Source organism: Cellulomonas hominis, from assembly GCF_014201095.1.
GTDB classification, from domain to species: Bacteria; Actinomycetota; Actinomycetes; order Actinomycetales; family Cellulomonadaceae; genus Cellulomonas; species Cellulomonas hominis.
This window is the reverse complement of the sequence record NZ_JACHDN010000001.1, coordinates 3527615-3757693: the sequence shown is the minus strand read 5'-3', so window position 1 is coordinate 3757693 and position 230079 is coordinate 3527615. Positions and strand designations below refer to the sequence as shown.

Sequence of the window (230079 nt, the reverse complement as noted above, 5' to 3'; positions counted from 1 at the left end):
GTGCCTTGAGGTCAGCGGCCCACGCGACGATCGCCGTCTCGTGCGCAGCATCGAGCTCCTCTGTGGTGCTGCTCGGGATCCCGTCCCACTCGAGCTGAAGCTCGTCGATGTTCAGAACCGCTCGTTCGAGGCGCACCGCAACCCCATCGACGGAACCGAGCTCCCGACTACCTCTGATCCGCAGGTCCATGCACGCAGGCTACGAGCCCACAGCCACGAGCACCGGTCTCTTGTAGCGGCCGCGACCGGGTGAGTGCTCAGGCGCCCGATGTGTGAGCGCGCTGCGAGGGGACGGCGGCAAGCCGCAGCGCCAGCGCCACCACGACGGGGGCCGTGCGTGTGGGCCAGTGCTGGCAGACTCAACGCCGTGAGCCCGCTGCTACCCGAGCCGACACCCGCCGCCGACCCGGCCGACATCTTCGACACGGCCCTGATCGTGCTCGACACGAGCGTGCTCCTGTCGCTGTACCGGACGACCAAGGCCACCCGGGACTCGTGGTTCGAGGTGCTGGAGAAGGTCCGCGACCGGCTCGTGATGCCCCACCAAGTCGCGGTCGAGTTCGAGCGGAACGCGCCGCGGTCGCGCGACGAGCTGCGTGGCCTCTACGCCGAGGTCGAGTCTCGGATCAGCGCGCTGAGCAAGGCTCCGGGGTCGGTCTTCACCGCCAGCAAGCTGCACTCCCACAGGCGCGACGCCCTCAAGGCCACGATCGACAAGCGCGTCGCAGACCTGCTTGCGGACGTGCAGCAGGACCGCGCTGGAGACACCGCCTTGATCGAGGGCGACGCCGACCCTGTCCTCGACGCTGTCACCGCCTTGTTCGCGGATCGAGTGCTCCCCGCCCCGGCGCCCGACATCATGCGCTCGCGTGTCCTGGACTTCGTGTCGTACCGCCGTCCGAGCGAGATCCCGCCCGGGTGGCGGGACGACAAGCCCACACCGACGGCAGCGGCTGGCGACTACCTGCTGTGGGCGGAAGTGCTCGAGCACGCCGCTTCCCTCCGCATGCCGGTCCTACTGGTCACGGAGGACGTCAAGGACGACTGGTGGCTGAAGAAGGACGGGGCGATGACCGCCCAGCCGCAGTTGGTCGCCGAGCTCTACCGCGCGTCCGGGCAGCCCTACGCGCAGATGCTCGCCCCCGAGTTCCTCAAGCTCGGCCAGGAGCAGCTCGACCTGGCAGCCGACGCGGCAGCCGTCGAGGAGACCGCGCAGGCGAGCGAACCGCGCTGGACGGCGTACGAGGACGCGCTCGCCGCATCGCGCGACGGCCGGTCCACGATCGCGTACGTGCCGGGGTCGGCCGGGGCGCTCAATGGCATCGACCCCGATGTTCTCCGGGGCATGATGGCCAACCACGACAGAGTGATCCAGGCCCAGCTGCACGAGTTCCTGCGCTCACGCGATGAGGCCTTGCGGCTCGGCCTGGATCGGATCGACGACGGCGCCGCGCGCGAGCTAGCCGAGTCGCTCGCCCGGGTCCAGCGTTCATTCGCGGCGGTCGCGCCAGTGGTACCAACCCTTGGGGCGCTCACCGGAACGACCGAGGCCGCGCGGACGCTGCGCGACTCCGCCAAGGTGCAAGAGCTCGCCGAGTTCGTCCGCTCGCCCACTGCGGACGCCGCCCGGCGCGTGCAGGCCGAGCAGCCCCGCAACGGGCAGTCCTGATCAGGTCCCCGGGCCGTCCGTCTCCAGGAGCTCCCGGTTCACGCCGGCCACGTCAGGGTGCCCGTCCTGGCAGACTGCGCCCGTGACTCCCCCGCTGCTCCCCGACCCGCCGGCCGCAGCCGACGCCGAGGACCTGTTCGAGACCGCGGACATCGTGCTCGACGCGAACGTCGTGCTGAACCTCTACCGGATGAGCGCGGCGACCCGCGACGCGTGGTTCGAGGTCCTCGAGGGGGTGCGCGAGCGGCTGGTCATGCCGCACCATGTGGCGGTCGAGATCACGCGGAACGCCGAACGCGGCCGCAAGGAGCTGCCGGACGCCTACGACTCCCTGCGCGGGAAGCTGGACGCGGTGCGTCAGCACCCCGGGGCGACGTTCACCGGCGCCCGGCACCTGCAGGCCGAACGGATCGCGAAGCTCAAGGCCATCGTCGAGAAGCACCTCGAGCCGATGCTGACCGAGATCGACGCGGCCCGTGAGCAGGACGAGGCGATCCTCGCCAAGGACCGGGACGTCGTGATGTCCCGGCTGGACCGGATCTTCGAAGGTCGCGTCCTAGACGAGCCAGAGCCCTCGTCGATCCGCCGCCGGGTCGCCCGCTTCGACCAGTACCGCGGCCCCAACCGCGTCCCGCCGGGCTGGCGCGACCACGGCAAGGACGTGCCGCAGGACGCCGCCGGCGACTACCTCATCTGGGCCGAGATGCTCGAGCGCGCCCGCAGGACCGGGCGCCGGTTCATCGTCGTGACCGACGACCTCAAGGCGGACTGGTGGGTCCGCGACAACGGGATGCGCCCGCAGCCGGCGATGGTCGCTGAGTCGATACGTGCGACGGGGCACCCGCACGCCCAGGTCACCTCCCAGGACTTCTTGACGATCGCCCAGAAGTCCCTGGCGCTCGACGAGAACGAGGCTGCTGTCGAAGAGACCGCCGAGGTTGCGCTTGAGCCGGACGAGGAGGTGTGGCCTCTCGCGAGCCGCCTCTACTGGGTACTCCAGACGATCCAGCACGTCCCGGCCGGGGCTCCCATGCCTGAGGCGGTCCGCTGGGTGTTCAGAGACATTCTCACCCATCTGCCGGGCGCAGTTCTGCGCTCCAACCCCACCTATCAAACCCTGCTCGGATCGCTGATGAGCGAGGCACCCTCGCCTGCCGAGGTGAATCTGATGCGTGCCGTAGCCGAGGACCCGCTCAGCGAGGACTACCTGCTAGTTCATCTCGCGAACCCACGCTGGCTCGACGATGGTCCCGAAGCCGGCCGGTCCGCATAGTCAGGCCCTGCGAACCTCGTCACGTCGTCTGCACCGTGCCTGCGGGGGCTTCGCTAGGTTGAACCCCATCACCAGGGAGAGGGGGTTCAGGTGTCGGAGGCGGACTCACGTCCGGCCAGCGCGGCACGGCCCTCCGTCCTGTCGAAGCCGGACGCCAAGTGGCTGATCGGCGCCGAGCACCTGTCGCGCTACAGCAAGGTGTACGGCCACGCCGACGTCCCCCAGCGGTTTCGAACCGCCGACGGCTACCCCTTGGGTACTTGGCTTCGCAGCCAGCGCGAGCGGCGCGCCATGGGCACCCTCCAAGCCTGGCGCGTCGAGGAGCTCGACGCCCTCGGCGTGACGTGGGCAGTCTCTGCGACGCGATTCGAGGACGGGCTCGCGCACCTGCGCGAGTACGTCGCGGAGCACGGCACGGCGGACGTCCCCCATCGGTACGAGTGCACGCACGGCTTCGCGCTCGGCCACTGGGTCAGCAACCTCCGTAGACGCCACCTGCAAGGCGGCCTGGACGAGGACAGGGAGCGGGCGCTGGACGCGGCCGGGATGGTGTGGTCCCCGCGGGACGAAGCGTGGGATCGAGCCGCGCTCGCCCTGGCGGACTTCATCGACCGGCAGGGGCACGCAAACGTGCCGACGGACTGGATCACACCGGACGGGCTGGCGCTGGGCACCTGGCTACACCACCAGCGCGCCGCGCACGCCGCCGGCAGTCTGCCGCAACAGCGCGCCGCCCGGCTGGCGTCGCTGTCCGCAGTCACCGGTGCACGGGACCTCGCATGGGCGACCGGGCTGGCCGCGCTGCAGCAGTACGCGGCCGAGAACGGTCACACGCTGGTCCCCGTCGCGTACTCGACGCCTGAGGGCCTCCTCCTCGGGCGCTGGGTTGCGCAGCAGCGGCAGCGCCGCCACAACCTGCCTACGGCGCGACGCGACACCCTCGACGAGATGGGATTCGTCTGGAACACCGCGGAGCGCGCCTGGCGCGTGGCGGTCGCGGCGCTCGAGGCGTTCGTTGCCGAAGCGGGGCACGCGGACGTTCCCGCGACGCACGTGACACCGGTTGGCTTCCACCTGGGCTCGTGGCTGGGCAACCAGCGCACCCTGTATGCCGGCGGCTCGCTGCCCCCTGACCGGGTCCGCGAACTCGAAGCCCTCAGCGTCACCTGGCGAGTGGTCGACGTCGAGCAGCTGTGGCGCGACGGGCTGGCACACCTCGACATGTTCATCACCGAGCACGGGCACCCCCACGTCGCCGCGAACTACGTCAGCCCCGACGGGCACACGCTCGGCACCTGAGTGAGTGCGCGGCGCGCCGATCACCGGGCCGGGCGACTGCACCCGGACCGTGTCCGTGCCCTGGAGGCACGCGGCTTCGCGTTCGTCAGATTCGAACCCGACGAGCACTGGCGCCAGGGCGTCGAGCGTCTCCGGGCGTACGTGCGCTTGCACGGCGACGCCCTCGTCCGTAGGGACGTCGTCACGGACGACGGCTTCAGGCTGGGCGGGTGGGTCAGCGAGGTGCGTAGTCGCCGCACCGCCGGCGAGCTCGACGACGCCCGGGTACGCGAGCTCGACGACTTGGGCATGGTCTGGCGGATCAGGGCGTCCGGGCCGCGCCTCGGCCAGCAGGTCTCCTCTGCGATGCGGTTCCGCGCTCGGCTCCGGCTGCTCGACGCCTTCATCGGCGAGCACGGGCACTGCGACGTCCCCAGCACCTACCTGGTCGACGGGTTCAACCTCGGCGCGTGGGTCCGCAAGCAGCGACTCCTGCACGCCCAGGGCAAGCTCGCGCCTGAGCGCACGAAGGCGCTCGAGAGCCGTCGCTTCACCTGGAGGGCGCGGGACAACGGCGCCTTGTGGTCGAGCGGGCTCGCCGCTCTCGATGCCTTCATCGCCGAGCACGGGCACCCGCGGGTCCCAACCGCCCACGTGACGGCAGACGGGCTGCGGCTCGGGCTGTGGGCGTCCCGCCGGCGTGCCGAGCTGCGCTCCGGATCGTTGCCGCCGCAGCGGCGCGAGGCGCTCGTCGCGCGCGGGTTCCCACCTGAGTGAACCGTGGCAATCCGGGAACGGGGCCACGGCGGGCCGGCGCCTCGAAGGCAGGGGCGGAGGATGTCAGGCACGTACGGCTGTGCCGATCGGGTGGTCCTGCACGTCACCGGCATGACGGCTCTGGTCCGCTCGCTAGGGTCATCGCGTGGGGCGCCGCCGCACTCCCCCTGGCCGGCGGCGCCCCGCACATCCCTTCGACGCGTGTGCTGGCAAGAAGCCTGAGTCGACTTGCGCCCCGCGGTTACCCCGCGGGATCGCACCGCGTAACCTCGAACTGCAGAAGCTGGCGAGAGGAGCCACGTGATGAGCCGACGAGCCCGCTGGGCAGCTGGCCTCATTCTGGGGGCACTGCTCCTGGTCGCCGCGTTGGTCGCGATCCTGTGGTTGAGGAGCTCCGGCACCGTGCTCGAGTGCGAGACCACGCCCCACCGGGTGGACGGCGTGGTGTACGTGATGCCCAACTGCGGCTGAGCACACCACGCCGCCGCGGCCGCTACTCGGTGTAGTTGCTGGACGTCATGGCCCGGATGCCCATGGCGTCCCGGATGAGGGCGTACGGCGAGATGAAGGCCGTGCTGCTGCACAGTCTCCCGTCGTTGGTCGCCTGGCAGATGCCGGACTGACCGTTGGCCATGCCGGAGATGATGCCCGTGACCTGGGCGTACGGGCCGCCGGAGGTGGCCAGCAGGATGGCCGGGCCGCCGCTGTCGCCCTCGCCCACGTTCGCCAGGCCGCTGACCGACTCAGTGCGCACCAGCGGTCCGGCCGTCGGGTAGGCAGGCCCGTAGTTGACGTAGGAGTTCGTCGCGGTGATCTTGTTGTTGCAGGTCGTGCCGCTCGGTGCGCCACTCATGCACCAGTTCGCCCCGATGACGGGCGCGGCCGTGCCGGTGATGATGTAGCGACCGCCGCTGTCCGGCCCACCGACGTACACGTACGGGTAGTACAGCTTGGTGGGGTCAGAGACGCCGGAGACGGTGGGGTCGTTCACCATGATGGCTGCGTCGCCTGCGCCGTAGCGGTAGGTCGACAGCGAGGTGTACCCGACGAAGAAGCGGCTGCCCGAGTACTCCTCCGACGGCCACGTGGTCCAGTAGCTAGATGCGGTGTCCGTGACGCAGTGCGATGCGAACATCATCCCGTACTTGCGCTGGAGGAGCGGTGCGGGGTTGTCGATGAGGACCGGCCAGCCGGTCGAGCAGATCTTCACCCAGCCGGTGCCGTTGATGATCGAGGCGCCGCCGGCGTACGGCGGGTACGGCGTCTGGTAGCGGTCGTCGCCGCCCGCGGGCGAAGCGTCCACGGGCTCGGTGACCTCAATCGGGTACGGCGAGTCGGGCACCGCCGGTGCTCCACGCCGTGCGATCGAGTCGTCGAACGAGATCTCGATGCCGGTGCCGTCCACCTTGGGGGCTGCGGTCGAGATCTCCCCGCCGGCGCTGACCATGTCGGACGCCGCGGCGTTCAGTTCTGCCTTGGAGTACGTCATCGCCGCGATCTGGGCCGGCACCGCCAGCAGTTCCACGTCCTCGGCCACGTCCGCGGGGACCTCCCCGTGCCACCAGAGCGTGGCCTCGCCCGTCTCGGCGTCCCAGGCGACATCGCCGAAGCCCTCCGGCTGCTCGTCCCAGAGCCGGTCGGCGAGTGCCTGGACGTCCTCGGGCACGCGGTTCTCGGTCAGGCCGTCGAGTTCGTCGACCGGGATGGCTTCGGCGTACTTCAGCAGATCGTCGGGGGTCTCGATCGGGCCGACCTCGGCGGTCGGGGGCAGGCCGCGGTAGCCGTCGCTCTCCGACGCCGATGCAGCGCCGGCGACGCCGACGGCGCAGAGGGATAGGCCTGTCAGGGTCGCTACGAACGTTCGTTTCGCACGCATGGTGTGGCTCCCGTCGATCCTTGGTGTGCCCTATGCACACGCTTAGACGGTAGGAAGGCTCGACACGACGCGTCAGGGACTTCGATGACTTTCACGACAACGAATGGTCTTCGCCGGAAGCGACCCCGCGCGGGGTCATCGACCTGCTGGACTAGAGGATTGCGCGGCCGATCGTGCGCCCTGACTGATGGCCGGAGCCGTGATGCACACGCGATACCGGTCCCCGGCGGCGAAGGGGTCGCGTAGCCGGCGGTGGGCTGGGAGGAGAGCGCTGGCGTCGGGCAGTGTGCCGGACGCCAGCGAACGCGCCCGCTGCCGACCACCGTGCTGCCAGACTGCCGTGGTGACCCGTCCCCTGGTGCCCGCGCCACCGGCCGCAGCCGACCTCGACGACGTGTTCGCCTCGGCGCTCATCGTCCTGGACTCCAGCGTCCTGCTGAACCTGTACCGGGTCGGCGCCGACACGAGGGAGAGCTGGCTGACGGTCCTGAGCTCGGTCCGCGAACGGCTCGTCATGCCGTTCCAGGTCGCCACCGAGGTGACCCGCAACGCGCCCGCCGTCCGGTCCAGCCTCGCCGACACCTACGCGGCGCTGCGCAAGGACCTCGAGGCCGTCAAGGGGCTGCCCTCCGCCCGCTTCGCGAGCCGCCACCTGCACGCCGACCGCCTCGCCGGACTCCGCCAGGTGGTGGACCAGCACGTCGAGGCGATGCTCACCGGGCTGGACGCCGTGCAGCGGGGCGACCACGCGCTCGTCACCGCGGACGACGACTCGGTCATGGCCGCGCTCGAGGAGCTGTACGACGGCCGCATCCTGCCGGCGCCCGACGCCACCACCGTCCGCGCGCGCGTTGCGGAGTTCGTCGAGCATCGCGGCCCGAACCAGATCCCGCCAGGTTGGGAGGACGCCAAGGCCAAGAGCACCCCGATGCTCCAGGCCGGCGACTACCTCCTCTGGGCCGAGCTCCTGGAGCACGCCGCTGCCACCCGGCGCGCCGTCGTCTTCGTTACGGACGACTCGAAGGACGACTGGTGGGAGCGCCGAGACGGCCTCCGGCCGGCACCAGCGCTCGTGGCTGAGTTCCAGCAGGTCACCGGCGCCGCCTACGCCCAGGTGACCTCCCCCGACTTCCTCGCTGCGGCGCAGAGGCTGCTCGGCCAGGACGAGAGCCCCGAAGCGGTGGCGGAGACCACCGAGGCGTCCTCGATCGAAGCCGCCGAGGCGATCCTCGACTCGGTCGCCCCCTGGCGCCGGCGCCTGCTCGACGACCGCGCGGCGGAGTACCTCGACCGGTTCCCGTCCCTCCTCACGCCGGCAGACGACCGGCTGGTCTACATCCCGCCGCCGCTGCAGGACGTGCTCGCGATGCTCGACAACACGCACCTGCGCGCGTTGCCTCGGTGGGTCCGGGTCCGCCTCGCCGCGACCTACCCCGAGATCGAGGACCAGCTCGGTCTGGACGAACCGGACGAGCAGGCCTGAACGCCGCGCCCCCGCTGGCGGAAGCGGATGGGTGAACCTTGAGGACCGGCGAGGTCGTGACCCCGCGGACAAGGGACTGACGTCCTGCGGCGTGGTGCCTGCGCTCTTCCAGCATCGTGCTCGCTGGAAGCACGACGAGCCAGGGAGGGCTGCAGGATGAGTTACGAGCAGGGCGAGGGGTACGGGAACCCCGGAGAGACGTGGAGTCGCCTCGGGTGCTTGGGCTGGCTGTTCGCTGCCGGAGCCGGCTTCATCGCGGGGGTGATGGGCGCCGCGTTCGCGAACGGCGCGCTGCACTGGAACGGCTTCTGGTCGTTCATCGTCGGGGTCGCGTGCTTCGTCGGCGGTGCCAGTGGCGTGGCGCGACTCAAGCGGAGGATGACGACGCGCAACGTCTACTGGTGCCCGCAGTGCGGGGTCGAGACGGACCCCAGTTACCGCATCTGCCGCTCCTGCGGGCGGGTGAAGGAGTAGGCCCTGCAGGAGCGGCTCGTGCCGCACATCTAGATCGGGTGACCAACGCGAGACGCCCCGGGGGCGCAGGCCCGAAGGCCTGGCACCGCCGGGGCGTTCGTCACGCCGTCAGGTCGATCAGGAGCGTGCCGGGGTTCGCTGCGATGTATGCCTCGGCTGCCGCGAGGACGTCGGCCTTCGGCTTCCTGACCACCTGCGGCGCGCCGACCGCCAGAGTCGAGCCCTTTACCGAGAAGCCATCCGGCATGAACGCGCCGTCCGTCGCGGCGCCGCTCGGGATGATGAACAGGGCGGGCACCCCAGCGTCGTCGAGCGCCCTCCAGATGCCGTCGACCGTGTTCAGAACCGCACCGACATCGCTCATCCCGCCGATGGTCCGAGGGGCGGCGGCCGCGTCCGCGACCACAGCGTCAGGCATGACCCCGGTCTCGATCACGACGCCTGCGCCGTCGCCGTTGGGCGAGACGTAGACCAGCGCGCCGGCGGCGCGCGCCGCCTCCACCATGTCGGCGGGGACGATCGCGCCGGGCTCGGTCGGCACCACCGGCTCCGGAGTCGCAGCCTCGGTCGGCGCGGGCGTGGCCCGCGGCTCGGGCTCGGTGGACGCTGTGGTCGAGGGGCGCGGCGTCGCGTCGACCGGTGCATCGCCGCCGACGACGGCGGCGATGGCGAAGGCGCCGCCGATCACGACAACGACGGCGGCGATGACCGCGATCCAGCGGTTGCGCTTGGTGGTCATGTCCTTCTCCTGTCCCTCGCCGCTCGGGCCGTTCCCTTGCTGCTGGCGCCTATATGTGCGGCGCCTGTCGACCCGCTTGGCATCACGGAGGATTTCACCCGCTCAGGTCAACCTCCGGCACCGCCGCACCCCAGTCACCCGATCGGCCGCCGTCACACGGCGCCGCCGCCCGACATGTTCCACATCATCGAGCCCCAGTAGTCGAACTCGGTGTAGGTGCCGTCGAGCGCCCAGTTGATCGGGTGCGCCCGGTAGAACGCGCATGACAGGGTGCGATCCGATGCCTGTCCGCGGATGTAGGTGCCACGGTCGGCCGAGTAGGACCCCGACTTCGGGCCGCCGATGGTGAAGCCAGCGCCCGCGTTTGCCCCGGACATGCTTGCGTTGATGCCGTCGATCACGGCGCCTGCGGACCGGTATGGCGCGCACGTGCTCGACGCGGCGCCCGGTGTCGCACCGGTGTTCGTCGGCGTGGGCCGCGCTTCGACGGTCACGCCGCACGAGCTGTACGAGCTCGCGGACACCGTGTTGAAGCCGTCGCTGTTCGTGTTGGTCGCGGTCGCCGTAGCGGAGTAGTAGCCGGCCGAGGTCGCCGATGCGCTCGTGCGCGACAGCGACCCGTTCGAGGAGAACCGCACCGTCGTCGGCGCATACTGCCCGTCCCGGCTGGCCGAGCAGGACGGCGCCGCCGGTGTCGCCACGGTCAGCCGCTGGGTGGCGATCGTGCGCTGATCGGCGACGTCGTTCACGCCGTCGCTGTTGCGCGCCGTGACCGTGAACCCCGTGTTGTGGCGCAGTGGGTCCCAGCGCCCGTGGGTGCCGGCGACCGTCTGGACGCCCTCAAGGGTGATGTTCCGACTCGAGCCGTTCGTCGCTGCGGCGTTCGCCTCGATGGCGCGGGTGCTCGAGGCGAGCCCGTCGATCTGGATCGCGAGCAGCGCGGTCACCGGCCGGCAGGATCCCGCGTCCGACCATCCGTCGTTCGCGGTCGAGGCGTTCCGGTTCCGGACCGAGAACGCCTGCCCCGTGGCGTGCGCGAGGCCGTCGACCGCCCAGTCGGTCTTGTTCGCCTCCCCCAGCCCGGAGATGCCTGCCGCACCGGCGGCCTTCGTCCCGCCGGTCAGCGACGTGCTCGTGTACGCCGTGAACTGCTCCGGTCGTGTCACGGTGACCGTCATCGCGCGGGTGCTGATCCCCGACGCCGAGCATGCCGGGGCGGCCGGCCGCTGGATCGGGTACATGCCCGGGGTGTACGCGCTGCAGCCCGAGGCGTTGCAGGTGCGCACGGCGTACGAGTCCCGCATGCCCGGGGTACGGCCGGTGTGCTCCTTGCTCGTCGAGGTGCGCGGGACCTCGCCCGTGCCGACCCACAGGTTCTGGTAGCTGTCGTCGCGCTCGTGCCAGCGGACCTCCCACCCTCGGTCGCGGTGCACACCGCCCTTGGTGGTCGGACCGCTACCGACCCAGGCGGCCGGCGCCCAGGTGATGACGTTCGACCAGGTCGTCGTCGGGCTGGCCGTCGCCGTCGGCGCGGCGGGCGCCGTGAACGCCCCGGCCTCCACGCGCACCGCCGACAGCACGCGGGTCGCGGTCAGGCCGGGCTCGCCGAGCGCGGCGTCCTGGGCGGTGGACGTGGAGACCTGGTTCGTCTGCGCGCCGGCGTCTGCGGCGCCTCGGCTTGCGGTGGCCGCGCGCTCCCACCGGTTGACGGCGACGATCCGGTAGTCGTGGGTGTGCCCGACGCCGGTCGCGTCGATCCAGGTGACCGTCGTTGCGGAGATGTCGACGCCGTCGCTCTTCATCTGCGGCCAGGTGCGCCACAGGGTGCCGTCGCGGTACAGGTCGAAGGAGTCGGCGCCCGCGGGCCGCGTCCAGGCGACGGAGATGCCGGCCTGCTGCCCGGTCGCCGTGGTCGTGGGCGCGGCCGGGCGAAGGCCCGTGGCGACCTGGTTCGAGGCGGGGCCCTGCCGGTCGTCGGTGAGCGTGGCCTGAACGGTGTACTGCGCGGTGTACCCGTCGGGCAGCGTGTTGTCGGTCCAGGTGAGCATCGTCGGCCCCAGACGCATCACCGCCTCCCACGTGGCGGCCATCCCGGACCCGGTGCCCTCGGGGTTCGCGATCCGGTAGACCGTCCACGCCTTGGTGAGTTCGGGGCTGGTGTCCGTCCACTTCAGCGCCGGCTGGTCGACCCCGACCCGGGCGGTCGTGACCTGAAGGACGGGGCGGGTGGCGTCGTTGACCTGGGTGCCGGTCCCGTCCGAGGAGGCGCCGCGGCCGGTGAACGCGGCACCGGAGGAGATCTTCGCCTCGCGCGCGTTCGGGTACGTCGGCTGGGCGGTCAGGTCCCAGGTGACGCGGGTGACCTCGTTCAGGGCGACCGGGAAGGTCATGGGGAAGGACTGGGACAGCGCGGAGTAGAACTTGAACGGCGCCGTCGCGGTGAACAGGCCGTCGACGACTGCCATCCGGGCAGTGGTCGATCCCCCGCTGCAGCGCTCGGTCGTGTAGGTCGTGGTCTCGACGACGAGGTCGGGTCCGTCGATGGACCAGGCGCGCTGCGTGCACACCGCGTCGCGCACGACCTGGACGGTCAGGGCGTCCTCGTCGGCGACCAGGATGCGCTTGCCGTCGTTGACGTCGCGCAGCAGCTGGCCTGAGGCGTCTTCGAGCTGGGACAGGGTGGTGGTCGTGGAGACCGACCGGGTCACGAGCAGACCCATCGAGGTCAGCACGGACAGCACGACGAACGCCGTCATGGTCCCGATCACCATGGAGACCAGGAGCTCGACGAGCGTGACGCCGCGCGAGGCGCGCCAGCGCGCGCGCAGCGTCGAGAGCCCTCGCGGGTGCGGTGTGATCACGTGACGGTCTCCTTGGGTGGGTGCCTCGCCGCGTCAACATGCGCCGAAAGCGCGAGGGTCACTGCGACTGCGGGGCCTCCGTCGCTCCGAGGAGCTCCACCAGCTCTTCGAGCTTGTCGGCGGCCACCGCGGCGAACTCGGTGGCCTGGTCGCCCCAGGTCGTCTCGGGCAGGTCGAGCGTCGGGTACAGCTCGAGCATCGAGCCGACGGTCGGGCAGCCGAGGATGGACAGGTTCAGCGGGGTGTCCATGACCGCGTCGGTGACGCCCGGGACCTGCGGTTCGAGCTTGCGGGCCTGGCGGACGAGCATGGTGGCACGGGCGATCGGGCGCGCGAGCTCCGGGCTGATCTCCGCCGGGTGCTCAGCCTTCAGGTCGACCTCGAAGTCGTTGATCCTGCGGAACCAGGCGTTCCACGCGTCGGTGATGGCCCCGTACCGGAACTTCTCCGGTTCCGGGTGCTCCGCCAGGATCCGCGCCGCACGCCAGTCGTACTGCGCGTTGCTGTACTCGGCCCGCAGCTGGTGCAGCACCTGGTCCGGGACGGGGACGGTCATCCAGAAGTCGACGAGCTGCTCGTACGAGCGCGCGATGGGCGGGAACGCGAAGGTGCCCTCCGCGTTGTACTCCCGGTCGGGGACGGTGAGGGTGGCTGTCGACTCGCCGCGGGGGACGGTGCTGTACCGCCCGTCCCCGGTGCGTGGCTGCTGCGGCGGCAGCTGGTAGGTCATGTCGTCCTCCACTGGGTGGTCACCACTGCGCTCCCGGTCCGGACCGGCGCCCGCCGGCGACCCGCGCGGCAGCCGCCCTGCGTGGGCGGGGGCGCGCCGTCGCGACGCGTGGGCGGCCAGCGCGCCGCGGCGCAGGCGCCCCGGCGCTCTGGGGGGCGGGCCCCTGCGTCGGCTGGGGCCCGGCGGCCGCGGCCCCCGCCTGCGCGCTCTCGGCGTCGCGCTGCTGGGCGGCCGCCTCCTCCAGCTGCTTCGCCTGCGAGGCCTCCTCGAGGCGCCGCTCATGGTTCTCGACCGCGCGACGCTGAGCACGGCGCGTGGCCGTGATCTGCTTGCGGGCGCTGAGCGCTGCCGCGACCGGCAGCGCGGCTCCGCCGGTGAGGACGACCGCCGCCCCGATCCCCGCGACCTTGGCGGCACCCTTCACCACACGCAGCGAGGACCGCACCGGGGCCGCCGCGAACGCAGCCCGGGCCTCGGCCACGCGCTGCTGCACGCCCTCGACGACGTTGCCGGCGACGCCGCCGCCGTAGCCGCGGCGGCTGGCCGCCGCGTTCTTGCGAGCCCTGGCGGCCAGCCGCGCGCGGGCCTCCTTGGAGGCGGCCCATCCGATCGCACGCTGTGCCCGGTACTCCCCCATCGAGATGCCCGCGCGGTCGGCTGCCTCGCGGCGGGCGTCGCGGACCGCACGTCGCCGCTTTCGCCGCTCGGCCACCGACGCGTCAGCGTTCTCCGCGGTCTTCTCCACGCGGGCAGCGCGCTGCGGCGAGGGCTGGCGCCGGCCGGCGCCTTCGGCGCCCCGCGCGCCCCGCCCTGGCCGCGACGGCGGACGCTGCCCCGCTCCACCGTCGGTCGCGGCTCCGACAGCGGCGCCGGCGGCCCCCGCGGCGCCGACAGCGGCCAGCTCCGTGCCACGCGAGCGCCCGGCACGGCTCGGCCGCCCGCCCCTGCCGGGGCCCTCGCCACGGTTGGAGCGCATGCGGTTCGTGAGCGTCTGGCCCGCCATGCGGGCACCGGACCGGGCCACGTGCCCGCCGCGGCGGGCCAGCATCTCGGCAGTCCCGGCGCCGAGCGCACCACCCACCGCGCCGCCAGCCGCTGCCTTGCCCCACGCACTCGCCCCGGTGACCGACAGCGGCGAGGGCATCTTCAGGACCTTCGTGAACACCCAGTGCAGTGCCCACAGGGAGACCAGCGGGGCGACCCCGGTCCACATCATGGTGGCCACGGAACCGCCGCCGAACTGGGCCGAGGCGCCGGAGACGACCAGTGCGGTCAACATCGTCACCAGGGCGAGGACGAGGCCGATCCCGAACACGCCGAACGCGACGCCGACGTAGGACCGCAGGAGCTTGCCGGTGGCAGACGGACCCTCGCTCGGCAGCAGGTCGCGCACCAGAGTGAACACGACCGAGAAGGTCATGACGACCATCGAGAGCTTGAAGAACAGGATGCCCAGGGACAGCAGCCCGAAGACCACCAGGGTGATCAGCGCCGAGATCACGTACGAGGCGACCAGGACGAGGTTGCCGCCCGCGGACGAGCCGGCGCCGTGCAGCGAGAGCAGGTAGTTACGGACCTCGGGCTGGGACCCGGTGCGGTTGATCGTCTCCGACGGCTTGCCGCCCCAGTCGAAGTTGCTCCCGCCCTGGCTGATGATGCCGGCGGTGTTCTCGCCCGAGCCGGTGAAGTAGTCGTCGTTCCACCACTTCGAGCAGTCGTCGGCGGTGATGGACTTCTCCGAGACGCCGCTCCAGCCGGAGTCGACGGTCCAGGTGCCCGACTCGTCGAGGCGGCAGGCTGCCCAGGCGATGAGGTTGCGGTCCTCGGCGTCGTTGTCGGAGCCGGTGCCCCAGGGGGCGGCGTCGGGGTTCGTCGCAGGGACGACGCCGCCGGCGTTCAGGGTGAACGCCGCCTGCTGCGCGGCGGAGATGCCGGCGCGCTCCTCGAGCAGGCGGCAGTACGACCACTCGCCGTACTCGTTCCCCCCGCCGAACTGCGCGACCTTCCACGCCTGCAGGCCGGTCTGCTCCCACATGCGCGACAGCAGCATCGGCACGGAGGACTCCATCTTCGACGCCAGCTGCGAGGCGCCGCCGGCGGACGTGACGTACTGCTCGTTGAGCCTTGCGACATACGCCTGGCAGGACAGCGCTCCGGAGACGGAGGAGTCCGCGGCACCGGGCACGGAGGTGACGTTGGCGGTGAGCGCGGCGGCCGGCGCGGATGCCAGGGAGGAGATCACGCTGTTCGCGGTCTGCGCCAGCCACCCCGGCGACAGCGTCCCGGCCTGGTAGGCGCCCGCCTCGGTGGTGGTGGAGCTCGAGGCCCCGAACACCATCGCGGCCAGCACGCCGACGGTGAGCATGGCGCGCGCCAGGTAGGCGACGGGGTTGCCGCGGCCGCGCATGGCGCGCCAGAGCACGACACACAGCGCGACGACGATGATGGCGGCGATCAGCGGCGAGGCCAGGAGCGCTGAGCCGACCCCTGCGACGATCCCGTCGACACTGGCGCCGAGGCTGTACATGAAGTCCATCCGCACGGCGCCCGAGACCCAGGAGGTGGTCCAGGCCCAGAGGGTGTTGCCGAAGGAGATGTAGGTCGGGAACGTCGCGTCGCGCTGCAGCGTCGTCGACAGGTCGGTGACCATGTTCGTGATGCCGCCGATCTTGCGCGAGTGCAACGAGCTCGCGGCGTCGGACCACCGCTCCGAGGGCAGGTAGACAGCCGACGCGGTGCGACCCCCGAAGCACCCGCTATCGAGTCGCTCTTCGTACGAGACGGAGCTGTTGCGGCACCACGTCACGTCCGGCGCCATGGCGAGCGGACCAGTAGCCGGCAGCGCGGCCACGGCCGACGTGCCGGTCCCCGAGGTGGCGGGTTCGGCCGCGGTCGCGCTCGGTGCGGCGGCGAAGACCGCCGTGCCCAGCAGGAGCACGGCGAGGGCGCGGCGCAGCAGGCGGCTCACCAGGCGGCCTCCATCTGCCGGACGGGCTCGGTCGCGTGGGCGTCGCGCTCGGGTGGCACGGGCTCGCCCGGCACAGTCCCGCGCACGAGGACGAACACCTCGGTCGCGGTCGGGTCGACCGGCTCGCCGCCGACGTAGAACGTCCCGGCGTCCGAGCGCAGCCTGTCGCGACGCGACGCGATCCACAGCCGTTCGGGCTCGCTCCTGGACCGCACCAGCAGCGCCGACACGACCGCGATCCCTGCTGCGGCCCCGGGCAGGATCGCCACGACGCTGAGCAGCGGCCAGGTGATCGCGGTGACCATGAGCAGGGCGAAGCCCCCGACCACCAGCGCGATCCACGTGCGCCGCTTCGCCTCGAACCCCTGCACGACGGCGATCCGGTTCGCCTGGGCGGGCTTGCCGGTGAGGTGGGTGAGCGAGTAGGTCGACATCATGGGCGAAGGTGGCCTTCCGGTGGTCCGAGGCGGCGTGCGCGGAGCAGCTCCCCGCCCGGCAGATGGCCGCGGGGCGGGGAGCTGCTCAGCCGGCCAGTGACTTGAAGAACCCCGCGATGATGTTGATCACCAGGTCGAGGACGGTCAGCACGATCGGGATCAGGAAGTTGGGTGCGGAGGCGGCCGCTCCGAGCCCCAGCGACCACCACAGGCCCTTGGCGTCACCGCCGTTGTTGCGCCGCTTGCGCCACAGGAACCCGAGTCCGGCGAAGACGACCGCGCAGACGCCCAGCACGGTGATGATCGTCATCAGGCGCGAGAAGCTGCCCTGGTTGATCGCGTTCCAGAACGTGGTCCACGCCCCGACGAGGTTGACGCTCGAGTTCACATCGGCTCCTGCTGCTCGGTACCCCGGTGCTGATGGCGGGGACGGTGGCTGGTCAGCTCCGGCCCTGCCCGGTCTGCCTGTAGATGTGCGGGGCCTGGTTCAGGCCGCCGCCGACGCCCGGCCCGCGGCCCTGCACGCCGACTCCCACAGGTCGTCGGCGTACGCGGAGTGGCGCCGCAGGAGCTCCACGACCTCGTCCTTCTCGTCCGGCGAGATCCGGCCGAACGGGGCGAACAGCGCACGCACCGCGGGGGTCTCCTCGGCGTTGTCCCAGTCGCGGCAGGCCGCCAGGACCCCACCCCCTGCGGTCATCACCGCTGCGGCGTCGCGTCGCGTCGACGGACCCATCGAGCCCGCCTCGACCTCGGGCACGCCGGACATCTCGGTGAAGGCCTCCCACAGGCGGTCCTTCGCGGCGGCCTTCTTCCGGGCGCTCTGCACCACGCTGGCCCGGCCCCGGCTGTCGACCGAGTAGTGCTGCCCCTCCGCCTGGGCGAGGACGGCACCCGCGACCGAGTCGGGGTCGATCGCCTCGGACTCCACGGCGGCGTGACGCAGCGACTGCGAGATCGTGTCGCCCAGCGTGCCGTCACCCTCGCGGCCGGTCGGCGCGTCCAGCGAGTGCACGCGCATCTCGGACAGCTCGACGAACCTCTCGGACGGCCGGTGCCGCTTCATGGTGGCGCGCTTGCGCTCGTCGGGCTGGTCGTCACCCCAGGTGTCGCGGATCCGACGGGCGATCGCGGCGCGCTCGTGGCCCGTCGTCTTGCGCCCGAGCGACTCCTCGAGCTCACGGACCTTCACGTCGTAGATGCCCTTCGCCTTGCGGTCCTCGACGCGCATCGCACCGCGCAGGGCGATCGCGACGTGTCCCGAGGCGATCTGGTGCACGTAGGCCGGCGTGACCACCCGGTCCGGGTTCTTGGCGCGGGCCTCCAGCGCGGTCAGCATCGTGGACTGGGCGATGTCGCGCGGGTCGGTGAAGCGCAGGCCGCGGGTGCGCGTGTGGTGGCGGGCAGCCATCAGAGCCTGCACGGCCAGCTGCTCGGGCGTCAGGTCCTCGGGCTCGTCGGACGCCGGGACCACCTCGTCGACGACCATCGGCTCGAGGTCCAGGACGGCCTCGGCCCGGGCGCTCACGGCGAACTGCCCGCCGGTGCGGACTCCTGCTGGCACACGGCGTGCGGTGGCGATGTCTCGTGTCATGCCGGGTAGATGTGCGGGGACTCGCGACCCCCTCATGCCGCGACCGCCGGTGCCGTGAGCAGGGCCAGCAGCTCCGCGGTGACCTGGCGCTGGCCGGCAGGATCGGCGCCGTCCCACAGGTCGCTCCACAAGGCCCAGGTGCCACCGGAGAGCGTCTCGGTGCCCGCGCAGACGAGCGCCGGTGGCAGGCGTCCGCCCGCCCCGGTGTCGAAGGTCAGCGTCCCGGACTCGACGCGCCACTCGACGCCTGCGGTCAGGCAGGGAGCCCGGTGCCGCATCCGGGCGCCGACGAGCAGGCTGGCGGCGCGGGCGGTCTCGCGCAGCACCTCGTGGGAGGGTTCGACGACCAGGTCGCCCGGGTCGACGCCCTGCTGGGCGGCGAGCACGAGGTCCACAGGCTCGGTGGGTCGGGCACTCATGCCGCGCACTCCCGCAGCGTGGCGACCGCGTAGTCCTTGTCGGCCTGGTACATCCCGAGCCCGTACTTCACGACGACCGAGACGTACCGTGCGGTGAAGTCGCACCGTCCGGCCTCTGCCAGCGCCGGCGTGCCGTCGATGGTCGCGCTGGCGAACTCGCTCAGGGTCTTGTCGGACTTCGCCGCGTTCGACGGGCCGTCGACGGCGAGCAGGTTGAGGGTGTCGTTGGAGAACGCCTCGCGCTGCTCGGCAGACCAGTCGTTCGCGCCGGTGCGCCAAGCCGTCGCCCGCGCCAGGACGTGGTCGATCTGGACGGCGCTGCTGGTCGCGCGGCCGCGCGTGAAGGCGACCTCGAAGCCGCGATACGGGTCGACCAGGGTGCCCGTGGCGACCTGGCAGCGCGACCCTTCGGAGTAGGTGACATCGGCGAGGTCGCGCGCCAGGACCTCGTCACGAACGGTGCAGCCCCCGCCGGCGCTCGCCCAGTCCTCACCGAACGCGTCCGGCTCGTACCCCTGGGCCGGGTTGGTCACGACCCGCACGGCGGCCGCCTGGTCGGCCAGGCCGCCCATGTCGGCACCCTCGAGCGTGAGGCCCGGCCCAGGCGTGCCCGCGGCCCGGGAGTACCCCGCCGGGCGGTGGTTCCACGCGTCGCTGAGCGTGTCCACGACCCGGGAGGGCAGACCGCCGAACAGCCCGCCGTTGCCCCCCAGCACCACGAAGAACGACAACACGATCGCGGCCACGGCGACCACGAGCAGGCGCTTGGCGAAGTTCATGCCCTGTGGATGTGCGGCACTGCCGCGAACCCGCATCAGGCAGCGGGCTTCTTCTCCTTGACGAGCGCGATCGCGGCGCGAGCCTGGGCCGCGGACGCCTTCGTCGTGGGCCCCGGGCAGTGCTGGGTGAGGTTGCACTTCTTCGAGGAGCTGCCGGACTTGCCCTTCGGCACCGACAGCAGCGACCAGGCCCCGCAGGACAGGCAGACCTGGAGGAACACCGCCGGCGGGTCCTCGTCTCTGACCGGGTTGTAGAGCAGGTGCAGCAGCTCGTCGAACTCGGTGAGCGCTGCGGCCTGGTCCGGCTCGAGCATGACGTCCTGCCGGGCGCCGGACAGGTCCCTGCCCAGGTCGTGCCAGCGGCGGACCTTGCTGAGCTGGAGCATCCGCATGGCGATCGAGGCGGCCAGGACCAGCCGCCCGGCGGTGGTGGCCTGCTGCTCCGGTGTCAGGGCCGGGCGCGGGGTTAGGTGGTAGCGCTGCGCGGAAGCCATGTCCCGTGAATGTGCGGCAGGACGCCCGGAGAAGACGCGGGCGGCGCGCGGCGTGCCCGGTGCCGCACATCCACCTCAGGTGACTTCCGCAAGAGACCTGCTGCTCGCTGCCGCCCGACGGGCCAGCGAGCTCACGCCCCGCGCCCGCCCGTGGGCGGTCAGCTTCGTCGGTGCCCTGGTCGCGGTCTCCGCGCCGATCGCCGTGTACCAGCTCGGCGGGCCGCCGCTGCTGGTGCAGGTGACCCTGCTCCTGCCGGCGGTGGCGACCCTCACCCTGCTACGGCAGGGGCGCACGTGGTACCGCTGGGCCGCGGTAGCGCTGCTCGCTCAGGTCGTCTACAGCGAGATGCTCACCATCACGCTGCTGGTCGCCTTCACCTGGGTGCTGCACCGCGCGTGGTTCGTCGACCCGCGAGTCTGGCGCTGGCACCGCCGAGCACCGGGCCTGCGCCGCACATCCACATCACGTGGAGGTGCCCAGTGACCGCTGACAGCGCGACGACCGAGACCACGGTGCAGACCGCCGCGGCTCTGGTGCCCGAGGGGCAGGAGGGGTGGGCCGACAGCGCGCTGTGCGCGCAGGTCGATCCGGACCTGTTCTTCCCCGACAAGGGCGGCCCGACCAGCGAGGCGAAGCGCGTCTGCCGTCGCTGTGAGGTCAGGGTCGAGTGCCTCTACTGGGCGTTGGAGGCCGGTGAGCGCTTCGGCGTGTGGGGCGGCATGTCGGAGCGAGAGCGCCGCGCGTACGCCCAGGGGAACGGCATCGCGACCGGGACCCGGAACTTCGCCACCGTGAGCGACGGCGAGATCGAGCGCCGCCGGGCGACGTTCGCGACCGCCCTGGCTGCGGGCGCCGACGCCGGCGGCGACGCCCTGGACGAGGAGTGAGCGCCCCAGAGCCCGCCGCGCCTGACGTCCTGGACGTCCTGACCGACGCGGTCCGCCGCTCGACCGGCATCCCGACCGCTTCGCCTCGCGGCGGTCAGGCGCCTCTCACGGAGTCGATCTGGGCCGCCTTGACGTCGACCGGCGGGCAGGTCGTGGGTATCGCGCCGACCGGCTCCGGGAAGGCGCTGGACGTCGACACCCCGATCCCCACGCCCAGCGGGTGGACGCGCATGGGTGACCTGCGCGCCGGCGACACCATCTACGGCGAGCAGGGCCAGCCGATCACGGTGGCCGTCGCGCACCCCGTCCAGCACGAACGCCCCTGCTACCGGGTCTCGTTCAGCGACGGCACCTCGATCGTCGCTGACGCCGAGCACCTGTGGCCTTCCGTCACCGCCGCGATCCGCTACCGCCGGTGCGACGACCGCAAGTACGGCGTCACCACCGCGGCACCGTGGAGCATCGTCACCACCGAGCAGATGGCCGGCACGCTGCGAGTCGGCACCGCCACGCCCAAGCTGAACCACGCAGTGCCGGTCGCGGGCGCCCTGCAGGCCGCCGACGCCGACCTGCCCGTCCCCCCGTACATCCTCGGCGCCTGGCTCGGCGACGGGACCTCGATCTTCGGCGCGATCACCGTAGGCCACGACGACCTCGACGCCATGCGCCCGCTGCTCGAGGCAGAGTGGCCGAGCATCACCGGCACGCGAAGGGCGAGCGCCTGGACGCTGCGCTTGGTCGCACCTGACCGCTCGCTGTGCCCGTACGGGCACGACGACTGGCGCATCGAGCGCAAGCCCGCCACAACCAACCGGAGCTGCCGCGCATGCGTGCGCGCCGGCACGCGTCGTGACGGGAAGCCCTGGAACACCAACCTCGCCCGGCGACTGCGTGCGCTCGGCGTGCTGGGCGCCAAGCACATCCCCGCCAGTTACCTGCGCGCCTCCTACCGTCAGCGATGGGCCCTGCTGCAGGGCCTCATGGACACCGACGGCTCTGCGTGCGGAGACGGCGGGGTGGAGTTCAGCGTCACGGACCCGCGCCTGGCCGACGACGTCGCAGAGCTGGTCCGCTCGCTCGGGGTGCGAGTCCACGTCCGCTCAGGACCGGCCAAGATCAGCGAGAGGGACGCGTCCGGTGCCCGCACCCGTCGCGCAACCGGCACCCGCTACCGGTTGACCTTCACCCTGCCCGAGCCGCCGTTCCGGCTTCCGCGCAAGATCGCCGCGTTCGGCACGGCGCGCAAGGACGTCTCCCGGCGCAACCTCGTCTACGTCACGGCGGTCGAGCCGGTCGCGTCCCGGCCCGTGCGCTGCATCGGTGTGGACTCCCCCACGAGACTGTTCCTGGCGGGCCCGGGCCTGACGCCGACGCACAACAGCTTCTCCTACGGGGTCCCGGCCGGTCTGCTAGCCGCTACCACCGGGCGCCGCGCCGTGATCTCGACCGAGTCGCTCGCCCTGCAGTCGCAGATCATCGACAAGGACGCGCCCGTCGTCGTCGAGGCCGTCAAGGCCGCGACCGGGGTCGAGGTGACCTTCGAGGTGCTCAAGGGCTGGTCGAACTGGTCGTGCATCAAGGCGGCCATCGGCACGGCGCACGATCTGCTCGGCGAGATGGTCGACACCGGCCAGTGGGCCCCGTCCGACGCCGACCTGGACCTCCTGATCGAGCGCCTCGAGGACGGCCTCGGGGACCCGACCGTCATGCGGCTGGACGGGGGCGCCACCACCACCCGCGGGACGCTCGTTGCGCTGGTGCACTGGGTGCTGCGCCAGCACAAGGTCGCCGAGGACGCGCCCGGCGACCGGCACTCCTACCCCGGGGCGGCCACGGACGCCGACTGGTCGCAGGTGTCGGTCTCCCCCAGCGAGTGCCCCGGGGCGAAGTCCTGCCCGATGGCCAAGCTGTGCAAGCCCGCGGCAGCCAAGGAGCGGGCCGCCCGCGCCGACGTCCTGGTGACCAACCACTCGCTGTTGGCCGTCCAGGCGTCCAAGCGGGTCTCGGTCGTGATCGGCTCCGCCTCGCTCGGCCGGTTCGACGCCGTGATCGTCGACGAGGCCCACGCCCTTCCCGGGAAGGTCCGTGACCAGGGCGCAGGCGAGGTCTCCGGGCGCCGGATCATGTCCGCGGTCCGGGGCGCCCGCAGCATCCTGGACGACGGCGACCGTGCGGTCTCCTCGATCCTGGCGGCCGGCGAGATCCTGTCCGGCGACGTGCAGCAGGAGCTCGAGGCGCTGTGGCGCCAGCATCGCGGCCAGGGCGAGACCCTCCGGCTCCCGAACGACGTGAACCCGCTGGCCGACACCGGCGCGATGATCGAGGACTGGGTCTCCAACCTCCAGCTCATCCTGAACCGCGCCGTGCGCGCCGCCGGGAACCGCGACCAGGTGCGCGCCCGGCGCATCAAGGCGCGCCTGGACTCCCTCAAGGCGGACGCTTCCGACATCGCCGAGCACCGCTCCGGGGTCGCCAGGTGGGTGCAGGAGAACTCCGCCGGCGACCACACGTGGCTGTCGGCGAACCTGTCCCCCGTCGACGTCTCCGGTGCCCTGCAGGCCAACGTGTGGACACAAGCGGACCCGGATGCCGACCCCGCAGCCGTCAAGGTCACCCACGTCGACGAGGGGCACCTGCCAGACCCCGGATCGAGGCAGGAGGCCCAGCTGGCGGAACAGGCGGCCGACCCTGCCCTCGAGGCACCGATCGAGGAGAAGGCGCCCCGGATCCCCCTGTCGGTGGTCGCGGTCTCTGCGACCCTGCCGGCCGGGTTCGCCCGCCAGGCGGGGTTGAGCGTCGACCCGGTCGCCTACGAGTCCCCGTTCGGGGACGCGTACCGAGAGTCGATGCTCTACGTCCCCTCGGCGGCGTCCGCGGCGGACGTCGCAGCCCTGTCGAGCACGAAGGGCGGGCGCCCGCGGTTCGAGGTGACGCGGCACCTGCCGTGGGCGCTGGAGAAGATGCCGGCCCTGGTGGACGCGTCCGGCGGCGGGGCGCTGATCCTGTCCGCGACCGCGGCGGCAGGGCGCCGGTACGCCGAAGAGCTGCGCACGCGCTCGCGCGGCTGGGCGGTGCACTCCCAGTGGGACGGCCCGCCGGCCCGGTCCATCGTCGCGGCGTGGAAGGCCGACACGCACTCCATCCTCATCGGGACCCGGTCGCTGATGACCGGCGTGGACGCCCCCGGCGAGACGAACCGGCTGGTGATCGTCGACCGCGTCCCGCGCGCCGCGGCGAACCCGGTCGACGACGCGCGCGTCGAGGACCTGATCGCCCGGACGAAGATGAGCGAGTGGGCGGCCCGCGACGCGATCTACGCGGTCGACGCCGCGCTGCTGCTCGAGCAGGCGGTCGGCCGGATGATCCGCTCGACGTCCGACCGCGGGCTGGTCGCGGTGCTCGACCCGCGACTGCTCAAGGGCTCGTCGTTCTCGTACAACGAGCCGACGCGGCGCATCTACATGGGCGCGCTCGCGCACTTCGGCATCAAGACGATGGCGATGGACGACGCGGTCGGCTTCCTGCGGCAGAAGGCGCAGCTCGCGGCCTGACCGCGAGGGGCGGCACGCGCGCCGTCTGACCGACCCCCGCGACCAGCAGGCCGGGGTGATGCGGCCTTGACCGACCATCACACGGAAGTCCCGCCCGCCATCGTGCCGAACTGCAAGAGAAGCATCGCGCGTATGCCTGCCGGGCTCGCCTCGGTCAGCGGCTCGATCGCCCGCGCAATGCCACCACGCCGAACCAACAATCGCCGCACCACCGAGGACGGGTGCTGGCACGGCCGACTACAGCACCCGCTCGGGCCGGCGGTGTCCCTCCAGCTGGTACCTCGCCGAGCTCATCCCGTCGGCGGTCAGCTGCAGCAGTCAGGTAATCCCGTGCCACTAGCCACAGCAGCGAGGCGAGCGACTGGTCCTCGGCCGCGACTCAGGCCTGCCACGGGGCGCGCAGCTCGGCGGGCAGACGAACGACGAGCGCCGGGTCGTGCCTGGGTGGTGTCGGACATGCGTCCTTCAAGAACTCGGCCCGCTTCGACCAATGCCGGGTCGTGACGAGAAGCCACCCGTCGGGCGGGTTCTCGCGGTACCGGCCACGCACCCGCACTCCGCGCACCCGCGGCCTAGAGAGCACCCCGTCACGCCCGCACCGCGAGCGCACGATGACGGCGCTCGGCCGTGGGTGAAGAGCTCGTTCGCGCCCTTCGCTTCGTCGTTCTATGCAGAGAGAGAGGACTCAAGGATCGCGACAGCGTCGGCGGTTGCGCGGCTCGCGGCGCCGAATTCAGCCCAAGCCGCCTCCGCGTCGATCGCGAGTTCGTCGTCGATCGGTGGCACCCTCACGTCAGCAACGTCGTCAGCATTGAGCTCGTCAATTACCGAGCCGAACGACAGCGCGTTCACCTGGAGTTTCGTCTGCTGCGCTGCGAGCGAGAGCCACACGAGGCCCGGCTTTACGCCGGGACGGGGGACGAAGCGCATGACGTGCTCGCTCGCGAGCCACCCGTCTCTCTCGGCCGTGACCAATGCCGCTGACCCTTGGCCGCCCTGCGCCCGGCCGTCGGCAGCCATGATCGTCATTCCCTCGGTCACCACGTAGCGGGATGGATCGGCGAAGGACCGATCCGAGACGTGGCGGAGGTTCACAGGCTCGGCTTGGAGGATCTGTCCGCCGCTGAGGACCGGGCGGCCGTGGTCGGGCCCCACGTAGTAGCGCTTGTACCGGGTCGGAACGACCGCACTGGCCAGGTCGCCGAGTCGAACGCCACCCGCCTCGCGCACCTGTTCCCGGGCGGCGCGGACCCGCGGGTCGTAATAGGCCGCGTCGAGCCGGCCGCGCAGTCTCGACGAGGTGAGCGTCCAGCCGTCGCGGCCCGGGGTCGCACGCTCCGGTGTGGGCAGATGACGCTCAAGCTGCGTCAGCAAGCCCCGGAGGCGTGACCGCGCGGAAGAGGAGCGCTCGACGGCTTCGCCCATTCGTTCGATCACCGTGGCTCGGGTCGCAGCGTCGAGGATCGGGACGGGCACCGCCTCCACGTCAGAGGTCGTGATGTGATCGATGACGGACCCGCTGCGGCTGCGGCGGAGCAGCGCCTGACCGGTGGGCGTCTTGAGAAACGCCAGCACGAAGTGCCGATCGGTTTCGCTGTCGATGTCGATCCGGATCATGTCGTGGCTCAACGCGAACGCCGCGAGGTCGTCGTCGGCCACGGTAATCGGGCCCAGGTTCCTGCCGGAACAGGTCTGAAGCAGCGTACCTCGACCGGGGATCAGGCGGGTGAAATGGGCGTTGCGGACCGACGACAGTCGATCCTGGGTCGACGGCAGATAGTCGAAGACGTCGTAGGGCCGGAGGTAGGGCACACCCGGCTCAGCTGGAGCTGCGTAGGCACGTGCGAAGCGAGGCGGGTCCCAGACACGTCCGAAATCACCGACCGAAGACACAGACTCCACCGTGCCGGCGGCCTCTGCCAGGAGGATGCGCTCATGCGCCGCAACGCCGGGAGCCGTGAAGAAATTGGCGTCGAGCCGGTCGTACGACAGCGCCGCCCTCGACCGCACGGTTGCGCTAATCAACGGTGCTCCCCAAGCCAACGGAGGTACGCCGTCGCTACGTCTGGCAGCTCATCATCGATCTGCCGCTCCTTCACCTCAATCGAGGTGAGGACTTCCTCGCCGGTGGACTGATCGATCTCCGAAATGGTCTCCAGGCGAGTCACGAGGACGTCGTCGCCCGTCTCAGTCCGCCGGTAGATGACTTTGCCGCGCTTGTCGTGGCCTACGCGCTCAGTCACGGCCATGAAGACCGGATACTCCAGCGCCCCGGCACCAGCGGCGGCCTTCTCGTCGGAGGACAAGCGCCGGGCGATGACCATCGACGTCTGGGTGTCGTTTTTCGGCTGGAACAGCTCTCGCGCCATGTCGACAACCGCGAGGATCTGCGTGTTCGCCAGTAGCCACGCGCGGACGTACCCAAGCGCGGGGTTGTTCAGGATCCCGTTGGGGATCACCAGCGCGAAGCGGCCCGTTCCAGGCTTGAGCAACTGCACGCAGCGCTCGATGAAGAGGATCTCCGGAGGCTGGCTCTTCTGGAGCACGGGCGCCCCGTTCTTGTCGATGCGCTGGATCCACGCCCCAGCCTCATCGCGGTCCCACATCGACGCGAGCTCGTACTGGTCCAGGACGTGCTCGTCGTCGATGACAATGTTAGCGCCGAACGGCGGGTTCGCGACGACACAGTCGAACGACCCGAGCGCAACGCGAGCGGCCGCCTCGGGATCCCAGGTGCGGGGGTTGGCCAGCGTGTTGGCCTGCCAAAGGCCACCCGAACCGTCGTTGTTCATCACCATGTTCATCTTCGCAGCCCTAACGAGGCCCGGATTCAGGTCAAGTGCGTGCACCTTCGTCGAGAGGTATTCCTGCCGCCGGCGATACAGCTCTTGACGCTCTTCGTCGGTGCCGCGCGACGGGTCGGCCCACTGCGAGCGCTCGTCGACCTCGATCTGCTGCAGTGCATGGTTCATCGCTGTAATAAGGAAGCCGCCCGTCCCCGCACTTGGATCGACGACCTTCTCGTGCGGCTGCGGATTGAGCATCGTCACCGCCATGCGGCAGGCGTTGCGCGGGGTGAAGAACTCTCCGCGGTCTCCACGAAGGTTGCTACCGACGATCTCCTCGTACGCCACTCCCTTGACGTCGACAGGCGAGTGAAGGAGCGAATATCCCTGGAGCTGACTAACCACGTAGGCGACGACGGTCGGCTTCAGATCGATAGTTGCGTCGCTCGATGGGAAGATCGCCTCGTACTTGGTCAGGACCTTCTCGTCGAATGCACGTTGGATTCGCGCCTTGGCGGATGCCGCGCTCGTCGCGCTCGAGCGTTCTGCGGCCGTCACGTAGAAGTCGAGCTGCCGGGAGCGCTCGTCCTCGATCTTGCAAAAGATCAGTTTGAGGAGTTCCCAGAAAGCCTCAGGCTTCTGCTTGCCCTCGGTGCCAGCGATGTAGTTGTGGCAACGACGGAAGGCGAAGAGCAGGTTGTCAGCAGTGGCCGGCTTGAGATCCTTGCGCTGCGGTCGCTGCGCGTCAGCCTCAGTCTGACCGAAGCCGGGAACGTCGATGATCTCCTCGAACGTGAAGCCACCGGTCCGGTCAGCCCGCTTGGCCAGGCAGAACTGGTCGTCACCGTTCGTCCAGATGCCGTACTTCACGTTCAAGCAGGCGGCCATGTAGCTGCGGAGCTGGTCGACGCCCTCAGTGCGGTTCGAAGGGCTGGTTCCGGCACGCTTAGTCTCAACCAGGATGTACGCGTTCTCCTGCTTGTGCTGTGTTCCCGGCTGGAAGACGACGACGTCCACCCGCTTCCGAGAAGAACCGACCTTGATCGGGAACTCCGGCGCACAGTCGCGAGCGTCGTAGCGGTACTGGCGAACCAGGGCCTTCTCGAGGTTCTGCCGAACGTACTCCTCGGGTGTGTCACCGACGTGCTTGCCCGTGAGGAAGTCTGCGACCTTGCCGTCGGGTACCCCCTCCGTCCGGATCGTGACCTCTGGAGCGAACGGCATGGACATGCGGCGGTGGTCCCTTCGGGTCTTGCGCGGCGCCAGGGTTCGGCGCGAGCCACCCCGAACCCTAGTTCGGCGCGCCTCGTGATGGGCTCATCGGCGCGCTGTGCGCACGTAGTTGCTCGCCCCGTCGATCTCGACCGCCCGTCACCGCCATGCAAGACGACGCAGACCAAGTGCGACCATGCCCACGCACGACGCTCGCACCAGCGTGCTCAACACCGTCATCGGGAGGGCGTTGAGCTCATCGCCCCGACTGGAGAACCATGCCCGACCCCGACTCCGCGCCGGCAGGCCAGCAGGACGACCCTGACCACGAGGACGCCCCCACCGCGCCCGCCCCGCAGGCGCCGGCTCCACCAGCCGCGGCGGCGGCGACACCGAGCGAGCCGGAGCCACCGGCAGATGCCCCCGTTGTCGACGATGGCGAAGAGGCGAAGCCGCAGGCGGATGCCACTCCCCTGGCACCGGCACGAGGGCTCCGGCGACTGGCGCACTCCTTCAAGAAGCTGCCCATCGGCTGGCAGACGACGATCTTCGCGACCTCCGTCTCCGCCGTCATCGCGATCGCGGCGATCGTCGCAGGCCTGCTGAACGGACCCGAGGTCGTCATCCAGACGGCCGCGGGACCGCCACCGACCCCTGCGGCGGGCGAGCTGGCGTGCGCCGAGGTGGCGCCCGTGCTCGCGCAGGACGGCGGCCCGGAGGTCACGGTGTACGTCCGGCCGCCTGACGGTTGCTGGAGCCAGCTGTTGGGGTACGTGCCGCCGGGTACCGAGGTGGAGTACCTGGTGAGCTACGTCAACGGCAGCGACGTGCAGCACGACGACGTCGCGCTCCGGGTCGGCCTTCCAGATGGGGTCCGGCCCGTGTCCGGATCGACCACGTGGGGGAACGCCAGGAACCCCGAGGGGGTCACGACCATGAACGACGACATCGAAGGCGTGGGTGTGAATCTCGGCTCGTACGCCCCCGGAGCGAACGCCTGGGTGATCTTCAGGGCGACGGTCCCGCGTTCGAATGAGTCGGCCTGCGGCGTGACGGAGTACACCGTGACCGGGTGGGCGTACCCGTCGGGAACCGAACCGCGCTCGAACGTCGCCGTGCTCAGCGCCTACCGCGCCTGCTGACCGCGGCTGTTCAGTGCAGCAGCCGGGACGGCCCTGCGACGATCCGGATGTGCGCCGGGTCGAAGCACACGAGGGCTGCCGCGGCCTGCTCCGGGCTGCCGTCGCCAGCCACGACGGTGGTGTCCCCGATCGGCACCTCGAGACCGACGTGGGCGGCGAACAGCGCCGGTGCGACCAGCGCCGCGTCGCCGGCGAACCCCTCGTGCCGACTCCAGGACGCCGTGTGCCCGCCGGACTCGACGCGCACGCAGTCCTGCTCGACGCCCGTGCTCATGCCGCCTCCCACGTGGTGAACGCTCCCCCGCCGTCGAACCTCAACCGGGTCCGCGTCGCAGAGGACGCCTCGCGCATCCTCTGGACGACGCCGGCAACAGCTGCAGCGTCGAGGCCCGCGAACGACCCGTCGCGCGCGAGCTGCGCCACCCACTGGGCAGCGAGCCGGCTCTGGCGCACGCTCATGCCCGGCGGCAGGGAGCTCGAAGCCTCGTCGAGCACCTCGAGGGACGCACCGCGCGGATCCTGACCCGCGATCACAGCGCGCAGGCGCGGGACCACGTACCGGTCCACGACGTCCTGGGAAGCCTCGACCGTGAGCCAGGACCGCCCGAGCTTGTGCGCGACGGCCGCGGTCGTCCCGGAGCCGGCGAACGGGTCCACGACCAGGTCCCCGGGGCTGGTGGCCGTGGTGATGATCCGGGCGAGCAGTTCCTCCGGCTTCGGTGTGTCGAAGGAGTCCGTGCCGAACAGGGCGCGCGAGTGCGTGCGCGCGGACTCGTTCGTCGCCAGGCCGGTGGCCCGGGTGAACATCGTGGTCCAGGACCGTGTCCCCGAGCCGGTGATCGCGTTGGGGCGCAGCGGCAGCCGTGCGCAGCGCAGCTGCGTTCCTGCGGCGATCTCCTTGTCGAGCCGGGCCTGGTTCCATCGGAACGGGCCCCGCATGCGGAACGGTCCCGCGTTGCGCCCGCCGGAGACGATGACGTCGTCGAGAAGCTCGGTGTCGATGTTCGGGGTCGACATGTCGCCGGCTGCGATGACCCCGTCAACGCCCAGCTCGACCGCCCCGGCCGGGAAGGTCAGCACCGCGACGGTGTTGCCGGGGTTGTGCAGCGGCACCCGCCGCGGCTCGATCCGCTCGCCCGTGTCGAACCTGGGTAGGCGGGAGCGGTCCGCTGCGTACACCAGGATGTGGTCGGTCACCTGGGCGATCTGGGCGTGCGTGAACGACGGCTTGTTCTTGCGCTCCCAGACGATGTCGGCGACGAAGTTGTCCTCCCCGTACTCCTCGTCGGCCAGCAGCCGTACTCGGCCGACCTCCCGGTCGTCCAGGTGGATCCAGACCGACCCGTCGGGTCGCAGCAGTGCCCGGCTGGCGGCCAGGGTGCGACGCATCATCGACAGCCACAGGGCCCGCGGTTCGCGGTCGCGGTAGGCGTTGAACGTCCGGCCTGTGTTGTACGGAGGGTCCATGTAGACCAGCCGCGCCGTCGCCGGCTCTGCTGCGGCGACGTGCGCGAGGACGTCGTGGCCGATGCCGTGCACGACCCGGCCCGTCGGGGTGCCGGCGCCGAACTGGCCGACCTGGGTGAGGGTCACGGGGGCGCTGGCTCCCCACTGCAGCCGCCCGTCCGCCCAGGTCACGGCCTGGTCGCGACCCGCCCAGGTCAGGCGGACCTCGTCTCGGACGGAGGTGGTCGGGTGCAGCACGTCCCTGTAGATGTGCGGGGTCTACTGGGCCTAGGCCAATCAGGCGACGCGCCAGCCGGGGACGAGAGCGTCGAGGTACGCGACACGGGCCGGGGTCATCGCGGGAAGGCCAGCGCGCAGCTCGTAGCGACGCTTGCTCAGCCACCGCGCGAGGGTCGCGGCCAGGCCCACGTTCCCGGCCTTCGCGCTTCCCGCCGGGAGCGTTCCGGTGGCCGCGAGGTACGCGGCGAGCTCGGCGGCGCGCTTGCGCCACAGGCGGTCCCGGCTGTTCGGGGCATTCCAGCGCGGGTAGACCTCGTCCATGACCGCGGTGTGCTCCTCGCTCCACCCGTGCAGCCCGTAGCGGGCCCACGAGCGCACGTTCGCCAGCGACTTCCCGGCACGCCGCTCCCGGTCGGTGGTGCCGGTCTGGGAAGGGTCGCCCCCGAGGATCTGCGCGACGTCGGCGATCTCCCGGGCTACTCGCCGCAGCGTGGCCAGCACGTCGTCTTTCGTGGCGGTGGGCGCCGCAGCCCGCTCGGGGTCGTGCCAGTGCGGGATCGTGCGGAGCCTCTCGCGCCGCTCGGGCTCCCTGGCCCAGCCGTAGACCTCGGGGTGGAAGCTCGCTCGCGCCCAGTGCGACGCCGCGAGGACCTCAGGGCCAGCAGCGGCACGGTCGTCCGGGAAGGTCTTCGGCTCCCGGGTCGAGCCCTCCGCCGTGCTCCTGGTCTCGGCCAGCCGCTTGCTCCAGTGCTCCGGGCTCTTGCGCGAGCACGACCAACCGGGCAGTGCCTCGTCCAGCGCGGCGAACACCTCGGGGTGACCCCTGCCGGCGGCCTGCTCGACGCGCTGTCGGGCCAGGAAGTAGCCCAGCACCCGCTCGGAGTCGTCGGCGCCGATGTAGGAGGACGGGAGCCTGTCCGGGTTGGCCTGCGCCCAGATGGCGACCTCCTGCGTGCGCCCGAGCAGCTTGCGGATCGTCGTGCTGCGGTGGGTGACGTTCGCGGTCATGCCGTTCGAATGTGCGGACGGCGGGACGTTCGGGACGGTCAGGTCTGGGTCGGTGCGACCGCGTCGAGGAACAGCCCCCACAGAACCTGCTCCACGTCGGCTTCGTCCCCTCCCAGCGGCCGGCCCGGCCACGCGGTCACCTGCTCGAGCAGGTCCGGCCAGAGCGCTGCGAGCCGGTCGGCTTCCTCGGCCATCGCCAGGCGCGCCACCTCGTCGCTGTGCGCGTCGTAGGACGAGACGCGCTCCGCCACCCGAGCCACGAACGACCCGAGGAGGGTGGCGGACTGCGTCGTCCACGCGACCGACGGGCCGACACGCTCCTTGAGCGCCTTGCGCATCACCCGCATGGCGATCCTGGACGGCTTCGGGGCGAGCGTGAGCTGACCGAGGGCGATGACGTGGGCGGTCGTCGACGGGTAGTCGGCCAGCGTGCCCATCTGGTCCAGGGAGAAGTCGTCCCACAGCGACAGCACGCGCTCGTCGAGGTCGCCTGGGCTTCCGTGGCCGAACGTCAGGTCGAGCATGGTCCGCAGCGACCTGGCGGCCAGGGTCGTGTCGGCGCGCAGCGCGGCCAGGGCCCACTCCCTGTCCGCGGGAACCGGCGGCACGCACACGCGCGGCAGTCGCAGCAGGCGCCGCATCGCGGTGGCGGCCAGCCACGGCCGGTCCGACATGTGCCTCTTGCGCTCGCCCGCGTCGAGAGCTGCGACGGACGCGTCCACGAGCTGCTCGCGTGCGCTGGTCATGACCGGCTCGTCGGGCGCGACCGCCGGCGCCAACGCGTCCAGGGCTTCGTGGGCCCCGATCGGCACCGGGATCGTGGTGCGCCGGCGCAGCGTCGGATCACCCGGGGCGAAGGACCTGGCGGTCTGCCGGATCCAGCCGGTCAGCGACGCCGTGGCGGCGCGCTGCAGGTCGAAGAAGCTGCGGTCCTGCTCCAGGACCAGGTCCACGAGGCGTGCCCGCAGCGAGTCGGCCAAGTCCTCGCGCTCCTGCGCGGCACGGGCGTACTCGGCGGCCACCTCGTCGAGCACGGGACTGACGGAGACCATCACCGCGAGCGTGCGCCGGGCCTCGCGCGTGGTGACGGACCCCAGCACCGCCCCGGATGCGATCTCTCGAGCTGCCTCATCGAGCTGCGTCCGGGGCGGTGCTGGCGCTACCACAACGGCTTCCCCCTGACGGGTGCGGGCGGGGCCTCGGTCCGGACCGAAGCGCTGTCCCCGTTCCCATGTGCGGCAGGGGCCAGGAACGGCACGGCCCCGGCGCCCGCGGTCGCGGCGCGCGGCGTCGGCACGGCCGGCACCGGGGCGGACACCTGGGGCGTCGCGCCCGTCGCCGGCCGCAAGAACGGCATGACCGGCACCGCGCTCGGCGTCGACGGCGCGGCAACCAACGGGCTGTCGTCGCCGAACAGGGCTGCGCTGCTCTCGTGCGGGGCCGGCCCGCGTACCGCGGCGAGGGCGTGCGCGCTGCGCTCGCGCGCGAGGATGTCGCGCTCGGTCGTGGACGTCCGCTTGAGGAAGTTGTCGGGCAGCACGATCTCGACGGGAACGGCACGCTTCGCCAGGTCGCAGTAGAGGCCGATCGCGCCGCGTGCCACCTCGCCGGTGTTGGCGTCCCGTAGCGCCCGCATGGAGTTCCAGTTCCAGGCGGTCCCTTCGCGGTCGCCCATGGTTGCGGCGCCCGTGACCCGCGCCATGCGCTCGGCGGTGGCCTCGATCTTGAACAGCTGCAGCGCCGCTTGTGCCTCGTCCTCGTCCTTGATCGGCAGGATCAGGCCGCGCGAGATGTAGCCGGCCAGGCCGGCGTGCAGCGCGTCGGTGGCACGCTGGGTGAACAGCATCGGGAACACCCGCTGCGACCGGGCCAACCGCCCGAGGCGATCCATCTCGCTGCGCCCGGCCTGCAGGAACACCCAGGCCTCGTCCAGCATGATCATGCCGTTGCGGTTGGTCAGCGCCATCGCGGACCCGAACACCATCATTCGCACCAGGGCCAGCGCGGCGCGCTGGGTGATGTTCGGCGTCGGGTCGTTCGGGTCGGGCAGCTGGAGGTTGGCGTCGCCGACCTTGATCAGCGTCACCCCGTCGTGCATCGTCAGCGCGACACCCTGAGGGTCCAGCCCGACCATGGCGCGGAACATCGGCAGCGTCTCGGCCGCGTCCATGATCGGTCCCACGAGCTCGGCGCTGGCCTTGCCGAGCTCCTGCGCGAGCAGCAGGGCCTGCCCGGTGCAGGTGGCGCCCGCCTTGACGCCGGCGTTCAGGGCCTTCAGGAGCGGGACCTCCTGGTTCTCCCGCTCCTTGCCCCACGGGTTGATCGACATGATCATCGAGGCGGCGAGTTCGACCCCGACGGCCTTGTTCCGGGAGAACCGCAGCGGGTCGAACACGCCGTCGGCCCTGGCCAGTTCGTCGAGCGAGAACACCTGGCCGTTCACCGCTTCGACCACCGCGGTGAAGTCGGACTTGGGCTTCGGGTCCACGATCACAGCGGGCGCGCGCAGGATGCCGGCCTGGGTCGCGAGCCAGTTCAGCAGGACCGACTTGCCCGACCCTGTGGCACCGAGGCACAGCATGAGGGGCAGGTCGTCCTGGTCGGCTGCCGCCATCCAGTCCAGCCATGCGGCCTGCCGGTCGCGCTCGGTGAAGCCGAGCAGCAGTGCGCGCCTGGAGACCTTGTCGCCCACCACCGACAGCCCGGGCGCTCCGGAGAACGCGATGGTGTGCACCGGCAGGTCCTGGCGCGAGGTGTTCGCGCGCACGGGCGAGCCGATCATCGTCTCGGCCATCGCGGCGCGCTGCCGGTTCGGCATCTCGCCGATCTGGGCGGTGAGACCCTCGAACTCGCCGGCCATGTCAGCGACGTAGCCGTTCACGGCGACGGTGACCATCGCGTCGACGAGGGTGGGCGGCACGCCCTTGCCCGCGTAGACGTTCTCGACGCTGGTCAGCAGCTCGGTCTGCTCGGTCTGCTCCTGCCGATCCATCTTCCCGGCCTGCGCGCGGGCCTGGATGTCGCTCTCGTTGCGCTGGCGGTTGCGCCGCAGCTCGGCGCGGGTGACGACCGCGGGCTCCACGCGCCCGCGCACCGAGACCGCGAGGGCGTCGCGATCCAGGATCTGCGTCACCCACCACGACGCGGCGTGCTCTCCCGGCACGAACGGCAGGTGCAGGTCGTTGACCGACGCCATGGTGATGGTCATGGTCGGGGCGGTGTCCATCCAGGACGGGGCGCCGTCGTCGATGAGCCGCTTGGCCGCGGCAGCCTGCGCGGCGGTGCCGAACACGTGGATGCAGTCCTGCTGCGGGACGACGTACGTGTCGGGGTGCTGGCCGTTGTTCCACCACGACTCGGCCAGGTGGAAGTCCTGCGTGCTCGGGACGGTCAGGCCGGCGCGCTCGAGTGCCTGACCGACCTTGCGAGCGTCCGGCTCGTAGTCCTGCAGCGGGATCCCGCCGTTCAGGAGCGTCTCGGCGACCGACTCGGCCGCCGCGCGCAGGCCCTGCTCGCCGCCGATCTTGTCGGTCAGCCGCACCCCGAACAGCGCGACGCGGCTGATGGTCTCCTGGCGGTCAGCGCCGGTGTACATGCGCGACAGGTAGTCCGAGTGGGGCAGGCCTCGAGATGGCGTCCAGGTGCCCGGGACGTTCACGACCAGCAGGTGGGTCTCGCGGTAGCTCTGGCGGGTCATCGACCGGCGGCCGCCGGTCGTCGACGCCATCGCCGCGAGCTCCTCGTAGGCGGCGAGCAGCGGCTCGCAGGCGCGCTCCATCTCGCGAACGCTCTTGGCGTCCGCGACAGGCCCGAGCGGCACGGTGCGGTACAGCCAGACCGACCGGTCCTTGGTGCCCTTGCCGGCCCCGAGGATGAGGCCGTCCTTCCACCCACCGCGCAGGCGGCCTCGCAGGAACGTCGGCCAGCGGGGCTCGGTCGACATCTCCGGGTCCCAGTCCGGCTGCTTCTTGGCCACGTCAGCCCTCCGTCGTCAGGTCGGGGGCGGTCGTCGCGACGGCTGCGGGTGCCTCGGCGACGGAGCCGAGCACGGCGTTGCCGTAGGCGCTGAGCGTGGGGCCGGTGCCGGGCCCGCCCCAGGCGACCACGCGGGGTGCCGCGGTGTCGGCGTCCGTGACGAGCAGGTCGAACGACGCCTGAGGAAGGCGCCCGGCGTCGTCGACGACACCGGTCCAGGGCAACGTCATCGTCAACGAGACGACCATGTCGCCGGTGCGGACGGCCGAGTCACCGTCGCCCTCGGTCAGCCAGGCGCCGACGCTGGTGGTGGCCTTCGCGCCGGTCAGGCCGGACAGGGGCAGGTACGTGTGGTTCGCGTCGGGGTCGCCGACGGCCTGGCGCAGCGCCAACGGGTCACCGCTGGTGTACGCGGCCACCCACGTGTCGATGGCCTTGGCCACGTCCGGCGACGGGGAGTCGGTCTGCAGCCCCGACCACAGCGCGGTCCCGGTGAGGTCCTGGTCGGTCCCGGCGGTCGCGCTCAGCGACGGAGCGCCGACGACGGCCTGCCCGCCCTCCTCGGACACCGCGATCATGACCTGGACGCGCAGCAGGGTGCCGGCGTGGGACCGCACGAGCAGGGTGTGGGCCTCGCGGCGCGTGCGGTCGGGCTGCGAGGTGGAGGTGTCGACGACGAGAGGGAGGACCTCGTAGTCCTCCCAGGTCAGGAGGCTGGCTCCGGGCAGGGGCGCGGGGTCCTCGTGGAGCCAGTTCTCGACCGCGGCCATCGCCAGCGGCTGGGTCGCCGGCGCCGACTCCGCGGCGGGCGGCGGGGTCTCCTGCCGGCTCAGGGTGCTCATGACGGCCAGCGCGGTCAGCACGATCAGCAGGGGCAGCGAGACCATCGAGACCATCGCGTACCGGGTCATCCGGCGGTGGGCGCGGCTACGGGCTCGCTCGTCGGGCAGGCCGGCGCGCGGCAGCTCGGCGGCGTCCTGCCAAACGTCGGGGGCGGATCCCTTGCGCTTGCTCTTGCTGGGCATGTCGCCCTTCCGGTAGTGCCGTGCGGAGTTGGCGGGCGCGGGGGCCACCCGTGCGGGCAGCCCCCGTCGCCCGGGTTCAGGAGGTGCGGCGGGCCAGGTCCAGGACGCGGTCGAGGGACTCCTTGGCCGACTTCGGCAGGGCGAGGACGTCCTGGGCGATGACCATCGAGGCCTTCGCGTCGTTGCCGTTCAGGCTGCCGGTCGACGCACCGCCGAGCGCGGTGAGCAGGGCGTGGACGGCCTTCATGCGGCCACGACCCTTCTCCTGGGCGGTGACCATCGCCGCGAAGCCGGTGGCCTTGGCGATGTCGGTGAGGTCCCGCACGGGCATCAGGGCGGACCGGTCGCTGGTCATGACGGCGACGGTGACCTCGAGCGGGTCGGGCTCGACGCCGTACAGCGAGGCGAGCACCATCAGGTCCTGGTCGTCGGCGCCCTGGAGCTGGATGACCTTGGCCCCGACGCGCCGCACCGAGGCCTTGCTCGGGCCCACCCGGTGGGCGGAGCCGGGCACGGAGCCGGGCACGGACGAGTTCGCGGACGGATCGTCGACCTCCTCCTCGTCGAGGTCGAGGTCCTCCCCCTCGTCGACGGGGGCGGTGTCGAGCTCGGCCATCCCCTCGTCGGACTCCTCGGACGGGTACGCCTCGTCCGGGGAGTCGGCGTCGAGGGTGGATGCTGTGGGGTACGTCATGGCGTAGGCACCTCGGGTCGTGTGGGGGTTGGTCAGCGGGTCAACATGCGCCGAAGACCCGGGCCGCCACCCAGCGCAGGGGGAAGGTGGGCGGCGGCCCGGGTGCCTGTGTGGCTCAGGCGGCGGAGGCCTGGGGCACCTGGATGCCGGCGGCGGCCAGGTCCTCGGCGCTGGCCGGCCCGAGGTCGTCCAGGCGGAGCAGGAGGCGGTAGCGCTTGCCGTCCTTCTCCTCCAGGAACTTGTGGATCACGACCTTGTGGTGCTTGAGGGTCTTGGCGTGCTCCCAGATCCGGGCGCCGTCGGCGGTGTTGAGGTGCTTGGTCCGCACCTCCTCGTCCTCGCCCTCGTCCTTGCTCCGCAGCGAGCGGAAGCGGATGATCGCGCGCCCGGTCCGCTCCTCGACGTTGCCGCCGAGCAGGATGGCCGTGAACGGCTTCTCGGCCTTCTTGAACTCCTCGACCAGCTTCGACAGCGAGGACTCCGGGCTCAGGGACGTGGTGATCTCGGCGGCGAGGTCCCGCACGCGCGCCATCCAGGTGCCCTTGTGGACCTCGCCGGTGCTGCGCGACGGGATGGGGCCGGCGGCGGTGATGGCGGCGAGGATGATGTCCTCGGTCTTGACGTCGGTGGCCATGGTTTCTCTCTTCCGTTCGTGAGGGGTCGGGTGGCGCACCGGCGCGGGAAGGGCCGCGCCGGTGCGGGTCTCAGGCGGCCTTCGCGGGGGCGGCGGGGGCCGGCAGCAGGGCGGTCAGGGGCTCCTCGGCGAGCTTCCCGTCGAACAGGTCGATGCCGGTCTGGACGATCGCGCGGGTGAAGGCGAACACCCGCTTCTCCCACTCCGCCCAGGTGGCCCCGTCCGCGCCGATGGGCAGCGGGCGCGCACCGATCACCGAGCGCAGGGCGCCCCGCACGCGAGTGTTCGAGCCCTCCGCCCAGGACCGCGAGCCGCCCGTGATGTCCGACTGGACCGCGAGGACGATCCGGCCGAGCGCCGCGGTGAGCGCGCGCAGGGTGGCGGGGTTCATCGCGAGCCCGTGGACCTTGAGGTCGGCCTCACGCTCCGCGAGCAGCTCGGTGGCGAAGCTGGCCAGGCCGATGGTGCCGATGGCGTCGTACGAGGCGAGGTTCAGCTCTCCGTTGACGGTGGACTCCCACTGCTTCGCCTCCTCGCGAGCACCTCGGGTGCGGCTGGTCATGGGGTCCTCCTCGCTCCGGTGGGCTGCGCCCTGGTGCGCGTCCCTGGATGACGTATGTGCGGCAGCGGCCGCCGCCGAAGCGCCCGGCGCCGCAGCCGGTACCGGCACAGGCTCTGGGCGCCCGCCGGCCCGAAGGGTCGGGATGCCCAGGTCGATCGCGGACGGCTTGCTGCCGCGCGGGTCGGCCGGGTTGCGCGCGGGGCGCGCGACCGGGCAGGAGTTGACCAGCGGGCACCAGCCGCACAGCGCGGACGGCTTGGCCGGGAACGCCGAGCGCTCCACGTACCCGCGCAGGTCTTCCCAGGACCGCACGAACCCGCGCTTGGTGTTGTCGATCGCCTGCGGGGACAGGTCGACGTCCCGGCTGACGACCTTCTCGATGTAGAGCAGCTGCGCGGCGGCGACCGTGTGGCCCAGGCCGGCGAGGAGCGCTTCGGCGTACAGGCGCATCTGGTCGCCGTGGTCGTCCCCGTACTGGAGCTTGGGCACCTTGCCGCTCTTGTAGTCGATGACCTTGAGGCCCGTGTCGGGGTCGCCGTCGATGCGGTCCACGAAGCCCTTGAACGGGACGCCGGCGACCTCGAACCGGTCCAGGCGCAGCTCGCGCGCCCACACCTCGACCGCGGGCGGCGACTCCAGCTCGAAGATGCCCTGGAAGGCGTTGGTGACCGAGGCGATCCACGTGGCGTAGCGCACAGGGTCCGAGCCGAGCGCCGCCGCGTAGTCGACCTCGTCGGGGCCGGGCTCCAGCAGCACCAGGTCGGTCAGGATCTTCATGGCGTGCTGCCGGTCGCGCTGCCCCGGGGGTAGCTCGTACAGCCGCTCCAGGACCAGGTGCGCCGCGGTCCCCCTCTCGGGTGCCCCGAGAAGGTCGAAGCCGCGCGGGAGCGCCTTGTCCCCCACCAGCCTGGCCGGGCACGAGTGGATCGCCTTCGCGGTGGACGCCGACAGGTACGGCCTGTCCAGGCGGCCCAGCAGGGTGGTGTCGGTGATGACGAGGCGTCCGGCGTCCCAGGCGAGGCGATCGCCTTGGAAGATCAGCTCCGGGTTGCTCACCTAGTGCATATGTGCGGCGGGTGGCACCGGAGCTCAGAACGCCCCGGGCAGGGCCCAGCCGTCCTCGGCCAGGTACTCGCCGCTCGATGCGGCCCAGTCGCACTCCGCCTCCGGCAGCGACCCAGCCCAGGGGTCGACGTCGTCGACGTCGGCGTGCCCGGACGGCTGGCAGCCGGTGATGGGCTGGGCGGGTTCGATGGCCGGGCGCTCCGCGGACGCGGGCTCGCCGTTGAAGCGCTCGCCGGCGAGCAGCACCCAGTCGTCCTCGGGCGGCGTGCCGGCGTCTTGGGCACCGAGGGCGTCGAGCAGGCCGGCGCGCCGCTCCCTCGGGACGTGGAACGCACCGACGACGTCGCCCTGTACGTCGAGCGCGAGCACCCACGCCCAGCCGTCGTTCGTCTGCCCCTCGAGCCGAGCCCAGGCGCCGGCGGCGTCTCCCGGCAGGGCGACTCGGGCGGTGGAGGTTCCCTCGGGCGCGGCCTTCGCCTTGGCGGGCAGGGGGCCCGCGTCGGTCCACCAGCCCGAAGCCCAGCGGACTCCGAGCGGACGGGTTCCGCACCACTCGGGCAGCGGGCCGGCCCCGACCCGCATGATGTGCGGCGGGTAGGTCGGCAGGTCTCGCAGTGCGAGCACGACAAGTCCGTCGGTCTGCGGTGCCAGCTCACCGTCCGCCGGTTCGTCGTCGGCGGACGGCACGGGTGGGGCCATCTCGTGCGCCGGCTCGTCGGGGATGTCGTCGGGAGTCTCGGCTCGCAACGCCTCCTGCTGCGCCCGCCGTGAAGCGCGCTCGGCGTCGACCTGCTCCGGCGGGCGCAGGTCGACGACCTTCGCCACGACGCGCACGGGCTCGGACTTCGTCAGCGGGACCACCGGCGGCGCGATCGTGTCGGCGGTGTACGGCAACGGAACCTCGGCCAGGACAGCGGCCGCGCTGGGGGTCGTCGCCCCCAGCGCACGGATCGCTGGGGCGGCTCCTGACCCGTAGCGCGAGGCGGCGCGACGGGCAGCCCACGTGCCGTTGGTGCTCACCAAGCCTCCTTCCGCACGGTCAGCGTCGAGGAGCAGATGTGCGGCACGGCTCAGAACGACGAGGCCGTCGGCTCGTCGACCGGCCCCCAGACGTCCTCGCTGATGACCATGCACTGCACGCGGGCGCGGTTGATGGTCAGGGTGCGCGTGGTCTGCCCGGTGCTGGTCGCCACGGCGACGTCGGCGAGCGCACTCTGCAGGGCGCGGGCTCCGCCGCTCCAGCGCAGGGCCTTGGCGGCCGCGGCGTGGTTGATGATGACCGCGGTGCCCTCGACCTCCATGACCCGCTGGGGGTGGCTGGAGGCGCGGACCTCTCCGATGAGCGGCTTGTTCCCGGGCTCGTCGGGGTTGAGCGTGACCTCGCGGGACGAGACGGCGTTACGCAGAGCGGTCAGCGCCCGCTCGGATGGCGTGGCGTTGCCGCCCATGACCTCCCGGGTGTGGGTCTTGATCGCCTCGACGATGCCGTCGACGAAGTGGTCCCAGAGCTCCCCGGCCTGCTCGTCGGTGACCACCCCGGCCTCGCAGGCGAAGGCGAGCACGTTCTCGTAGCCGAGCACGAGCGAGGCCACCAGCATCCTCGCGCGGTCGGAGACCTTGAACTCGGCCGGCAGACGCTTCTTGAGCGAGAGGTCGTCTGCGTGCTCGTCGTTGGAGTTGATCGACTGGCGCTGGGCGTCCAGGTGAGCCTTCCAGGCGTCCAACCGCCGCTCGGCGGGGATCTCGCCCACGCCGTCGACGTCCGCGGTGTTGATCTGCGCGGCGATCCACTGCAGGTAGGCCGTCGTGGCGTGGCGCAGCAGGCCCGAGGAGGCCATGCGGGTCAGGGCCGACAGGGCCTTCTCGTCCTTGAGCTGGGTGCGCGGCAGCACCTGGATGAACAGAGCGCGATCCAGGCCGGACTCGGCGAAGCCCTCCCCGGTGGGGATCTCCTCGCCGGTGATGATCATCATCGGCGAGGCGGCGTCGACCTTGCGCACGCCGAGCCGGTCGGCGGCCTTGTCGACGGTGCCTCGCACCGCGCCGCCGGAACCGTGTGCGCGGCGCAGCAGGGCGTCGAAGGCAGCCAGGGCGTCGGTCATCTTGCGGGAGTCGGCCTCGGGCTTGAGGTCGTCGACGTGCAGGAAGGCGTGCCGCAGTCCGTCGGGCAGCAGGTCCATGCCCGCGGGGCGGGCGTTGAACGTCGACATCGCGGCGCCGTTGGGTGCCCAGAGCTTGTTCAGGGAGGAGGCGATGGTCTGGGCGATGGTCGACTTGCCGGAGGCCGGCGGACCGAAGTAGCACAGCGAGGCCAGCGGCGTGATCCCGAGGAAGGCCAGCCCCCAGGCCGCCACCGCGACGTCCCAGTTGAACTTCTTGTCGTCGTTGAAGTGGTCGCGGGACCAGATCAGGGCGCTGATCGCGTCGCGGGTCTTGGCCTTCTCGGCGGCCGTGGTGGCCGGCTTGGGCAGGTCGATGGCCCGGAAGTCGCTGGAGGCGGGCTCCCCGCGCAGGAACGCGACCTTGTCCTCGGCGCCGATCGCCCCGACACCGTCGCACCAGCGCCACAGCTCGGTCTCGGGGTCGAAGGTCCACCCTGTGTGGGAGACGACGGTGACCGACTCGATCGCGGTGGAGTTCGCCCGGATGGAGTTGGCGATGTCGTCGTCGGGCTTGGTCGAGCGCGGGATGGGCACGCCGATGCCCCGCGGGAGGCGGTCGAGCCAGCCGCCGATGTCGGCGAGCTTGGAGGACTTCACCTTCTTCACGACGAACTTGGAGGGGCTGTCCTGCCCGGAGATGGGCACGTGCACGCGCAGGGTGAGCATCTGGTCGGCGGTCTCGCCGGTCTCCTCGTCGACGTGGGCCTCGGAAGCGATGATCTCGGCGGCGGCGTACAGGGCCACCTCGCTGCGGGTGACCTCGTTGCCGAAGCCGTCGGTGCCCTTGACGACCTTCATGATGCGGCCGGCCTCGAGGTCGACCGTGAGGGCCTCGTCGACCTTGACGGCGGCGGACTGCTTGCGGGCGGCGGGCTTGCGCCCCAGGCTCGTGGTCGCCTTGTCCATGAGCCGGGCGAGCATGGCCGGGCGCGAGGTCGGGTCGGGGTTGGACCCGAGGAAGTCGTCCAGGCCGGTCTTGCCGCCGGAGGACATGACGACGACCTTGACGCTGCCGGCGCCGGCGCCGTCCTCGAGGTGGCCCTTGAGGTACTTCGCCGCGGCCCACACGTCCGGGTTGGTCTGCCAGTCGGCGTCGAAGCCGAGCCAGACCTCCGAGCCCTGCGGGACGAGCTCGCACAGCACCGACAGCGGGATGCCGTCCTTGGACCAGTTGCGGGCGCCCTGGATGCCGAAGACGAGGACGTCCTCGGGCGCGTAGAGCGAGGCAGCGATGGTCTGCTTGGTGCCCTCGACGACGAAGACCTTGCTGACCTTGCCGACGCGCGGGGCCATCATCTCGGGGACGTTGATGATGGCCCCGACGCCGGCTGCCTGGGCGTACTTGCGCACGCCCTTGGCCTCGTCGACGAGGTGGTCGTCGACGCGCATCTGGTAGGTGACGGAGCCGTCGGAGCGGCGCAGCGGGAAGACCAGGCCGGTCTTGCCGCGGTTGCCGTCGTGGTCGAGGTCGGTGCCGGCCAGCCCGTCCGGTGTCGAGCAGCTCCACACGCCCCACTTCTCGGCCTGCTCCCGGGTGATCCCGGACCGGGCGAGGATCTGTTCGTGGTTCGGGTTGAGGCGGTGCACGGAAGCGGTGGGCACGGTCATGGCGGGAGCTCCGGGGGTTGCAGGGCTGGTGCTCCCGGTAGATGTGCGGCGAGTTCGCCCTCCCCCGCAGTCCCGCAGGGCGACCGCAGGGCGCTCCGTTGCACCCCGGGCTGCTCCCGTGCAGGTCAGGCCTCGTTTCCGTGGGTCCCTGTTGGGGGGTAACGGAGTAACGGAGACGTATTCGTAGTCACATAAGGGGGTTACACATAGACACCCCCATCGCCCTCTCACAGGGGTACCCCTTAGGTAGGCCGAGAGAGTGAGTATCTCCATATCCCATAGGGGGTGCACCCGAGAATCGGGCCCGTTGCTCCGCAGGCCTGAAATCGGCCTCTGACCTGCGCAAACACCCGTGGCGCGCGGTTGGCCTTCTGCGGAGCGCGCCGCCCGCAGGGCTCGCCGGAACCACCAAACCACCACTAAGCAGTGCATTCCGGACATGTTCCGGGCTTGATTCGGCTGTTACGCTCGTCGCGCCCGAGCGGGTTTCGGAGCGAGGGACGGCGAGCGTAACAGGGCCGCCGGCGCCCCGGTCGGGTCAGCGCAGCCGGTACCGCTCGTACTCGCCAGCTGCGACCGCGTAGTCGGCCAGCGTCGTGGCGATCATGGTCGTCTCGGACTCGGCGAGGTCGAGCGCGCCGCCCTCGCTCAGGGCCTGCGCGCGCCACGCCCACTGCATCGCCGAGAGCATCGTGAGGTCGTCGTCGGCTCCCACGTAGGCACGCCGGCGCCAGACGGCCCAGCGCAGCGCGTCGGCACCGATCTCGAACACCTCATGCCCCTGCGCAAGCACCTCCTCGAGCGCCCCGGCGGCCGCCCGCCAGCCGTCGGCGGCGAACGCGAGCACAGCTGCAGCAGGGGGCTCGAGCCCATCGGCGAGGGCTGCGCTGGTCACCTCGGCGCCGGGGTCGCCCGGGGAAAGGTCGACCAGGTCCTCCCCCTGGCTCGGCTGGCCGAACACGTCGCCGCCCGAGACTGCCCCGGTGCTGTCCGGAGGGCGAGGTACGTCGCACCGAGTCAGGTCGCCGGCTCGGGCCGACAGGTGTCGCCAGGGGTCCTCGGCGGGCAGGGTCTGGATCTGGTCGGAGACCATGCCGGCGAAGAAGATGACCGCCCACCGTGGCGACTCCGTGGCCCGCTGCCGCATCGCCGCATCGAGGTCGGCGCGCCGTCGCGTGCTGATGAGCGGTTCGCACAGGGCTGCGGCCCAGGCCGCGGGGAGCGCCAACGGGTTGTTCACGGGCACACCCTAAAGCCTGTCGAACAACCTCGGCGGGTCCTTCGACAGCGTCCTTCTCGGACGTCCCTATGCCGCGGTGACGGTGAGGGTTTCCACGTCATCCGGGCCGGTTTCACTCGCGCGGATGCGCGGGCCAGAGCCTCCCCGTCGGTGGACGTTGGTGACCTGGCCTCGTGCTTCGGGGTCCAGGACCTGGGAGAAGTTGCGCACGCCCCAGGTGGCGAGGTTGATCGCGGCGTTCAGGTCGCGGTCGACGATGTGCCCGCAGCTCTCGCAGACGAAGACCCGGTCAGCGAGCGTGAGCGTCTGGTTGACGTTCGTGCAGGCCGAGCAGGTCTTCGACGACGGGAACCACCGGTCCGCGGTCAGCACGGTCCCGCCGCGCCAGGCCTGCTTGTAGAGCAGCTGGCGGGCGAGCTCGCCCCAGGCCGCATCCGAGATCGCCGCGGCGAGCCGGTGATTGGCGAGCATGCCGGTGATGTTGAGGTCTTCGATCACGAGCCGGTCGTGGGTCTTGACCAGCAGGTTCGAAACCTGGTGCAGGAAGTAGTGACGGCGAGCACGGACCCGCTCGTGGTGCCGGGCCAGCCGCGCCACGGCGGACCGGCGGTTCGCCGAGCCCATGACCTTGCGAGACACCGACTTCTGCATCCGGCGGGTGACCGCTCGCGAGGTGCTGAGCGCCTTAGGTGCCTCGTCAATGCGCAGGGTCTTGGTGCCGTCGGCCAGGGCGACGACGACAGGCGCGTGCAAGCCTCGGTCGACACCTGCCCAACCGCCGCGGTCGGCGTCGGCACGCGGCTCGTGGCGGCCGGCTGGGTGGAGGTCGGCGGCCTCGGTGGTCAGCGAGATCCGCCACCGTCCCCCGCGCCGTGAGACCGTCGCGAACAAGATCCGCGCCCGGCCCGTAGCGAGCAGGCGACGCAGCCGTCGGGTGTCGTCGTGGACCTTGATGGCACCGATACCGGGCAGGGTGACCGAGCGTGGGCCATTCTCACCCAGGCGGATCGTGGGACGTACGCCGGTCTTCGTCTTCGAGGTCTTGTTCCGCATCCGAAACGAGCCGCGCTCCGGGTTCTTCTTCTTGAACCTCGGGTGTCCGATCGACCGACCGGCGCGCCTTCCGCGCCGGGAGTCGGTCCAAGCCCTGAGGGCGTTGCCGAGGTCCACGACAGCTTCTTCGAAGACCTGCGCGCTGACCTGCGACCGCCACGCCAGACCGGTGACCTCCAGCTCGACGGTCCCGTCGGTGCCGACAACGAACCTACGGCCGGCGTCCTCGGTCTTCTTCCACGCGTTGAGCGCGTTGATCAGGTCGAACCCGGTCCACGGCACCTTCACCGCGTCGATGTCCTCGACATCGTCGCGCTTGGCCGTACGGCGGGCGTCCAGGTGCAGACGCAAGCCCTGGTTGAACGCGAACCGCGCGGCGCCCTCATGGCGGGTCAACGCACGCGCCTGTTCCGCGGTGGGGGCGGCCACCAGCTGGAAGGTCGTATGCCGAGTCATCGACACGCACGCTATCGAGCTGCACTGACACGGCCGAGGATGTCAGTGCTGGTCTGCGGGATGTCGTCCGTGTGACCGGCCCGAACGACAGCGCTCCTGGCGTCGGACCTGCCCGACACCGCCTAGCGGCCCATCGCTCATCTCGTCTTTCGGTACGTCCAGCTGCGGCGGACATCCCTGCTCTGAGCACTGGCTGGCGGGAGTACGCCGAGGTGTCGCGACGAGCGTCTTGGGCGCGGCATGCCCGCCCGGATCGGACTCCTCCTACGCCGGCCCGACCAGCGACAGTTGTTCGGCACACCCTAGCGACGGCGATTGTCGGGTCCGGGCGGTTCAGCGCACGCGGCGACACCAAACCCCGACGCCCCTGCGTAGGGATGGTGTGACGACCTTCCCCACCTCTCCCGTCGTGGGTCTGCTCCACCTGCCCAGCCTGCACGCAGCGCTCGAGGCGTGCGGCGTCGCCAGCGTCGGCGGACCGGACTTCCGCACAGCGGCGACCGCGATCACCACCGCGGGTCGAGCCCACCCCGAGCTGGCGCTGATCGTGGGCGACTACGCCGGCCCCGGCCAGACCCCCTGGCTGGAGAAGTGGGTCACGCGCCCGCGCGCAGCCATCGTGCAGCTCGACCCGGTCGCCGCCGGCCTGGGTCCGGTCCCGTCCCCGATCGGCGGGAACACCGCACGCGCCAAGCGGTTCGCCGCCCCGGTCATGGTGGCCGAGCTGCTCGCCGAGGTCGGCGTGGCCTGCCCGGAGCCGCTGCGCGACGCGTTCGTGGCCCCCGACGGCGTGGTGATGGTGGCCGAGCCGCCGCAGGCGACCCCAGCCGCGGACCCCGCGACTATGCCAGCAGCCTCCGGCCTCGCGCCGGCTTCACTGGACGCGGCCCCAGCCCCCGCCGCCCCCGCTCCAGCACCTGCTCGCACCGCTGTTCGCACACCGCCGGCCGTGCATCAGCCCGACTCCGCACCCACCCCCGCGGCCTCGCAGGCCACCGCGCGCGCCACCGTGCCGACTCCCGTGGCCGGTGCACACACGGTGCTCCCCATCGCAGGCAAGGGCGGCGTCGGCAAGACGACCTACGCCCTGGCGCTCGGCGAGCGGGCCGCCCGGCTCGCCAAGCTCCGCGTCGCCGTTCTGGACGGCAACCGCGGGCAGGGTGACCTGCGAGGCTACCTGCGTCTGTCCCGCGCACCACTGCCGACCGTCTACGACGTGGCCGCCGGCGCCCCGGCCGAGTCCGTGCTCGTCCTCCCCGACCAGATCGCCGCCTACCGGCCCGCGGGCCTCGAGCGCATCCACTTCGCCGTCGCGCTCGCGCCGCTCGACGGCATGGCCGACAGGGACGTCGTGACGTCCGCGGTCTACTCCGAGGTGCTCCAGGCCGCCCGCTCGATGGCAGACCTCGTGGTGGTGGACACCCAGATCGCCGAGAGCGACGACACCTCCGGCCTGTTCGACGACGTGTGGGTCCCCGCTCTGGAGCAGTACGCCCACATGGTCGGCATCACCAACCTCGTGCCCGTGTCGATCGACAACCTGTCCTCGAGGATCCGTTCCTTCCGGGACGCCGGCGTCGACGTGGACAACATCAGCATCGTCCTGAACGACGTGCCGGCCGAGATCGACTACCCCCAGCAGCGGACGATGGACCACCTCGGCAAGCTCGGCTGGGTGCGGGGACGAGTCATGCGTGACCCGGCGATCATCGCTGCCACCAACGCCGGTGAGGTGCCGTGGGATCACCCCGTGCTCGCCCCGGTGCTCGACCAGGTGCTGTTCGCCGTGACCGGGCTCGAGGAGTTCGCACCCAAGGACGTCGAGGTGAAGACGGCCAAGCGCCGCCGCGGCTTCCTGGGGCTCGGCAGGTGACAGGCCCAAGCGGACCGGATCGCGCCGAGGACCTCTTCGGGCCGACACGGCGTGTTCCCGCCACCCAGGAGCCCAGTCCGTGGGAAGTTGTGCAACAGCGCCCGCTACGGATGACCCCCGGCCACCCGGCGAAGGACCAGAGCGCGGAGCCCGAGATCCCCGCTGGGGCCGTCTGGGACCTTTGGGACGTTCGGGTTGCACCCCCGGGGGTTGACTCGACCACGTCGCCGGAGCCGCAGCCACCGACTCGCCGACAGCCCACATCCGCGGAGCACAGCCCCGCACCGGACAGCAGCCGAGTCCCGACAGCTGCGGTCGCCACACTCGCGCTCGCCGCGGCCATCGTCGCCGCCGCCCTGCTGTGGGACCACGCCGCCCTCGCGGCGAGCCCTGTCGTGCCCGCGCTGCTGACCCTTCATGCCCTCAGGAGGAAGCGGTGAGCGAAACCAGCGCACGCCACGAGTGGATCGACGCGTGGTGCGGCCACCTCGAGAACCTCCTGCAGCAGCCGTCCTCCACCACGCCGCAGACCGGGCGCCGGCTCGTCGCACTTCCCGCGTGGCTGTGGCTCGCCCCCGCCATCAGCATCGGGCGCAAGGCAGTGCGCGCCGACGGCCGCACGATGCTCATGCCCGTGCGGGTCACCTGGCCCGATGCCGCGCACCTGGTCGCACTTCCGGCCGGGACCCACCACCTGCCGTGGTCCGCGACCGGGCTGGGCCACGCGGTCACCGGCGTGCTGACCGTCCAGGTCACGGAGCACGGGGTCCACAGCATCAAGGGCTGCGCGGACCTCGCACCGACCGATCACGGCCCCGACACCCAGGCCGCCCGCGCCGCCCTCCTCCAGCGCGCCGACACCTCGCGCTGGCAGGCCCGGATGAGCCTCGAGCGCTACGTCGAGCAGGCCGTCGACGCCGCCGTCGCCACAGTGACCCGGGACGTCCTCGGCCTGCGATCGGTGCACTCCGTGCTGGATGCCACCAGCACGGAGACTGTCCGCGACGCGATGCTCCTCGGAACCGGCCAGACCCCCGGCGCAGTCGACCGCATCATCGAGAGGTCGCTCGCGCCCGCCGCGTTCGTGCGGGTCGACCCCCTGCACTACCTGACCGTCGACCTGCGGCGCGCCGCCGAAGCCTACGTGCGACGCGCGATCTCCGACCCGCCGATCGGCCGCAAGATCCGCACGGTCCAGCGCGCCATGCCCGGCGCGAGCCTGGACGAGGTCGTGGCCGCCTACCGCCAGGCGCACCCGCGCGACTTCCTGTCCATGCGACGGGCCGCCCGCGCCCTGTCCGCCGGCGCCGATCTGAACGCCTCCGCAGCGCGCGAGCCACGAGCGGCCACCGCACGCACCGCGGTCGACGTCGAGGCCCTCGCCCTCGCGCGGGCCGAGAACGCGACCAGTGACGTCACCGAGCTCGCCGCGCGCTCGCGCCGGGCCCTGGCCGGCGCGCTGAACGCGGACCTCAGGCGGGCGTCATGACGACCCGCACGGTTCCGGCCCCGCGGCCGTCGGGAGGTGCGCTGGCCGACCCAGCCGTCGCCGCAGCGGCGCGCACGAACGCCAACCGGCGCCGCGCCGAGTACCTGACGTCGGTGGCCACCGGCCTGCTCAACGTGCACGACGTCATCACCGCGGCGTGCGCGCCCGACGGCAGCGCGCTGCTGCGGATCTCGTTGACCCAGCTGCTCGGCGCCCAGCCCGAGTGGGGCAAGACCCGCGTCTCGGCAGCCGTCACGCGCCTGCGCGTCCTGCTCGGCGAGCCCCGCACCGACAGGCGCCTCACCGTCGCGTGGCTGGTGGACCCCCGGACCCGGGGGGCGCGCGTCCTGGCCTTCACCGACGCGCTGAACGACGGCGACATCGGCCCGCCGTGGCGCGGGTTCCCCTTCGCGCCCCAGACGTCTCCCACCCAGACAGGACTCACCCGCTGATGTCGAGCCCCGACCCTGCAGCCCAGTACCCCGAGCGTGAGGCGCTCGAGGCCATCGTGGCCGCCGATGGGCACGTTCGCGCCCGACTGCTGAACGACTTCGCTCGCAGCAAGCTGCCCGACATGCGCTCGATCGCTCTTCAGCTGTGCCGCATCGCGGGTCTGGACCCGATGGTGCACGGCGACGACGCCGTCGGCATCGTCGAGACCCAGTTCACGATGCTGTGCAACGCGATCATCGCCGACCCCACCCGGATGGATCGGATCACCGCGTTCAACGGGTACCTCTACCACCACACGAAGGCGGCGATGCGCTCCTACGCCGACGGGGCGCAGTCTGGTGAGAAGCCCTCGGGCACCACGTCGCTCGCCCGCCGCCAGCGCGAGCTCAACCGCACGCAGGCCGCACTGCGGGCCGAGCTGAACGCCGAACCGACCCCCGAGCAGATCGTCGAGGTCACCAACGCCCGCATGCGCGCCAAGCGCAAGGACGCCAAGCGCGAGGGCATGATCTCCACCGTCGAGGACCTGCAGCAGCCGACCAACGTGCCGCTGCTGCCCGAGGAGAACGACGCCCCCGTCTGGATGCACTCCGACGCGCCGCTCGCCCCGCACGAGGCGCGCAAGTTCCTGACGGTCGCGATCGCGCGCGCGATGGAGACCGACGAGCGTCTCGCGCGCGTGCTCGGCGCGTGGCTGGGGTCGACGTTCGACGAGGCGATCGGAGCGCCGCGGCCCGTGAGCGAGGTCGCGGCGTTGATGGGCATGCGCGTCGCGGAGACCGCCGAGCTCATCGCCGCCGCCCAGGACCTGGCCGTGCGCGTCCTGGTGAACGAGTTCGGCGTCCGCGACACGAGGGAGCCCGCATGAGCAGCATCACCATGGCCGACCGCATCGTCGCGGACGTCTTCGCCGCGCAGAACGTCCTCGACTCCGCAGTGCTGCACGAGGACGTCGCCGTCTGGGAGAGGGTGCGCGAGGAACGTCTCATCGCACTCGTGCACGCGCTCACCGGGCAGGCCGAGCCGGCGACCGTACTGCGCGCAGTCGATCGCGTGGTCGAGCATCTCGATGCCGGCGGTGAGCGCGACGCCGCGCACATCGCGCCGCTACTTCAGCAGGCCGTTGACGCGCACCCGTGAGCACGCACATGGTGTGATGTCCTCGCTCAGCCCGCGGTTGTGAGCGTCGGTCGGCGGTTCCGTCGACCGTGAGGAAGGACGGACGCCTGCGTTGACCACCGACCCCACGCCCCTGCCCCGGCACGCATACACGCATGCCCAGGGGGCACTCGCCGCGGACCTGGACAGCGCCCGTGGCGACGTCGACCTGCAACGCGAGCTCATCCTGCTGGTCCAGGCGCTGGCTGGCGACGCCCTCGGTCCGGTCGCGATGTCGGCGGTGGTCACCGAGCTGTACGGCGCCGTCACCCAAGGGCTGATCGAGGGAGCGATCAGCCTGGTGCACGACGCCCAGTTCGCGATCGCCGCCAGGCGCATGATGGCGGCGACCGAGCTGCGATGAGCAGGGCCCGTTCTGCGCGTCCGGTCGCGCGCGCCGCGCTCATCAGCGCGCTCATCGGCACCGCGCTGATCGCCGCCGGGGCGTTCTGGTTGTCCTTCGAGGCTCTCGCCGATCTCGCATGCCGCGCGGGCGTTCCCGACCAGCAGGTGTGGGTGTGGCCGCTGGTCGTCGACGGCGTCATCCTGGTCTCGACCGTCGCCGTCTTCGCCCTGCGCGGGCACAGCGCCGTGGTTTCGGCCTACCCGTGGGGGCTGCTGATCGGCGGCGTTGTGGTGTCCGTGGCGGCGAACGGGGTCCACGCCGCACTGTCGCAGACCGACGTCCCTAGCCCCGTCGCCGTCGCGGTCGCGACGATCCCGCCGCTCGCGCTCGTGGGCGCCACCCACCTCAGCGTCCTGCTCGCCGACCGAGTCTCCCCCGGGGCGTTCACCGGTCTTCGCCCCGTTCGGCGGCGCATCGAGCAGCCCGCCGCACCGTCCGAACCCGCAGGCGCCGGCTCAACGCCCGACAGCCCCGCGCCGCGGCGCCCGGGCGCACCCAAGGCCGTCGCCGACGAGGCCGCGCGCGCCTGGTACGACGCCCAGGTCAGCGCCGGGCTCAACCCGACCGGAGCGATGTTCGCCGAGACCTTCGGGGTCTCCGCTGCCACCGGCCGGCGACGGCTGGCCGCGCTGCGCGGGGAGCTCACCTCCGTCTAGCGATGGGCTGCCGCACATCCGCACGGTGTGAGAGCCACCCGTTCCCGCTGGGACTTGAGGCAGGCCGACGCGATGGTCGAGGCAGCGCGCCTGGCTGCGAACACTCACTCGGACGTTCGGGTCCAGGTGTGCTGCACCGACGGCACCACGTTCACGCGCACCTACCACCCCGAGTACGGGCGCCACGACGACTCCCCGCCGACGCCAGTGCCGCACATCCCATCGCCATGAACCACAAGCAGTCCCCGATCTCCGTCGGCGGGCATGCGAGCACGCAGCCGCCTGGAGTCCGCCGCCCGATGACGATGCACAGCCCCGGGCAGTGGGAGGCCGCGTGCAGCGACCCCAGCTGCGTGTGCACGGTTCCGCAGGGCACGCCGTGCGACGACGGGTTCTCCGTGCCCGAACGCGAGCATCCGGGTCTGATCCCGCTGTGCGGTGAGTGTGGCTGGCCTGAGGTCTCGCACGTGCCCGCGGCCGCACGGCACCGCCTGCGGCCCATGGCACGTCGAGGCCGCGGTCCGCGCCGCACTGCGTGACCCGGCGGTCGCCGTCCGCCGACTGGACGACTCGCTGCGCGGCGAGCCACGGTTCGCCGTCGAGGCGCCGCCACGCAGGGCCGTCGCGTACGCGTGCGCGATCCCCGCCCACCTCGACCGCTACGTCCTGATCGAGTTCACCGACGGCTGAGCGGGCGTGCCGCACATCTGCTGAGCATGAGCTGCCCGCAGGACTCCCCTGACGCCGACGGCGCCACGGTCGAGGCGCCCGGGCCCGCCTGCGGGTGGTGCCTGGTCGGCGACTGCGACCACCACCGACCCGCCGGCTCCGGCTGGTCGTGCATGTGCTCGCACGCGAACCGCCGACCACAGCCGGCAGCGACCGGCGACGACGTGACCGAGTCCCTCTTCAGCACCGACGACAACGTGGAGGAGCCATGAGGCGCGCCAGGACGGCGACCGGCCCGATCTTCGCCGCGGCCGCGAGGCAGTGGCAGATGATGCACCGCGAGTTCAGCGCGACCCTGACCGCACACGTCGACGCTGCGGAGGTTGCCTGCCGCGGGCGTCTGCTGAACGCGGCGGCGCGACGAGCAGGGGTCGAGCCCTCCCAGCTGTTCAGCGCGAACCGCGCCACCGCAACCCAGCACGCCTCGGCCGAGCTCCTGGAGTTCTGGGCGCACCACCCGCGCCCGACTCTCGCCGAGTTCGAAGAAGCGTGGTTCGAGGGGCAGTACGGGGCCGCATGAGCAACGCCGACGGGCACGAGATGAGCAACTGCAGCGTGGAGCTCACGTTCAACGCGGACGGGCTGGACCTTCGGATCGACCCCGACGACGGCCGCGGTCCGTTCATCGCGACGATCGCACGCACGGATCTGCTGCGTGCGCTGTCTCCGGTGACACTGGAGGTGGCGGCAGCGGCGCGCACCGCCGAGGCGGAGCGGATCGCTGAGGTCCTGCACGCCGGCCGGTTCGACGTCGAGCGCGGTCTGCGCGACGTCGCGGACTCCTTCCTCGCGGGGATGCGCACCGCCGAGCAGATCGCCTGCACCGGCGCACACCCCGGCTCGTTGCATGCCGAAGCGTCGCGCGCCGCTGCCGCCCGGGCCGCACTGACCGACTTCCCCGTCGCGGGTGCAGCCGACCTCGAGCGCCTGAACCGGTCGGTCCGTACGGCCATGGCACAGGTCGCCGCCCTAGCCGACCGCACCGGGAAGCGACCCAGCGGTTGGAACGAGGCCATCAGCGAGGTCTCGCTCCTGCTCGCCGAGACCGTCGTCCTGATGCCCGAGATCGACGGCCTGTGAAGGCCCCGCACATCTGCCGGACGCACCGCGACCCAGAAGGAGACCACCATGACCAACCCGAACCTCGCCGTGACCCTGCTGTCCGCCCAGGCCCCGCAGCCGGAGGACCTGCCCGCGCGCGGGATGCTCGAGCTCACCGCGGACGACTCCGGTGCCCTGCGCGGGACCTGGCGCCGCGAGCTGCCCAACGGCCTGCTCGCCGACCCGGTCACAGTCGCCGACCCCGTCTTCGTGCACGTGCCGCCGGCCGCTGCTCTGCACCTCGAAGCTGCCGCCGGCGCGGCAGTGAACGGCCTGCTGGACTCCTTCGCCGACGTCGAGGATGTGACCGCCCGCGCTCTCGACATCGTTCGTGCGGTCCTCGGCGCCGTCGACGGCCGCGCCCTGACCGACGCCCTCTGAACGGGATCCCATGCCCACTCCGACCAGGACCCGCCTGACCATCCGGGGCGTCGTTCGTGCCCTGCGCAACGACGGCGCCATGGGCTTCACGTTCCGCAGGTGCACCGGTCACTGGCCCTGGGAGGCGGACATCGTGCGCCTGCGCACGGCGCTGCACCGCACCGCCGCGCTTCGTGACGGCTGGTGGGGCCCAGGGTCGCTCGCCACCGAGCCTGCCGCTGCGGGCGTCGCTGGGCGGCTCGTCGAGCTCGCGGATCGACGGCTCGGTGCCTCGCTCGCCTCGTTCATGCTCGGGCCGTCGTCGGGAAGCGCCGGAGGGATCGTCATCGAGTCGATCGTGGGCGACCTGTGCCTGACCCTGGACATCGACGCCGCGGGCCAGCAGGGCTACTTCGTCGCCGACGACCGATCCACCGACGCCCTCGCCGAGGGCCTCGCGCCGCTGGAACCGAACGACGTGCTCGCGTTCTGGCGCACGGGCACCATCCCGGCCAGCGCGGTGCGGCCTGCCGACCTCGAGTGACCGGCTGCCGCACATAGGCCGGGTGCGCGACGGGAGGTTCCCGTCCCGCGGCGCGGGAGGCGACATGGACGACACGCCCGGACCGGACCCGGACCGAGAGCACATCGAGGTCGAGCAGACGTGGTCGCCGACGCCGAGCCCGCAGGCCCGCCGGCGGATGACCGAGCTGGCCCGCGTCACCCGCGGCCACACCCCGGCGGGCCCGCTGGCCAGCCGCGTCCCGACCCAGCGAGGAGTGCAACCGTGAGCGAGCGGATGACCGGCATCACCCTGCCCGGGCTGCCGCCGGGCGCCGGCCTGGCCGACTACGGGCGCAAGAGCCCGCAGGAGATGATCACCCAGCTGCGCGCGCACGCCACCGTCGAGGCGCGGAACGCCCTGGCGATCCTGGCCGCCGCCGAGGAGGACTTCCGGGTCGAGACCTACACGGGCGTGCACGTGCGCCGTGACCGGCAGGTGCTGCAGCCGGGCCGTGATCCCCAGCCCGCCCCGGAGCTGCCCGAGCCGGGCGCCGACGTGCAGGGCGCGATGGCCCCGTTCCGGGTGCTGCTGGCGGACCTGCGCCGCGCCTACCCCGACCCGGCCCCGTTCGACGTCTCCGCCACGGTCATCGACCGGCTCGCGGCCGCCCTGGGCGAGCAGCCGTGAGCGACCTCGCCCGGCTCCGGACCGCGCTGGCCGCCGAAGGCCTGCTGCGCACCGACGGCATGTCCCAGGTGGTCGAGGTCGACCTGGCCCACCTGGCGGAGGTGTTGCGCGCGCACCGCCTGCTCACCGACGCCCCTGGCCCGACACCACCGCCTGCCCCGACTGCGGCCCGCCGCCCCGGGCCGCTGGTGGTGGCCGGCACCAACGGCGACACCATGCAGTGGCGCTTCGACGAGCGGATGTACGCCCACGTCTCCTTCGACCTGGACGGCACCAGTGAGCACGACCTCGTCGAGGGTGACGAGACCTCCTTCGTGCTGACCCCGGCGATGATCGCGCTGCTGCGAGCGTCGCTGGTGCACGCACAGGCGGCCGTCCGGCTGAACCTGCACGGGTCCGCTGGGCACCTCATCGTGACCGCTGCCGCTCGTCAGGGCGCCGAGGTGCAACTCCAGATGGCCAGTGGCGACTCGCTCTACCTCGCGCTGGACGCGATGGGGGTCGCCCGGCTGCTCGTGTGGCTGTGCACCGCTGTCGCCCACCCGCGCGACAGAATCATGCCAGCCCTGCGGGGCGTCGTGGCCGACCGGCAGCTGAATGCGGCCCGCGCCGACGTGCTGCTGCGTGCCATCCGGAGGGTCCCGCCCGCCGCGGACATCCCGGACGACCTCTACACCGAGCGGGTCATCCGGCGCGCGGAGCAGATCGGGACCCACGCCGTCGGCCGCACCGGGTCCGCCCTGGTGATCGCCCGCCCCGGCGACACCATCTCCACGGTGCTGACCCGACCCGCGAGCACGCTGTGACCCGGGAGGTGGCGGTGCTGTCCGAGCGCGGCACCGTGCAGAACATCATCACCACCAACAGCGACCTGGCACCCTGCGCCAGCGGCACCCGACCTGGCGTATCGCCCCGGTCGAGCAGGTCCCGCCCGCCGACCTGGCGGCCTACCGGAACTGGAGCGAACGACCGTGACCGAGCAGACCATGCACCCGGTGCAGGTGGCCGACGGCGACCAGGCCATCACCATCACCGCCGCCGGCCTGGGCCCGCAGGCCCGCGCCCACCTTCGGGTCGAGGTCGCCGGAACGGTACTGGAGGTGTCCCTGCACGAGCCCGAGGTGGCCGCCCTGGCTCGAGCCCTGGACCTGGCGCGCGTGGTCGTCGCCGACGCCGCCCTGACCTCAACCGACCCCGGCTACTACGTCTGCGGCCGCGACTCCCACGGCAACATCCGCATGGCCGGTGGGGCCGGTGCCCTCATCGCCGGCCCCACCGACGACGCCGTGACGGTGGCGGGCTGGCTGCGGCGCGCCCGGCCCGGCTCCCGCCACGCCAAGGCCTACCAGGCCGCCCTTGACCTGCTGACCGGCGAGGGCGCCGCCATGCGCCCGCGGCCCGAACCCGGGCAGGCGCGCACCTGCCCGGGCTGCGGTCAGGACAAGCGCGGCGAGGACCTGTGCTGCGACTCCTGCTGGGCCCGGATCCCGACCTCGCTGCCGTACGCCCCGCACTGGCGCACCAGGGTCCATAACGCCCGACGGGAGGGCAACTGGACCCGTCTCGAGGCGGCGCTGGACGCCGCCCACGCCTGGCTCATCGCCCACCCGCGGGAGGTCCGCCGGTGAGCGGCCCGACCCGGCACGCGCGCTCGGACCTGCCGGAGTCGGAGATCCGGGCGTCGCTGCGCTACATCGCCCGGGTCCGCTCGATGATGCCCACACCCGCGGTGCTGGCCATGCTGGATGCCGACCAGGCCCGCCTGCTCGCGGACCTGGCGGCGCTCGCCCCCGAGCCGGACCGCTCACTGCAGGCGGGCCGCGAGACCGAGCGGACCATGCTGGACCGGCTGAACCGCCGGTACGCCTACGTCGGAGGGAACGGCATGCGGTACGCCCGCGCCGAGCACGTCAAGGTCGCCGCCGGGCACTACAACGCCCGGATCTGCGACTACATGGCGCTGGACCTGTGGCCCGGGGTCGGGCCCGGCAAGGGCACCAAGCTGCACGGGCACGAGGTCAAGGTCTCCCGCGCCGACTGGCTCACCGAGCTGCGCGACCCGGACAAGGCCGAGGCGTTCGCCTCGCTGTGCGACCACTGGTGGCTGGTGGTCTCCGACGCCAGCATCGTCCGTGACGGCGAGCTCCCGCCCGGGTGGGGCCTGCTGGCCGCGTCCGGGCCCGGGCTGCGGGTCGTCGTGGACGCGCCCCGCCGCGACCCGGCACCGCCCACCAAGGACCTGCTGGCCACCTTCGCCCGCGCGGTCACCAAGACCACCCTGCGGCTGTCCGTCACCGGCGGCGACACCGCCCTGACCACGATGGCCCGCCGGATGCAGCTGACCTGAGCCGAGCCCTGCCGCACATACGCAGGGGGGCAGGGCCGGAGCGACCGGCCTGGGGAAGAGGTCGGCGCCATGTCCATCCGGAAGGCCTGCTACGTCGCCTGCGACGGCCCGTGCGGGGGCGACCCGGCCCCGATCGCGACCGGCGGCGCCAGCGAGGCCCGCCAGTACGCCCGCGGGGACGGCTACGTCCGGGTCAAGGTCGAGGGCCGCCTGGTGGACCTGTGCCCCGGCTGCCGGGACCGGATGGCTGAGGCGACCGGCTCGTGAGCATCTCGCTGACCACCGGCTACCGGATCAACTGCGACGGCGACGGCCGCTGGGGCTGCCCGGCGCTCTTCGACTCCCCGAACGCCTTCTCGCTGGCCCGCGACGTGCGCGCCGACGCCAAGGCAGGCGGCTGGACCGTCAACATCCCCAACCCCGGTGCCCGACGCCGCCTGGACACCTGCCCCCTGCACGCCGAGGGGCGGACACGATGACCCGCCTGACTGCCGACGGGCTCGCCGCCCACCCTGCCGGTCCGCCCGCCATCCCCGAACCGGCGTTGACGGAGCGCGAGGAGATCAGCGTCGCGCTGCGCTACATCGGCCGCGCGCGCTCGATGCTGCCGAGCCCGGCGGCAATCGCCGCGCTGGACGAGCAGGAGGCGGAGCTGCGGGCCCGCCTGGCTGCGCTCGACGACTGATCCGGGCGTGCCGCACATCTGTGTGGCGATGGGCGGGAGGAACCCGCCCGCACCGAAGGGGTGGGGAGCATGTCGATGGAGGCTGACCTGGGCCGGGCCGCGGACGCGTTCTGGTCGCTGGCGCGCGGCGGGAGGGGCCTGACCCCGGTTCTTGGACACGCTGAATCCAGCAACGCGCTGGGGAAGCGAGATGATCCAGTTCATGGCCAGGAAGAGCTACTCCGAGGAGTTCCGTCGTCAGGCCGTCGACTTGTACGAGTCCACTCCGGGCGCCACGGTGCGCGGGATCGCCGCGGACCTGGGCATCGTGCGCGGCACGCTGCGCCACTGGCTCGAGGTCTACGGCACGGGCGCCAAGACGGCCGTCGACGGGTCGGCGACGCCCAGCCCGTTGCGGTCCAAGAGCGCTGCGGCGAGCTCGACGGCGCCTGTCGGCGAGTCGCCGCAGGAGCGGATCGCCCGGCTCGAGGCCCGGGTCCGCGAGCTCGAGGTCGAGACGACCAAGCTGTCCACCGAGCGGGCGATCTTGCAGCAGGCGGCGAAGTATTTCGCCGGGGAGACGCGCTGGTGAGTCGCTTCCAGTTCGTCGCCGACAACTCCGCCACCTACCCGGTGAAGCGACTGTGCGAGCTCGTGCAGGTCGAGCGCTCGTCCTACTACGCGTGGAAGGCTGGCGCGCCGGCGCGGGCCGAGCGCGCCGCGGCGGACGCTCGGCTCGAGGCACGGATCCGCAAGGTCCACGCCGCGGACAGCACGCTCGGCGCGCCGCGGGTCACGGCCGAGCTCAACGACGACGCGCCCGCCGGTGAGCAGGTCAACCACAAGCGCGTCGCCCGGGTGATGCGCGCGGCGGGTATCGCGGGCTACGTCAAGAAGCGTCGAGTGCGGACCACGATCCCCGAGCCGTCGGGCCGCAAGCACCCCGACCTGCTCAAGCGGGACTTCACCGCGCCGGCACCGAACCGGCGCTACGTCGGCGACATCACCTACCTGCCGATCGCCGACGGCACGAACCTCTACCTCGCCACGGTCATCGACTGCCACTCCCGCCGGCTCGTCGGGTGGGCAGTCGCCGACCACATGCGCACCGAGCTCGTCGAAGACGCGCTCAAGGCCGCCGCCGCGACCCGCGGCACCCTGGCCGGGGCGCTGTTCCACTCCGACCACGGGTCGGTCTACTGCTCGAAGGACTACGCCAGGGTCTGCGCGAGGCTCGGCGTGACCCAGTCGATGGGCGCCGTCGGGTCCTCGGCCGACAACGCGATGGCCGAGTCGTTCAACGCCACCCTCAAGCGCGAGGTCCTGCAAGACGACGCCTGCTGGCCCGACGAGCCAACCTGCCGCCGGCAGGTCTTCCGCTGGCTGACCCGCTACAACACCCGCCGCCGCCACTCCTGGTGCGGCTACCTGTCCCCGACCGCCTACGAGGCCCGCCGGGCCGCTACGCTGCCGATCGCCGCGTAATCACACCCCGTGTCCAAGAACCGGGGGTAGGGCCCGGACGCTCGTGAACGAGTCGCAGGCCTCGGAGCTGATCGACTCGCTGCCGATCAGCGAGGACGCCAAGCTCGCCGCCTACGACACGGCCACCAAGACGATCAACTCGGGCCACTCGCGGCACGAGGGCTTCGCCCAGGCGTCGGTCATCAGCATCGACATCGCCTCCCAGCGCGCCCGGGTGCGTGCCGCACCCGCGGCCGGCGGACCCGCCTGACACGAAGGGGCACCGATGAGCGTGACGACCGTCCCGTCGTGGCCGGAGCTCGACGACCTGCCCGAGGGATCCACCCGCACCGGGCAGGACGGCATCGAGCGGACCAAGGGCCGCTACGACCTGTGGTACGCCACCGGCTCGGACGGTGCACCCTCGGGCATCGGCATCCCCTCCTACCGGATGTCGCCGCCGCCAGCACCCGACCCCGACCCGTGCGGCGCCTGGGGCGGCTGCCCGCTGCCCCCCGGGCACAACCGCGGCCGGGCCGACATCCCCTCCGCGCACGCCGCCCCGCTGGGCGCCGAGCAGGTGGCCGCCGTCGCGGTCGCCCACCACCTACGGGGCGGCGGTGCGGGCTACCCGCGGGTCCCGACCGCCGACGACGTCGACCTGGCCGAGCACGTGGTGGCCGCGTTGCGGCGCGCCGGGCTGCTCCCCTGACCTGCCCATCCCGAACCTTCCTGGAGACCGCTCGTGACGCGCCGCCGCACCCCGACTCCGCCCGCACCGCCGCGACCGCCCCGCCCGCCCATGGGCGCCCTCGTGGTGCTGGTCCGCGGTGACGACTTCCTGCGCCGGGATGCCTGCGCCGTCCCCGGCAGGGTGGGACGGGTTGTGGACCTGTCCTCCCTGGACCGCGAGGACGACGGGGTGCTGATCGACTGGGGCAACGGGCGCCCGATCCGCAGCAACCGGCAGGAGTACGACCTGCTGACCCTGGCCGACCACCCCGATCTGGCCCGTGAGCAGATCATCGGCGCACTGCACCAGATGCACGCCCTGGACCCGGCCGACGACCTGGGCGCCGAGCAGGTCATCGCCCGCATCGAGGGCCTGCTGGACGCCGAGCACCGGCGCCGCCGGGCCGACGTCCACCAGCACTGCGCCGTCGACCAGTCCGGGCGCTGCGCCCGCACCGGCACCCGGAACCGGGCCGCCCGGTGAGCGCCGACCTGCGGTCCGAGCTGGCCGCCGCCCGCGCCCGGCTGGCCGCCATCGACGCGCTGTGCCGGGAGTGGGAGGGCCACTTCGACACCGAGGCGCCGGAAGTCGCCCGGCTGCGCGGCCTGCTGACCGGTCCCGCACCGGCCCGCACCGACGAGCAGGTCGTCGCCGACACAGCCCTGGGCATGGCCCGCGCCAGCGCCCTGTACCCCGGGGCGAACCTGCGGCCGCTGCGGCACGTGTTCCTGGAGGGCTGGTGCGCGCACGCCGAGGCCGTCGGCCAGCCCGCCAGCCCCGAGGACCTGGCCGCTCAGCCGGCCGGCGCGGTCCGCCTCGACGCCTACGGCATCGAGCGGATCAAGGGCCCCGACGAGCTGTGGCACCGGCCCGGCCCGACCGGCACCCCGGATCCGCCGTTGTCCGACGAGCAGATGCTTCGCCCGCCCGTCGCCATCACCTGCACCCCGAAGGAGCACCCGTGAGCGTCATCGCCCGCTTCACCACCTCCCGCACCGCAGCGTCGGTCTCCACCGACCTGGCCTGTCCCGGCGGAGCCGCCCTGCAGAGCATCGAGGACGGGCTGGAGCTGGTCAACGCCGTCGAGCTCGCCCTGCTGACCCTGGGTCGGCCCGCGGCCGGGATCGAGGTGCTGGTGCACGACACCCGGCTGGACGGCCCCACCCCGCCGAAGGAGCCGTTCCCGTACGCGCTGGAGCGGCTGACCCAGCTGGACGCCGGAGCCGCCGCCGTCACCGCCTACATCGCCACCCAGGCCGCCGCCGGCGGGCCCCTGGACCCGCACGAGCTCACCCGGGCGGTACTCGCGGCCGTCACCGAGACCGACCAGCGGCCCGCCCCGGCCTCCGGGCAGGTCTCCGTCACGCCCGCGCCCGACCCCGTCGCCGCCCTCAACGCCCGGCGGGACAGGGTCAGTGCGTTCGCCACAGCGCTGGCGCACAAGTACCGCGGCAGCGAGTACCCGATGACCTGGGCCGACCTGTCGCCCTGGTACACGCTGGCCCTGCAGATGTTCGCCGACGCCGGCATCGCCGACCTGGACGCCCCGATCGGACCGCCGGCCCGGGAGCGGATCGCCGAGGGCGTCTACGACAAGATGACCGAGTCCAGCGGCTGCTTCAAGACCTCCACCCAGCAGGCCCGGTGGATCGCCTGGACCGGGCGGATGCTGACCCTCGCCGGGTTCGCCGACCCGAGCATGCCGACCGTCCGGCCGGTCGACCTGACCATGCACCCCGGCGTGATCGCGCTCGCCGAGGCCACCGCGGCCAAGGTCCACGCCGGGGAGCCGTTCACTGGGCCGCTGCGGCGGGCGTTCACGCTCGCGATGGCCAACATCCTGCGCGGCGCGAACGTGGACCTGAACGCCCCGATCAGCCACGAGCAGCTCGAGCAGGTCTGCCAGGACGTCATGGCGGCCGCTGAGACCACCACCGGGCGCGAGGACTGGCTCGCCACCCTGACCGACGCGCTGACCGGCGCCGGCGTCACCCTGACCGCCACCACGAAGGAGACCCCGTGACCCTCACCGCCACCCTGCAGACCACCCAGCGGATCGAGGTCCTGGGCGCCGCGATGGCCGCCGAGCACCGCGGCTGCCCGGTCCCCTACGTCGGCGCGACCCGCACCGTCTGGAACGACAAGGCCCGCCACGCGCTGGCCCGCGCCGGTATCGCGATCGACGACACCCCGCTCACCCCCGGGCAGGTGCACGCCCTCACCCGGGAGATCCGCTCCAAGCTGGCCGGGTCGCGGCGCGACCGTCACGGCGGCCACACCGCCTGGACCCAGTGGGTCAGCGAGGTGCTCACCAAGGCCGGCTGGACGCTCGCATGAGCGCGGGCCTGGCCGCGGCCGCGGTCTTCACTGCCGGGCAGGTCTTCGCCGAGCCGACCGGCGACGGCACGGCCCTGCTGTGGACCCGCGGCCCGGACGGGCCCGCCCCGTGGACCGCGACCGGGCCCGACGGCGACCTGTACGCCACCGACGCGCAGGTGGCCGCCGCCATGCTCGCTGCCCTGGAGGCTGCCGGGCTGCCGGTGGCCCACCTGGACTGGCAGTGGGCGGTGCAGACCCGCACCTTCACCGACGGCGACTTCGACCGGCTCGAGACCTCCGCCCCGTACGCCCGCGAGGGCTACCGCCGCCACGAGGCGCAGGAGGCCGTGGACCGCTACACCGGCGACCGCGGCCAGTACCGCCTGGACGGGGCCCGCATGGCGGGCCGGCTGGTCGGGCCGTGGGCGCCGGTCCCGGCACCGGCTGCGCGAGGCCGCGACCGCAGCCGGGTGAGCCAGCCTCCCCCGGCGAGGCCGCCGCACATAGGCCCGCCATGGACGCCACCGCACCGGACCGCTGGTCCGCCGCCGCCCACCTGACCTGGCAGCAGGCTGCCGCCCTGGCCGAGCACGCCCGCCGGCACGACCGGGCCGGGAACGCCGCCATCGGGTCTGCGCTCGCCGTCGACCCGGCCGGAGTCGAGGAGCTGATCGAGCAGGTCCGTCAGGCCGAGGAGCCCGGCCAGCCGCTGGGCTACCTGTGGGAGATGTCCCGCCAGGAGGCCCGCGAGGGCGAGCACCGTGCCGCCCACCCGGCCCTGTCCCGGTTGCACCGCATCCTGAGCCTCGCGGTCGTCGTCGGGGTAGTCACGATGCTGGCCGTCTCCCTGCTGCGCTGGCCGTGGGAGGGCAACCCGCTGGCCATCCAGCTGGGCGTCTGGGTCGGCTGGGTCATCTGGGCCTGGCTGCCGGTCCGGCTCCTCGACGACCGCCGCTTCCGCCGCGAGGTCCGCGACGTGCCGGTCTACGCCAGCGAGGCGCTGCTGCGCGCACTGGTCGCCGACCGGCTGCACGGACGCCTCCCGCAGGCGGACCTGCTGGTGCTGGAGTCCTCCTGGCTGGCCGTGCCGGACCTGCAGGGCAGCGCGCCGCACATACGCGAGGTCTAGACCCCGACCGGAGCGGAGCAGACCTTGGGCGCGCACCCCCTGACCGACCAGCAGCAGGCCATCGTCTCGGCCGTCGCCGACGGCCAGGACGTCGCGGTGCTCGCCCTGGCCGGCACCGGCAAGACGAGCATCCTCGCCGCGATCGCCGAGCACCTCCAGGTCACCCAGCCCCAGGCCCGCCTCCTGTACCTCGCGTTCAACAAGGTCACGGCCGACGAGGCCCGCGGGCGCATGCCCGCCAACGTCGAGGCCATCACCGCCAACGCCATGGCCCACCGCAGCGTGCCCGGGTGGATGCATCGGCGCATGAAGCCTCGCGCCATCCCGATGCGCGAGCTCATCGCCGAGCTCGGCATCGACCGCGACGTGTACCTGGGCGGCCTGCGCGCCGCCAGCCCCTACGACCTGGCACGCCTGACCCGGGCGACCATGACACGCTGGTGCATCTCGGCCGACCCCGAGCCGACGTGGCGGCACGTGCCCAAGGCCGCGGCCGCCGAGTTCCCAGAGCTGCGCGAGGCCCTCACGCAGGCCGCCTACCGGGCCCGGCAGGCCGCCGGTCGTGCCGGCGACGACCCCGAGGAGGCCGAAGCCGCCGCCTTCCAGCGGCACTGGTTGAAGGTCTGCCAGGTCGTGCTCGGCCAGGTGAACACCTGGTGGGCGAAGGTCACCGACCCGGACGGGCACCTGGCGGTCTCCTTCGACCAGGAGGTCAAGTTCTGGGCACTGGCCGGCACCCGGTTCGACCAGCCCGGCTCCGGCGCCAGGTACCCGGCGAGCATCGTGCTGCTGGACGAGGCCCAGGACACCGCCCCGGTGCTCGGTGCGTTGGTCGCGTCCCAGCCGATCCAGAAGGTCATCGTGGGCGACCAGAACCAGCAGATCTACGCCTGGCGTGGTGCCGTGGACTACCTGGCCAAGGTGGAGGTCGACACCACGCTTGCGCTGACCCGGTCCTGGCGGTTCGGGTCCGAGGTCGCCCACATCGCCAACTGCTTCCTGTGCCTGCTGGAGACCGAGGAGCGCGTCGAGGGCCTCGGACCGGACACGGACGTCGGCCCGATCGCGGCCCCGGACGCCGTCATCGTGCGAACCAACGCCGGCCTGCTCGAGCAGGCGATCGACCTGGACCGCGCCCGCAAGGTCATCGGCGTCCCCAAGGGGATGAAGGCCGACCTGACGTCGCTGGCGGAGACTGTCGGCCACCTGCGCGACCACCTCAAGCGGCCCAGCGTGATCCACGAGGACCTGGCCGAGTTCGCCAGCTGGGGCGAGGTGCTGGAGGAGGCACGCAAGGACTCCGGCGGCGTGGTGGCCCGGATCGTGAAGCTGGTCGGCAAGGTCGACATCCACCGGTTGCTGCGGCTGGTGGACCGCCTCGTCGACGTCGACCAGGCTGGCACCGCGGCGCGCTACGACATCCTGATCACCACCGCTCACAAGGCCAAGGGCCTGGAGTGGGACGCCGCGCGCATCGGCGACGACTTCCCCCAGCCGCGGATCGATGAGGACGGTCAGGTCTCCATCCCGGCCGCCGAGGAGCTGCGGCTCGCGTACGTGGCGGTGACGCGCGCCAGGCGCGCCCTGGACATCGGGTCGCTGGGGTACGCGATGGCCTACCAGCCGGTCGACCGGGCTGAGCTTGCGTCGCGCACCGAGTCGCCCACCCCGCCGCAGGCGGCTGAACCGTCCAGGCTTCCGCAGCCGGCTACGCCCGAGCTGGCCGGCGTGCCGGACTCTGCGAACGTGCCGGCCGCGGCCCGCGAGCTGTTCGAGGCCATCACCGCCGGACACCACAGCGCCGAGGAGGTCTACGCCCTGGTGCTCGAGGGGGTGCGACGGGCCCGGGCCGAGGTCCTCACCGAGGCTGCGACTTGGTCGCTGACCCTGCCCTGGGAGATCTCCGTGCCCGCCTGGCTGACCGAGCAGGCCGAGCTCGCCCGGACCGGGAGGGTCTAGGTCCTACCCCGGGGTCGGACCAACCGCGGGGCGCGTTCGTCTCCCGGCGCCGCACATCTACGGGTCACGAGACCGGGTCGCCGGCGAGCCGGCCGCTGACAGCCTGAGGTGGCAGCCATGGACGGCTTCGAGCTCACCCGCAACGCCTACGTGATCGCCTACCTGTCCATCGGGGTGGTCGTGTGCCTGGCCCTGGTCCGGTTCGACCACACCCACGGCCACCGATTCCTGAAGGACCCTCGACCGACCGACTACCTGTACGTGCTGGCGCCCACGCTGGTGCTGGTGTGGCCGGCCGCCCTCGCAGTCCTGATCGACCTCATGCGGCGATCCGCGCACACCGCCGGCTGACGCACATCGCGCCCATGCCGCACATCCCCTATCCATGAGCACGAACACCCCCGTCCGGGTCGGTCAGGTCTGGGCCGACAACGACCCTCGCTGTGCGGGTCGAACCCTGCGCGTCCTGGAGGTCCTCACCGACGCCGCCGGGCACGAGGTCGCCCGCCTGGAGCAGCTGACCAACTCCGCTGACGACCAGCGGCTGATCGACGACGCGAAGGCGCCGGGGCGCTCGCGCGGTGCCTTCGTCGGCGCGCAGTGGGTGCCGGCCGACGGCCGCGGGAAGGTCGTGACCGTCAAGGTCCGGCGCATGCGCCCGACCTCGACGGGGTACCGGCTGGTCACCGACGCACCGGAGCAGTCGTGAGCGCCGACACCGCTCCCGTGCTGCCCCAGGCCTGGCAGGGCGACCACACGGCCCTGGTGCACGTGCTGTGGGCCGCCCGGCACAAGGGCATGACCCTGGCCGGTGCCGACGAGCTGGCCTCCTTCATCCGCCGGTCCGAGTACCACCGGGCCGTGCAGGAGCTGTCCGCGGCCGGGATGCCCCCCGTGCGGTTCGCTGAAGGCTTCACGCCCGACGACGCCCCCGGGACGGAGCACCCGCTGCTGCGGACCATCGCAGACGTGCTCGATCTCGGCCTGGACCCGGCGATCCGGTACACCCCCGGGGAGTACCTGGCCGAGGCCAACCGCGTCGGGGGGCGCTCGACCTGGGCGATGCGGTACGCCGCCGAGGCGTCCGCCTTCGCGCGCGAACGCGCTCGCCTGGACGCCCTGACGCGGCGACTGGCTGCCGTGCACGCGGCCTACAGCGCGCAGGTGGAGACCACCTGGGGTCTGGGCTGGACCGTCCCGACCTCGTGGGGCCTGCCCGACGACATGCACGTCGACCCGGCCCAGACCGAGGAGGTCGCCAGGGCGATGCTGGCCCAGACCCGCCACTGGTCGGATCCGTCCGGGATGAGCGACCCGCGCGTGGTCAACCGCGTCAGCGTGACCGCGCGGTGGGAGCGGGCGTGAACGGCAACCTCGTGGCCGCGCTGCGCGCCTGGCACTGGCGCGCCCGACGGCTGCTGGCCACCCAGCAGCGCGCGCAGGCCTGAGGTGGCTGTCCCGGCCGCCGAGCGGCGCGCGAACCTGGTACCGGTCTGCTTCGCACCGGCCCGGTACGGCGGCCTGTCCGCGACCCGAAAGCACTCCGCCGCGACCTTCGGGTTCATGTGGCGGTGCAACCGGAAGGTGTCGGCCTGGGGCGGCGGTGCCACCAGCATGCCTGCGTGGTGCTGACCCCGACCGAGCAGGAGCACCTGGAGTACTACGCCCGCGAGCACGCCAGCCTCGAGGAGTAGACGGTGGGCACCACGATCGACGAGGTTGCCGCCCGGGCGGGGTTTTCCGCCACGAACTCCGCGCCGCCGATCCGGCCTGCGTAGCTGCCGCACATCCACCAGGGGACGTGACCCGTACACCGCAGGAGGACCGTGATGCCCGCGACCGATCCGAACCAGGTTCCGCGGCAGTGAGCGCTGCCTACTGGGGCGGGTTCGCCACCCCGTTCCTGATCGCCGCAGCTCTCGGGCTGGTCCTGCTGGTGCTCCGAGGGCTGCTGGTGCTGCGGGCGAAGGCGGCCGTGTGGCGGCCGCGCTTCACCGACGACCCGATGCGGCGCGCCCGCGAGGCGGCCGCACTGGCGATCGCCGACCGGTTCCTGGTGCTCCGGCTGCCCGGCGGACGCATCATCGCCTGGCGGCGCACCGTCAACGACCTCTCCGACCCAGCCCGGCAGACCTACGCCCACGTCTACGACGCCCTCATGGACGCCGCGGCCGACCCTCACGCCAGCCGCGACGCCTACGGCGCGAGGTACTACGGCGGTCGGGACATGTCCGAGCAGGGGGCCTTCGAGTGACCCGGATCCGGGCGGCGCACCCGTTCGCGATCGCGTTCGCGCTGCTGCTTGCGGCTGCCGCCGCGCTCGCCACAACGGCGCTGGCCGTGTTCGTCGCAGCCAGCGGGTTCGTGCTCGAGAGTCCCTCCGACGCCCAGCACGGGATCGGTGCCACGGACGTGGGCGCGGCGACCGGGACGGCCGCGGTCGTCGGCTACTCCGGCGGGCTGCTCACGGGAGCGGCTCTCGTGGCCATCGAGCGGCGCCTGCTCGCGGCCGTGGTCCTCGTGGACATGCCCGCTACGGCGATCTGGTCCCGTGCTCTGCCACCGGCGCCCGGGCACGTCCCGACTGCCACGGCCACCGTGCCGGTGCACGCCAGGCCTTTCCCGGTGTGCCCGTACCTGGGCATCCCCGGCGCCCCCGAGCGAGTCGCCGCCTGCCGTGCACGGTCGCAGGCACGCGCCCGCTCCATTGACCCACCACCGAGGAGGACCCGTGCCGCAGACCCGCACCGGCGACTGGATGCAGACCTACACCGGCCGCCAGTTCTGGCCGCTCGACCCGCGACCCGAGGAGGTCGACCCGCGGGACATCGCCCACGCACTGGCCTACCAGTGCCGCTACAACGGCATGACCCGCGAGCACTACTCCGTGGCGGAGCACTGCCTGCTGATGTCGTGGGCCGTCCCAGTGCGCGACCAGCTGCACGCGCTGCTGCACGACGCAACCGAGGCGTACATCGGCGACATGATCCGCCCCCTCAAGAACCACGTCCCGGCCTTCCGTGACATCGAGGACGTGGTGTGGAAGGCGATCGCGGAGCGGTTCGGCATCTCGGCGCAGATCCCGTCGTCGGTGCACGACGCCGACATCCGCATCTGCCTCGACGAGCGCGCCGCACTGCTGTCCGAGCCGCCCGCCCCGTGGGACACCGAGGCCTTGGGAACCCTCGGGGTGGACATCGGACCGCTGCCCGCCCAGGAGGCCGAGCGCCGCTACCTGGACCGGCTGTACAGCCTGCTGGTCCGGGAGGACGCGGAGCCGGCATGGGCCTGAGCCTGTCGGCCGGCTCACTCGCCGCCGCCCCGACTGGCGCGGTCCAGCCTCTGGTGCAGCCCTGTCCGCGAGACCCGCGCACGCCGACCGCAGGCCGCCCGCCGCAGGAGCGCGTGCCGCACATTCACCGATCATGGACGACCTCGAGGCTGCCCTCACCCGCCGCGCGTTGCGAGGGTCTCGGCAGGCGCGCTCCGGCGTCCAGAGCGCCCAGTGGACGCACGCGGGCTTCCTCCGTGCTCGGCACGGCGGGTGGCCCAGGGGTGCCCGCAACCACCCGGCCAGCACCGTGAAGAAGACCGGGGCAGGCACATGAAGACCCTCGCCACGGGCACCACCATCGCGCTCTCGCTGCCGGCGACCGCGCCCGGCGCCACTGAGGCCGAGATCGTCACGCACCTGTACGACGTCCCGGTGGAGGTGCTCGCCGACGTCCTGGAGCAGCTGGAGACCTACCGGAGGCCGCTGTGACCTCCGAGCCGGACAGGGCCCGCGCACTCGCGCACGCTCTGGCGGGCACGACCTTCACGCTGCTGACCGCTGCCTGCAGCCCAGTCGCTCCGCCCGGAAGCGATGCGCGCCGGATCCGACAGGCCATCATCCGGCAGACCCCTCGGGTCCTGGCCGACCTGACCGCCGGGCTCGACGTGCGCCTGCCCCCTCTGGGCGGCGGGGAAGCCGGCATGCGGCGCGCCATCCGTGCCGTCGGCCTGCTGACAGAGCGGGCCCACGAGGCCGGGCTGGCCGATCTCGCCGGCCGAGCCGGCCGCTTCCTGGCCCGGGCGCACGCCGACGCCCAGGAGGTCACAGGCGAGAAGTACCTGCGCCCGTACGTCTTCGCCGCATCCGAGCCCGACACGGCCAAGGAGTCCTGATGGACCACCCCACGTACTACGACGTCCTGGGTGTGTCGCCCGGTGCCGACGCAGCGGCGATCAAGAGGGCATTCGCCGCCCAGCGACGGGCGACGCATCCGGACACAACCGGGGTCGCCTCGCACGTCCAGTTCGATCTCGTCCAGCGCGCCGGCGAGGTCCTGACCGACCCGGTGCGCCGCGCGGCGTACGACGCCTCGCTCTCCGCCAGGGCCGACCCGTGGGCGCCCGGACCGCCGACGCCGCACGCCGCTGCGCCGCCGGCACCCGCGCAGCCCGCCGGGTGGGCCACGCCGCCCGCCGCATGGCCGCCGCCGCCACAGCAGCGGACACCGTCCGCGCCCGAGCCCGGGGCCTGTGAGCCCCCTTGGGCCGCACGTCTACCCGGCATGAGCGACCAGCCCCGCACCCCCGCCGGCGTCCGCGCAGGCGGGCAGTTCGAGCCCAGCCTGCGCGGCGAGGCCGTCAACGACCTCACTGCGGGCCGACCGCGCCTGCCGCACATAGGCCTGGCGAGAGGCTCCGCTCCGGGGCCTGTGAGCAGGAGGCGAGCCCGTGACGCAGCCGCACAGCCCCGAGTCGATCGGCACCACGAACGGGCAGCCCCTGCCGGCGCCCCTGCTCCCCCAGGGCATCTCCCCGAGCGCCGCCGCGATGTACTTCGGCCGCCCGGCCAACGGCCGCGGCATCACGGCCCAGATCTTCACGGAGGAGAGCTGGCCGATGCTGTCCGACGAGGACCGGCGCGCCCTGCTTGCTCGACCCGGCCCGGTTCGCCCGGCCACCCTCACGCACACCCTGGACGACGTCATCGGCGCCGCGCCCCAGCGCGAGGGACGCACCCACCGCCCCGGGCAGCCGGGTGTGGGGGCGACGGTGATCGCGCGCAGCCTGTTGGCCGATTCGACGCCGGAGTCCGTCGAGCAGGAGATCCGCCAGACGCTGGCCCAGCTGGGGCTGGACGCGACCCCCGAGCGGATCGAGCGCCTCGCGCGCATCCACGACGCGATGGCGCCCACCCCGAGCCCGGAGCAGAACTCATGACCGAGCGCATGACCGCCGTCTCCGTGCCCGGCCAGCCCTCGGGTTCCGGCCTGATGCTGCACGGCACCGCCGAGCCGGCCGAGGCGATCGCGCAGCTGCGCGCGTACGCCACCACCAACCACTCGGCGACGACTGCGATCCTCGCGGCGGACGACGCCGACCTCCGCGTGACGCCCGCGGTCGGAATCGTGCGGCGCCGCAGCGTGAACGTGCTGCAGGCCGGGAAGGAGCCCGCCGAGCAGTCCCACCCCGCCACGGATCCGCTGCCCGGCGAGAGCGCGGTCGATTTCCTGCGCCGCACCGGCTGGCGGGCCCTGGACGACGTCATCGACATGGTGCAGACCACCCGCTGCGTCCTGCCGGGCACCCGGTCGCTGTGGGAGCACCCCGTCCGGGACCAGCGGAGCGTCCTGGACGCCGCGACCGACGCCGTCATCGACTCGATGCAGACCACCCGCCGCGGCCTGCCGGACACCCGGTCGCTGGCATCCGACTACGCCCTGGCGGCCCTGTCGGTCACCGGGACGCGGGACGTGCCCACGAGCGCCCGACGCCGGGCCGCAGCGGCCGCGCTGCACCAGGCACTCGCGTTCGACGCCGACCTGACCCCGGCCCGTCGCCGCGAGCTGCTCACCCACCTGACCGTCCTGGCCTCGACCGAGGAGACCTGATGGACCTGACCGCCGCGGGCGCCGCCCGTGAGGTCCGCCCGACCTGCCCCGTGCACGACACCCCGGACTGCTCGTCGCTGTTGAACGGGTGCAGCCTGCCGACCCAGATGATCGCCTACGGCCAGCAGCTGCTGGACCACGTGCGCGCCAACGACGAGTTCGAGCGCACCGACACGGTGTGGCGGGTCGAGCCGCTGCACGAGCGCGACTCGCGGCCCGCGAACTCCTACGACGTCGTCGGCAGCGACGGGTACCCCGTCACGCACGCGCTGGCGAACCTGACCCACGCGGAGGCGGCCGCGATCGCGCAGGCCCACAACGCCGCGCTGCAGCCCGCCTCGGGCGCCGCGCGGGACGCGGCCCTGAGGCTGTTCAACCAGACCTACCACACGGCCGGCGACGAGAACGGCCGGGCCGCCGCGGCTGCCGACCGCGACCTGGTCCTGGACGCCCTGGGTTGCGCCGCTCAGGACGGGCCGGGCTCGCCCGCGGACCCGTCGCTCTGAGCCGAGCACGACTTCGGCGTGGCGGCCTACCCGACCGACCTCTACAACGACCTGTCCTTCGCCTACGGCATCCGGGAGTCATCATGAGCGAGCTGCGCACCGACTGGGTCATGCCGATCCTCGTCGACAAGACGGGTACCCACGAGCTGACCGTGGAGGCCGCGGCGCGTGCGTGCGTCCTCGCGTGGGCGCGGCGCACCGCAGACCAGCAGGCCGCCTTCGACGCCTGGCTGTCCGGTCCGTTCACCAAGTCGGTCCGCCGCGCGAGCGCCGCGCACCTGGACCGGGCCGTCGCCGAGCTCGGCGGGCACGAGGTCCGCTGGGGTGGGTCCCGGGGCGTCGCGCTCGCGCCGATGCGGATGGTCGACCTGCCCAAGCTGGTCGCCAAGGCACAGGTCGCGAGCACCGACCTCGAGCGCACGCGTCCGGCACCGGCGCCGGTCGCCGGCGTGTCCGTCACCGTGCTGGAGACCCTGACGACCGGGAAGGCCGCGGCGCAGGCCGCGCACGCCCTGCTCGGGTGGGCGCTGGAGGCGGACGGCTCCGCGGTCGAGCGTGTCCTGGGCGTGAGCACCGGGCTGCACCTCGCCTTCACCGGCCCTGGCCACCTGCGGCTGCTCGCGGCGCGGCCGGGTGCGGTCGCGATCCGCGACAACGGCCTCACCGAGGTCACCCCGGGCACCCTGACGGCAGTGGCGATCCCCACCGCTTGATCGACATCGACGTCGGCGACGGGTACCAGCACCACGAGCCGACCCGCCGTGAGGACCGGCTCGCGCAGACCGCGCACCGGATCCGGGCCGCGGCCGCGTGGGAGGCCCTGTGGGGTCGGGCCAGCGCCGACGCGCTGCTGTACTCGGCGCCGCGCAAGTCGCGCGCATGGCGCAGGGACGGAAGCGAGATCGAGGCGATGCGGGCGAACGTCCGACTCGCTGTGGCGGGCCGTGGCCGGATGCTGTGGACGCCCGAGCTCACAGCCCTGGTGCACGAGGTCTGGCCGACGGCGCTGACATCTGATCGTCGGCGCCCGGTTCTCCTGACCCTCGACGCCGCTCGACGTCCGCGACGACGCGACCCGCACACGGGGCCTCAGCTGGTTCCTGGCACCCACCGACCGAGGCCCCGGCTGGCGCACCCCCGAAGCGCGAGGGACCATCCTCGTGCCCACCCCCGATCGCTGCGGCCCGGCTGGGGCCCGCGCCGCACATACGATCGGCACCGCAGGCGCAGCGCCTGCACCGAGAGGAGCGTGCGATGCCCAGCCCCAACCAGCTCGACGTCGAGGCCCACCTCGCCGCCGAGATCACGCGGCACGTGGCCGACACGGCGCGGGCGCTGCGCGAGGTGGCCGACCGGATCGAGCAGACGGCGGCCGCCGGCATCGCCAAGGTCAGCGTGGACGACCACGCGACGTACGCGCACATCGCGTACGACGTGCACCGCGACCTCGACATCGCGCTCGCCAACACGCCGCTGCGCACCCTGATCATGGACGCCGGCACGGCCGACCGCTACCGCGCGGGCAAGCTCGCGGCCGCCGGAGCCTGACCCCCACCTCCATCGCCGTCGCCGCCGGCGCCTGACGGCGCGCCGGTCCGCACATCTACCTGCCATGACCCAGCCCCGAGTCCCTGCCGGACGGCGCGCCGGCGGCCAGTTCAGCGCCGCTGCGCACGACGAGTCGCCCGCGGAGCTCCCCGCACCCGGCATCAGCTGGGGCGAGCCGGAGGTCAAGGAGTGGAGCTGGAGGGGCACGGACACCCGGATCGAGACCCGCCGCGCCCACCTGGACGGCGAACAGCTCATCCGCGCCCAGCGGTCTCTCAACAGCTGCGACCCCGTCCGGGTCGAGCTGGTGCACGAGAGCAACACCGACCGCAGCACCGAGCCGCCGACCGTGCACGCCAGCACTCGCCTGCGACTTCGCAGCGGTGACCGCTGGGCGGAGGTCGCCGACGAGGACGCCCTGGTCGACCGTCTCGCCCGCGTCGATCTGGACGCCCCGTGGACGCCACCACTACCCAAGGCCGTTCGGGACGCCATCCGCCAGGTCGACTTCCGGGTCGTCGAGGAGCGGCGCGACACCGAGGAGTACCCCACCTCGATCGAGACGGTCGAGGTGGCCGGTACGGGCTCGGAGTTCGACACCCGGGTCCGGGCCCTCTTGGGCGTGGGCACCGGCACGGTCCACACCCGCCGCGAGACCAGCGAGAACAACCTGTGGGGGTGCGAGACCTGGGAGACGGAGTCCCAGGTCGTCGTCTCCTGCGCCGGGGCCAGCCGCACCTTCGAGACCGTGGCCGAGCTGTTCGCCGCGCTCGAGGCGCTCGGCTGAGCTGCCGCACATCTGCCTTTCATGCCGCCACCGAGCCCCTGCACCTGGCCTCGGTTCCCGCGTACCGGCTGGCTGCTCTGGCCGCCCTGGGCATCAAGGTCGACGCCGTCATCGACTCGATGCAGACCACCCGGCGGGGCCTGCCGGACATCCGGTCGCTCGCCCGCGAGTGCGCCCTGGCGACCCTGTCGGTCGCCGGGGCGCGGGACGTGCCCACGAGCGCCCGACGCCGGGCCGCGGCGACCGCGCTGCACCAGGCACTCGCGTTCGACGCCGACCTGGCCCCAGCCCGTCGCCGCGAGCTGCTCACCCACCTGACCGTCCTGGCCTCGACCGAGGAGACCTGATGGACCTGACCGCCGCGGGCGCCGCCCGTGAGGTCCGCCCGACCTGCCCCGTGCACGACATCCGGGACTGCTCGTCGCTGTTGAACGGGTGCAGCCTGCCGATCCAGATGGTCGCCTACGGCCAGCAGCTGCTGGACCACGTGCGCGCCAAGCGAAGCCCCATCAGGCCAGCGCCCCGTCAAGCGCGAGACGGCCAAGCCGGAGCATGTCCGTGACGTCTCGAGCGAACGCGCGAGAGAAACTCTCGACCTCCATGCCGTTAACGGCCGCGCCCTCCTCGAGTGCGCTGGAGAGGTTGGAGCCTGACCCGCTTCTCCGGACACCTGGTCCGAGGCGATGATCGTCTCGGGAAGGGAGTCTGGGATGCCTGCAGCCAAGCCGCCGGAGTTCCGGCGTCGAGCAGTGGATCTGGCCCGCTCGGGTCGGCAGCCGGTCGCGAAGGTCGCGTCCGATCTCGGGATCAGCGAGTCGTGTCTGCGCCGGTGGATGGCCCAGGACGACGTCGATGCCGGTCGCCGTGAGGGCGTGAGCTCCGACGAGCGCCGCGAGCTGGTCGAGCTGCGGCGCCGCAACCGGGTGCTGGAGATGGAGGTCGAGATCCTCAAGCGGGCCTCGGCGTACTTCGCCCGGGAGAACGTCCTCCCAAAATGAGCGCCCGGCTGGTCCAAGAGCTGGCCGCTGACGGGGTGCCCGTCGCGGCGACCTGCCGGGTCCTCGGGATCTCCCGCTCCGGGCTCTACGACGCCATGAACCGACCGCCGAGCACCCGCGCGATCGCCGACCAGGCGCTGACCGCGACGATCACGGCGATCCATCACGGCTCGCGGGCGACCTACGGCGCCCCGCGAGTCCATGCCGAGCTGCGTCTCGGGCTCGGGGTCGCCTGCGGACGCAAACGCGTCGCGAGGCTGATGCGCGCGGCCGGGTTGATAGGGGTCTGCCACCGGCGCAAACGCTGCGGGCAACGACCGCTGCCAGCACCGCACGACGACCTCGTCCAGCGGCGGTTCACCGCCAACGGCCCGGACCGATTGTGGTGCACCGACATCACCGAGCACCCCACGGGCACCGGGAAGGTCTACTGCGCCGCGGTCCTGGACGTGTTCACCCGCAAGATCGTCGGGTGGTCCATCGCGGACCACATGCGCTCGGAGCTGGTCGTCGACGCCCTGCAGATGGCGATCTGGCGGCGCCACCCCGCACCAGGTGCGATCGTGCACGCGGACCGCGGAAGCCAGTACACGTCGTGGATCTTCGGGCACCGGCTGCGCGAGGCCGGCCTGCTCGGCTCGATGGGCCGAGTCGCGTCCTCGGTCGACAACACCATGATGGAGAGCTTCTGGTCGAGCATGCAGCGCGAGCTGCTCGACCGCCACGCCTGGTCCTCCCGCGAGGAGCTCGCCTCGGCGATCTTCGAGTGGATCGAGGGCTTCTACAACCCCGTCCGACGCCACTCCGGCCTCGGCTACCGGTCCCCGAACGACTTCGAGGACCTACACACCGCCGCCACCGCGGCGGCATGATCACCACACCGCAACTGTCCGGGAAACCGGGTCAGGCTCCGTTCGGGTAGGCGTCGCACCACGCCCATACCCAGAACGAGACCGGCGAGATCATCATGTCCGCCCCGCTGTCCGAGCCGACGATGTTGACGTTCGCGGCCCGGGCGTACCCCTTGCTGACACCGCGGCGTAGCAGCCGGATCCCAGGGTGGCTGCTGAACGTGTCGTCGTAGCGTCTCCAGACCAGCACCAGCCCCTCGTTCGCGAGCCACCAGCGGGGCCCGGTGCTCCGGGGGCACCGTCGGACCGGGTGCTGCGACGCGCACGAAGTCGAGTGCCTCCCAGTGAGCAGCGTCCGTCTGGAGCAGGTGGCCACCCCGGCGAACGAATAGCTTGGATGCGTCGATCGGCACAGGTTGCAGCGGCACGCCAACAGCTGCCAGGTGGTTCCCGTCGTCGAAGATGGCAGTGTCATGGTGCTCTGTGATCATGGTGGGGTTCCTACCTGGCCAAGGATGCGGAGCGGGCCGGCTCAGAGGCAGGGTTCGTGCCGAGCTGCCCGGGTGGCAGCAGGCAGGTCTCACTGGGCCGCCGGTGACGCCTGATGCCCCGTAGATGTGCGGGGCATCAGGCCTGGGCCCTGCGACGGATCAGGTCAGCCAGGCGATCGCCTTGTCGACGTCGCCGACGACCGCGACGCGCACGGTGGGCGAGCCCAGGACGGCCAGGGCGGCGACGCGGTGGTTGCCGTCGACGAGGGGCCACCGCGGCGTGTAGCCGCGAAGGCCGATGTCGACGCAGATCGGGTGGTCGTCCAGTTCAGGCACCCCGTTGGCCACGAAGTGCGCGACGCGGCGCACCTCGCACCCGTGGCACCATTCGTCCGCGCGGTGTCCGTGGTCCGGCTCGGTCGGCTGCTCGATCTCCGCCCAGACCTCGGCCGCGGTGATCGGTCCGACGCCCCACGGGTCGTCGGCCAGCGGGTTGCAGATCAGCTCGAGGAACCGGTCCAGCGGGACCGTCAGCAGGCCGTCGGCGTCGAGGTCAGCCACGGCCGATCTCCACGGCCTGGATGGTCGCGACCAGCTCTCGGGCAGCGGCGCGAACCTCGTCCCACACCGCGACGAACCGGGGTCCGTGGGCGTCGCGCGGGTCGTAACCGGTGATGGCGCCGCGCTCCCACTCCAGGTGGTGAGCGAACTCGTGCGCGGCGACCTGCAGGATCGAGCCGGTGTCGAGGTACAGGGTGTACAGCCGGATCACGCCGGCGTCGTCCTCGCGCGAGTAGCTCCCCAGCTTGAGCGCACCGTGCGCCACAGGGCCGGCCTGCACGTCGCTCATCACCCGCGGCGCCGGGACACCGAACCGGTCGGCCAGCGCGACGGTCAGCCTGGCCATCCGCTGGACGTCGAGCTCGCCGGCCGGTCCGGCGCCGGGCACGACGCTGCGCTGGTGGGTTCCGTCGGCGGTCATACGGTCCGGCAAGGCGGCGAGCGCGCGGGCGTCGAGGGCCGCCTGCTCCTGGTCGGCCGCGTCGCGGTAGGTCCGCGCGACCGCGTCGTACACCGCCAGCCCGGACTCGAGGTGGCCAGCCATCGCCTTGGCGAGGGCGAGCGTCGGGATGCGGTGCTCCGTCGCCGTGACCTCACCGGCGCTGCGTCCGCCGGCGTGCTCTGCGACGGCGAGCTGGGCGAGGCTCCAGCTGGTCTTGTACCGGCTGAGCGCGTACGCGGCGCGCTCGCCCAGGGCCGTGTAGCGGCCAGGTCGCTCCCGGGTCCAGCGCAGCGCGCTCGTCGTGCTCATGCGCTACGGATGTGCGGCGACGCCCAGAGCGCGGCGGAGGCGGCCGGACGCGCCCTGGTCAGGTGCGGCCGTGCTCCGCGTCCAGCCGGCGCAGCATGTACTCGGCCACGCTGCACGCCTCACGCACGACCAGCAGCGCCAGGTCCTCGCTGACGCCCGTGGGCAGGGTCCGTCCGTGGCCGGTCCCCTGCAGGTTGCGCAGGTCGTTGACGTTCTTCGCGATGGTCCAGGACGACTGGTGGATCGCCCGGATCTCCGCGAAGCCGGGCAACGTCTTGTCGACCCGCTCGGGCAGCACACCGAGCCGCTCCCGCGCGATGTGCCAGAGCGCGTCGAAACCCATCGAGGACGGCACGCCCATGCCGGTCTCCTCGAGCACGAACTTCGCGACCGACTCGAGCAGGTCCTTCGCGGTCCCGATCAGCAGCGCGGGGTCCGACGTGCTCGCCCGGAGCCTGGCCAGGCTCTCGTCGAGCGCCTCGCGGCCGCCGGTGTCGAGGTCGGCGCCGGCGAACGCACGTAGCTGACCGTCCTCGTTGAGCATCCAGCCGGCCCGGCCGAGCGCGACGCGCAGGCGGTTCTCGTTGTCCGACCGCGCATCCGCCGGCGCCCCGACGAGGGCCTCGTGCCGCAGGGCCGACAGGAACCCCTCGACCAGCCTGCGTCCGCCGCCCTCCCGCTCTGCGCGGCGGAACGCCGCCAGCACCCGCTGCTCCTTGCTCGTGCCCTGGGCGTTCGGCCGATAGACGTATCCGTCGTCGAGACCTGCCGAGGTGAGCGCCCTCGACACCGCGGAGTGAGAGGGCCCCACGCCAGCGTGGAAGAAGGCGGCGATCGCCGCCGCGATGTCGTCGCTGACAGGGGCGCTGCTCATGGCGCAACCGTAGCGGCGAGCACCGACCCGCCAGGTCGCCCCGCACAGGTCACTCCGGCCGCCGAGGCCCGGACACGCGGGAGGCGCCTTGGTATCGTTCCGGTCGCGCCCCGGCCGGCGGCGCGCCGGGGCATCCACGCAGCCGCTCAGACGGCGGTTCGCCGCAGCCAGTCCACGACGTCGTCGAAGGCCATGCCCGCGAGCGTCACGCGGCGCTCCGCGGTGTCGCGGCGCACGACGAGCTCGCCACCCTCGCCGTAGACCCGGTACTCGGCGCGCGAGGGCGACCAGACCGGCGTGTTGCGCGAGTGGAACCCCAGGTAGGTGAGCCCGGCCTCCTTCAGCGCCTTGCGCAGGCCCCAGTCCATGTCGTACCGCGGGCCGGCGGCGCTCAGGTGCTGCACGGCCTGCTCGACCGGCATGTCGAGCGCGGGGCCGAACACCTCGTCGAACTCGGCCCGCACCTCAGCAGAGGGGCGCGGCGTCTGGTCGGTGACGGGCAGCCACGGCTCCCAGACGACCGTCGGGAGGCGGAACCGCCCGGAGTGGGTGAGGACGACCACGAGGTAGGCGCGCGGGATGAGGTCCGCCTCGGCGTGCTTGGTGTTGCCCCACCGGAACAGGCCCAGCTTGCTCCCGTCCGGCCGGGTGCCCTCGACCATCCCGCCGTCGGTGATGTCGCCGTAGCCGTGGGCCTGCAGGATCTGCTCGAAGATGCTCATGCGAGTGCCGCCTCCTGGGACCTGTGGTGCCTCTGCGCACCGATAGATGTGCGGGTCACTCGCCGCCGGCAAGGCCCGCGAGGTGCGCCAGCCGCTCGCGTTGCTTCGCCGTGGCCTCGGTGACGCGGTCCAGCGCGCGCAGGACCGCGTCGGCTTCGCTGCGAACCTGCTCGGCCACCTTGCGTGATCGCATGACGTCGAGGAGCACCTCGACGATCTGCTCGTCGGTGGCGTCGTGGTGAGCGGACAGCCAAGGCAGAGGGCCGTCGTACGGCTGGTGCTTGGCCATCTCCACGTCGAGCAGCTTGATGATGTTCGACACCCGCTGATGTTGCGGGGTCTCGCGCGCCGAGTACGACAGCTCGTGCGCCTGCTGCCGGTACCGGTCGCGGTCCTCGGTCATGTACCGCAGGCTTCGCTGCAGCTCCGGCACCTCGGTGGACAGGTGGTGGTGCTGCCAGGACAGCACGCGCTTCCACCCGGGGCCGGCGTCATGCACCTTGCGCGCAGGGGCCGGCCGGATCACGGTCATCGACCGGGTGCGCCTGCCGGACGGCGGAGCCATGATCCCCCAGGTCTCAGGCACATCCAGGCCCGCTACGAACGCCGGGTCGGACACGACCAGCCACCACCGGGTGCAGAACTGCGCCCACGCCTCGCACTTCATCGGGTCGGTCAGCTCAACGAGCACGTCCGAGCGGGACACCTTGATCTCGTGCCCGACCATGCCATCGCCGGCCGAGGGGACGACCGGCGCCCAGATGAGGTCGGCACGCCGGTAGGAGTCCGGGGCCTGGATCTCCGAGGCGAACACCCCAGCGGCAGGTCGGCCCTCGGCGATGTAGTGCCGCCGCAGCATCTCCAGCATGTCGCTGGCGGTATGCGCCAGCGTTCCGTCGAGGTGATGGGTCACCTCACTGGGATGTGCGGCATGGCGTCGTGCTGCTCAGGTGCGCTGCGAACCTCCCAGTCCGGTCATGCAGGCCCGCCCGCCGACGCCCTCGTCGAGCCGAAGTGCACCCTGAGACACCGCGGCGCACGACATGATGTCGGCGTGACCGACCCCACCCCCGTCGACCAGATGCTCGCCGCCGTCCAGTCGCTCTCGGTCGCGCTCCTCGCAGACGACAAGGCCGCGCAGCAGCAGGCGCTCACCGATCTGGCGTTCGCGCCCGCGGTGGTGCCAGTCCGCCGCGAGCCGTCGGTGCGCTCGGTCGCTCGGGTCTACGCCCGCGATCGCTACCAGTGCCGCTACTGCGGGCGGCGGGTCGTGCTCTCGGCGATGCTGCGGCTGCTCTCCCGCCTGCACCCGGCGGCTCTGCCCTACCAGGCGAACTGGAGAGCCGGCGTCGCCCACCCCGTCTACGCGGCCCTGTCCGCGACGCTGGACCACGTCGTGCCCGTCGCGCTCGGCGGGCACAGCCTCGACGAAGCGAATCTGGTGTGCGCGTGCTGGTCGTGCAACCTGCGCAAGGCTGACCTGCGCATGGCCGACGCCGGGTTCGAGCTGACCCTGGAGCCGTCGCACCGCGACTGGGACGGGCTCAGCTCTTCGTACCGCCCGCTGTGGGACGCTGCCGGCCGGCCCGATCTAGGCTCCCACGAGCGCGAGTGGATGCGCGCGGTGGACGCTGCGGCGGCGCCGGGGGCGATCGCAGCGTCCACCGTCGCCTACGAGTTCGACGGGCTCGGCGCGCCCCGTGCCGAGGGACAGGAGCTCGGCGCGTGACGCTCGAGATGGGGTCGCTGGCGGACTGGGCCGCGGCCCTCCTGACCGGAGGCGCGCTGCTCTACGCGGTGCACCTCACCAGGAACGAGACCCGGGCGCGGCGCCGTGAGCAAGCCGGGCTGGTGGCGTTCTGGCAGGACGGGTTCGACGAGGACGGGTCCACCGTCTTCAACGTGCACAACGCCTCGGCGCTGCCGATCACGAACGTGCGGATCCCGAGCTGGACCTCGGAAGAAGGCGAGGAGTACGAGGCCGAGTCGATCCACGGGCCGGTGATGCCGCAGGCGTCGCTGGCGATCTCCGAGTACGGCCCGCGAACGAACCTGCCCTTCACCAAGTGGCTGGAGTTCACCGACGGTGCGGGGGTGACGTGGCGCAAGAACCTGGACGGTTCGTTCGACCCGAGCCCTTCGCCGGTGCGGTGGTGGGCCCGGGCGCTGCGGAGGTGGCGCACCGGGTGATCCCGAATTCCGAGGGGTTGGGAGCGAGTGACGGCCGCTGCCCCCTCGGCCGACTCCCGGCATGCTGCCATGGTCAGGGGCGCCGGGTCACCGCGGAGGCCCAGACCCACACCCAGCCCTCGCGACCGTGGGCGTCGACGTAGTGCACGTGCACCGCTCTCGGGGTCCATGCCACCGCCTCGCCGTCGACTTCGACGTCGCGCGCTCTGCCGTCGACGATCCAGGCACGCACCTGGGGTGGCTCGTCCGGGCGAGTCACCCGTGCACCCGTGATCACGGACGGCGGCACCTGGCGCGCCATGTCGCGCATCGGCACCCGATCGATCCCCACCGCGCCAGTATCGAACACACGTTCGAAGCCCGGTAGTCGCGTACAGAACTCCCCACCCCGGGCGTCCACGACCTGGCAGCATGCGACCGCGAGCACGAAGGAGCGGTGAGGTCGATGGCGTACTGGTGGGCCAGCCAGAGCACGAACTGGAAGGTGGTGATCGACGAGGGCACCCTGTGGGCGGGCGCCAACCCGGCGGGAACCGACCGATCCGATTGGGTGCGGCTCACCGAGCTCGCGCGCGGCGACATCGTGTTCCACTACGGCGGCCAGGCCATCCGCGCAGTGAGTCGGGTCTCCTCCGCAGCGGAAGACGCCCCGCGCCCCGCCGTCGGCTACACGAGCAAGGGTCGGCCCCAGGACTTCGACCACGGCTGGCTCGTGCGGGTTGAACCCACCCACCGCGGACTGTCGCTGCCCGGACGCCGCGCCGCGCAGATCGTGCACGCCGGCTCCCCCGGCCCGTTCGACAGGACCGGGCGCCCCGGCCGGCGGTTCATCAGCACGCTCACCGACAGCGAAGGGTCCGCCCTGCTCGCCGAGCTGGGGATCGCGGAGGTCGCCGAGAGCGTGCTCGGGCTGCCCGCGCCAGAGGGCGCCGGCCCGACCGACGCCGCGGCGCTCGCGACGGTCCGCACCGAGCAGCGCGAGCTGCGCCGCCATCTCCTGCACGGGCGGGCAGAAGCACCCTGCGCGCTGTGCGGGCGGAGGCTGCCGGAGCAGCTCCTGGTCGCGGCCCACATCGCCCCGCGCCGGGAACTCACCGACGCCGAGCGCCGCCGCTTCGACGAGGTCGCGATGCTGGCGTGCGCGCTGGGCTGCGACGCCCTGTTCGAGTGGGGACACGTCAGCGTCGACGAGACTGGCACGATCGTGGCCGGGCCGGCCGCGGCGACCGGCGACCTCGCGGCCGCGGTACGAGGCCTGGTGGGGCGTCCGTGCTCGGCGCATGGGCCAGCGACGGCGTCGATGTTCGCCCGCCGCCGGACCGGCTTCTCGCAAGCCGGACAGCCCGGCTGAGGGTCACCAGACCTGCACGTTGGTGCCGCGGATCACCGCGCCCGGCGTCGCCCGGATCGGGTCGTGGCGCCAGCGTGCCGCACGTGCTCCGGCGGACGTTCGTCGCAGGAGCCGGTGGTCCGGTTCCCGTCCTCCAGCCCTTGCGCCCAGGACTTCGCGTCGGCCAGGAGCCTGGCACGGTGGCGCCGCATCGAGACTGCGCGCCGGTCGACGTAGCGGGAGCCATCCGCCGAGAGGAGCGTCGGCCAGGCCACCACCTTCCAGCCCGCGCAGCCGGAGTCCTCCACGGCGGTGAGCTCGACGTACCAGCGGTTGCCGAAGGACCAGTACCGCCCCGCGTACCCGCGCACGAATCGCAGGCGCTTCGCTCGCTCGGGTCCGGGCTGGGCCGCACCGGCCGGCACCCGCCGGCCGGTCACCGTGCCCGCTTCTCGACAGCCGCAGCGGCATCCTTGGCGGCACGGACGTTGCGGTGATGGCTCTGCGGCCACGTGGTGGCGAACCGGTCGGGCACCGTCCCTTCGACGATCGGCAGGGACACGAGTACCGCACCGCGGCGCTGCTTGACGATGGTGTGCTCGAACGCGATGCCGACCGCGACGTAGTGCCCGGGGGCGATCCGCGTCCACGCGAGCGCGCTCACCGCCCGGTCGTCGACGACCGGGTCGTTCCCCGTCACGGGGTCGGTGCTGACGCGGCCGGGGCAGGCGTGCGGAGTACTCATGACGACCTCCTCTAGGGCCCGGGCGAGTCCCGGTGCCGGCTGCCGTGGAGATGTGCGGCACGCTCGCGCGTGGGGCGCCGCACATCTGCACGGCGTGAGCGAGCACCCCATCGCGGCCTGGATCGACCGGGCCGAGGAGCGGTTCGTGCGCGGAGCACGCCAGCGGCCGCAGTCCGTCGCCTCCACCCCGCAGGGGCCGGAGGTCCACTGGTGCGGCTGGGTGCGCGGGCTCCAGTCCGACCTGGAGACCGTCCCGCTGCCCTGGCGGGTCCTGCGGATCCCCGGCGGCAACTACCTCGCCGGCGTCATGGACTCCCGTGACCAGCGCCGGCTGACCGCCGCGTCGCTGACCGCCGTACGGCGCAAGATCGCCGTCGAGCACGCCCGCGACCAGATCCTCGCCGCCCGTGGGGAGGGGCCGGCCTACCTGCGACGGCGCCGGTAACCCCCGCTCGGACCCTGCCGACAGTCTCGGCGCGCGCCGCACATCAGCACAGCGTCATCCGCACCCGGGAAGGAACCCAGGCCGCCATGCCTACCAAGCTCACCCCCACCCGCGCCGCCGCCCTGCGCGAGGTCGCCGACGGACTGATCGTGCTCCACTGGCCCTGGACCGCCGGGGCCCGAGAGCCACGCTGGGAGCGTCGCGGAAGCGCCGCCGCGGCGCCGGTCAAGGCGGCCCCGATGGACTGGCTCAAGAGCAACGGCCTGATCCGCGTGGAGCCCAAGCGGATCGGGACCACCACCTCGAGCGTGTCGCTGACCGACGCCGGCCGGACTGCGCTGGACGAGTCGCGCCGCTGACCCCCGCACCCGGCCGCCCGCGCCCCGCATCGCGAGCCCGCCCACCCTTCCCGCCCCGTCCCGGCAAAGGAGCACCCCGTGTCCCGCATCCCCCAGCACGCCACCAGCACCGACCCCAACGTCCTCGCCGCCCTGGAGGTCCGCGCGCTCCTGGAGGCCGAGTTCCGCATCCGTGCGCTCGACTTCGCCCACGAGCACGGCGGCCCGGACGCCAGCGCGAAGCTGTGGCGCGCTCCGGACCGCCACGGGGACGGGACGATCATCGTGCTGACCGGGATCGGCGCGGCCCGCAAGCCCGCCACCGGGTCCTGGACCCGGCACCGCGACGGCTGGCGTCCCTACAAGTCCGACCCGCTGCACCAGGCCATGTCGACCATCCGGGCCACGCTGCCCGGAGCGCCCGGGCTGCCGAACATCATCGACGGCGGCCGCGACGACCGCGGCCGGCACTGGACCCTGTACCCCGACCCGATCCTGGTCGGTGACGCCGCGTGGTTCGGGCTCTCGATGCCGCCGGCGGCCGAGCAGCCCGACGGCGTCGAGCTCGGCCCGCAGTGGGTCGAGGCGACGGGCTCGGCCTACGCCGCGGCCGCCGATGCAGTGCGGTCTTGACCCGGGAGCCAGTCGCCACCCGGCGCCGGGCCGCCCGCGGACGACGAGCGCGCCGGCATGGGAGCGCTCGACGGCGACGTGGCCGCAGGCGGATGCGACCTGGCACGGCACTGGTCTGCCCTCTCACTGGCGGGCTGACCCACGCCGCAGGCCCGCACTGCCGCACATCAGCAGGGCATGGAGACGCGACTCACCTCACAGCAGCAGGACCGAGCCCTGGAGCTCGTCGCCGCCTGGCTCGGCCCGAAGCTCGGCTACGACGGGCCTGCCCCGACCGGGAAGGACGCCGCCTACACCGCCAGCGGCCCGATGCTGAACCCGGAGTGGGACTGGCCGTCGTCCGGCCCCACCCCGACGATCCTGCTCGAGGGCGGACCGGACGACTGGGCGATCTTCGCTGCGCACGAGCTGGCCGACCAGATGGCGGGCATCGGGGTGTTCGCCGAGCCGTACGCCTGCTACGCCCTGTGCCTGTACCCGGCGTGACCTGACCACGTTGGCGCCCGCACCGGATCGAGGACGTGCCGCACATCGGTAGTCCGTGACCACCTCGACGCTGCCCCACCCGACACCCGCGCTGCTCACCGAGCCCTACGCCGCTCGCCTGGCGCGGTGGTTCGACCTGCACCCCGACCAGGCGCCGGCCCGCATCCTGGCAACCTCCGAGTGCGACGAGTGCGGTACCGCGATGGTGCACCGCGCGACCGCCGACCTGACCGACTCGTTCTGGCACGCGACCGACGCCACGACCACCGGCGGTGCCGTGCCGAACGGGCAGCCCGACGCCGAGACCTGGCTGAACTGGGCCGCGCAGCACGACATCGCCGCGTACTCCGCCGCGAAGGCGCACCGGTCCCTGATCGGCATGTACCCCTGGCAGCACGCGCACCGTCCGCGGCCCGTCTCGACCGCCGACGAGGACGTCGCCGCGATGCACGCGTCCTTCGTCGCCGCCTACGGGGTGGAGCCGTCGGAGCTCGTCACCACGCCCGTCCGGCCCCGGTGACCACCGCGAACGTCAACCGCTCGCCGGCGGCGTTCGTCCGCCGCGTCCGAGCGCTCGCCGAGACCAACGACTGGCTGGTCGGCGACGTGGACGCTGCCGCAGTGCTCTCCGAAGCGCTCGCCCACCTGGGCCGCACAGGCGCGCACCACGAGCAGATCGCGCACCTGACCGCGCGACGCCCCACCCACAGCGCGGCCGCCCTGGCCCTGGAGGCGACCACGCTGCTGCGCGACGCGCTCGCCCTGCGGCACGTGCTCGGGCGGCAGCCCCTCTCCCGCTCGAGCACCCTGGCCGGCGGCGTCCCGGTGCTCGGGCCGGACGGAGCCGACATCCTGCTCCCCCAACACGGACCGAACAGCGCCGCCGCGCTCCCCGTCACCCTGCAGCTGCATCAAGGCGGCGCGCTGCTCGTCACCGACGCCGGGCCACTGCCGCTGGCCCGCGCGATGGAGGTACTCGACGCCATCTCCGCGGGCACGCGCCTCGGGCGCCTGGGCACTGCGCGCGCCCTGCTCTCGACGTCCCGAGCACTCGCCGAACTGCCCATCGCCGCCGGTGCGTGAAGACCATCGCCCCTGGCCGGGGTTCGCGCGTGGACGCCCTCGACTGGAAACGCGCGCCGACGCGCCGATGGGAAGGCCGCAGGACCAGTAGGGGGCTGCACCTGCACGCAGGTGCTACGTGGTCACGGCGACGCTTCCCGCTACCCGTCCTGACACGACAGGAAGTCCTGCAACCGGCCAAGGAGCGGCCCCATGACCCCCGACATGTCGCACCCCGACGAGACTGACACCGGCGCCACCGCGCCGGTTCCCCCGCCGCCCGTGGAGCCGTTCGCGGCCGCCGCCCATGCTGCTGCAGTCGCCGCGTGACCTCCGCGCCGGCGGATCGGCACCAGAACACCGATGGCCGGATCAAGCCCGCTTCCGCGCGCACAGCCGATCCGTGCGCCCGCACCGCACCGAGCCCGACAGCGGCACCCTCAAGGTGCTCGTGGTCGACGACCACGCCGTGCTCCGGCACGGCGTGGTGGGGGTGATCGACGCCGCACCGGACATGACCGTCGCCGCGGAGGCCCGCACGGTCGCCGAGGCCATGGACGCAGGCGTCAACCTCGACCCCGACGTCGCACTCGTCGACCTCAACCTGCCCGACGGCAACGGCTTCGCGGTCGTCTCGCACTTCGCCGAGCACCGCCTGCGGACCCGCTGCATCATGTTCACCGCAGTCGGGCACCGGGGCGCGGTCGAGCGGGCGATCGACGTCGGCGCCGTCGGGTACCTCCGCAAGAACGCCTCCGAGGACGCGATCCGGCAGACCATCCGCGACGTCGCGGCGGGCCGCGACCGCGCGCAACGGACCCTCGCGGCGATCACCGCGTCCCCCGACGCGTTCGAACAGGTCCTCGACGTCCTGACCCCGGCCGAACGGCTCGTGCTCGAAGGCGTCGGCGCCGGCGAGACGAACCAGCAGATCGCCGACCAGCTGGGCGTCGTCGACCGGACCGTCAAGCGCCACGTCACGAGCCTGCTCGACGTGCTGGGCATGGTCCGGCGCACCCAACTGGCGGCGTGGTACGCCGCGCACTGCCACCCCACCTGGTAGGCCGATCACACCCACGCCACCAGCACCTCGCCGCCGAGCACCCCGAGGTGCTGGTGGCGTGCCGGGCCGGCGCCAGCCCGCACATCTACAGCACATGAGCCTCCTGCAGCCCCGGGTCCCGGCCGGCGTCACGACCGGCGGCCAGTACACCGCCACACCGCGCAGCGAGTCCGCCACCCGGCTCGCCCGCGACGACCCCGGCGCGCCCCGCCTCGTCGCCGCAGCGATGCTCGCGCGCCGAACCGGGCAGACCGGCCGCGCCGACCTGCTCGAGCGCCGGGAGCTGGCCGTGCAGGCCGCGCTCGCCGCAGCCCAGGCGGCAGGGCACGCCGAGCCCGTCGACGTCGAGATGCGCGCGATCACCGACGCCCGGTGCGCGGAGTACGTCGCCGACGTCCGGATCGCGCAGGAGGCGCCCGGATGGTCGGGCGGCGGCCCCGACGCGGCCGGACTCCTCGTCAGCGGGCTTGCTCTCCTGCGCGAGACCGGAACCAACCCCCGGTACGTGGGGGCGACCAGCGAGTGGCTCCGACGCGAGCCGATCGACCGTGACATCCCGCCCGTCGTCGACACGGTCGCCGCGCGCCTCGACACCCACCTGCTGCTCCAGCAGCACGTGCAGGCCAGCCCGCTCGCCGGCTCACGGGTCCTGGCTCGGTCCCGCTTCCAGTACGCGCGCACCGGGCAGGCCATGCTCGTGCTCGACCACGAGGAGTTCGTCGCGTCCGCCGGCGGCAAGCAGCACGTCACCGCGAGCCTCAACGACCGCGGTGTCCTGGAGCTGCGAGCCGCCTGCACCAAGGTCGAGGGCATCGCGCGCGACATCGCCCTCGGCCGGGTCGCCGGCGCGACGAACACCCCGCGCGCCCAGGTGCCGGCAGCCCTCGCTGACCTCATCCGCGCGATGAGCTGAGGCGCCAGCGCGCGTCAAGGGACGGCCGCCTCCCCTCGCGGCTAGCGTGGCGGCGGACCGCACGAAGCGGCTCCGACCCGACGCGAAGGCGGCAGCGTGATCCCCTGGAGCGAGCTCGACGGCGACGTCATCGAACGCCTCGTGGCCAGCCTCATCGCCCTCGACCACCCGCGCGCGAACAGGATCACACCGTCGCGCGGCGACCGTGGCATGGACATCCGCGTCCGGCAGGACGACGGGACCCTCGTGATCTACCAGGTGAAGCGGTACACCGGCCCCCTCACCACCCGGCAGGCCCAGGAGATCGAGAAGTCCCTGCAGACGATGCACCAGCACGTCGCTGCCGAGCACGACGTCGCCGCATGGCACCTGGTCATGCCGTGGGACCCGACTCCGGAACGCATCGCCTGGCTGGAGGACGACCTGGCGAAGCGCATCGACCCGATCGAGCTGCGCTGGGACGACAAGGCCCGCCTCGACACCTGGGCGAGCGCCCACCCGAACCTGCTCGACTATTTCCTGCCGGGGCGCTCGCCCCGCGACGAGCTCCTCCTCGAAGCTCTGCGTTCCCGCCTCCCCGACCCCAGCACGGTCGAAGGCGCCGACCTGCTCGGCGTCGCGACCGCCCACTCGCTGCATGTGCAGCGAGCCCTCGACCGGGTCGACCCGTTCTACCGGTACGAGGTGCAGCACCACCCAGACATGGCGGCCGCCAGAGCGGCCGAGAACGCCGCGGCCGGACGCGCCGGGCTCGCCATGATGCAGACCGTCGGGCTCGCGGGAGGTGAAGCTCGCACGGTTGCGATGTACGCCAAGACCGCCTTGTCCGCCGAGCTGTCCCCGATCACCATCAACACCACCATCCACGTCCCCGACGAGCACCGCGCCTCGTTCGAGTCCTTCCACGACTACGGCACCGCCCTCGTAGGAGTGCCCGCCACCGTCGAAGCAGTCGGCGGTCCCCCCGGCCTTGACGCACCCGCCGGCGAGTACACCGTCACGCTGAGCCCCTGGCCCGAGGAAGCCGACCTGCCCGACACCGAGCTCGCCATCCTCGACACCGACGGGACCGAGCTCGCCACCATCCCGCTCGGGCGTTTTCAGCGGACACGCGGCCTCGACGGCCGAGGCGTCCAGCTCCGGGCACGCGCCGTCGGTGGGTCATCCATGTTCACGTTCTCGATCCGCGCGTCCGAGGACGGACGAACGTTCACGGCCCGCATGGGGCTGGAGGCGCCCTCACTCACGGGGATGGCGCCCGCTGCCGCAGCACGAGCGGCGCGTGCGTTCGCGGCCTACCTGCAGGCCGGCCGGCACCAGTGGCGTGTTGCCGACGCGGGGCGCGTGCTTCACGAGGCGAAGCGCGAGGAGCCGCTGGACGACGGCGGCCAGTTCCGACCGCTCGTCCTGGACTACCTCGATAGCCTCGCCACACTTCAACGGCACCTCTCAGAGCGCGTAGTCGTGCCCGACCTCAGCACCGAGCCGATCGAGGCAGCCAACGAGGTGATCGCGGCTGCACGCCTGCTCAACGGCGAGACCCTGCACGTGCCCATGGACATCTGGGTCGAGCGGACCAGCTGGGAGGCCACCGGTGCGGCGCCGGTGCGGATCGCCCAGCAGATGCACTGCACCGTCGCCGGTCGCAAGATCCCGATCATGGCCTTGGTCGAAGCCGAGACCGTCGAAGCCGTCGAGGCGCCCGCCGGACCCTCCGACCCAGTGAAGGTCGCACCTCCAGGAGGCCTGTTCGCCGTCACGCTCCACCGTCCCGACCCCACAGCACGATGAACCGCCCCGACGCGCGCCCCGCGGGGCGCTAGCCTCCGTCCATGGGGACCGCCGATGACCGGACGTGGGAGCCGCCCGCCGTTCCGGCCGGCACCATCGTCTACCACTACACCTCGCCCACCGGACTCGTCGGCATCCTCACCAACCGCGAACTCTGGGCGAGCGAGGCGTCGACACTGAACGACCTGTCCGAGGTCAAGGGCGGACGCAAGCGGGTTCGCGCGTACGTCGACGCCCAGCTCAAGGCGTCACACGACGACGACGGGGCCATCCAGTCGCTCAGCGACGCCCTCTCCGACCGGTACCGGCTGCGGCCGGGACGGCGTCCGTCCACCTTCGTGCTCTGCGCGTCGCAAGAACGCGACGACGCGGCACAGTGGCGCCTCTACTGCGGCGGCCGCGGCGGCTTCGCCGTCCACCTCGACACGAGCCACCCGCTGCAAGTCATCGCCCCGCCCGGCAGGCACCACGCCGCGCAGGACCCGATGTGGACGAAGCTGGGATTCAGCTCCGTGGTCAGCCGCTGGTACCCCGTTGCGTACACCGCCCAGCAGAAGCGCCTCCTTCTCGACGATCTGGTCGCCTGGGTTCGCCGCCGCGACGAGATCGCCCGGGACGACATCGACGCGACGGCGAACCACCCCGACCGCGAGATCCACTGGGCAGACATCGTGGATGAGCACGGGCTCGCACTTGCCAGCGCGGTAGACCTCGCGAGTGCGCTGATGAAGCCGAAGGGCTTCCGCGCAGAACGCGAAGTGCGCGCCGTCGCGTACGCAGCGATGCCGGAGAACCTCGTCTCCTACCGAGCCAACGACGAGCTGCCCGTCCCCTATCTCCGCGTGGCCCAGAGCCAGAGCACGGCTACCTCTGACTCGGCGATGAACGATGTCCGCGACAAGAAGAACGGTCGACCCGACCGCACGTTGCCGATCGTCGGGGTGACCATCGGACCAACCAGCCAGTTCGGCGACATCAACCACACGGTGCGGATGCTGCTCGATACCGCCGACCTCAAGGTGACCGACATCCGCAAATCCAAGGTCCCTCTCCGCTGGTGACCAGGAGCTCGAGCGCCGACTGAGGGCGCGACACTAGCCACCGAGGCCGTGCAGGTTCCGGCCCATGAACACCACACGGGCTCTCATCGCCGACCTCCTTGCTCTGCTCTTCGCCAGCCTCGCCGCCCGCCACGGCCACCCACTCACGCAGAGCGAAGCCGCGCTGGCCGCCCGCGCGATCATCACCACCGCCAGCGCCGTTCTCCGCCACCTCGCCCGACGCCGAACATCGGCAAGCCGGCAGAGCCAGCCCAGCGAGCCGGAGGCGAGCCGCCAGCGGCGATAGCCGCGACCCGGGGCCCCGCCGCCGCCCCATGAGCTCCCTCCCCTCCCTCGCTGCGCTCGGTCGGGTCGGTCGCTGCTCGGCCTGCGGCCTGCGCTGCTCGCCGCTGCGCGGCTGCGCGTGTGCGTGACGGTTGGCGAGCCGGTTGCCGTGACGGTGCTGGGCGGTGTCGTGCGCGCCCGCGGGCGCGCCGGGACCGGACCGGCGCCGGGACGGCGGCGGGTCGGGTCGCGGCGCGCCCGCGGGGCACGACGCGGCCTTGCCGGTGGGTGCCACCTGGGGCGGGCCGGATGCCGCGACGCGGACCACGGTGGCCGCCGGAGGGTGACCGGTCCTGTGCGGGTGCGGGACGGCGGCGGCGCCGGGGCGTGTGCGTCTCGCTGCGCTCGCGCAGGGCCCGCTTCGCGTGGCCGGCTGCCGGGTCGCCGCTGCGCTGTGCCCGGCTCCGCGGCCGGGGGTGCTGTCGGTGTGTCGGGCGGCGGGCCGGTGTTCGTGGGTGGCCGGGTTCGTCAGGTGTGGTCACCTCCGTGTGCGACGCAGCTCGCTGCGCTCGCGCGTGCACGACTCGGTGCGTGCCGGTGGTCGTCTCGGCGCGGACCGGTGACACGGGCGGTGGGTTCCGCGGGTGACGGGTGCCGCTGCGCGGTTCCGGTGCCCGCCCGCGCGAACCCGTCACGGTGACGCCACGGTGACCTGGCCGGTCAGGCGTCACGGTGCCCCGCACATCTACCGGGCGCAGCAGCACAGGACCACACCCGGGCGGGGTCACCGGCGCGGGACCGGGCAGGTTCCCGTCACGGTCAACCGGGACGGCGTCCGCGCCGCTCACCGCCAGCCACCAGTACCGCAGGGCCGGCGCGCAGCGACGGGGCCGAGACGTCAGGGCCGGCCGCGCAGCGGACGGACCGGACGGCGAGCACCACCCACATGAGCAGACGGGGGCAGCCAGCCGCCGGCGACGGTGAGCGCAGCGAACCCGTCCCGGCCGGCGCAGCCGCCCCCAACTGCGACCCCGACCACCCAACCCGGCCACCACACGCGCAGCGACGACACGGCGCAGCCGTGGCGGACGCGAAGCGGCGACGCCCCGCGGGCGGCGCACCCTGACCGGGTGGAGAGCGCCCCCAAGGCGCGACCCATCCCACGGACGAGGACCACAGCGAAGCGAACACGGACCGACGCCCGGCCAGGGGCGACCCGAGGAACGAGGGGAGCGCTGCGGGCGGGCGGGGCGCGGTCCCCTTGGGGGATTTGCTCGTTCTTGACCTGGGGTGGCCGGACTTTGGTCGGGCTGTTCCGGTGGCAGGCCTGGGCATGGGTCCGCAGCGTTTCGGCGCATGTTGAGGGAGCATGAAGCAGCAGGCGACGTCCACGTTCCGGCTCACCCCTGCAGGCGGGATCGAGGCGAACCCCACGACGTTCACGTCCCGGGCGTCGGCGTTCGCGTCGGCGTCCGGTGGTCTGGGTGGCGCCCGGTTGCTCGTCGTCCGCGACGAGCAGGAGGTGGCCTCGTACGTCCAGTTCGCCGGGGCGGCGACCCCGGCGGTGCAGACGGCCGCCGAGCACTTGGCGGCCGCGGTGGCTGCGAACGCCCAGCTCATGCAGTCCCCTCCGGACTTGGGCGTTGCTCGTGCGATCGCGACGCTGCGGGTGGCGCGCGGGTCGGCGACCGGCCGGGACACCCTGAACGGGGTCGACCTGACGGAGGCCGCTCGCACGCTGGCCCGTTCGATGGACCCGGGCCAGTGGGTCGCGGTCACGCTGCGCGCGCCGAGCAAGCGAGAGACGAGGCGGCATCGGGGGTGGCTCGAGGACCGCATGGGAGCGAAGAACCCGACGCACCACTCGATGGCGTCCGACGCGGTCATGGTCACCATCCGGGTCGGGGCCGGCTCCCAGCGGGAGGCCGCGCAGCTCGCGCGGCAGGTTCGCTCGACGATGCCGGGGTTCGACCAGGACACCCGCGCCCAGGTCGAGCACACCGCCCGCGGTGCGCTGGGGTGGACCGGCGGCGGGCTCGCAGCTGGCGCGGGGGTCTCCTTCGGGTTGCCGCTCGCGCAGGTGGCTGACGTGACGGGGCTCGGGTGGCCGGCCGTTGGCGGGCTGCTCGGTTCGGTGCTCGCCGGGGTGGGGGCGCTGATCGCGGCCGACGTGCTGCCCACCCGCGCTCGCCGGGTGCACGCCGCGGCTCGTGCGGGTGCGCTGCCCGGGCCTGCGAGCTCTCCCCTGCTGTGGCGCAAGGCGGCCGACCGGCGGGACGACGACGGCAACTCCCGGCACGTTGCTGCCGGGTACCCCCTGGACCGGTCGGTGTTCAAGGTCGGGCCGCAGGTGGTTGCCGGTCTGGTCGCACCTCACGCCGGCGCGATCTCCGGGTCCGCACGCACCGCGACCCGCGCGACTCCCCCGGCGCTCACCCGCCGCATCGGCCCGCTGATCGGCACCGGCGCCGACGGCAACCCGGTGCACCTGTCGGCTGACGACCTGCACTACGGGGTCGTCGCGACCGGACGGGCCGGGTCGGGCAAGTCGCAGTTGATCCGTTCGCTGTTCGCGTGGTCGCTGCTGGAGCGGGTGCGGCCGTGCGCGATGCCCGGGTTCCCCGGCGCGCGGCACGGCCTGATCGCGTTCGAGTCCAAGGGCGAGGGCGCGGTCGCGTACGAGAAGTGGGGAGCCGCGCTGGGGCATGCCCCGCTCCTGGTCGACGTGGCGGACCCGCAGACCCCGGGCATCGACATCTTCGCGGTGCCCGGCACCTTGGAGGACCGGGCCGCGTTCGCGGCGAACGCGATGCGGTACGTGTTCGGTGACGATGCCGTCGGCAACCAGGCGTTCCCCGCGATGGTCCGGGTGTTCTCCGGCGCCATGGTGATGACCGACGAGCTGGCTACCAGGGCGGGTGTGCGGCCCGGCGGCTCCCCGTTCTACTACGCGCACCTGCTCGTCGGCGGTCAGGGTGACAAGGTGGCCGAGGCGATCTGGGGTGTCATCAACGAGGAGGCGACGCGACTGGAGTCGGCCGGTGCACCGGACCGTGACCTGTCGGCCGCGCGCGACCAGCTCGCGGGCCTGTTCTCCGGTCCGACCCCGGCACAGCGGCGCAGCGTCGTCGGCTCGAGCGAGAACAAGTTCTACCAGCTGCGGATGAGCGAGCAGTTCTGGACGCCGGCGCGCCCCAAGCGCACCTGGGACGAGATCCTGACCGGCCACCAGGTCGTGGTCATCAACACCGGCGTCTCCCGCTCGGGCGTCATCGTGGAGGACACCGCGTCCGCCCAGGTGTCCGGGATGCTGACGTACGCGCTGCGTCACGCGGTCCTGCGGCTGTGCACGGGGTGGCAGGAGCAGGGCCGGTACACCTCGATCTTCGCCGACGAGCTGTCGCTGCTGGCGGGGACCTCCCCGGAGGTCATCGTCTGGCTGCGCAACCAGGGCCGCTCCTACGGCGCCCGGTCGGCGTTCGCCACCCAGTACATGGACCAGCTGCACCCGGAGGTCCGCGCCGCGGTCACCACCTTCGCCACGATGTTCACCTTCCGCCAGGACGGCTTCATCGCGGAGGACGCCGCGAGGGATGCGGCGTCGGACGGGTCGACCTGGTCCGGGGCCGACATCGTCGGACTCCCCGTGTTCTCGGCGGTGCTTCGCACGGACGTGCACCAGGCGCGCGTACCGGCATGCACGGTCACGGTGGCGAACTTCGAGGCGGACCGTGCCGGGTTCGCCGCGTCGCAGGGCTACGGCGGGGCCTCGGCGCCGGCGGTCAGCGCGTGGTGAAGGGCGCGACCGGCGGCGGCGCCTCGCCTGCCAGGTGGGAAGGCACGCCGGTGCCGTTCTTCGAGCTGGAGGACCGCGGGTGCACGCCGGGGTTCGGTGCCGGCGACCGGACGGACCCGTACTACGGCGGCATGTGGACGCAGGGCTCGACGGCGGTGTGGATGTCGCGCAACCTCGCACGCATGCAGGTGGCTTCGGGGTTGGCCCGGATGCCGCGGGCGCTGGACATGTCCGAGGCCGAGGCGCGCGACGCGCTCGCTTCGACACGTTCGCTCGGCCCGCGGATGGCGGCTCTGGGCGCGGTGGACCAGTGGCGGACCTGCTCGGCTGAGCAGCTGGCCGCGATCACGGGCTTCGGCAGGCTGGCCGTCCGCGACACCCGGACGATGACGGCGCTGTTCGCGCTGGGGGTGTTGGACCTGGGCGCCTTCACCTCCGAGCTGCTTCCGGGGGCGGCGGCTCGCCGCGCGCCGCTGTACCGCCCGTCGCGCACGGACGCGTTCGCGAAGGAGGTGGCGCCGTTGCTGTCGTACGAGCAGCGGGTTGCGATCACCGGCGGACTGCCGTGGGACTTCCGCCGACAGTACGACCGGCACAACCTGCTGTCGGTCGAGCTGGGGTTGCGGGTGGCGCAGTTCTGCGAGGTGGGCACGGTTCTCGGCGAGAAGCTGTCGACGGTCGACCTGCTCGCCGGGGCCGGCCTCGGGCTGCCGAGCGTGACCGAGGACCGCGGCTCGGACCTGACGATCGTTCGGGCCGACGGCCTGCGGATCGCGGTCGAGCTGACGGCGTCGGTCGGCCGCGACTTCGAGGAGAAGGTGCGCCGGTGGGCGCGGCTGCTGGCGGAGCGCCCCCTTGCGACGTCCGGCCTGACGGTCGTGTTCGTGGAGGCCGCTCCGCATGACGGTTCGCACCGGTTCGGGTCCGGCCTGTCGCTGCGCGCGCAGGTGCACAAGGCGGTCGGGCAGGTCGTTCGGGAGTTCCCCGGGGTGGGGTCCGACCGCGTCGCCGAACGGATCGGCGTCGTGTCGTGGTCGCAGTGGTTCCCGGCACCGGGCTACGCGACGGCGGAGTTCACCCGGCTCGAGGTCGACCGGCCGACCGGCCCGGCGGCCGATCGCTGGCAGCGGGCGTCGATGCTCGACGTGATCGACCGGCCACTGGCGGCGACGAACCCTGCCGCCCTGACCGCGGTGATCGACAACGCCTCGTTGCTGCTCGGCACACCGCACTGGCTTCGGACCGGGCGGGCGCCGCGGGTGTGGGAGGCGCTGACCGGACCGGTTGGGTGGGATGAGCTCCCGTGCCCGCCGCTGTCGCGTCCAGGTCGTGCAGCTGCCCCGCGCCCGCAGGTCGGGGCGCTGGGGTTCGGGCAGCCAGCGGTCCGTTCGACGGTGAGATGGGCGCAGCCACCGGCGGTCCGTGTGCCTCGTGCGCCGGCGCCGGTGGTGGACCCCGCAGAGCCGGACCGGCATGTGGTCGCGCTGTGGTGACCGGAGTTGGGCGCGCGCTGGGGTGGGGCCCGCGCGTCAGCAGCCACCGTCATCGGAGTCGTGACGTTCGGCTGACACCTGGCGCTTCCGGATCGTGCGCGCCATCAGATGCTCCCTAGGACTCCGAAGTTCGGCAGTAGCCGCTGCCCGTCCGCGCGACCCCACAGGTGCAGGGTCCGCGGGTGGATGTTCAGGTGCTCCGCCGTCGGGACGAAGACCTGCACGGCGTGCCCGCCCTCACCCCACACTGCGCCGTGCAGCAGGACGAGGTCCTCGTACGACGGGATCGCGTCACGCCGGGAGATCGACGCGTGCAGCCAGTCGTCCCGGTCGGTCGGGCCGGCCTCGAGGGGCAGCGGCGAGCACGACACGATCACCGTCCCGTTCCCGTCCTTCGCGCGGTACCGGAACCCGTCCGGCCCGAACGGCTCCGGCGGGGACCAGTCGTCCCGACCGAGCCGGCGCCGGACGGCGAGCGGGTCCAGGCCGGTCACGGCTCCTCCCCGGCGGCGATCCGGTCGGCCTCGGAGGTGACCGTCTCCACGATCAGGTCCACCACACTCACGGCATCCTGCCCGTCGATCATGGCGACCGCCGTCTCGATGTCGGACCGATCGGCGATCAGCGCTCTCAGCGCTCTCGCCGCGACCTGCGCGTCGTGCTCGGCCAGCCAGCGGTCGAACCCGGCTAGTCCGTCGAAACCGCATCGTTCGGCCTCGCTAGCGAACATCTCGCGGACCTGGACGGTGGCGAGCGCGGCGGTCGGCTTCGGCTGGGCGTCAGGCACCGGGCACCCCCTCGGCGGCGAGACGCGACAGAACCCGCTGGGCGCGCTCACTGTCCCGCTGGTCGGCTCGGGTGGCGTCGAACCCGGCGGCTACCCAGATGTCGTACCGGACGAGTGCATCCCGGACCACCTCGGCCTCTCGCACGGTCAGGTCCAGGCGCACAGGCTTCCTGGCGCTCACGCCCCCTCACCTCCCTCGTCCGTGACCTCGACCCACGGGCTAGGTGCGACAGGGCGTGGAGCGATCCGCGACACCAGCACGCCGGGCACCCGAGCCGGGCCCTGGGGGCCGTTCCGACGGATCTCCCGTTCGGCCTCCTGGCGGCTGTGATACTTCTCGACGGGGCCCTGCCCCCAGGGCCATCGCACTCCCCACTCAACCTCGCTGGGGTGAGCCTCCGCCCACGGCATCTCCCGGCCCGCCCGCACGCTGCACAGGTGGCAGTGCGACGGCCCGATGTCCGGGACGCAATCGCACTCGATGTGCGCGACGTCACGGGGGTCGCCAGCACGCACCCCGAGGGCGGCGACCTGCTCGGCCAGGTGGCGTCGGTGCTCGCCACGGCCGTAGATCGTCTGCGCGCGCCAGTCGCAGCCCTCGCACCCAGAGCCGAACGACGCCACGTCCGGCTTGAACGCGTGCGTCGTCAGCGCCTCCTCGATCTGCTCCACGGTCGGGGCGGTCACGGGGCCACCTCGATCCCGAGCGCGGCCAGCGCGGCGTCGGCGGTCGCCTGAGCCTGGGCCCAACGCGGGGACGCCCCCCACTCGGCGCCGCCCTCGCCGTGGTGCTCGTAGAACGCCACGTTCTCCTCCCCGACAGCCTGGGCGAGAAAGCGGCGCGCGAGGATGTCGCGCTGCTCGGCGCTGACCGTCGGCATGCTGGTACCCCGGCCCGACAGCCGCTCACGCGCGTCCTGCACCGCGGCGAGCAGCGGCGAGTCGTCGGCCGCGACCTCCACCGCCAGGTCGGCCAGGCGCCGCAGCGACCACGCCAGGCCATCCGGGTCCGGCGTGGCGGCGTCACCCCGGGCGGGGCACGGCTCCGCCTCTCCGGCACCAGCGGAGATGCGGGGGTCGGTGTCGATGCCGTGCTCGCGGGCGATCCGGCACGTCGAGCACACGCACGCGCCCTCTCGGTCGTGCGTCCGCACCTCCGCCGCAAGGGCTGCTGCCACCTCCCCGGCACCGGCAACGGCGAGGGCGGCGCGGAAGCCCGCGTAGAACCCCACCCCGCGCTCAGCGCGAAGGCCGATCACCACGCCCTCATCCCGCCACCCGTTGTCGGCAGCGCGGTGAGCGTCCTCCATGGCGGCCCGCCCCACCGCGTCGCTCGTCGGGGCCGGCTCCGCGGCTTCGGCAGCACGGGCGGGCAGCGCGTAGACCTTGCAGACCAGCGCGCGCAGCGCCTCGGCCATCGTGAGGGCCGCAGCGTGCTCCACATCGTCGGAGTCGCCCTCCGCGGCCTCCTCCCAGAGGTCCACGGCCTGCGACGCCGCCGCGAGTTCAGGGCCGAGCGGCTCCGCCTCGCCCGCACCGTCGGGCGGGGTGCCGACGATCTGGCGGCACTGGTCCAGCCCCGCCGTTCCGCCCGGGGCGTCGTCCGCCCACGCGAGCACCCGCTCGCGCCACGTCCGGTCGGAGCCGGTCGTCTCGGTGGCGTCCATGCCGCTCTCCTTGGTGTCTCGTCGTCAGCGCGGCGTGGTTCGCCCGCGTCTGCGTGACGTATGTGCGGCACGTCGCGCCCCACCTGTGGAGCTGCCGCACATCTACCAGCCATGGGACGCAACAAGGACCGCTTCGACTTCGCCGGTGCCGACGACCGCGTGGGCCAGTGGCTGCACACCAACGGGCGGGTGGTCATCCCCGTGATCGCGCTGCTCGTCGTCGGCTTCTTCGTCCTGACGAGGTTCGTGTGACGCTGCGCCAGCCCGGTCAGGTCATCGGGCGAGCCGGCACCGGCCTCGGCGCGGGCTGCAACGGCTGGGCCGCGAACCGCGACGTCGCGCGGATCGGTCGGCGCGGTGAGCTGCGCACCGGTGAGGTCCTCAACCAGATCGCCGCGAAGCCCGGCGGGCCGACCGTGCTACACGACCTGACGATCCCCGGCTCGCGGGCGAACATCGACCATGTCGTCGTCTCCGGCCGTCGGATCACGCTCGTGGACTCCAAGGTGTGGAAGCCGGGCACGTACTGGCGCCTGCCCGGCATCGGGACGTTCCGCGGCGCCGAGCGGTTCCCGTACGCCGACAAGGGCACGATGGCGATGGCCGTCGACCGCCTCGTGAGGTTCCTGGACGAGCGGCACCTCGCGGCGCAGGTCGCCGCACCGCTCACCGTGGTGTGGCCGTCGTCGCGCGAGGGGTCGGTGCGGATGCTCGCCTTCGGCGGCGACCTCGCGCGGCGACGGGTCATCCCCGGGCCGCTCCTGGCCTCGTCCGCCCGCCGCCTCGGATCCCGGACCGCCGACCCGAACGTGGTGTTCGCGCTCGCCCCGCTCGTCGCCGGCGCGGCTGGTGCGCGGTCGGCACACCCGACTCGCCCCGTCCCCTCCTGGTGACGTCCCGTCCCCGACCGGAAGGTGCCCATGGTCTCCCGGACCGCTGCGGCCCAGCCTGACCTCTCCCGACTGATCCTGTGGGCAGGTCGCGTTCTCGCCGTCGTCGCGCTCGCGCTCGGACTGCCTGGCGGTGTTCTGCTGGTCGCGTCGATGTTCGCCGCGGCGTTCTGCTGCCCGGCGGTCGTGTTCACCGGCAAGAAGGACCGCGCCGGGCGGCCGACCCCTGCACACCAGGGCGAGTCCGACGCTGTGCGCTGGCATCGGCGCATGAAGGACATGCGCTGGCGCGTCCTGACGCCGAACGCCGACTGGCTGCCCGGCAAGGACGTTCGCGTCTCCTGGGTGGTGGGGCTGCTCTGCGGGCTGGTTCTCGCGTGCATGGGCACACCGCGGCTGCCGGTCGAGTGGACGTGGGCTCCCGCGGCGAACGGCGCTCTGGTGGCGATCGCGATCTGGCAGTACACCGGCTCGGCCCGCCGGTTCGCTTCCGACTACGACCCACACCCCGGGGTGGCGGTATCCGCGCTCGCGCGGGTCAAGGAGCTGGAGGGCAAGGCCCGCGTGGCCGTCGCCGCTGCCGCCGGTTCGATGCTCGTGGCCGGGCTCGCGTCGTGGGTGGTGCTCAGCCTCGACCTCGTGCCGCTCGGTGTCTTCGGGCCGCTGTCCCCTCTGGTCGCTGCCCCGGTTCTCGCAGTGCTGGCCGGGCTGGGCACGCTGACCGCATTCGCCCGCACGCTGGTCCTGTCCGAGTGGGCCGAGCTCGTCGCGACCCGGCTCGCGTGGGACGTCCGTTGGCCGAACGTCGGGGTGAAGGACGACCCGCCGTTCCTGGTCTCCCACCGCCGCCTCGGACCGATCACCGTCGACACGTTCGACGCGCCGGCCTCCGCCGGAGCGATGGCGTTCACCCAGCAGTCCGTCCAGGGCAAGATCACCGTCGCGCTGGGGGCGAACGTCCGCGCGTGGACGAAGGCCGAGCCGAACGTCGACGGTCAGGGGCAGCCGGTCCTGGGCTCCGTGCACCCCCTGCGGTTCTCGGTCGTCCACGTGCCCTCCGACCAGATGGTCAACGTCACCGACGTCGATCTCGACCCCGAGGCCGCGCGGACGATCATCGAGGCCGCCATGGGCCCGGCCTGCGATCTGGGCACCGTCTCGCGCTACCAGCTGCTGCAGATCGAGCAGGTCGCCGCCACCGGCGACCCTGAAGCCCAAGGCCGGGATGGCCTGAGCCCGTGGCGGGTGTGGCGCTCCATCTGGCAGAACCCGGATGGCCTGGGCGGCAGCCACCTGCGCAGCCACGTCCGGGACAACTTCGCCGCCCAGCTCTCGGCAGGGACCGACCCCGTCCAGGTGCTCGTCGACCACCGCGCCGCCAACGGCATGGGCGTCGTCTACATCGGGTACATGACCGCCGAGGAGACCGTCTACGATCCGGCAACCGGTCTGAGCGCGGACGCGCTTCGGCAGATCGAGACCGAGGACGTCTGGCGAGCCAGGTGGCGGGACGTACTCAAGCAGGGCACGAACCCGCCCACCCCGGCGCTCGAACGCACCGCCGAGGCGGCCCTGTCCGGTCCGCGGGGAGGCCCCGGTCCGGTCGTGCACTGCCAGCCGTTCGTGACCCTGCAGGGCGTCGAGCCCGAGAGCTTCTTCGGACTCGAGGACCGGATCAAGGCCACCCTGGCTGGCGCCCCGTTCGTCGCCGTCACCGGCTTCCCCGGGAACGGTGAGCGTCCGGGCGCCCGGCACTCGCAGGCGTTCTGCGTGTACTGGTCCGAGCAGTCGGTGCCCGACGGTCCGCACTCCCTTGCCCCCTCGGTCTCGTCCGAGGCGCCGCGGTGGGTGCTCACAGGGCGGATCAACGAGGCGTTCAAGGCTGCCCGGCTCGCCCGACCGGAGGTGTCCCGGGCGTCGTGCATGACCAAGGCGACCTCGCGAGGGCACATCTGGCGAATCGACCTGCGCCTGTACGGCGGCGTCACGCTGGCTGACGTGCGCGGGGCGCAGGAGCGGATCCGCACCGCGCTCGGCTCGTCGTGGCTGCGGGTGTCCGAGGCTGCGGACGGGTGCACCCTCTACGCCGGCGCGCTGCCGGCGCGTGTGCAGCTGGCCCGCGACAGCGATCGGTCCAAGCTCGTCGCGCTCGACTGGGAGCAGGCCTGGCTCTCGGCGAAGGTCTCGGGCGAGAACGCCTCGCTGCCGCGCCTGAGCGGCGTGGATCACCTGCCGGCGAACGAGAAGGTGCAGGTCCTCGATTTCGACTTGCCGTCGGGGCTGGCCTACTCGGACATCAAGGCGGGTGTCGAGAAGCTCAAGACGGCGACCGGCAACGCGTTCATCGAGGTGCAGCACGGTGTCAACGGTGCGGCGTCGGTGCGGCTGCTGGTGTGCGAGGTCAACCCGCTGCCGGAGAAGGCCACCCACCAGTTCGACGTGTACGACGCGAACGTCGGCCGGCTGCCGATGGGCACTGGCGTAGACGGCGAGCCGGTGATCGTCGACGTGAAGAAGTCCCCGCACCTGCTCGTCATCGGCGCCTCGGGCGGCGGCAAGGACCAGCCCCTGGACGCCCGGATCCCAGTTCCCGTCTCCGAGCGGTTCCCGAGCGGCTGGGCTCGAAACGGCGACCTGGTCGAGGGTGACCTGGTGTTCGCTGCCGACGGCACCACGACCAGGGTGGTCGGCTTCTCCGATGTGATGATCCGGGACACCTACCGTCTGCATCTGTCCGACGGTCAGGTCGTCGAGTGCGGCCCGGAGCACCTGTGGAAGGTGGCGACCGCCGACGCGCGCACCGCGCACTCCCAGCACCGCCGCAACAGTCACGACGCCTCTGTTGCGGAGGCGACAAGCCGGGCGCAGGTGCTGCGCGCCTTGGCGGCCGAGGTCAAGGTCGGCACCTCGGCCCCCTTGTCCGCGATCGCTCGGATGGCCGGCTACCAGGAGCTGTCGCTGTACGGGATGGACCTGCCGATCCAGAACCTGGCCGACGTCGTCGCGCTGCCGTCTGGCAAGAAGGCGTCCGTCTACGACATGTCCATGGTCGCCGATCACCTGGTGCGCATGAGCCGGCGGAGGGGAGCAGGGAACACCTTCGCCGGGCACGCCATCACGCCAGATCTGACTGCCTCGCTGCGCGAGCGCGGCTGGCTGTCGGCCCGCTCGATGGCAGATCACCTGGTCTCGGGGCCGAGCACTCGGAGCGAGAGGGACCTGGCCAAGAAGATCCTGCAGCGCGTGCAGCCGGACCGGCGCGACGGAACAACCACCTTCGCCACGAAGGTCTACCCGGTCGATGAGGTACTGGTCCTGCTCGCCGAGCGGCTCGAGGCCCGCGCCGCGGGCCGCAAGCAGGACCTGGAGACGCTGGTCACTGCGCAGGAAATGTACGCCAACCAGCGGCACCGGTCGGGCTCCACCAGTGCACGCGAGGCAGCGAACTACGCAATCCGGCTCGCAGCCCCGCTCGATCTGCCACTGGCCGACCTGCCGGTGGACCCGTACGTGCTCGGTGCCTGGCTCGGCGACGGAGTCTCCCGCGGTGCCCAGCTCGTGTCGGGCACTTCGCCCTCATGCACCGACTCCAACGGCGTCACGGACCAGGATCACCTGCGGGTGCAGATTGGCGAGCACTACCCGGAGGTCCACAACATCACGAGTAGCCAGGATGTCCTCGCCGTTCCGGGGCTCTACCGCGGTCTGCGGCTCGCCGGGCTGCTGAGCAACAAGCACATCCCCGCGGCCTACCTGCGCGCGTCGGCCGGTCAGCGGCTCGCCCTGCTGCAGGGCCTGATGGACACCGATGGCACGGTCGCGCCCGACGGGGGCTGCGAGCTGACCCTCTGCAGTGCACCGCTGTTCGCCGATGCGCTGGAGTTGATCCGCTGCCTAGGTATCAGGGCCAGCCACAGCGCCGACCCCGCCGCCGTCACCGAGGACGACCCCGAGGCCCCGGGCGCCAAGCGGCGTCGGGTGGTCGGCACCCGGTACCGGATCCGGTTCACCACCGACCAGGTCGTGTTCCGGCTGCCGCGCAAGGCTGCACGCCTCCCGAGGCCGGGCTCGCTGCGCCAGACGCAGGGCTGGACCTACGTCGAGAAGGTGACGATCGGCGCCCCGGCCCTGATGCGGTGCATCAAGGTCGCCCACGCCGAGCACCTGTACCTGACCGACGGGTTCATTCCGACCCACAACTCCGTGACCCTGCAGGACCTCATCTACGGCGCGATCGTGAGCGGCTGGGAGCTGTACGTGGCCGACCCCTCCAAGGGCGCCGCGGACTTCAAGTTCGCCGACCCGTATGCGAAGGCGATCGCGGTCGAGGTGCTGACGGCCGGGGCGATGATGCGGACGATCTACGCCGAGGTGGTGCGCCGCAAGAACCTCAACGCCCAGTACGGCGTCGGCAACTACCGGGACCTGCCCGAGGAGGTCCGCCCTCGTCACCTGATGGTCGTCATCGACGAGTTCACCTCGCTGCTGGGTGCCGACCCTGTGCCGCCGGCATCCGACGACGCCGAGATGGATACCGAGCGTGAGGCGATCTTGGCCTCGAACCGGGCGCGAACCGAGATCGGGGTGTTCACCGGGAAGATCGGCCGGGAGGCGCGCTCGGCCGGCGTGACCGTGGTGCTCGCCACCCAGAAGCTGTCGGCCAAGGTGCTGGACAGCATCCCAGGTGGCAACGACGTCAAGACCAACATGGCCCGGATCCTGCTGGGCAAGGCGACCATGGGTGAGCGGATGTCGGCGCTGCGTGCGCCGATGGATGCGCCCGAGGTCGGTGTCGTGGTCCCTCCCGGGCGCGGGGTGTTCGAGCCTGCCGAGGGCGCCGCGGTGATCTTCCAGTCCTGGTACGACCCCCGCGAGCAGTCCGTGCTGTCCGAGCAGCTCGCCGCTCGCGTGCAGCCGCTGCCGCCGTCCGAGCGGTTGGACCTGGGCACGCTCACGGCCGCTGCCAGCGCCAAGCGCTCGTCCGCTGGAACGAGGCAGCCGGGGTCGCGGGTGCGCACGATCACCGCGGAGGAGGTCGAGGTCTCCGACATGGAGCTCACCTGGGACGACCTCGCCGAGCTGGAGGACCTTGGCCTTCGTCGCCTTCGCGGAGACGGTGCGTCCGAAGCTGCCGACCCGGAACGCGACCTCGTACCGCCCGTCTTCGGCGATGTCCTCGACGAGGTCGCGGGCCTGGGTGACGTCGGCGCGCGGATCGACCCGTCCTGGCCCCCGGATGTGCAGGACGTGATGCGCATGCTGATCGGTGAGGAGCCCTACGGCGCCGAGGGGGCCGCGCCGGCCCCTGCGCCGGCGCGCGCCGAGCCGGTCGGCGGGGGGCGCGAGCCCGAGCCGCCCGCGGTACCGACTGCGATCATCGCCCTGCCGGAGCGGCAGGAGCTGACCGGGCCTGCGCACGTGTCGCCCGCTCCACCTGCTGACGTGCTGCTGCTCGACATCGACGGCACCCTGACCCGCCACGGGGGCACCCCCGAGGTGACGGTCCCCGGCGGGAGCATGCGGGTCGACCCGGCCGTGGCGGACGCGGTTCGGGCCATGGGCGTCCAGCTCGTCTGGGCGACAGACCGTGGCGCCTCCGAGCGCAGCGGCCTGGCCGCTGCTGCCCGGCTGCGTGTCGACGACGGTCTCGACCCTGGCGACGACGCGGGCCTGCTCGGATGGTGGAAGCTCGACGCGCTGGCAGTCTGGCTGCGTCGGAACCCGCACGTGCGCCGTCTGGCCTGGGCCGACGACGAGCTCGGCACCGAGGACGCGATCGGAGTCCCCTACCGGGACACCGCGGCCGACGTGCTCGCGCACGCAGGCGTCGAGCACCTGCTCGTCTGCCCGGCGTCCGGGCTTACGCCCGCAGACCTCGCCACCGTGGCCGACTTCTTCGGCGTCGCCCGGCCGGCTGACCCTTCGGCCGAGTCCGGACCCGCGCTCGCGCCGGCGCCCCCAGCCGCAGTTGCCGAGCCGCCGAACGCGCCGCTGACGCCGCGGGTGAGCCGGTACCTGCCTTCCGCCTACGCCGGCGAGGAGTTCTAGCCGGCCGGGAGTTCGCCGGGATCCTCGACCGCCGCACATCTACCTGGCATGCAGCGTCCAGCAGCCGAGCAGCCCCGCACCGCGGACGGCCGCTTCGGCGTTCGCCCGCTCGCCGAGGCCGAGCTCGTCCTCGGCGACCCCGACGGCGCAGGGCTGGACCTGTCCGACCTTCGAGCCGACGAGGTGGTCGACCTGGCGAACACCCCGCGGTGGGTTCTCGGCTCGGACCCCCAGTTCGAGGATCTGGCTTCGGTGCTCGAGCTCGACAGCTGTGCGTACCTCGGCGAGCTCGCGGACGACACCGAGACCTTCCAGTCCGAGATGACGGCGTGGGCACAGAAGCACTGCCCGGAGCACGCAGAGGCGTTCGTCGCGTTCGCGATGACCGAGCTCGCCGCGGCGGGTCACGCTCTCGAACGCGTCGGGACGCCCGAGGACCTGCACCGCGCGTACCGGCTGGAAGCGACCCGTGCCCGCACGCTCGCGCTGGTGGGCGACCAGCTCCCCGCGAGCATGGCGCAGGCGCTGCTCTCCGGCCTCGACCGCTCCGCGTACGGGACCGGGCCCGCCGGGGCGCAGCGTCGAACCCAGGTCAGAGCGGCGATCGATCGCCTGCGCGCCGAAGGCGTCACGGTCGCAGAGAGTGTCGAACCTGGCCGGGGCACCGTGTGGAAGGTGGCCATCGACTGACCCGGCCAGGGGGCCCCGTAGGCCCCGCACATCTACCTTCCGTGATGCCCTCCTCGAGCGCGCCCGTCCGCGTGCGTGATCAGCGGTCCGCCCCGGCCGTCGGCACCGACGGGCCCCGCGATCCGCGCGCGCCGCTGCACGCCCTCATCCCGGTGCAGCTCGACGAGGAGGCGCTGAGCCCCGCGATCCGTGCGCGCCTGCGCCAGGACGCCGCCGACAGGGAGTCCGGGGCGTGCCCTCCCCTGGTGCGCCGATGATCCGGGCTCTCGTCGCCGTCGAGGCGCCGCCTCGGCACGCCAAGGTTCCCAGCCGCGGCGCCGGGTTGCTGGCACGGGGCATCCCCACCCGTACGCCCGTCGGCGCGGCCGGGACGGCGAGCCCAGCCGCCGCCGACGGGCGCCCGCGCGAGCTCAACGCGCGTGCCCGTGCGACGGGCCCGCTCGCGACGGCGTACCGCCGGGTGCGATCGCTGCTGTCGGCGCTCGTCACCGCCGCACTGCTGGTGGTCCTCGCGACGAACTTCCTCTTGCCGGTGCTGGCTGAGCGGGCCGGGCTGCAGCCGTACGCCGTGCTGTCCGGGTCGATGGAGCCGCTCCTGCACACCCGCACGACGGTCCTGGTCGACACCGCGATCGACGCCGACGACCTGAAGTCGGGCGAGGTGATCGCCTTCATGACGGCACGGGGGCAGACGCCGACCACGCACCGGATCACCGAGCGCTTCACCGACGACGCGGGGCAGCTGTTCTACCGCACGCAGGGCGACGCGAACGAGGACCCGGACCCGAAGCCCGTGTCTCCCGCCAACGTGCTCGGGGTGCTGCACGCCGACCTCGACGACTACGGCCCGACCGTCGCCGGCCGCCAGGTCCCCATTGGACAGGCCGTCACCTGGACGCGAACCGCTGAGGGCCGTATCGCCCTGTTGGCGCCGGCGGTCGCCGCGCTCGTCATCGGAGAGCTCGGCGTCGCGATCAGCGGGTCGTTCGCCGACCCCCGCACCTGGACCAGGCGCCGCGCGCGGCGCTGACCCGAACGACGTCCCCGCCCGGATGGCGCGGACGCCCCGCCGGCCGAGCGGCCTCGGGGAGGAAGGAAACACCGACATGAGCACCAACCCCGAGCAGCCCAACCGGCGCCGCCGCCTCGGCGCCCTGCTCGTCGCCGGCGTCGCGATCGCCGCCATCGGCGTGCAGGGCGCCAACTCCCTGTTCACCGACCAGGAGGTCGTGTCCGACAACACCTTCGCGGCCGGCACGTTCGACCTGACCGCCGCCCAGCCCGGGGAGAAGATCGCCATCCCGAACATGCTCCCGGGCGACTCGGAGACGTTCACGGTGGACGTGGGCAACGGCGGAAGCCTCGAGCTGCGCTACGCGCTCACCGGCGGGTTCATCGCGGTGACCGAGGGTGGCGACAACCTCGGTGACGTCCTGAACCTCGAGGTCGCGGACTCCTCGGGCACCAGCCTCTTCAGCGGCACCGCGAACGCCGCGTCCGCGCCGCTCATCGGGGACACCACGGCTGTGGGTCCCAACGGCGGCCGCATCCTGGCCGGCGGCGCGACCGAGGCGCTCACGATCACGGTGACGTACCCCGAGGACGCGGACAACAGCTACGCGGGCACCGACGCCGAGCTCGTCCTGACGTTCGACGCGGAGCAGACCGCGAACAACGCCTGACCGGGCGTCGCCGCTACGCGCGACCGTCCGTCTCCGATGGGACGGGCGGTCGCGTAGCTGGCGGCCTCGTGCCCTCGGCCGCGGCCAGGCCCTCGAACGCTCGGATCGAACGCGCCCTGACGCCCGCACATCTACGCGCCGTGAGCACGATGCGGCCGCGCGTGCCCGCCGGCTCGCGCGCCGGCGGGCGGTTCGCCCCTGCTCCCCGCGGCGAGGCCAGCACCACGCTCAGCCACCCGGCCCGACGGGGCGACCTCGCAGCGGGCGCCCCGGATCTGGGGTGGGGGCGCCGGCTCGCCGAATCTCTCGCCGACCAGGTGGACCGGGCGAGCGGAGCCGCCGCGGCGCAGTTGCGGGCTCGGACGTACGCCCGCATGGACGCACCGGCCAGCTCGCCCGACGGCTTGCAGTACCGGGCAGACGAGCGTGCGTGCTCCACTGCCCTGGGTGAGGACCGCATGCTGGTTGCCGCCAGTGTGGGCTCGTGGGCTTCGGCTCGCTCGATCGTCGATCGAGACCTCGACATCCCGGCGCAGGTCGCGGCCCGAGCGCTGCTGGCGCGTCACGCGATCGGCGCGGTCGACGGCTGGGACCAGGAGGCCTACGACCGCATGTCCGCCCCGTGGCGCGAGGTCATCGGCCCGCTGCACCCTGACGACCCGCCGCCGGGTCGTTGAGTAGTTCGCGCGACCCGATGCCGTGCCACGCGACCCAACTCATCGTCGAGCAGGGCCTGCGCCCCGCGCCCCGCACATCTACCGGGGCATGAACACCAACATCGCGCGGGTGCCCGCGGGAGTGACCACGGGCGGCCAGTTCGCCCCGACGAGCCGCGGCGAGGCCGTCGACGTCCAGCTGGAGACCGCGGCCCACTCCGGCGTCCTCGCCGAGCGGTACGCGAACGCTCTCGAGCGCATCAGCCAGCAGAGGAGCGCCGGAGTCAGCCCTGGGGAAGTCGAGGCAGCCGCTCTGCGCTGCACCGGTGCTGCTGCGGCCGTCCGGCTGATCTTCCCGACGGCCGTGAGCGTCGACATCGAGGAGATGTACGAGCCGGATTCCACCTCGATGTCCATCACCGCCATCCACGACGCGGCCGGCAACGACCTCGCCGACGACGGTGTCGACTTCGACAAGGCGCAGGACGGTGTCGCGGACCTGCTCTGCGACGCGCTGGACTGCGTCCCCCACGCGGGCGACTCCGTGAACGGCCTCCGCCTGACCGGCAGCTGGAAGAGCGGCCACAAGGCGACCATCGACATCGACGAGGTCCTGCGGGGTGCCCTGCCACCCAGCCAGGAGGGACTCGGCGTCACCGGCACGAAGGTGATCGAGGCGTTCCGTGCCCTGTACGGCGACACAGGAGCCGACGAGCTCGGCTCGGCGCGTGACCTGCTGACCGAGCTGCACCACTGGGCGCGCGCCAACGGGCACGACCTGCAGCTCCTCGTGGAGCACGCCGGGGAGGTGGCCGACGAGGAGCTGGCCCTGCAGGCGGCGCACGCGACCGCCTGAACGCCCCGCACATCGCCAAGGATCCGCGCCGTCCCGCCCCCGCGGCAGACGACGCCCAGCAGATCGGACCGGCCACGTGACCGCTCGAGTTCCCGCCGGCGTGCGCGCCGGCGGCCAGTTCACCATCGACCCCCGCGGCGAGTCCGCAGCGACCCTGGACCTGCAGCGCGCTGAGGACGCCCTCGACGCAGACGACACCCAGGCTGCCCGGGAGATTCTCGCCAGGGTCTTGGCGAGGTTCGAGCACCTCACTGCCGCGGAGGTCGAGGCCGACGACCGGCTGCGTGCCTCGTGGCTGGAGTCGGCCACCTTGATGTCCCGCGCGCGGGAGACGCACGCGAGGGCAGAGGACGCGGCCCTTCGGGAGGCGACCGCGACCGGATCCGTTCGCGGCCACGGCCAGGTGGTTCAGGCCGCAGGCGTGTTCGATGCGCGGAGGGTGGCCGTGTCCGCGGCTCAGGACCTTGAGGACATCAACTCGATGATGCGCGGAACCGTCCTGGGCCTGGCGAAGGCGCGAGCCGTGGTGAACGAGCACGAGCACCTGGTCGCGGTCGGTGCAGACGACCTGGCCCCCGCCCGACTCGAGCGCGCGGCGCTGGCGCTGCTCGCGACGGAGTCGGCCAGCACCCAGGCGTTCCGAACGGCGGCAGGCACTCTGCCACTCACGCACCCGGACTACCCCACCTGGGCCGGGGTGGTCCCGGTCGCCGTCGAGGTCCCTGACAGCGACCGGGCCACCCTGCTGAGGGTCGCGATGGTAGACGTGCGTCGCAGCCGCCTCGTGGGCCGAGTGACGCTGCCGGCGGCTCGGTGCCGGAACCTGCGCGGACAGTTCAGCATGACCGCTGTCGCGGGGGCGGTGCGCTGGATGGCCGCGCACCGGGAGCCGGCCGGCTCCGAGGAGGGCATGTCGCGGGCGCGGGCGTGCGCGAACCTGCTCGCGGAGCTGGACAGGACCATCCCGCCCTTCTGACGAGCACGGCCCGGGTGGCGCGCGCGGCCGGTGCCTCGCCGGTCGGGGACGCATCGCGCCGCCACGGGCCCTGGGCGTGCTCGGTGCACCTGGCGTCCGCCGGCGCGTGCGCCGGTGAGGGCCGCGCTCTCCTGCTCGGCGCGTCAGGCAGTGGCCGGGCTGGTCGCGAGCGAGCGCCCCGTGGGCGTTGCTGGGGGCCGTTTGGCGGGCTGCTACGCTCGCCGTCCCTCGCTCCGGTGCCCGCTCGGGCGCTGCGAGCGTAGCAGGGGCCACCAAGCGATCTTCGAAGGTCGAGCTGGCGTTTTGGGTGTTTCGTCCGACTCGCTCGGCAGGCTGCCGTGGGGTTTCCGCAGCCGCGACCCGCCCTCCGGAGACGTAAGCCCAGGTCAGGGGCAATTCTTGACCCTGCGGAGCTACGGAGGTGCTTTCACCACCTCCCCCCTTAGGAAGAGATGAGAAACACTCTCTTGGGGCAGGGGGCACCGGGGCCCTGGGGGGGGTTAGTACATGGCCCCCCTTATGTGACTACGAATACGTCTCCGTTACTCCGTTGCCCCTTGGTCTTAGGGGTGAGATCTCGGCCTGACCTGCATGGACAGTGTCATCGCTGCAACGGAGAGGGTTGCGGAGATGCCGACTCAGCACTCCGGCGCGCTCCGCAGCGGCACAAGCCGCCCGGGAGCCGCCCGCACATCTACGTCGCATGAGCCACCTCACGGATCGCGCAGCCACAGCCGGCGCAGCGGCAGCAGGCGTCGTAACCCGCGCTGGAAGCCGAGGGGCAGGCGACCGGTACGTTCCAGGGTGGCGCACCCAGAAGGTCGGCAGCGCGACCATCTCCACCTGCACCACCTGCTTGTGGCCTCACCGGAGCACCGACGCCGACCTGGCCTGCATCGCCCGCGTCGACCACGAGCTCCAGCACCGCCGAGGCCTGCAGCCGCCCGCTCCGCCCGCGGGGCGCCTCTCCGCCGCGTGAGGCTTCACCTCACGGGCGAGGCGTACGCCGTCCGCCGCCGCACATCTACCTCGCATGAGTCTCCAGCACCAGGCCCGCGTCCCGTCCGGCGTCACCACCGGCGGGCAGTTCGCGACCCCCTCTCGGGCAGAGTCCGGCGCATCGATCGCGGCCCCGCGTACGGACCGGAGACTCGACGTGCACGCGAGCGTCGCGATTCCGTCGCCGGTCGGCCTGCCGCCCGGGCTGCCCTCGACTCTCGGCGAGCCGGCGCTGTCCTACGCCCGCGACCCCGAGACGGACACGATCATCCTCACCGTCCACACCCCCGCCTCCGGGGAGATCGAGTTCCGGCGCGACGGGAACACGTTCGACGACGGCCTGTACGAGGGTCGCGTGCTCTCGCGCTCGGAGCGCGATGCGCTGATCACGTACGGCAGGCAGGTGCGCGAGAACGTCGACGTGGCGGCCTTCGCCGCCGAGGACGGCGTGCGGAAGGCGATCGAGGACGAGGTCCTCGCGATCGCGACCGGCCGCGCCCCCGAAGCCGAGCACACCGCGCTCGGCACGTCCGGCCACCTCGTCCGGTCGGCCGCGGCCCGCACCGCCAAGATCCTGGGCGCCTGGGTCGACGACGTCGACACCGAGCCGGAGACTGCGACCAAGGACGCACTGACCGACCTGATCCACTTCGCGCGCTGGCGCGGCCTGGACCCGCAGGAGATCTTCGAGCGCGCCCTGGAGCAGGCTGAGGGCGAGCGTGACGAGGACGGGGACCCTCGCGGCCAGGCGCTCGAGACCAGCGAGGCGTGAGCCCCCTGCACGGGGACGACGAAGGGCCAGGCCGGCCGCCGGTTCCGGGCCTTCTGGCGGCCGTCAGGAGGCGAGCAGCTGCAGGTCGACCCCACGACGCGACGCCACCCGGTTGAGCAGCCCAGGCCTCAGCGAGCGGCTGCTGAGCCGGGTGACCTGCGCAGTACCGAACTCGTAGCAGGCCGCCAGCTCGTCCACCTGCAGGGCGCATTCGCGGCCGAGCTCCACCGCAGCCTCGGCCACCTCCTGCGTCGCGAAGGGCCCCAGGAGCAGCCCACGGCGGGGCCCGGACCGGACAGAGACGTAGAAGCCGGTGATCTCCACGCCCGCCAGATGTGCGGACGACCAGAGCGCCCGCACATCTACCCGGACATGAGCAACCAGCCTCGCGTCCCCGCCGGCGTCCGGACCGGCGGCAGGTTCGTGCCCGGTGCGCGACCTGAGTCCGACGCTCAGCTCGCCCCTCGCTCTGCCGGCACCGTGTTCCCGCGCTCCGCCGACCGGGACAACCGACGGACCTGGCAGCACCCCGATGGGGTCGCCCGAGCGGCTGCGATCACCTCCTACGACGACGAGGCCGGCTGGGCCGTGATCGGTGAGGGCCTGCGGGTCACCTACCCCCGCCCGGTCCACCCCGGATGGATCGACACGGCACGTCCCGTCCTCGCCCAGCTGCACGTCGCCGGCCTGCACGGCGCAGCGGTGGCACACACGTCGGGGATGCCGGTGCACACCCAGCGCGACACCTGGACGCTGGACGTCGACCTCCCGTCCGGCCGCGTCCTGCATGTGCGCGGGAGCAACGAACCGGACCGGTGGGTGACCTTCGTCGGCCCGGGCGAGAGGGCACATGCACACGTCGCCGCGCCCCGGACCTTCGCCGGCCTGGACCAGGGCGCGACCGAGGCGGCACTCGACGCCATGCTCCGTCTGCACGACGTCCACGAGGCCTGGCGCGAGCTCGCGCCGCAGTCGGGCGTCGACTGGCGCTCCAGCCGGCCGGCGGTGTCTCTCGACGAGGGTGCCGTTCTCCTGCGGATCGACGCAGCAGCCAACAGCGGCCCGGACACCCTCGTGACGATCGACGACACCGGCGCCCGCATCACGGCTGTCGGCCAGTCCGGGGCTTTCGAGCCCGTCGAGCACGACCGCGACCAGCTCGCGCGCTTCGCCTCCCGCATCGGCATCCGCGGAGGCAGGCGAGCCGGTGCCGGCGAACGCGCGCGGGTTCTCCTCGAGCGCGCTGCGGCTGCCGCGAGTGACGGCCCCGCCCTGACCGCCGTCCGCGGGCACCGTCGACGCGTGGCCTCGCTGTCCCCGATCGAGGGCCCGCACATCTACCCGGCGTGAGCACCCAGACCCGTTCCCGTGTCCCCGCTGGCGTGACGACCGGCGGGCAGTTCGCCGCGGCTGCGAGGCCCGAGGCCGACGTCGTCCTGGCCCACGAAGCGAGGATCCCCGCTCAGGACGCCAAGCTCGATCTGCCTGACGGGCACGAGGTCGCCATCCGGAACACCCTGTCGGGCCACCCGAGGTGGCTGCGGGGAGTCGTCACGCGGGACGCGCCGCTGACCATCGGGCAGCTCGGCGTCACGGTCGGCGCGGGCGAGCAGGTCGCCACCTTCGTCCTCGACGCCGGGCAGATCCTGCCCTTCGTGGAGCCCGCCGAGTACGGCGGCGAGGACGCCGACACGATGGCCGAGGCGTTCGGCTGGTCGAGCGACGACTGGGGCTACTACTACGACGGCCGTGCCGAACGCGAGCAGACGGGTGCGTACCGCAACGGGCTCGACGACGGGCGCGCGCAAGCCGCGAAGGCGCGCACCGACGTCACCGAGGTGCTCGGCATCCTCGACAGCCTCAACTCCAGCGGTGCGATCGACCACCGGCACTACTCCGCGCTGCACGACGCGGTCAGCAACATGGAACCGGCACCCGAACAGCTCACGCATCCGACCGGAGCAGGGCGCGTGTCGGTCTACGTCGGCGAGCGTGACGGTGTCCCCGTGTTCCAGATCGATACCGACTCCCCCGGCCGCATCCGGATCAACCTCAACGACGGCTCAGCCGTCTACGACGGCGACCCGGAACGCGAGGAGCGCAACGGCACCCACGTGATGAACCGGACCGTCGCTCAGATGCGCGAGGCCCTGGACGCCTCCGGAACCGCGGAGCAGAAGGTGAGGCGTCTCGAGCTCATCACCGCGGTGCTCGAGACCGCCGGCTGGGGCGATACGGAGGACCGCTAGAGCTCCGGGCACAGCTCCACTTACACGCGCCGCACATCTACCGGAGGACCGCCGCCGCACAAGACCCCACTGGGCCCGCTGATCAGGGGCCAGACACACCCTCTGCTCCGAGCACGGACGAAAGTGACCTCTTCTCCATGAGCACCACCTCCGCCAGCCGCCGCCGCAGCAGGGCAGCGCTCACCGCCGCCGCAGTCCTGGGCGGCAGCGCCCTGCTCGGCACCTTCGCGCTCTACCACGACGTGGAGGTCGTCCGGGACAACGACTTCACCTCCGGCGTCCTCGACATCGGGCTCGAGGACCAGGAGTTCCACTTCACCGCCGCGGGCATGGCCCCGGGCGACGAGGTGCTCGACCGGGTCCGGGTGGTCAACCAGGGCACGGTGCCGATGTTCTGGAACACCAGCGTGACGGTGGCCGAGGGCGCCGAGATGGCGACCCGGCTCGCGACAGCGACGTACCCCGTCGACGACGCCACGGCGTGCACCGCCCAGGCCCTCGTGGACGTGGACCCGATGATCGCCAAGGACGGGTTCGCGGGGGTGGGCGACGTCGCAGGCCCCTCGACCGCACGCGTCCTGGACGTCGGCGAGCACCAGGACCTGTGCCTCAGGGTCGGCTTCGACCGTGACGCCACAGCCGCCCTGTCCGGGACAGCAGCCAACCTGACCTGGGTGTTCGACGGGTCCCAGATGACCCAGCCACCCGCCCCGGAGCACCTGAGGGTCCTGTCCACAGCTGGCACGACCAGCGTGATCGAGTGGGAGCCGGTCCCAACCGCCGAGAGCTACGAGGTCGACGGCGCCCTGACGGCCGACATCGCCGGCACCTCCGCCGTCGTGACCACCCCCGGCGGGCAGACCACCGACCTGCGGGTGCGGTCACTGAACCGCGTCGCGACGAGCGACTGGTCCGCCCCCACACAGGTCACCGGCCAACTGGCGACACCCCAGGACCTGCAGAGCACGACCGAGGGGTCCTCGGTCACGATCTCCTGGCCCGCGGTCGCTGGCGCCGAGCGCTACGAGCTCGACGGTGCCGCCGGGGCGACGATCGACGGAACCTCCGCCACGTTCACCGGCGCTCCGGGCACGCGCGCGTCCGTCCGGGTGCGCGCGGTCAACGCCGCCGGAGCGAGCGAGTGGTCCGAGCCGGTCGAGGTCGCCTTCGACCTGGACAAGGTCACCGGCCTGCGCGTCGTATCAGCGCAGGGAGCCTCCGATGTCGTCCTGACGTGGGACGCCGTGCCGTTCGCGACCGGCTACCTCGTCGACGGCACGGGGGCCCCCGAGCCGGTCGCCACCACCGACACCACCCTGAGCTTCGCGGCGGCCCCGGGTACGGCCCTCGACCTCAGCGTGCGCGCGACCCTCGGCGACCTCGTCGGCGCCGCCACGCAGCCCGTCCGAACGGGTGTCGCGACCACCGCACCGAACGGCCTGCGTGTGACCAAGGTCGAAGGCACCATCGTCTCGGTGGCATGGGACGCCTCCCCGAACGCCACCGGGTACGACCTGAACGGCGCCGCGAGCGGGGTCACGTACGACGGCACCTCTGCGACCTTCACCGGCACGCCCGGCGACACGTACACGCTCACCGTGACTGCCTCCAGCCCCGGCGGCACGAGCACGGCATCCTCGCCGGCGACCGCGACGCTCGCGCCACCGACCCCGACGGGCGTGGCCGCGTCGGTCTCCGGCACCACGGTCACGGTGTCCTGGAACCCGTCGAACGGCGCCACGTCCTACCTGATCGGCGGGTTCGGCGGCGAGATCACCTACGCGGGCACGACCGCGACGTTCAGCGGCGTCCCGGGCGCGACCTACACCAGTCTCGCGGTTGGGGCGGTCAACGCCGGTGGCATGAGCAACGCCTCCGCGCCCGCCGGGGCGGTGTCGGTCGCGCCGGCGGCACCCACGGGCGTCATCGCGGTCGTCAACGGCCAGACCGTGAACGTCTCCTGGTCCGCCTCCTCGGGCGCGACGTCCTACGTCCTGACCGGCGGGAACGGGACGATTACCTACGCCGGCCCGTCGGCAACGTTCACCGGCACCGCCGGCGAGACGTACGCCCTCCAGGTCCGCGCTGTGAACGCGGGCGGGCAGGGCGCCCCGAGCGCACCAGCGACCGCAACCATCGCGCCGCCTGTGCCCACCGGACTCGCAGCCACGCAGACCAGCGAAGGGTGGGGGGTCGACACATGGTGGAACGCCGCGAACGGCGCCACCAGCTACGAGCTGGTGGGCTACGACGAGCGCGGCACCCCGTACTACTACGACGGGACCCGGGCCAGCTTCGACGCGATGCCCGGCACCACCTACACCCTGCAGGTGCGGGCCGTGAACGCGGGCGGCAAGAGCGCGCTGTCGCCCGCGGTCGCGGTGACCACCCAGCCGATGACGCCGGCGACGCCGACGGCCTCGGTCAGCGGGAACACGATCACGGTCGAGTGGGGTGCGGTCAAGGGCGCCACGTCCTACGCGGTCACCGGCGCCAACGACTCCCTGGTCGTCGGGGCGAACTCGGCCACCTTCACGGCGGTGCCCGGGACGACCTACTCGATCCGTGTCGCGGCCCGCAACACGGGCGGTACGAGTGCTCCCTCGGACGCCGTCGAGGTCGTCGTGCCGAACACGATGACCATGACGTACAAGACCACGACGGCGAACGCCGTGGTGGAGCTGCCGATCTACGGCGTGACGACCGCGGGCACGATCGACTGGGGCGACGGCACCGTCGAGCCACTGACCACCGAGTACCGGCCGTCGATCCAGCCCGGGCCGAGCCACACGTTCACCGCGGCCGGCACCTACACCGTCTCGGTCAACGCCTCCTTCGACACCTTCGGCAAGAGCTCCAGGGCTCTGGGCGTCGAGTACCTGACCGCGGTGACCCGCTGGGACGACGGAACCGGCACCGTGGACCTGTTCAACGCGTTCCTCTACGCCACCACGCTTCAGTCGGTCGTCGAGCCCCCGCCCACCGTCACCTCCCTGTCGGGCACGTTCCAGAAGGCCACCTCCTTCAACGGCGACATCTCGGGCTGGGACACCTCGAACATCACCCAGATGTCGAACACGTTCAACGGTGCGACCGCCTTCAACCAGCCGATCGGCTCCTGGAACACTTCCAAGGTCACCACCATGACCGGGATGTTCACCTCGGCCGCGGCGTTCAACCAGCCGATCGGCTCCTGGGACACCTCCAAGGTGACCTCGATGACCGGGATGTTCACCTCGGCGACCTCCTTCAACCGGCCGCTGTCGACGTGGGACACGTCCAACGTGACCTCGCTGACCATGACGTTCATGGGCGCGACGTCGTTCAACCAGTCGCTCTCGTCCTGGAACACCGCCAAGGTCACCTCGCTGATGGGGACGTTCTCCAACGCGACGGCCTTCAACGGCAGCCTCGCCGGCTGGAACACCGCGAACGTCACCAACATGTCCGACACCTTCAACGGGGCGACGGTCTTCAACCAGCCGTTGTCGACCTGGAACACCGGCAAGGTCACGACCCTCATGTCGACTTTCGCCAACGCGAAGGCCTTCAACTCGAGCCTCGCCGGCTGGAGCACCGCGAACGTCACCAACATGTCCGACACCTTCAACGGGGCGATCGTGTTCAACCAGGCGATCGGGTCCTGGGACACCGCGAAGGCCACGAACATGTCCCGCACGTTCACGGGCGCGGCCAAGTTCAATCAGAACCTGTCGGGCTGGAACGTCGCCAAGGTCACCAGCCACGACATGTTCGACTCCTCGGCGACAGCCTGGGTGCTCGCCCGGCCCACGTTCCCGAGCTGACCGGCGCACCGTGACGGCGCGCCCCGGCATCGTGCCGGGGCGGGCCGTCGGCCTGTCCGCGCGCCGCACATCTACCTGGTGTGAGCCCAGCACCTCACTGCCCCGGGTGGGCAGCCTGGCGAGGGGTGGTGAGCGCCCCGCACCCCTGATGCGGCCAGTCCCACCACCTCACACACCCAGTCGGAGACCTCATGGCCCACCCCGCCCGATGCACCTTCGTGATCGACACCTCGGTGCTGCTGTCCGACCCGCACGCGTTCACCAAGTTCGCCGAGCACCAGGTCGTGCTCCCGATCGTCGTCATCACCGAGCTGGAGGCCAAGCGGAGCCACCCGGAGCTCGGCTACTTCGCTCGGGCGGCGCTGCACGCCTTGGACGAGCTGCGCATCAGGCACCGCGGACTGTCCGATGCGGTCCCGGCCAACGCCGAGGGCGGCACGGTTCGGATCGAGCTGAACCACTCCGAGACCGGCGTGCTACCGGCCGGGTTCCGTCTCGGCGACAACGACACCCGGATCCTGACGGTCGCGGCCAACCTCGCCGCGGAGCACACCGACCGCCGGGTCGTGGTGGTCTCCAAGGACCTCCCGATGCGGGTCAAGGCCTCGGCGATCGGCCTGGACGCGCAGGAGTACCGCGCCCAGGACGTCATCGACACCGGCTGGACCGGCGTGACCGAGCTCGAGGTGCCGGCCGACTACATCAACGCGCTGCACAAGGGTGAGCAGGTCGACCTGGAGGACCTGCTGGCCTCCTGGGATGGCTCCGCGGTCGCCCCGGAGCAGCCCGTCAACACCGGGCTGATCCTGCGGGCGGGGAGCCAGTCCGCGCTCGGGCGGGTGAAGCCCGACGGCACCGTCCGCCTGGTGCGGGGCGACCTGGACGCCTTCGGCGCCACCGGACGCTCCGCCGAGCAGCGGCTCGCCCTGGACCTGCTGCTGGACCGCGCGATCGGGATCGTCTCCCTCGGCGGCCGGGCCGGCACCGGCAAGTCGGCGCTCGCACTGATGGCGGGACTGGAGGCGGTGATGGAGCGGCGCGAGCACAGCAAGGTCGTGGTGTTCCGGCCGCTGTACGCCGTCGGCGGCCAGGACCTGGGCTACCTGCCCGGCACGGAGGGCGAGAAGATGGGCCCGTGGGGCCAGGCGGTCTACGACACGCTCGGTGCGATGGTCTCCAAGGAGGTCGTGGAGGAGGTCGTGGACCGGGAGATGCTCGAGGTGCTTCCGCTGACCCACATCCGCGGCCGGTCGCTGCACGACGCGTTCGTCATCGTCGACGAGGCCCAGTCGCTGGAGCGCAACGTCCTGCTGACCGTGCTGACCCGGATCGGGCAGTCCTCCAAGGTCGTGCTGACGCACGACGTCGCCCAGCGCGACAACCTCCGGGTCGGCCGGCACGACGGCGTCGCGGCCGTGGTCGAGCGCCTCAAGGGCCAGCCCTTGTTCGGGCACACCACGCTGGTCCGCTCCGAGCGCTCGGAGATCGCCGGCCTGGTGGCCGGCTTGCTGGGCGACTTCCAGTAGGCCTAGGCCGTCCCGATGAACGGCGGCCCGATCTAGCTGTACTGACCCGGACCGTTGTTGACGTGAGGAGAGACCTCCGGGTCGAGTGGGAGCGGTCTGACGGCTTCTCTCGAGCACACGGAGGTCTCTCGTGTCCCACGCTAACGCCCGGCTGACTCCTGCCGGCAGGTTGACCATGGTCCAGCGGATCGGTGCGGGTCGTCCGGTCGCGCATGTCGCCGCGGAGATGGGTGTCTCGCGCACCACGGCGTGGCGGTGGTGGCGCCGGTTCCAGGCTGAGGGCCGCGCCGGCCTGATCGACCGCCCGAGCGTGGCCCACACCCACCCGCGCCGTACGAGCCCTTGCGCCGAGACCCGGGTGCGGATCGCGCGGATGCTGACCCCGTCGCGGACCTGTGACGATCGGGCGTCTGGTCGGGTTGCCGGCCTCGACCGTCGGGCGGGTCCTGGCCCGGCACCGGGTTCCGCGGCTGGCGGACTGCGACCCGGTCACCGGGCAGGTCATCCGCGCCATGCGCCGCACGGCGGTCCGCTACGAGCACCCGCACCCTGGGTCGCTGGTCCACATCGACGTCAAGAAGCTCGGGCGGATCCCTGACGGCGGCGGTTGGCGAGCACACGGCCGGGCGTCCACGGTCGATCACCGGCACAAGAAGGTCCCGACCGGATACGACTACGTCCACACCGCGATCGACGACCACTCCCGCCTCGCCTACGCCGAGATCCACACCGACGAGAAAGGCGTCACTGCCGCCGGGTTCCTGGCCCGCGCGACGGCGTTCTACGCCGATCACGGCATCCAGGTCGAGCGGGTGATCAGCGACAACGCGTTCGCCTACCGCAACTCCGCCGTCTTCCGGCAAACCGCGGCCGACCTGGGCATCGTCCAGAAGTTCATCCGACCGCACTGCCCCTGGACCAACGGCAAGGTGGAGAGGCTGAACCGAACTCTGGCCACCGAGTGGGCCTACTCCCGCATCTGGTCATCGAACGCCGACCGCGCGGCGGCCTTGGCCGCCTGGCTCGAGCACTACAACATGGACCGACCCCACCTCGGCATCGGCGGCCTCACACCCATCGACCGCGTCAACAACGCAGCGAGTCAGTACATCTAGCCGTGCTGAGGTCGGGCCGCCCTAGACTCCCGATCGTGGACGAGGAGCCCCGCGACGACGGGCCGGGTGGGCGCAACAGGGCGAGCAGCGCCCCGCGCCTCGTCGAGCTCATCAGGAGCGTCAGTGCCCTGAAGACCGCGGCGGTGCAGGAGATCAACGCCACGACGATCCTGGTCGGTGCGACCGCCGTGATCGACGTGGACGCGCGCCTGCGAGCGGCCTTCGCTCGAGAGACGCTCCGAGCGGCTCAGCGCGCGGGCGCGACCGACCTGCTGATCACCGTCTGGACGGAAGACGATGACGACCTGGAGGTCGCCGAGCTCGTGGGCATGGAGACGCTGCACGAGGCGGAGCGCGCGGGACTGGCGTGGCGGGAGAACTCGGTGTTCCTCGTGCACGCCAAGAGCTGGCGCTCACGGGGCGCCGGGGAGCTGGAGGCGCTGACCTCTCACCTGCGAATGCTCTCGGACCTGCACCGCCCGATCAAGGTCACAGCCGACGTCGCCCTGCTGGCGATCGAGGCGGAGATGTCAGAGAGCCTGACCGACGCACCCGCAGGAGAGCGGCCCGTGCTGTGCCACCCGGGCCACGACTCGCACCGTGGCCCGGCGTTCCAGTTCGACCTCGCGAGCGGCCGGGTGCATCCCGTGGTGCGCGAGCTGGCCGGGACGCTGCGCTACGCCGAGGACCCCGTGGGCTCGTACTCGTGGTGGACCCGCAGGAACTCGTGGATCGCCGCGACACCCGCCGAGCTGCTCGGCACCGGCCAGGACGACCTGATCCGGTTCGCAGCCGCCCAGATCCGCGAGGACGCCTGGTGACGAACAACCTGCCCCCGACTGCGTACGCCGGAACGCCGCAGCTCCTCACGCTGGCAGCAGGGACCGAGCTTCACCGGATCGGCCAGTACCGGTACGGCGCGACAGCGTTCAACCCGGGGCCGAGCCATCGGTACTACGGGGGTGGCCGGTTCGACTCCACCGATGATGATCGATACGGGTTCATGTACGCCGGCCTGACGATGGACGTGGCGGTCGCTGAGCGCCTGCTCCGCGATCAGGTCCCCGGTCCGTCTGGCGCGATCGCACTGCCCCAGGCGGCCCTCGACGGGCTGCACGCCTACACGGTCACCCTCGCCCTGGAACTCCAGTTGGTGGACATGACGGGGAGGCCGGGGCTCTCCTCCGTCGCCCAGTCCCCGTGGCTGACTACCGCCGAGCCGCGCGACTACGCCCAGACCCGCCACTGGGCTCACTGGATCCGCACGCAGTGCCCCGTCGCCGCCGGCTACATCTGGGTCTCGCGTCGCGAGCCCGCCGGGCGCGTGGTCGTCCTCTTCGATGACCGGACGCCTAACCCTGCGTCGGCTCTCCTGACGCCGGACCCTTCGTCGTTCATCAGGCTCGACGACGAGTCCGGCCGCGCCTGGCTGCGCTCGGTGCTGGCGAGGCAGAACGCGACCGTGTCCTGAGGCTCACGGCCCGCACATCTATCGGGCATGAGCGCCCAGCCCGAGCCCGCCCGTGTCCCTGCAGGCATCTCCGCTGGTGGCCAGTTCGCCACCCAGCCGCGTGCCGAGTCCACTGCGTCCCTGGCGCTGCACGCCACAGGGGTGCTGATCCGCAACCGGGAGACCGGCGCCACCCACGCCGTCCATGAGGACTGCCTGGAGGCGCTGCAAGCTCAGTCCGCCACGGCGTTCGACCCCTTCCACGGGAGCTTCGCGGTGCTCGGCCCGCACGTGGGCCAGCTCGAGTGCAACTACACCGGCTGCACCCACTGACAGCCGCACATCCACCAGGCATGAGTACCCGGGCACGCGTCCCTGCCGGCGTCACCACCGGCGGGCAGTTCGTCACCTCGGCCCGCACCGAGTCGGCTGTCGACCTGCCTCACGGCGCCGACCGGTACGCCGGGTGCTGGTCGGTCGACGACTTCACGCTCGAGCAGCGTAAGAAGTTCGATGCGATCCACCGGCACGCCTACGGCTGGGCGCACCCGCTCGTCGGCAACCTCGGCATGGAGAACACCGACTACGCCGAGGACTACGCCGCCTGGGTCGCGCGCCGCTACGTCGAGCACGAGTTCGACGACGACTCCCTGGGTGACCACAAGGACCTGCACGCCCGCTGGGACGCCGAGCGCGCTGCGGTCGCCGCCCAGCACGTCGCCAAGGGCATCGACGAGGGCCTGTGGGTCAGCCAGATGTCCCAGGGCTGGGTCCTGTCGGGCGCGGAGGTCGGCAAGGGCAACGCCATGTCGTTCACGTGGCTCAGGGACGAACTGGCCGCCGCCGGTGTCTACGTCTCCGAGGCGCGCGCGGCTTCCGGCCGGCTCGCGTTCACGATCACGCGCCTGGACGGCGACAAGTTCGGTCGCCAGGTGTGGGTCGGAGACCAGACCGGCCCGCGCATCGACGGCGACGCCGACGCCTGAGCTGGCTCCTGCCCTGGACTCTGCTGGTGTGATCTGATCTGATTACACTCATGGCAGCGTTCGACGGGACCAAGCACCCCCGCGGAGGCCCGGGCAACCCGGGGCAGTTCCGCAGGGTCGAGCGCGGCGAAGCCGATCTCACCCTCACCGCGGACCAAGCCGCGCCCATCGCTGACGTGCTCGACAGTGCCGCCCGGCTCCAGGAGATCGTGCCGGACGCCGTCATGGTCGGCGGGTCGGCCGCTGCCGTCCACGTCGGGCACCGCCAGTCGTTCGACCACGACCACGTGCTGACCGACCTCGCCGAGCGGTTCGACGCCGTCCTCGAGGCGCTGGAGCGCGAGCCCGAGTGGGTCACCAACCGCGTCGTGCCAGGCAAGATCATCCTCGGCGAGCTCGGCGGCATCGAGACCGGCATCCGCCAGCTGCGCCGCAGCAGGCCGCTGGAGACCGAGGTCGCCCACCTTCCCGGCGGGGACCAGGTCATCGTCCCGACCCTCCCCGAGACGCTGCGCGTCAAGGGATACCTGATCGTCAAGCGCAACCAGGTGCGCGACTACCTCGACGTGGCCGCCATCGCCGACGCGGTGGGCCCCCAGACCGCCGCTCGCGTGCTCGCGCGCATCGACGACTACTACGAAGACCTGGCCCACGACGAGGGGCCGGTCGCGACCCAGCTCGCCGTCCAGCTGGCCGAACCCCAGCCCAAGGACCGCGCCACCATCGGGCAGCTGCCGCGATACAAGGGGCTGGCCCGCCGCTGGCACGAGTGGTCCGCCACCTGCACCATCCTGGCGGCGGTAGCCGACGAGATGGTCGCCGCACATCCGGACGCCGAAGGGAGGTAGCCACCGTGGCACTGCAGTTCCGCAACATCGACGCCGACCCCACCGACCCCGTGGACTCCTGGGGCGTGGAGGGCATGCTCACCGCGATCGAGCGGGGCTACCTGCCGCACTGGCAGCGCATCGCCGCCGCCGTGCGCGCCGCCCCCGACGGCCAGGCCGCTCGCGACCTGGAGGTCGCCCTGGACCTCGCCGACCGCCCCGGCGCCACCCGGCTGCTGCGCCGCGCCCTGGACCAGGCCCGGGCCGGGGACGCCGGCGAGGTCGCCCGCCGAGTCGAGCTGGCGGTCGCCCGCTCCGGCCTGTCGCTGCGCCAGTTCGCCGCGCAGGCGCACACCTCCCCCTCGCGGCTGTCGTCCTACCGCAGCGGATCCGTCGTGCCGGGAGCCGACGTGCTCGTGCGCATCGAGCGGACGTCGCGCGACCTCGCCGGCGCCCGGGGCTGACCCGGCCGGGCCCGGGCACCGGCGGGCCATCAGCTAGCCCCGCGTGCGTGCGGGGTCCCGACCGGCCGCCAGCTCATCACCGGCGCGCGCTGCGAGTCCACCACCACCCTGACCGCCCGGGAGCCACCAGGGCAGCGCCCGCCACCGCACATCTACGGGGCATGAGCGCCGCCCTCACCACCCAGCCACCCCGAGTCCCGGCCGGCGTCCGTTCCGGCGGCCAGTTCACACTCCGAGTGCGCGGTGAGTCGTCAGCGGCCCTGCTCGAGCCGGAACCGGCCGCTGAGGGCGGCGACCTCACCCTGGCTGGCACCTCGCGGGTCTACGACATGCGGCGGCAGTACAGACTGCGCGAGGTCACCACCCGCCCGCCCGTCATCGACGCTGACGACACCGTCGCGACAGCGGTCAAGAAGTGGGGCAGGTACACGGCCGCGAACAGCGACCTGGACCCGCAGGACTACGCCGCCGCCCGCGGCTGGACCCCGTTGACGGAGGCGGAGGCCGACCGGCTGCGCGCCAAGGCCGGCAAGACGGTCTCCGCCGACGCGACGGCCTGGGACACCTCGGCCGACCCGAACGCCAAGCGCGCGGTCTTCCTGGAGACCCGGGCCGGCGCCAAGGAGGGCGCCTGGTGCTCCCGGTACGACCGCGACGACACCTGGGCGGTCGTCAACCTGGCAAGACGGCAGGCCGCTGAGGCCATCACCGCGGACCTGCGCGACTTCGTGGCGCAGCACGGCGGCGACCCCGAGGACATCTCGGCGAACCTGGTCTCGCAGTGGCTGAGCATGACCGGCCCGGAGGCCGCCAAGGATCGGATGCGCAACGGCCTCTCGGCGATCTCCGCGCTCGGCGACACCCCGGTCCTGGGCGTAGCCCCACCCCGGCATCCGTCGGCGTACGGCGCCGACCTCGACGCGTACTACGCCGACCGGGCCGCCTACCAGACGGCCATCATCGCGTTGTGCCAGGACGAGAAGGCACTGCGGGAGGCATTCGGCGCGACCGACCCCTCCCGCGACGAGGAGAAGTCGATCTACGCGCCCAGCGCCTGGCCCCACGAGCACTCCTTCGCCGAGGTGCTCAAGCAGGCCCGCAGCACAGCGAAGGTCGCCACGACCCGGGCCGCCGCCGCGGCGATGGTGGCCGAGCGGTTCGGGATGGCCGACGACCTGTACCTGACCCAGCAGCGCCGCAGCGGGGAGTACAGGCACTCGGCCACGGTGTGGGAGGACAAGAAGAACATCCCCGCCACGCACGCGGCCGCAGCCGCGGGCTCGACCTTCCACCGTGACGGCATGAGCCACGTCGAGGTGGATGAGTCAGTCGACCTCGACGACTTCCGCGCCGTCGAGGCCGAGTGGGCCGAGCTGTCCCGGCGCGTCCCGCACACCAAGGCGCCGGCGCGCATGGCCTTCCGCCTCACCGGCCGGCACAACGCCGCGGGCGTCTACTCCCCCGACCGCGACGCGATCGCCGTCGACCCGCGGCATCCGTCGTCGATGTGGCACGAGTACGTCCACCACCTCGACCACACCAGCGGCGCGGGCCAGGTCTCGCTGTCGGACGAGTTCCGCCCCATCCTGCGCGCAGCTCAGCAGGCCGTCCGCGCGGACGGCCGGTTCGCCACGATGGGCAAGTCGCTGGACTACTGGCGCACCCCGACCGAGGTGTTCTCCCGTTCCGCCGAGCTCTGGCTCCACTGGCGTGGCGTGCGGACCTCCCTGAACGGCGACGAGCACAAGTTCGACGACAACCCCGCCTACTCGACCCTGTACCCGATGCGGGAGCAGATCACCTCCTTCTTCGACGCGACGTTCGGCGACCCGACCTGAGCACGCCGCACATACGCCGGCCATGATCAACCGCCTTCGCCGCCTCCTCCTCGGGCGCGCCAACCGCCGCCACATGGCGCAGATCTGCCGGTGCGGCCACACGCGCTCCGTGCACCTGCAGCAAGGTGCATGTGTCGAGGGATGGGCGTGCTCCCTGACTAACGGGCGGTACCCTGTGGCACCCGGTCGCCCGGTTCTGCCTGTGCCCGGGCTTCCAGAAGCCGCGCACTGCACACGCCCAGGAGCAGCTGCACTGCGGTGCGCGCTGCGCGTGCCGCCACGTCCGCCCCCGGCCGGCCGACCGCTAGCCCAAAGACCGAGCGCCGCAGGCGCCGTCGACCTCGCCCGCGGCCGCACATCTACCGAGCATGAGCACCGTCGCCCAACGCTCCCGTGTCCCTGCCGGCGTGCGCGCCGGCGGCCAGTTCGCGCTCGAGGCCCGCGCTGAGGCCGACGTCGACCTGACCGCGCCCGCCGCCCTCGAGGAGCCGGACGAGCCGCGCACACCGCGGTACGCGCTGCTGGCTTCCAGCGTCGCCGAAGCAGAGGCCCGCATCACCAAGGCCAACCGGCGACTGGAGCGCGCCGGGATCACCGAGCGGTTCACCTACGAGGTCGGCGAGCCGTACGTCAGCACGGACGAGAACGGTCACGACCGGTTCTACCGCGACCTGACCCTGTCCCACCCGACGATCAGCTACAACGGCTGGGAGTTCGCCGCCGCGGTCGACCACCTCGAGACCGGCCCCATCGTGCGCTCCCGGCCCGGGGTCGAGCTGAACGGGTGGCGCCCGGAGGTCTCCGAGTGCGACCACTGCGGCACGACCCGCCGCCGCTCGGCCACCTACCTGGTCCGGCACGCCGACGGCACCACCAAGCAGGTCGGGTCCTCCTGCATGGCCGACTTCCTCGGCGTCAAGCCCGCCGGCCTGTGGGCCCTGGGCTTCGACCCGCTGGAGGACGACGAGGACGGCTGGCTCGCCGGCGGCGGCGGGCACACCGACGACGCCACCCCGACCCTGGAGGTCCTCGCGACCGCGCTGGCCGTCACCGACGGCGGCCGCGAGTACCTGTCCCGGGACGCCGCCATGTGGCAGGGGCGCCCGGCCACCGGCGACGCGGTCCGCACCCAGCTGTACGGCGCCGGGCTGCGCGAGACCCCCCAGCAGGCCGCCGAACGGGTACACATCGCCGAGCAGACGCAGCGGTACCTGGACGACGGCACCGCCGCCGCGGTGCTGGAGTACGCGCGCACCATGGACGGCGAGGGCGACTACGCCACCAACCTGCGCACGCTCGCCGGCGGCGAGCACGTCACCTACCGGCACTCCGCTCTGCTGGCCTCGGCCGTGTCCGGCTGGGCCCGCGAGAACGAGCGCCGGGCCGTCCGCGAGGCGAAGGCGGCCGCGTACGTGCCCGGGTACCTGGCTGGCGTCAGGGAGAAGGTCGCCGGGCACACCGCCGTCGTGGAGAAGGTCGTCTACCTGGACGGGTACGCCTACGGCAGCACCGACACCCTGGTGCTCATGCGCTCCGAGACCGGCCACACCCTCAAGTGGAAGGCGTCCGGGCGCAAGGACCTGGAGGCCGGGCAGAAGCTCACGCTGACCGGCGGGACGGTCAAGGAGCACGGCTCCTACCGCGGGCAGGACCAGACCGTGCTGACCCGCGTGAAGTACGAGTTGGAGCCGGCACCGGTGCAGGAGAACGCCTGACCTCGCCAGCCCGCGCAGCCGCACATCTACCCGACATGAGCACCCAGGCACGCACCCCCGCCGGCGTCACCGAGGGCGGCCAGTTCGCCGCGACGGTCCGAAGCGAGTCCACCGTCGACCTGCGCCCGGACACCTACATGATGCACGCCGGGGCCCTCGGTGCCCGGCTCGCGGCCGCGGTCGGCGTCAGCGAGGTCTCCGAGCTCACGGTCGGCACAGGCGTCGCGTGCGGCGCCCCCGACGGCTCCCGGTACGTGTCCGTCCGCGTGGACGTGCCCGGGTCCACCATCGGCGAGCAGGTCCGCACGGCGGGTACCTGATGCCCGATGGCACGGTGCGCGAGCTCTCGCTGGAGTCCATCTGGGACGACCCCGAGCGCGGCGAGAGCAGGGACGGCGTCGCCGTCCCCTACGACCCGACGCGCACCGCTGATGACCTAGAGCTGCACGTCGAGACCGCCCGTCGGCTCGGGCGGCACCAACGCGCCCTGGACGCCGCCATCAACGCCCCGCAGCGGCGCAGCAAGCCGAGCGTGATGCGCGGCTTCGACATCCTGTACGCCAGCGCCGCCTGCGACAGCCAGGGCCGGACCATCGTCCAGTTCGAGGACGGGCGCTGCACCAACAGCGACCGGGTCGTCCTGCGCCTGGACGAGCGCCGCCGGGTGGAGGCCATCGGGGTGAACACCCAGTTCGGGCTCCTGCTCGTGCGTGACGACGACATGGACCGGGTTGCCGGCGCCGTGGACCGCGACCTGGGCTGGGCGCTCGGCGAGAGCATGGACCTGGCCGAGCGGGGCGTGACGACCCTGTCCTCCCGGCTTGCCCGGGTTCTCCCGCAGGACGACTAGCGCCTTAGCCCGACCGGCGACGACGTAACACCCGCACCCGGTGCCCAGTCGGCCGCACATCTACCTGGCATGACCACCCCGCCACCCCGGCTCCGCGTGAACCCGGGTGGCCAGCGCGCACGCGTTCGCGCCCACGCTCGGGCCACGCCGCCGCGTGCGCGGCGAGCCCCGAGCACGCCGAACCGGCCCCGCACGGCGCCACAACGGCCGGCCGATAGCCCCCGCACATTCATCAGGTACCCGGGCTGACCGTGGACCACCGCACAGCCCACCGACCCCGGCCGGCACACCGCGGCCGGACCGGCACCAGGACCATCCCGGCCTCACCCGACCGGGGCGAAGCCAGCCCTGGAGCCGGCACCGACCACGTGCCGCAGACGAAGGGAACACCCGCAGTGACCACGATCGAGGCCCACGACACCACCCTGACCCCTGGCCTCGAGCAGGCCACCGCGACCGGCCTGGAGACCTGGGTCCGCAAGCGTGACGGACGCCTGCTGCCTTTCGACCCCCGCCGGATCCGCGCCGCGCTGCAGCGCGCCTTCGAGGCCGTGCACGGCAAGCTCGACCATGTGCACCAGGCCACCATCACCGACCTGGTGGCCCGCTCCGTCGCCGAGATCGGAGAGCGGTTCTCCGGCGAGGTCCGCATCTACGAGGTGCAGAACGTCATCGAGCACGTGCTCCTGGAGTCCCACCTGACCGAGGTCGCCGGCGTCTACATCGACTACCGCGTGCAGCGGGACATGGCCCGCTCCCGCGCCCTGGACATCAACCACTCGATCGGCAAGCTGGTCGACCGTGACACGGCGGTCGTCCACGAGAACGCCAACAAGGACGCCGACGTCTTCAACACCCAGCGCGACCTCACCGCCGGCGCCGTGGGCAAGGCCATCGGCCTGAAGATGCTGCCGCCGCACGTCGCGAACGCCCACGCCAAGGGCGACATCCACTACCACGACCTCGACTACCACCCGTACGCCCCGATGACGAACTGCTGCCTCATCGACTTCCGGACGATGCTGTCCGAGGGCTTCCGGATCGGGAACGCCCAGGTCGACCCGCCGCGCTCCATCCAGACCGCCACCGCGCAGATCTCGCAGATCATCGCGAACGTCTCCTCGTCGCAGTACGGCGGGTGCTCGGTCAACCGGATCGACGAGCTCCTGGCCCCGTACGCCGAGCGGAACTTCGCCAAGCACCTGGCGGATGCCGAGCGCTGGATCGACGACCCCGACCGGCGCCGGGCCTTCGCGGAGGAGAAGACCCGCAAGGACATCTACGACGCGATGCAGTCGCTCGAGTACGAGATCAACACCCTGTTCACCTCGAACGGGCAGACCCCGTTCACGTCGGTCGGGTTCGGCCTCGGCACGGGCTGGTTCGAGCGCGAGATCCAGCGGGCGATCCTGCAGATCCGCATCCTCGGCCTCGGCAAGGAGCGCCGGACCGCGATCTTCCCGAAGCTCATCTTCACGCTGCGCCGCGGGGTGAACCTGCGGGCCGAGGACCCGAACTACGACATCAAGACGCTCGCCGTGGAGTGCGCCACCAAGCGCATGTACCCGGACATCCTCAGCTACGACAAGATCGTCGAGATCACCGGCTCGTTCAAGGTGCCGATGGGCTGCCGGTCGTTCCTGCAGGGGTGGAGCGACGAGGACGGCAACGACGTCGTCGAGGGCCGGATGAACCTCGGCGTCGTCACCCTCAACGTCCCGCGCATCGCGCTGGAGACCCGCGGTGACCTGGACGCGTTCTGGGCCCTGCTGGAGCAGCGGCTGGAGACCGTGCACGACGCCCTGCTGTACCGCGTCGAGCGGTGCAAGGAGGCCGTGCCGGCGAACGCCCCGATCCTCTACGTGCACGGCGCGTTCGGGCAGCGGCTCGCCCCGGACGACGACGTCGACGCGCTCTTCCGGAACGGCCGCGCCACGGTGTCGCTGGGCTACATCGGGCTGTACGAGGCCGCGGCGGCGTTCTTCGGCGGCGCGTGGGAGTCCAACCCCGAAGCGAAGGGCTTCACGGTGGCGATCCTGCGCCGGCTCGCGGACTCGGCGGCGGCGTGGAAGGCCGCCAGCGGTTACCACTTCTCGGTGTACTCGACACCGTCGGAGTCGCTCACCGACCGGTTCGCCCGGCTCGACCGCGCCAAGTTCGGCTCGGTGCCCGACATCACCGACAAGGACTACTACACGAACTCCTTCCACTACGACGTCCGCAAGGCCCCGACGCCGTTCGAGAAGCTCGACTTCGAGGCGGAGTACCCGCAGTACGCCTCCGGCGGGTTCATCCACTACTGCGAGTACCCCGTGCTGCAGCAGAACCCGAAGGCGCTCGAGGCCGTGTGGGACTACGCGTACGACCGGGTCGGCTACCTCGGCACGAACACCCCGATCGACCACTGCCTGGAGTGCGGGTTCTCCGGCGACTTCACGCCCACCGAGCGCGGGTTCGCCTGCCCCGGCTGCGGGAACACCGACCCCCGCACCTGCGACGTCGTCAAGCGGACCTGCGGCTACCTCGGCAACCCGCAGCAGCGGCCGATGGTGCACGGGCGGCACGTCGAGATCTCCTCGCGGGTCAAGCACCTGGCCGGCTCCGCCGGCTCGATGCCCGCCACCTCCGTCGAGTTCAAGGGGACGGTCGCCTGATGTCGAACTCCGTGCGCACGGTCCACCGCATCCCGACCGGGTTCTTGTTCACCGGCGAGTACAGCCGCGGCATGCTCGAGACGCTCTCGATCGGTGACTACGGCAAGAAGCACAACGTGAAGGCCGACTGGCTCGGGTACACCGAGGACCTGGACGGCGTCGCGAACACCACGTGCATGCCGCTGTCGGAGAAGTGGGTCGTGACACTGTCCACCCAGTACGGGTGCCCGATGGCGTGCACGTTCTGCGACGTGCCGAACCTCGGCTTCCACGGCAACGCGAGCTTCGAGGACCTGCAGGCCCAGCTGCTCAACGCGATCGGGATGTTCCCCGGGCAGCGGTACACCGAGCGTCTGAACCTGCACTTCGCACGCATGGGAGACCCTGGCTACAACGACGCGGTCCTGGACTTCACGCAGTGGCTGTGGCACGGCAAGCGTGACATCGCCGCGACCACGGGCCTGACGATCGACGTGCTGCACCCGGTGTTCACGACGTCCTCGCCGAAGAAGGTCAAGAAGCTGCCCGAGCGGCTGGCGCGGTGGGTGTCGCTGAAGAACGACCTGTACAACGGTCAGGCCGGACTGCAGCTGTCGATCAACTCGACCAGTGACGCTCAGCGTGAAGCGATGTTCGCCGGGAAGGCGATGTCGCTGGCCGACATCGCTGCGATGGTCGCTGACCTGCCCGACCCCGTGGGGCGCAAGTACTGCCTGAACTTCGCGCTCGCGTCGGGGTACGAGGTGGACGCGGACCGCCTGGTGTCCCTGTTCAGCCCCGACCGGTTCATGGTCAAGCTGACCCCGATCCACAACAACAACGCGTGCCGGGCCAACGGCATCGAGACCGTCGGCGGGTACGAGGCGTTCACCCCGTACGCGACCGCTGAGCGTGACCTGAAGTCGGCCGGGTTCGACGTGCTGGTGTTCGTGCCGTCCATGGACGAGGAAGACGGCCTGGTCACGTGTGGCAACGCGATCCTGGGTGGCTCCACGCTGCGGACCACCCCGACCGGCCCGCTGAAGATCGCCGGCGTCCAGCTGCCTGTGGGGCAGCCAGCATGACCCGCACCCCCGCCGTCGGCCAGTGGCAGGCCCGCACCCTGAGCCAAGGCCGTGTCGCGGACTACAAGCCGTTCGTCATGGTGGACGGCGAGGGCGTCCGGTGCAGCCTCTACGTCAGCGGCTGCCCGTTCGCCTGCGCCGGCTGCTTCAACGAGGCCGCGTGGTCGTTCCGGTACGGGACGGAGTTCGGCCCCGAGCTAGCGCAGCGGATCGCCGCGGACCTTCGCCACGCGGCCGTCCAGGGCCTCTCGCTGCTGGGCGGGGAGCCCTTCCTGAACACCGGCGTGTGCCTCGAGGTGGTGCACGCGCTACGGGCGGAACATGGTGCAGCCCGGGACGTCTGGTGCTGGACCGGGTACACGTACGACGAGCTCGCCGCGGAGGCTGCCTCTGGCACGGCGCCGGACAAGGCCGAGTTGCTCGGCCTGGTGGACGTCCTCGTGGACGGACGGTTCGAGCTCGCCCAGCGCGATCAGTCCCTGGCCTTCCGCGGCAGCCGCAACCAGCGGATCCTGGACGTGCCGGCCTCCCTGGCCGCCGGAGCGCCGGTGCAGTGGCAGGGGTCGGCGCGCGCCGAGCACTCCGTTGAGCAGGTCGACAGGCGTCGGCTGATCTAGGGCCACCGCACATCTACCCGTCATGACCACGGAGCGCACCCGAGTCCCCGCTGGAGTCCGCACCGGCGGCCAGTTCACCACCCATACCCGGGGCGAGGCCGCGGTTGACCTGGCGATCCTGTCGCCTGAGGTTGCTCAGGCCGTCCGCGCGGACATCGCCGCTCTGCACCAGGCAGCCCAGAGCAACCTGGAGGTGGCTCGCGAGGCCGCCGAGGGGGCCCGCCTCTCCCTGCTCGAGGCCGAGGATGCCCTGGAGGGCGCCAAGGGCGCCTACGAGCAGGCGCGCCGCGCGCACGAGCAGACCAGCGGGGAGCTCGAACGCGCCCAGCGCACTGCCGCCGCGCTGCAGACCACTGTCCAGGAGTGCGCCACCCCTCCCACGCCGGCCATGCCCCACGACCCGACCAGGGTGCTGGACGTCGTCGAGGTGGACGGCTACGGCCGCTTCACCAGGATCACGCCCGACAGCCCTCTGGACGCCGACCTCGGCTACCTCCGCGTGCAGGTCGACCGAGACCTGACCACCGATGAAGCCACCCGCCAGCTGGCCGCCCTCGTCGGGTACCGGTGGGCCGCCGTCGGCGGCGAACCCATCGCGCAGGTCCACCAGGACTCCCCCAACTCGATCATCGTCTACGCCGACGCGACCAAGACCCGCAGCTTCGAGCGCGTGGCCGCCTTCCTGACCGAGGTCGGCGACACCATCCGTGAGGGCTCTCCTGTCCGCGTGACCGACCGGTCTGGGCCTGGCACCTTGGGCACCCGGCTGGTGTCGCCGCTGGCCGGTGTCGGCACGGTGACCCTCTACCAGGAGGTCACGTCGTGAAGGCCCCGATCGCTCACCCCCATGCCGGCGACCGCCGCAGCGGGCAGCTCCAACCGGGCCCGCCGATGGGTCCGCACCGCGTGCCCGCCGGGATCCGCACCGGCGGCCAGTTCACCGCGAACACCCGCGGCGAAGCGACTGTCGAGCTGCCCGCCGCCGAGCCGACCTGCCTGGTCTGCCCGGCCCCGGCCGAGGTGCACGTGCAGCCGATGACGGCGCGTGGCCCTGCCGGCGACGGAATGCACTCCTGCCAGGAGCACCGCCACGCCCCGGAGTTCTCCGACTTCGGTGGCGGGTGGATGGAGCAGCAGGACCTGCCGCACCCTCCCAGCCTCGAACGCCTGGAGGTCATGCAGGGCTGGACGCGGCCCGGCCCCGACGGAGAACAGGCGCGGTGGGAGCTGACCGTGCAGCTCCACGATGAGCTCGCCGGCGCCGCCAGCCGACGCGACTACAGCGACGAGGTGACCCTGCCGGCCGGACAGCCGGCCTTCACCTACCCCCACCAGGACATGGTGATCGACCACGCCACCATCGAGATCGGCGCCGACTGGCGACCCCGGCTGCGGATCCGGATGCCGCGCGCGTACAAGACCAGCGCGGTCATCACCTCCGACGGAGCGACCTGGAGCGGGGAACACGACCGCATGGACGACGACGACATGGCCGCCATCGAGGAGTGGCTGGCTCCGTGGCTGGAGCGGGTCGACGCCGCTGCGCACACGATCCGCACCCACGGCTGGCTCGACCCCGAGGAGTACCTGCGCTTGTCCGGCGCCTCTGAGCTGTACCCGGCGTGACGGCAGGGCCCGGCTTCTCCAGCCCGAGCCCTTTCAACGGGGGCGGTCCGGTTTCGGCGCATGTTGACGTGGTGACCGACGTTCGCCCACCCAGGAGCCGCTACCGATGCCACGCCCCCGCATCCGCCGTCGCCACAGCCACCCCGGCGGCAGGCGATGAACCGGCGCACGCGCGCCGTGCGGATCGAGCGCACCCGGATGCGGATGCCGCCCGGCTTCGACACCCGCAAGCTCGCCGACGAGCGCGTGCAGGCCGTGCTGAGCGAGCGGATCGCGCGCAACTTCGGTGAGGGCTGGCGGATCGACGGCGCGAACGCGGACGGCACCCTGAACGTCGTTCGTGAGGTCGAGATCAGCGACGTCGCGAGCATCACCGTCCCGCTGGCGACCGGGATCAAGCCCTCCGACGGCGACAAGACCCAGGCCAAGCTCGAGTCGGACTACCCCGACTACACGATGACCGCGTTCAACCCGTACGCCCGCTCGGCGACCCTCACCCGGCTGGCCGCCGAGGAGGTGCGCGCACGCGGGCTCGTCGCGGAGGCGCTGCAGGTCAAGCCGTGGGACGTGCAGGTCACGTCCCGGCCCGACGGCGGGTTCGACTTCCAGCTGCGGTCCTACGTCCCGTCCAAGCACGACGCGCGCATCCGGGAGGTCGCGACAGCAACGCTTGGACGCCCAGGCTGGTACTTCCGGGTCGACGTCCAGAACACGGTGCTGTCCATCATCCCCGGCGAGCTCCCGACCTTCCCGGCCGCGTACCCGTACCCGTTCGACGGGCCCGTCGACGACGTCTTCCGGGTCCCGATCGGCGTCGCGCTCGGCGGAGACGGCTCGCCGAACCTGCCCCTGGACCTGAACCTTGCTGACTCGGCCGGGGCCATCCTGCAGGGGTTGGCCGGGTCCGGGAAGTCGGTCCTCGTCAACGCGTTCGTGTACGGCGTCCTGGCGCGCGGGCACGAGCTGGTCGTTCTCGACGTGCCGCACAAGGCGGTCGACTTCGAGTGGTGCCGCCCGTTCGTGCGCGAGCACGGGTGGGGGTGCGAGTCCAAGGCCGCCGCGGTCACCGCGGCCCGCCTCGTCTACGAAGAGGGCATCCGTCGCGGTGAGGTCCTTCGGCAGATGGGGGCCCAGAAGTGGCAGGACCTGCCCGCCGACGTGCGCGCCGAGATGCCCATCATCACCGTGGTCGCTGACGAGCTCACGGGCCTGCTGGCGTTCGACCCGATCCCGAAGGCTCTCCCGAAGGACCACCCGGTGCGCGTCGAGGCGGCTCAGGCCGCCGCCGAGACGGAGCTCCTCAAGGCCGTCGTCACGAAGATCCCCGCCGAGATGCGCGCGGCAGGGATTCGCCTGGTTCTGGCGACCCAGCAGGCCCAGTCGAACACCGGCATCCCGCCGACGGTCAAGCACAACCTGCCCAACCGGGTGCTGCTGGGCGTGAACGCCACGAAGCAGGCACGTGGGCACGCGTTCGCCAACCCCGACTCGGTGCCGTGGGTCCCCGAGCACATCGCCGCGGACGCTGGCGCGGGGCGTGGTTCCGGCGTCGCGGAGTTCGAGGGCCAGCCGTCCACCGTCTTCAAGGCCTTCTTCGCCCCCACGTCGCAGTACGAGAGGCACCTGCTCACGCTCGGCCTCCCGCGCGCAGTCAGCCCGGAGCCGACCGCCGCCCAGATCGCAAGGCACGTCCCACGCCTGGACGAAGACATGGGAGACGACCGGCCGGCCTCACGCCTGGAGTCCGAGGGCGGCTGGGGCGAACGGGACGGGCGTGACGCCTCGGAGGTCCGGTTGCGTGGCGCCGCCGCGGCCGCCCACCAGCTCGCCGTCGACGCGGCGCAGCATGCGAGGGCGGCGCGGTGAGCGGCCCGGCCCTTGTCGGGCTGACCGGCCCTGGCGCCCGTGCCGTCGCCGACGTGCTCGCCGAGCAGGGGTTCCGACCCCACGACGCCGGGGCGCCGGCCCGGCACGCGCTCACGCTGATCGATCCACTCCTGCCGTCGGGCACGCCACTGGGCGCCCTGGTCGACTCCCGTGGGTGGGCCGGCGCCCTGCTGGACCGGACCGACGGGCCGGAGGTCACGCGGCTGCTGCACGCGGTACGACATCGAGTCCCGGCGCTCGTGCTCGGCGGTGACGCCTGGCTCGCTCGGGTGCGGGCCGACATGGCGGCTGCGGCCGACCTGCTCGGAGGGGCTCCCGTCGCCCTGATCGACGTCGACCTGGACTCCGAGCGGGCCTGGGTCCGAGCGCACGGCGGCGTTCTGTGGCACGCCGGGCAGGCGCCCGATCCTCACGCCGACGTCTGGCTCCCCGACCTCACGGGTTCGCCGCTGCGGCGCCGAGTCGAACGCGAACTGGCTCGTGCCGCACATCCACCGTTCGTGGCGTGCACACCCACGCCGCGCCCCTGACCTGAGGAGGTCGCCCGCATGGGTGACGACAGCCCCTTCGCGATCGACGTCGACGGCCGGACCGTTCGTGGTGAGTCGCTCACCGAGCTGGTCGCCGCGCTGATCCCCGGCTACAGCGACGCACCGGCCGAGGCGCTCGAGCAGCGCTACCGCGCCGCGGTGGTGCGTGCCGACGACCTGCAGCTCTCCGCGTGCCTGAGGGCCGTCGAGGACGGGTCGCTGGACCTGGACGAGCTCGACGAGTCCGCCTTGACGCCGCTGTTCGCATCCCGCTCCGAGCTCCCGCTCGTCCCGGGCGACGTCTGGGAGCTGGGCGTCACGCTCTACCTCGTCGCGACCGACTACGAGCCGTTCACGACCCGGACGAAGCCCGTGGGGAACGTCGCCTTCGTCGACCCCACCAACGAGCGGACCCTGCTCGCCTCGTTGTCCGACGCGGGCTCCCTGACCCTGTTCGTGCAAGAGGGTGCCGCGTGAACGCGGCAGTGCGCGGCACGTTCCCCTGGGCGGACCGGTCCGCGCTGTTCGTGCCGGACGCGGACTCCGACGGCGGGCCGCTCGCCGCGTCCCGCGAGGTCACGTACACCTGCCAGCGCGAGCACACGACCGTGCTTCGCTTCGCGTCCGACGCGCCGGCACCCGCGACGTGGGACTGCTCCACGTGCGGGCGCGCGTCCGCGCTCGTGGACTCCGGCCACGGCCCGGTCGGAGCGGAGGACGCGCGGCCAGCCAAGGCGAAGCGCACTCACATGGACATGGTGCGTGAGCGACGGACCGACGCCGAGCTGCAGGCCCTGCTGGACGAACGGCTGCAGTTCGTGCGCCAGCGCCGCGGCCTGGTGTGAGGCGCCCGCACATCTACGGGCCATGACGAGCACGACGAGCCGCGGCGCGGCCACGCCACGCGTTCCCGCCGGGGTGCGCGAAGGCGGACGGTGGACAACTCCGTCACGTGGCGAGTCCGAGGCGCGCCTGAGCGCCGACCCGTCCCAGGCCCTGCGCCAACGGCTTGTTGCGCTCGCCGGTGACGGGTTCGTCAGCGCCGTCGCTCTGGCCGCGCGACAGGACCCCCGCACGACCCGGGGGATCAAGGCCTGGTGGGAGGACCACTTCGCCTCGGCCGAGTACCGCGCCGGCGAGGGCGGGTACCCGCAGATGCCCGACGACTACGGGACCCGCGGCGACGGCAACGCGCTGTCCGGCGGGCGCCGCACGCCGCGACGGCTCTACGCCGGCGGTGGCGTCCAGCTGCGGATGCCTGCGGCGGCGGTCGTGCGCCGCTACGCCGCCGAGCTGGACGGCCGCACGTTCGACATGCCGGTCACCGCGGAGGTCCCGGGCGCCGGCGCGTCTCGTCAGGTCACCGCGTGGGTGCGCGTCGTGACACGGCCGGCCGGTGGGTACTCGGTGGCGACCATCGGGCTCGACGGGACGACCGGCGAGCAGATCGCCGAGGCGGTGTCCGCCGTCCTGGAGTCGCGGCGCCCCTCCCTCGCCCTGCACGAGATCGGGGACCTGCTCGGCCGCCGCCGGGAGCGGGAGGCTGGTGCGGGGGCACCGTTGCGGCCGGTCGACTCCTCGTGGGTGCAGGCCGTCGGCTACGACGAGGCGAACGGCATCATGGCGATGCAGACCCGCACCGGCGCGCTGTACGGGCACGAGGTCTCCCGCGTTCGCTTCGAGCAGGTGATGTCGGCGCACTCCCCCGGCGCCCAGTTCAACCGGATCATCAAGGGCAACACCCGGCACGCTGTGACGCGGTGCCAGACCTGCGGCCAGTTCTCCGCCGCGGAGAAGACGCACACATGCCCCGCGGCGCCGTCGGCGCCGTCGACGGCGCGGATCGACCACAACGCCGCGGCGCGGGCTGTCGCCGTGACCGCCACGGCGCCGAAGCGCTCTGCCGTGCAGCCCGCGCGCGCCGAGCACCAGCCGGCAGCGACCGTCATCGCTCGGGACGTGCACGACTGGCAGGAGCGGCGCTTGCGGCGCCGCCGCGCCCGGACCGGGCTGTACGGGCCCGCGGGCTACACGCTCGCGCTGACTGGCCCGCTCGCAGCCTTCACGACCTCCACGTACGTGCCGAAGCTCTACCGCTCGTTCAGCGTCGCCGGCCGCACCACCCAGATGCACAACGGCGACAGTGACGTGATGCGGTTCGAAGGGCTGCACGGGACCAGCGCCATGCAGATCGGCCGCACCCTCACGCGTCGGCAGCGGGGGCTTCGTCACCGGCACGGCCCGACGGTCGGTGCTGCGCTGCTCGCGACCGACCGACACCCCGGCAAGGTCGAGGCGTTCGGCTACCTCGTGAGTGCCGAACGAGAGGACGAGCGCTTCGCGGTCGGTGGCGTGCTCGTGTTCGACGACGCCGCGGCCACCGAGCGGGGCCTCGTGGACCTGCTCGACCGGTACGGGCTCGATGCTCAGGAGCCGCCCCTGCGAGCCGAGCGGGTCGAGGTGCCCTGGCGCCCGGGCGAGCAGGCGTGGCGGCTGTCCTGGTGAGCACCGGGCTCCCGGCCCAGCGCCGGGCCCTGGCCTGCGAGCGGCACGCGTGTGCAGCGCCCGCCGCGGTCCCGGCTGCCTGAGCACTTCGGTCCCGCACATCTACCGGCCATGAGCCAGGTGCGCAGGGTGCCCGCCGGTGTCCGCTCCGGTGGGCAGTTCACCGCCGCCGCCCGGCAGGAGGCGCCGCTGGTCCTGACCGGCACGCCGTACGACCCGAGCCGGGTCGACTCGCGGCGCACGGCCAACGGGGACTACCTGATCGCCCAGATCGCGCATCACGACGGCGTCACTCGCACCGGGCCCGGTCACCCGCACCTGGCCGCCGCGAATCAGGCGGCCGCGTTCCGCAGGGACCGCGAGACCGGGATCGAGCTGCAGGAGCGCGCGAAGAGCTGGGCGCGCCAGTCGATCAAGGTGACCGCCCTCATCTCCTCTCCGACCGGGGTTGTGCGCGCTCGCGAGGGAGCCCTCTACAGGTCGCCGTCGGGCAACCTCGCGATCCTGGCGAAGGGTGCGCGGGGCACGCTCGGCGGGACCCTGCTCTACCGGGCCGACGACGACTCGTGGAGGCAACGACTGCTCGACCTTCATGCCGGATACGGCCGCGTCGACGACGCCCTGCGGACCTGGCGCGAGACCGCTGCGACGATGCCGATCCTGCAAGAGGCCGCCCCCGAGCGCCTGCCGCTGGTGCGCCCACTGGACGAGTCGACTCCGGTGGCGGCGATCTTCTGCTCGACACGCACCGCACCGGATGGCACGCCTGCGCCTGGGTCACTGTGGTTCGCCACACACGTGGAAGGTGAGGTCGTCAACGGCTACGGCATCGCCGCGAACGGCACAGGAGTTCCGTGCGGACCGGGGAGCGTGGCGGTCGCGGAACTCCGGTCAGGCGGCGAGGTCAGCGGCTACGCCTCGGGCGCGCTGACGCTCACCGGCGCCCGAGACCTCGCCGCCTTGGCGAGTCACGACAAGATCGAGGCAGTGTGGGACCGGATCGCGCACGTCGCCCGGCCGACAGGGTCCCGCAAGCCGCACATCTACCCGGCATGAGCATCCAGCAGCCCCGCGTCCCGGCAGGCGTGAGCGCCGGCGGCCAGTTCGCCGTTCAGGCCCGCGGCGAGTCCGACGCCGTCTTGTCGCCCGACAGCGAGCTGGCCCTGATCTACCTGGGCGCGGTCGCCACGGGCATGGGGCTGCGCGGGCAGCTGTTGCCCGGCGACGGCTGGATGACGCGAAGCGACGGCTGGGCCGAGTTGAACGCGACCGTTCCGTCCGGGGACCGGATGCGGCTGCGCGCACACCAGGGCAGGGACGGCATCTCCGCGTTCGTCGTCGAGATCGAGCGGTCCGAGGACACACCGCCGCACGAGACCGACCAGACCCTGCTGAACGAGTCCTACGGCGGGGCGGTCGGCTGGCCGGGGCGCGCCCACGCGATGGTCCGCGGAGCCGTGCTGACCGCGGGGATGCTGCAGGTCGCGGCCGGCCGGTTCAGCGACCGCAGCGAGCAGGGCGTGCGCAAGGTGCGCCTGGGCGTCAACATCGAGGAGCCCTCCTGGCGCTCCAGCCAGGACGAGGAGTACGAGACCACGCCGTGGCTGACCGCCGAAGTCGACGGCGAGGAGCTGACCATCAGCGTCGGCGAGGACCACCTGCTGGTCGAGCTCGACGGTCTCGATACCAACGGCCGCTCGGCCCTGGTGCGCGACCTGGTCGGCAAGGACCTGGGGGCCTGACCCCGGTTCTTGGACACGCTGAATCCAGCAACGCGCTGGGGAAGCGAGATGATCCAGTTCATGGCCAGGAAGAGCTACTCCGAGGAGTTCCGTCGTCAGGCCGTCGACTTGTACGAGTCCACTCCGGGCGCCACGGTGCGCGGGATCGCCGCGGACCTGGGCATCGTGCGCGGCACGCTGCGCCACTGGCTCGAGGTCTACGGCACGGGCGCCAAGACGGCCGTCGACGGGTCGGCGACGCCCAGCCCGTTGCGGTCCAAGAGCGCTGCGGCGAGCTCGACGGCGCCTGTCGGCGAGTCGCCGCAGGAGCGGATCGCCCGGCTCGAGGCCCGGGTCCGCGAGCTCGAGGTCGAGACGACCAAGCTGTCCACCGAGCGGGCGATCTTGCAGCAGGCGGCGAAGTATTTCGCCGGGGAGACGCGCTGGTGAGTCGCTTCCAGTTCGTCGCCGACAACTCCGCCACCTACCCGGTGAAGCGACTGTGCGAGCTCGTGCAGGTCGAGCGCTCGTCCTACTACGCGTGGAAGGCTGGCGCGCCGGCGCGGGCCGAGCGCGCCGCGGCGGACGCTCGGCTCGAGGCACGGATCCGCAAGGTCCACGCCGCGGACAGCACGCTCGGCGCGCCGCGGGTCACGGCCGAGCTCAACGACGACGCGCCCGCCGGTGAGCAGGTCAACCACAAGCGCGTCGCCCGGGTGATGCGCGCGGCGGGTATCGCGGGCTACGTCAAGAAGCGTCGAGTGCGGACCACGATCCCCGAGCCGTCGGGCCGCAAGCACCCCGACCTGCTCAAGCGGGACTTCACCGCGCCGGCACCGAACCGGCGCTACGTCGGCGACATCACCTACCTGCCGATCGCCGACGGCACGAACCTCTACCTCGCCACGGTCATCGACTGCCACTCCCGCCGGCTCGTCGGGTGGGCAGTCGCCGACCACATGCGCACCGAGCTCGTCGAAGACGCGCTCAAGGCCGCCGCCGCGACCCGCGGCACCCTGGCCGGGGCGCTGTTCCACTCCGACCACGGGTCGGTCTACTGCTCGAAGGACTACGCCAGGGTCTGCGCGAGGCTCGGCGTGACCCAGTCGATGGGCGCCGTCGGGTCCTCGGCCGACAACGCGATGGCCGAGTCGTTCAACGCCACCCTCAAGCGCGAGGTCCTGCAAGACGACGCCTGCTGGCCCGACGAGCCAACCTGCCGCCGGCAGGTCTTCCGCTGGCTGACCCGCTACAACACCCGCCGCCGCCACTCCTGGTGCGGCTACCTGTCCCCGACCGCCTACGAGGCCCGCCGGGCCGCTACGCTGCCGATCGCCGCGTAATCACACCCCGTGTCCAAGAACCGGGGGTAGGGCCCCTGTGCCGCCGGCTGGGGATCGAACCCGGCACCGACGGGATGGACGCGATCGCCCAGACCCTGCGCGACCTGCACGCGCGGGCCCGCGGCAGCGACGTCTACCGGTCCTTCCTCGCCGACTGACCTTCCGCACATCTACCCGGCATGAGCACCCAGCCCTCCCGGGTCCCGGCCGGCGTGTCCACCGGCGGCCAGTTCGTCACCCAGGCCCACGGCGAAGCGCCCATCGACCTCGGCTCCCTCAACGGCCACCCGTTCGTCGGCGTCGACGCCCGAGGCGTCCGGCTGCTGCGCGACGACTGGGTCACTCCGGTCGAATCCTGCGACCAGTGGCTCGTGGAGGACGCCGACGGCGACCTGGTCCGCCTGCAGTCGATCGACGACCCGGCCGTGCGCAAGAGCGTCGACCCCAGCAGGTTCGAGGTGGTCCGGCTCGACCCCACCGAGGTCGCCAAGCGCGGCGACCGGGCCCTGCTGGAGCAGCTGGCCGAGGAGTGGTCGGAGCGCGACCCGGCCTACGGCGCCCGCGTGCGGCAGGCCCTCGACCAGCTCTCCCCCGCCCGTGACGGCATCTTCACCGAGCCGGCCCACCTGCTCCAGGCCGCCGAGAACCCGACCGACGAGATCGGGGCACGCCGCCGCCGCGCCGCGGAGCTCGCCACCACCCGGTTCCTGGGGCCCCGGCGGCCCACCGAAGAGGTCTGCCCGGCCACCCTGACCGAGGCCCGGGCCGCCCTGCGCGCCCGCCGCGCCCCGGGCCGCGTGGTCGAGCTGCGCCGCCTGGACACCATCGGAAAGGCGCCGCTGGAGGTCCACGGCCACGACGGCGCCCCGCTGGTCATCATCAACTCCTCCGGGTTCCACCACCTGCACATCACCTCCGGCACCGTGATCGTGTACGCCAGCTCCGCCTCCGGGAACCCGGTCACGGTCGCCGACGGCGCCACCGCGGTGATCCTCGCCGGCGCCGGCCGGAAGGTCTCGGTGACCGTCAAGGACTCCGGTGTGGCCGTGCTGGACTGCGCCGAGCGAGTGCACGGCTTCCAGCACCGTTGCGAGGGGTCGGGGTCGTTGGACGTCATCCACTGCGGCACGGACCGCATCACGGTCCGGACGCCGTCCAGCCCGGTCGCGCGCCGCGTCTGAGGCCCCGCACATCTATCGGGTGTGACCGACAAGCCTCGCTCCCGTGTCCCTGCCGGCGTCAGCACCGGCGGGCAGTTCGCCACAGCCGCGCGTAGCGAGTCGCAGGTGAGCCTGCCCGCCGCGCGCGGCTGGTTCACCTGCGAGGCCGACCTGCTGGCCTCCACCACCCCCGACGCCGCCCCCGGGAGCATCGGCGCCCGCCGACGCCGGCTGGCCGAGCTCGCTGCCGAGAGCATCTGGGACGAGAACCACGATCCGATCGACCTGCAGCCGTCGGTGGCGTCGGCCTCGCTGCGGTTCCGGGTCCGCCATGGCCAGCCTGACGAGCCGATGTGGGCCGACACCCTGCCGGGCGCGCGTGCGGCTCTGCGCGGCTCGCGCGCACCGGGAAGGGTCGTGGAGCTGCGAGGGCTGCGCGACAGCTCGGACGACCCGCTGGAGGTCACCGGGCACCCGAACGAGCCGATCCAGGTCCTGCTGCCCGGGTTCGGGGCCAGCACCCCGCTGCGGGTCACCAAGGGCGCCGCGATCGTGCATGCCGGCCAGCAGTCCCGCCGGGCCGGCCGCGAGCGTGACCGCGCGGCGCGCGTCGACGTCACCGTCGCCCCCGGGGCCAGCGTCCTGGTGTTCGGCGCCCGCTACGGCCAGGTGAACGTGACCGTCGAGGGCGACGGGGTCGCCGTCGTCGTCGGCGAGCGGTACACCACGGGAACCCTCGCCCGCACCCCGGACGGCTCGATCGACGTGATCGCGCCCACGAGCCCCGACCTGCAGGTCCAGACCCACTGACCGCAGGCGCCCCGCGGCGCCGGTCGCACCAGCCAGGAGGCCCAGCCGTGACCACCGACCGCTCCCGCGTCCCCGCCGGCGTCCGAACAGGTGGGCAGTTCGCCGCCGGGGTTCGCGCCGAGCCCGACCTCGAGCTGGCCGCCCCGGTCGACCCGGAGCCGCTGACCGACGCCCTGGCCCGGTACGGGCTGACGCTGGCCGACGTCCCGGCCGACCACGAGGGCGTCGGCCTGCAGCAGCGGTGGGAGCTGGTGCACCAGCTCGCTCAGGGTCCGGACGTCGTTGACGTCACCGCGACCTTGAACAGCTTGCTCGGCGACCTGGACACCGGCCGCCACCGCGGTGGCCCCGTCCCGGTCTGGTGGGACGAGCGGGCGGCCTGGGACCCCGACGCCGAACTGGACCGGGCCAGCGACCCCGACGATCCGCGTTGGGCTGACCCTGAGGCGAGGCTGGCCGTCTGGATCCACACGCGCAACGGCGGTGGCAACCGGGACTGCTACTGCGAGCGCATCCAGCCGAACGGACACGAGGCCGGGTGCCTTGCCGCCGTACTGGAAGCGATGGCCGCCCGCCCGGACTTCCTGGCCGACCACGACGACAGCGGCGACTCCACCTACGCGAACCACTACTTCGCGATCGCCGACAAGAAGGCCGTCCAGGACGCGGTCCGTCAGGCCCCGCAGGCCAGCGCTCAGGGCCGGGCCCGCGCCACCCTCGCAGCGGTCGCCGCCGGCGCCAAGGCGCCCTGGGAGATCATGCCGGAGAACCCGGACACCGCGGCCGAGCGGGACGCCGCCCGGCTCGAGCTCGCCAGGATGCCGGCAACCGACCTGGACCCGCACACGGCGGCGTTCCTGGGCATCCCCACCAGCGACCACGGCGGCTACTACGGCTCCCCGAGGGTGCACACCGTGCACCTGAGCCCCGAGCACCTGGCCGACGTCGACGCCGCGCTGGCGTGGGCAGACGACCCCACCGGCCCCATGCCGGCACCGACCGCGGCCTGGACAGACCGGATCAACGCCTGGACGCACCTGACCCGGGACGCGCAGCGGCTCGCCACCGCCCAGACGGCGCTGCGGCAGCGGCGCGCCGCCGAGAGGGCGCTCGCTGAGGGGCGCGTGGACGCCGACGTTGCCGCCGTGATCCAGGCCGCGTTCGAGACCTCCTTCACCCCGTACAAGAACGCCGAGCCTGACCACGACAAGGCGCTGGCCGCGGTGCGCAAGCACGCCGACCGCATCGCCCAGACCCGACCGCACCTGGTCGAGGCGGGCCGTAGCTCGGCCCGGCGCGCCGAGCTCAAGGCGCTGGACCGGATGGACGCGCACGAACTGCACTGGCCCGGCCCGCGCAGCGGCGCGCCCGCCCGCCCTGCGAAGGCGACGAGCCAGCAGGACCCGCTGGAGTTCTGAGACTCACACCGGGTGCAGGTGTGCGGCCCGGGCCGCACATCTACCCGGCATGAGCAGACAGCACCCTTCCCGCGTACCCGCCGGAGTGACGACCGGCGGCCAGTTCGCGATCGAGGCCCGGTCCGAGGCGCCCGTCGTCCTGTCGACCCGTCCGTGGTACGCCGCGGTCGCGGTCGAGGGTGTCCAGGGCCCGAACGCGAGCACCTACGCCACCGCGCTCGAGAAGGTCGCGCCACTGCAGGACGTCGTGCTCAAGGTGCACGTCGACGAGCCTGACGGCCGGTTCTCGGCCACTGCGCACGCCCGCGGCTTCGAGTACCGCATCGACTCCTCGGACGGCCTGAACGTGCGCCTAGCACGCGCCGACGGCGCCTACCTGGGAGACCAGCACGGGCGAATCTACGCCCTGGACCACCAGCTGCCGGGCATGGTGGCCGCCGCCCACGTCAGCGCCCACGAACGCGACACCGTCAAGAACGTCGAGCAGATGGTGCGCCAGGAGTTCTCCACCGAGCTGATCAAGCGTCACGTGGCGGCGGTGCGCCGCGGCCACCTCAGCCTGATCGAGGTCGGCGTCCCGCTGCCGGGGGACCACATGAAGGTCCTGGGAGCCTGACCCGCTTCTCCGGACACCTGGTCCGAGGCGATGATCGTCTCGGGAAGGGAGTCTGGGATGCCTGCAGCCAAGCCGCCGGAGTTCCGGCGTCGAGCAGTGGATCTGGCCCGCTCGGGTCGGCAGCCGGTCGCGAAGGTCGCGTCCGATCTCGGGATCAGCGAGTCGTGTCTGCGCCGGTGGATGGCCCAGGACGACGTCGATGCCGGTCGCCGTGAGGGCGTGAGCTCCGACGAGCGCCGCGAGCTGGTCGAGCTGCGGCGCCGCAACCGGGTGCTGGAGATGGAGGTCGAGATCCTCAAGCGGGCCTCGGCGTACTTCGCCCGGGAGAACGTCCTCCCAAAATGAGCGCCCGGCTGGTCCAAGAGCGTCGCTGACGGGGTGCCCGTCGCGGCGACCTGCCGGGTCCTCGGGATCTCCCGCTCCGGGCTCTACGACGCCATGAACCGACCGCCGAGCACCCGCGCGATCGCCGACCAGGCGCTGACCGCGACGATCACGGCGATCCATCACGGCTCGCGGGCGACCTACGGCGCCCCGCGAGTCCATGCCGAGCTGCGTCTCGGGCTCGGGGTCGCCTGCGGACGCAAACGCGTCGCGAGGCTGATGCGCGCGGCCGGGTTGATAGGGGTCTGCCACCGGCGCAAACGCTGCGGGCAACGACCGCTGCCAGCACCGCACGACGACCTCGTCCAGCGGCGGTTCACCGCCAACGGCCCGGACCGATTGTGGTGCACCGACATCACCGAGCACCCCACGGGCACCGGGAAGGTCTACTGCGCCGCGGTCCTGGACGTGTTCACCCGCAAGATCGTCGGGTGGTCCATCGCGGACCACATGCGCTCGGAGCTGGTCGTCGACGCCCTGCAGATGGCGATCTGGCGGCGCCACCCCGCACCAGGTGCGATCGTGCACGCGGACCGCGGAAGCCAGTACACGTCGTGGATCTTCGGGCACCGGCTGCGCGAGGCCGGCCTGCTCGGCTCGATGGGCCGAGTCGCGTCCTCGGTCGACAACACCATGATGGAGAGCTTCTGGTCGAGCATGCAGCGCGAGCTGCTCGACCGCCACGCCTGGTCCTCCCGCGAGGAGCTCGCCTCGGCGATCTTCGAGTGGATCGAGGGCTTCTACAACCCCGTCCGACGCCACTCCGGCCTCGGCTACCGGTCCCCGAACGACTTCGAGGACCTACACACCGCCGCCACCGCGGCGGCATGATCACCACACCGCAACTGTCCGGGAAACCGGGTCAGGCTCCCCTGGCCTTCGACGCCCCGTCGACCGGCACGGGCCACGATGCCCTCGCCGAGGGTCGCCTGTTCGCCCGCTCGCCCATCAAGGACGACCAGCTAGCCGAGCTCACGGACCGGCAGAACACGAACCGGCTGAACAAGGCACTGGACGCCATCGGTCCCGACCGCGCGTACAGCGAGCGGTACCTGCGCCGCTACATGGCGCTCGCCCGCGCCGAGATGGACGCGCGGCTCGCGGCCGACCCGATCTTGGCCCGGGACGTGTGATGGGCACCGCGACACTCCCCCGGGTGCCGGCCGGGATCCGCACCGGCGGGCAGTTCTCCATCACCGTGCGCGCCGAGGCTGGCATCACGCTGCTGACCGCCGTGCAGGAGCCGCTGCGCGGCATGGCCCGGCTGCGGCCCGGGCGCCCCACCGCGAAGGCCGCGCTCGCGACCGACGTCGTGGCGCGCCTGGACGGTGTTGGCGCCTGGCGCGCGTGCGACCCGGTGCCCGACCCGGGCGCCGCCGGTAGCCCGCCGGCCGCGGTCCAGATCCCCGGACAGGTGCTGATCCAGCCGTACGCCGACGCGGCCGACCCGACGATCTTCCTGGCCGAGCTCGACCCGTCCCGCGACGACCCGTGGGCCCAGGCGTCATTCTGGCGGCTGGACGACGGCGAGATGGTCCGCCTGGAGACCGACTGGCACGGGCGCACGTACGAGGATCCGGACAGCCACACGGTGGCCGGCGCCAAGGGCGAGCCGGACCCCGAGAAGGTCGCCGCCGCGCTCGCCGAGTGGTGAGCACGGCGACCCGCCCGCCCCGCACATCTACCGGGCATGACGAGCCTCGCTGACCGCTCCCGCGTCCCCGCCGGCGTCCGCACGGGCGGCCAGTTCGCCACCGAGGCGCGTGGTGAGTCCGTCGCGACCCTCACGGGCCCCGCCGATCGCGTCACCGAGCTGCAGCGGGCCATCGACAAGCTCGCGCGCGAACGGCACGACTGGCAGTGCCAGATGGCCAACGCCGGCGCCCTCGGCGGCAACGAGCTGTTCCTGACGTGCCAGGGCGAGCTGGAGTTGCTAGCCGAGCAGATGTCTGAGGCCGAGACCGAGCTCGCCCACCTCGGTGGCGCCCCGGCGGCTGCCCCGGTCCCCGTGCCGACGACAAGCGAGTCGATCGACAAGCTCGCCGCCCTGCTCGAGGACACCTACGCCCATCCCGAGGTGGCTCGCGACCAGGCCGCACGAATGGTGGAGGACGCGGTCCGGGTCGCGGGTCGAGACGTGGACCCGGACTGGGTGGCCGCCGTGATCGTCGTCCACCGTGCGGGTCGCCTGGTCACGAGCGACCTCGGCACGTGGACCCTGACCTCCCCCGAGACCGGGCAGGTGCTGCGGGACGCCTACGCCGCGGGGATGCCGGTGAACTGGACCGAGCAGATGGCTCAGCGCGGTGAGGGCTGGACGGACCGTTGCGTGAAGCGGTACGCCGACGGCCTCACGGGCGACGAGCTCGCCCGCCTGGACGCTGCAGGCCTCGCGAAGTCCCCGGCCATGGCGTACGCCTTCCGCGGCTGCGACGCCGACACCGCACGCGCCTGGCTGGACGCCGCCAAGGCCGACCCAGACTTCAACAGCTACCTGGCCCGGTACCTGCAGCTCGACGGGGTCGGCAACGACATCCGAGCCGGAGTCCCGTTGGCCGACGTCCGCCTGTGCCACGAGCTCGGCGTGGAGCCGGGTCTGGCGTACAACGGGCTCCAGCGCCCCGACGGCACGGTGGAGAAGGGGCCGGACGCGATCCGAGAGCTCGCCGAGTACGCCAAGGCGTGCGGCCAGTCCACCGACGAGGCCTACCGCGGCATCCGGCTCGGGATCGACGCCGCCAAGGTGAAGGCGTTCGGCCTGAAGATCGACCCGGGCGAGATCTCCGGGTTCGAGCTCAACGGGGTCCCGGCCAAGGTGGCGCGCTCCCTGCGAGGCCGCGTCGGAGACATCCACCCCGCCGAAGCGGGCCGCGCCTACGCAGCGGGCATCACCACCGGAGCGGACTACAAGGCGTGGCTCAAGATCGGCGAGCAGACCACCGGCGGGCACATGGGGCACCGTCGCGAGACCACCACCGACGCCGCCGGGGCGCTCGCGCTGGCCAAGGCCGGCGTGCCGCTGGCCGCGGCGCAGCGGCTGCGCGACCAGCGGGTGCCGCTCGAGTCCATCGCCGCCCTGCACGAGGCCGGCGTCCACGACATCAAGCCGTGGTCCGCCGCGCTGCATCCGCGCACGCAGACGACCATGCCCCACGAGCGCCGGGTCGAGGAGGCCATGTCCCAGATCGCCCGCTTCGCGCGCGTGGGCGGCACCCCCGAGCAGCTGCGCCGCATCCAGCGTGCCGGAATCCCGCTGAGCAACGCCGCGGAGCACGTCGACTCCACACCCGAGCAGCTGTGGGCGCACGGCGCCGGCTACCGCAACGGCGTCATCAAGGAGGAGCAGCGCCTGCGCGATCAGTGGGGGGCGATGGCCCCGCGGGCCACCGGCACGTGGGATGTGGAGGGGCCAGCGGACCTGTGAGCGGCCCGCACATCTACGGGCCATGACGGGCGCCGACGATCTGCCACGGATCCCAGCAGGCACGCGAACGGGCGGGCAGTTCACCTCGCGTTCGCGTGCCGAGGCGCGCCTGCACCTGGACGACCGGCTCGGCCCGCCACGCTTCGACGAGAGCGCACGCTCGCGCGCCGCCGAGCAGGCGTCAGCATGGTTCACCGAGCAGTTGAGCCGCGGCGTCATCGAGGCTGACGCGCCGCGAACGGTCGGCCAGCTGATCGACCGCGGCCGGGCTGCGCGCGCAGAGCTCGGAGTGCGCCTGGCGGGCGCGCGGCTCACCCACGACCGCGCCGCGGTCGCCGGCCTCGAGGCCCGCGGTCACGCCTTGGAGGGCGCGCTCTCGTCGCTCGCGACCGCGGTGCACCAGCAGCGCCTGGAGCCGGGGCACGACCCGGACGTCTGGCGGACGAGCGAGAACGGGGCCCTCTTGTCGGGCCCTGACTGCCACGATCTGGACGCCGCGTGGTTCACCGCGTCCGCGCGCGACCCGGGCCGCGCGTTGGCCTACGCCGCGCTGGACGAGGCGGCTACCGACGGCTCGCCGTTCGCTGCGGACCTCCTGCGCCGCAGGCGCCGTGCGCAGACGGCACAAGAGATGGCCCTGGCCGGCGCGGTGCTGCGAGGCGACTCGGGCGCCGAGCATGTCGCCGCGAGCATCGCGGTGCGCGACGCCGCGATCGCGATCGGGCACCGCGACCTGGTCGACGACCCTCGCCTGTGCCGAGAGCTCACCACACCGGAGGGCGCGGTGGTGCGCACAGGGTGGACCCGCGACGCCCACGACGCACTACTCGGACCCTGGCGCGCCGTCACCGGCGGTTGACCGAGCACCTACGCGGCTGGAGGCGCCGCGTCCGGCCGGGAGGACCGCGTGGGCGTCGCTCAGCTTCGCAGGTCCCGCAACACCGAGCGAGCGAACATCCCGAGACGCTCCCTGGCCGTGAAGCAGTGCCCGCACCACGCAAGGGTCAGCCCTCGGTCTGAGCCGTGCCCCGTCAGGACGACGGCGCGCACACCGGGCCCGCACCGGTCGCAGCCGCGAGTCGGGTCGCTCGGATCCAAGGCGACGCCCGGGACCTGTGTCTCGGCGGCGGTTGGTGCGGTCGTCGTCATCACGCCCAGCCGTATGTGCGGCAGCCCCGCCGCACATACGGCTGGCATGCCCGATCCCTCCTACCTCGACGAGCCAGACCCGTTCCTCGAGTCGCTCGAGCCCGTGCCAGCGCGCGCGGAAGGCGCATCTGCGAGGCAGCCGACGCCGGTCGGCGCCCTCGAGCATGTCGGACCAAGCCCGCTCGCCGACGAGGACCTGGTTCCCGAGGCAGCCCTCGGCGCCCTGGCGGACTACGACGCCTACCAGCGCCGACTCGCACTCGAGCGCGCGATGCTGCTCGACCGAACCGTCACCCCGGGCATCGTGCCCGCGCCGACCCCGCGCGGAGAGGGCTTCGAGGACGACGGCGACTTCCCCTTCGCCTACCTGTGGGTGGATCCGGCGAGCAACCACATCGTCTACCGGACCGAGAGCCTCGACCCGGGCGTGCCGCGCCGAGTCGGAGCCGAGATCCTCGACGAACTCCTGCAGGCGGGGTTCCGCCTCGTGGTTCCCGACACCCACACCCTCGCCCGGATCACCCGTGCGACCACCGCCGTCGCCCGGCGCCGCGAGCCCAGCTCCGAAGCTGCTGTCAGGATCGAACTGCAGCTGGCGATCGCCGCGCGGCTGCGTTACTCCGCCTTCGCCATCGTGCTCACCCGCGCCCTCGCGCGCCGCTACTGGCTCCCCGAGGGCATGGACGGCGAGAGCCTCGCCCCGTGGGCTGCGATGGGTGGAGCCGCCCCCTTCGACCAGGACCCGTTCGCGTGCATGTCGGCGCTCACCGACCTCGCCTGCGACGGACAGGACGCCCCGCAGCTCACCAACGGCATGTTCTTCGCCGAGCGGGGCGCCCTGTCCGCGGCGCGCTTCCGCGGCCTGAAGACGGCGGTGTCCGCCTTCCACGACGTCGAGCGCGCCGAGGCGTGCGCCCAGGGATGGGACCTGACCGACTTCGGCCTGGTGCGCCGCAACAGCATCACCGGCGACGTCTGCCAGGTCGCGATCACCGGCATCGACGCCGCGGCGGGGCGCATCCACGTCGTGATGTCCCAGCCGTTCCGGCTCCGCACCGGCAAGGCCCACACCATCGTCCGCCCGAACCCTGCCTCGCCCGCCACGAACCTGGCCCTGGAGTCGGTCCAGGCCACCGGAGACGCGCTCCACGGAGTGCTGACCTACTCCACGCGCCGGCAGGGCAACCCCGCCGCTGCGATCGCTGCCGCCGCCTACCGCGACGCCCGCCCGCTGTTCATCACCGGCAAGCCCTTCGCAGGGTTCACGCCGGTCACGAACGCTGCGGCGCGGGACCGATGGACGTCACCGGCGGATGCCCCGGTCCGGCGCCCGAGGTGGGCACCGCCCCAGTGAGGTCGCCGCACATACGGCTGGCATGACAGACGCGACACCGAGGCCCTTCCCCGATGGGACTCCCCAGGCCGCCTCCCTGCGCGACCTACTCGCTGGCCATCCGGCCGTGCTGTGCGACTCCCCTCCCGGGGCCGGCAAGTCGACCATGGTCGCGAAGGTGGTCTCCTGGCTCCACACGCACACCGACGCCACGGTGGCTGTCGCTACCTTCACCAACGAGCAGGGCACCGCGATCGCCGCGGCCATCTCGCACGAGCTCGGCGTCGACGGCCGCGGCCTGCCGCAGGTGCAGGTCGCCTCGCGCAACATGGCCGTCCCAGCCGGAGCCGCAGCCCCGGGCGCCCGAACCGGCTCGAACCCAGTCACGGTTCGCACGGTGGCCTCCTGCAAGATCAACCCTCCCGACGTCGACGTCATGGTGTTCGACGAGGCGTACCAGGTGACTTTCGCCGACTTCTCGAAGGCCGCGGACCGCGCCGAGCAGGTCCTGCTCGTCGGCGATCCCGGGCAGATCGGGCCGGTCATCGCCTTCAACGTGGGCGCCTGGTCTCACCTTCGCCAGGCGCCGCAGATGCGGGCTCCGGAGGTGCTCGCCGCGCGCAACGGCGTCGCACGACACTCCCTCCAGCACACCTACCGCCTCGGCCCGGACACGGCTGCCGCCATCGCTCCGCTGTACCCGTTCACCTTCGACTCCGCGCGGCCCGAGCGACACCTCGACGGACTCGATGGGGAGATCGCCTGCGTTCTGGTGCCCGAGCGGCCCGACCCGTACGACCTCGCGACCATGCGGTCCGTCGCTCGGGCCGCCACCGACTACGTCGGTCGCGTGCTCGTCGAGCGTGACGAGAACGGCCGGCCGCGTACACGCCCCCTGGGCCAGGACGACGTCGCCATCGTCGTGTCCCGGAACGCCCAAGCTTCCGCGCTCGAAGCCCTGCTGCTCGAGGCAGGAGTGCCCGGCATCACGGTCGGGACGGCGGACCGGCTGCAGGGCGGCCAATGGCACGCGGTGGTCGCGGTCGACCCCACCCTGTCCGGTGCCGAGTCCGAGCACGCACTGTCCTCTGGGCGGCTGTGCGTGATGACCTCCCGGCACATGACGCACCTGACCTGGGTCTACGACCCGGGCTGGGAGGACGTGCTCGAGCAGGCGAGCGACCCTGAGGATGCCGGCCGCGCCGCCTCGGTGCGCGCGGCGCTGGTCACGTACCCGCACCGATGAGCGTCGCCAACCCCACCGTCTTCTATGCCGCCACGACCCGAGCGGGCGAACAGGTCCTACTCCTCGGCCCGTTCCAGGAGAAGGCACTGGCACTCCAGGCCGTCGAGCCGGCTCGTGACCTGCTCTACCAGACCGTGCCGGATCTGGGGCCCGTCCCGCCACCGGTCGAGGTCACCGCGGTGACCGTCGGACGCGACCAGAGCCCGCCTGCCGGACGGCTCAACTCGCTCGCGATCGCGCTGCTGGGTCGCGCCTAGCCGGTGCCGCACATCTCCCGATCGGAACCACCCGCCCGCACAGACAGGACCATGACGTTGGCCTCCGCCTCCCGCAAGAACTACCCCGCGCCGCTGCCGCGCGCTGTCGTCAACTCCGCCCTGGCCGGCACCCTGCTGCTGGCCGGCGGGGCGTTCGCGCTGTCGTTCGCCGCGCTGGCCGACCTGGCCGAGATGGCCGGGGTGCCCGGTCACCTGGCGTGGATCTGGCCGCTGGTCGTCGACGGCATGGTCGTGGTCGCCACGATGGCGATCGTCGCCCTGGCCGGGTACGGCACCCGCGCGCTGATCTACCCGTGGACGCTCCTCGGCGGCGGCGCGGCCGTCTCCATCGCGGCGAACGCGGTGCACGCGATCCTCGCCGCGGACGGCGCCGTCCCGGCGGCCGTGTCGGCCCTGGTCGCGGCCGTCCCGCCCGTCGCCCTGCTCGCGGTGACGCACCTGTCGGTCGTGCTGATCCAGCGGTCGGCCGAGCCGGTGAAGAAGGCGGGCGGCAAGCGCCGCACGGCGGACGCCGAGCCACGCGCGGCTCGGGCGGAGCAGGCGCCGGAGCCGGTCGCCGCGGACGGGCGCGCCGTCCCCGCACTGGGCTCTGCCGCGGCGCCCGTTGTCCCGATGCGCCGCACCGAGGACGAGCCGGAGCCTGGGCGCGCGCCGCGCGTGCTCGCCAGTGTCGGCGCCCGAGGGGAGTTCGACGCGTCCCGGTGACCGGCGCCCTGCACGCTCCGGGCTGCCCCCGCGAGGCCCCGGGGCGTCGCCGTGCCCGGGCCCGGCAGGCGCGGTGGTCGGCTCAGTACCGGACCCTCATCTCCCCGAGCGCTGAGCGCGCCGCCTCCAGGCTCATGGTGGCGAACCCCATCCGGTTCAGCGCCCCCCGCAGCGTCCCGCCTCCCCGCTGGCTCAGGGAGTCGAAGGCGTCCAGGTCCACGCCGATGGGGCCGTAGGGATCCTCCTCAAGCTCCGCGATGTCGTTGCCGACCGCCTCCAGCTCGACCTGGACCCGATCGAACGACTTGCGCAGCTCGGCGAGCGCGACCCGCACCCGCTGCTGCAGCAGCTGCTCGACCTCCTCGAAGGTCGGCACCTGGTCGACGCGGACCCTGGCGTGCCCGCGTCCGGCGCGCACCAGGCCCGGCAGCGACCTCTCCTCCGCCAGGTGGCGAAGTGCCGAGGTCGGCACACCGGCCACCTTCGCTGCCTCGGCGAGCGTGAGGGTGTCGACGTCTTCGTGGCCCATGACGCGGATCGTAGTGGCGGGGCCCCACGACGCGGCGGCGGCCGCACATCTACGGGTCATGAGCACCCAGTCGCGGGTCCCCGCGGGCGTCACCACCGGCGGCCAGTTCTCCACCTCGGCGCGCGGCGAGGCCGACGTGCACCTCGAGGCTGCAGGCGACCGCGACCGCGTCTGCGTGCGCTGCGGCGAGGAGGCCGGCTACCTGTCCGGCGACAACCGGTGCGACGGGTGCATGGAGCAGATCGAGGCCGAGCGGAACCGGCTGACGACGCTCACCCCGCCCGAGGCGGACACCGAGCTCGTGCAGGTCCTGGACGACGCCGTGCGCGCTCGCCGCGAGGTCGACCGCGCGCTCTCCGCGGTGCACAGCGCCGTCGGCGACAAGCAGAGCTGGCAGCAGCGCAAGGGCGCGGTGTGGGGCCTGAGCGACACCGACGCCGAGGCCAAGGCGCGCGAGCTCGCCGCGCCCGACCTGGGTCCGGACGACGAGCACTACCACCCGGCGGCCGCGGCCAGGCAGGCGCTGGCCCGGTACGACGAGGCGACGCGGGCCCTGGACGCCGTGGAGGAGCAGATCGCCCGGCACGAGGCCGAGTTCTCCCGCCGGGGCGGCTGGACCCGCGCGTTCCTGGCCACGAGCAGCGGCGGGCACGTGCACAGCTCGATGGGCTGCTCCACCTGCAACCGCGGGGAGTCCCCGACCGAGTTCCAGCTGATGACCGACTACTCCGGGTCCGGCGAGGACACGATCGTGGCCGACGCCGGGTACCGGGCGTGCACCGTGTGCTTCCCGACGGCTCCGATCGGTGACGCGGCGTCGCTGCCCACGAAGATGCTGTCCAAGGACGAGGTCGCCAAGGCTGCCGCGCGCACCGAGCGTGAGACCAAGAAGGCCAAGGCCGCGCAGGACCGGATCGCCAAGGGCCTGACCGCCGACGGCGCGCCGCTGCGCGTGGAGTGGACCGAGACCAACGCCGGAGGCTGGGACCCGGTGCCCGGCGGGCGCCCGGGCGAGCGCACGCACTCCTACCGCGACCGGCCGGCGCACGAGACCTTCAAGACCGAGCGCGCCGCGACGCAGTGGTACGTCGAGACCCTCGCCTACGGCTTCCGCGAGAAGGACAAGGCGCCCGCGCTCGAGGCGGTAGCCCGCGCCATCGCGGTCAAGCGCGGCGTCGATGTCGAGGAGGTCAAGGCCGAGCTCGCCAAGAAGGTCGAGGCGAAGAAGCGGCGCGGCTGCGCCCCAAACATGCGTCGAGCCGCACATCAGTAACCCATGACGACGAACACGCCCCAGGACACGGCCACCGACTTCCACCACGGCTTCCGCCTGACCAAGGTCAAGCGCTTCGTGTCCCGGGGCGGCACCGGCTTCTCCGGCACGCTCACCCACCACGGCAAGCCAGTCGCTGAGGTCCACCAGGAGGGCAACGGCGGGCAGGCCGTCGTGCACTTCAACGACGGCCGCGGCGGCGATGGCTCGCGGGCGTTCGAGGACGCCGCCAGGGCGATCTTCGGGGCCGAGTCGTTCGAGCCCACAGAGGCGCTGCTGTGGCGCCTGGAGACAGCCGAGCAGATGAGCCGCTACCGCAGCACGCCGTTCGTGCTCGCCGCGGCTGAGGTCGACGCCTTCTGGGGCGACGCCTTCTGGGGCGACGCCCCACTGCGGAGCGGCCAGTTCCGTCAGGTGCGCGGCTGCTCGCCCGCCGACCTGCCGACGTACCTGCAGGAGCGGTACGGCGACGCCCCGCTGGTGTGGTCCAAGGCGCACGCCACCTTCGTCCCGCTCACGAGCCTCTGAGGCCCTGGCTGCCGCACATACCAAGACCATGACCACCACCGACACCGGCATCCACCGCGCCGCCCGCGCTCTCGCCCTCCGCGACGACCTCGACTACTTCGAGCGTGCGAACCACGCCGGCATCGCGGACCTCACCGGTGTCGCCGCGCTCGTGGTCGCGGCCGCGCGGGAAGCCGGTGGCGGCCTGCCCGACGCGGACCTGGCCAGCGACCCGGTCTCGGTCGGAGCCGCCGCCCGCACCCTGGCCCAGCTCGAGTCCGACATCGCTTTCGCGGTCGGGAACGCCGAGGCCATGACCCGCCACCTCGACGACGCGCGGGCGATGCTCGCCGCGCTGCCCCAGCCGTCCCCGGTCCTCGCCGCCGCCTGACTCACCTACCCCCGGAAGGAAGCCCCATGAGCACCCGCACCCTCGCCCAGATCCGGCTCGACATCAACGAGCCCGACACGATCACCGAGGACGTGACGTTCACGCTGAACACGGGCGGGGACACCGAGCCGCTCGACGTGGACTCCGCGCTGGAGTACGCCCAGCAGATCGACGCGATGGCCGGCGACTCCCCCGTCGTCGAGGTCGCGATCCTCACCGCTCTGCACGAGCGCCAGGTCGCACGCATCGCCGCGGCCCAGGCGCAGGCGGAGCAGACGGCCGCCCGGCTGGCGGGACTCGGCGCGAAGCCGAAGTCGAGGGCACGCCGCACGCGAGCCCCGAAGCCCGAGACCGTCACGACGGCGGAGGCGCCGCTGGCGGAGCCCGCCCCGCCTTCCGAGCAGGAGCCCGCCGGCGACCTGGTGCCGACCGTCGACTCGACACCGGGAGTCGCTGCGGCGGCACCCGCGGCCGAGACCGTGGACGGGGCGAGCACGCCGGAGCCGCCCGCTGAGCCAATCCAGGACGAGGAGGTCCCGCCGGCCGAGGCACCGCTGCGCGACGACCCGGAGGAGCCTGGGCTCGCGCCCGTCGCCGACATCGCGCCACCGGCCCCGCAGGTCGCGACGTTCATCGTCCCGCGGGGCCCGGACGGCGCCGAGGACATCTCCGAGTTCTGACCACCACAACTCGCCGACCCGGCGCCGCGGAAGCGCCGGGTCCGGAGGCCGCGTGAACGCCGAGACCGCAGAGCCCTTCGCTGGGTGTGTCCACGAGCCCGTGCATCGTCACGGCACCCGACGGTGCGCACGCGCGCATGGGTGCGGGTGCGGCCCGTGCGGGGCGGCGTCTCGGCGGTACGCGGCCGCCCGCGCGCTCCAGATCGCGGAAGGCACCTGGGAGCCGCAGGTCGCAGCCGCCCCCGTGCGGGAGCACGTCAGAATGCTGCGCGCACGCGGCATGACGCTGCCCGAGATCGCGGCCGCGGCGTCGCGGCGCGCCAACGGTCGAGAGCCCGCCGTCGTGAGCGTGGCCGCGCTGGAACGACTGCTCTACGGCCGCCGCGCCGGCGGCACGCGGGTGCCCGCACAGCGGATGCGCGCGAGGTCCGCACACGCGCTGCTCGCCCTGGGACCGGACCATTCGACGGCGGAGACCAGCGCCCGGCTGGAGCGCGCCGTCGGCTCCATGCTCGCCCGCGGCTGGGACGAGGCAGCGGTCGGTGCCGTGGTCGCTTCGGCGTCGCCGGCTGCCCGGTCGGCGCTCGCCGTGACCGAGACCGGTGCTCGAGCACTATCGGCGGAGGTCGCCCCCATCGTCCGGAGGGCGCTCGAGCGCTACCGCATGCGCTCGGGCCGTGAGCTGGGCGGCGATCTCCCGCCGGAGGCCGTGGCCGTGGCCAGGTCTGCACTGGCCGCGGTGCTGCCGCACGCGACATCGCCTCGCGCGCGCCCTGCGGCCGTCGCGATCCTCACGGACGCCGGCCTTGCTGCTCGACAGGCGGCACAGGTGCTGGGCGTCTCCCGACGCACGGTGCAGCGTCACGTCGCCGCGCGCTCATGACCGCGCCCCGCACATCTAGCGGGCGTGGACACGATCATGACGGGCCAGGGCCGGGTGCCGGTCTCGACCGCCCGTGTGCCTTCGGGAGTGCGCGAGGGCGGCCGGTTCCGCGCTGCCGTGCGCGAGGAGGCGCCCGTCAACCTCGGGGAGTCCGCCTTGAACGCCGGGCTGCCTCGGCCGGCCGAGCTTGCGGCATCGGGTGATCTGGCCGCTGCCGTTCCGGACCTGGACGACGAGATCGTCTGGCACGACCGCTAGCGGACAGCACGGTCGGGGTCGCCACCCCTCACCCGTTGGGCGGCGACCCCCGACCCCTCAGCGGAGCAGGGCCGAGACGGCTGCGATGATGCCGGCCACCAGGAGTCCACCCGAGACACCGAAGCCCGTGACCTTGCTCCAAGACAGCGGGGGGCGCTCCTCGCGAGGAGGCGCGGGCCGCGGGCGAGCCCGAGCTTCGCTCGGCTCAGAGATGCTGGGACCCGATGGCGGCACCTGGGGCCTGTGGGCCCGGGGCTCGGGGCTCATGAGGAAGCTCCCTCCCAGAGTGGTCGAGGCCGGGCCGCGTGGGCCCGGCCTCGGGGGCGCGCAGGAGGCGCGGTCAGCTCGTCACGCCCTGCCAGGTGATCCCCGTGGCGCCGGCCGGGATGCCGGAGGCCGCGTCGGTGTCCGCGGCCAGCGGGGCGGTCGGCAGCGCGGACGGCGCAGCGGGCGTCGTCGTGGCGTCGAGCTTGACGGGGCCCGCCCCAGAGTTCCGCTCGTACCGGAAGTACGACCCCGACTTGGACTTGGCGTAGATGACGTAGTTGTTCGTCCCGATGAAGGCCACGTAGCTGGTGCTCGGCGAGGCCAGGGGCGAGCCGCCGTCGTTCGCGAAGCCGGCCGCGGTCGTCGGGTACTTGAGGTTGTCGGTGTAGTACGCGTCGGCGGCCAGGGAGGCGTTCGTCAGGTCAGACTTCACCGCGGTGTCGTGCGCCTTGTTCTGCTGGTTCAGGTAGATCGGGGTGCCGATGGCGGCGAGGATGCCGACGATGATGACGACGACGAGGAGCTCGACGAGCGTGAAGCCCGCCTCCCTCTTCGCGAGGATCTTGCTCACGCGGGACGTCATGGGTGCGCACTCCTGGTGGACTCGTAGCTGAACGCCGGGTGCGGGCACACCCGAGCCGGGCATCCCGAGTCTGCGCGGGGTGTCATACACCTCGCGGAAGTTCGACCTCGGGCCGCCAGGCGGTTCGCTCGTCAGTCGGGATGCCCGGCCGCATCACTGCAGGTCACGCTCCTGTACGGCGGTCCGGCCGGGCCCGGCCGAGTCCAACCCAGGCAGGGCCACCTGTCGCACCTACGGACTCCACAGCACCGGGGCAGTCGGCTCCTCGGGGACGGCCGGCTCGGGCTCGTCCAGGATCGGAGCGCGGGCAGGCGGGCACGCCGAAGCACCTCCGGGACCGGGCGCCGGCTCCACCGTGATCGCTCCGGCGGCGGCGGCCGGCTGCTTCGCGCATGCGGTGACCGCGGCGTCGTAGGCGGCCTGCGCGCTCTGCCGGTCAGCTCGCCACGCGTCACGTGCGCGGACCGCCACGGAGCGGGCGTCACGCTCCCGCTTCCACGTCGCGATCGCCGCAGCCTGCGCGTCCCATTCGGCCTTCACCTCCCGGGCTGCGGCGACGTACGCATTCCACGCCTCCACGTCCGCGGCCTGGGCAGCCACACGTGAGCTGGCGTCCGCGACTGCCGAGATCCAGGCGGCCTGCCCGGCGAGCAGGGTCGCTCGAGACGCGGCGCGGGCCTGCTGTGCAGCGTCCTCAACGTCGCTCGTGACGACAGCCGGCGCCGCGGCGGCTGTGAACGCCCACCCGCACCCAGGCCCGACGGCGTCCCACGCCGGCACCGCGACCGTGGTGGTGAGAACCTCCGGCCCCGGATCGGTCAGCGGCTCGGGCCGGACGGCCTTCGAGGGCGCCGGAGGGCCCGCGACACCGGCTGGCATCACGAGGTCTGGCGCCTCGGCTGGGGTCGGGAGGGCTGACAGGTCGACTGCCTGGACGCCTGATGCCTCGATGCTGACGGTCTCCTCACGGAGCCACTGCTGGTACCCGGGACTGCGCGGGTTGCGGGTCGCGTCCTGCGCGGTGGGGCTCAAGTCGGGGCACACCGGCTCCAGGGAGTCCATGAGGCGGGCGTCAACCGCGGAGACCGCGGCCGTCGCGACGTCGGCCCCGGAGAGTGTGGCGAGCACATCACCTCGCGACCACGCGACCACCTGGCCGCCCGCGACGTTCATGCGCACCCCGACGACCCCCGACGGGAGCGTGATGCTGCGCCCGCAGTGCGACATCGCCTGTCGCCAGGTGCCGCCCTCCCCCGTCGCAAGGACGAACAGCCCGACGTCGCCTTCGGGTGCGGCCGCCGTGGCGGAGACGACCGGCACCGGGGTGGCGCAGCCGAACGGGGCCGGCACGACCTGGCCGTACGTCAGCTCGCTCCCGAGCAGCTGCTGCAGCACCGTGAGCGCGGGCGGGTCGAGCGACTCCGGCAGTGCTGCTGCGGCAGCGATCTCCGCTACCTCGGGGGCGGCCTCGGCGTGAGCAGGCCCCTGCGCCAGAACGGGCGGGAGGATCACCGCGGCCACGGCGGCGGTGCACAGCAGTGCGACGGCACTGACCCCCAGCGAGGGTCCGGCACCAAGAAGCCTCTCTCGTTCCCGTCCTCGCCGCGCGCTGTATGTCACAGAGCGACCATACGGCCGCGTCTGCCCTGCACATCATCGGCGTGTGTATGACACGACGACGCACTTGGACTGTACGCTCGTGGCGTGATCGTTCGCCGCCACCTCCGCCCGCTCGGCGCCTTGGCCGTCGCGATCGTCGCCGGCAGCGCCCTGGCCTCGGCGGCAGCGGCGATCCCGGCAGCCGCAGCGGGCGGCCGGGCAAGGGCCGCGATGGACTACTGGGACAGCATCGAGGTCGACCCCGCCGTCTTCGACGCGGCCATGCCCCAGCGTGTGCTCGTGCAGACGAGCGACGGGCAGCCGGTCGCGACGTTCTACAACGAGAACCGAGTGCCGGTCGCCTCGCTCGAGGAGGTGTCCCCCACCCTCGTGAAGGCGGTTCTCGCCGTCGAGGACCGCGAGTTCTACGAGCACGGCCCGGTCGACGTCAGCGGCCTCGCTCGAGCAGCCGCGCGCAATCTCACCACGGGCACGCAGCAGGGCGGGTCGACGATCACCCAGCAGTACGTCAAGCTCCTGCGGGCGGCAGCCGGCGAGGACGACGAGTCGAAGGCCGCCGCGACCGAAGGCACCCTGGGCCGCAAGATCACCGAGCTCAGGTACGCAGCCGAGCTCGAGCGACGCTCGAGCAAGGACGACATCCTGCTCGGCTACCTCAACGCCGCCTACTTCGGCGACGGCGCGTACGGCGTCGGAGCAGCCGCCGCCCACTACTTCGACACCACGCCGGCGCAACTCGACATCGCGCAGTCGGCGCTGCTCGCAGGGCTCCTGCGCAACCCGAACAGGTACAACCCCAACGCGAACCCGCTGGACGCCACCGCCCGACGCGACGTCGCGCTCAACGCGATGCGCGCGACCGGTGCGATCTCCGAGGGCGAGCGCGCCTTCGCATCAGCCGCGCCGCTGGGCGCCGCCTCGCACGAACTTCCGAACGGCTGCTCCGCCAGCCCGTGGCCGTACTACTGCGACTGGGTCCGCGCCACCCTGCTCACCGACGAGGCGTTCGGCCCGACCGAGGCGGCCCGCGCGGGCAACCTCGTGCGCGGAGGGTTCACCGTCGTCGCAGCCCTCGATCCCGCCGAGATGGCCGACACCCAGAGGCAGCTCGATGCCGCGCTCGGGCGCCAGGACGTCGCTGGCGCGGCTGCGGTGATCGAGCCCGGTAGCGGCCGGGTGACAGCGATCGCCGCCACGCGCGACTACGCCTCGACCCAGTTCAACATCCCCGTTCAGGGTCAGCTGCAGGTCGGGTCGACCTTCAAGCCGATCACCCTTGCGGCCGCGCTCGCCCGCGGCTTCACACCTGACGCCACCATCAGCGCACCCCACCCATACGTCGCAGCGGCGGGGAACTCCCCCGTCGGCGGCTTCCGAAACCTGGACGGGATCAGTCGCGGTCCGATCGCCGCCACGACCGCCCTGAAGTACAGCGTGAACACGTGGTTCGTCCGGCTCACCGAACAGGTCGGCGTCACCCAGGTCGCCGACACCGCTTTCGACCTGGGAATGCGGAGCATGGACCCCGCCACGCGCAGCGTGGGCGACGGCGACCTGTCCATCACGCTCGGTGCCTTCGAAACCACCGTCCTCGACGCGGCGAACGTGTACGCGACGCTCGCAGCCTCCGGCGTCGCGTGCCGTCCCATGGCGATCCTCTCCGTCACCGAGACGAGCACCGGGGCGTCCCTGCCGGCTCCCGACCCGAACTGCCGCCAGAGCGTTGCCGCCCCGGTGGCCGACAACGTGACCGCAGCCCTGCACGCCACAGCGGAACCCGGCGGGACCGCGGCGGAGATCGTGCTGCCCGGACAGGACTGGGTCGGCAAGACGGGAACGACGAACGACTTCGGCGCCACCTGGTTCATCGGCGCCACCCGGTCCCGGGCCGCGGCGGTCTGGGTCGGCGACCCTCGCGGACCCTCGTACTCGGCGCGCGGCGTGACGGCCTGGGGGCGGACCTACGATCGGGTCTACGGCGCGACAGTCGCTGAGCCGCTGTGGAACCGGATCATGTCGGAGCTGACGGCGGATGTTCCCCTCGCCCCGTTCCCGACACCCGGCCCGCTGACGGTCAGCAGCTTCACGACGCCGCACGTGGTCGGCATGAACGTGTCCGCGGCTCGCGCAGTCCTCGAGGCGGCAGGACTGCACGTCACCGTGGCTGCAGCCCCAGGCGCGGACTCACAGGAGCCCGCCGGAACGGTCCTCGAACAAGATCCCGCCGGCGGCACCTCCACCGCCAGCGATGTGACCCTGGTCGTCTCCGGAGGTCCGTCGTGAGCGCCGTGACCAGCCAGGTGCGCTGGGAGCGGGCAGATCTGTGGGGACCCCCGCGACCCCCGCGACGTTTCGGGGCGCTCGACCTCGGGCTCGCCGCGCTCGCCCTGGTCGCGACGCAGGCACTGGTCGGCGCCGTGGTGCTCTACGTCGAGATCGTCATGCGCGGCACCGACCCGGCCGACGTCGCGAACACCACGCTCGTGCTGCTGTCCGGGATGGTCAGCATGTGGGCGGTGTTCGCCGGCTGGCCCCTCGTGGTCGCGCGGCGCATCGGGCAACGCGTGTGCGCGGTGGTCGGTCCATGGACCACCCCAGGCAGCCGCGTGCGCCTCGTGGCCGCGTCCGTGGGCCTCGCGGTCGCCCTTCGGGTGGCGAGCATCGGCTTGGACGTCCTCGCCGCACGCCTGGGCTGGGACGTCCAGGGCAACTCCTCATGGATGGCCACTCCCCGCGACGCATGGGCCACCGCCGCGATCCTGCTCGGCGCGGCCGTGCTCGGGCCCATCGCGGAGGAGTTGTTCTTTCGCGGCCTCGCGATGCGCTCGTTGATGGCCACCCTGCAGCGACGCTGGGGCGCCGCGGCACGCCGGGTGTCATTCACCGCCGTGGCGCTCAGCGCTCTGGCGTTCGGCCTGCCCCACGGGTCGACGATCGGCGCGGACGGGGCACTCACGAGCCCGCTGAGCGCCTCCGGCCTCTACGTCGTGACACAGACCGCCCTCATCGGCGCCGCATTCGGGATCCTTGCGATGCGTCGAGGCCTGCTGGCCGCGTGCGCGGCGCACGTGACGTTCAACAGCCTGGGCGTCATGCTGATCCTGATCGGCGTGGCGTCATGACGAAGAGCCGTGACATACATGTCTAGGGCTAACCTCGGGAACATCACCCGGAACACCGAAGGAGCCTCGATGCCCGAGACGTCCCCCGAGATGCTGCCCGGCGAGGCTGGCCCGCTGCCTATGGAGGTCGGCGGACCCCCGGTCACCGAGGCCGAGGTGCTCGGCGTGTGGCGGCGGTGGGTCCGCGAGGACAACGAACGCCGGGGGCGCAACGACCCGCTGCCCACCGAGCTGCCGCGCCCGAACGAGAAGGGCAAGACGCCGATGTTCTCCTTCCGCGCGCCGATGCTCAGGATGCTGCGCGCACGTGCGCGCGCCGACCGAGAGCAGGTGTCGCTCTCGGTGGTCATCAACGACTTCCTCGAGCGGTACGGGCAGGGCGAGCTCGGCTCCGTTCCGCGGATGGTCGTTCCCCCCGCCCCAGGCCCGCGCCGCTCCCGGCGGAGCGATCGATGAGCCAGGGCGCCGACCCGCTGTTCTCGGCAGACGTCGACGAGGAGTTCCTGGAGCACGGCTCGGTCTCTAGGCCTGAGGCGGCCGGCGCAACCCGGCCTCAGGCTGCCGGCCCGGTGTCTGACACTGCGGCATCCGTCAAGGCGCGTTTGCTCTTCGGATGACGGCGTTTCGGCCCGAGCCGAAGCGATGAGGTGTCATACACTCAGCGTGTAGTCGACACCCCGTGAGGAGCCTTCGCCGTGCTGCCTGAGCGTTACCGGCTCCATGACGAACGCGGCGGCACGCTCGTCGAGACGATCATCAGCCTCCTGCTGCTGACGATCGCGATCTCCTTCGTCGGGGGTTCGGGACTCAACAGCTTGCGGGTGCAGTCCATCAGCGACCGCCTGGCGACGTACGCCACCGCGACGCAGTCGATCATGGCCAAGGCACGCCAGGCCGACTACAGCGACCTCGGCTTCTACGGCGACGACGCCCGAGCAACCACGGGCACGGCCACCCTGCCTGTCAACGACGAGTCCGGGGCGGCGCGGGCGGAGCAGGCTGTCGTCCTCGGGCCAACGCGGCCCGCCGCCACCTCGAGCTTCGACGTCGCACCCGTGGAGACCTTCGACGCCGACGGCTTCACCTACCGGGTGCAGACGTGGGTCACCGCGGTCCCGCCAGCCCCTGGCGACAGCGTCTCGCGCGCACGCAGGGTCGTGGTCCAGGGCGAGTGGACCAACTCCGGGAACGCCGGCGTGCTGGACGGCACCTGCCGCGGAGCCGACGTTCGCTGCTCGGTCCAGATGATCGTGCGCACCGCCTCCGGATCGGACGTCGACCCGACGACCGGTGCCTCGGCTTCGTCCTCCGGGTCGTGCGCCTCTGCGACTGCGGTCGTGTGCGAGGGCTACGTGCGGTCCGGCCTCGTACTCGACGGGGCGACCATGGTCACCGACGCCGACACCGCGCGCCAGAGCTCCCCCGTCGATCTGTACGCCCGAACCTCGGTCCCGGCCTCGGCGGTCACGGCGACCTGGACCTACAAGGTCACCTCCGGCGCGACGGTCGTCGAGCGAACGGTGACCGAGTCCCTCACAAGCGTCGACGGCGGCACCCGATGGTCGAGCTCCATCGCCGCTGACGGCGATGGCACCCCGAAGCGCAAGATCCTGCCCGGCAAGGTCACTGTCACGTTCACCGCGACGGTCCCGGGCGGAACCGCCGTGCTCCCGGTGCCGGCGTTCTGGACGGTGGACCGAGCCACCGGAAGCGACTACGACCACGTCACGGCAGCCCTCGAGGACGCGGCCGCCACCGCGTGGTGCAGCGGGTCCGGAGCCGGCGTGCCGATCCGCGTGACGACGACCGGCGGCTCCGTGGGCATGTCGACCACGAGCCCCACGACCTCCGGGGCCGACCAGGCCTGGGCGGCGTTCGCCAGCCGCGGCACCGACGGCAAGGTCAAGGCGGTCTCCGTGCCCGCCCTCCCCGTGGATGTCGCGCCGGTCACCATCAACCTGTCCGGCACCGTGCTGCAGGCAGCAACGACCACCACCTGGCAGGTCCAGGCGCCCCCGACCGGCGACTGTGCCACGACCTCGGCGGCGACGCTGGTGTTCGCTCGCGCCGTGGACGGCTCCACGACCAGTCTCCCGCTGCTTCTGGCGCACGAGTGAGGGGCGCCGTGAACCGCACCGACCCGCAGCGCGGCGCGATGCAGTGGACGATCATCGTCGTGGTCCTGCTGGCCTCCCTCGGAGCAGCCGTGGTCACCACCGCGATGGGGCACCTGAACCGCACCGAAGCCACCAACGACCTCATCGCGCTCACCCAGCGGACCGACGTCGCCGTCGCCGACGCAGTCGCGCAGCTCTCAGCGGGCAACGCCCTCCCCGCCACCCGCGCGACCGCCACCACCGCCTGCGACACCGTCGGGAACAGGCCGCTGTGCTCGGCGTACTGGGCCCTGCCGCGCCCAGGCAACGCAGCGGACCCGACGCGCTACGACCTCATCACCAACGCCTGGATCGACAAGGACCACGACCAGCTTCCGCCGACCGACGCCAACGGGGTGCGCGCCGTCCGCGTCCCCCTGGAGGCCGTGACCTACCAGACGAGGGACGGGCTGGGCCCGAAGTCTGCCGCCGGGAAGATCGTCTACACCCCGACTCCGCCCGGGGCGTTCGGCAACGCGCTGTTCGGCTACACCTCCACACAGCTCAGCGGGCCCGAGGTCAGCGTCACGTCGTACAACTCGACGTCGGGCGACCTGGGGACCGCCGGCGGCGTCGTCGCCTCCGGCGGGTTCGTGTCCTACGGCACCGGTACCGCGGCCGACGCGACGATCCTGTACGGCTCCGCAGGGGCTGGCGGCGTCACGACCACCCGCTGCACGGGCGACACCTGCGACGAGTCCGACGTCAGCGTCATGACCCACTCGTACGCCGCCGCCAGCGAGGCCTCCGTGGCCTGGATGGCCAACCCCAGCTGCACCCGCACCGTCGAGGGGAACTGGGTCGCCTCCGAGCAGAACGCGCGCATCGACACCCCGATCCTGTGCATCAACGGATCGCTGACCGTCGACGTCGCCACGCGAGTCACCATCCCCAGCGCCGCGGTGTACGTCCGCGGCAACATCGACCTGGCGGCCTCGCTCAACGCACCGGCGCTGAACAGCCTCGCGAACCCTGCCAAGCTCTTCGTCTACTCGGCCGGCCTGGCGGTCTCGATCACCCCGACCGAGACCGCGAACCCGGGCACCTCGATCGCCGCCATGGTCTACGCCCCGCGGGCGGCGTGCTCGACCGACCCTGCCAACCGGAAGGCGGCCGGCTCCTACGCCGGCCAGGTCACCTGGTACGGGTCGCTGGCCTGCGACACGATCAGCATCGGGGGCTCCTGGCGCCACTTCTACGACGACGCCGGCACGGTGAACTACACGGACCCCGTCCCCGGCGCCGCCAAGGCCTGGACCACCGGCACCTACGACGTCATCGACACCGGCGACAAGTGGGACATCCCCGTCGGCTGGGAGAGCGGGACGTGCGTGCTCCCGGCGCCCGTCGACGCGATGGCGTACTGGCGCCTGAACGAGCCCACCGGGTTGGTCGCACGCGACTCCGCCGGCACCTCGGACCTGTCGTGGACGACCACCGGCCGGGTCGACGGGCTCTGCGGCAAGGCGGCCGGCTTCCGATCCGGCGGCGCCGCGAAGTCCGACCAGGTGCTGCGCTCGGCGACCGCCGGCGTGACCCTGGAGTGGTTCGCCCGCGGCCCGTCCTCGGCAGCGTCAGGTGCAGCCGTGCAAGCGGCGGGTGTCCGCGCCGTCATCGACACCACCGGGCACGTCGTGGTCACCTCCGGCGGCACGACGGCCAAGGTGCCCTTCACCGTCCAGAACCGCGCCAAGTCGCACCTGTACCAGGTCACGGTCGCGAACGACGGCACGATCACGTTGTACGTCGACGCGCTCCGCAAGGGCACCGCCAAGGCCGGGTCGCCGACAGCGGGCAGCAGCACCCTGCTGGCCGATGGCACCGCCGGGACACTGCACGACGTGGTCGTCTACGGACGCGTGCTCACCGAGGCCGAGGTCGCCGACCGTTGGGCCTCCTGGAACGAGAACGTCGCCTTCGAGATCACCAACCCGGGCACCCCGATCACCCCGGCGACGAACCTGCGCGACAACGGCACCACCGGCAAGAACCTGCGCCTGGCGTGGAACGCGTTCGGAGGCACCCTGCCGCCAGCAGGCGAGGGGACGGCCGACCTGCTGGTGCAGTGGGCCACCACGAAGACCGGGGCGTTCTCGACGCTCACGACGCAGGCGGTCACGACCACCTCGGTCAGCACGACGGCTCCTGCCCGTGGCGGCAACTGGTACCGCGTGTGCGCCGCCTACAACGGCGACACGTTCTGCACCGACGCGATCCAGGTCACCACGATCGACACTCCCGCGGTGCCCGTGGTCTTCGCCTCGAACATCACAGGAGACTCGGCGACCTTCTCCTGGACCGCACCCCAGGACGCCGCCACCTACGAGTACCAGTACCGGGTCGACGGCGGCGCGTGGTCCGCCACGACCAGCAACGGCGCCGCCCTGACGCGCACCCTGACTGTCTCCGGCGCCAAGATCGAGTTCCAGGCCCGCTCCGTGAACAGCGTCGGCAGCTCCGCCTGGTCCGCCACCGCCATCGCGAACCTCATCCCCGGCACGCCGACCCTGTCGGTGTCCTCGATCTCGACGACGAGCGCTGCGTTCGCCTGGACCTCGGTGCCCGGCGCCGCACGCTACGAGGTCCGGGCCAGGATCAACGGCGGCCCGTGGGGCTCCCCCCTCAACGTGGGGACGGGGCGCACCTACACCTACGGCCCGACCAACGAGGGATCCCTCGTCGAACTGCAGGCGCGCGCGCTGAACGCTGCGGACGTCGCCGGCGCGTACTCCGCGATCGCCACAGCTGGACTGTACGTCAACTCACCCACCGTGAACGACTGGAACACGACCAGCACCTTCCCGACGTTCAACGTCCAGCTCAAGGGGCCGAGCACGCTGTGCGCGGCCGGCACCGTGCCTCAGGTGATGGCGCGAGACCGGGCAACCACCACGGGTTGGAACCCGTGGGGCGGCTGGGTGAACGGCAGCGCCGGGGCAAGCACAGGCCCCTGGATCGTCTCGCAGGTCGGCTACTACGACATCGGCGCGGTGCAGGAGCAGCAGATCCGCTGCTACAACCCAGCCTCCGGCAACGCTTCGGCGCCGGCAGGACCGTTCACCTCGCCCACGCTGTATCACCCCATCCCGACGCCCTCCGGGGTCTACATCGGCATCGTGGCCTGGCACACCGTCCAGTGGGGAGGGTCATGCCCTGCCGGAACGACGATCTACATGGATTGGCGCGTCTACACGAACTCGTGGGGCTGGGCCAGCGGAACGACCGTCGGCGGCGGCGGCACGTACTACCGCGGCGAGAACGCCGGGTGGGGCACCGGCAACAACCGGCTGCAGGTGAACGCCACCTGCCGCGCGGGCTCGCGCGCAGGCGGCTCGTACTACGTCGCGGGTGGGTACTGAGGTGCGGGAGCCAACGGTGAGCGAGACAGCGGGTCCGGCCCCTGTGGGCCGTCACGCGGCGCCAACGAGGGCACGCCGGGCGCGGTTCGCCGTTGCCGCGACAGCGGTGGTGGTCGGGCTTGCCGTCGGCATCTACGCCCTCGCCCACCACCTGAGCTCGCCCACCGGGCCCGTCCCGAGCTTCGGCGCTCCTGAGCAACTCGTCGTCCCGACCGCTGCGCCATCCCGCGAGACGCACGCACCCTCCACCAGCCAGCTGCCTCAGGCCGGCGACGTCCTCGAAGAGGACCCCGGGGTCCTGCCCGGCGGGCTCGCTGCAATCGAGCTCGACGACCACGCGTGGCACGTCCTGGACTCGTCCGAGCCGCTGCCGGACGTCGTCGTGCAGAGCATCGCCGCACGCGCCGTCGAGGCCGCCGACTCCGCCGACCCCGGTGCGTCGGCGCTCGCACGGGAGGAGATCGACGCCTGGGTGTACCAGTACCTGGGCCTGCACCCGGTACTCGTGATCCCGGTCGAGACCTACACCGCCGCCGGGACGAGCGAGGCGTGGTCGTTCTGGGTTCGAGACGAGGTCATGGCGTACATGGAGGCACCGGCGGGCAAGGCCGAGACCGTCGCGGCCGCGCAGGACTGGATCTCGCGCCACCCTCGGTCCGCCGAGTTCACCCTGGTCGAGCCGCGATGACGGAGACGACGATGACACATGCACCCTCGAGCGCCGACCACGCCGCTTGGGCGCTGGGGCTTCCCGGCGCGCCGACCCCGCCGAGGTCGAGCTTCGGCGACGACCCCTGGGCGGTTCCGGGGAGCCGGCCACATCAGGGCGGTGGCGCCGTCACAGGGGCGAGGAGCACGGACTCGGGTGCGCCGTCCGACCAGGAACCGGGCGGCTTCTCGCACGTGTCGGTGCTGTCGGGGTGCGTCTCGGCCGCGTTCGCCACGCTGGCCTACGCACAGTCGCTCCGCCTGGAGAACCTCAACCCTCGCCCCCGCCCGACGTGGACCCGGGTGGTCGCTCAGGCCGACCGCGTCGACGCGACGGCCGCCCGCAGCGTCCTGGACGAACTCCGCGGGCTCTGACCTCCGGCGCGGAACGTCAGCACCTCGGGCCCGCTGGTCAGGCCACCGCGATGCCCACCGCCTGGAGCGCGGCGGCGAGCCTGACCCACTCGACGGGGCCGAGCACCTCGCGGGCAGCCGCGAGCACGTCGCCCCCCGCGCCGGCGGTGAGCTCGATCAGCTGCCAGCGCGCAAGAGCAGACGCGAGCGACTCGTCGCCGACCTGGGATGCGAGCTCGACCAGGTGCGCCTTGATCGCGAGCCCGACCGCGACCTGATCCCTGCTCGACGCCGCTCGGGCACGAGCGCCCGCGACGAACGCCTCGAGCGGCTCTCGGCCGAGAACCGCGGAGCGGGTGTCCTCGACTGTCACGTGGCCGAGCCCGAACAGGTGGTCGACCGGAGAGAAGAACGCGGGGATGTTCAAGCCCCGCATCGAGGCCGACCAACCCTGCCGGAGCGCGTCCACCGCACCGAGAACGTCAAGGTCGCCGTCGAGGGTCAGCATCGGTCGCACCGCCCGCGTCGCCATGGCGAAGAAGGCCTGAGCGGGCTCAGCCGCCCCGGACGCCTTCGACCAGAGGCCCGACATGACCTTGTGGACGTCGGAGGTGACCTGCGCAGCGAGAGCGCCTGGGGCGTCCCCGCTGCGGGCGCGCGCGCGAGACAGCTCGCTGTACCGGACGGCCGCGTGCGCGTCGAACGTCCGCCGAGCGGCCGGATCGAGAAGCGTCACGCCGCACCTGCCAGAGCTAGCGCCCGGGCGCGCCGGTCTGGCCACGACCGGACCGAACCGGCAAGCATGCAGGCGCCGAGGGCCGTCCAGCCCAGGCTGGCCGTGATCCGTGCCAGCAGGTGATCGGCGCCGACCGGGAAGACCATCGGCCAGTTCACCGTGATCCAGACCAGACCCGCGGCGACGGCCAGGCGCACGAGCTCCACGAGGGCTGTCGAATCGGGGACGAGGGCCGACCCTCGATCCACGCCGGCACCGACCGGCCTGCGGATGGCGCGCCGCACCGCCAACGCCGCGAGCAGGACGTTCGCGGGCACAGCGGTCATGACGAACGCGCCGAGGTGCGAGGGGCTCGCCGCGGCGAACACCAGAGCGAGCATCCCAGCCCCAGCACCGGGGACCAGGAGCGCAACCTCGACCCCAGCGCGGGCGAGCGCGCCGGCGGCGGCGGGCTGCGCGGCCACCCAGAGAGCTCCGCGCCCGAGCACGGCCAGGAAGTTCGCGGTGAAGGTGAGCCCCCAGGCGAGTGGAAGCACGAGGCCGGTCGACACGGCCGCCGCCGTCGACCGGGCCGCGACCACGACCACCACGCACCCGGCCAGGGTCAGCAGAGCGCCGCTGCGGACCGAGCCGATCCTCCACGCCGAGACCAGCATGCTCCGGCGGCACGCCGCGACAGGTCCGGGCGGGATTCTCACCGAACGGGCCTGCCCCGGGATGCGAGCAGGCGGGAGGTTAGCCGTCGCGCGGCACGCGAGCAGCGCGACCACCAGCGCCGAGACGGCAAGGACGCACAGCGTGACCCACGGCCCGACACCCGCCCCCAGCAGGAGCCACCAAGCGGCGAGGGCGAGGCGGTCGGAAGCGGCGAAGCAGCCCACGACCACCACAGCTGCACCGGCCACCGCGAGCAGCCGGCCGCGCCGTCCGCGCGGCAGCAACGCACCAGCCCAGGTCACGGCGCACTGCCCCAGATGGAGCACGACCACCGTGGCCCAGGCCGCGGCGATCGCTCGGCCGCGGCCTTCACCTTCGGCGGTCAGCAGCGATGCCGCCCCCGCGAGTACGGCGAGCTGCACGGCCGGCACCACGGAGATGCTCGATGCCGCCAGCGACTCCAGGAACCGGGCCAGCGTCCCTGTCGGGGCGAGCGACCCGTACGCCACGGCCAGGAGCCGAGGAGCTCGCGGGTGGCCGATGAGCGACACCAGCGAGGTCGCCGCGGCGGCGATGACCGCCAGACCCCAGACCGTCTGCGGGTGCGCCTCGACCAGCGCGAGGAGCGACCGAGAGCTGCGCCCCTCGGAGGTCGCGATCCGGGCCATCTCGCGCACGAGGTCGCCGATCTTCGCGGTGACGGCGATCATGCCCAGGCACAGCAGGAACCCGGCCCACGTGGCGGTGCGCGCGCCGGCGGTCCGCAGCTCGCGCCACCGAGCCGCGGCCATCACCCGCGCGGTCCGGGCCTGCATCGCGAGCGCGCTCATCACGCAGCTCCCGCGGCGAGGACGTTCCGGTAGCGGCGGGCACCTCGACGGCTCTCGAAGGCGCGCACCTTCCCCACGTCGCGGATCCGGCCACCGGTCATCACGGCGATCTGGTCGGCGACCTGAGTCGCCCACTCCAGCTGGTGGGTGGAGACGATGGCCGCGCCACCGGCGGCTCGGTGCTCAGCGACCATGTCGGCGATGACGCCGGCGCCCACCGGGTCCACGCCGTCGAACGGCTCGTCCAGGAGCAGGACCCCGTCCTGGCCGAGGCAGGCGAGCAGGACCGAGGCACGGCGTGCGACCCCGTGCGAGAACGTGTGGGCCGGGTGGTCCAAGCGCGCGGTGAGGTCCAGGCGTTCGGCGAGCTCGAGGGCGGAGGGCCACAGTCCCAGCCGGTCAGTCGAGGCCAGGGTCAGCCCGATGAGCTCCGAGAGCGTCATCATCGGAGGGAGCCCGCCGACGTCAGGGCAGTACCCGATGAGTCGGCGGCTCGGGTCGCCGCCGCTGGCCTGGCGCACCGGGGCTCCAGCGATGCGGATCGTGCCGGAGCTGATCGGCCACGCCCCAGCGATGGCCTTCATGGTGGTGGACTTCCCAGCGCCGTTCGAGCCGAGCAGGGCGAGAACGCCGCCGGCCGGGACGTTCAGGCACACACCGTCGACGGCGACCTTGCCGCCGGGGTAGCTCACCCGCAGGTCCTGGATCTCGATCATCGGGGTCACGCGCTCGCCTCGTCGTCGTTCTGGGTCAGGGACGGTGGGATCTGGCCCGGGCGGCCGGGGGCGTCCGGCGCCGCGCCGAAGAACTCGTCGATGGCGCGTGACGACACGGTGCGGCAAGACATCGCCTCACCCCAGGTGGCTGCGACGACCTGGTCGGACCCGAGCTGGAGCGGGTACCCCGCCGGCCACTGCAGCACCTCGGCGCGCCAGTGCGGGTTCTCGCGGGCAGCCGCGCGCGCCTCACGGGCGAGCGCGTCCGGCGCGCCGGCACCGATCCACAGGATCCGCCTGCCCTCCCACAGGGCGCGCACGCCCTGTTCGGGTGTTGGGCCGTCGTCGCTCGGCAGGTCTTCGTCCATCCACCCGGCCACGGGGACGGTCGTCTGGTAGATCAGGGGCCCGGGCTCCGGCACGGTGCCGACCCGGGAGTCCAGGACGGCCACCTGCTCGGTCGCAGCGCAGTCCGCGGCGAGCCCGGCCACGCTCGCAGGCACGTACCGCACTCCCCCGGCGTAGACGTCTTGGGGGGCCAAGTACGCGGCAGGGGTCAGGGTGGAGCCGGCGACGAGTACAGCCAGAGCGACGGCCAGGGCGGCACGTCGCGCGCCGCGAGCCGTGAACGAACGCGCGCGTGCTCGCGGGGCTCCGACTCGGTGCCACCACGGATCGGGCACAGGCTCCTCCTTCGACGGTCTGTGCCCTACGAATGTGCGGCAGTCGCCAGGACGATCTCGACGACCTCGGACGGGGGCACGTGCGTGGTCCGGTCGGGCGAGGCGAGCGACAAGTAGAAGCCGCCCAGGTGCAGCACGCCGGCTCGGGTGGCTCCATCTCGCAGCCGCAGGACGACGCTGTCCCCGGCCAGGGCGGACAGGTCCACGCGCGAGCCGTCGGCGAGCGTGTACCGGTGCGATGCGGGCGTGGCGAGCCCGCGGTGCGGTGCAGCGCTGTCGTAGGCCTTGCCGACGCACTCGACCGCCATCTCCTGGCAGTAGCCGCGGTCCGGCCCGGCCCCGGCGCCGAGCATCTGCCCGTGCCCGGGCGCCAGGGAGTCCACGCGCCACGCCCATCCGGTGCCGTCGAACGTCACCGTGGCCACGAACCAGCCGTTGGGGTCGCCGTGCTTGTCGGCATGCCACGCGTACTGGACGAAGCCGGTCTCCTCGTCGGCGGCGAACTCCCAGGGGATGGTCGCGACCGTGGCGAGGCCAGGGATGTGGGTGACCACGCGCTCAGCCGATCAGGTCGAACATGGAGAACATGGGCATGTAGATCGCCAGGATCTGGAACCCGACCATGAGCCCCACCACCACGATCAGCACAGGCTCGATCGCAGAGGAGAGCTGCTTGGTCGCTCGGGTGACCGCGGAGTGGTAGAACCGCGAGACCCGCTCGAGCATCTCGCCGGGCTTGCCGACCTTCTCGCCCGCGGCCAGCATCTGCGAGACCAGGCCAGGGATCACATCGCCGTCGGACAGGTGCTTCGACAGATCCTCGCCGAGCGCCACGTACTCCCCCGCAGCCAGCAACGCCCGCTCGACGGCGAGGTTGTTCGCGGTCGGAGCGGCCTTCGGGATCGCCTGCAGCTGCGGCACACCCGCGTCGAGCAGCAGGGCGAGCGTCCTGGTGACGCGGCTGACGGCGATCTTGCGCATGATCGGGCCGAAGACCGGCAGGCGAAGCTTGAGCGGGTCGACGACGGCGCGGACCTTCTTGAGGTGCTTGTTGCGCCGCCACCAGAACCAGCCGGCGAAGCCCGCCACGCCCCCGAGGGGCGCGAGCCAGGTCATCACGTCCGACATGCCCAGGGCGATCCGCGTCGGCAGGGGCAGCTCCCCGCCGAGGTCGTCGAACATCGTCGCGAACCTCGGCAGGAGGAAGATCGACATCCCGACTGAGGCGAGCACGCCGACGAAGAGCACGACGACCGGGTAGGTCGATGCCTGCTTCACGTCGGAGGCGAGCTGCCCCTGGTCCTCGAGGGTCTCCGCGACGGCGAGAAGCGCCCGGTCGAGGAACCCGCCGGTCTCGGCGGCCTCGACCGTCGTGACGAGCTGGGGCGGGAACACGGAGGGGTGGCGAGCGAAGCCCTCGGCGAGCGACGATCCGTTCTCGAGGTCCGCCGCGACGGCGTCGATCGCGGAGGCGAGGGTCGGGTGGTCGGTCTCGCAAGCCATCATTCGCAGCGCCTGCAGAACCGGCAGGTCAGCGGCGACGACCGTGGCGAACATCCGCACGAACTGGGTCAGCTCGGCCGGCTTGACGCGCTTCGGGCCCCCGATCTGCATCTGCAGCCCTGAGCCGATCTTCTTCGCCGACAGGACCTGGTGGCCGCGCACCTTGGCGCCGGCGTGGACCTCGTCGAGGTCGTCGGCGGTCACGCTCTCCCTGACGATGGCTCCGTCGACCAGGTAGCGAACGTCGAACTGGGGCATCAGGCCCTCCGGGTGCTGGTGAGTCGGTCGGCGAGCTCGTCGGGGTTGAGGGCCGCCTCCGCGGCGGCCTCCTTGGTGATCCGGCCCTGCAGGACGAGGCGGGCCAGGTCGGCGTCCATGGTCGTCATCCCCCGGGCACCCCCCGACTGGATGACGCTGGTGATGCCGGCGAGCTTGTTCTGGCGGATCAGGGCGCGCGACGCGGTGTCGAGGAACAGCACCTCGCGAGCCGCGACGCGGCCGTTGCCGTCGACCGTCTTGACCAGCTGCTGGACGATGACGGCCTCGAGCGCGGAGGCGAGCTGCATGCGCACGAGGTTCTGGATGCTGTCGGGGAACATGCCGACGAACCGGTCGACTGTCTCGTGGGCGGACTTCGTGTGGAGGGTCGCCAGGACGAGATGGCCCGTCTCCGCTGCCTCCAGCGCGATGCGAGCGGTCTCGGGGTCGCGGAGCTCACCGACCAGGATCAGCGTGGGCGCTTGCCGCATGGCGGCTCGCAGCCCCGAGTCGAACGACGCGGTGTCCTGCCCGACCTCCCGCTGGGTCACCTTCGAGCGGATGCTGGTGTGCGGGAACTCGATCGGATCCTCGATCGTGACGATGTGGCCGGCGCGGGTCCGGTTCGCCAGGTTGACCAGGGCGGCCATGGTGGTCGACTTGCCGGATCCGGTCACCCCGCAGGTCAGGACGAGGCCGCGGCGCAGCTTGGCGAGGTCGCAGACGTGGGGCGGCAGGTCAAGTTCCTCGGCGGTGAGCACTGTCGTGGGGATCGCGCGCATGACCGCGCTGACCTTCCCCCTCGATCGGGCCACGTTGACCCGGAACCGAGCGGCGGTGCCCACCTGGTAGGCCAGGTCGACATCGCCGCTCGCCTCGAACTGGGCGGCCTGCCGCTCGTCCATGATCGCGACGAGCATCCGGTGCAGGTGGCTGTCCAGGATCGGCCCGGCGGCCGGAACGTCGACGAGGTCGCCGTTCAGGAAGGCGCACGGCACTTCGTCGCCGGCGAGCAGGAGGTCGGACCCCTTGTGGTGGACCAGCCACCGCAGCAGCTCGTCGAGGCCGCCGTTGTACGCCGCGAGGCCGGTGGGGGTAGCAGCCGGCGGCTGGGACTGGATGTGCTCGGCGGGTGCCACGGGGGCGGCGGTCGGGAGCGCGACCGGCGCGGCCGGCGCAGGAACGCGGCGCGGCTGGACTGGCACAGGCGCCGGCGACCCGGCGAAGAACTGCGGCTGCTGGTGCACGGTGCTCCCTCTCAGGCGGTGACGCGCAGGATCTCGGCCACGGTGGTCAGCCCCTGGGCGACCTTGAGCCAGCCGTCCTGGCGCATGGTGGTCAGGCCATCGGCCTCGGCGGCGGCCTTGGCACCGGTGCTGGAGACCGCGCCGGAGACGACGAACTGCTCCAGGGCGGCGGTCATCTGGACGGCCTCGAACACGGCGACCCGGCCCTGGTAGCCGCGCGAGCACCGCGCGCACCCGTCCGGGTGGGCGGCGTAGAAGGTGGTGGGGGTACCGGCGGGCACCTCGAAGCCCGCGGCCTCGAGATCGGCCGCTGTTGGCTCGATCCGCTGGCGGCACGCCTCGCACAGGCGCCGCACGAGGCGCTGGGCGAGAGCGCACTCCAGGACGGAGGCGACGAGGAAGGGCTCGACGCCCATCTCGACCAGGCGCACGGCCGCGTCTGGGGCGGAGTTGGTGTGCAGCGTGGACAGCACGAGGTGACCGGTCAGCGCGGCCTCGATCGCGACCGTGGCCGTCTCCTTGTCGCGGATCTCGCCCAGGAGGATGACGTCGGGGTCCTGCCGCAGGATCGCGCGCAGCGCGTTGGCGAAGGTCAGCCCGACCTCCGGGTGGATCTGCACCTGGTTGATCCCGTGCATCTGGTACTCGACCGGGTTCTCGACGGTGACGATGTTCCGGTCGCGCGTGGCCAGCTCGGCCAGGGTGGCGTACAGGGTCGTCGACTTGCCGGTCCCGGTGGGCCCGGTGACCAGGACCATGCCGTGAGGTCGGCTGAACCCCTCGCGCCAGCGGTTGGCGACCTGGTCGTTCATCCCGAACGAGGCGAGGTCCAGGCGCGTGGAGTTGTCCAGGATTCGCAGCACGGTCGTCTCGCCGTGGAGGGTCGGCAGCGTGGAGACGCGGATGTCGACGTTCCGGGCGCCGTGGCGGAACGTCATCTGCCCGTCGTGCGGGATGCGCCGGTCGAGGTCGATCTCCGCTCGTGTCTTGATGTAGGCGACCACGCCCGTCGCCACTTCCGCTGGGACCGGCTTCTTCTCGACTAGGACGCCGTCGATGCGGTACCGGACCGCCATCTCGAACATCCCGGGCTCGAAGTGGATGTCGGAGGCCCGGTCGTCGATGGCCTGAGCGATGTGCAACTCCACCATGCGGGCGCGAGCGTCGAGCGCCTCGGTGCGGGAACCGTCGCCGGCGGCGGTCGCGGCGAGCTCGCTGATCTCGCCGTCGTTGCGGTACGCAGCCGCGATCTTGGCGCGCACCTCCGGCACACGAGCGACGAGCCATGCGATCGCCTGGCCGGTGAAGTGCTGCGTCACGTCCTGCACCCTGACGGGGTTCGTGGCGGTGTCGAGCGTCGCGGCGATGACGAGCGTCGAGCCTTCGAACCGCAACGGGATCACCCCCCACGTCTCGGCGCGCTCGCGCGAGAGCAGGGCGACTGCCGCAGGGTCCGTCCTCTCGGCGATCAGGTCGGAGCTGGCCTCCAGCGTCGTCGTTCCGCGCACCAGCTCGACGAACAGCGGCCCTGCGGGGTGACCTGTGACGGCGGCAGCACGTTCGAGCACGTCCCCGCCGGGCAGGTTGCGGGCCTGCTGCGCCTGGTGCTCGCTCATCATCCCGCGAGCGACCAGCACTGCGAAGGTGTCAGTCACAGAAGGCTCCGAATCCCACGTCGCGCCTACTCAGGCGCGCCGTCAGTGTATGACACACTGGCGCGCAGGAAGATGAGGCGCCCCGGTGCGGCGCACACGTTCGTCCAACGCGAGGACCCACATGCCAAGCACAGTCGGACTGGACATCGGCACGACGGGCGTCCGCGCCGTCGAGACCTCCAGGACCGGCCGCTCGCACACCGTGCGACGCGCCCACGCCGTCCCGCTGACTCCGGGCGTGGTGCAGGACGGCGTCGTGAACGACCAGCCGGCGCTGCGCGCCGCCTTGCGAGAGCTCTGGCGCAAGGGCGGCTTCCACGGGCGCAGGGCCGCCCTGGTGATCGGCTCCTACCCGGCCGTCTCCGTGCGCTCGGCGAACGTCGTCTACCTGCCCTCCCGCAAGGACATGGACGTCGTGGTGGCCGCAGCCGCAGACAAGGTGATGCCGCACGACGGGTCACGCCTCTACCTGAGCCACCATCTCGCCGCGGTCGAGCACCGCGTGAACGAGAAGGGCGAGCCGGCTCCCGTGGCTACCGTCGCGATCGCGGGCGCCGATCGCGTCGCCCTGGACTCGGTCCTCGAGGCGGTCTGGGCGGCAGGCATCGTCCCGACATCGGTCGACGTCACCTCCTTCGCTCTATCGAGGTTCATCTCGGCTTCGTCCTCGGGTCCACACGCCGCGGACGTCGTCATCCACCTCGGCGCCACCACGGTCACGATGACCGGCATCGTGGACCGCCAGTTCGCCTACGAGTACGCGATGAACCAGCTGGCGGGCGCGATGCTCACGCAGGAGATCGCGTTCAGCATGGGCATCGACGGGGAGGAGGCCGAGCGGCTCAAGCTCGCAGGACCACCACAGGCCGACGACCCCCTCAGGGACCGGGATCTGGACGTCTCCATCCCGCTGGCCGGCTGGACCCAGGCCCTGGTGGACGAGATCCGTGGCGCCGTGGAGGGGCTCCGGCGCCACGTCGGAGTCCCGCTCGGGCGGGTGTGGCTGTCCGGCGGTGAGTCCGCTCTTCCTGGGCTAGCCGTCCGGCTCGCTGTCGAGCTCGGGCTGCGCGGCAAGGTCGCCGTGCTGGACGGACGGGCGTGGGTGCGGTCGCCCGAGAAGCTGCGGGCCGCGACCGAGGCGACGCAGCAGGACCTGACCGTCGCGCTCGCCGCGAGCGTCCGCTGAGAGGGCTGACCCGATGAAGCTGAACATCGACCTCGGCGAGCTGCTGCGCCGCCACAGCGGCGCCGACTCCCGCAAGGCGAGCACGGAGGCCGCTGTGAAGATCTCCGAGCCACGCGTCGACCTGCTCCCGGAGGTCTACCGCGCCCGCGCCCAGGAGCGATCCGTGCGCACTGCGGCGATCGCAGCGGCCGTCGGCGCGGCCGTGCTCGTCGGGGGCGGATGGGGCCTGGGCGTCGTGCGCAACGGGCAGGCCGGGGCCGCGCTGCAGCAAGCCCGGGCGACGGAGCAGCAGCTGAGCGGCGACATGGCGGTCTACGCGCCCGTGACCAACCTCGCAGCCCAGACGCGGGCGCTGACGGACACGATCGAGTCCCAGGCCGCTCTGGCGGTCGACCACGACGCGGTGCTGGCCCGCTTCCTGACGGCGGCGGAAGGCCGGCTGGTAGTCACCTCGCTGAGCCTCGACACCGAGAACGGCGCCGCGTGCGCCAGGACGAACCCCTTCGAGACGGACGCGCAGCCGCTCGGGTGCATCTCGTTCAGCGGGCAGCCGCTGGATGTCCCGGGCCTGCTGGACGCGCTCGCATCGGACGACTGGTTCGTCGACGAGTACGTGCCCGGAGCCGGCGCCGGCGAGACGATCACCGGCAGCGTGTCGGTGACTGCCGCGGCCCGCCCCGCGACCGACGGCGCAGGCGCGCTGCCCGAGGGCCAGGAACCGCAGACCCCGGTAGGAGAGCAGGGCTGATGATGATCCCCCGCGACAAGGGCACCCTCGCGGCGGCCGGAGCGACACTGGTCGTGCTCACGGCGGGCTGGTTCGGGCTCCTGGCGCCCACCCTCGCCGAGCACGCCGGCCTAGTCGCGCAGACCCAGCAGGCGGACGCGTCCAGCCAGGAGATGGGGCGCAAGCTGCCGGCCCTGCGATCCGAGCTCGACGACATCGCCCCGCGCGTCGACAGCCTGCGCGAGCTCGGGCAGCGGGTGCCGTCCACCATCGACCAGTCGGCACTGCTGCGCCAGCTCGAAGACCTCGCGGCGGCGTCGGGCATCCCGTCCGTCCGCCTCACCAACGTGGGCCTGCCGACCATGGTCGAGTCGCCGGCCGCCGTGGTGCCCGACGCGATCGCGACCGCCGCGCCCGGCGCCGACCTGCCTTCGGCGTCCGATACCGAGGAGTCGACCAGCGGCAAGGGCGAACCTGAGCTGCCGACGTCGCCTGCGGCGTCTGCGGCCCTCGCGAGCTACGAGGTGACGATGGAGGTCGCCGGGTCCGAGCCGCAGGTTCGCGACTTCCTCGCCGGCCTCCAGAGCGGCGAACGGCTGGCCCTGGTCAACACCTCGGCCCTGCAGGTCCTGGAGGATGGCACCGCCACTTTGCAGCTGAAGGCGACCTTCTTCCTGCAGCAGGTGGACGTCGAGGGACTGGCTTCGCAGATCGAGGACCTGCTCGCTCGCGGCACGGCGGACTCAGCGGTAGCGCGGCAGCCGCAACCCACCCACGCAGCTGACTGAACCGCGACGAGGGCCCCGGGCGTTCGCGTCCGGGGCCCTCGTCGCGCGCCGGAACTACCGGGGCACGGGAGCCCAGGGACGCGTCGGCGCACCATCCCAGGGCTCAGGGTCACTGGTGGGAGAGATGATCTCCTCGAACGGACGCTGACCCAGCCCGGGCGCCGGAACCGGCAGGGCGCCGGCCCCCTGCTCCGCAGCGTGCGTCAGCTCCGCTTCGCCCGCTGGCGCTGCCGCCGAGGCCAGCGACCGCGCCGGCGTGAACGGGACGGCCGTGAGAGCGGGCGCAGCCGGCGTCGGCACGGCGGCCGGGACGGCCACGGTGACGGGCGCCGGGACGGCCCCGCGAGCGACGGGCTGGAACGGCGCCGGAATCTGAGGGCCTGCCGGCGCGGGCAACGCCGGCACCGGCCCGGCCACCTGGTCGCGGTGACTGCCAGAGCCTGCTGACGGCACTCCCCGCAGTCCAGAGACCGCCTCGTGAGCCGCGGTCATCCGGGTGAACAGCGACGGCGCCATCCCGGGCCCGGGCGCCTCGAGGGAGGAGAGCACGTGGATGGACTTGTCGGCGCGGGCGCCCACCTCCAGCGTGCGTTCCTCCGCGTCGGTGACTCCTGCCTGTGCAGCAGCCACGCCGGCCAGGAGCGCGTCCAGCCTCACGCGGGTCGGGTCGACAACGCGGGTCCGGACCTCGGCGAGCTCGGCCTCGGCCGCGCGCAGCGGCTCGCCGAGGGCGCTCTCGACGCGAGCGTCGGCTTCTGCCGCGGCCCGCCGGGCGGCGGCCGACTGCGCCTTCGCGCTGGCGTGCAGCTGCTCCAGGAGCTGGAGCGCTTCCCTGGCGCGATCGACCTCGGACTGGGCGTCGGCCTCGACCCGCGCTGCCGCCTCTTCCGACGCCTGCGCTGCGGCGAGGCCATCCAGGACCTCGCGGCCCTGCTCTCGGATGCTCTCGACCTTCGCCTCCGCTCCACGGGCGCTGGCCTTGGCGCGCTGGAGCTCGTTCTCGGCGATGGCGACCTGCGACCGGGCGTCGGTCAGGTTGGCGCTCGCCCGCCTGAACGCCTCCACGGCGGCGTCGAGCTGCTCGACCAGGTCCGCCGCGGTGGTCGCCGCCGTCTTGGTCACCTCGGCAAGGATGCTCTGGCGGACCTCGAGCTCGAGCGGGGTGCCGGCCTGCTCCACCCAGTCTCGAAGGACGATCGGCGTGGCGACAGGGGCGGGCGCCGGGGCGTCGACCGGGACCGGCACGGGCGCCGGGGAGGTGGCGTACCAGGTGGGCTCCGCCGCGGGGAGCGACGGCTCCACCGGGTTGACGATCTCCAGGTCGAGGTGAGCGAGCTCGTCGAACGCCGAGTCCGCGGGTTCCGGAGCGACCTCGGCCGGCGGCTCGGTCAGGTCCGACTGCACGGGGGCGACGGGCACGGCGATGGCGACCGCCCACTCGTTGTCAGGGTCCTCGAGCGCCTCCGGAACGGGGAACTCGGGCATCAGTGTCTGCGGCTCGGCGGTGGAGAACTCGACGGCCGCACCGCCGGCGAGCAGGGCTTCGGACAGCCGGCTGAGGATGGTGCAGCGACTGGTGCCGGTGGTGTACGCCAGCTCGTCGATGGTGCGCGTGCCGTCGAAGGCGGCGTCTCCGGGGACCTCTGCCACGAGGAGCGGGGCTCCGTGGGAGGCGGCCCGCGGCGGGAAGCCCTGGGCGGCCAGGGCCCGCGAGACGACCTCCCATGCGGTGATGAGCTGGTCGACGCGGGCGGTGACGTCCTGGATGACCACCGACTGGTCCTTGGGGAAGAGCCGGACCCCGCTGCTCACCTCGACCTTCTTGCGTCGGGTGACCTTCGCGCCGGTCCACGTCAGGGCCGAGGCGAGCAGGCCGTAGGACCAGTCGGCGATGAAGCCCTCGATGGCGTCGAGCGCTTCGACCTTGCGCAGCTCGGGATCCTCGCTGTGTCCCAGGACCCCGGACTCGCTCAGGAACTGCAGCGGGTTGACACCCTCGGGCACGCGCTGTCCGGTGAGGCACTCGGCGAGCTGCGTGGCGGGCGGCTCGAACTGCCCGCTCTGGATCGCCCGGACCTTGCCGTTGTCGAGGTAGACGGTGATGTCGCGCCCCGGGGCCAGCACCTCGATCGCGCCGGTGAAGCCCTTGCCCGCGGCCTCGCGGAGCTCGCGCAGCAGCCGCGATCGCTCGTCGATCCTCGTCGTGACGGAAGGCATGGAGTTCCTATCGGGTGAGGCTGCGCATCCAGGACGCCTGACCGTCCGAGTGTATGACACGCGTCCCGCTGTGCCGGAGACGTTGAAGGGCAGACAGCCCCGGCGTGTCATACAGCCTCGCCGCGCCGGAACGCGCCCAGCCGGCGGAGCCGCGACGCCCACAGCGCCCTGCGGACAACACGGAGACACCGGGAGCCCGCCCCGCAGAGCACTCCGTCGAGCACTCGGAGCATCACCGCTGGTCAAAGGGCATGACCTGGTCCGAAGTGGACCCCCAACGGAGTAACGGAGACGAAATCGTAAGTCGTATTAGGGGATACACATACAGTCTCCCGAGCCCCACCTCCCCCACTCCCCATGGGGCCGAGTGAGTGATTCACACACCCCATAGGGGGGTGGGGGCGAAAATTTGGCCCGCAGCTCCGCAGCCGCGATTTTCCCCGGCTGACCTGCATGAACGTCGTTCTTGCCGGGTGAACGCGCTGCGGGCGGGCGCCCGCGCCTCGGGGCGGAATCGGACAAACGTCCCAAGAATCGGACAAGGGCTCCACCGAGCCCTTGGAACGTCCTGCTACGCTCGCTGCGCCCGAGCGGGCACCGGAGAGAGGGACGGCGAGCGTAGCAGCGCCACAATCGCCGGGACCCTCCACTTCTTGAGCCGGCCGCACATCTGATCTCCATGCGCATCCTGTCGCCCACCCCCACCCTGCCGAACGTCGACGACGTCCGGATCGCGCGGCCTCGCGACACGCTGCAGCTGTGCCTCCGACAACTACGCGGCGTCATGTACAGCGTCGTGCGCAACCCCTGGCTGCTCACGTTCGTCGGTGTGGCGCTCGTTCTGGCGGTCATCGGGAAGGTCGTCCTCGCCCTGCTCGCCGCGTGTGTGGGCGTGGTCTTCCTCTACGGCGGGTGGATCGCCCTTTCGGTCGCGACCGGCCTGAAGGTCTTCGTGATCCACTCCCAGGGCGGGCGGTTCGCCGCGAGCATCGGACTGCTCCGTACCCGGCGCGGTTGGCTCATCGACGACCACACCGCCGCACGGCCGGGCAGCAACCAGGGCGCCGCCCTGCGGTCGCTGCTCGGCCCGGCGCTCGCCGCCGACGCGGACTCCAAGGGCGTGACGATCCTGACCCGGGCAGCCACGGCCAAGCTCTCCGAGCGCTACGCCGGCAGCCTGCCCGGGCTGCACCGCGCACCGGGCCAGGAGCGTCGCAAGCGCGGGATCCGGATGGTCCGGGAGCCCTCCGCGCCCGTGAGCCCGACCGCGGAGTAGCCCGCGTCGAGCAGCGCGTCGCCGTGACGGTGACGGCGCGCACCGGCGTGTCCGGTTCCAAGGAAGTGGGACGGCCCGCCGCCCGGCCGGCCCGACCCGCGACACGTGTGGCTTTCTCCGGTACGTGGCGGCGGTCTTCCGTCGCTCGGAGGCGGTTCCTAGTTGACGCCGATGACGAGGGTGCTGGCGGCCGCTTCAACGACGTCGTTAGTGATGGTCTGCAGCTCGTTAATCTTCAGGACGCGTTCGATCTGGGGGAAGAGCCGCTCGAGGAGGCGGAAGTTGCCGCGGGTGATGCGGCTGATCGCGGCGATGGTCTGGGCGTCGGTGAAGTCGTCGGGGTTGAGCGTCTTGCCGAGGGTGCGCCAGTGGCGTTGGAGGACGAAGAGCAGCTCGTCGTTGCTCAGGGGCCGGTACTGATGGGCGAAGCCGACGCGGCTGTAGAACTGGGGGTAGTGGCTGAACTGCTTCTCCAGTCCGGGCATGCCGATGAGGACCAGGGCGATCTGGTCGCGGTCGTAGCGGTCCCGTAGGAGCTCGAGGGCGGTGGGACTGAGGCGTTCGGACTCGTCGACGATGACGAGCTGGACGTAGTTGGTGGTGCGCCGGGTACCCCACCGGTCCAGGGGGATGCGGCCGGGCACCTCGAGGTGCTGCTGGATGCAGATGCTGGTGCGCGTGATGATCCGGTCCAGGTCATCGCGCAGCAGCCGCGGGGTGGTCAGGACCCCGGGGGTGTACAGGGCGGTGCGGTTCTTGGCCAGCGCGGCGTAGATCTTGGCGTCGTCGTCGCTGCGTGGGCCCCAGTCGGTGAGCAGCTCGTGGGCTTGGTCCCAGTGGGCGTAGCGGCGTGCGGAGACGGTTTTGCCGACCCCGGCCGGTCCGAAGCACAGCCCGATGGTGCGACCGCGCCGGACGGAGTCGGCGAACTCGGTGAAGCGGCGGTGCTCCTTGGTCACGATGAAGCGTTCGCTCACCTGAGGTCCTCCTTGTAGACCTTGAGCCGCGCCACGGTCGGCACGCGCGGCGGCACTGGCCTGGCAGGGGCGTCGGGGCTGTGGGCGGCCACGACGGCGATCCGCTCGTTGATGCCTCGGCGCAGGGCGCGGCGCCGGGTGTTGCGGGCTGCTTGGACGTCCTTGAGGCTGATCTGCTGCGCGTGGTGGTCCTGGTCGACGGCGGTGCACAGGAACTGGTCGTGGTCGAAGACGCGGATCTCGGTGATGTCTCTGGGGTCGTAGCGGATGAGCACGGGGCGCCCGACGAAGGCGGCGAGGGTCGGTGCGACGTAGCGCATGCCCTGGAAGTGGATGCCGTCGCGGCGCACGGTCCTGGATCGGGCGACGGTCAGCATCAGCCCGTCCAGTGCCTGGAGGGTGTCGGGAAGGCGTGGCAGCCACCCGTCGGCGATCCACGCCGCCCGCGGGGAGACGCCCAGCTCGCTGTGGGTCCGGTCGTTGTAGTCCAGGACGAACGCCCCGACGGCGGTGTCGAGGTCGGCCAAGGACAGGGCTGGCGCGGGCGAGAGCTCCGCGCCACTGCGGAGGTGTCCAGGCAGGGTGGTGAGCAGCTCGGTGTTGACCGTGCCGAAGAAGCGCTCGATCTTGCCGCGTCCTTGGGGTCGGGCGACGGCGGAGTGGATCATTCGAATGTGCAGGTCGACGGCGGTGCGGGCCAGGTGGTCGCTGGTGAAGTCCGACCCGTGGTCGACGTAGAGCACCTCGGGGATGCCGCACATCGGCCATCGGGGGTCGGTCTTGGGCCAGATCGCCTGCCGTAGCGCCAGGGCGGTGTACATCGTCGACGGCGCACCGAAGAAGACCGTGTAGCCGCAGATCGCGCGGGAGCAGTCGTCCATCACCACGGTCAGCCACGGCCGGGCCGGCTTGCCGTCCGTGCCGACGAGCACGATGTCCAGCAAGGTGTGGTCGGCCTGCCACATCGCATTGGGCCGGTCAGCGGTCCGCCGTAGCGCGAGCTCGTACTTGTCCCGGTAGGAGGCGGGTCCCTCGAGGGCGAGGGTGACCATGCCGGGGTCCAGGGCGGTGATGATCGATCGGACGACGCCGTAGGACGGGACCGGCCACCCGGTGCCGGCGCAGACCTTCACGACCGTTCGGTGGATCGCGGCGATCGGTGGGCGGGGTCGGGTCAGCCCGAGTCCTTCGATCAGGGCGATGAGGTCCGGTGGCAGGTGATGTCCGCCCGCGTCCGCCCGCGGCAGTCGGCCCAGGGCCGGCAGGCCGCCGGCGCGGTAGCGGGCATGCCAGCGTTCCAGCGTGCGTACGCCCAGGCCGTGGTGACGGGCCAGCGCGGCGAGCGGGACCTGGTCCTCGACATGCGACCGCAGGATCTGCCAGCGCCCGTCCGCGTCCACGGCCGGCCTACACGGCGCTCGTGGCTCGTCGTGACGGGGCCGCCGCGGCAGGTGGGCGGTTCAGGGCCCGGTAGATCGTGGTGCGGGAGACGCCGAGCACCTGCCCGATCTGGGCGACGGTCATGTCCTTCTGCTCATACATGCGCCGGGCCGCCCGGACCTGGTCCGCGGACAACGCCGACGGCCGCCCACCGTTGCGGCCCCGTGCACGAGCGGCCGCGAGGCCGGCGTTGGTGCGTTCGCGGATCAGGTCGCGCTCGAACTCGGCCAGGGCCGCGAAGACGTGGAACACCAGCCGTCCGCCCGGGGAGGTGGTGTCGATCGTCTCCTGCAGGGACCGGAACCCGACGCCGCGGTCGGCCAGGACCTGCAGCTGGTCGATCAGGTGCCGGATCGACCGGCCGAGGCGGTCCAGGCGCCACACGACCAGGGTGTCTCCGGGGCGCAGCTGGTCCAGCAGCTTGTCCAGCTCCGGTCGGTGCTGCAGCGACCCGGAGCCGGTGTCGACGAATACCCGGTAGCACCCGGCCTTGGTCAGCGCGTCGATCTGCAGCGACGCGTCCTGGTCGGTCGTCGACACGCGCGCGTAGCCCAGGAGGTGTCCCACTCTCCGACCGTAGCGAAACTCGTCTGACCCGTGAAGTATCGCGCCGTAGATTCCGGCACGCAGTTCCGCTACATCGGGCGCCTCGTCGACCACCCACGCCGGCTGAGCTCTGACGGGTGTAGCGGAAACGTTCGATTAGCGCACGCTGCTGCTAACCGAGGGCTGCGGCCTCAGTTCGGTTCGACGGGGACGCGCTGTACTGCCCGGAGAGGCGCTGCGGCCAAGGTATACGCGCGAACCGTGGATCATGTATCATGGTTCATGTAATCCCGGAGGGGAGTATCCCGCTAGTCGGTCGCCGACAACACGGACGCACACGTCCCGGCGACTCGAGCCCGGTCGTCAACCGGGTGGAGAGACTTCCGGCCCCGCCCACATGGCCGGAGGAGCGGATCATGCTCTGGGACATCTTCCTGTACCTGGTACTCGCAGCATGGCTCGTGCTGTGGCTGCTGCGGGACCACGGCTTCTTCGGGATCCGGCGCGGCGCGATCTTCGGCGCCGCCCGCCGAGACGCCCAACCCATCTCGGGCCGGCGCGAGTAGCAACGTTCCCTTCCCGGTCCGACGGCGCTGCCACGTCGCTGCGGCGTCGGACTGGCCGAGCCTAGGTGTTCGCGGGCACGACCCAGGTGCTGGCGCCGCCAGGCGCTGAATCGTGCCCGCAGAAGGAAGGACTGTGATGACCTCTCAGGTTCGCTGGCGCACTCCTGGTGCCCTGCTGGCCAGTTCGATCGTCCTATCCGCATGCGCGTTCACCCAGCCCATCCCAGCCAGGGACATGGCGCTCGGCGACTGAACCGCCCCGGCTTCCGTAGAGGCTCTCAATCCACGGAGGATGAGAGTCATGGCAGCACCGAGGAAGTACCCGGAGGAGCTTCGGGAGCGAGCGATCAGGATGGCCGTCGATGCGCGGCGTGACCCCGCGACGCGGGTCGGGGCGCTGCGCCGGATCGGTGACCAGCTCGGGATCAATCCCGAGACGTTGCGGAACTGGGTCACCCAGGCCGAGGTCGACGCCGGCGATCGACCCGGGACGAGCACGTCGGACGCGCAGCGGCTGGCCGAGCTCGAGCGGGAGAACCGTGAGCTGCGCCGATCCAACGCGATCTTGAGGTCGGCGTCGGCTTTCTTCGCGGCGGAGCTCGACCGCCCACAACGGTGATCGTGGAGTACATCGACGGCCACAAGGGCCAGTTCGGGGTCGAGCCGATCTGCAGGGAGCTGCAGGTCGCCCCGAGCACCTACTACGCGGCCAAGACACGTCCAGCCTCGGCGCGGTCTGTCGGCGACGCCGAGCTGACCGAGGTGATCACCGCTGAGCACGCGGGGAACTACGGGGTCTACGGGGCGCGCAAGATGTGGAAGCACCTGCACCGCCTGGGCCACCCGATCGGGCGCTGCCGGGTCGAACGCTTGATGCGCGCCGCTGACCTGCACGGAGCCGTCCGCGGCCGGGCCAGGCGCACCACGATCCCGGGCAAGGACGGTTGCCGCGCCGGGGACCTGGTCAACCGCGCGTTCACCGCGACCGCCCCGAACCAGCTGTGGGTCGCGGACTTCACCTACGTCCGGACGTGGGCCGGCTTCAGCTACGTCGCGTTCATCATCGACGTCTACTCACGCATGATCGTCGGCTGGAAGGCCGACACCACGATGCGCGCCGACCTGGTCACCGACACCCTGGAGATGGCCGTGTGGTCTCGCGGCCGCGCCGGCGTTACCGACCTGACCGGGCTCATCCATCACACCGATGCAGGGTCGCAATACGTCAGCCTGGCGCTGACCGAGCGGCTCGCCGCGCTCGGCATGCGGGCCTCGATCGGGACCGTCGGCGACGCCTACGACAACGCCCTGGCCGAGTCCACCATCGGCCTGTTCAAGACCGAGCTCATCCGTCGCCGGGGGCCCTGGCGGACGCTGGATGACGTCGAGATCGCGACCCTGGAGTGGGTCGACTGGTTCAACAACCGGCGCCTGCACACCGAGCTCGGCGACATCCCACCGAGCGAGCACGAGGCCGCCCACTACCGTCAGATCACGGCGTCCACGACGCTGGAAACCAAAGAACCGAGCCTCCACTGAACCCGGGGCGGTTCAGACCGTGCTGGCGGGCTTGCCTGCCCGCACGAGCGCGACCGCCCTGGCGCGGAACGCCGGTGGATACGGCTTCGGCATGGTTCGAACCTTCTCTCTGGAGAAGCCGAACCACCAGACCCCATCTGGTAACCGAACCGTAGGGCAGGTCAGACTGTCACCTACTCGTGCAGCAGACCCGCCGTTGCGCTGCCGGCAATAGGCTGCCGGCGACGCTGCTCGTAGGCGGTGTCGGTCAAGAGCATTGGAGGGGCGTCTCGTTGGATCCTGCACCCGGGCGCGATGAGCCGCGTCAGAGCACTGTGTCCAGGCTCGGTCGCGCGCTGGAGTCGGCGCGCTGGCTCGGCGCGCTCAGCGCCATCACGTCCCTGCTGCTGTGTGCCACGGCGTTCGTTTGGGCGTTGGTGAAGGCGGTCCTGTTCATCAGGGCGATCGGTACCGGCACCAGCGAGGAAGCCCTGGTCCTGCTCTTCGAGAGCATCGACACGATCCTGGTCGGCACGGTGCTGCTCCAAGTCGGCCTGGGCATGTGGGAACTCTGCATTAGCGACCTCGACCTCCCCCCGGCGCTGACGACCGAGAGCTTCGACGCACTGAAGTCGAAAGTCGCCGCGACCTTGGTCCTGGTCCTCGCAGTGCGCTTCCTCGAAGAGCTCGTCCGCAGGCCACCGGGTGACCAACTGTTGTCCTACGCGGCTGCCATCGTGGCCGTCGGAACCCTCTTGGTCGTCTTCGCCCGCTGGCGTTGACCCCCGAGCCGCCTCGCGCGCGTGAGCACGTAAGCAAGGCGATCGGCTCGTCCCACCCAGTCCGACGCGCACATCCGCTGTGGAGGCGCCGGTCTGTCATCGCGCCTCAGAGCACGCAGGCTTGACGCCACACAGGATGCGGCAAGAGCGCCGGGCTTGAGCTGTGGGTGGGTATCAGGAGCCCGTGCCGTGGCGTGAGGGCGGGGGGATCATGCGGTGAGTGTTCCAGCGAAGACTTGCCATGCAAGGGCGGACTTGGCGATGAAGCTCAGTGCGATGTACGTGCGCTCCCCGACGAGGTAGTCGCGGAAGCGCCCGACGGGCCGGTACTGCAGCCACTGCACAAGGGCGAACACGTTGAAGAACGCGAAGAGCGAGATGACGATCGCGTAGACGAAGGCAGGTGGTTCGGCCCCGGACGTCGACCCGGGCGCCAGGACGTAGACCAGGATCGCGAGCCACGGTACGACGCCGGCGACGCAGCCGAGAGCGAACGGCAGGAACCCGCCGTCGCCGGGCTCGTGGTACTTCTCCTGCAGCCACCCGAAGAAGATCATCGAGGCGTTCACGCCGGCGATGGCGATCAGCGCCGCGACGTCGGTGATCCCACAGAGTTGGGCGATCACGACGATCATCAGTGAGCTCGACAGGGAGTACTCCACCCAGCGGAACACATTGCGGTGCTGGGTCAATCCGGTGAGGTAGCGCTTGAACACGAATGGGGCGCTGACCAGCAGGTGGAACAGCGCCGACAGGATCAGGAAGGCGCCGACAGCGCCAGCGACGGACAGGTCGAGCACGGTGACGCTCTGCCCGTCGGTGCCCGGTGGTCCCACGAGGTAAGTGCCGGTCACCGGCAAAGTGAATTCGTCCGCCAGTGCAAGCACCGCGGCCGCACTGACGGCGTGCAGCGCGCAGGCAGCCAGGTTCGCCCGGCGTAGTCCTCGCGCGCGCTCGGGCAGCACCCGAACGCCAGCCGCGGCGGCAGCCAGCTGGGTTCGGCGGGCTGCTCGCTTCGCGCCCGTTACCGGCGATGCCGCGTTCTGACGCGCAGTCATTGCGCGGCCTTGGTCCGCAGGGTGAGGGCAACTCCGTCGTGGGCGGTCAGCCGGCCAGGTTCGGCCAGGGCGATCCATCCGCCGCGGCGCAGCACGAGCTCGATCAGCTCGTCGATGATGTCGTCCACGACGTCCAGGGCCTCCGGGTCCTCCGCCGGCTCGAGGAAGTCGCCGTCTGGGCTGAGGCGGGCCGGCATGACCAGGGACTCGTCGACCACGAGCATCTCGGGGCGTTCGTGGCGTGCGGCGAGCCACGCCGCGGCCACGCCGCTGACCGCAGCCTGGGATCCCATCCGACGTTCGAGGAGGCCGAACGCCTCCTCCTGACGGGATCGCAGGTACTGCTCGAGGACCGGTCGCACCCGGCGAGCCAGCGAGGGGAGGGGCTCGCGGACCACGTCAGCTTCGACCGTTCCGGCCAGTCGGGCGAGATGACGCGAGACCGCCCTGAATCCGGCGACGGCGCGCGGTGAGCCGGCGAGCACGATCGGCGAGGGGTGCAGGCGCAGGTGCGCTCCCAGCGCCGCGTCGACGTCGCGATAGAACGCGGCGGCGTCGGACCGCGCCAGACCGGGCCGGTCGGGGTCACGGCGTTGCTCGCGCGCCGCGGTGATCGGGAAACGCCCGGTCACCGGGCGCAGCTCGTCACCAGCGCCCTCGAACAGTCGCGCCTGGCGCGAGCCCAGGGCGAGAACGGCATGGCGGGGGGTGCGGTGCAGGGCGCGGACAAGGTCACGCGTCGCGAAGGATGCGTCCACGACGACGCGCGGCACCACCGCCACGGGCAGGCGGATGCTGGCCCGGATGCCGTCGCGCGAGGTCAGGACCGCCAGCCCGGACGCGGTCGACAGTGTCATCGCCTCCTCAGCCACCCGGGCCAGCTCGGTTAGGACGTCGTCGGCCGCGGGGACGCGTCCGGCGTATAGCCGCTGCCGCGCCTGGTCCAGCAGCCCTCGCAGGGCCACGCGGTCCTCCGGCGTCATCACACTCCCGGCCGTGGTGGGAAGGAGCAGGGTGATGGCGGGGAAGGTGGTCGGGGCCTGGAGCTCGACGACGAGCTCGGCCGGTGGGGGCGACATCACGTGTCGTGGACCGCTCCACCGGCTGAAGGCGACGGGCTCGTGGGTCAGGTCGGTCATGGGGTGCTCCTCGGTCGGTTCTCGGTCCAACCGAAGGTCTCTCCCGGCCCATCGGCCCGAGGCGCCGGGTCCCACCCAGGAACCGTCATGACGACGCATCGCTCAGGGATACTCCCCTTCGTCCGTGCGGAACGAGTGAAGCACGATTCGCGTATCCGGGACAACCTTAAGGCTCCGACGAGCTCTGGCGCCTCGCGCTGCGGCTCCGCTGGCCACGGGATCAGCCGGACCTGTTGACAATCGAAGTCAAGTTCCGGCATCGTGGATCGCAAGGTTGGGGAGTACCCCCTCACGGCGTCTCGTCATCTCGGCCGAAAGGCCCGGGCCGCCGGCCCCTGCGGGGGCGGGAGAGACCACCTCGCCCCCGGCTCGGGCCGCTGACCCCCTAGCGGCCCGGGCCGGTGCCCGTGTCCCTCCCAACCTTCAGGAGCCCGCTGTGCCCACGGCCCGACGCACGAACGACCCGCAGCCAGTCCTCGCCCATCCCGCCTCCGCCGAGGGGCGCACCTCCAGTGCCGTCCCACCCGGGAGCGCACTGACCGTGCCGGATGCGCATCTGATCCCTGCATCGCAAGTCACCGAAGCCCTGGGAGTCGACCCCGGCCGGGGCCTCGACGAAGCGGAGGTCAGCCGGCGATTGAGTGCGGTCGGGCCAAACCGGCTTGCCGAGCCGGTTCGCCGGGCGGCGTGGCGGCGGTTCCTGGACCAGTTCCGCAGCCTGCTCATCCTGATCCTGATCGCCGCGGCGGTCCTGGCCGGCCTCATCGGGGACGTCAAGGACACCGTGGTGATCACCATCGTGCTGCTGATCAACGCCACGATCGGGTTTGTCCAGGAGAACCGAGCCGAGCGCAGCCTGGAGGCACTGCGCAAGATGCTCACCCCCGCCGCCCGTGTGCGCCGCGGCGAGCAGGTCGACGTCATCGACGCCGGCGACCTCGCGCCTGGCGACATCGTGCTCCTGGAGGCTGGCGACCGGGTGCCGGCCGACGGGCGCCTGCTCGTCGCCGAGAGTGTCGAGATCGACGAGTCCGCGCTCACCGGGGAGTCCCAGCCGGTCGCCAAGACCACCGCACCGACCGCCCTCACCGGTGACGGCGCGAAGGTCCCGCTCGCCGACCGCACCGGCATGGCGTACATGAACACCGCCCTGACCCGCGGCCGCGCAGAGCTCGTGGTGACCGCCACGGGGATGGCCACCGAGGTCGGCGCGATCGCGGGAATGCTGCGCACCGGCACCGAGCCCAAGAGCCCACTGCAGGTCGAGCTGGACGCCGTCGGCAAGCGCATCGCCGTGATCGGTGGAACCGCGGTCGGCGCCTACGCCCTGCTCGCGCTGCTGCGCGGCGAGCCCCTGGCCGAGCTCGCGCTCAGCGCAGTCGCCCTGGCTGTCGCGACCGTTCCCGAGGGCCTGCCCGCCGTCCTGGCCCTGACCCTGGCCCTGGGTGTGCAGCGGATGGCCCGCCGAGGGGCCATCGTCAAGCGCCTGGCCTCGGTGGAGACCCTGGGCGCGGCGACCGTGGTCTGCAGCGACAAGACCGGAACCTTGACCCTGAACCAGATGACCGCCCGAGCTGTCGTCGTCGCCGGTCGCGATGTGACCGTCGCCGGCGAGGGCTACGTCCCGGCTGGCGAGCTGCGGGCGACCGACGGCGCCCCACTTCCGAGCGACCTCGATCCGCTGGTGCGGGCGGCCGCGCTGGCCAGCGACGCCGTCCTGACCACCCGCGACGGTGCACCGGCGATCGTCGGCGACCCCACCGAAGGCGCCCTCGTCGTCCTCGCCGCCAAGACCGGCATCGACGTCACGGCGCTGCGTGCCGAGCACCCCCGCATCGGCGAGGTGCCGTTCGACGCCGCGCACAAGTACATGGCCACCGTCCACGCCGAAGGCACTCGAGCCCGCGCCTACCTCAAGGGAGCCCCGGACGTGCTGCTCGGGCGCAGCGCGTTCATCGCCACCGCTAACGGGGTCAAGCCCTTGGGCCCGGACGCCCTGGCCCGCGTCCACGCCGAGATCAGCCGCCTGGCATCCCAGGGGCTGCGAGTCATCGGAGTCGCCACCACACTGCTCGACGACCTCAGAGACCCCGCCTCCCTTGCCGACCGGCTCACCGGCGTGACCTTCCTGGGCCTGGTCGGAATCGCCGACCCGCCCCGAGCCGAGGCCCGTGAGGCGATCGCCCTGTGCCACCGCGCCGGGATCCAGGTCAAGATGATCACCGGCGACCACCGCGACACCGCAGCTGCCATCGCACGCGAGCTCGGCATCTCCGGTGACGTCGTCACCGGTGCGGACCTGGACCGCATGAGCCCCGCCGAGCTCACCGAGCGCATCGAGGACATCGGCGTTTTCGCCCGGGTCGCCCCGGAGCACAAGGTCGCCATCGTCAAGGCCTTGACCGACCGCGGCCACGTCGCAGCGATGACCGGCGACGGCGTCAACGACGCCGCCGCGCTGCGCGCCGCGCACATCGGCGTCGCGATGGGCATCACCGGCACCGAGGTGACCAAGGAAGCCGGCACGATGATCCTGACCGACGACAACTTCGCGACCATCGTCAGGGCCGTTCGCGAGGGTCGAGGGATCTTCGACAACGTCGTCAAGTTCGTCCGGTTCCAACTCTCCACGAACATCGGCGCGATCCTGACCTTCCTCGGCGCGACCATCGCCGGGCTCCCCGCCCCACTCACCGCTATTCAGGTGCTCTGGGTCAACATCATCATGGACGGGCCGCCGGCCATGGCCCTGGGAGTGGACCCCGCGCGGCCCGGGCTGATGCAGGAGCCGCCTCGCGACCGGCGCTCCCGGATCCTCGGGCGCGCCCGGCTGTTGAAGATGTTCCGCGCCGGGGCGGTCATGGCCGCCGGCACCCTGGGCGTGCTCGCCTTCGCCGGCGACCAGTACGGCGCCGCCGTGGCCGCCACGATGGCCTTCACGACCTTCGTGCTCTTCCAGTTCTTCAACGCCCTCAACGCCCGTGCCGAGCGGGAGAGCGTCTTCACCCGCCACCTGTTCACCAACCGGTGGCTGTGGGGCTCCTTCGCCGTCGTCGTCCTGCTGCAGGTGCTCGCCGTCCAGCTCCCCCTGCTCAACTCGATCTTCGACACCACCGCCCTGACCGGTGCCCAGTGGGCCACCTGCGCCGCCGTCGCGGCCACCGTGCTCCTCGTCGAAGAGCTCATCAAGCTCGCGCGCAGGCTCACCGGCCGCACCGGCTGAGCCGGCCGACCGTGACGCCCGGCGCCTTGGCCTTTATCCCGGGCGTCGGGCTCGCGGCCGTCGGAGGCGAGTTGTTCCTGCGCGGCGCGAACGACCTGGCTACGTGGGCACGCGTGCCGACACGACGCGTCGGGGTGATCTCGGCCTTGGCCACGTCACCCCGACCTCGGTGACAATAGACGCACTATGTTTCCCGCATTAGGATTACACTGTCGACATCGGGCACAGCCGCCACCGCCGCTTCCCGAGTCGGTGGCACCCGGAGACAGGCGCGAGGGAGGCGGTGACGATGACTGGGATTCAGGTCGGCGCCGTGGCGGGTGCGGTGTGGCTCGCGGCGGGACTAGCAACGATCCTGTGGATGGCGCGCCGCGGTCACCGCGACCCACTGTGGCTCCTGATGGCCGTGGTGTTCGGCCCCTTCCTTGCCCTCATGGCCGCCGAGCGCATCGAGCGCACACCCAGGCTCGTACACGCGGACCAGGCCGACGACTTCCCCACCGACAGCACCCGGGTCCTCGTCGGCATCGACGAATCCCTAGAGTCCCACGCGGCCCTGCATGCGGTCCTGCGCCTGTTCGACGAGAAGTCCGCGATAGTCATCGTGCTCGCGACGGTGGTGGATTTCGATGCGGCCGACATCGACTGGCGCGGCCGCCAGCACGCCGCCCACGAGCTCCTGGCTGCTGCCCGCCGCACCGTCGGCGACCGGGCCGTCACTTGTGAGGTGCTCGCTGGGCGACCCGGGCCGGCGCTGCTGCGCTGCGCCCGACGCCACCACGCCGACCTCGTCGCGATCGGCAGGAAAGGCCGCGGACTGTCTGTACGAATCCTCGGCAGCGTCGCCGAGGAGCTCGCGCGCAAGGCGCCGTTCCCCGTCCTCATCGTCGGCCCCGACGCAAGCCTCGCGAGTCACGAGCCGGTGCTTGCACGCCGCCCCACAAAGAGCCGGGTCGAGGCGCCGTGACCACCCAAGCCGAAACCTCGTCCCTCCACACCAGCACGGCGATGCGCGAGTTGCCGATCATGTCTGCGCAGTACTCTCTACGAGTGTCCGCCCAGCCAAGCCCCGAGAACCTGCCTGAGTGGACCTTCCTGTCCAACCATGGCCACGTGCTCGTCTGCCTCGCACTCGACCCACAGTCCCGCCTGCGCGACATCGCCGCTCGGGTGGGGATCACCGAACGAGCCGTCCAAGGCATCCTGCGCAACCTCGAAGACGCCGGCTACGTCCTCAAGGAACGCGTCGGCCGACGCAACAGCTACACGGTCAACGGAGATCAGCCCTTCCGCCACCCACTCGAAGCCCGAGTTCCCGTCGGAGACTTCCTACGTCTCATCACCGGTCAGCGCCGCTGAAACAGACGACCGGTCGAGCCGTCCAACGCCCAAGACAACTATGTCGTCGTGATCACCGGCCCGTGCCCGCCGGTGTCAGCGGGCTGCGGCGATTGCGACCCAGGCGGCCGAGGCCGCCACTCAGAATCCGCGGGGCCCCGCCGGCGATCTCTGAAAGTCACACGCGACACGCGGCGAATCCGCGTACCAGAAGTCATCCCACAACGCCGCGTCCCGGAACCTCCGGCATCCGCGACATCCGGTACTGTCCGAGCATGCTGCTGGGGTACGCGCGCATCTCGACGTCGAAGCAGGACCTGACCCGCCAACTCGACGCGCTCGCCGCCGTCGGCGTGGAGCCCGAGCACACCTACGTCGACCGGAAGTCCGGCGCGACCACGGACCGTGACGGGCTTCAGCGGCTGCTCTCGTACGCGCGCCGCGGCGACGTCATCGTCGTGCACACACTCGACCGCCTCGGGCGCACGGTCCGTGACACCCTCAACATGCTCCACGACCTGAACGAGCGCGGCATCGGCCTGCGCAACCTGGCCGACCCGATCCGCGTCGACACGACCGACCCGGACGACCCGATGGCCCAGCTCGCCGTCGTCATGCTCGCCCTGTTCGCGCAGATGGAGCGGACCTACATGCTCGAGCGCGTCAGCCACGCGCGAGCCGTCGCCGAGTCCGCCGGCAAGCAGGTCGGTCGGCCTCGCACGGTGACCGACGAACAGCTGCGGTACGCCGCGCACCTCAGGGACGTCGAGCACCTGACGATTCGCCAGGTGAGCGCTCGCACCGGCATCCCCCGCACGACGCTCTACCGCCACCTGCCGTCACGGCCCGAGCTCGACGCCGGCGCGGTCCTGGCTGACACCTCAGGCCGCTGAGCGCCGCGCTGGAGATCGCCAGCTGCTCGTCGCCCTCGGACCTGCGGCCGACAGCGGGCGTACCGAGGAAGGCCCGCACCTCCGTCGGCTGACGTCGCCCGGCCACTCGGCATGGTCATCGGCCACCGCTGCTCACCACGGCGGCACTCCGGAGGTAGAACCCGTGAGCGCCGATCGGCATCTCGCACTCGACAGCAGCAACTCGAACCGAGACCGCATGGCTCCATGCCGCACATCTGTGGGGCATGGACACCTCGCGCTCCACGGGCGCCTCAGTCGCCCCACAGGTCAGCCTCCAGGGCGCCTTGGCCTGGGCCGCCCTGCTCGGGTGCTCGATCTGGTGGGCGTGGTCGTGGCCAGACTTGGCCGGGTCTCGCGTTCGCTGTCGCGGCCCTCTGGGTGGCCAAGGTCGTCGACGACGCGTGGACCACCCGCGCGCTGCGGCGCCGGCGCAGGGCCTGACGTCTACTCCCCCGCCAGCGCCATCTCCACGAACGGGGCGGGGTCAACCTCGCTCGCTCGACGTGCGAGCACCGTGTCTGTGGTGACCTGCAGCCGTCGCCCGTCGTCGAGTACGAGGAGTGCAGCCCAGGCTGTCGGCCGCCGGTTCTCGCCCTCGCCCTCGAAGCGCACCGGCCGGCCGCGCGCGACCAGCACCTTCTCGACCACGCCCCACTTCGCCTGCCCGTAGCCCTCGTAGATCGGGGAGACGACGTCCCCGGCGCGGACCTGCCACGCCTGCGGGCGCGCCGCCGCGGTCCGGGCCTTGGAGAACTGGGCGATCGCGTCGGCGACCGGGCCGCGCGGGTACCGCCGGCCGAGCCCGTTGCAGGCGAAGCAGCGCGAGTGGCCTGCGTCCCGGTTGTACAGCGACTTGCCGGACCCCTGACACCGGGCACACAGCACTGTCGGGAAGCCGTCCTCGTCCGGGCTCATCTCCTGCTGTGTCGCTAGCAGGCCCATCGGGGCCTCGTCGCGAGCTTCGGTGGCGAACTGCCCGCCGGCCCGCACGCCGGCGGGCACGCGAGTGGCACGGGTGGCGGGGCTCGGGCTCATGGCTCGTAGATGTGCGGGCCGATCGGCCCGGCTCAGGCGGCTGCCGCCAGGTGCTCGGCGGCGTCCTCAGCCATCGCGTTGTTGACGCGGGTCAGGTGCGCCTCGGCGGCGGCCAGTTCCTCCTCGTGCTCGAACCGGGCTGTCTCGGCGGCCGCGAGCAGGTCGCGCGCCTCCTCACGGGCGTCCTCGACCCGAAGCGCCAGGTCGGCCCGGAAGGTCTCGGTGCTGGCTAGCCACTGCCCCAGTGCCTGGCGGACCGCGGCGACCGCGTCATGCCGCAGTGCACGCAGCGGCACCCGAACCTCGTCGAGCTCGCGGTAGTCCAGGTAGATCCGCAGCAGGCGAGGAGCGCCGACCCGGGACTTGCCCAGCTCCACCTTCAGCCCGCGCCAGGAGCGCGAGAGGCGCCCGTGGCCGGGCCGCTCCTGGGTCAGCATCGAAGCGACCGAGGCATCTTCACTGGCCGGGTCGAAGTACGGTCGCTCGGTCCAGGAGGCGACGGTCTCGGCGACCTTCTCCATGCTCTGGCCCACGGCCCGGGCCCGCTCGGCCCGCTCCCCCAGGTCGCGGGCGCGGCGGTTCAGGTCGCCCACGTGCTGGGCGTGGATCGCGTGCAGGGTCCGCAGCCGGCGCACGTCGGCCAGCGCTTGCGCGTGCTCCAGCAGCAGCGGGTTGCCCGAGGCGAGCGCCTTGACCTCCCCGTAGGACAGGACGGCGGCGCCGATGTCGGAGACGGTGTCGACGTCCTGCGAGGCCGACAGCAGCGCGTGGATGAACCCTGCCTTGGTCTGGTTGGTCTGCCACATGTAGGCGTCGAAGGAGCCCTCGGTGACGTACCGGTAGATGTCCAGCCGGCCGGCCTTGTTGCCCGGCCGGCGGCCGCGGCCCTCGCGCTGCTCGATGTCCGCCGGGCGCCATGGGACGTCGACGTGGTGCAGCGCGGCCATCCGGGTCTGGATGTTCGTGCCGACGCCGACCTTGCCGGTGGAGCCGATCAGGACCGAGACCTGTCCGTCGCGGCAGGCGGCGAACAGCGCCGCGCGGGCCTTGTCGGTGCCGGCCTCGTGCACGAACCGGATCTGGGAGGCCGGGACGCCGCGCGCGATCAGGGCGGCCTTGATGCGGCCGTAGGTCTGCGAGCCCTTGGCGCCGGGTGTGCCCAGGTCGCACAGGGCCAGCTGCAGCGACCCGGGCCTCTCGGCGCCGGGGTAGGTGCGGCACGCGTCGCGGTGGTAGATCGCGGCGACGCGTGCGGCGACCATGTCGAGCTTGCTTGCCGGCCCCTCCAGCCCGACCAACGCGGGGTCGAGGGCGACCAGGCGGCCGTCGTTGCAGATCAGCAGCATGTTGTCGGTACCGGCCGTGGGCCTCTTGCTGCGCAGCGCGTCGGCGCGCGTGGCCAGCGCGGCGACGAAGTCGGCCTGCGGCCCGCTCATCTGGGCGACCTCGGTGTGCCAGTGCGTCTCGGGCCGCTCCAGCGGGAGCGCATCGGCGGGCAGCAGGTCGGCGACCTGGGTGAACATGCCCATCAGGGCGCGGGTGTTGGTGATCTCCGCCGGACGGCGGTGCATCCGGAAGCCCGACCCGTCGGGGGCGACCTCGACCGCGGTGACGAACCGGACGAACATGGCGGCCCAGGCGTCGAAGGACTCCAGACCCGCGGCGGCCAGCGCCTCGGGCTGGAAGAACTTCTGCCAGACGTAGATCTCGGCGAGGGTGTTGGAGAACAGCGTGCCGGAGAACCCGGCGAAGTGGGGCCGGTCGCCGCGGCGCTGCCCGAGCACCCGGACCTTGAGCAGCAGGTCGGTGGCCCGCTTGGACGCACCGAAGGAGAAGCCCTCCGCTCGGGCCGTGATGCTCAGGCGCTTGAACATGTGGACCTCGTCGACGCCGAGCCAGTCGACGCCCAGGTGCTCGAACATGACCGCGGCGGGGTCGGCGACCTGGTGGCGCAACTCGGCCAGGCGCGCGTCGAGCTTCTTGACGGCGGTGGCGATGGCCTTGGCGGTACGGCCGCGGGAGGAGCGGTTCTCGTCCGAGCGGATCGCATCGGCCAGGGCGTACTTCTCCTCGGTGACCCAGTCCTCCTCGGCGCGCGGGTCGACCGGCAGCGACACCAGGGTCTCGTGGGTGACGATGACCAGGTCCCAGTCACCAGTGGCGCAGCGGGCAGCGAACAGCCGGCGGGCGTCGCCGGCCAGGTCCTCCTTGGACGCGATCAGGAACTTCCCGCCGGGGTAGGCCTGCATGGCCTCCCGTGCGATCTGCTCCAGCAGGTGCCCGGGCACGGCGAGCATCGGCTTGGTCGCCAGCCCGAGCTGGCGAAGCCGCATCGCCGAGACCACCATCGAGAGCGTCTTGCCGGCGCCGACGGCGTGACCGATCGCGGTCCGGGGCGCCGACAGGATCCGGTCGACGGCGTCCCTCTGCCAGGGCCACAGCGAGATGTCGGGCGACAGGCCCGGGAAGGTCATGGCGGAGCCGTCGGCGACACGGGCCACGTGGGAGCGGAAGCGGCCGTTGAACTCGGCGGCGACCGCCTCGGCCCGGGCCTTGTCCTCCCAGATCCAGGTGGCGAACCGCTCCTGCATCGCGGTGGCCTTCTCCTCGGCGGCCAGGGTCTCCCCCGGGTTGCGTACGGAGCGGTACCGCTTGGCGTGCTCGTCCCAGACCTCGTCGACGACCGTCAGCGGGCGCCCGTTCAGCGTGGCCTCGAGGATCTGGAACGGGGTCTTGCGTCCGGTGCCCCAGGCCAGCGCCTGCTCAGGCTTGCCCCACCACTTGCCCTCGATCTCCCACAGCGCCAGCGCCGCGGAGTACCGGACGTCGGCGCGCTGGCCCAGCACCTGCTGGGTGAAGGTGGCAACGTGCTGGGGCGCGATCCACGGCGCACCCAGGGTGGCCCGGATGCGGGAGGGGCCGAAGTCCTCCGGTACGACGCGCTCGAGCGCCGTGATGTTGCGCGCGTAGACGGCCTCGCGGGCCGCGGCGGTGCGCGCGCGAGCCAGCTTCTGCCGGACGTTGCCCGAGAGGTAGTCGCGGGCCGGGACCGCCCGGCCGGTGTCGGGGTCGAGGTAGGCCAGCGCGCCCAGGGCTGCCATCGGGTCGGCGTCGGCGGGAAGGTCGAGCAGCCCGGCGACGCGCTCCAGGTCGATGCGCCCGCTCTCGCCCAGGCAGACCGCGATCGCCTCGGCTGGGCTCTCGACCCGCTCGATCGGACGGGGTGCCCGGTTGACCGGTCGCAACAGCACCGGGGCGGCCTCTGCAGTCTCGGTGTCGGGGTCGTAGACCTCGCACGCCATCACGGTCATGTAGTCGGGGTCGCGGCGGAACCCGCCCATCGGCGGGCGACGCCAGGAGAACTTCGGTTCGCCGGTCTCGGGGTCCAGCGCGCCCTCGTGCAGGGTGCCGCGGTTCAGCGGCCCGTACTTCGTCACGTAGGCGGTGTAGGCGTCCAACGCAGCAACGCGCAGGTGGGCGACCGGGTCGCTGTCGCGGGCCTGGGTGTGCTCGGCGTCGGCGGCCAGCAGCGTCACGATCGCGTCCCGCAGGCCGATCAGGGCGCGCAGCTCGGCGGAGGGCCGGTCCTTGGGCACGAGCGTCGCGTCGACGACCTGGAACACGGCACCGTCGATCAGGTGCAGCGAGCCCTCCCGCCGCCCTTGCGCATCAGCGAGCACCAGGCCCTCGAACGGGTCGACGGCTTCCGGGCGCGGCGGTAGGGACGGCAGGTCAGCCGTCGCGGCGGCCAGCGCGGCGGCGCCTGAGGCGGCGGGGTCCTGAGCCAGGACGTTGAGCGGGGCGCGGTCGAACCCGGTGGCGACCATGCGGCCGGCGACGTGGGTCGGGTGCAGCTCCCAGTACCGGTTGACCTTCACCTCGGGGGTGTTGAAGCCCTGGTCGCCGGCCTCGTTGCGGACCACCAGCCGGTTGTCCCCGCGGACCTCGCCGTCGCCGAACCGGTACCCGGAGCGCAGCGGGCCACCGGTTCGGTGCTTGACGTCGTCCCAGGCACCGGCAACCGGCTGCCCTCCGCGGCGACGCAGCACCAGGACGTCGGCGACGGCGGCGGTGGCCTCGAAGGTCCCCGACGCCAGCCGGACCGCTCCGCGCAGCTCGCCGAGCTCGGTGATCGCGTCGGTGTGACGGGCGTCGTCCAGCAGGTAGCGGGAGGTGGCGACGATGACGTACCCGCCAGGGCGGACGGCGCGCAGCGCGCGCAGGATGAAGTAGGCGTGCAGGTTCGGCGCGCTGACCTCGGGGTCGAACGGGGCGGCCCCGGAGAAGGGAACGTTGCCGATCGCGGCGTCGAAGGACGCCTCCCGCAGGGTGGTGTGCTCCAGACGCTGGGCCAGGATGGTCGCTTCGGGGTGCAGGGCGGTGGCGATCGCGGCGGAGACGGGGTCGGCCTCGATGCCGGTCCAGCGGGCGCCGGGCAGGGCGCCGGTGCCCATGAAGCGGCCCGACCCGCAGCCAGGCTCGAGGATGTCGCCGCCCGTGAAGCCGACTCGCGTGAGCACGTCCAGCATGCCGTCGATGAGCCAGCCGGGGGTGTAGTAGCTGGTGTCGGTGGCCTGCAGACCGGCGGCGAGCCAGTCGGTCCGGTCGCCGAGCAGGTTCTCCAGCTCGTCGGCGACCTGGATCCACTTGCCCTTCGGCTGGGTCGCGAACGCGGGGGCGAGCGCGCCCCAGCCCGGCCACGCGGCGAGGATCTCCCGCTCCCAGCTCTGGGCCGGGCCGTCGAGTCGGGTGAGGGTGTGCAGGGCGCGAAGCGCGTCGGCGGCCAAGCTCAGGGTCATGGCGTTCAGATGTGCGGCAGCAGCCGCGCGACGCCGCGTCCCTGGCGCTCAGGCCTGCTGGCCGGGAACCTCGGCGAGGGCGTCGGCCATGACCAGAGCGCCTCGCCCGGATGCGAGCTCGAGGCTGCGCAGACGGGACAGTGCGTTGCGGAAGCCCCCGGAGGTGGCGGAGTAGCCGGTGGCATCGGCGATCGCGGCGACCTCGACGGGGTACGGGTAGGCGCGGGCGAGGACATCGAGCGCGGCGCGTTCGGCCTTGCTCAGGTGCTGCTGGCCCCACCATGCGCGCAGCGCAGCCCCCGTGGGGAGCTCGTCGTAGGGGCCGAGGGCGTCGAGGCCGGCGGGTGTGGCGGTGACCTGACCGCGACCGTCGATGTAGCCGGCGGTGCGGAGCTTGGACAGGGCGTTGCGGTACCCGCCGGACTTGTGGGAGTAGCCGGTGAGGATGGCGACCTGGGTGGTGGACCGCTCCCCGTGCTGAGCGAGCACCGAGAGGATCGCACGCTCGGCCTTCGACATCGAGGTCCCTGCACCGGCGGGTGGCCGGGGCTGTGGCGTCGTCGCGGGCGGCGGGGGCGAGCTGGCCCCGGTCGGCCGCGGCTGCGCCCGGGTGGTCTGCCGCGGAGCGGCGGCGGCAGCGGCCGCTGCGGCGTCGAGCCGGGCGGTGAGCGCGTGTGCCGCTTCTGTGACCCGGGCGGCCCAGGATGCGGCTTGCTCGGCAATGGACCGCAGGTCGGCGACGTCGGCGGGGTCGAGCACGGGCACTTCGACGCGCACCTCGACCGGGATCTCGACCTGGGTCGTCTCGACGCGGGCCGGTGCGCGTCGTGCACGGGCGAGGTCCTCGGTGAGGGTCCTGACCTTCCGGCGCAGGGCGACCGGGTCGGAAGCCTGGGCTTCCTCGGTGAACGCGGCGATCTGGGCGGTGACGGCGGCGACGTCGATGGCGGCCATCTTCCGAGGGGCGGAGACCGCGACACCGGGCTTCGGGGTGGCGGAGGAGTCGAACGTGCGCGGGGCCCGGATCGCGACCTTGGCGAGAACCTCCAGCCACCCGGGCGACCAGATCCACGCGGTGCCGACGGGCAGGCCGGCCAGGGTGGAGATGACCGTCTTGGCCTCCTCGGGGCCGGAGTGGGCCTCGATCCACTCGTTGATGGCTGCGCGGTCGCGGGCCCCGGTCAGGCGCAGGGCGATGAGCACCTCCGCCTGGGTGAGGACGTCCTTGTTCAGCACGGCCGGTCGCTGGGAGATCAGCGTGACGCCCAGTCCCCGGACCCGTCCGCGGCGCACGAGGTCGTTCATCGCGCCCAGCAGCCGCTCTCCCCCGGTCGGGACCCGCTGCGGGGCGAACAGGTCCGCCTCGTCGACGACGACATGCAGGGTCTGGCGGTTGCGGTGGTAGAGCCGCTCGATGAAGTCGGTGGCGAAGCGCCGGGTGGCGGACTTGCTCAGTAGCGAGAAGTCGAGGACGACGGGGACCCGCTGCTCGACCACCACGTCCGCGACGGCGGCGCCGGCTGTCTCCACCAGCGGGGCGTCGCCGTGCTCGCCGCCCAGGATGACGACCTGGTGGCCTGCGTGCTCGCCGTCGGCCGAGGACCGCAGGCCCCACCAGACCCCGGTCGGGTCGAGCACCACGACCGGCTGGTCGGCGCCGAGCAGCTCCTCCGACAGCACGCGGGCGGTGCTGGTCTTGCCGGAGCCCCGCTTGCCGACGATCGCGAAGGTCTCGGTGACCGCCTCCAACGGCAGTGCCAGGTCGGGTGCGAGACGCAACGGGGTGCTGGGCATGGTGCCTCCTCGGGCGGGGGGCTGCGCCGGATCGGCACGGTCCTCAGCGTTCGTATGTGCGGCATCGCCGCCCGCACATCTACCGGCCATGAACGCGCCCCGAACCCCGCAGAACCGTCAGCCCGCCGGCATCAGCATCGGCGGCCAGTTCGCCACCACCCCACGCGACGAGGCGGCGATCACGCTGGTGCCGGACCAGCCGGTGCACGGTGACGCGAACGCCCTGGACGAGATCGGCCGGATCCTCGGGCTCGACGAGCAGTGGGACGGCGCCGCCGACTACCTGGACGCCATCGCTGAGGAGATCGCCTCCACCGGCCGGCCGCACCCCGGCGGCGACGCCTACGAGGCGATCCAGGAGGACGACGAGGCGTCCAACCCCGAGTACGACACCGCCCTGGAGACCTGGAAGGCCGCCAACCCCGAGCCGGCCGACCCCCGCGCCGCCAAGGACTGGCGCCTGCTGAACTTCCTGGGCCGGCACCTGGCCGCGACCGAGTCCTGGTCCAGCGACGACCTGCAGGTCGCGAGCGACGCCGTCCGGAACTCCGGCCGCCCGAGCCCGGGCGACACCGGCCTGTTCGGCGCCGCCTACGCCAAGGCGCTGCGGGCCTGGAACATCGAGCAGGGCCTGGCCCAGCCCGGTGTGGGCGAGCACCTGGAGCAGATCGCCGCCCAGGCGGACCTGGCGCACATGGCCGACTTCGTCGGCATCGTGCTCAACCGTGAGGAGGTCCCGGCCGACGTGCTGGCCGGTCTCACCGCCGACGACCTGGTCTCGCTGCACGAGGACTACTTCGCCCCGGCGATCACCGACGCCGCGGCCTACGTCGCCGAGGCCGCCGACGCCGGCCGGTCGCTGGTCGCCACGGGCTGGGGCAAGCCCGAGCCGATCGAGCCAGGTACCGGTGCGCAGTTCGCCCGCGACCTGGGCGCCCGGGCCGGGTGCGAGTCGGCGGGCGATGCGCTGGCGCTGGCGCTGGCCGAGGGCCGGATCACCGAGGAACAGCTGTCCCACATGGGCGAGGCCGACGTGGAGGACCTGTACGAGCGCCACATTGGACCGGCCGCCGACGCGTTGGAGGCCCGCCTGCTGCGCGGCCTGTGAACCGAGGAGCTCAGGCGGCCTGCGCCTGAGCGTCGTCGCCGAAGTAGCGGGCCACGTGCACGCCACGGCCAGTGAGGTGGGTCTCGACCTCGGCCCGGACCTGCGCCGGCAGCACCGCGTTGAACCGGCCCAGCATCTGGGTCAGGTCCAGCCGGTGCCCCTTCGAGCGGCTGGCGACGGTGACCTCGAAGTTGCCGAGCATCGTGCCCCCGGGCTGCCGGATCGCCCCGAGCAGGCTCTGCCCGGCCCAGTTGCGGTAGGCGTAGGAGTCGATGCAGTGGTGCATCGAGTCGGCCCAGGCGTCCAGGGTGGCGCCGTCGCGGGCGAGCTCGATGCGGAATCCGCCGGGCGTGACGCCCTCCAGCTGCCGGTGCAGGGTGTCGTCGGTGACGGCGAACGCGGCGTCGGCGGCGTTGCGGTAACGCTCGTCGCGCCGGGCGCGGTCTCGCTCGGCCAGGGCGCGGCGACGGGCCATCGCCCTGTCGTGCAGGTCGCCCCAGGAGTCCGCCCGGGCCATGCCGGGTGCTGGGACCCAGCCGCTGAGGTCGGTCAGCAGGGACCCGTGAACCGTGCCGGTCCCGGTCAGCGCGAGCCGGCGCAGGGACCGCTGGTCGAGCTGGCGCAGGTGCGCGCGCATCCCGCGCACGTTGATGTTCCCGATCCGGTCGAGGCTCTGGCCGCGGCCACCGAGGTGCTCCACGAGCCAGTCGGTCGGCACGTACGGGGCCAGCAGGCACCCGGTCAGCAGCCGGGGGTCGGGGAGCCTTCCGGGATGGATCGTGCCGGCGACGGCGCGCGCGAGGTCCTTGCGGTAGCGCCGGGCGCCGAACAGGGCCCGGGTCAGGGCGGGGGTGTCCTCGGGTCCGGCGCCCGCGAACGCGTTCATCATCGCCGCCGGCAGCGGCGCGGTCTGCCACAGCTGACGGGCTCCGCCGGCGTCCAGCAGCGGGAAGCAGTCCTCGTAGGTGCGCGGCGCCGGCGCGACGTGCGCGAAGGCCCGCACGGCCTGCGGGAAAGAGGTCTCGCCGGGGGCGGTCGAGTAGACGTACCGGTTGAAGTAGGCGCTCGCCCCGCTGGAGGCCATGGCGGTGGTGAGCCAGCGGCCGTCGGCCATCACCCGCAGCCGCACCCACTCCCGGGTGGCCCAGCGCGAGAAGCCCTTGCCGCTCGCGGCGGTACCGGCGAGCATCTCCCCGCGCCGGAACCGGTAGATGGCGGCGTTCGGGTCCGGCTGGAACAGCTCGACCCGCTCCCGGACGACCTCGACCCGGTGCCCGCGCTCGAGCCGGCCGCCGCGGCGGGCTAGCCCACGGGTGTCGGCGAGCACCGAGGCGAGCACCAGCCCGCCGGAGGGGGCCAGCACCGGAGCGTCCGGGTGCACTTCGACCGTAGCCGCGGCGTCGTACAGGGACGCGCGCGCGAGTGCGGCGAGGACGGGGTGCTCGAGGTCGCTCATGCCGCTGTGATGTGCGGCAGCCGGTCAGCCGCCGGGGGTCAGCGCGTACCAGCCCTTCCAGCCGTCGGGGACCGCCGGCATCTTCTTGCCGGTGATGGTGGCGTGCACCTGCACCAGCCGCGGCAGGATGGCGGCGACCCGGCGCGGGTTGGCCCGCCGGTGGGCGGAGGGCTCGCGACCGTTGGCCTGCTTGCCGTGCCCGCGCATCGTGAGGTTGGTGCCGTCGAAGGTGGCCAGGGCGTCGTGCCCGACCGCCAGCCGGCGGGCCTCGAACGCGTCCGTGAAGGCGGCCAGCGTCAGCGGGTCGTCCCGGTCGATGTCCACCACGGTCCAGACCGACCCGAACGCCACCGCGACCTTCCCGCCCTTGACGCTGCGGGCCCACACGGCGTTGACCCACACCTTGGAGGCGGTCTCGCCGGCGAGCCGGTACATCGACCCGGGGCGCAGCAGCGCCGGGGTGGCGTCCATCGACCAGCGGGTCATCCGCGGGGCGCTCACGAGGCCGCCCCCGCCACGACGACGTCGGTCCCGGTGGGCTCGGTCGCGAACCGCAGGGTCAGCAACCCTTCCGGCAGCGGCTCCCGCAGGGTCTCCTTGGCGGCCCAGTGCCTCTGGCGGGAGCCGAGCTTGGGGTTCAGGGGCTCGTCCAGCGCCTCGATCGCCTCGGCGACGGTCAGCCCCCACGGGGTGCGGCCCTCCTCGGTCAGCCGCAGCGCGAGGTAGCGCAGCGCGTCCCAGGGCTCGTCGTCGGTCGTGGTCCTCCATGGCGCCACCAGGGTGCCCCGGACCCGGGCCTCCTCGGCAGCCCACAGCGTCTCGTCGGCGTAGTCCTCCATGAACCGGTCCCGGGCCGCGGCGACCCGGGCCTCGGTCCAGCCGTCCTGGACGCCGCGCAGCGCCTTGTCGGCCTGCGACTCCAGCTGGTCGGCGGCGGCGTGCGCCTCGACCCAGGCGTCGGCGTCGGCGTGCGCGGCGGGCAGGTTGACCGGGTCCAGGAACACCATCCGGTGGCGCCGGTTGTCGTTCCACGGGACCCCGGCCGGCCGGTTCTCCTCGGCGTCACGGAACCGCCCGCGGAACCGCTCCCAGACGGTGGTGTTGTTCGTCGACGGCTCCCGGATCCAGCTCAGGCCGATCGACCCGTCCCCCTCGCGGGACGCGCGCACCGCGATCGTCTTGGCGTACAGGGTGGGCAGCTCGCCGGTCAGGACCCGCTCGGGGATGGTCACCGGGCCCGGGTGGTACCAGGCGGTGAACTCCATCTTGGAGTTGCTGTTCCACCAGCCGCCGCGCTCGTCGTAGCCGATCGCGATCAGGGTCAGCCCCGGGAAGGCGCGGTCGCGGATGCGGCTGATGGCCTCGTTGATCTCCGGGTCGGACAGGTGGTCCGCGGGCCGGGCGGCACGCTTCCAGGTCGACCACGCCTGCGCCTCGTGCAGGATGATCCACCGCGACAGCGAGGCCATCGGGACGATCTGCCACTGCCGGACCGGGCGGGCCTTGCCGGTGCGGGTGTACTCGTGCACGTGCACCCACACGTCCTGCGGGACCGAGGCGTGCTCCGGGGTACCGGCTGCCGGGCCCCAGGCCCGGGTGGCCGGGGTGAGGACCACGTAGGTGCCGTCCTTCTTCCGGGCGACCAGGAGGGCGTCCCGGTGCTCGCGCCGGGCCCGCCGGAGGAACGCGTCGTCGTCCCCGGCGCCGGCGTCCGCGCGGGCGATGCGGGCCCGCTCGGCCAGGATCGCCGTGGCGGCGCGGGCCTCAGCCTCGGGGTCGCCGGACATCGGGCGGAACCAGCGGGCCCCGACCTTCCAGGAGGTGATCACGGGGGCGACCAGGGCCGCGGCGGTGTCCAGGTCCACGCCCTCGGCCTGGGCGACCTGCGCGGCGAGCAGGTCACGGAACGGGGCCTCGACGGCCTTCTCCTCCTCCAGGAACCCGATCGCGGCGGTCAGCGTGGGGAACATGTCGGCGTAGGCGTGCCGCTCCAGCCGGGCGCCGAGGTAGGTGCGCATCGTCTCGACGTCGACCAGGTCGATCGGGAGCACGAACCGGTCGGAGACGAAGATCGAGCAGGAGGCGGCGGTCTTGGGCACGCGGTACTCCCCGCCGCCCCAGCCGTCGTTCACCCAGGTCTCCTGGGTCCGCTTGTAGGTGACGACGAACTCCCCGGGCCGGGACCCGGCGCGCGCGATCGTGTACACCTGCCCGGCCCGCGGGTACTCGGCCCGGTTGGGCCAGATGCGCTCGTGACCGCCGTCGCGGTAGCCGGAGGGCCAGTCCTTGTGCCGGGTGGTGACCATGACCCGCATGCCGGGGCGCAGCTGGCTGTTCAGGGACCGCAGCCAGTCGTAGAACGGGGTCCGACCGGTCGTCAGAGCGGACTCGTCGTCGGCGATCAGGACCACGTGGCCCTCGTCGTAGTCGGCCGGGGTGAGCAGGCTGACCCCCGGCTTGGGCAGCGGTGCGAACACGTGGGTTCGGTCGATGAGTCCCTGCAGGATGAGGGCGACACGCATGTAGTGCCGCTCGCGGGCGCCGGCGAGCTTCTCGGCCGCCAGCCACTTGTCGGTCCCGGGGACCAGCGGCTGCCCGGTGTGGCGGTCGAGGAACATGGAGGTGAACTCGTTGCGGGCCGGGACCAGGCGGTAGCCGACCTCGAAGTTGGTGTCCATCCGGTACAGGGCGCCGCCGTTGCGGATCAGGAAGTAGGTGTGCCGGTTCCGCTTGTTGTACTCCTTGTTCGCCCACGGGTCCTTGTAGTCGATCTCGGACCGGCGCGCCATGATGGCCACCACGCCGCGCTCCTCCGGAAGCACCTGCTGCAGGTGGGCGGGGTCGCAGGTGACCCACTCGTCGAAGGCGTCCACGGAGCGGAAGTCGATCCCGTTGCCCTCGGCGTTGACCGCGGACTCCTCGTCCATCGCGAGCACCATCTGGCGCACGTGGATCGGGGTGCCGGCCGGGGCCGGGGCTCCTTCGGCGATCTGGCGGATCTCCTCGTCCCGGCCGAGGTAGAGGTTCATGGTCCAGATGCCCTCCTGCATGAGGGCGAGGGTCTCCTTGAGCGGGGCGAGCTCGAGCTCCAGGGCGCGGGCCTGCCGGTCCAGCTCGGCCTTCTGCGCCTCGATCAGCTCGCGGGCCGAGTTGACCTTCTCCAGCGCTGCGGTGCGGGCCTTGGCGACCTGCGCGTGGGCTCCGGCCATCCGAGCCTTGACCGACACGGCGGCGTCGGCACCGGCGGGCACCAGGTCGGTGCCGGCGGCGGCTGCGCCGGCATGGGCGGTCGCCAGTGCGGTGGTGGTGGCGTCGCGAGCGGCGTCCAGCGCGTCGGCGACCTGTTCCTGGTAGTCGGTCATGCCGTTCGTATGTGCGGCACGCCGGCCACCCCGAGGCCCAGCGCGACGACCTGGTCCGCTGGACCTCACCCGCGGGCTGTCCGGCCCGATCTGGCCGCTCGAGCGTCCTCTCGACCTGGCCGCCGGAATCTGGTCAGGCCCGCACCATCCGGTGCATCGGGATGTTCCCCCACGACTCGCCGGCGGGGATCTGCTCGTCGAGCGGCACGAACCCGCGTCGGGTGTAGAAGCGCTCGGCGCGCTCGTTGCCGTCGATGAGCCACAGGTACGCGGGCCCGGGTGCCAGCACGGCAGCCAGCAGTCGGTCCGCGAGGCCGGTGCCGTGCTCGGTGGGGTCGATGTAGATCTTGTCGAGCTGGGTGTCGGTGGGCGGCGGCACCAGCCCGAGGTCCTCCTCCCACGGGGCCGGAGCCGGGCCGGCGGCCGCGACCGCGACGACGACCCCGCCCCGTTCGGCGAGCACACCGTGCCACCCCGCCGGGTCGGCGAGGAGGCGGGTGAGCTCCTCGGCGGCCTCGTCGACCTCCGCGAGCCGCCGCTCCCCGAACCCCTCCGGGGCGAGCGGTCCGTACGTGTGCGCTTGCGCGGCTACGAGGAACGCGGCCCAGGCCTGGGCGTCGGCGACCCCGACGGGACGCACGACGACGTCGGGACGGGCGGCTCGGGTCACCGGGCCACGCTACCGGCGCCGGCCTGCCCGGCCACCCCCAGGTTCCGCTGCCGCTGGTCGGCCAGGATCGGTTCGTGCTGCAGGCCGCAGCGGTCCAGGTCGACGCCGGCGTCCGCGAGCAGGGCTTGCCCGAGGGCGTTCAGGACGCGGGTCGAGCGGCCGACAGACACGACGGCCTCCAACTCGCGGCAGGCGTCCAGGTAGGGCTGCACCATCGGGCCGGGCGCGTCGGCGCGGACCGCCGCGGCGATCTCGGCGCTGTCCGGCGCGGCGTACCAGCGCAGGTCGCTGCCCTGGCCGAACCCGAGCGAGCGAGAGTGCCGGTGCACGACCTCGAGCACCCGGACGTGGGGCACCTCGGTGTACGGGGCGAGCGCGCCGATCAGGTCGGCGGTGCTGGTGCCGGGGTGGGCGGTGACGTGCTCGGCAGCGGCCAGGGCCAGGCCGCCGGGGCTGAGGGTGGGCGTGGAGGACATGCCCAGTGGATGTGCGGCACCCGGCGCGGTGCGCTCAGGCGGCCAGGGCACGTTCGTGCAGCCAGGAGTTGACGGCCAGCGCGACCGGCCGGCTGAGCGGCTGCCCGTGCCGGGCGGCCACACGCTGGCCGAGGCGACCCCGGCACCGGCGGCCACCGCCCGGTCGGAGTGCCCTGCCAGCAGTTCGACCAGGTGCGGGTAGGGCCGCGGTCCGGGGCCGTCACGCCCGGCCAGGGCGGCGTGCACGCGGGCGACGGCCGCGGCGGTCGCCTCGGAGACCCCGGTGGTCAGGTTGGAGGGCATCAGGGTGCCAGGGCCGAGGCCGGCGAGCCGGGTGATGGTCTGCAGCGGCCAGTGGCGCCCGAGCAGCTCGTCCCCCTGGGCGATGGTCGGGCCGGGTTCGGTGCGGCGCGCCGAGGGTGGCGGGTCACCGTGCACGGCCAGCAGCAGGGTCGCGGTGCCGCGGTACAGGCTGAGCCGCTCGCCTGTCAGCACCGCCCGGACGGTGCGCTCGGTGACGCCGGACTGCTGGGCGATCCAGGCGGCGGTGGCGCCGCAGCGCACCAGGCGGCGCAGGTGCGTCCGGATCGGTCCGGCGGGCACGCCGCGCCCGGGTGCGCTCATGCGACGGCCTCGCTGGGGGCGCGGTCGGCGCTGAGGCGGGCGGCGGTGAAGCCGAGCGCGCGCGGGTTGAGGTCGCCGCCGATGAACCGCAATCCGCGCCGCAGCGCGACGAGCGCGGTGGTGCCGCCCCCCACGAACGGGTCGCAGACCAAGTCGCGGCGGGCAGGTGTGGCGGGGCGGGTAAGGGCGCCCACGACACGGTCGACGAGCGGGACCGGCAGGCTGTTCGCGTAGCGCGGCTGGCCGGGGCGAGCGTCTGCGCGGCCGACGTCTCCGATGGGCCACAGGTCCAGCGGGTAGTGGGCGCCGGAGCGGGCGCGCGGCAGGTCCGGCGGCGGCGTGAAGATGCGTGCCGGGGAGCGCAACGGCCCCGAGCACATGATGGTCACGGTCCAGTGCGCGTGGGCGAACCGGCGGGTGGTCCGCAGCGCGAACACCCTCCCGACGGCGAGGGAGTTGACGTAGGTCAGGCCGGCGTCCTCGGCGGCGACCTGCACCCAGGCGGCCTGCTGCGGGCCGGTGATGGCGGCCAGGTACCCACCGGGGGTGAGCGCGCGGGCCGCGGCGTCCACCCACTGGCTGGTGAACTCCCGGTAGGCGCCGGGGTCGACGTCGACGTACCCGGGCACCACCTGGCCGTTGTCGCGGCCGTAGGTGCGGGCCCCGACGTCGTGCCGGGTGCCGCGGCCCACGCCCAGGCCGTAGGGCGGGTCGACGCAGATCAGGGCGGGCGGTTCGTCCAGCTGGGCGAGGAGGTCGGCAGCGGCGGACAGGTGCAGCTCAACCTGCCCGTGCGCGCCGTCCAGGCTGACCAGGACGGCGGCGGCCGGGGCGGCGGGGTCGCCGTCGAGCACCCACACCGACGGGCCGACGCGGTGGGCGCGACCGTCGCGCTTCAGGGCCTGCAGGGCGTTGCGGACGCGCCGCTTCCAGCGGGTGTCGGTGCGGCCGTGGATGACGTCGCCGCCGCCCGTCGCGGCCGGTGATGCCGGCGGCGTGCACGGCCTGGTAGAGCTCGTCCAGGCAGTAGGTGCCGGCCCGGTCGGCGAGCAGGGCCCGCTCGGTCGACGCTGCGCTCACCAGTCGCCGCCGGTGTTCGGGATGCCGCGCACCTCGGTGGTGATCGCCTGGTGCCGCTCGAGGGTGCGGTCGGAGTCGAACCGGGGGTCGCGGGTGCGAAGCACGACCAGCTCGCCGCCCTTGGAAGCCAACGTGAGCGTCCGAGGCCACCGCTTGGCGAGGGCTCTCAGGGATCGGATCGCTCGCTGCTCGTCCGGGCTCAGCGGCTTCTCGTCGGTGTCGTCCACACCTGGCAGATGTGCGGCAGCGGGCGGGGCGCCGGGCGTCGTTCAGGCTCGCCACCGACAGGTCCTCCAGGTCGAGCAGCACGGCGCTGTCGGCGTGCCACACTCCGGGGACACCTCCACCAGGGTGGCGCCGCCGTCGCGCCGCGGGTACCGGTGGGTCAGCCGCTGGTGGGGACTCCCCCGGCAGGGTCAGGCAGGTCCGTAGCTCACCGCGGGGTCCTGGCGGTGCAGCACCGACAGCGGCAGGGCGAGGTCGCCGGTCTCGAGGAGGGACCCGGCCTGGGTGAGCCACCGGACCCTGCTGAACCCGGGGACACGGCGGGCCATCGTCCCGGCAGCGTCGCGGACCACGGTCCAGTCCGGCAGCAGAGCGGTGACCTGATGCCGGTCGACCATCTCGGTCCCGAGCTGGCCGCCGCCGACCGCCAGCGCGAGGGCTTCGGCCGTGTGCACCGCGGGCAGGCTCGGCAGTCCGCGCGGGGTGCGCACCAGGGCGTTGGCGACGAACTGCTGGCCGCACCCGCACTCGAAGTCGGACAGGTTGCTCCCTGCCTGCGGGACCGGTCGCAGGCGGTGCTCCGCGCCCGCCCGGACCGCGGCAGCGACGGTGGACGGCAGCGTCGCGATGGTGGTGCCCATCACGACTCCCCCGGCTCGTAGTCCTCGGACAGGTCCAGAGAGTTCAGCACTCGGGCACCCTCGGCGGTCAGCACGTACCCGACGCGCTCCCCGACGCGCAGCCCGGTGTACTGGCGGTCCAGCAGCCCGCGACCGCACAGGCCGTCGAGCCGGGACCGTGCCGCGGCCTGGGTGGCCAGCAGGCTGCCGGCGACGTCCTTGGCGCTGACCGGTGCCCGCTGCGACACCACGAACAGCGCGGCGACCTGGCGCGCGGTCAGCTCACGCACCCGACCCACCGCCGAGCAGGTCCAGGAACTGCGCCGGGGTGAGGATGCGCACGCCGAGCTGGGTCGCCTTGACGTACTTGGAGGAGGTGGAGGGGTCCGAGACCAGCATGCTGGTGCCCGCCGACACCGACGAGGACGCCTTGCCCCCGGCGGCCTCGATCGCCTCTGCGACGGTGGTGCGCGAGTACCCGGGCACCGACCCGGAGACCACCACGGTCATCCCGGCCAGCGGACCCGCGGCCTCGCCCTGGGCGCGCTCGGCGCCCATGTTGACCCCGGCGGCAGCGAGCCGGTCGAGCACGCCGCGGGCCGCCAGGTCGTCCAGACCCTCGCGGATCGTGGCGGCCTTGACGTCGCCGAAGCCGTCCACGGCGGCGATGTCAGCGACCCCCGCGCCACGCAGCGCGTCCATGGTGGCGAACGCGGCGGCGAGCCGGCGCCCGGCGGTCCGGCCGGTCATCCGGATGCCCAGGGCGGTGATGACCCGGTTCCACGGGGACGCCTTGGCGGTCTCGATCTCGGCGGCGATCTTGGCCGCGACCTTCTGGCCCACCTGGCGGCCCTCGGCCAGCGTCAGGGCGGCCAGGTCGTCCACGGTCAGAGCGAACAGGTCGGCGACGTCGTTGACCTTGCCGGACTCGACCAGGGCCGTGGCGATCTCCGTGCCCAGCCCCTCGATGTCGAGGCAGTCCCGGGAGGCGGCGTAGGTGATGCGGCCGAGCACGGACAGCTCCGGCGAGACCGACCGCCACAGCAGCGTGGACTTGTCCCACGGCTCGCCGAGCGGGTCGGTCTCCGGCGGCGCCCACGGGGCCGAGTCGGTGGGCCGGGCGCCCAGGTCGACGGACTCGATGTACGGGATGACGTCGTTGGCCCGCTTGATGGTGACGGTGTCGCCGACACGGACGTCCCGCTCGGTCATCCAGGAGACGTTGTGCCCGGTGGCGAAGGTGATGGTGGTGCCGCCGACGAACACTGGCTCGACCTCGACTCGGATCGCCAGGCGCCCGGTGCGCCCGATCGCGGTCTCGATGGCGACGACCTTGGTGGTGGCGGTCTCGGCAGCGTACTTGTAGGCCAGCGCCCACTTCGGGGCGCGGTCACCCTCACCGAGGCTCTTGCGGTCAGCAGCCGCGTCGGCCTTGATGACGATGCCGTCGATGGGGAAGCCGATGGTCTCACGGCGCTCGTCGAGGGCGTCGACCTGGGCGAGCACGTCGTCGAGCTCGCGTGTGCCGGAGGCGACCGGGTGCAGGAAGTCGAGCAGGCCGGCGGTGGTGGCGACGCCCGCCTCGGCGGCGACCCGCATGGCGTCGGTGTAGCGACCCGAGGCCGGCGGCCGGGTGAGGCCGGTGCCGTACGCGGCGAACGACAGGATGCCGGCGTATGCCTTGTCGCCCTTGCGCAGGATGCCGGCGGCAGCGTTGCGGGAGTTCACGAACGGCGCGCCCTCGAGCGAGGCGCGTACTGTCTGGGCGCGCAGGAAGTCGGTGTCGGCGCAGTACACCTCGCCGCGGACCTCACGGACACCGTAGGTGGGGTCGATCCGCCGGGGCAGCCCCTGGATGCGCAGGCTGAGGCCGGAACGGGTGATGTCCTCCCCGGTGGTGCCGTTCCCGCGCGTGGCGACCAGGACCAGGCGACCCTCGGCGTCGTACTGCGCGCGGATCGCCAGACCGTCCAGCTTCGGTTCGATGGCGAGCGGGCCGGCGACGGAGGTGACGAACGTACGAAGACCCTCGCGGCCGTCGGCCTTCTCCAGCGACCCCATCCGGCTGGGGTGGGTGACGTCGCCGCCCTTGGACTGCCCGGCTGCGATCGAGGTGAGCAGGTCCTCGTAGTCGTCGATCTCCGTGGGGGAGAGCGCGACGCGCGCCTCGATCGCGGCGATCCCGGCGTCGTACTCGGCGTCGGACATCAGCTGCTCGGTGCCGTCGTAGTACGACTTGGCGGCGGCGCGCAGGCTCTCGCCGAGGGCCAGGTAGGCCTCCCGCTCGGCCAGGGGGTTGAGCTGGGCGAAGTCGGCGGCGATCGCTGCTGCGTCGGTGGTCGTCATGGGGTTCATATGTGCGGCAGGAGCCCTGTTCCGGTCGTCGGCGCCGCCCCGCGCGGGCGCCCGCTGTGCCGATCTTCCACCAGGGCTCCCACGCTCACGCGGCGGACTCACCCCTACCGTGCGGCCGTGCCCGCACGGCGCATGCGCCGACCGGGAACCACGAAGGACGGTGCCACCCTGACGTACGGAGCGGCGCCACTCTGACCGGGGCGGCCGGCACTACTGGATGTCCCGGATGACCGCGACGACCCCACACCTTGACGGGAAGGCGCGCGGGCTCAGACCGCGATGGGGGCCTTGATGCCGGGGTGGTGCTGGTACCCGACGACCTCGACGTCGCCGATCTCGTACTCGAACAGCGACGGGGCGCGCCGCAGGTTGAGCATCGGGTACGGGTACGGCTCGCGAGCCAGCTGGGTGAGGACCTGCTCGACGTGGTTGGAGTAGATGTGGACGTCGCCGCCGGTCCAGACGAAGTCCCCGACCTCGAGGTCGAGCTGCTGGGCGACCATGTGGGTCAGCAGCGCGTAGGAGGCGATGTTGAACGGCACGCCGAGGAACAGGTCGGCCGAGCGCTGGTAGAGCTGGCACGACAGGCGCCGGTCCTGGACGTGGAACTGGAACAGCGCGTGGCACGGCGGCAGGGCCATGTCGTCGACCTCGGCCGGGTTCCACGCCGAGACGATGTGCCGGCGCGAGTCCGGGTTGGTCGCCAGCGAGTCCATGACGCGGGCGATCTGGTCGATGTGTCCGCCGTCGGGCGTCGGGCAGGACCGCCACTGCACCCCGTACACGGGGCCGAGGTCGCCGTTCTCGTCGGCCCACTCGTCCCAGATGCTGATGCCGCGCTCCTGGAGCCAGCGGACGTTGGAGTCCCCGCGCAGGAACCACAGCAGCTCGCCGATGATCGAGCGCAGGTGGACCTTCTTGGTCGTCACGAGCGGGAAGCCTTCGGAGAGGTCGAACCGCATCTGCCGCCCGAACACCCCGATCGTGCCGGTGCCGGTTCGGTCGCCTCGGCTCTCGCCGTGGGTGAGCACGTCCGCGAGAAGGCGTCCGTACTGGTCGCTGGGCATGGCGCTCCTCAGGGTCGGGCCACGCTGGCGGGGCCGTCGGGGTTCTCGATGGTGGTGCGGCGGGAGACGACGTCGACAAGGATCAGCGGCCGGCCGGCGGCGCGGGCCTTGGCGATGGTGGAGGCGGTCCCGCCGCTGGTGTGGGCGGGGTCGTGGACGGCGATCAAGGCGTTGGCGTCGCGGAGCATGAAGTTGTTGCGCTCGTGGTACATCGCCACGTCCGAGGCCTGTCCCAGCACCAGGCGCCGAGACGCGCGGGCAACCTGGTCCTCCCAGTGCTGCGCCTGACCGGGGGCCCACCGGTCGGGCTGGCCCCAGAACGGGATGTAGGCCCACAGGTCCAGCCCGGCCGCCAGCGCGGTGTCGGCCCACCACGCGTCCGCCCCGGTCGACATCCCGGAGATGGCGACCTTGGCGTGGTGGGCGGTCTTGAGCTTGAGCGCGAGGCGCGAGAGCTCCGCTCGGGCGAAGGCTGCCTGGCCCTCGTCGAGCAGATGCGGGCGGTGCCCCGTGACGGCTACGCGGGTCCAGCGCCGGTGCGCTCCGCGCAGCCGGTCTCGCTCGGCCATGAGTGCCAGGCCGAGGGCGTTGCCACCGCACCAGGCTCGGTGCTTGTCGCAGTAGCACTGCCCCCAGGCTTGGTCGTGCCAGGCGCGGCGCGCAGTGCCGGTGCCCTCGATGAGCAGCGCGTCGCGAGTGGCGATGAGGCTGTTGCGCAGGGTCACGTCCTCGAACTTGGCTCGCACCACCTGGGCCATGACCTGGTAGCGGACGCGGGAGTCCCAGTCCTTCTTCGGCACGCGGAGGGTCACCCTCTGCCCAGCGGCTTTCGCGCGGGACGCGGTGGCGGCCTGACGGACGGTCACCCGTTGGTCGAGGTCCAGGGTCTTGAGTGCGTTGAAGGCCCACTCCCCTCCCGCGTAGGTCTCGCCCTCGATCCGCAGCGCGGCCCGGTAGAAGTTCGACAGGAACTCGTACTCGCCGCGGAAGGAGTCGATGAGCTGGGCGGGGTCAGCGAAGGCCTCGGACGCTTCGCGTGGGCTGGGCCGGGCAGGCTGCCGGGCGCCCTCGTGCACGTCGTGGTCGGTGCTCACCGGTCCCCCTTCCGCCAGGCGTCGGGATGGGCCGGACGCACGTGCTCCCACCGGCGGTAGATCGTCTCGATGTGCTCGTCGTTGGCGCCGGGGCCGGCCCGGGTGAGGTCGCGGCTGCGGCGGCGCTCCCACGCGAGGTAGCGGCGCACCTGCGCGTCGCGCAGGACGTGCCGGCACGCCCACCAGGGGGCCACGACCAGCGCCAGCGCGGGGTGGTAGCGGGTGCCGTCCTCAGGGGCGGTCTCGGTGGTCCGCAGGGGCCACGGCAGCACGAGGATGTGCCGCCCCAGGTGGTCGGTCCCGAGGGAGGGCAGGGCTGCGCCCCAGGCGCGGTAGGTCCAGGCCAGCGACATGCTGTACAGATGTGCGGCGCGGACTCCGCGGCGGCCGTCCTCGTCAGCGCTTGAGGGAGGTGGTGCCCGCGACGGGCGGGCCGACTGGGGCCCGGTCGTGGAGCCGCTCGAGGCGGTCCGCAGGACCTTCCTGGTATGACTCGGCCGCGGGCACGGCGCAGTGCACCTCGACCACGCCCAGCGGCACCCCGCCGTTCAGGCGGCAGCTGACCGACTTGGCCGCCAGTCCGACCCAGCCGACGGCGATCAGCGCGATGGCAATCGGCGGGTTGTTGAGCCCGACCCAGCCGAGCGCCAGGACGAACGGCGGGACGGCGAACGCGATCACGAACTGCACCCGGAGAACGACCACGATCGCGACGGCGATGACCTGGGCGAGGACGTAGAGGCCGGCGAGGACCTGCAGCGTGATGAGGGGCTCGGCCCCGATCGCGTCCAGGACCGCGGGCGTCGGGCTGTAGACGTAGCCCAGTGCCAGGGCGAACTGCACCAGCGGGACGCCACCGGTGCTGAGCACCCCGAACCAGTGCAGGGTGCTGACGAGCAGGGCCCGGCGCGGCGACAGCGTCGCGCCGCTGCGAACGGTGGCGGTCACGGTCTGCTCGGTGCGGGTCATGTGGGGCTCCTTGGTCAGGCGGACAGGCCGGGGATCGGCAGCGGGGTGCCGAAGGCGCGGGCGATGGTGTCGGTGATGGCGACGAGGGTGTAGAGCCCCAGGACGCCGAACAGGGCGAGCTCGCGGATCGAGCCGGTCTTGCCGAGCGCGGGCACGGCGACGTAGCCGTTCTGCTGCCAGAGGGAGCGCACGACTGGGATGTCGTCGAAGGACTTCGGCGGCTTCGGGACCCAAGGCCACAGCAGCGGGAGCCCGCCGACTGTCAGGAAGTCGCCGACCAGGTGCGTGACGACCCCGAGGACCACGACGCTCGGCAGGATGCCGAACAGGTCCGGGGCGAAGTACAGCACCGGCAGAGTCGCCACGGCGGCGGTGGCCCACAGCTTGATGATCCCGCCGCGGGACAGGTGCAGGACCTTGAGGGTGAAGCCGATCAGGGCGAGCCAGAGCAGTGTCGAGCCGGCCGGGATGTACCCGAGCAGCGGGACCGTGGCCCACCATGTCCCGAGCCAGGTCGCTCCGAGGTAGAAGCCGATGATGGCGAGCAGCGAGTGCAGTCCGTGGCGGTGTCCCCCGCTGACGCCCTCGAGGGTGCGCGCGGCGACCTTGGTGATCGCGCCGCCGGAGTGCGCGATGGTGCCGTTGTGGTGGTCGGCGTCCGGGAGGATCGCCGCGCCGGCGGCCAAGGCGGCACCGACGAGCTGATCGCGGGTCGACATCGGCGAGAGGCCGAGGGCCCACGGCGCCGTTGAGGTGACGGCGAGCCAGACGGCGGCGCCGCTCACGGCGTGGTGGGTCCCCATCATGCCCGGTAGATGTGCGGCAGGGGCCCCGGCGGGCTTGCACGGCGAGGGCAGGCACGGCGGCGACACGGCGCGCTCCCCGGCGGCAGCGTCAGTCCGCGGCGGGCAGACCCAGCGCGGTGCGGGCGGCGCGGTACTTCGCGGTCAGGCGCGCCCGTGTCGGCTCGTCGAGCGCGTCCATCCGCTCCGGAGAGGTGTTGTGCGCGATGTCGGCGGCCTTGACCGCGACGGCCTGGGCGTCGGTGGCGACCCGCAGGTAGTAGTCCGCGCGCGGCTCGCCGTGGGCGTGGGTCAGCAGGGAGACCAGGCGCAAGGTCCCCGTGACCTGGTCGGGCGTGCCGGTGCTGGTCAACTCCGCGGCGAGGTCGCTCAGGGTCCAGTCGGTGTCCTCGACGACGTCGTGGAGCCATCCGGCGGCGACGACGTGGGCGGGGTGCCCCTGGGCGTGGAGGATGGCGCCGACGGCGGCCGGGTGGCCGATGTAGGGCTTGGCGAGCTTGTCGACCTGGCCGGCGTGCGCGCGGTGGGCGACGTCGGCTGCGGCCGCGACCAGCGGGTGCGGCCGCTGGCTCTCGGGGTGGCGCTGCGTGTCCTGGTCGGTGCTCATCGGCGCCCTCTCGTCCGGGGTGTTCTCCACCTGCGGATGTGCGGACGGGGCCCCGCACGCGAACGGGCCGACCCCGCGTCTGCAGGATCGGCCCGTTCGCGTGGTCATGGTCAGCCGGTGTAGGGCACCGAGCCGAGCTTCTCGGCCTGCTCGCGCACCCACGCCGCGACGACCTTCGGGTCGGACTCGACCGTCAGGTCCGAGGTGACGACCTCGGTGCGGTACCCCTCCGGGCTGTCGCTGAAGTCGTCGCTCTGGAACTGCCAGCGACCCTCGTGCTCGCCGGCGGGGACGATGAACGCGTGGTCGCCGGGCGCGCCGGGCTCGGTGCGGGAGCCGAACCAGATCGTCGTGCCGCCACCCTCGTCCCACACCGCGACGCCCTCGAGCTCGTTGGCCACGGCTCGGGAGATGCCGTCGTTGCGGACGCCGCTGGCGTAGTTGACGAGGTCCTCGCCGTCCGCGTCGCGCGCGGCGCTCAGCCACGCGGCGACGGCGGCGGGGTGGGCGCTCATGCTCAGACCCGGGGTCGATGTGATGCGGTCCGGGCCCCGCTCGAGGCTCCACTGCCCCTTCTCGCCGGTCAGGACGTTGACGCCGGTGGTGATCTCCTTGTCGTCGTCGCCGTCCTCGGCCGGCCAGAGGACGGCGGGGGCGTCGTCGCCGCAGTCCCCGGCGCCGGGCAGCAGCTCGATGATGGCGTTCGTCGCCTCGCGCGCCTTGTCCTCGAACTCGAGGTCGTCGAGGCCCACGAGGTGGACGTTGGCCTCGGCGGCCACCTTGGTGACGAACTGGCCGCCCGCGCTGACGCCCGCGGTGGCTCGCGGGTGCTGGGACTCGTTGAAGGACATGAGGTCGATCCTCTCGTGCGGTGCAGGTGTGGGGTGTCGATCGGACGGGCGTGTCCGGCGGGGGGCCGCCGGTGGCCGGTCAGCGCCGGAGGTGGACCGAGCAGAACCGCTGCGCCTGCTCGTTGATCCACGCGGCCACGACCGCGGGGTCCTCGCCGGCGCCGAGGTTGGACACGACGTTCTGGCAGTAGTCGCCCTTGGCGTCGGGGGTCTCGGTCTGCTCGGTCTCGAAGTGCCAGACGCCCGGGTTCGTGGGGTCGTCGTCCCGGCTGATGTAGGCGTAGTCGCCCTTGTCGTGCGCGCCGTTGGAGCGCGAGCCGAACCAGATCGCCTCGCCGGCGCCCTCGTCCCAGGACTCCGCGCCCTCGACGTGGGCGACGACGGCCTTGGTGACGCCGTTCAGCACGACGTCGCGCGGCGCGCCGCGCAGGTAGTCCGGGTCGGTGCGCCCGGCCTCGGTCACCCAGGCGGCCACGGCGGCCGGGTGGGCGTCCAGCGGCAGGCCGGAGGCGGAGCGGATGCGGTCGGTGGTCTGGGAGTGCAGCCACGTGCCGCGGGTGGGGCCGTCCTGGGTGTCGACCCAGGCGGAGTGCCCGTCCCACAGGTACAGGCTGGGCTCGCGGTCGCCGCGGCTGATGTTCGTGTACGGCTTGAACTGGTGCAGGGCGGCGGACACCGGCTGGTCGGGGTCCAGCTCCATGATCCGCTCGCGGGTCCACTGCGCGAGCACCTGGGGGTTCTCGCCGTAGGTGTACGTCGACGCGACGCGCGTGCCCGACGCGCTGGTGTAGGTCCAGCGCCCCTCGTTGTCGGGGTCGAATGCGACGCTGGCGGCGCGCACCCCCGGGTCGCGCGGGTCCCTGACCGGGAAGAACAGCGCACCGTCCTCCTCGCGGATCCTGCCGGACGGCATGGTCTCGGCGACGGCACGGGTCTTGAGGATGCCGGCGCTCACGATATCGCTGGGCGTCGGGCCGACGTAGGGCAGGTCGGCGCGTGACTCCGCCCGGGCGGACGCGGCGAACTGCCCACCGGTTCTCACCCCCGCGGGTGTGCGGACGTGCTGGGACTCGTTGAAGCTCACGGTCGTCTCCCGGGGCTGGGTGCGCGTTGCGGTACGCCCTGTAGATGTGCGGCTACGCGGCCGCCACGGCGGCCGCGGCGAGGGCGTCGTCGACGATGGCCTTCTCCCAGCACTGGCCGCACGCCGTTCGCCCGATCACGGTCCTGGTGTCGCGGTGGTCGCACTGGGCGCCGGCCACGGCGGCGAGTCGGTGCTGGGGCCCGAGCCACTGAGGCTTCGCCGGCGCTCTCAGCGGGACGGCCGCCGGCGTGCTCCCCGAGCCGCTCCCCTGCTCCTTCCTCTGCTGCTTGGCCAGGCCCCGCGACAGGCGCACCGCCTCGGTGGCGGTCATGCGCCCGTCGCCGACCATCGTCTGCACCTCGGCGGGCAGTCGCAGCAGCGCCAGACGGTCAGAGACCGTGCCGGGGCGGAACCCGGTCTGCTTGGCCACCTCGGCCGCGCTCATGCCGGTGCCGATCAGGCGCTGGAACGCACGGGCCTGGTCGAGCGGCTTGAGCTCCTTGTGCATGGCCGTGACCAGCATGATGATCACGTCGGTGCGCTCGTTGTTGCGCTCGCGCACCACGCACAGCACCTGCGTCACCCCGGTGCCGGGCAGGGACGCCAGGCGTCGGTTGCCGTCGATGACCTCGTAGCGCTGACGGCCGCGGCTCGGGACGGGCTTGACGATGAACGGCTGCTGGATGCCGACGGCCCGGATCGAGTCGGACATCTCCACGAGGTCCTCGAGGTCGGTGCGCGCGTTGTTCTTCGCGGGCACCAGGTCGCGGACCTCGATCAGGGCCATGCGCATGGGTCAGCTCCTTCCGGGCGGGGTCCAGGTGCCGGTGACGACATCGGCGAGCCCGCGGGCCGCGCGCAGGCGGGCCTCGACGGCGCGCTGGTCGGCGGCCTCGTTCAGCGGGTGGGCGCCGGGGCGGGCGTGCCCCTTGACCTTGACGAGCTTGACCGGCGGGAGTCCGGCGGCCCGGCGCGCGTCGCGGGCATCGATGAGGGCCGCGATGAGGTCGCGGTTCGAGGTGGGCTTTCCGTCACCGGTCCGCCACCCGCGGCGCTTGTGCGCGTCCATCCAGGAGGCGTAGGTGTTCAGCGCGTAGGCCGAGTCGAGTTCGATGGTGAGAGCGGGCACGTCGGCGAACGCGGTGATGGCCTGCAGCAGGCCGGCGAGCTCGGCGGCCTGGTTGGTGGAACGCGGCATGGCGCCGCCTGCCCAGGTGCCGTTGGCGGCTGCCCAGGCCCACCCGGACGGACCGGGGTTGCCGGAGCAGGCGCCGTCGGTGCCGACGGTCAGGGACTGCATCGTGGGGATGCTCACGGGCCCTCCTCGGTCTCAGAGCAGCTCGAGCGGGATGTGGATCCCGGTGGGTCGCCAGGGCTGGGCAGGGTCCTCGTGCAGCAGCACGGGCACCGGCACCAGCACCCCGGTGGGGGTGCGCCACTGGGCCTGCAGGACGTTGCGGCGGACCTGGTTCTCGGCGATACCGTCCGGCTCCCAGGTCTCGATGAGGTCGCGGTCCTCGAACTCCTCGGCCGTGGTGAGTCCGCTGACGTAGCCGACCGCGACGGCGCAGTGGGCGCACCGGCGGTAGGTCCAGGCGCCGGCGCCGCGGTCGAGCCCGACGCCGCGGGTGTAGGCCTCGCCGGGGTGGATGGTGCGGCCGCAGCAGCAGCACGTGTGGGCCTTCCGGGCGCGGGGCTTGGTGTGGATGAACGTGGGCATCGGGTGCTCCGGTCGGGGGCTACAGGGACTGCAGGATGGCGATGACGGCGATGCCCGGCAGGCCGAGCACGCTGGCGACC

At 72.4% G+C, this 230079-nt stretch carries 232 protein-coding genes, 4 pseudogenes and 1 other annotated feature (2 of these 237 only partly in view); of the genes and pseudogenes, 152 read left to right on the top strand and 84 right to left on the bottom strand.

Features of this window, described 5'->3' with window-relative positions:
• Nucleotides 1-190 carry the 5' portion of a hypothetical protein gene (locus HNR08_RS17610; protein ID WP_146840803.1) on the bottom strand. The gene continues 245 nt to the left of window position 1, outside the view, so 190 of the gene's 435 nt are visible here — the first part of the coding sequence; its start codon is at nt 188-190; its stop codon lies off the left edge, out of view.
• A gap of 177 nt (nt 191-367) precedes the next feature.
• Between HNR08_RS17610 and HNR08_RS17605 the strand changes: the two genes are divergently transcribed.
• From HNR08_RS17605 to HNR08_RS17585, 5 genes are all read left to right on the top strand, one after another.
• A complete protein-coding gene (locus tag HNR08_RS17605) occupies nt 368-1669 on the top strand; it encodes a PIN-like domain-containing protein (RefSeq protein WP_146840886.1) in 1302 nt (433 codons plus the stop codon).
• A gap of 154 nt (nt 1670-1823) precedes the next feature.
• Nucleotides 1824-2942: a PIN-like domain-containing protein gene (locus tag HNR08_RS17600; protein WP_146840887.1), complete on the top strand. Its 1119-nt coding sequence runs from the start codon at nt 1824-1826 to the stop codon at nt 2940-2942.
• A 90-nt stretch (nt 2943-3032) separates the two neighbouring features.
• The gene (locus tag HNR08_RS17595) at nt 3033-4241 is read left to right on the top strand and encodes a helicase associated domain-containing protein (RefSeq protein WP_146840888.1); all 1209 of its coding nucleotides are present in this window, start codon (nt 3033-3035) and stop codon (nt 4239-4241) included.
• Complete coding sequence (locus tag HNR08_RS17590) at nt 4242-4997, top strand: Helicase associated domain protein (protein ID WP_183835183.1); 756 nt, start codon at nt 4242-4244, stop codon at nt 4995-4997.
• A gap of 303 nt (nt 4998-5300) precedes the next feature.
• Nucleotides 5301-5468 (top strand): hypothetical protein, encoded by a 168-nt coding sequence (locus tag HNR08_RS17585; protein ID WP_186812781.1) that lies wholly within the window; start codon nt 5301-5303, stop codon nt 5466-5468.
• A 22-nt stretch (nt 5469-5490) separates the two neighbouring features.
• Here the strand turns inward: HNR08_RS17585 and HNR08_RS17580 are convergent, their stop codons facing one another.
• Nucleotides 5491-6873 carry a chymotrypsin family serine protease gene (locus tag HNR08_RS17580; protein WP_146839702.1) on the bottom strand — a complete coding sequence of 461 codons (1383 nt, stop codon included), beginning with the start codon at nt 6871-6873 and terminating at the stop codon, nt 5491-5493.
• 343 nt (nt 6874-7216) lie between these two features.
• Here HNR08_RS17580 and HNR08_RS17575 point away from each other — a divergent pair, with 343 nt between their 5' ends.
• Nucleotides 7217-8356 (top strand): PIN-like domain-containing protein, encoded by a 1140-nt coding sequence (locus tag HNR08_RS17575; RefSeq protein WP_146839704.1) that lies wholly within the window; start codon nt 7217-7219, stop codon nt 8354-8356.
• Between the two features lie 156 nt (nt 8357-8512).
• Nucleotides 8513-8830, top strand: coding sequence for a phage holin family protein (locus HNR08_RS17570; RefSeq protein WP_146839706.1), 318 nt, complete (start codon nt 8513-8515; stop codon nt 8828-8830).
• Nucleotides 8831-8930: 100 nt separating this feature from the next.
• Here the strand turns inward: HNR08_RS17570 and HNR08_RS17565 are convergent, their stop codons facing one another.
• From HNR08_RS17565 to HNR08_RS17520, 10 genes are all read right to left on the bottom strand, one after another.
• Nucleotides 8931-9569 carry a hypothetical protein gene (locus tag HNR08_RS17565; protein ID WP_146839708.1) on the bottom strand — a complete coding sequence of 213 codons (639 nt, stop codon included), beginning with the start codon at nt 9567-9569 and terminating at the stop codon, nt 8931-8933.
• A 152-nt stretch (nt 9570-9721) separates the two neighbouring features.
• Nucleotides 9722-12430, bottom strand: coding sequence for a prepilin-type N-terminal cleavage/methylation domain-containing protein (locus HNR08_RS17560; protein WP_146839710.1), 2709 nt, complete (start codon nt 12428-12430; stop codon nt 9722-9724).
• Between the two features lie 58 nt (nt 12431-12488).
• Nucleotides 12489-13160 (bottom strand): hypothetical protein, encoded by a 672-nt coding sequence (locus HNR08_RS17555; protein WP_146839711.1) that lies wholly within the window; start codon nt 13158-13160, stop codon nt 12489-12491.
• 19 nt (nt 13161-13179) lie between these two features.
• Complete coding sequence (locus HNR08_RS17550; protein ID WP_146839713.1) at nt 13180-16128, bottom strand: polysaccharide biosynthesis protein; 2949 nt, start codon at nt 16126-16128, stop codon at nt 13180-13182.
• Nucleotides 16125-16565 (bottom strand): hypothetical protein, encoded by a 441-nt coding sequence (locus HNR08_RS17545; protein ID WP_146839715.1) that lies wholly within the window; start codon nt 16563-16565, stop codon nt 16125-16127. Before HNR08_RS17545 ends, HNR08_RS17550 begins: the two co-directional genes overlap by 4 nt.
• An 85-nt stretch (nt 16566-16650) precedes the next feature.
• On the bottom strand, nt 16651-16953 hold the full coding sequence (locus HNR08_RS17540; RefSeq protein ID WP_146839717.1) for an LPXTG cell wall anchor domain-containing protein: 303 nt from the start codon (nt 16951-16953) through the stop codon (nt 16651-16653).
• 99 nt (nt 16954-17052) lie between these two features.
• The gene (locus HNR08_RS17535) at nt 17053-18159 is read right to left on the bottom strand and encodes a hypothetical protein (RefSeq protein ID WP_146839719.1); all 1107 of its coding nucleotides are present in this window, start codon (nt 18157-18159) and stop codon (nt 17053-17055) included.
• A gap of 32 nt (nt 18160-18191) precedes the next feature.
• Entirely contained in the window at nt 18192-18578 is a 387-nt protein-coding gene (locus HNR08_RS17530; protein ID WP_146839721.1) for a hypothetical protein, read from the bottom strand.
• A complete protein-coding gene (locus tag HNR08_RS17525; protein ID WP_146839723.1) occupies nt 18575-19357 on the bottom strand; it encodes an HNH endonuclease family protein in 783 nt (260 codons plus the stop codon). Before HNR08_RS17525 ends, HNR08_RS17530 begins: the two co-directional genes overlap by 4 nt.
• A gap of 35 nt (nt 19358-19392) precedes the next feature.
• Entirely contained in the window at nt 19393-19851 is a 459-nt protein-coding gene (locus HNR08_RS17520; RefSeq protein WP_146839725.1) for a hypothetical protein, read from the bottom strand.
• 79 nt (nt 19852-19930) lie between these two features.
• Between HNR08_RS17520 and HNR08_RS22000 the strand changes: the two genes are divergently transcribed.
• The 3 genes from HNR08_RS22000 to HNR08_RS22445 all read left to right on the top strand — a co-directional run bounded on the left by HNR08_RS22000 (nt 19931) and on the right by HNR08_RS22445 (nt 24290).
• On the top strand, nt 19931-20335 hold the full coding sequence (locus HNR08_RS22000) for a hypothetical protein (RefSeq protein WP_246803142.1): 405 nt from the start codon (nt 19931-19933) through the stop codon (nt 20333-20335).
• A complete protein-coding gene (locus HNR08_RS22915) occupies nt 20332-20739 on the top strand; it encodes a WhiB family transcriptional regulator (RefSeq protein ID WP_371862397.1) in 408 nt (135 codons plus the stop codon). Before HNR08_RS22000 ends, HNR08_RS22915 begins: the two co-directional genes overlap by 4 nt.
• Before the next feature lie 128 nt (nt 20740-20867).
• Complete coding sequence (locus HNR08_RS22445) at nt 20868-24290, top strand: helicase C-terminal domain-containing protein (protein ID WP_146839729.1); 3423 nt, start codon at nt 20868-20870, stop codon at nt 24288-24290.
• A gap of 666 nt (nt 24291-24956) precedes the next feature.
• Here HNR08_RS22445 and HNR08_RS17505 read toward each other — a convergent pair.
• Nucleotides 24957-26315: a restriction endonuclease subunit S domain-containing protein gene (locus HNR08_RS17505; protein ID WP_146839731.1), complete on the bottom strand. Its 1359-nt coding sequence runs from the start codon at nt 26313-26315 to the stop codon at nt 24957-24959.
• The gene (locus tag HNR08_RS17500) at nt 26312-28306 is read right to left on the bottom strand and encodes a type I restriction-modification system subunit M (protein ID WP_221286381.1); all 1995 of its coding nucleotides are present in this window, start codon (nt 28304-28306) and stop codon (nt 26312-26314) included. Before HNR08_RS17500 ends, HNR08_RS17505 begins: the two co-directional genes overlap by 4 nt.
• A gap of 260 nt (nt 28307-28566) precedes the next feature.
• Between HNR08_RS17500 and HNR08_RS17495 the strand changes: the two genes are divergently transcribed.
• Nucleotides 28567-29430: a DUF11 domain-containing protein gene (locus HNR08_RS17495; RefSeq protein WP_183835177.1), complete on the top strand. Its 864-nt coding sequence runs from the start codon at nt 28567-28569 to the stop codon at nt 29428-29430.
• Nucleotides 29431-29440: 10 nt separating this feature from the next.
• Here HNR08_RS17495 and HNR08_RS17490 read toward each other — a convergent pair whose 3' ends face one another.
• From HNR08_RS17490 to HNR08_RS17430, 13 genes are all read right to left on the bottom strand, one after another.
• Nucleotides 29441-29704 carry a hypothetical protein gene (locus HNR08_RS17490; RefSeq protein ID WP_146839158.1) on the bottom strand — a complete coding sequence of 88 codons (264 nt, stop codon included), beginning with the start codon at nt 29702-29704 and terminating at the stop codon, nt 29441-29443.
• The gene (locus HNR08_RS17485) at nt 29701-31134 is read right to left on the bottom strand and encodes a site-specific DNA-methyltransferase (protein WP_146839160.1); all 1434 of its coding nucleotides are present in this window, start codon (nt 31132-31134) and stop codon (nt 29701-29703) included. The genes HNR08_RS17490 and HNR08_RS17485 overlap by 4 nt, the downstream gene beginning before the upstream one ends.
• A 39-nt stretch (nt 31135-31173) precedes the next feature.
• The gene (locus tag HNR08_RS17480; RefSeq protein WP_146839162.1) at nt 31174-32124 is read right to left on the bottom strand and encodes a hypothetical protein; all 951 of its coding nucleotides are present in this window, start codon (nt 32122-32124) and stop codon (nt 31174-31176) included.
• Between the two features lie 38 nt (nt 32125-32162).
• Nucleotides 32163-33176 (bottom strand): hypothetical protein, encoded by a 1014-nt coding sequence (locus tag HNR08_RS17475; protein ID WP_146839164.1) that lies wholly within the window; start codon nt 33174-33176, stop codon nt 32163-32165.
• A gap of 107 nt (nt 33177-33283) precedes the next feature.
• Complete coding sequence (locus HNR08_RS22805) at nt 33284-36100, bottom strand: ATP-binding protein (protein WP_146839165.1); 2817 nt, start codon at nt 36098-36100, stop codon at nt 33284-33286.
• 1 nt (nt 36101) lies between these two features.
• Nucleotides 36102-37124, bottom strand: coding sequence for a hypothetical protein (locus HNR08_RS17465; protein WP_146839167.1), 1023 nt, complete (start codon nt 37122-37124; stop codon nt 36102-36104).
• Between the two features lie 76 nt (nt 37125-37200).
• Complete coding sequence (locus HNR08_RS17460) at nt 37201-37818, bottom strand: hypothetical protein (RefSeq protein WP_146839169.1); 618 nt, start codon at nt 37816-37818, stop codon at nt 37201-37203.
• A gap of 115 nt (nt 37819-37933) precedes the next feature.
• Nucleotides 37934-38452: a hypothetical protein gene (locus HNR08_RS17455; protein ID WP_146839171.1), complete on the bottom strand. Its 519-nt coding sequence runs from the start codon at nt 38450-38452 to the stop codon at nt 37934-37936.
• A 70-nt stretch (nt 38453-38522) separates the two neighbouring features.
• Nucleotides 38523-40070 (bottom strand): RecB family exonuclease, encoded by a 1548-nt coding sequence (locus tag HNR08_RS17450; RefSeq protein ID WP_146839173.1) that lies wholly within the window; start codon nt 40068-40070, stop codon nt 38523-38525.
• 33 nt (nt 40071-40103) lie between these two features.
• Nucleotides 40104-41099 (bottom strand): hypothetical protein, encoded by a 996-nt coding sequence (locus tag HNR08_RS17445; RefSeq protein ID WP_146839175.1) that lies wholly within the window; start codon nt 41097-41099, stop codon nt 40104-40106.
• 50 nt (nt 41100-41149) lie between these two features.
• Nucleotides 41150-43849, bottom strand: coding sequence for a hypothetical protein (locus tag HNR08_RS17440; protein ID WP_146839177.1), 2700 nt, complete (start codon nt 43847-43849; stop codon nt 41150-41152).
• 538 nt (nt 43850-44387) lie between these two features.
• Nucleotides 44388-45089 (bottom strand): hypothetical protein, encoded by a 702-nt coding sequence (locus tag HNR08_RS17435; RefSeq protein ID WP_146839179.1) that lies wholly within the window; start codon nt 45087-45089, stop codon nt 44388-44390.
• A gap of 66 nt (nt 45090-45155) precedes the next feature.
• Nucleotides 45156-46598 (bottom strand): RNA-guided endonuclease InsQ/TnpB family protein, encoded by a 1443-nt coding sequence (locus HNR08_RS17430; RefSeq protein WP_146839181.1) that lies wholly within the window; start codon nt 46596-46598, stop codon nt 45156-45158.
• Nucleotides 46599-47007: 409 nt separating this feature from the next.
• Here HNR08_RS17430 and HNR08_RS17425 point away from each other — a divergent pair, with 409 nt between their 5' ends.
• From HNR08_RS17425 to HNR08_RS17200, 48 genes and pseudogenes are all read left to right on the top strand, one after another.
• Nucleotides 47008-48471, top strand: coding sequence for a nucleotide-binding protein (locus HNR08_RS17425; protein ID WP_146839183.1), 1464 nt, complete (start codon nt 47008-47010; stop codon nt 48469-48471).
• Between the two features lie 436 nt (nt 48472-48907).
• A complete protein-coding gene (locus HNR08_RS17420; protein ID WP_146839185.1) occupies nt 48908-49960 on the top strand; it encodes a hypothetical protein in 1053 nt (350 codons plus the stop codon).
• Complete coding sequence (locus tag HNR08_RS17415; RefSeq protein WP_146839187.1) at nt 49957-50412, top strand: hypothetical protein; 456 nt, start codon at nt 49957-49959, stop codon at nt 50410-50412. The genes HNR08_RS17420 and HNR08_RS17415 overlap by 4 nt, the downstream gene beginning before the upstream one ends.
• On the top strand, nt 50412-51281 hold the full coding sequence (locus HNR08_RS17410; RefSeq protein ID WP_146839189.1) for a hypothetical protein: 870 nt from the start codon (nt 50412-50414) through the stop codon (nt 51279-51281). Before HNR08_RS17415 ends, HNR08_RS17410 begins: the two co-directional genes overlap by 1 nt.
• Nucleotides 51278-51553, top strand: a complete 276-nt coding sequence (locus HNR08_RS17405) for a hypothetical protein (protein WP_146839191.1) — start codon at nt 51278-51280, stop codon at nt 51551-51553. The genes HNR08_RS17410 and HNR08_RS17405 overlap by 4 nt, the downstream gene beginning before the upstream one ends.
• Nucleotides 51554-51644: 91 nt before the next feature.
• Entirely contained in the window at nt 51645-51935 is a 291-nt protein-coding gene (locus HNR08_RS17400; RefSeq protein WP_146839193.1) for a hypothetical protein, read from the top strand.
• On the top strand, nt 51932-52633 hold the full coding sequence (locus HNR08_RS17395) for a DUF2637 domain-containing protein (RefSeq protein WP_146839195.1): 702 nt from the start codon (nt 51932-51934) through the stop codon (nt 52631-52633). The genes HNR08_RS17400 and HNR08_RS17395 overlap by 4 nt, the downstream gene beginning before the upstream one ends.
• 444 nt (nt 52634-53077) lie before the next feature.
• Nucleotides 53078-53323 carry a hypothetical protein gene (locus HNR08_RS17390; RefSeq protein WP_146839197.1) on the top strand — a complete coding sequence of 82 codons (246 nt, stop codon included), beginning with the start codon at nt 53078-53080 and terminating at the stop codon, nt 53321-53323.
• Between the two features lie 26 nt (nt 53324-53349).
• Nucleotides 53350-53574, top strand: a complete 225-nt coding sequence (locus tag HNR08_RS17385; RefSeq protein ID WP_146839199.1) for a hypothetical protein — start codon at nt 53350-53352, stop codon at nt 53572-53574.
• Nucleotides 53571-53882 carry a hypothetical protein gene (locus tag HNR08_RS17380; RefSeq protein ID WP_146839201.1) on the top strand — a complete coding sequence of 104 codons (312 nt, stop codon included), beginning with the start codon at nt 53571-53573 and terminating at the stop codon, nt 53880-53882. Before HNR08_RS17385 ends, HNR08_RS17380 begins: the two co-directional genes overlap by 4 nt.
• Entirely contained in the window at nt 53879-54442 is a 564-nt protein-coding gene (locus HNR08_RS17375; RefSeq protein ID WP_146839203.1) for a hypothetical protein, read from the top strand. Before HNR08_RS17380 ends, HNR08_RS17375 begins: the two co-directional genes overlap by 4 nt.
• A gap of 48 nt (nt 54443-54490) precedes the next feature.
• Nucleotides 54491-54844 carry a hypothetical protein gene (locus HNR08_RS17370; protein ID WP_146839205.1) on the top strand — a complete coding sequence of 118 codons (354 nt, stop codon included), beginning with the start codon at nt 54491-54493 and terminating at the stop codon, nt 54842-54844.
• Between the two features lie 10 nt (nt 54845-54854).
• Nucleotides 54855-55367 (top strand): hypothetical protein, encoded by a 513-nt coding sequence (locus HNR08_RS17365; RefSeq protein ID WP_146839207.1) that lies wholly within the window; start codon nt 54855-54857, stop codon nt 55365-55367.
• 64 nt (nt 55368-55431) lie between these two features.
• Complete coding sequence (locus tag HNR08_RS17360) at nt 55432-55614, top strand: hypothetical protein (RefSeq protein WP_146839209.1); 183 nt, start codon at nt 55432-55434, stop codon at nt 55612-55614.
• Nucleotides 55611-56015 carry a hypothetical protein gene (locus HNR08_RS17355; protein ID WP_146839211.1) on the top strand — a complete coding sequence of 135 codons (405 nt, stop codon included), beginning with the start codon at nt 55611-55613 and terminating at the stop codon, nt 56013-56015. Before HNR08_RS17360 ends, HNR08_RS17355 begins: the two co-directional genes overlap by 4 nt.
• On the top strand, nt 56012-56821 hold the full coding sequence (locus HNR08_RS17350) for a hypothetical protein (protein ID WP_146839213.1): 810 nt from the start codon (nt 56012-56014) through the stop codon (nt 56819-56821). The genes HNR08_RS17355 and HNR08_RS17350 overlap by 4 nt, the downstream gene beginning before the upstream one ends.
• Nucleotides 56822-56986: 165 nt before the next feature.
• Nucleotides 56987-57643 (top strand): hypothetical protein, encoded by a 657-nt coding sequence (locus HNR08_RS17345; RefSeq protein WP_146839215.1) that lies wholly within the window; start codon nt 56987-56989, stop codon nt 57641-57643.
• A complete protein-coding gene (locus HNR08_RS17340) occupies nt 57640-58362 on the top strand; it encodes a hypothetical protein (protein WP_146839217.1) in 723 nt (240 codons plus the stop codon). Before HNR08_RS17345 ends, HNR08_RS17340 begins: the two co-directional genes overlap by 4 nt.
• A gap of 69 nt (nt 58363-58431) precedes the next feature.
• Complete coding sequence (locus tag HNR08_RS17335) at nt 58432-58629, top strand: hypothetical protein (protein WP_146839219.1); 198 nt, start codon at nt 58432-58434, stop codon at nt 58627-58629.
• Nucleotides 58626-58841 (top strand): hypothetical protein, encoded by a 216-nt coding sequence (locus HNR08_RS17330; protein ID WP_146839221.1) that lies wholly within the window; start codon nt 58626-58628, stop codon nt 58839-58841. The genes HNR08_RS17335 and HNR08_RS17330 overlap by 4 nt, the downstream gene beginning before the upstream one ends.
• Entirely contained in the window at nt 58838-59047 is a 210-nt protein-coding gene (locus HNR08_RS17325; RefSeq protein WP_146839222.1) for a hypothetical protein, read from the top strand. The genes HNR08_RS17330 and HNR08_RS17325 overlap by 4 nt, the downstream gene beginning before the upstream one ends.
• Before the next feature lie 202 nt (nt 59048-59249).
• A protein-coding gene (locus HNR08_RS17320; RefSeq protein ID WP_183834765.1) for an IS3 family transposase occupies nt 59250-60511 on the top strand; the annotation gives its coding sequence in 2 pieces (ribosomal slippage) (nt 59250-59598 and nt 59598-60511; 1263 coding nt in all).
• A 43-nt stretch (nt 60512-60554) separates the two neighbouring features.
• Nucleotides 60555-60761, top strand: a complete 207-nt coding sequence (locus tag HNR08_RS17315) for a hypothetical protein (protein ID WP_183835173.1) — start codon at nt 60555-60557, stop codon at nt 60759-60761.
• A 15-nt stretch (nt 60762-60776) separates the two neighbouring features.
• Nucleotides 60777-61202, top strand: coding sequence for a hypothetical protein (locus tag HNR08_RS17310; RefSeq protein WP_146840552.1), 426 nt, complete (start codon nt 60777-60779; stop codon nt 61200-61202).
• Between the two features lie 174 nt (nt 61203-61376).
• Nucleotides 61377-61706, top strand: a complete 330-nt coding sequence (locus HNR08_RS17305) for a hypothetical protein (RefSeq protein WP_146840553.1) — start codon at nt 61377-61379, stop codon at nt 61704-61706.
• Nucleotides 61703-62188, top strand: a complete 486-nt coding sequence (locus tag HNR08_RS17300) for a hypothetical protein (protein WP_146840554.1) — start codon at nt 61703-61705, stop codon at nt 62186-62188. Before HNR08_RS17305 ends, HNR08_RS17300 begins: the two co-directional genes overlap by 4 nt.
• Nucleotides 62185-63246: a hypothetical protein gene (locus HNR08_RS17295; protein ID WP_146840555.1), complete on the top strand. Its 1062-nt coding sequence runs from the start codon at nt 62185-62187 to the stop codon at nt 63244-63246. The genes HNR08_RS17300 and HNR08_RS17295 overlap by 4 nt, the downstream gene beginning before the upstream one ends.
• The gene (locus HNR08_RS17290) at nt 63243-63560 is read left to right on the top strand and encodes a hypothetical protein (RefSeq protein WP_146840556.1); all 318 of its coding nucleotides are present in this window, start codon (nt 63243-63245) and stop codon (nt 63558-63560) included. The genes HNR08_RS17295 and HNR08_RS17290 overlap by 4 nt, the downstream gene beginning before the upstream one ends.
• On the top strand, nt 63557-64102 hold the full coding sequence (locus HNR08_RS17285; protein WP_146840557.1) for a hypothetical protein: 546 nt from the start codon (nt 63557-63559) through the stop codon (nt 64100-64102). The genes HNR08_RS17290 and HNR08_RS17285 overlap by 4 nt, the downstream gene beginning before the upstream one ends.
• Nucleotides 64057-64671, top strand: coding sequence for a hypothetical protein (locus HNR08_RS17280; RefSeq protein ID WP_146840558.1), 615 nt, complete (start codon nt 64057-64059; stop codon nt 64669-64671). The genes HNR08_RS17285 and HNR08_RS17280 overlap by 46 nt, the downstream gene beginning before the upstream one ends.
• 24 nt (nt 64672-64695) lie before the next feature.
• Entirely contained in the window at nt 64696-66630 is a 1935-nt protein-coding gene (locus HNR08_RS17275; RefSeq protein ID WP_146840559.1) for a UvrD-helicase domain-containing protein, read from the top strand.
• 117 nt (nt 66631-66747) lie between these two features.
• Nucleotides 66748-66981 carry a hypothetical protein gene (locus HNR08_RS17270; RefSeq protein WP_146840560.1) on the top strand — a complete coding sequence of 78 codons (234 nt, stop codon included), beginning with the start codon at nt 66748-66750 and terminating at the stop codon, nt 66979-66981.
• A gap of 34 nt (nt 66982-67015) precedes the next feature.
• Nucleotides 67016-67339: a hypothetical protein gene (locus HNR08_RS17265; RefSeq protein ID WP_146840561.1), complete on the top strand. Its 324-nt coding sequence runs from the start codon at nt 67016-67018 to the stop codon at nt 67337-67339.
• On the top strand, nt 67336-67995 hold the full coding sequence (locus HNR08_RS17260) for a hypothetical protein (protein WP_146840562.1): 660 nt from the start codon (nt 67336-67338) through the stop codon (nt 67993-67995). Before HNR08_RS17265 ends, HNR08_RS17260 begins: the two co-directional genes overlap by 4 nt.
• A gap of 200 nt (nt 67996-68195) precedes the next feature.
• On the top strand, nt 68196-68324 hold the full coding sequence (locus tag HNR08_RS22440) for a hypothetical protein (protein WP_276509386.1): 129 nt from the start codon (nt 68196-68198) through the stop codon (nt 68322-68324).
• 170 nt (nt 68325-68494) lie between these two features.
• Nucleotides 68495-68884: a hypothetical protein gene (locus HNR08_RS17255; RefSeq protein ID WP_146840563.1), complete on the top strand. Its 390-nt coding sequence runs from the start codon at nt 68495-68497 to the stop codon at nt 68882-68884.
• 477 nt (nt 68885-69361) lie between these two features.
• Entirely contained in the window at nt 69362-69922 is a 561-nt protein-coding gene (locus HNR08_RS17250) for an HD domain-containing protein (protein WP_146840564.1), read from the top strand.
• Nucleotides 69923-70234: 312 nt separating this feature from the next.
• Entirely contained in the window at nt 70235-70393 is a 159-nt protein-coding gene (locus tag HNR08_RS17245; RefSeq protein WP_183835171.1) for a hypothetical protein, read from the top strand.
• Nucleotides 70390-70797 (top strand): class I SAM-dependent methyltransferase, encoded by a 408-nt coding sequence (locus tag HNR08_RS17240; protein ID WP_146840565.1) that lies wholly within the window; start codon nt 70390-70392, stop codon nt 70795-70797. Before HNR08_RS17245 ends, HNR08_RS17240 begins: the two co-directional genes overlap by 4 nt.
• A pseudogene (locus tag HNR08_RS21980) lies at nt 70797-70979 on the top strand (DnaJ domain-containing protein); the annotation flags it as partial. The gene HNR08_RS17240 and the pseudogene HNR08_RS21980, both read left to right, overlap by 1 nt.
• A 373-nt stretch (nt 70980-71352) precedes the next feature.
• The gene (locus HNR08_RS21975) at nt 71353-71841 is read left to right on the top strand and encodes a hypothetical protein (protein WP_246803194.1); all 489 of its coding nucleotides are present in this window, start codon (nt 71353-71355) and stop codon (nt 71839-71841) included.
• Nucleotides 71838-72512 (top strand): hypothetical protein, encoded by a 675-nt coding sequence (locus HNR08_RS21970; RefSeq protein WP_246803195.1) that lies wholly within the window; start codon nt 71838-71840, stop codon nt 72510-72512. Before HNR08_RS21975 ends, HNR08_RS21970 begins: the two co-directional genes overlap by 4 nt.
• Nucleotides 72512-73018: a hypothetical protein gene (locus tag HNR08_RS17230; protein ID WP_146840567.1), complete on the top strand. Its 507-nt coding sequence runs from the start codon at nt 72512-72514 to the stop codon at nt 73016-73018. Before HNR08_RS21970 ends, HNR08_RS17230 begins: the two co-directional genes overlap by 1 nt.
• Nucleotides 73019-73101: 83 nt before the next feature.
• Nucleotides 73102-73731 (top strand): hypothetical protein, encoded by a 630-nt coding sequence (locus HNR08_RS17225; RefSeq protein WP_146840568.1) that lies wholly within the window; start codon nt 73102-73104, stop codon nt 73729-73731.
• Nucleotides 73732-74272: 541 nt separating this feature from the next.
• Nucleotides 74273-74566: a hypothetical protein gene (locus HNR08_RS17220; protein ID WP_146840569.1), complete on the top strand. Its 294-nt coding sequence runs from the start codon at nt 74273-74275 to the stop codon at nt 74564-74566.
• Between the two features lie 64 nt (nt 74567-74630).
• Nucleotides 74631-75353, top strand: a complete 723-nt coding sequence (locus HNR08_RS17215; protein WP_146840570.1) for a hypothetical protein — start codon at nt 74631-74633, stop codon at nt 75351-75353.
• 119 nt (nt 75354-75472) lie between these two features.
• Nucleotides 75473-75700, top strand: coding sequence for a hypothetical protein (locus tag HNR08_RS17210; protein ID WP_146840571.1), 228 nt, complete (start codon nt 75473-75475; stop codon nt 75698-75700).
• A 363-nt stretch (nt 75701-76063) separates the two neighbouring features.
• Nucleotides 76064-77223, top strand: a pseudogene (locus HNR08_RS17200) (IS3 family transposase).
• Between the two features lie 31 nt (nt 77224-77254).
• On the opposite strand, the gene HNR08_RS17195 reads toward HNR08_RS17200, so the two are convergent.
• From HNR08_RS17195 to HNR08_RS17170, 6 genes are all read right to left on the bottom strand, one after another.
• Nucleotides 77255-77452, bottom strand: coding sequence for a hypothetical protein (locus HNR08_RS17195; protein ID WP_183835169.1), 198 nt, complete (start codon nt 77450-77452; stop codon nt 77255-77257).
• A gap of 400 nt (nt 77453-77852) precedes the next feature.
• Nucleotides 77853-78254 (bottom strand): hypothetical protein, encoded by a 402-nt coding sequence (locus HNR08_RS17190; protein WP_146837828.1) that lies wholly within the window; start codon nt 78252-78254, stop codon nt 77853-77855.
• Nucleotides 78247-79005 carry a hypothetical protein gene (locus HNR08_RS17185; protein ID WP_146837830.1) on the bottom strand — a complete coding sequence of 253 codons (759 nt, stop codon included), beginning with the start codon at nt 79003-79005 and terminating at the stop codon, nt 78247-78249. The genes HNR08_RS17190 and HNR08_RS17185 overlap by 8 nt, the downstream gene beginning before the upstream one ends.
• Nucleotides 79006-79063: 58 nt before the next feature.
• Nucleotides 79064-79879: an abortive infection family protein gene (locus tag HNR08_RS17180; protein WP_146837832.1), complete on the bottom strand. Its 816-nt coding sequence runs from the start codon at nt 79877-79879 to the stop codon at nt 79064-79066.
• A gap of 146 nt (nt 79880-80025) precedes the next feature.
• Nucleotides 80026-80601, bottom strand: a complete 576-nt coding sequence (locus HNR08_RS17175; protein ID WP_146837833.1) for a hypothetical protein — start codon at nt 80599-80601, stop codon at nt 80026-80028.
• 55 nt (nt 80602-80656) lie between these two features.
• A complete protein-coding gene (locus HNR08_RS17170; protein WP_146837835.1) occupies nt 80657-81469 on the bottom strand; it encodes a hypothetical protein in 813 nt (270 codons plus the stop codon).
• Nucleotides 81470-81655: 186 nt separating this feature from the next.
• Between HNR08_RS17170 and HNR08_RS17165 the strand changes: the two genes are divergently transcribed.
• A complete protein-coding gene (locus tag HNR08_RS17165) occupies nt 81656-82330 on the top strand; it encodes an HNH endonuclease (RefSeq protein ID WP_146837837.1) in 675 nt (224 codons plus the stop codon).
• The gene (locus HNR08_RS17160; RefSeq protein WP_146837839.1) at nt 82327-82791 is read left to right on the top strand and encodes a hypothetical protein; all 465 of its coding nucleotides are present in this window, start codon (nt 82327-82329) and stop codon (nt 82789-82791) included. The genes HNR08_RS17165 and HNR08_RS17160 overlap by 4 nt, the downstream gene beginning before the upstream one ends.
• 73 nt (nt 82792-82864) lie before the next feature.
• On the opposite strand, the gene HNR08_RS17155 is transcribed toward HNR08_RS17160, so the two are convergent.
• Entirely contained in the window at nt 82865-83191 is a 327-nt protein-coding gene (locus HNR08_RS17155) for a hypothetical protein (protein WP_146837841.1), read from the bottom strand.
• Nucleotides 83192-83236: 45 nt separating this feature from the next.
• Here HNR08_RS17155 and HNR08_RS17150 point away from each other — a divergent pair, with 45 nt between their 5' ends.
• Nucleotides 83237-84142 (top strand): hypothetical protein, encoded by a 906-nt coding sequence (locus HNR08_RS17150; RefSeq protein WP_183835167.1) that lies wholly within the window; start codon nt 83237-83239, stop codon nt 84140-84142.
• Between the two features lie 32 nt (nt 84143-84174).
• Here the strand turns inward: HNR08_RS17150 and HNR08_RS17145 are convergent, their stop codons facing one another.
• Nucleotides 84175-84561, bottom strand: a complete 387-nt coding sequence (locus HNR08_RS17145; RefSeq protein WP_146837845.1) for a hypothetical protein — start codon at nt 84559-84561, stop codon at nt 84175-84177.
• Complete coding sequence (locus HNR08_RS17140) at nt 84558-84866, bottom strand: hypothetical protein (protein WP_146837847.1); 309 nt, start codon at nt 84864-84866, stop codon at nt 84558-84560. Before HNR08_RS17140 ends, HNR08_RS17145 begins: the two co-directional genes overlap by 4 nt.
• A 94-nt stretch (nt 84867-84960) precedes the next feature.
• On the opposite strand from HNR08_RS17140, the gene HNR08_RS17135 reads away from it, so the two are divergent.
• From HNR08_RS17135 to HNR08_RS17075, 13 genes are all read left to right on the top strand, one after another.
• Nucleotides 84961-85311: a hypothetical protein gene (locus tag HNR08_RS17135; RefSeq protein ID WP_146837849.1), complete on the top strand. Its 351-nt coding sequence runs from the start codon at nt 84961-84963 to the stop codon at nt 85309-85311.
• Nucleotides 85312-85397: 86 nt separating this feature from the next.
• A complete protein-coding gene (locus HNR08_RS17130; RefSeq protein WP_146837851.1) occupies nt 85398-85670 on the top strand; it encodes a hypothetical protein in 273 nt (90 codons plus the stop codon).
• A gap of 78 nt (nt 85671-85748) precedes the next feature.
• Nucleotides 85749-86282: a hypothetical protein gene (locus HNR08_RS17125; protein WP_146837853.1), complete on the top strand. Its 534-nt coding sequence runs from the start codon at nt 85749-85751 to the stop codon at nt 86280-86282.
• 177 nt (nt 86283-86459) lie between these two features.
• Nucleotides 86460-86768: a hypothetical protein gene (locus HNR08_RS17120; protein WP_146837855.1), complete on the top strand. Its 309-nt coding sequence runs from the start codon at nt 86460-86462 to the stop codon at nt 86766-86768.
• Between the two features lie 55 nt (nt 86769-86823).
• Nucleotides 86824-87288: a hypothetical protein gene (locus HNR08_RS17115; protein ID WP_146837857.1), complete on the top strand. Its 465-nt coding sequence runs from the start codon at nt 86824-86826 to the stop codon at nt 87286-87288.
• The gene (locus HNR08_RS17110) at nt 87285-87851 is read left to right on the top strand and encodes a hypothetical protein (protein WP_146837859.1); all 567 of its coding nucleotides are present in this window, start codon (nt 87285-87287) and stop codon (nt 87849-87851) included. Before HNR08_RS17115 ends, HNR08_RS17110 begins: the two co-directional genes overlap by 4 nt.
• A gap of 382 nt (nt 87852-88233) precedes the next feature.
• Nucleotides 88234-88893: a response regulator gene (locus HNR08_RS17105; RefSeq protein ID WP_183835165.1), complete on the top strand. Its 660-nt coding sequence runs from the start codon at nt 88234-88236 to the stop codon at nt 88891-88893.
• Between the two features lie 94 nt (nt 88894-88987).
• On the top strand, nt 88988-89806 hold the full coding sequence (locus HNR08_RS17100; protein ID WP_183835163.1) for a hypothetical protein: 819 nt from the start codon (nt 88988-88990) through the stop codon (nt 89804-89806).
• A gap of 96 nt (nt 89807-89902) precedes the next feature.
• Nucleotides 89903-91597: a restriction endonuclease gene (locus HNR08_RS17095; RefSeq protein ID WP_146837863.1), complete on the top strand. Its 1695-nt coding sequence runs from the start codon at nt 89903-89905 to the stop codon at nt 91595-91597.
• Nucleotides 91598-91638: 41 nt separating this feature from the next.
• A complete protein-coding gene (locus HNR08_RS17090) occupies nt 91639-92658 on the top strand; it encodes a hypothetical protein (protein ID WP_146837865.1) in 1020 nt (339 codons plus the stop codon).
• Between the two features lie 64 nt (nt 92659-92722).
• Nucleotides 92723-92944, top strand: a complete 222-nt coding sequence (locus tag HNR08_RS17085) for a hypothetical protein (protein WP_146837867.1) — start codon at nt 92723-92725, stop codon at nt 92942-92944.
• Nucleotides 92945-94291: 1347 nt separating this feature from the next.
• The gene (locus HNR08_RS17080; RefSeq protein ID WP_146837869.1) at nt 94292-96718 is read left to right on the top strand and encodes a type IV secretory system conjugative DNA transfer family protein; all 2427 of its coding nucleotides are present in this window, start codon (nt 94292-94294) and stop codon (nt 96716-96718) included.
• Nucleotides 96719-96768: 50 nt separating this feature from the next.
• Nucleotides 96769-98211, top strand: coding sequence for a hypothetical protein (locus HNR08_RS17075; RefSeq protein WP_146837871.1), 1443 nt, complete (start codon nt 96769-96771; stop codon nt 98209-98211).
• A gap of 104 nt (nt 98212-98315) precedes the next feature.
• Here HNR08_RS17075 and HNR08_RS17070 read toward each other — a convergent pair whose 3' ends face one another.
• Genes HNR08_RS17070 through HNR08_RS17050 form a run of 5 tightly spaced genes read right to left on the bottom strand, consistent with a single transcriptional unit; the run spans nt 98316 to nt 100665 of the window.
• Entirely contained in the window at nt 98316-98705 is a 390-nt protein-coding gene (locus HNR08_RS17070; RefSeq protein WP_146837873.1) for a DUF7694 domain-containing protein, read from the bottom strand.
• Nucleotides 98702-98998 (bottom strand): hypothetical protein, encoded by a 297-nt coding sequence (locus HNR08_RS17065; protein ID WP_146837875.1) that lies wholly within the window; start codon nt 98996-98998, stop codon nt 98702-98704. Before HNR08_RS17065 ends, HNR08_RS17070 begins: the two co-directional genes overlap by 4 nt.
• Complete coding sequence (locus tag HNR08_RS17060) at nt 98991-99179, bottom strand: hypothetical protein (protein WP_146837877.1); 189 nt, start codon at nt 99177-99179, stop codon at nt 98991-98993. Before HNR08_RS17060 ends, HNR08_RS17065 begins: the two co-directional genes overlap by 8 nt.
• Nucleotides 99176-99685: a hypothetical protein gene (locus HNR08_RS17055; RefSeq protein ID WP_146837879.1), complete on the bottom strand. Its 510-nt coding sequence runs from the start codon at nt 99683-99685 to the stop codon at nt 99176-99178. Before HNR08_RS17055 ends, HNR08_RS17060 begins: the two co-directional genes overlap by 4 nt.
• Entirely contained in the window at nt 99682-100665 is a 984-nt protein-coding gene (locus tag HNR08_RS17050) for a hypothetical protein (protein ID WP_146837881.1), read from the bottom strand. Before HNR08_RS17050 ends, HNR08_RS17055 begins: the two co-directional genes overlap by 4 nt.
• Before the next feature lie 111 nt (nt 100666-100776).
• On the opposite strand from HNR08_RS17050, the gene HNR08_RS17045 reads away from it, so the two are divergent.
• From HNR08_RS17045 to HNR08_RS16995, 11 genes are all read left to right on the top strand, one after another.
• Nucleotides 100777-100917, top strand: coding sequence for a hypothetical protein (locus HNR08_RS17045; protein WP_183835161.1), 141 nt, complete (start codon nt 100777-100779; stop codon nt 100915-100917).
• The gene (locus tag HNR08_RS17040) at nt 100914-101558 is read left to right on the top strand and encodes a nuclease-related domain-containing protein (protein WP_183835159.1); all 645 of its coding nucleotides are present in this window, start codon (nt 100914-100916) and stop codon (nt 101556-101558) included. The genes HNR08_RS17045 and HNR08_RS17040 overlap by 4 nt, the downstream gene beginning before the upstream one ends.
• A gap of 27 nt (nt 101559-101585) precedes the next feature.
• On the top strand, nt 101586-107603 hold the full coding sequence (locus tag HNR08_RS17035; RefSeq protein ID WP_146837885.1) for a hypothetical protein: 6018 nt from the start codon (nt 101586-101588) through the stop codon (nt 107601-107603).
• A 48-nt stretch (nt 107604-107651) separates the two neighbouring features.
• On the top strand, nt 107652-108293 hold the full coding sequence (locus HNR08_RS17030; protein WP_146837887.1) for a hypothetical protein: 642 nt from the start codon (nt 107652-107654) through the stop codon (nt 108291-108293).
• Between the two features lie 44 nt (nt 108294-108337).
• Nucleotides 108338-108550: a hypothetical protein gene (locus HNR08_RS17025; RefSeq protein ID WP_146837889.1), complete on the top strand. Its 213-nt coding sequence runs from the start codon at nt 108338-108340 to the stop codon at nt 108548-108550.
• A complete protein-coding gene (locus HNR08_RS17020) occupies nt 108526-109323 on the top strand; it encodes a signal peptidase I (RefSeq protein ID WP_146837891.1) in 798 nt (265 codons plus the stop codon). The genes HNR08_RS17025 and HNR08_RS17020 overlap by 25 nt, the downstream gene beginning before the upstream one ends.
• A gap of 76 nt (nt 109324-109399) precedes the next feature.
• A complete protein-coding gene (locus HNR08_RS17015; protein WP_183835156.1) occupies nt 109400-109975 on the top strand; it encodes a TasA family protein in 576 nt (191 codons plus the stop codon).
• Between the two features lie 140 nt (nt 109976-110115).
• Nucleotides 110116-110652, top strand: a complete 537-nt coding sequence (locus tag HNR08_RS21330; RefSeq protein ID WP_186812764.1) for a hypothetical protein — start codon at nt 110116-110118, stop codon at nt 110650-110652.
• A gap of 88 nt (nt 110653-110740) precedes the next feature.
• Nucleotides 110741-111487, top strand: coding sequence for a hypothetical protein (locus HNR08_RS17005; RefSeq protein ID WP_146837897.1), 747 nt, complete (start codon nt 110741-110743; stop codon nt 111485-111487).
• A gap of 100 nt (nt 111488-111587) precedes the next feature.
• A complete protein-coding gene (locus HNR08_RS17000) occupies nt 111588-112463 on the top strand; it encodes a hypothetical protein (RefSeq protein WP_146837899.1) in 876 nt (291 codons plus the stop codon).
• A 1156-nt stretch (nt 112464-113619) separates the two neighbouring features.
• Complete coding sequence (locus HNR08_RS16995; RefSeq protein WP_183835155.1) at nt 113620-114234, top strand: hypothetical protein; 615 nt, start codon at nt 113620-113622, stop codon at nt 114232-114234.
• Nucleotides 114235-114297: 63 nt separating this feature from the next.
• On the opposite strand, the gene HNR08_RS16990 is transcribed toward HNR08_RS16995, so the two are convergent.
• A complete protein-coding gene (locus HNR08_RS16990; RefSeq protein WP_146837903.1) occupies nt 114298-114558 on the bottom strand; it encodes a hypothetical protein in 261 nt (86 codons plus the stop codon).
• Between the two features lie 48 nt (nt 114559-114606).
• Between HNR08_RS16990 and HNR08_RS16985 the strand changes: the two genes are divergently transcribed.
• From HNR08_RS16985 to HNR08_RS16785, 41 genes and pseudogenes are all read left to right on the top strand, one after another.
• The gene (locus tag HNR08_RS16985) at nt 114607-115584 is read left to right on the top strand and encodes a hypothetical protein (RefSeq protein ID WP_146837905.1); all 978 of its coding nucleotides are present in this window, start codon (nt 114607-114609) and stop codon (nt 115582-115584) included.
• A 32-nt stretch (nt 115585-115616) separates the two neighbouring features.
• Entirely contained in the window at nt 115617-116483 is an 867-nt protein-coding gene (locus tag HNR08_RS16980) for a hypothetical protein (protein ID WP_183835154.1), read from the top strand.
• 137 nt (nt 116484-116620) lie between these two features.
• Nucleotides 116621-120289, top strand: a complete 3669-nt coding sequence (locus HNR08_RS16975; protein WP_146837909.1) for a TasA family protein — start codon at nt 116621-116623, stop codon at nt 120287-120289.
• Between the two features lie 191 nt (nt 120290-120480).
• Nucleotides 120481-121815, top strand: a complete 1335-nt coding sequence (locus HNR08_RS16970) for a PhoH family protein (protein ID WP_146837911.1) — start codon at nt 120481-120483, stop codon at nt 121813-121815.
• Nucleotides 121816-121945: 130 nt separating this feature from the next.
• Nucleotides 121946-122930, top strand: a pseudogene (locus HNR08_RS16965) (IS481 family transposase).
• Between the two features lie 35 nt (nt 122931-122965).
• The gene (locus HNR08_RS16960; RefSeq protein ID WP_183835152.1) at nt 122966-123751 is read left to right on the top strand and encodes a hypothetical protein; all 786 of its coding nucleotides are present in this window, start codon (nt 122966-122968) and stop codon (nt 123749-123751) included.
• The gene (locus HNR08_RS16955; RefSeq protein ID WP_183835150.1) at nt 123748-124401 is read left to right on the top strand and encodes an RES family NAD+ phosphorylase; all 654 of its coding nucleotides are present in this window, start codon (nt 123748-123750) and stop codon (nt 124399-124401) included. Before HNR08_RS16960 ends, HNR08_RS16955 begins: the two co-directional genes overlap by 4 nt.
• A gap of 27 nt (nt 124402-124428) precedes the next feature.
• A complete protein-coding gene (locus HNR08_RS16950) occupies nt 124429-124713 on the top strand; it encodes a hypothetical protein (RefSeq protein WP_146840763.1) in 285 nt (94 codons plus the stop codon).
• Nucleotides 124714-124733: 20 nt separating this feature from the next.
• On the top strand, nt 124734-125366 hold the full coding sequence (locus tag HNR08_RS16945; RefSeq protein WP_146840762.1) for a hypothetical protein: 633 nt from the start codon (nt 124734-124736) through the stop codon (nt 125364-125366).
• 50 nt (nt 125367-125416) lie between these two features.
• Nucleotides 125417-126214 (top strand): hypothetical protein, encoded by a 798-nt coding sequence (locus HNR08_RS16940; RefSeq protein WP_146840761.1) that lies wholly within the window; start codon nt 125417-125419, stop codon nt 126212-126214.
• Nucleotides 126215-126219: 5 nt separating this feature from the next.
• A complete protein-coding gene (locus HNR08_RS16935; RefSeq protein WP_146840760.1) occupies nt 126220-126657 on the top strand; it encodes a helix-turn-helix domain-containing protein in 438 nt (145 codons plus the stop codon).
• A 161-nt stretch (nt 126658-126818) separates the two neighbouring features.
• Entirely contained in the window at nt 126819-128495 is a 1677-nt protein-coding gene (locus HNR08_RS16930) for a hypothetical protein (RefSeq protein WP_146840759.1), read from the top strand.
• A 368-nt stretch (nt 128496-128863) separates the two neighbouring features.
• The gene (locus HNR08_RS16925; protein ID WP_146840758.1) at nt 128864-130210 is read left to right on the top strand and encodes a hypothetical protein; all 1347 of its coding nucleotides are present in this window, start codon (nt 128864-128866) and stop codon (nt 130208-130210) included.
• Nucleotides 130211-130245: 35 nt separating this feature from the next.
• Complete coding sequence (locus HNR08_RS16920; RefSeq protein ID WP_146840757.1) at nt 130246-130530, top strand: hypothetical protein; 285 nt, start codon at nt 130246-130248, stop codon at nt 130528-130530.
• A complete protein-coding gene (locus HNR08_RS16915; protein ID WP_146840756.1) occupies nt 130530-131060 on the top strand; it encodes a hypothetical protein in 531 nt (176 codons plus the stop codon). Before HNR08_RS16920 ends, HNR08_RS16915 begins: the two co-directional genes overlap by 1 nt.
• Nucleotides 131061-131455: 395 nt before the next feature.
• Complete coding sequence (gene nrdD / locus HNR08_RS16910; RefSeq protein WP_338075811.1) at nt 131456-133714, top strand: anaerobic ribonucleoside-triphosphate reductase; 2259 nt, start codon at nt 131456-131458, stop codon at nt 133712-133714.
• Complete coding sequence (locus HNR08_RS16905; protein ID WP_221286380.1) at nt 133714-134778, top strand: hypothetical protein; 1065 nt, start codon at nt 133714-133716, stop codon at nt 134776-134778. Before nrdD ends, HNR08_RS16905 begins: the two co-directional genes overlap by 1 nt.
• On the top strand, nt 134775-135395 hold the full coding sequence (nrdG, locus tag HNR08_RS16900; RefSeq protein WP_146840828.1) for an anaerobic ribonucleoside-triphosphate reductase activating protein: 621 nt from the start codon (nt 134775-134777) through the stop codon (nt 135393-135395). The genes HNR08_RS16905 and nrdG overlap by 4 nt, the downstream gene beginning before the upstream one ends.
• 22 nt (nt 135396-135417) lie before the next feature.
• Entirely contained in the window at nt 135418-136221 is an 804-nt protein-coding gene (locus tag HNR08_RS16895) for a hypothetical protein (RefSeq protein ID WP_146840827.1), read from the top strand.
• A gap of 65 nt (nt 136222-136286) precedes the next feature.
• Nucleotides 136287-137021: a hypothetical protein gene (locus HNR08_RS16890; protein ID WP_221286379.1), complete on the top strand. Its 735-nt coding sequence runs from the start codon at nt 136287-136289 to the stop codon at nt 137019-137021.
• Nucleotides 137022-137177: 156 nt separating this feature from the next.
• Nucleotides 137178-138887: a cell division protein FtsK gene (locus HNR08_RS16885; RefSeq protein ID WP_146840825.1), complete on the top strand. Its 1710-nt coding sequence runs from the start codon at nt 137178-137180 to the stop codon at nt 138885-138887.
• Nucleotides 138884-139438: a hypothetical protein gene (locus HNR08_RS16880; RefSeq protein ID WP_146840824.1), complete on the top strand. Its 555-nt coding sequence runs from the start codon at nt 138884-138886 to the stop codon at nt 139436-139438. Before HNR08_RS16885 ends, HNR08_RS16880 begins: the two co-directional genes overlap by 4 nt.
• An 18-nt stretch (nt 139439-139456) precedes the next feature.
• Nucleotides 139457-139915 carry a hypothetical protein gene (locus HNR08_RS16875; protein WP_183835148.1) on the top strand — a complete coding sequence of 153 codons (459 nt, stop codon included), beginning with the start codon at nt 139457-139459 and terminating at the stop codon, nt 139913-139915.
• Nucleotides 139912-140283: an RNA polymerase-binding protein RbpA gene (locus HNR08_RS16870; protein WP_183835146.1), complete on the top strand. Its 372-nt coding sequence runs from the start codon at nt 139912-139914 to the stop codon at nt 140281-140283. The genes HNR08_RS16875 and HNR08_RS16870 overlap by 4 nt, the downstream gene beginning before the upstream one ends.
• A gap of 22 nt (nt 140284-140305) precedes the next feature.
• Nucleotides 140306-141943: a KTSC domain-containing protein gene (locus HNR08_RS16865; protein WP_146840898.1), complete on the top strand. Its 1638-nt coding sequence runs from the start codon at nt 140306-140308 to the stop codon at nt 141941-141943.
• A gap of 111 nt (nt 141944-142054) precedes the next feature.
• Nucleotides 142055-142999 (top strand): hypothetical protein, encoded by a 945-nt coding sequence (locus HNR08_RS16860; protein WP_146840897.1) that lies wholly within the window; start codon nt 142055-142057, stop codon nt 142997-142999.
• Nucleotides 142996-143685, top strand: a complete 690-nt coding sequence (locus HNR08_RS16855) for a hypothetical protein (protein WP_183835144.1) — start codon at nt 142996-142998, stop codon at nt 143683-143685. Before HNR08_RS16860 ends, HNR08_RS16855 begins: the two co-directional genes overlap by 4 nt.
• A 60-nt stretch (nt 143686-143745) precedes the next feature.
• A protein-coding gene (locus HNR08_RS16850; protein ID WP_183834765.1) for an IS3 family transposase occupies nt 143746-145007 on the top strand; the annotation gives its coding sequence in 2 pieces (ribosomal slippage) (nt 143746-144094 and nt 144094-145007; 1263 coding nt in all).
• A 179-nt stretch (nt 145008-145186) separates the two neighbouring features.
• The gene (locus HNR08_RS16845; RefSeq protein ID WP_146840889.1) at nt 145187-146188 is read left to right on the top strand and encodes a hypothetical protein; all 1002 of its coding nucleotides are present in this window, start codon (nt 145187-145189) and stop codon (nt 146186-146188) included.
• 105 nt (nt 146189-146293) lie between these two features.
• Nucleotides 146294-146977 (top strand): hypothetical protein, encoded by a 684-nt coding sequence (locus HNR08_RS16840; protein ID WP_146840890.1) that lies wholly within the window; start codon nt 146294-146296, stop codon nt 146975-146977.
• A 47-nt stretch (nt 146978-147024) separates the two neighbouring features.
• Entirely contained in the window at nt 147025-148395 is a 1371-nt protein-coding gene (locus HNR08_RS16835; protein ID WP_146840891.1) for a hypothetical protein, read from the top strand.
• 49 nt (nt 148396-148444) lie between these two features.
• The gene (locus HNR08_RS16830) at nt 148445-149011 is read left to right on the top strand and encodes a hypothetical protein (protein WP_183835143.1); all 567 of its coding nucleotides are present in this window, start codon (nt 148445-148447) and stop codon (nt 149009-149011) included.
• Nucleotides 149012-149068: 57 nt separating this feature from the next.
• A pseudogene (locus tag HNR08_RS16825) lies at nt 149069-150226 on the top strand (IS3 family transposase).
• Nucleotides 150223-150528: a hypothetical protein gene (locus HNR08_RS16820; protein WP_183835141.1), complete on the top strand. Its 306-nt coding sequence runs from the start codon at nt 150223-150225 to the stop codon at nt 150526-150528. Before HNR08_RS16825 ends, HNR08_RS16820 begins: the two are co-directional and overlap by 4 nt.
• 23 nt (nt 150529-150551) lie before the next feature.
• Nucleotides 150552-151049: a hypothetical protein gene (locus HNR08_RS16815; protein WP_186812766.1), complete on the top strand. Its 498-nt coding sequence runs from the start codon at nt 150552-150554 to the stop codon at nt 151047-151049.
• Between the two features lie 36 nt (nt 151050-151085).
• Complete coding sequence (locus HNR08_RS16810) at nt 151086-152819, top strand: hypothetical protein (RefSeq protein WP_146838057.1); 1734 nt, start codon at nt 151086-151088, stop codon at nt 152817-152819.
• A 22-nt stretch (nt 152820-152841) separates the two neighbouring features.
• The gene (locus HNR08_RS16805) at nt 152842-153678 is read left to right on the top strand and encodes a hypothetical protein (RefSeq protein ID WP_146838055.1); all 837 of its coding nucleotides are present in this window, start codon (nt 152842-152844) and stop codon (nt 153676-153678) included.
• A 336-nt stretch (nt 153679-154014) separates the two neighbouring features.
• Nucleotides 154015-155322 (top strand): hypothetical protein, encoded by a 1308-nt coding sequence (locus HNR08_RS16800; RefSeq protein WP_146838054.1) that lies wholly within the window; start codon nt 154015-154017, stop codon nt 155320-155322.
• On the top strand, nt 155282-156547 hold the full coding sequence (locus HNR08_RS16795) for an AAA family ATPase (RefSeq protein ID WP_146838052.1): 1266 nt from the start codon (nt 155282-155284) through the stop codon (nt 156545-156547). Before HNR08_RS16800 ends, HNR08_RS16795 begins: the two co-directional genes overlap by 41 nt.
• Nucleotides 156544-156804 (top strand): hypothetical protein, encoded by a 261-nt coding sequence (locus HNR08_RS16790; RefSeq protein WP_146838050.1) that lies wholly within the window; start codon nt 156544-156546, stop codon nt 156802-156804. Before HNR08_RS16795 ends, HNR08_RS16790 begins: the two co-directional genes overlap by 4 nt.
• A gap of 51 nt (nt 156805-156855) precedes the next feature.
• On the top strand, nt 156856-157530 hold the full coding sequence (locus tag HNR08_RS16785) for a DUF2637 domain-containing protein (RefSeq protein ID WP_146838048.1): 675 nt from the start codon (nt 156856-156858) through the stop codon (nt 157528-157530).
• An 82-nt stretch (nt 157531-157612) separates the two neighbouring features.
• Here HNR08_RS16785 and HNR08_RS16780 read toward each other — a convergent pair whose 3' ends face one another.
• On the bottom strand, nt 157613-158059 hold the full coding sequence (locus HNR08_RS16780) for a MerR family transcriptional regulator (RefSeq protein ID WP_146838046.1): 447 nt from the start codon (nt 158057-158059) through the stop codon (nt 157613-157615).
• 58 nt (nt 158060-158117) lie between these two features.
• On the opposite strand from HNR08_RS16780, the gene HNR08_RS16775 reads away from it, so the two are divergent.
• The 6 genes from HNR08_RS16775 to HNR08_RS16750 all read left to right on the top strand — a co-directional run bounded on the left by HNR08_RS16775 (nt 158118) and on the right by HNR08_RS16750 (nt 162051).
• Nucleotides 158118-159332, top strand: coding sequence for a hypothetical protein (locus HNR08_RS16775; protein WP_146838044.1), 1215 nt, complete (start codon nt 158118-158120; stop codon nt 159330-159332).
• Between the two features lie 3 nt (nt 159333-159335).
• Nucleotides 159336-159860: a hypothetical protein gene (locus tag HNR08_RS16770; RefSeq protein ID WP_146838042.1), complete on the top strand. Its 525-nt coding sequence runs from the start codon at nt 159336-159338 to the stop codon at nt 159858-159860.
• Nucleotides 159861-159888: 28 nt separating this feature from the next.
• Nucleotides 159889-160230 carry a hypothetical protein gene (locus HNR08_RS16765; protein WP_146838040.1) on the top strand — a complete coding sequence of 114 codons (342 nt, stop codon included), beginning with the start codon at nt 159889-159891 and terminating at the stop codon, nt 160228-160230.
• A gap of 26 nt (nt 160231-160256) precedes the next feature.
• Entirely contained in the window at nt 160257-160910 is a 654-nt protein-coding gene (locus HNR08_RS16760; protein WP_146838038.1) for a hypothetical protein, read from the top strand.
• 262 nt (nt 160911-161172) lie between these two features.
• Complete coding sequence (locus tag HNR08_RS16755; RefSeq protein WP_221286378.1) at nt 161173-161793, top strand: hypothetical protein; 621 nt, start codon at nt 161173-161175, stop codon at nt 161791-161793.
• Between the two features lie 24 nt (nt 161794-161817).
• Nucleotides 161818-162051 (top strand): hypothetical protein, encoded by a 234-nt coding sequence (locus HNR08_RS16750; protein ID WP_146838035.1) that lies wholly within the window; start codon nt 161818-161820, stop codon nt 162049-162051.
• 340 nt (nt 162052-162391) lie between these two features.
• On the opposite strand, the gene HNR08_RS16745 is transcribed toward HNR08_RS16750, so the two are convergent.
• Nucleotides 162392-162901, bottom strand: coding sequence for a type IV pilin protein (locus HNR08_RS16745; RefSeq protein ID WP_146838033.1), 510 nt, complete (start codon nt 162899-162901; stop codon nt 162392-162394).
• A gap of 231 nt (nt 162902-163132) precedes the next feature.
• Nucleotides 163133-164422, bottom strand: coding sequence for a hypothetical protein (locus HNR08_RS16740; RefSeq protein ID WP_146838031.1), 1290 nt, complete (start codon nt 164420-164422; stop codon nt 163133-163135).
• A 219-nt stretch (nt 164423-164641) separates the two neighbouring features.
• On the opposite strand from HNR08_RS16740, the gene HNR08_RS16735 reads away from it, so the two are divergent.
• The 7 genes from HNR08_RS16735 to HNR08_RS16700 all read left to right on the top strand — a co-directional run bounded on the left by HNR08_RS16735 (nt 164642) and on the right by HNR08_RS16700 (nt 174241).
• Complete coding sequence (locus tag HNR08_RS16735; protein WP_146838029.1) at nt 164642-166804, top strand: penicillin-binding protein; 2163 nt, start codon at nt 164642-164644, stop codon at nt 166802-166804.
• On the top strand, nt 166801-167643 hold the full coding sequence (locus HNR08_RS22800; protein WP_146838027.1) for a CPBP family intramembrane glutamic endopeptidase: 843 nt from the start codon (nt 166801-166803) through the stop codon (nt 167641-167643). Before HNR08_RS16735 ends, HNR08_RS22800 begins: the two co-directional genes overlap by 4 nt.
• Nucleotides 167644-167712: 69 nt before the next feature.
• Nucleotides 167713-168099 carry a hypothetical protein gene (locus HNR08_RS16725; protein WP_146838026.1) on the top strand — a complete coding sequence of 129 codons (387 nt, stop codon included), beginning with the start codon at nt 167713-167715 and terminating at the stop codon, nt 168097-168099.
• 239 nt (nt 168100-168338) lie between these two features.
• Nucleotides 168339-169760, top strand: coding sequence for a hypothetical protein (locus HNR08_RS16715; protein ID WP_183835134.1), 1422 nt, complete (start codon nt 168339-168341; stop codon nt 169758-169760).
• Nucleotides 169761-169768: 8 nt separating this feature from the next.
• Nucleotides 169769-173158 carry a hypothetical protein gene (locus HNR08_RS16710; RefSeq protein WP_146838022.1) on the top strand — a complete coding sequence of 1130 codons (3390 nt, stop codon included), beginning with the start codon at nt 169769-169771 and terminating at the stop codon, nt 173156-173158.
• A gap of 109 nt (nt 173159-173267) precedes the next feature.
• On the top strand, nt 173268-173846 hold the full coding sequence (locus tag HNR08_RS16705; protein WP_146838020.1) for a hypothetical protein: 579 nt from the start codon (nt 173268-173270) through the stop codon (nt 173844-173846).
• 215 nt (nt 173847-174061) lie between these two features.
• Nucleotides 174062-174241, top strand: a complete 180-nt coding sequence (locus HNR08_RS16700) for a hypothetical protein (protein ID WP_146838018.1) — start codon at nt 174062-174064, stop codon at nt 174239-174241.
• Between the two features lie 37 nt (nt 174242-174278).
• On the opposite strand, the gene HNR08_RS16695 is transcribed toward HNR08_RS16700, so the two are convergent.
• The 8 genes from HNR08_RS16695 to HNR08_RS16660 all read right to left on the bottom strand — a co-directional run bounded on the left by HNR08_RS16695 (nt 174279) and on the right by HNR08_RS16660 (nt 182505).
• Entirely contained in the window at nt 174279-174956 is a 678-nt protein-coding gene (locus HNR08_RS16695; RefSeq protein ID WP_146838016.1) for a hypothetical protein, read from the bottom strand.
• Nucleotides 174953-176443, bottom strand: a complete 1491-nt coding sequence (locus HNR08_RS16690) for a hypothetical protein (protein ID WP_146838014.1) — start codon at nt 176441-176443, stop codon at nt 174953-174955. The genes HNR08_RS16695 and HNR08_RS16690 overlap by 4 nt, the downstream gene beginning before the upstream one ends.
• Complete coding sequence (locus HNR08_RS16685; RefSeq protein ID WP_246803072.1) at nt 176443-177159, bottom strand: ABC transporter ATP-binding protein; 717 nt, start codon at nt 177157-177159, stop codon at nt 176443-176445. Before HNR08_RS16685 ends, HNR08_RS16690 begins: the two co-directional genes overlap by 1 nt.
• Before the next feature lie 5 nt (nt 177160-177164).
• Complete coding sequence (locus HNR08_RS16680) at nt 177165-177662, bottom strand: hypothetical protein (protein ID WP_146838010.1); 498 nt, start codon at nt 177660-177662, stop codon at nt 177165-177167.
• Between the two features lie 206 nt (nt 177663-177868).
• A complete protein-coding gene (locus HNR08_RS16675; protein ID WP_146838008.1) occupies nt 177869-178396 on the bottom strand; it encodes a hypothetical protein in 528 nt (175 codons plus the stop codon).
• Nucleotides 178397-178400: 4 nt separating this feature from the next.
• A complete protein-coding gene (locus tag HNR08_RS16670; RefSeq protein WP_146838006.1) occupies nt 178401-179603 on the bottom strand; it encodes a type II secretion system F family protein in 1203 nt (400 codons plus the stop codon).
• Complete coding sequence (locus HNR08_RS16665; protein ID WP_183835132.1) at nt 179603-180850, bottom strand: type IV pilus twitching motility protein PilT; 1248 nt, start codon at nt 180848-180850, stop codon at nt 179603-179605. Before HNR08_RS16665 ends, HNR08_RS16670 begins: the two co-directional genes overlap by 1 nt.
• A gap of 11 nt (nt 180851-180861) precedes the next feature.
• Nucleotides 180862-182505, bottom strand: a complete 1644-nt coding sequence (locus HNR08_RS16660; RefSeq protein WP_146838002.1) for a GspE/PulE family protein — start codon at nt 182503-182505, stop codon at nt 180862-180864.
• 121 nt (nt 182506-182626) lie between these two features.
• Between HNR08_RS16660 and pilM the strand changes: the two genes are divergently transcribed.
• From pilM to HNR08_RS16645, 3 genes are read left to right on the top strand one after another with little or no spacing between them, the layout of a single operon-like run.
• Nucleotides 182627-183691 carry a pilus assembly protein PilM gene (gene pilM, locus HNR08_RS16655; RefSeq protein ID WP_146838000.1) on the top strand — a complete coding sequence of 355 codons (1065 nt, stop codon included), beginning with the start codon at nt 182627-182629 and terminating at the stop codon, nt 183689-183691.
• 13 nt (nt 183692-183704) lie between these two features.
• The gene (locus tag HNR08_RS16650) at nt 183705-184439 is read left to right on the top strand and encodes a hypothetical protein (RefSeq protein ID WP_146837998.1); all 735 of its coding nucleotides are present in this window, start codon (nt 183705-183707) and stop codon (nt 184437-184439) included.
• Complete coding sequence (locus HNR08_RS16645) at nt 184439-185206, top strand: hypothetical protein (protein WP_183835130.1); 768 nt, start codon at nt 184439-184441, stop codon at nt 185204-185206. Before HNR08_RS16650 ends, HNR08_RS16645 begins: the two co-directional genes overlap by 1 nt.
• Before the next feature lie 54 nt (nt 185207-185260).
• Here the strand turns inward: HNR08_RS16645 and HNR08_RS16640 are convergent, their stop codons facing one another.
• A complete protein-coding gene (locus HNR08_RS16640) occupies nt 185261-187423 on the bottom strand; it encodes a hypothetical protein (protein WP_146837994.1) in 2163 nt (720 codons plus the stop codon).
• Between the two features lie 679 nt (nt 187424-188102).
• On the opposite strand from HNR08_RS16640, the gene HNR08_RS16635 reads away from it, so the two are divergent.
• Nucleotides 188103-188699, top strand: coding sequence for an FHIPEP family type III secretion protein (locus HNR08_RS16635; RefSeq protein WP_146837992.1), 597 nt, complete (start codon nt 188103-188105; stop codon nt 188697-188699).
• A 158-nt stretch (nt 188700-188857) separates the two neighbouring features.
• On the opposite strand, the gene HNR08_RS16630 is transcribed toward HNR08_RS16635, so the two are convergent.
• From HNR08_RS16630 to HNR08_RS16620, 3 genes are read right to left on the bottom strand one after another with little or no spacing between them, the layout of a single operon-like run.
• Nucleotides 188858-189676 carry an AAA family ATPase gene (locus HNR08_RS16630; protein WP_146837990.1) on the bottom strand — a complete coding sequence of 273 codons (819 nt, stop codon included), beginning with the start codon at nt 189674-189676 and terminating at the stop codon, nt 188858-188860.
• Nucleotides 189673-191076, bottom strand: coding sequence for a Mu transposase C-terminal domain-containing protein (locus HNR08_RS16625; protein WP_146837988.1), 1404 nt, complete (start codon nt 191074-191076; stop codon nt 189673-189675). The genes HNR08_RS16630 and HNR08_RS16625 overlap by 4 nt, the downstream gene beginning before the upstream one ends.
• A gap of 7 nt (nt 191077-191083) precedes the next feature.
• Nucleotides 191084-191683: a recombinase family protein gene (locus tag HNR08_RS16620; RefSeq protein WP_146837986.1), complete on the bottom strand. Its 600-nt coding sequence runs from the start codon at nt 191681-191683 to the stop codon at nt 191084-191086.
• Between the two features lie 395 nt (nt 191684-192078).
• On the opposite strand from HNR08_RS16620, the gene HNR08_RS16615 reads away from it, so the two are divergent.
• The 3 genes from HNR08_RS16615 (at nt 192079) to HNR08_RS16605 (ending at nt 194528) form a co-directional block, all read left to right on the top strand.
• The gene (locus tag HNR08_RS16615; protein WP_183835128.1) at nt 192079-192228 is read left to right on the top strand and encodes a hypothetical protein; all 150 of its coding nucleotides are present in this window, start codon (nt 192079-192081) and stop codon (nt 192226-192228) included.
• A 301-nt stretch (nt 192229-192529) separates the two neighbouring features.
• Nucleotides 192530-193767, top strand: a protein-coding gene (locus tag HNR08_RS16610; protein ID WP_246803297.1) for an IS3 family transposase whose coding sequence is annotated in 2 segments (ribosomal slippage) — nt 192530-192809 and nt 192809-193767 — 1239 coding nt in all. Because the reading frame shifts where the segments join, the coding sequence is not laid out codon by codon here.
• Nucleotides 192808-192921, top strand: a sequence feature (AL1L pseudoknot). (Overlaps the previous gene by 114 nt.)
• Nucleotides 193768-194039: 272 nt before the next feature.
• Nucleotides 194040-194528, top strand: coding sequence for a YqhA family protein (locus HNR08_RS16605; RefSeq protein WP_186812758.1), 489 nt, complete (start codon nt 194040-194042; stop codon nt 194526-194528).
• Between the two features lie 209 nt (nt 194529-194737).
• Here HNR08_RS16605 and heR read toward each other — a convergent pair whose 3' ends face one another.
• Both heR and HNR08_RS16595 read right to left on the bottom strand, forming a co-directional pair.
• On the bottom strand, nt 194738-195586 hold the full coding sequence (heR, locus tag HNR08_RS16600; protein ID WP_168199780.1) for a heliorhodopsin HeR: 849 nt from the start codon (nt 195584-195586) through the stop codon (nt 194738-194740).
• On the bottom strand, nt 195583-196725 hold the full coding sequence (locus HNR08_RS16595; protein ID WP_137773515.1) for a baeRF3 domain-containing protein: 1143 nt from the start codon (nt 196723-196725) through the stop codon (nt 195583-195585). The genes heR and HNR08_RS16595 overlap by 4 nt, the downstream gene beginning before the upstream one ends.
• Before the next feature lie 274 nt (nt 196726-196999).
• Here HNR08_RS16595 and HNR08_RS16590 point away from each other — a divergent pair, with 274 nt between their 5' ends.
• From HNR08_RS16590 to HNR08_RS16575, 4 genes are all read left to right on the top strand, one after another.
• On the top strand, nt 197000-199948 hold the full coding sequence (locus HNR08_RS16590; RefSeq protein WP_221286377.1) for a cation-translocating P-type ATPase: 2949 nt from the start codon (nt 197000-197002) through the stop codon (nt 199946-199948).
• A gap of 289 nt (nt 199949-200237) precedes the next feature.
• Nucleotides 200238-200915: a universal stress protein gene (locus HNR08_RS16585; protein ID WP_146836606.1), complete on the top strand. Its 678-nt coding sequence runs from the start codon at nt 200238-200240 to the stop codon at nt 200913-200915.
• Nucleotides 200912-201307, top strand: coding sequence for a helix-turn-helix transcriptional regulator (locus HNR08_RS16580; RefSeq protein WP_246803034.1), 396 nt, complete (start codon nt 200912-200914; stop codon nt 201305-201307). Before HNR08_RS16585 ends, HNR08_RS16580 begins: the two co-directional genes overlap by 4 nt.
• Before the next feature lie 254 nt (nt 201308-201561).
• Nucleotides 201562-202179, top strand: a complete 618-nt coding sequence (locus HNR08_RS16575; protein WP_146836603.1) for a recombinase family protein — start codon at nt 201562-201564, stop codon at nt 202177-202179.
• Between the two features lie 465 nt (nt 202180-202644).
• Here the strand turns inward: HNR08_RS16575 and HNR08_RS16570 are convergent, their stop codons facing one another.
• From HNR08_RS16570 to HNR08_RS16560, 3 genes are read right to left on the bottom strand one after another with little or no spacing between them, the layout of a single operon-like run.
• Entirely contained in the window at nt 202645-203235 is a 591-nt protein-coding gene (locus HNR08_RS16570) for a hypothetical protein (protein WP_146836600.1), read from the bottom strand.
• A gap of 32 nt (nt 203236-203267) precedes the next feature.
• Nucleotides 203268-208034 (bottom strand): methyltransferase domain-containing protein, encoded by a 4767-nt coding sequence (locus HNR08_RS16565; RefSeq protein WP_146836598.1) that lies wholly within the window; start codon nt 208032-208034, stop codon nt 203268-203270.
• A 48-nt stretch (nt 208035-208082) separates the two neighbouring features.
• Nucleotides 208083-209828, bottom strand: a complete 1746-nt coding sequence (locus tag HNR08_RS16560) for an ATP-binding protein (RefSeq protein WP_183835126.1) — start codon at nt 209826-209828, stop codon at nt 208083-208085.
• 88 nt (nt 209829-209916) lie between these two features.
• On the opposite strand from HNR08_RS16560, the gene HNR08_RS16555 reads away from it, so the two are divergent.
• Entirely contained in the window at nt 209917-210936 is a 1020-nt protein-coding gene (locus HNR08_RS16555) for a hypothetical protein (RefSeq protein ID WP_146836593.1), read from the top strand.
• Nucleotides 210937-210946: 10 nt separating this feature from the next.
• On the opposite strand, the gene HNR08_RS16550 is transcribed toward HNR08_RS16555, so the two are convergent.
• The 22 genes from HNR08_RS16550 to HNR08_RS16445 form a co-directional block, all read right to left on the bottom strand.
• On the bottom strand, nt 210947-212392 hold the full coding sequence (locus tag HNR08_RS16550) for a PcfJ domain-containing protein (RefSeq protein WP_146836590.1): 1446 nt from the start codon (nt 212390-212392) through the stop codon (nt 210947-210949).
• 24 nt (nt 212393-212416) lie between these two features.
• Nucleotides 212417-212893 (bottom strand): hypothetical protein, encoded by a 477-nt coding sequence (locus HNR08_RS16545; protein ID WP_146836587.1) that lies wholly within the window; start codon nt 212891-212893, stop codon nt 212417-212419.
• Nucleotides 212890-215754 (bottom strand): hypothetical protein, encoded by a 2865-nt coding sequence (locus HNR08_RS16540; RefSeq protein WP_146836584.1) that lies wholly within the window; start codon nt 215752-215754, stop codon nt 212890-212892. The genes HNR08_RS16545 and HNR08_RS16540 overlap by 4 nt, the downstream gene beginning before the upstream one ends.
• Before the next feature lie 133 nt (nt 215755-215887).
• Nucleotides 215888-216424, bottom strand: a complete 537-nt coding sequence (locus tag HNR08_RS21960) for a GNAT family N-acetyltransferase (RefSeq protein WP_221286376.1) — start codon at nt 216422-216424, stop codon at nt 215888-215890.
• On the bottom strand, nt 216421-217524 hold the full coding sequence (locus HNR08_RS16530) for a hypothetical protein (RefSeq protein WP_146836582.1): 1104 nt from the start codon (nt 217522-217524) through the stop codon (nt 216421-216423). Before HNR08_RS16530 ends, HNR08_RS21960 begins: the two co-directional genes overlap by 4 nt.
• Entirely contained in the window at nt 217521-218384 is an 864-nt protein-coding gene (locus HNR08_RS16525; protein WP_186812757.1) for a DNA methyltransferase, read from the bottom strand. The genes HNR08_RS16530 and HNR08_RS16525 overlap by 4 nt, the downstream gene beginning before the upstream one ends.
• Nucleotides 218385-218600: 216 nt before the next feature.
• Nucleotides 218601-218831 (bottom strand): hypothetical protein, encoded by a 231-nt coding sequence (locus HNR08_RS16520; protein WP_146836575.1) that lies wholly within the window; start codon nt 218829-218831, stop codon nt 218601-218603.
• Nucleotides 218832-219020: 189 nt separating this feature from the next.
• Complete coding sequence (locus HNR08_RS16515; protein WP_146836572.1) at nt 219021-219470, bottom strand: hypothetical protein; 450 nt, start codon at nt 219468-219470, stop codon at nt 219021-219023.
• Entirely contained in the window at nt 219470-219739 is a 270-nt protein-coding gene (locus HNR08_RS16510) for a winged helix DNA-binding protein (protein ID WP_146836569.1), read from the bottom strand. Before HNR08_RS16510 ends, HNR08_RS16515 begins: the two co-directional genes overlap by 1 nt.
• Nucleotides 219732-221795 carry an NAD-dependent DNA ligase LigA gene (gene ligA / locus HNR08_RS16505; RefSeq protein WP_183835122.1) on the bottom strand — a complete coding sequence of 688 codons (2064 nt, stop codon included), beginning with the start codon at nt 221793-221795 and terminating at the stop codon, nt 219732-219734. The genes HNR08_RS16510 and ligA overlap by 8 nt, the downstream gene beginning before the upstream one ends.
• 278 nt (nt 221796-222073) lie before the next feature.
• Entirely contained in the window at nt 222074-222871 is a 798-nt protein-coding gene (locus tag HNR08_RS16500; protein WP_146836563.1) for a thymidylate synthase, read from the bottom strand.
• Nucleotides 222872-222879: 8 nt separating this feature from the next.
• On the bottom strand, nt 222880-223965 hold the full coding sequence (locus tag HNR08_RS16495; protein WP_146836560.1) for an NADAR domain-containing protein: 1086 nt from the start codon (nt 223963-223965) through the stop codon (nt 222880-222882).
• The gene (locus tag HNR08_RS16490) at nt 223962-224318 is read right to left on the bottom strand and encodes a hypothetical protein (RefSeq protein ID WP_146836557.1); all 357 of its coding nucleotides are present in this window, start codon (nt 224316-224318) and stop codon (nt 223962-223964) included. The genes HNR08_RS16495 and HNR08_RS16490 overlap by 4 nt, the downstream gene beginning before the upstream one ends.
• Before the next feature lie 43 nt (nt 224319-224361).
• Nucleotides 224362-224934, bottom strand: a complete 573-nt coding sequence (locus tag HNR08_RS16485; protein ID WP_146836554.1) for a hypothetical protein — start codon at nt 224932-224934, stop codon at nt 224362-224364.
• 14 nt (nt 224935-224948) lie between these two features.
• On the bottom strand, nt 224949-225740 hold the full coding sequence (locus HNR08_RS16480) for a metal-dependent hydrolase (protein ID WP_146836551.1): 792 nt from the start codon (nt 225738-225740) through the stop codon (nt 224949-224951).
• Nucleotides 225741-225828: 88 nt separating this feature from the next.
• Nucleotides 225829-226344, bottom strand: a complete 516-nt coding sequence (locus HNR08_RS16475; RefSeq protein WP_146836548.1) for an HD domain-containing protein — start codon at nt 226342-226344, stop codon at nt 225829-225831.
• Between the two features lie 110 nt (nt 226345-226454).
• Nucleotides 226455-227195 (bottom strand): hypothetical protein, encoded by a 741-nt coding sequence (locus HNR08_RS16470; protein ID WP_146836545.1) that lies wholly within the window; start codon nt 227193-227195, stop codon nt 226455-226457.
• Between the two features lie 79 nt (nt 227196-227274).
• Nucleotides 227275-228150, bottom strand: a complete 876-nt coding sequence (locus HNR08_RS16465) for a hypothetical protein (RefSeq protein ID WP_146836542.1) — start codon at nt 228148-228150, stop codon at nt 227275-227277.
• Between the two features lie 181 nt (nt 228151-228331).
• Complete coding sequence (locus tag HNR08_RS16460) at nt 228332-229072, bottom strand: ParB/RepB/Spo0J family partition protein (RefSeq protein ID WP_146836539.1); 741 nt, start codon at nt 229070-229072, stop codon at nt 228332-228334.
• 3 nt (nt 229073-229075) lie between these two features.
• Nucleotides 229076-229594, bottom strand: coding sequence for a ribonuclease H family protein (locus tag HNR08_RS16455; protein ID WP_246803033.1), 519 nt, complete (start codon nt 229592-229594; stop codon nt 229076-229078).
• A gap of 15 nt (nt 229595-229609) precedes the next feature.
• The gene (locus HNR08_RS16450) at nt 229610-229999 is read right to left on the bottom strand and encodes a hypothetical protein (RefSeq protein WP_146836536.1); all 390 of its coding nucleotides are present in this window, start codon (nt 229997-229999) and stop codon (nt 229610-229612) included.
• Nucleotides 230000-230018: 19 nt separating this feature from the next.
• Nucleotides 230019-230079, bottom strand: the end of a protein-coding gene (locus HNR08_RS16445; protein WP_146836533.1) for a hypothetical protein. Its footprint extends 227 nt past the window's final position; 61 of the gene's 288 nt are visible here — the last part of the coding sequence; the start codon falls outside the window, past its right edge; the stop codon is at nt 230019-230021.

Coding starts and splice junctions, on each gene's coding strand:
- HNR08_RS17585 (WP_186812781.1), top strand. CDS start 5,301: ATGAGCCGACGAGCCCGCTGGGCAGCTGGCCTCATTCTGGGGGCACTG.
- HNR08_RS17580 (WP_146839702.1), bottom strand. CDS start 6,873: ATGCGTGCGAAACGAACGTTCGTAGCGACCCTGACAGGCCTATCCCTC.
- HNR08_RS17570 (WP_146839706.1), top strand. CDS start 8,513: ATGAGTTACGAGCAGGGCGAGGGGTACGGGAACCCCGGAGAGACGTGG.
- HNR08_RS17565 (WP_146839708.1), bottom strand. CDS start 9,569: ATGACCACCAAGCGCAACCGCTGGATCGCGGTCATCGCCGCCGTCGTT.
- HNR08_RS17555 (WP_146839711.1), bottom strand. CDS start 13,160: ATGACCTACCAGCTGCCGCCGCAGCAGCCACGCACCGGGGACGGGCGG.
- HNR08_RS17545 (WP_146839715.1), bottom strand. CDS start 16,565: ATGATGTCGACCTACTCGCTCACCCACCTCACCGGCAAGCCCGCCCAG.
- HNR08_RS17535 (WP_146839719.1), bottom strand. CDS start 18,159: ATGACACGAGACATCGCCACCGCACGCCGTGTGCCAGCAGGAGTCCGC.
- HNR08_RS17530 (WP_146839721.1), bottom strand. CDS start 18,578: ATGAGTGCCCGACCCACCGAGCCTGTGGACCTCGTGCTCGCCGCCCAG.
- HNR08_RS17525 (WP_146839723.1), bottom strand. CDS start 19,357: ATGAACTTCGCCAAGCGCCTGCTCGTGGTCGCCGTGGCCGCGATCGTG.
- HNR08_RS17520 (WP_146839725.1), bottom strand. CDS start 19,851: ATGGCTTCCGCGCAGCGCTACCACCTAACCCCGCGCCCGGCCCTGACA.
- HNR08_RS17500 (WP_221286381.1), bottom strand. CDS start 28,306: ATGTCCATGCCGTTCGCTCCAGAGGTCACGATCCGGACGGAGGGGGTA.
- HNR08_RS17495 (WP_183835177.1), top strand. CDS start 28,567: ATGCCCGACCCCGACTCCGCGCCGGCAGGCCAGCAGGACGACCCTGAC.
- HNR08_RS17490 (WP_146839158.1), bottom strand. CDS start 29,704: ATGAGCACGGGCGTCGAGCAGGACTGCGTGCGCGTCGAGTCCGGCGGG.
- HNR08_RS17480 (WP_146839162.1), bottom strand. CDS start 32,124: ATGACCGCGAACGTCACCCACCGCAGCACGACGATCCGCAAGCTGCTC.
- HNR08_RS17475 (WP_146839164.1), bottom strand. CDS start 33,176: ATGGTCTCCGTCAGTCCCGTGCTCGACGAGGTGGCCGCCGAGTACGCC.
- HNR08_RS17465 (WP_146839167.1), bottom strand. CDS start 37,124: ATGCCCAGCAAGAGCAAGCGCAAGGGATCCGCCCCCGACGTTTGGCAG.
- HNR08_RS17460 (WP_146839169.1), bottom strand. CDS start 37,818: ATGACGTACCCCACAGCATCCACCCTCGACGCCGACTCCCCGGACGAG.
- HNR08_RS17455 (WP_146839171.1), bottom strand. CDS start 38,452: ATGGCCACCGACGTCAAGACCGAGGACATCATCCTCGCCGCCATCACC.
- HNR08_RS17440 (WP_146839177.1), bottom strand. CDS start 43,849: ATGACCGTGCCCACCGCTTCCGTGCACCGCCTCAACCCGAACCACGAA.
- HNR08_RS17430 (WP_146839181.1), bottom strand. CDS start 46,598: ATGACTCGGCATACGACCTTCCAGCTGGTGGCCGCCCCCACCGCGGAA.
- HNR08_RS17415 (WP_146839187.1), top strand. CDS start 49,957: ATGACGACCCGCACGGTTCCGGCCCCGCGGCCGTCGGGAGGTGCGCTG.
- HNR08_RS17410 (WP_146839189.1), top strand. CDS start 50,412: ATGTCGAGCCCCGACCCTGCAGCCCAGTACCCCGAGCGTGAGGCGCTC.
- HNR08_RS17405 (WP_146839191.1), top strand. CDS start 51,278: ATGAGCAGCATCACCATGGCCGACCGCATCGTCGCGGACGTCTTCGCC.
- HNR08_RS17395 (WP_146839195.1), top strand. CDS start 51,932: ATGAGCAGGGCCCGTTCTGCGCGTCCGGTCGCGCGCGCCGCGCTCATC.
- HNR08_RS17385 (WP_146839199.1), top strand. CDS start 53,350: ATGAGCTGCCCGCAGGACTCCCCTGACGCCGACGGCGCCACGGTCGAG.
- HNR08_RS17380 (WP_146839201.1), top strand. CDS start 53,571: ATGAGGCGCGCCAGGACGGCGACCGGCCCGATCTTCGCCGCGGCCGCG.
- HNR08_RS17375 (WP_146839203.1), top strand. CDS start 53,879: ATGAGCAACGCCGACGGGCACGAGATGAGCAACTGCAGCGTGGAGCTC.
- HNR08_RS17370 (WP_146839205.1), top strand. CDS start 54,491: ATGACCAACCCGAACCTCGCCGTGACCCTGCTGTCCGCCCAGGCCCCG.
- HNR08_RS17365 (WP_146839207.1), top strand. CDS start 54,855: ATGCCCACTCCGACCAGGACCCGCCTGACCATCCGGGGCGTCGTTCGT.
- HNR08_RS17360 (WP_146839209.1), top strand. CDS start 55,432: ATGGACGACACGCCCGGACCGGACCCGGACCGAGAGCACATCGAGGTC.
- HNR08_RS17335 (WP_146839219.1), top strand. CDS start 58,432: ATGTCCATCCGGAAGGCCTGCTACGTCGCCTGCGACGGCCCGTGCGGG.
- HNR08_RS17325 (WP_146839222.1), top strand. CDS start 58,838: ATGACCCGCCTGACTGCCGACGGGCTCGCCGCCCACCCTGCCGGTCCG.
- HNR08_RS17310 (WP_146840552.1), top strand. CDS start 60,777: ATGAGCGTGACGACCGTCCCGTCGTGGCCGGAGCTCGACGACCTGCCC.
- HNR08_RS17285 (WP_146840557.1), top strand. CDS start 63,557: ATGAGCGCGGGCCTGGCCGCGGCCGCGGTCTTCACTGCCGGGCAGGTC.
- HNR08_RS17280 (WP_146840558.1), top strand. CDS start 64,057: ATGGACGCCACCGCACCGGACCGCTGGTCCGCCGCCGCCCACCTGACC.
- HNR08_RS17270 (WP_146840560.1), top strand. CDS start 66,748: ATGGACGGCTTCGAGCTCACCCGCAACGCCTACGTGATCGCCTACCTG.
- HNR08_RS17265 (WP_146840561.1), top strand. CDS start 67,016: ATGAGCACGAACACCCCCGTCCGGGTCGGTCAGGTCTGGGCCGACAAC.
- HNR08_RS17245 (WP_183835171.1), top strand. CDS start 70,235: ATGAAGACCCTCGCCACGGGCACCACCATCGCGCTCTCGCTGCCGGCG.
- HNR08_RS21970 (WP_246803195.1), top strand. CDS start 71,838: ATGACCGAGCGCATGACCGCCGTCTCCGTGCCCGGCCAGCCCTCGGGT.
- HNR08_RS17230 (WP_146840567.1), top strand. CDS start 72,512: ATGGACCTGACCGCCGCGGGCGCCGCCCGTGAGGTCCGCCCGACCTGC.
- HNR08_RS17225 (WP_146840568.1), top strand. CDS start 73,102: ATGAGCGAGCTGCGCACCGACTGGGTCATGCCGATCCTCGTCGACAAG.
- HNR08_RS17220 (WP_146840569.1), top strand. CDS start 74,273: ATGCCCAGCCCCAACCAGCTCGACGTCGAGGCCCACCTCGCCGCCGAG.
- HNR08_RS17215 (WP_146840570.1), top strand. CDS start 74,631: ATGACCCAGCCCCGAGTCCCTGCCGGACGGCGCGCCGGCGGCCAGTTC.
- HNR08_RS17210 (WP_146840571.1), top strand. CDS start 75,473: ATGCAGACCACCCGGCGGGGCCTGCCGGACATCCGGTCGCTCGCCCGC.
- HNR08_RS17185 (WP_146837830.1), bottom strand. CDS start 79,005: ATGAGCACGACGAGCGCGCTGCGCTGGACCCGGGAGCGACCTGGCCGC.
- HNR08_RS17180 (WP_146837832.1), bottom strand. CDS start 79,879: ATGAGCAGCGCCCCTGTCAGCGACGACATCGCGGCGGCGATCGCCGCC.
- HNR08_RS17175 (WP_146837833.1), bottom strand. CDS start 80,601: ATGAGCATCTTCGAGCAGATCCTGCAGGCCCACGGCTACGGCGACATC.
- HNR08_RS17170 (WP_146837835.1), bottom strand. CDS start 81,469: ATGCTGGAGATGCTGCGGCGGCACTACATCGCCGAGGGCCGACCTGCC.
- HNR08_RS17150 (WP_183835167.1), top strand. CDS start 83,237: ATGGCGTACTGGTGGGCCAGCCAGAGCACGAACTGGAAGGTGGTGATC.
- HNR08_RS17140 (WP_146837847.1), bottom strand. CDS start 84,866: ATGAGTACTCCGCACGCCTGCCCCGGCCGCGTCAGCACCGACCCCGTG.
- HNR08_RS17130 (WP_146837851.1), top strand. CDS start 85,398: ATGCCTACCAAGCTCACCCCCACCCGCGCCGCCGCCCTGCGCGAGGTC.
- HNR08_RS17120 (WP_146837855.1), top strand. CDS start 86,460: ATGGAGACGCGACTCACCTCACAGCAGCAGGACCGAGCCCTGGAGCTC.
- HNR08_RS17100 (WP_183835163.1), top strand. CDS start 88,988: ATGAGCCTCCTGCAGCCCCGGGTCCCGGCCGGCGTCACGACCGGCGGC.
- HNR08_RS17090 (WP_146837865.1), top strand. CDS start 91,639: ATGGGGACCGCCGATGACCGGACGTGGGAGCCGCCCGCCGTTCCGGCC.
- HNR08_RS17085 (WP_146837867.1), top strand. CDS start 92,723: ATGAACACCACACGGGCTCTCATCGCCGACCTCCTTGCTCTGCTCTTC.
- HNR08_RS17080 (WP_146837869.1), top strand. CDS start 94,292: ATGAAGCAGCAGGCGACGTCCACGTTCCGGCTCACCCCTGCAGGCGGG.
- HNR08_RS17050 (WP_146837881.1), bottom strand. CDS start 100,665: ATGGACGCCACCGAGACGACCGGCTCCGACCGGACGTGGCGCGAGCGG.
- HNR08_RS17045 (WP_183835161.1), top strand. CDS start 100,777: ATGGGACGCAACAAGGACCGCTTCGACTTCGCCGGTGCCGACGACCGC.
- HNR08_RS17035 (WP_146837885.1), top strand. CDS start 101,586: ATGGTCTCCCGGACCGCTGCGGCCCAGCCTGACCTCTCCCGACTGATC.
- HNR08_RS17030 (WP_146837887.1), top strand. CDS start 107,652: ATGCAGCGTCCAGCAGCCGAGCAGCCCCGCACCGCGGACGGCCGCTTC.
- HNR08_RS17025 (WP_146837889.1), top strand. CDS start 108,338: ATGCCCTCCTCGAGCGCGCCCGTCCGCGTGCGTGATCAGCGGTCCGCC.
- HNR08_RS17015 (WP_183835156.1), top strand. CDS start 109,400: ATGAGCACCAACCCCGAGCAGCCCAACCGGCGCCGCCGCCTCGGCGCC.
- HNR08_RS17005 (WP_146837897.1), top strand. CDS start 110,741: ATGAACACCAACATCGCGCGGGTGCCCGCGGGAGTGACCACGGGCGGC.
- HNR08_RS16985 (WP_146837905.1), top strand. CDS start 114,607: ATGAGCAACCAGCCTCGCGTCCCCGCCGGCGTCCGGACCGGCGGCAGG.
- HNR08_RS16975 (WP_146837909.1), top strand. CDS start 116,621: ATGAGCACCACCTCCGCCAGCCGCCGCCGCAGCAGGGCAGCGCTCACC.
- HNR08_RS16970 (WP_146837911.1), top strand. CDS start 120,481: ATGGCCCACCCCGCCCGATGCACCTTCGTGATCGACACCTCGGTGCTG.
- HNR08_RS16950 (WP_146840763.1), top strand. CDS start 124,429: ATGAGCGCCCAGCCCGAGCCCGCCCGTGTCCCTGCAGGCATCTCCGCT.
- HNR08_RS16945 (WP_146840762.1), top strand. CDS start 124,734: ATGAGTACCCGGGCACGCGTCCCTGCCGGCGTCACCACCGGCGGGCAG.
- HNR08_RS16940 (WP_146840761.1), top strand. CDS start 125,417: ATGGCAGCGTTCGACGGGACCAAGCACCCCCGCGGAGGCCCGGGCAAC.
- HNR08_RS16930 (WP_146840759.1), top strand. CDS start 126,819: ATGAGCGCCGCCCTCACCACCCAGCCACCCCGAGTCCCGGCCGGCGTC.
- HNR08_RS16925 (WP_146840758.1), top strand. CDS start 128,864: ATGAGCACCGTCGCCCAACGCTCCCGTGTCCCTGCCGGCGTGCGCGCC.
- HNR08_RS16920 (WP_146840757.1), top strand. CDS start 130,246: ATGAGCACCCAGGCACGCACCCCCGCCGGCGTCACCGAGGGCGGCCAG.
- HNR08_RS16915 (WP_146840756.1), top strand. CDS start 130,530: ATGCCCGATGGCACGGTGCGCGAGCTCTCGCTGGAGTCCATCTGGGAC.
- HNR08_RS16905 (WP_221286380.1), top strand. CDS start 133,714: ATGTCGAACTCCGTGCGCACGGTCCACCGCATCCCGACCGGGTTCTTG.
- nrdG (WP_146840828.1), top strand. CDS start 134,775: ATGACCCGCACCCCCGCCGTCGGCCAGTGGCAGGCCCGCACCCTGAGC.
- HNR08_RS16895 (WP_146840827.1), top strand. CDS start 135,418: ATGACCACGGAGCGCACCCGAGTCCCCGCTGGAGTCCGCACCGGCGGC.
- HNR08_RS16890 (WP_221286379.1), top strand. CDS start 136,287: ATGGGTCCGCACCGCGTGCCCGCCGGGATCCGCACCGGCGGCCAGTTC.
- HNR08_RS16885 (WP_146840825.1), top strand. CDS start 137,178: ATGAACCGGCGCACGCGCGCCGTGCGGATCGAGCGCACCCGGATGCGG.
- HNR08_RS16875 (WP_183835148.1), top strand. CDS start 139,457: ATGGGTGACGACAGCCCCTTCGCGATCGACGTCGACGGCCGGACCGTT.
- HNR08_RS16865 (WP_146840898.1), top strand. CDS start 140,306: ATGACGAGCACGACGAGCCGCGGCGCGGCCACGCCACGCGTTCCCGCC.
- HNR08_RS16860 (WP_146840897.1), top strand. CDS start 142,055: ATGAGCCAGGTGCGCAGGGTGCCCGCCGGTGTCCGCTCCGGTGGGCAG.
- HNR08_RS16855 (WP_183835144.1), top strand. CDS start 142,996: ATGAGCATCCAGCAGCCCCGCGTCCCGGCAGGCGTGAGCGCCGGCGGC.
- HNR08_RS16845 (WP_146840889.1), top strand. CDS start 145,187: ATGAGCACCCAGCCCTCCCGGGTCCCGGCCGGCGTGTCCACCGGCGGC.
- HNR08_RS16830 (WP_183835143.1), top strand. CDS start 148,445: ATGAGCAGACAGCACCCTTCCCGCGTACCCGCCGGAGTGACGACCGGC.
- HNR08_RS16820 (WP_183835141.1), top strand. CDS start 150,223: ATGATCACCACACCGCAACTGTCCGGGAAACCGGGTCAGGCTCCCCTG.
- HNR08_RS16810 (WP_146838057.1), top strand. CDS start 151,086: ATGACGAGCCTCGCTGACCGCTCCCGCGTCCCCGCCGGCGTCCGCACG.
- HNR08_RS16805 (WP_146838055.1), top strand. CDS start 152,842: ATGACGGGCGCCGACGATCTGCCACGGATCCCAGCAGGCACGCGAACG.
- HNR08_RS16800 (WP_146838054.1), top strand. CDS start 154,015: ATGCCCGATCCCTCCTACCTCGACGAGCCAGACCCGTTCCTCGAGTCG.
- HNR08_RS16795 (WP_146838052.1), top strand. CDS start 155,282: ATGCCCCGGTCCGGCGCCCGAGGTGGGCACCGCCCCAGTGAGGTCGCC.
- HNR08_RS16790 (WP_146838050.1), top strand. CDS start 156,544: ATGAGCGTCGCCAACCCCACCGTCTTCTATGCCGCCACGACCCGAGCG.
- HNR08_RS16785 (WP_146838048.1), top strand. CDS start 156,856: ATGACGTTGGCCTCCGCCTCCCGCAAGAACTACCCCGCGCCGCTGCCG.
- HNR08_RS16780 (WP_146838046.1), bottom strand. CDS start 158,059: ATGGGCCACGAAGACGTCGACACCCTCACGCTCGCCGAGGCAGCGAAG.
- HNR08_RS16775 (WP_146838044.1), top strand. CDS start 158,118: ATGAGCACCCAGTCGCGGGTCCCCGCGGGCGTCACCACCGGCGGCCAG.
- HNR08_RS16770 (WP_146838042.1), top strand. CDS start 159,336: ATGACGACGAACACGCCCCAGGACACGGCCACCGACTTCCACCACGGC.
- HNR08_RS16765 (WP_146838040.1), top strand. CDS start 159,889: ATGACCACCACCGACACCGGCATCCACCGCGCCGCCCGCGCTCTCGCC.
- HNR08_RS16760 (WP_146838038.1), top strand. CDS start 160,257: ATGAGCACCCGCACCCTCGCCCAGATCCGGCTCGACATCAACGAGCCC.
- HNR08_RS16755 (WP_221286378.1), top strand. CDS start 161,173: ATGCTGCGCGCACGCGGCATGACGCTGCCCGAGATCGCGGCCGCGGCG.
- HNR08_RS16745 (WP_146838033.1), bottom strand. CDS start 162,901: ATGACGTCCCGCGTGAGCAAGATCCTCGCGAAGAGGGAGGCGGGCTTC.
- HNR08_RS16725 (WP_146838026.1), top strand. CDS start 167,713: ATGCCCGAGACGTCCCCCGAGATGCTGCCCGGCGAGGCTGGCCCGCTG.
- HNR08_RS16690 (WP_146838014.1), bottom strand. CDS start 176,443: ATGAGCGCGCTCGCGATGCAGGCCCGGACCGCGCGGGTGATGGCCGCG.
- HNR08_RS16685 (WP_246803072.1), bottom strand. CDS start 177,159: ATGATCGAGATCCAGGACCTGCGGGTGAGCTACCCCGGCGGCAAGGTC.
- HNR08_RS16670 (WP_146838006.1), bottom strand. CDS start 179,603: ATGCCCCAGTTCGACGTTCGCTACCTGGTCGACGGAGCCATCGTCAGG.
- pilM (WP_146838000.1), top strand. CDS start 182,627: ATGCCAAGCACAGTCGGACTGGACATCGGCACGACGGGCGTCCGCGCC.
- HNR08_RS16650 (WP_146837998.1), top strand. CDS start 183,705: ATGAAGCTGAACATCGACCTCGGCGAGCTGCTGCGCCGCCACAGCGGC.
- HNR08_RS16645 (WP_183835130.1), top strand. CDS start 184,439: ATGATGATCCCCCGCGACAAGGGCACCCTCGCGGCGGCCGGAGCGACA.
- HNR08_RS16640 (WP_146837994.1), bottom strand. CDS start 187,423: ATGCCTTCCGTCACGACGAGGATCGACGAGCGATCGCGGCTGCTGCGC.
- HNR08_RS16635 (WP_146837992.1), top strand. CDS start 188,103: ATGCGCATCCTGTCGCCCACCCCCACCCTGCCGAACGTCGACGACGTC.
- HNR08_RS16615 (WP_183835128.1), top strand. CDS start 192,079: ATGCTCTGGGACATCTTCCTGTACCTGGTACTCGCAGCATGGCTCGTG.
- heR (WP_168199780.1), bottom strand. CDS start 195,586: ATGACTGCGCGTCAGAACGCGGCATCGCCGGTAACGGGCGCGAAGCGA.
- HNR08_RS16595 (WP_137773515.1), bottom strand. CDS start 196,725: ATGACCGACCTGACCCACGAGCCCGTCGCCTTCAGCCGGTGGAGCGGT.
- HNR08_RS16585 (WP_146836606.1), top strand. CDS start 200,238: ATGACTGGGATTCAGGTCGGCGCCGTGGCGGGTGCGGTGTGGCTCGCG.
- HNR08_RS16575 (WP_146836603.1), top strand. CDS start 201,562: ATGCTGCTGGGGTACGCGCGCATCTCGACGTCGAAGCAGGACCTGACC.
- HNR08_RS16570 (WP_146836600.1), bottom strand. CDS start 203,235: ATGAGCCCGAGCCCCGCCACCCGTGCCACTCGCGTGCCCGCCGGCGTG.
- HNR08_RS16565 (WP_146836598.1), bottom strand. CDS start 208,034: ATGACCCTGAGCTTGGCCGCCGACGCGCTTCGCGCCCTGCACACCCTC.
- HNR08_RS16560 (WP_183835126.1), bottom strand. CDS start 209,828: ATGCCCAGCACCCCGTTGCGTCTCGCACCCGACCTGGCACTGCCGTTG.
- HNR08_RS16555 (WP_146836593.1), top strand. CDS start 209,917: ATGAACGCGCCCCGAACCCCGCAGAACCGTCAGCCCGCCGGCATCAGC.
- HNR08_RS16550 (WP_146836590.1), bottom strand. CDS start 212,392: ATGAGCGACCTCGAGCACCCCGTCCTCGCCGCACTCGCGCGCGCGTCC.
- HNR08_RS16540 (WP_146836584.1), bottom strand. CDS start 215,754: ATGACCGACTACCAGGAACAGGTCGCCGACGCGCTGGACGCCGCTCGC.
- HNR08_RS16530 (WP_146836582.1), bottom strand. CDS start 217,524: ATGAGCGCACCCGGGCGCGGCGTGCCCGCCGGACCGATCCGGACGCAC.
- HNR08_RS16515 (WP_146836572.1), bottom strand. CDS start 219,470: ATGGGCACCACCATCGCGACGCTGCCGTCCACCGTCGCTGCCGCGGTC.
- ligA (WP_183835122.1), bottom strand. CDS start 221,795: ATGACGACCACCGACGCAGCAGCGATCGCCGCCGACTTCGCCCAGCTC.
- HNR08_RS16500 (WP_146836563.1), bottom strand. CDS start 222,871: ATGCCCAGCGACCAGTACGGACGCCTTCTCGCGGACGTGCTCACCCAC.
- HNR08_RS16490 (WP_146836557.1), bottom strand. CDS start 224,318: ATGTCGCTGGCCTGGACCTACCGCGCCTGGGGCGCAGCCCTGCCCTCC.
- HNR08_RS16485 (WP_146836554.1), bottom strand. CDS start 224,934: ATGACCCGCACCGAGCAGACCGTGACCGCCACCGTTCGCAGCGGCGCG.
- HNR08_RS16480 (WP_146836551.1), bottom strand. CDS start 225,740: ATGATGGGGACCCACCACGCCGTGAGCGGCGCCGCCGTCTGGCTCGCC.
- HNR08_RS16475 (WP_146836548.1), bottom strand. CDS start 226,344: ATGAGCACCGACCAGGACACGCAGCGCCACCCCGAGAGCCAGCGGCCG.
- HNR08_RS16470 (WP_146836545.1), bottom strand. CDS start 227,195: ATGTCCTTCAACGAGTCCCAGCACCCGCGAGCCACCGCGGGCGTCAGC.
- HNR08_RS16460 (WP_146836539.1), bottom strand. CDS start 229,072: ATGCGCATGGCCCTGATCGAGGTCCGCGACCTGGTGCCCGCGAAGAAC.
- HNR08_RS16450 (WP_146836536.1), bottom strand. CDS start 229,999: ATGCCCACGTTCATCCACACCAAGCCCCGCGCCCGGAAGGCCCACACG.